Below are 226,112 nucleotides of genomic sequence, written 5' to 3' on the forward strand. Positions count from 1 at the left end.
GTCAACGCCGAGAACAAGGTGGAGCTGCGCCAGCTGGAAGCGGACCGCACCGTCGGCGACCACTGGCTGGTGACCAAGGGCCTCAACCCGGGTGACAAGCTGATCACCGAAGGCCTGCAGTTCGTCCGCCCCGGCGCCGAAGTGAAGACCGCCCCCGCGACCAACGTCGCCGAATCGAAGTCGGTGGACCCCGACCTGGCGAAAAGCCAATAAGGAGCGACCTTCATGTCGAAGTTCTTCATCGACCGGCCGATCTTCGCCTGGGTGATCGCGCTGGTGATCATGCTCGCGGGCGGCCTGGCCATCCTCAAACTCCCGATCAACCAGTACCCGAGCATCGCCGCGCCCGCCGTCGGCATCCAGGTCAGCTATCCCGGCGCCTCGGCGCAGACGGTGCAGGACACCGTGGTGCAGGTGATCGAGCAACAGCTCAACGGCATCGACGGCCTGCGCTACATCTCCTCGGAGAGCAACTCCGACGGCAGCATGACCATCACCGCCACCTTCGAGCAGGGCACCAACCCCGACATCGCCCAGGTGCAGGTGCAGAACAAGCTGCAGCTAGCGACCCCGCTGCTGCCGCAGGAAGTGCAGCAGCAGGGCATCCGCGTCACCAAGGCCGTGAAGAACTTCCTGCTGGTGATCGGCGTGGTGTCGACGGACGGTTCCATGGACAAGAACGACCTGTCCAACTACATCGTCTCCAACATGCAGGACCCGATCTCGCGCACCAAGGGCGTGGGTGACTTCCAGGTGTTCGGCTCGCAGTACGCCATGCGCATCTGGCTCGACCCGGCACGGCTGAACAACTACCAGCTGACCCCGGTCGACGTGAAGAGCGCCATCCAGGCGCAGAACGTGCAGGTCTCCTCCGGCCAGCTCGGCGGCCTGCCCGCCTCCCCCGGCACCCAGCTCAACGCCACCATCATCGGCAAGACCCGCCTGCAGACGCCCGAGCAGTTCGGCGCCATCCTGCTCAAGGTCAACCGCGACGGCTCCCAGGTGCGCCTGCGTGACGTCGCCCGCATCGAGCTCGGCGGCGAGAACTACGCCATCAGCGCCCAGTACAACGGCAAGCCCGCCTCGGGCCTGGCGATCAAGCTGGCCACCGGCGCCAACGCCCTGGACACCGCCAAGGCGATCCGCGAAACCATCGACCAGTTGAAGCCCTTCTTCCCCGCCGGCATGGAAGTGGTCTTCCCCTACGACACCACCCCGGTGGTCTCGGCCTCCATCGAAGGCGTGGTGCACACCCTGGGCGAAGCCATCGTCCTGGTGTTCCTGGTGATGTTCCTGTTCCTGCAGAACTTCCGCGCCACCATCATCCCCACCCTCGCGGTGCCGGTGGTGCTGCTCGGCACCTTCGGCGTGCTGGCGATGTTCGGCTTCACCATCAACACCCTGACCATGTTCGCCATGGTGCTGGCCATCGGCCTGCTGGTGGACGACGCCATCGTCGTGGTGGAGAACGTCGAGCGGGTGATGGCCGAGGAAGGCCTCTCGCCGCTGGAAGCCACGCGCAAGTCCATGGGCCAGATCCAGGGCGCGCTGGTGGGCATCGCCCTGGTGCTCTCGGCGGTGTTCCTGCCGATGGCCTTCTTCGGCGGCTCCACGGGCGTGATCTACCGCCAGTTCTCCATCACCATCGTCTCCGCCATGGCGCTCTCGGTGCTGGTGGCCCTGGTATTCACCCCGGCCCTCTGCGCCACCATGCTCAAGCCCATCGCCAAGGGCCACCACGCGCCCAAGCGTGGTTTCTTCGGCTGGTTCAACCGCACCTTCGACCGCAGCGTGAACGGCTACGAGCGCGGCGTGCGCGCCATCCTCAAGCGCAAGGCGCCGTACATCCTCATGTACCTGGTGATCGTCGCGGCCATGGCCTGGCTGTTCACCCGCATCCCCACTGCCTTCCTCCCCGAGGAAGACCAGGGCGTGCTCTTCGCCCAGGTGCAGACCCCGGCGGGCGCCAGTGCCGAACGCACCCAGGTGGTGGTCGACCAGATGCGCGAGTACCTGCTCGATGCCGAAAAGGACACCGTCAAATCCGTGTTCACCGTCACCGGCTTCAACTTCGCCGGCCGCGGCCAGAGCTCGGGCATGGCCTTCATCATGCTCAAGCCCTGGGAAGAGCGCCCCGGCGCCGAGCACAGCGTGTTCTCCCTGGCCCAGCGTGCCCAGCAGCACTTCTTCAGCTTCCGCGACGCGATGGTGTTCGCCTTCGCCCCGCCGGCGGTGCTGGAGCTGGGTAACGCCACCGGCTTCAACTTCTTCCTCCAGGACCGCGCCGGGGTCGGCCACGAGCAGCTCAACGCCGCCCGTGACAAGTTCCTCGAACTGGCGGCGAAGAACCCGGTGCTGACCCGCGTGCGTGCCAACGGCCTGTACGACGAGCCGCAATACCAGCTGCAGATCGACGACGAGAAGGCCCGTGCCCACGGCGTCTCCCTGGCGGACATCAACAACACCGTGTCCATCGCCTGGGGCGCCAGCTACGTCAACGACTTCATCGACCGTGGCCGGGTGAAGAAGGTCTACCTGCAAGGCGTACCGGAGGCGCGGATGAACCCCGACGACCTCGGCAAGTGGTACGTGCGCAACGACCAGAACGAGATGGTGCCCTTCAGCGCCTTCGCCTCCGGCGAGTGGGTGTACGGTGCGCCGAAACTGGCCCGCTACAACGGCGTGCCGGCCATCGAGATCCTCGGCGAAGCGGCCCCCGGCCACAGCTCCGGCGAGGCCATGGCGGCGGTCGAGGAGATCATCAAGCAACTGCCGGCCGGCGTCGGCTACTCCTGGACCGGCCTGTCCTACGAGGAGCGCCTCTCCGGCGCCCAGGCGCCGGCGCTCTACGCGCTGTCGCTGCTGGTGGTGTTCCTCTGCCTGGCGGCCCTGTACGAGAGCTGGTCGATCCCCTTCTCGGTGATGCTGGTGGTGCCCCTGGGCATCCTCGGTGCGCTGCTGTTCACCAGCATGCGCGGGCTCTCCAACGACGTGTTCTTCCAGGTGGGCCTGCTGACGACCATCGGCCTCTCGGCGAAGAACGCGATCCTCATCGTCGAGTTCGCCAAGGAGCTGCACGAGCAGGGCATGAGCCTGTTCGACGCCGCCATCGAGGCGTGCCGCATGCGCCTGCGCCCGATCATCATGACCTCGCTGGCGTTCATCCTCGGCGTGGTCCCCATGGCCATCTCCAGCGGCGCAGGCTCCGGCAGCCAGCACGCCATCGGCACCGGCGTGATCGGCGGCATGCTCACCGCGACGGTCCTGGCGATCTTCTGGGTCCCGCTGTTCTACGTACTGGTCTGCTCGCTGTTCAAGGACAAGCGCAGCAAAGACGAACTGACCAAGGAGGCCGCCGAATGAGGCAGTCCCTGCTGACCCTCGCCATCGCCAGCGTCCTGCTCGGTGGCTGCTCGCTGATCCCCGACTACCAGCGCCCCGAGGCGCCGGTGGACGGCGCCTGGCCCCAGGGCGAGGCCTACACCGCCAACGGCGCGAACCAGACCGAGGTGGCCGCGCCCGACCTCGGCTGGCGCGAGTTCTTCAAGGACCCGGCGCTGCAACGCCTGGTGGAGACCGCCCTGGCCAACAACCGCGACCTGCGCGTCGCCGCGTTGAACATCGACGCCTACCGCGCGCAGTACCGCATCCAGCGCTCCGAGCTGTTCCCCAGCGTCTCGGCCGACGGCAGCGGTACCCGCCAGCGGCTGCCCGCCGACCTCTCCAGCAGCGGTCGCGCCACCACCAGCGGCCAGTACTCGGCCACGGTGGGCGTCAGCGCCTGGGAGATCGACTTCTTCGGCCGCCTGCGCAGCCTCAATGAGCAGACCCTGGAGCAGTACTTCGCCAGCGAGGAAGCCCGCCGCAGCACGCAGATCAGCCTGGTGGCCAGCGTCGCCAACGCCTACCTGACCCTGCAGGCCGACCAGTCGCTGCTCAAGCTGACCCGCGACACCCTGAAGACCTACCAGGAAAGCCTCGCCCTCACCCAGCGCAGCTTCGACGTCGGCGTCGCCGATGCCCTGGCGCTGAGCCAGGCGCGCACCGCCGTGGAAAGCGCCCAGGTCACCCTCGCGCAGTACAGCCGCCTGGTGGCCCAGGACCGCAACGCCCTGGCCCTGCTGCTGGGCAATGGCGTCCCCGGCGACCTGCCGCAAGGCGAGGTACTGGGCGATGACCAACTCGCCGAAGTGCCCGCCGGCCTGCCGTCCGAACTGCTGCAGCGCCGCCCGGACGTGCTCCAGGCCGAGCACCAGCTCAAGGCCGCCAACGCCAGCATCGGCGCCGCCCGCGCCGCGTTCTTCCCCAGCATCAGCCTCACCGCCAATGCCGGAACCAAGAGCGCCGAGCTCTCCGGCCTGTTCGACGGGGGTTCCGGCAGCTGGCTGTTCCAGCCGCAGATCAACCTGCCGATCTTCACTGCCGGCCGCCTCAAGGCCAACCTCGACTACGCCGAGGTGCAGAAGGACATCCAGGTGGCGCAGTACGAAAAAGCCATCCAGACCGCCTTCCAGGAAGTCGCCGACGGCCTCGCCGCCCGCACCACCTTCGAGGAGCAGCTCACCGCCCAGCGCAACCTGGTACGCACCTCCGAGGACTACTACCGCCTGGCCGAGCGCCGCTACCGCACCGGCGTGGACAGCTACCTGACCCTGCTCGATGCCCAGCGCCAGCTGTTCAGCGCACGCCAGCAACTGATCAGCGACCGCCTCAACCAGCTCACCAGCGAGGTCAACCTGTACAAGGCCCTCGGCGGCGGCTGGAACGAGCGCACCACCAGCGCCCAGGCGGCACCGACCACCCCGCAATCCTGATTCGCGTGTCCAGGCCCATGGATTGGGCCACCCTTGCTGCGCGAGGCCCCCATCGGACTTGATGGGGGCTTTTTTATTGCGCGCGCAAAACATGCGCGCACGCGCGCCTCCCACCCGCCCCAAGTTGATGCAGCACTGTTCGATCGGTCAGGTAAGCGCGCCCATAACCGTGCACGGGCACGCCTCCCGCAAGTCGGAAAAACCCGTTGGTCACGAAACAACCGCTTGAAACATCGGGGTTTATCCAGATAATCCCGCGCCCGGGGAAGGCGTCGGAGAAAACTGGCTCCTTTCTTGCTCTGGCAGCCAAGCCTGACCAATCAGACAACTTCTACGCAGATAGAAAGATAACCAAGCACCAGGAGCCCAACCCGAATGAACCGTACCCTCTCCGCTCTCGCGCTCGCCGGTGGCCTGCTGGCCTGCGGCCAAGCCCTGGCCGACGGCCCGCTGCTGTGGCAGAACAACAGCCTCACCTACCTGTACGGCAAGGATTTCAAGGTCAACCCGGAAATCCAGCAGACCTTCACCTTCGAGCACGCCAGCGGCTGGACCTGGGGCGACCTGTTCATCTTCGCCGACCAGATCAACTACAACGGCAAGGCCGACGCCAACGCCGGCAACAACACCTACTACGGTGAAATCTCCCCGCGCCTGTCCTTCGGCAAGCTGTTCGACCAGAAGATCGCCTTCGGCCCGGTGACCGACGTGCTGCTGGCCGCCACCTACGAGCGTGGCGAGAACCGCACCCAGAATTACCTGCTCGGCCCGGGCTTCGACCTGGCCATCCCCGGCTTCGACTACTTCCAGCTGAACTTCTACTACCGCAAGCCCGACGGCATCACCAACAACCCCGCCGGCCAGTGGCAGGTCACCCCGGTGTGGTCCTACACCATCCCCGTGGGCAGCTCGGACATCCTCATCGACGGCTTCATGGACTGGGTGTGGAACAACAAGGACGCCACCAGCAGCCGCCCGAACGACCTCCACGCCAACCTGCACTTCAACCCGCAGATCAAGTACGACCTGGGCAAGGCCCTGGACCTGGGCGCCAAGCAGCTCTACGTCGGTGTCGAGTACGACTACTGGAGCAACAAGTACGCCATCGACGACAACAGCTTCCTCGGTGACGAGATCCTCGGCGGAACCGACCAGAACACCGCCAGCCTGCTGGTCAAAGTGCACTTCTGATCGCCCCCCGCCCCGTCGCCTTCCGGGCGGCGGGGAACCTCGCGCGCCGGGCTCGTGCCGGCGCCGGGTTCGGTGATATGTTTGCCCGGCTTCAGTCCGTGCAGCCCGAGGGATCGATGAGCAGCAACCGCAAGATCGGCATCCGCATCAAGAACACCGAAAAGATCCTCCTGGCCGCCGAGAAGGTCTTCGCCGAGCGGGGCTTCGCCGCCACCTCCATGCAGGACATCGCCCAGGAAGTCGGCCTCCCCAAATCCAACCTGCACTACTACTTCGCGACCAAGGAAGACCTCTACCGGGCCGTGCTGCAGAGCCTGCTGGAAGAGTGGGAGCAGGACGGCACCTGCTTCGAGATGTTCGACGACCCCAGCGTCGCGCTGACCAGCTACATCCGCGCCAAGATGAACCGCTCGCGCACCCGCCCCCACGGCTCCAAGGTCTGGGCAGCGGAGATCATCCACGGCGCCCCCCAGCTCAAGGAAGCCCTCGACGGCCCGCTCTACGAATGGGCCAAGCTGAAGGAAGAAAAGATCCGCCAGTGGGTCGAGAGCAAGCGCATCCTCCCGGTCGAGCCCTCCAGCCTCCTCTACATGATCTGGGCCTCGACCCAGCACTACGCCGACTTCAGCCACCAGGTGACGGTGCTCAACAACCACCAGCCGCTGAACGACCAGCAGTTCGAACGCGCCGTGCAGACCGTCACCGCCGTCATCCTGCGCGGCATTGGCCTGGCGACTTAGAAGCAGCGGCAAGCTTCAAGTTGCAAGCGGCAAGAAAGGGTCCTGAGTGGCTGGGCGTGGGTGCCCAGCCTATGCAGGTGAGGGGCTTGGATAGCGGGAAGCCGGAAGCGTGAAGCTGGAAGAAGAGCCCAAGCACCACATCGATAGGTTTCGCTCCCCCCAGGATGCCGCAGCAGCCACAACCCCGCGTAGGGTGTGCCGCGCGCACCGAGAACGCCCAGCGCACCCAAAATCCACAGTGAGCCACCAAGGGCTGCGCAGCGAAGAGCGGTGGGCTGAAGCCCACCCTACGAATTACGAATCCTCAGGTCACCGACGCGCAGGGTGGATGGCGCTTCTCGCGTCCATCTTCGATACCGTGGCCAGCTCCACGATTGGGGCGATGACGCACACCCGCCCCGCCCAACCGATGATCAGCTCAAGTCACAGCCACTTGGCGTCGCCCAGGTGCTGGTCGGCTTCTGCGCCTTGACGCTGGCCGGCACGCTGATGCCCACGGCGCTGGTGCCGATCAGGCTTTCCAGCTCGGAGATGCTCTTGATGTAGCTGTTCAGGCTGCCCAGGCCGGCCTGGTTGGGGATGTACCAGCTGATGGCCTTGGTCTGCCCGGTCGCCGTATCGGTGGTGACGATGGTCTTCCAGAAATAGTCCGGCGTGCGGATGCCGTGGGACGAGAGGAAGTAGTCGTTGGAGGTGTCGTTGTAGACCACCCCGCCGTAGACGTAGACGGTGGCCAGGTCGCGGTAGCACTCGGCGACGTTCTCGGCGGCCACCCAGATGCCCTGATTGAAGCTGGCCACCTGCGGCACGATGTTGCTCATGTAGTTGGCGCGCTTGATGTAGGTGGCGTTGTAGTCCATGTGGTTGGAGGTCACCAGGTGGCCACGGTCCCAGCCCGACACCACGCTGGCATAGGACGAGGTGGTGGTCTGCCCGCCGCAGCCGCTGGGCAGGTCCGGGTCCAGGTAGAAGGAAGACGGCCGCGCCGCCGAACCGGTGTCGGTGGTCAGCACGTACTCGTAGCGCACGGCGGTGTGGTTGTCGCAATCGTAGATCAGGTTGTAGCCGCCCTTGCTCAGGGTGACGGTGGCGGCGAAGGCCGAGGTGAAGGGAACGCAGCAAAGCGACAGCAGGAGGGCGATACGTTTCATTGCTTTTTCTTCCTTGCAGGTGCGGGCCTCCCACGGCGGGAAGCGCTCGGGTGGAAAAAACGAAACCAGGCGATGTCTGTTGCGGTTGATCTACTGCTGGGCGCCCAGGGCGGGCGCACCGTGCGATGGGCTGCACGGTGGTGGACTGCGACCCGGCGGCACAGGGGCGCGCCGCCGGGCCGGGCAGCCACCGGAGCGGACGATAACCTGTCGTCAATGACAGGTTTGTGAAACCTAGAGCATGGAAGAGGAAACCGGCAAGCGCGTCCCTGCTTCCATCAAGCCATTGAATATCAATGACATTTAATTTTTCTCACCAAATTGGTGAGCGCCGAACCAAATTGACGCAAAGGTCAACTTGATCAAACAAACAGGGAGTGGGCCTTGCCTGTCAGGCACTTGGCTGCGCGAAAAACGGGTGGCTTGGGGAAGGCGACAGCGGCGCTGCACCAGTTCGGAACCTGCGCGATCGGTCAAAAACCACGACTGGATCACAGAGCCGGGACGCGAGGGGATGGGGAAGGAGACGGGCCCTCCAGTACGGAGGGCCCGGTGGATCAGTTGCCGGTGGGCGCCATCATGGCGTCGGCGCTTTCACCGCGCGGGCGGCTCAGTTGCGGCAGCAGGGAGCCCAGCAGCATGCCCAGCAAGCTGAACAGCAGGCCCGCCAGCTGCGGCGGCCAAAAGTCGGTTTCCTGGTAGTTCATCTCCAGGAAGACCCAGGACGCCAGGCCGAAACCTATGGCGACCAGCGCGCCCTGCGTGGTGGCGCGCTTCCAGAACAGGCCGGCGAACAGCGGCACCACGGCGGCGACCAGGGTCACCTTGTAGGCGTTGCCGACCATCTCGTAGATGCTCGCGTCCGAGTAGAGGGCGAATAGCGAGGTGGCCACCGTCATGCCCAGCACGCTCAGGCGCATGGCGAGGAGGAACTGGCGATCGTTCATGTCCGGCAGGAAGCGCTTGAGCACGTTCTCGGTGAAGGTCACCGAAGGCGCCAGCAGGGTGCCGGAAGCGGTGGACATGATGGCCGAGAGCAGCGCGCCGAAGAACATCACCTGGGCGAACAGCGGGGTGCGCTCCATGATCAGGTGCGGGAGGATCATCTGCGCGTCCTCCGCCAGCCACTTCTGCACCATCGCCGGGTCGATCATCGAGGCCGCGTAGGTGAGGAAGATCGGCAGCATGCAGAAGCCCAGGTAGAAGCAGGCCCCCGCCATGGAGGCACGCGCGGCGATGTTCTCGGTCTTCGCCGACATCACCCGGGCATACACGTCCTGCTGGGGGATGGAGCCGAACATCATGGTCACCGCCGCGCCGAGGAAGGCGACGATGTCGCGGGGCTCGAAGCCGTGCATGAAGGCGAACTTGCCCTCGCTGGCGGCGTGGCTGATCACCACCTGCGGGCCGCCGGCCATGTCGCCGATCAGCCAGGTCAGGTACAGCAGGCCGGCGACGATGATGATCATCTGCATGAAGTCGGTCAGCGCCACCGACCACATGCCGCCGAACAGGGTGTACAGCAGCACGATGCCGGTGCCGATGAGCATGCCTTCGGTGGTGGTGATGGAGCCGTCGGAGAGCACGTTGAACACCACGCCCAGCGCGGTGAGCTGCGCCGCCACCCAGCCCAGGTAGGAACCGATGATCACCAGGCTGGTGATCAGCTCCACGTTGGGCCCGAAGCGCTTCTTGAAGAAGTCACCGATGGTCAGCAGGTTCATGCGGTACAGCGGGCGGGCGAACACCAGGCCCACCAGCATCAGGCAGCCGAAGGAGCCGAACGGATCCTCGATGATCCCGGCGAAGCCTTCCTCGATGAAGGTGGCGGGAATGCCCAGCACCGCCTCGGAGCCGAACCAGGTGGCGAACACCATGGCCGCGACCAGGGGGAAGGACATGCTGCGGCCGCCTGCCGCGAAATCCTTGGAGTTCTTGACGCGAGTGGAAGCGTAGAAGCCGACACCGACGGTGATCAGCAGGTAGACCGCAACAAACCAGATCAGCATTTGTGAGTTCCAGTGGCTCGCCCGTCGTCTGGCTTGCCGGACCTGGGTCCTGGCAAGGGCGCCGCGACTGACAGAATTTTTGTTTTAGGCGCGTCACAACCGGGCGGGATCGACCGTCATGGCTAAAAGGGGCCCTGTACGGCTACCGCGACAACCTGCCGCAACGGGCGAGCAGTCTGCCAAAGCCGTCAAATATGTCAAACAGTTACAAGGCAAATGATGACAAAAAACGACAGACGCACCATGAAATTGTCGGACAAGCCGTTGATCTACTGATCAATTCTTCACCAGCGCTCACTGGCCAGTTCCTTATTTTTTACAGGAGGCGTTGCAAAAGCAGAACAGCAGCCAGCCTGCAAAAGCTCTGCTAGCCTCCTCCCGTCCCCCATGGAGCCGCTTCATGCACGCCCTCAGCCCTGAGCAGACCCGCGCCTACCTGGCCCACATCGACCAGCCAGCCCCCACCCTCAGCGACCGCAGCGCCCTCGACCGACTGATCAAGGCCCACCTCGACCGGGTCGCCTTCGAAAACGTCGACGTGCTGCTGGGCCGCGCCATCCACATCGACACGGACGCCGTGTTCGCCAAGGTGGTCGGGCGCAATCGCGGTGGCTACTGCTTCGAGATCAACGGCCTGTTCGGGCGCCTGCTATTGGCCCTGGGCTTTCGCGTCACCCCGCTGGCCGCGCGGGTGCGCTGGGGGCTGGCGGCGGACGCGCCGCTGACCATCACCTCCCACCTGCTGCTGCGGGTGGATTTCGCCGACGAGGCGGTGATCGCCGATGTCGGCTTCGGCTCCGCCAACCCCACCCGCGCCCTGCCCCTGCGAGGCGGCGACGGGCCGGGCGAGTGGCCCTTCCGCCTGCTGGCGCCGGACGCCACGCACGATGACCATCGCCTGGAGACCTTCCTCAACGACGCCTGGGTGCCGGTCTACCACTTCGACCTGCAGCCCCAGCACTGGGTCGATTACGTGCCGCGCAACTGGTACACCTCCACCCACCCGGACAGCATCTTCCGCCAGATGCTGGTGGCCGCGCGCACCGAAGGCGCCGAACGCCTGACCCTGCGCAACGGCACCTTCAACCGCCGGGGGGCCGACGGCCAGGTGACCCAGCGCCTGCTGACGGATGCGGATGAAATCATCGCCGTGCTGCGCGAGCACTTCCTGCTCGGCATCACCGAGGACGAAGCGCCGCGCCTGCGTGAGCGCCTGGAAGGCCTGCTGCGCGGCTGACGACGCGGCGCGCCTACCCTGGCAGGTGCGGCGCATCGCCCTCCTCGGCCTTCTTCTCGCCCGGGTTCTTGCCCTCGCGCGAATGGTGCTCGATCACCGCGTTGAGCTCGGCGCCGAGCAGCAACACGGCGGCGGAGATGTACAGGTACAGCAGCAGGATGATGATCGCGCCGATGCTGCCGTACATGGCGTTGTAGTTGGCGAAGTTCTTCGCGTAGTAACTGAAGCCCAGGGACGCCACCAGCCACACCAGCACCGCCAGCACCGAGCCGGGGGTGATGAAGCGGAACTCCTGCTCCACGTCCGGCAACAGGTAGTAGACGGCGGCGACCACCATCATCAGCAGCAGCACCGCCGCCGGGATGCGCAGCCAGTTCCACAGCACCACCACCGCGTCCTCGATGCCCAGCTGGCCTGCCAGCCAGTTCATCACCTGCGGGCCAGTGACCATCAGCCCCGCCGCCGCCAGCAGGAAGGCCGCGACGCCCACCGTATAGAGCACCGAGAGCGGGATGCGCTTCCAGGTCGGCCTGCCCTCCTGCACGTCATAGGCGCGGTTCATCGCGTCCATGCTCGAACGGATCGCCGAGGACGACGACCACAGCGCCACCACCGCGCCGATGGAGAACAGCCCCGGTTTCTGCGTCTGCAACTGCTCGATCGCCGGCAGCACCAGATCCATCGCCGCGCTCGGCAGCACCAGCGTCGCCTGGGCCTGCAGCCAGTCGAAGAACTCCGGCAGCTCGAGGAAGCCGATCACGGCGATCAGCAGCAGTAGGAAGGGGAACAGCGAAAAGAACATCTGGAAGGCCAGCGCCGAGGCATAGGTCGGCAACTCGTCCTCGATGAATTCGGTCACGGTGCGCACCACGATGGTCCGCCACCCCACATCCCGCAGCCCCAGAGAACCGATCATGTGCCTGCTCGCTCGCTTTCATGCCCATACACAGGCAATGGACGGCATCGCGTCGGTTGAGTTCAGGCTATGCACCGCCACGGCCGTTCCGACGGACGGCAGCGCCCCTCGCGATAGACGCCGCCGCTGCGCTTGGCGGCGGGAAATGCGGGGCGAAACGGCCCCTCGCGCGGCTCGCCGCAGGGCTACTTTCGTCGGAGAGGGCGGAATGAACGGCCCTGTTGCCTGTCTCTAGCGATGCACCACCCGTACAGATCGGAAGCACGACATGAAGCCACTCATCCTCTCCATCCTGCGCCTCGGCGGCCTGCTCATCGTCCTCGGCCTGTCCGGCTGCAGCACGCTCGCGCCACGCGACCCGGTGCGGATCGACCTGGTGGGAATGGAGCCGGTGCCCGGCCAGGGCCTGGAAATGCGCTTCATGGTCAAGCTGCGGGTGCAGAACCCCAACGATACCGCCATCCGCTACAACGGAATCGCCCTCGACCTGGACATAAACGACCAGCCCCTGGCCAGCGGCGTCAGCGACCAGGCCGGCGAAATCCCGCGCTTCAGCGAAGCACTGGTCAGCGTCCCCGTGACCATCTCCGCCTTCTCCGCCATGCGCCAGGCCTGGGGCCTGGCCAACAGCCACAGCACCGGCCGCCAGCCCGGCGTCCCCTATACCGTGCGCGGCAAGCTCGGCGGAGGCTTCTGGAACACCGTGCGCTTCAACGAGGCCGGCCTGCTCAACCTGCCGGAGCCGGCGACGGTGTATTGATCACCGCCCATCGCGAATGAATTCGCTCCCACATGCTCCCCGCCTCCCATGCCGGCTGCTAGCAGCACGCTTTAGGGGCGCACTCATTCGCCCAAGCAAACCGCTAACGCCGTAGCCCAAGCTTCAGCCCCGGGAGCAACGCATGCACGACTCCGGGATTCCGAACGCGGCTCGGACTCACCCTGTTGGGCTTCGTACCTCAGCCCAACCTACGGCCGCGGTAATGGGCATGGCATCGCCTGCGGTGCCTACTCCCCCACCACCAGCGCCACCAGCCACGAGGTCGCCTCGATCACGTCCACCTCGTCGGTGTCGATCTCGCAATCGGCGTCGGTGGGCGCTTCATAGGGGCTGTCGAGGCCGGTGAAATTCCGGATGCGCCCCTGCAGCGCCGCCTCGTAGAGGCCCTTGGGATCGCGACGGGCGCAGGTTTCGAAGCTCGTGCTGACGTAGACGCTGTGGAACTCGTCGGCGCCGAACAGCGCCCGCGCCGCCTCGCGATCGGCGCGGAAGGGCGAGATGGCGGCGACGATCACCACCAGCCCCGCGTCCACCATCAGGCGCGCCACCTCGGCGATGCGCCGGATGTTCTCGCGGCGTGACGCATCGTCCATGCCCAGGTCGCGACAAAGGCCCTTGCGCACGTTGTCGCCATCGAGCACGAAGGTGTGCACGTTGCGCGCGTTCAGCTCCATTTCCAGGGCGTTGGCCAGGGTCGACTTGCCGGCACCGGAGAGCCCGGTCAGCCAGATGCAGCAGGGGCGCTGGTGCTTGATCGCCGCCCGCGCCGCGCGCGTCAGGGCCTGGCCAGGAGCAGGGGCCTCGGGCGACGAGGCAGTGGGATTGTGCTTTTGCATAGCCGAGCAACTCGCAGTCACGTGGGTAGGCCCGGCGCACGCTCTCCCGCGTGCATACCGAGCGGATGTCTTTCACCGGCAACGCCTCGCGCCACGGCGAGGGGGCAGAGCCGCTGGCAGCCTAGCAGCTCGCGGGGCGCCGTAAAATCGCGCGCCGGGGGTTCACGATGGCCGCATCAGCGCGTCGGGAAACAGGTCCGCGGCAGGTCGGAGCCGCCCCCCCCTGGGAACGGCCCCCCTCGCGAAAGACGGGCGGCAGTCGACCGGAAGCAGCAGGCTAGCAAGGCGGCCGCCACCGACTATCCAATCCTGGTCAAGACGGTTAGCGGCCCGATACACAGGCCACTCTTGCGCAAGCCCGGCAAAGCGAGGGAAAACCCTATACAATCTGCGGTCTTTTTCTTCACCCGATTGCGAGATACGCCGTGAGCACCCTGCCTCCCTGCCCCCAATGCAACTCCGAATACACCTATGAAGACGGCCAGAACCTGGTCTGCCCGGAGTGCGCCCACGAATGGTCCGCCAACGCCGCCGAAGCCCCGGCCGATGAAGGCAAGGTGATCAAGGACTCCGTCGGCAACGTGCTCCAGGACGGCGACACCATCACCGTGATCAAGGACCTCAAGGTCAAGGGCTCGTCCCTGGTGGTGAAGGTCGGCACCAAGGTCAAGGGCATCCGCCTGGTGGACGGCGACCACGACATCGACTGCAAGATCGACGGCATCGGCGCGATGAAGCTGAAGTCGGAATTCGTGCGCAAGGTCTGAGCCTTCCGCAGACGAGAAAGCCCGGCACATGCCGGGCTTTTTCATTTCCCCCGCTGCTTGCTGCTCCTTGAATATGCCTGGCGGAAGTCAGCCTCATGAGGCAAATCATCAAGCCCGTGACTCATCACCGCGTCTGAGTGACGTGCTCTTCCACTCCAATGATCTCGTACCACGGACTACGCAAGTATCTGTGCGCTCCTCGGAAGCTTCAGGAGCCTTCCCGGGGCTAGCGCCTATTTCAGGCCAGCGGTCTCCCGCCTACCGTCTCGTGCTCGCATGCACCGCCACCTTGCACCCCCGTCTGGTGCCGATGGCCGCATTCCCCACACGGGCCATCAAGGAGAGACCCCATGAGACCGGCCAACGCCAGGCACCCCGATATCGTGGTGCCCATTGCCCTGCACCGCACCCATGAGGCGTTCTGCTGCGCGCCCTGGTTCGTGCTCGATACCGAGTACCGGCCCTGGCCGGCCAGCTATAGGCCGCTGATCAATGGCCAGGAGGCTTTTGGTGCGGTGCACAAGGCCATCGCCGAAGCCCAGCGCTCGGTCGACATCATCTGCTGGGGGTTCCAGCCTTCGATGCACTTCATCCGCGATGGCAGTGATGATCGCTGCATCGGTGAACTGCTCAAAGAAAAGGCTCGGCAGGGTGTACAGGTGCGCATCCTGGGGTGGGAGATGCCACTCAATGCGGCCGGGATGGCCGGAGAGGCCAACCTGCCCGGCAAGGGCGGCATCGCCGATCGGGCAGGGCAGACCACCAGCGACGAGCAATACGCCTACGACCGCCAATGGTTCAAGCAGTACGCGGTCGACGATGACAAGGCCGCCGGGTTGGTGGATGCCCATGTCCCGCTGTTCGTCAGCCGTGGTTTCAGCTTGTCCGAACGTGCGGAAATTGCTTACCAGCTCAAGCTCAATCGACTTGACCCTGATCTGTCCAGGCGCTCCATCTTCGCCATGCGCAGCTCGGCGACCCACCACCAGAAATCCGTACTGGTCGACTTCGAGCTGCCGGAGCGGGCCATCGGCTTCGTCATGGGCCACAACATGCTCGACGAGTACTGGGACACCGACCACCACTCAGCCCTCGGGCGGCCCGACCCCAAGCAACCCGACGCGAAGGCCCATGCTCCTAACCGCGGCCCTCGTGGTGCCTTGCCGCGCCAGGACATCTCCTGCCAGATCACCGGCCGTATCCTCAGGGACCTGCACCACAACTTCGCCACCGCCTGGGCCAAGGAAACCGGTGAAGACCTGCAACGTTCACGCAACGTGGACGCGGTCGCCGTGCAGCTCAAACCGCGTCCGGAATGCGGGACTCAACTGATGGCCCAGTTGCTGCGCACCCAGGCCCAAAGTGGGGTGCGCGATATCGAGGCGGGTTATCTGAAGGCGGTCAACAACGCCACCCAGTTCATCTACATCGAGAACCAGTACTTTCGCTGGCCGCCCCTGGCCGAAGCCATCACGCAGGCCGCGCAGGACCAGACCCGCGAAGGCCGCGACCCAGGCCTGCATGGCGCATTGCATCTGTTCGTGGTCACCAATGTCACGGACGACGGCATCGGCAAGGGCACCGTCAACACCCAGCGCATGCTGGAAAGCCTGGGGCGGGCCGACACCATTCCCGAGGTCACCAAGGAGCTGCGTATCAAGCAAGCCAAGCGAGACATGCCGCCCATGCCTCGCCCCGATGGCGCCAATGACTGGCATGGCAAACAGGAGGTGGCCCGATGGCAGGGGGAGCTGGATCGACAGATCGCCGAAATAAAAGACGAGGACCTTATCCCCGAGACACGCCCCGGCCTGAAAGTCCACGTCTGCTCCCTGGTGGCCCCCGACTCACCGGCCGGCAAGCCCTGGGTGCCGGTGTACATCCACTCCAAGCTGATGATCGTCAACGACGTACTCACCACCCACGGCTCGGCCAACATCAACACCCGCAGCATGCAGGTGGACAGCGAGCTCAACATCCTCCACGAGTGGCACGAGGTAACCCAGGCCATGCGCCGCCGGCTCTGGAGCCTGCATACCGCTGGGCAGGGGGCACAGGACAATCCGAAGGATGCTTTTAAGGCATGGGAAGAACTCATCAAGAAGAACAAGGATCGACAATCGAGCAAGTTGACTCCCGATACGCCTCTCGTGGAGTTCCTCTACGACAAGACCACCCTGAGCAACCTCGACTGATGCGCAGCCTACTCCTGCTGATGGCCCTGCTGCTGGCCGCCTGCAATGGCCATGGACTCAAACTGAAAAAGGATACCGCCGTGGACCCGCTCCCCCAGATCCGCGCCAACCTGGCCTTCACCTGCCGTCACGAACGCATCCCCGAGGCCTCGGCCGACAGCGACCTGCTGTTCAAGTACGCGCGTTGGCTACAGAAGAACAACCAGCTCAAGCAGGACCCAGCGGTGGACGCCGAAGTCGAACGCCTCTACCGCATCGCCGCCGAACACCAGCACTACAAGGCCAGCATCAACTTGGTCAACGGCGCCTTTCGGGGCCACTTCAAGGTGCGCGGCGCGGAACGTTTGCGGTTGAGCCAGGAAATGATGGAAGCCGGTGTCGCCACGGGCTACTACTTCGTTGGCCTGTTCCTGCAGCGTGGCTCTGCCGGCCTGAGGGAGGACCCGGAATTGGCCCTGCGCTATTACCGCAAGGCCGCCGACGAAGGCAGTGCCCTGGCCCAGGCCCTGGTGGCGGACAAGTTGGCCCCTATCGACATCGCCCCGGATATCGCCCGGCAGATGCGTCGCTGTGCGGCAGAACAAGGGCATGGCGATGCGGCCTCGGATCTCGGTGTCAATCTGGCTGGAGTTGGCCGCTATCGGGAAGCGCTGGAAGCCTTTCAACTAGGCGTTGCAGCAGGCGATGAAGCATCGGCAGGCTTTCTGGAGGAAGGCTTTCGTGGCCCCCCGCCAACGAACTCTCTCCACTACCTGGGCCAGGGTAAAGACCTCGAACGCGCCGAACGCTACAAGGCAATCTGGAGCATCCTTGCGGACTACTCCTACGCCTCCCCCAAGGTCCCCGAGATCAATGAAATCCTGCCATTACCCCCTGCTGAGCTGCCGCCCTGGGACGGCAAGCTCCAGTGGCTGGAGGAGCGCAAGGCCAATATCCCGCCGCCCAAGCCCAGCGAGGCGCTGATCGGCCAACTGGCCAGGGACAAGCACCTCGACCCCGCCACCGGCCGACCAACGCCCGAGTCGCCTCACTTCGTCTACCTGGATTCGTCGCTCATCTGCGTCAGCGGCGAGCCTTGCCCGCGTGCGGGTTACTGGGCAGCGATGGATGTGGACTTCTTCTGGATCACCGTGCAAGGCAAAGCCCGTCAGCGCTTCAAGGAGGGGGAAATCTTGCCCACGCTGACCCTGGAGCAGCGCACACCACGCATATGGCCGCTGCCGGAGAAGGTCACCGTAGGGCCGGAGCGGGTCAGGTGGAAGATGCTCGGTGAAGCCTAGGGCCGAGTTGTGTTTCGCCTGCGTGATCCTCTTGAGGTAACGCAAACGAAAGCCCGGCACATGCCGGGCTTTTTCATGCCTGCAGAAGCCGCCGCCGAGACGCCGGGCTACTCGCCCGGGCTGAAGTGCCCCATGAAGATCACTTCCTTGATCTCGCGCATGTAGGGCTGGAAGCGCGGATCGGCGCCGTTGAAGGCGCGTGCCGCGCTGAGCGCGTTCTCGTGGGACGACCACTCGGCGAGGTCGGCGAACACGTGGCTGCCTTCCACCGAAATGAAGCTGCGAAAGCCCAGGAAGCCGTCGCAGGTCTTCAGGGCCTCGCGCACACCGGCACGGATCTCGGCGATGCGCTCTTCGCGGCCGGGTTTAGTCTTGAACAGCACCAGTTCCAATACCGAAGAATCTTGCATGGCGATCGCCCTTCCGTTGGTTGAGACGGCCCAGCCTATGCCTCCTCTGCTGACAACGTTCTGTCAGTGGCCTGCGCCTCTTGCACCTGCGCCTCGCAACTGCGGTGGCGCATGTAGCTGGCCAGGCTGAGGCCTTCCGGCAGCGGCGGCGCGTCGGCCAGGCGCGCCAGATTGCGGATGCGGTCGACACGAAAATCGCGGTACTCGCCACGCAGCTCGCACCAGGCGCCCACCGTCCACTTGCCCACCCAGTAGAACAGGCCGAGGGGGAAGATCACCCGCTGCGAGGCGCGCTCATCCAGGCTCAGGTAATCGATGCGCACCGCCGCCTGCTCGCCGATGGCGCGACGCAGACTGTCCCAGTGACGCAGCTGTTCCGGAGTGAAGGGGCTGACGAAGGCCCGCACCGGGGCGCTCTGCGGGTCGAGGGCATGCTCCGGCACCGCCGCCTGGATCTTGCTCAGCAGCGAACGCGCGGCATCGGCCATCTCGTCGCCCACGGTGCGTGAGATCAGCTCCACGCCCAGCAGCAGGGCATCCAGCTCGTCGCGGTTGAGCGCCAGCGGCGGCAGCTCGAAATGCTCGTCCAGCGCATAGCCCACACCCGCCTCGCCGTAGATCGGGATGCCGCTCAGGGACAGGTCGTCGACATAGCGATAGATGGTGCGCGTAGACACCCCCAGCCGCTCCGCCAGGCGCTGCGCGGTGATGGGCTGGTGGGTACGGATCAGGTTGACGACCTGGAACAGGCGATCGGCCTTGCGCATGGAAGGGAGCCGTATGGTGTGGGAAGTCGGCAGGCATTTGCGCATAGCGCCCGGGGAAAAACCAGCGCCGCCGAGCCGGTCCGCGCCCTGGCACCGTCACCCCGCCCCCTCGCGAACGCGAGGGCCCACTGAACGACCCGCACGGGAACGCCACCCGCCGCGCTCGCAGGAGCCGAGGCTCGGCTGAATCCCGTTTCTTCCACTCACCGCCTGCCCTACTTACCGCCTGGCGCAACCCAGCTTGCCACCGCGGTGATGTTGTCCCGCACGCCCCCCTCCTATCCTCGCCAGACCCGCCGTCAGGGCGGACCCGAGCCTAGAAAAACAACAAAGGAGCAGCACCATGGCGATCGACTACGTGACGATGTTGATTTACGTGCTGGTGATGGCGGGCCTCGGCTGGTGGGGCATGCGCAAGGCCAGGACCCGTGATGATTTTCTCCTGGCCGGGCGACGCCTCGGGCCAGTCCTCTACCTCGGCACGCTCTCGGCGGTGATGCTGGGCGGGGCTTCCACCATCGGCTCGGTGCGCCTGGGCTACCAGTACGGGATATCCGGTCTCTGGCTGGTCTTCATGCTGGGGCTGGGCATCATCGTACTCAGCCTGGTGTTCTCGCGGCAGATAGCCCAGTTGAGGGTCTTCACCGTCACCCAGATCCTCGAACAGCGTTACCAGGCCTCTTCGCGCCTGATCGGCGGCGTCGTCATGGTGGCCTACGACCTGATGGTGGCCGTAACCGCCACCATCGCCATCGGCTCGGTCACCGAGGTGGTATTCGATATCCCGCGCATTCCCGCCATCCTCTGCGGCGGCGGACTGGTGATCTTCTACTCCGTGATCGGCGGCATGTGGTCGCTGACGCTCACCGACATCATCCAGTTCGTGATCATGACGCTGGGCATCTTCTTCGTGCTGCTGCCCATCAGCGTGGGCAAGGCCGGTGGCCTGGCGGCGATGCAGGCCAACCTGCCGGCGGGCTTCTTCGAGCTGGGCAACATCGGCCTGGACACCATCGCCGCCTACTTCCTGCTCTACTTCTTCGGCGCGCTGATCGGCCAGGACATCTGGCAGCGCCTGTTCACCGCCCGCAGCGAGGGCGTGGTCCGCTACGCCGGCCTCGGCGCTGGCTTCTACTGCATGCTCTATGGCGGCGCCTGCGCGCTCATCGGTGCCGCCACCCGGCTGCTGCTGCCGGACCTGTCGGTGGCCGAGAACGCCTTCGCCGAGATCACCCGCAACGTACTCCCAGCCGGCCTGCGCGGCCTCGTGGTAGCTGCCGCCCTGGCCGCCATCATGTCCACCGCCAGCGCCTGCCTCCTGGCCGCAGCGACCGTACTCAAGGAAGACATCTACAGCCGTTTTCTCAGTCGTGACGGCGAAGACCACCTGGCCAGCAGCCGGTGGATAACCTTCACCCTCGGCGCGGCGATGCTGGCCATGGCCTGCCTGGTCAACGACGTCATCGCCGGCCTCTCCATCGCCTACAACCTGCTGGTGGGCGGCCTGCTCGTACCAATCATGGGCGCCCTGATGTGGCGCCGCGCGTCCGCCGAGGGCGCCATGGCCTGCATGGTCACCGGCAGCCTCACCGTCATCGCCTTCATGGTCCGTGACGGCATCCTGGCCAACACCCCCATCTACTTCGGCCTCCTCGTCAGCCTGCTGACCTTCGTGGTCACCAGCCTGCTGACCCAACCCGCTCCTGATCTGCGCACCGCGACCGATTGAAGACCATCCAGGGCGCCCATGAAGCGCCCACTACCCGCGAGATAGAACCCATGACCCATGACTTCCCACAGCCGCTAGATGCTGCGCTCATACCACGCTTCGCCGGCATCCCGAGCTTCATGCGCCTGCCGATCTTCAACGACCCAGCCGACCTGCAACTCGCCCTGGTGGGCGTCCCCTGGGACGGCGGCACCACCAACCGCGCCGGCGCCCGTCACGGCCCGCGCGAAGTGCGCAATATGTCCAGCCTGATGCGCAAGGTGCACCACGTCAGCCACATCGCACCCTATGACCTGGTGCGCATCGGTGACCTCGGCGATAGCCCCGTCAACCCCATCGACCTGCTCGATTCGCTCAAGCGCATCGAGGGCTTCTTCCGTGAAATCCACCAGGCGGGGACCGTGCCCCTGTCGGTAGGCGGAGACCACCTGGTAACCCTGCCCATATTCCGCGCCCTGGCCCGCCATCGCCCCATCGGCATGATCCACTTCGACGCGCACTCCGACACCAACGACCGCTACTTCGGTGACAACCCCTACACCCATGGCACCCCCTTCCGCCGCGCCGTGGAGGAGGGCCTGCTGGACCCCAAGCGCACCGTGCAGATCGGTATTCGCGGCTCCATCTACTCCGCCGAGGACGAAGCCTTCGCCGAGGAATGCGGCATACGCGTGATCCACATGGAGGAGTTCGCCGAACTCGGCGTCCACGCCACCCTGGCGGAGGCTCGCCGGGTCGTGGGTGACGGACCCACCTACATCAGCTTCGACGTCGACGTTCTCGACCCGGCATTCGCCCCCGGCACCGGAACCCCGGAAATCGGCGGCATGACCACCCTCCAGGCCCAACAGATGATCCGCGGCCTGCGCGGCCTGGACCTGGTCGGCGCGGACGTCGTGGAAGTCTCCCCACCGTTCGACCAGGGCGGAGCGACAGCCCTGGTGGGTGCCACCCTGATGTTCGAATTGATGTGCATCCTCGCCGACGCTATCGCCACCCGCTGACCCCAGCGCCACGAGTTGGTAGGCTCATGCCGGGACCGCGCCACAGACGGCCCCGGCAACCGGCCTGGAGGTGGGCATGCTGGGCAACCTTTCCGATATCGACCTGCGCATGTTGCGGGTCTTCTGCGCCATCGTCGACGCGGGAGGCTTCACCGCAGCCCAGGCCAGCCTCAACACCAGCCTGTCGCGCCTGAGCGTAGTGGTCCACGATCTGGAAGAGCGCCTCGGGTGCTCCCTCTGCCGGCGCGGCAACAGCGGCTTCCAGTTGACCGAAGAAGGCCAGGAACTGTTCGACCTGGCGCAACTGCTGTTCAGCGATATCGAACGCTTCCGCACCCAGGCCAACCGCCTTGGGGGGATGGCCAGGGAAAGCCTGCAGATCGGCACGGTGGACAGCCTCATCAGCTTCGAGCGCGCCCCCCTGCCGCTGGCCATAAGGCTGTTCCGCCAGCGCCTGCCCGAGGTACGCCTGAACCTGCACATGCTGCGCCCCGATGAACTGGAACGCGCGGTACTGGAAGAGCGCCTGCACCTGGCCATCGGCGCGTTCCATCACCAACTCTCAGGCCTCAACTACCAGCCACTGTTCGAGGAAGAGCAGAATCTCTACTGCTCCGCCGACCACCCCCTGTTCCACCGCGCCGAAGCGGACCTGAGCCTGGCGGACATTTGCGCGGCGGAGTACGTGGGCCGTGGCTACCTGACGGAAAACCAGCGGCCCCACGGCATGCACTTCACCCAAACGGTCAGCGCCTACGCAATGGAAGCGATCGCCACCCTGATTTTCTCCGGCACCTACCTGGGCTACCTGCCCACGCACTACGCCGCTCACTGGGTGGACCGAAACCAACTGCGTGCGTTATTGCCAGAGCGGCTGGCCTATCGCTCGGCCTTCCACTGCATCACCCGCCAGGGCCAGGTCCCCAAGGCGGCCCTGGCAGGCTTTCTCGATGCACTGGACGCGGCGCACCGCCAGTTGGCGAATAAAGCGTAGGTTGGGCGGGACTCGACGAAGCCCAACAGCAGGGCCGGCCGCTGCAACCGTTCTGCAATGTCCTGCCCCTCGGGAACGCCACCCGCCGCACGGAAAAATCCCACCTGCCCTTCTATGCTCCCTGGCGCCGCCAACCAGGGAACGCCCATGTCCAGCAAGACGGAAATCATCCAGCAGTTCATCGCCTCCGGCGAAGCCGACTTCGCCGAGGCCAACAGCTCCAACAGCTACTACTGCAGCCACCACCCCAGCATCACTCCGCTGGTGAAGAAGCCGCCGAAGGAGCTCGATGACGCCACCCTGCAGGCCTTCTACTACTACCTGCTGCTCAATGGCGGCACGCCGCCCGCCGCCAGCGAACATCACCTGCAGCTGCTCTTCCGCGCGGCCAAGGACGCCGCCGGGGTGCTGGCCGAGCACGGTTACCCGCGCTGCCGCCTCAATCGCTGGGAAATGGTCCTGCTGTTCGACGGCGAGATGAGCCTCGACGCCCATGCCCGCCGCCTCGCGCTGCTGGCCCAGGTCGGCCGCTTCGCCCACCAGCCCGGCATGCTGGCCAAGAAGCAGAAGCTCAAGGACGAGTTCGCCGGCGACGCCTGGCTGCACGGCGAGATCGCCCGCGTGCTGCGCACCGTGCCCTTCGCCCGCCTGACCTTCAACCGCGACAACTTCGACCTCAGCCTGCCCCTGGTCGGCATGCTCTTCATCTACCTGCTCGGCGCCGACGACGCCGACCAGGGCGAACTCTTCGCCTGGTTCAAACAGGCCACCGACGCCATCCACGACATCCCCAACTACAAGACCCGCGAGCAACTCGTGCGCAGCCTGGCCTGGGTGCTGTTCCGCTTCGCCGAGGCTGCCAAGGCCAAGGTGCTGGAACAGGCCCTGCTGGCCGAATACGGCGAAACCTGGTGCCGCGAATACACGTGATGGCGGAAAAACGACCAGCCGCCTGAACACCACGGGCGGCCTGCTCCGCAGCCACCCATTCAGAACTTATCCACAGCTTGCCCCACAGAAATTGTGGGCAGTGATACTCCGCTCCAACACTCGGGTCACCGTCGGAAGAAGGGCTCTGGTTTATGCTGGCGCACCTTTCAATCCTCCTGTGGTTATCTGACATGGAAGTTTCCCGCACCCGAATGCTGCTCTTGCGCGGCATTGCCTTCACCCTCGACATCGCCCTGATCGCCGGCCTGGTCGCGCTCCTCTATCTGCCTACCAGACAGGTACTCGCCGCGATATTGCCAGCGGCCCTGTACTTCCCGCTGTGCGAATGGCTGCTGCGCGGTTTCACCCCAGGGAAATGGATTTGCCGTATTCGGGTAATTGCCCCCAATGGCGAGCCGCCCCATCTCGTCCAGGTACTGATTCGCAGCGCTTTCCGTTTGGTGGAAACCAACCCCTTCCTGCTGGGCGGCATACCGGCCGCTGTCGTCTTCATCTGGTCCCGCCAGGCGCAGCGGATGGGCGATATGTGGGCCTTCACCTTCGTCATCCCGGTCAGCGACCTCGCGAGGATTCGCCAACGCATCGCCGAGATGGAAGACGCCGCACCGCCGCAACCGGAAAGCTGAGGCCCGACCATGAGCGAACCCCAGGGCTTCACCCCCGAGACCCGCGCCCAACTGGTAGCCCTCAAAGGCGTCGGCCCCACCGTGGTCGACCGCCTGGAACAGATCGGCTTCCGCACCCTGGAACAACTGGCCGGTTGCGAAGCCGCCGATCTCACCCGGCAGATTTCCCAGATGATGGGCTCCACCTGCTGGCACAACAGCCCGCAAGCGCGAGCGGCCATCCAGGCGATCATCGACTTCGCCCGGCAGCCTCCGCAGAGCGATTGACGAAAAACCGAGCGGCCGGGCGCAGCCACCACAGGGCCTGGCTCGCAGCAATCCGCCCAGAAGATATCCACAGGCTGGTCCACAGAAATTGTGGGCAGTACGCCGTGGCAGGCGGAGCCCTCAATGCTCCTGCAAAACCCGCAACGCAGCAGCCGCCAGAAAGCCAGAACGGCTCTTCTGCTCCGGGTGGGTGCGCACGTACTCGTCGATGCGATTGAGCAGGTAGCCGGGCAGCGTGATGTTGAGCTTCTCGGCCTTGCCCATGTAGCGGGTCACGTCGATATCCACCAGCGCCCAGGTGCACCCGGCATAGCGGGGATCCTCCGCATGGAAGGTCACCTTGCGCGCAACCGGGATCGGCGCGCCCTCCTCCGCCAACAACTCCAGATGCCCCTCGATGGCCTCTCGCGCCATGGCCATCGCCTCGTCCAGGTCATCCCCCGCCGAGAAGCAGCCGGGCAGGTCCGGCACCTCCACGCCCCAGGCGTGTGCGTTATCACCAGGAAGAATTGCGATCGGGTAAAGCATCGTGTGGCCTCCTTTGATCGAAGCAGGGAACAGACTCTGGATGCCCCGACAACCCGAATCGAGTCAGCCTTTGCGGCTTCACGAGCAAACTCGCCGAGGAAATTTCCCAAACACTCCGCAACCCCTTGTTAGCCCCGTAGCTGCTCCCTAAGTTCGCCCGGTCGCAGTCAATCTGCGGCCGGGTTTAGCGACCTGAAACCACATGCGTGTTTTGCCTACGGTGCTGACGGGAAACAACGGACGTTTCCCGTGGCACCTGAGCAGCGCGCAGTTTTTTAAACTGCACGCCCTCCATGGCAGACCGCGCGGGGAGACCCTACGGGTCTGCCGGCCGTGGCCCGGTTCGCTAACCCCGTTGCGGTCTGCCACCCTTTCGTTTAGCGACGTAGGTGGCAGCTCCTTTAACAGCCACGGGAGCTTCACGATGCATGACGCATACATCCCCACCACCTTCCTCCGCCATAACCGCCCCCTGCGCGGCGTGATGATCGACAACCAGCCCTGGTTCTCCACCTACGACTTCGCCCGCCTGCTCGGCCTGCATCATCCACAGGCCCTGCACCGCCGCCTCAAGCCCAACGAAACCCGCCGCATCCGCCTGTACCACCGCCGCAGCGGCGCCGAAGATACGATCGATGCGATGAGCGAAGCCGGCCTCTACAAGGCGCTGATCCGCTTCGGCCATCCCGAATGCCAGCAGCTCGATGAATGGCTGACCCGCGAGGTGATCCCCACCCTGCGCGACCGGCAGGACACCCACGCCCACACGCCCCGCCGCGTGATGATTGGCTGGCAGAACGAGCGGCTGCTGTTGCTGGAATGGCAGGGCGAGTTGTGGATGCAGTGGGAGAAGGTGCCGCGGTACCTGGAGAGCTGACCCAGGCTCAGGACTTTCTCGTAGGGTGCGCTGTGCGCACCGCCGAATGGCCGAGGTGGCAAGGCGTGCGCCCGCTCTCGCTGGAACATCGCCGGTGCGCGCAGCACACCCTACACGAGGCTTGCCGGTGCTCATGAGCGGTATCGAACGCCTGAATCGCCGCCAACAAAAAGGCCAGTCAAACGACTGGCCTTTTTGCTATCTCACCCGATCACTCAGGCGTTGTTGCTCGGGAACGCGAACTGCGCGGCCTCATGGCTGGCGCGTTGCGGCCAGCGCTGGGTGATGGCCTTGCGGCGGGTGTAGAAGCGCACGCCGTCCGGGCCATAGGCGTGCAGGTCGCCGAACAGGGAGCGCTTCCAGCCGCCGAAGCTGTGGTAGCTGACCGGCACCGGCAGCGGCACGTTGACGCCGACCATGCCCACTTCGATCTCGTCGCAGAACAGGCGGGCGGACTCGCCGTCGCGGGTGAAGATGCAGGTGCCGTTGCCGTATTCGTGGTCGTTGATCAACTGCATGGCGTCTTCCAGGCTGCCGACGCGGACGATGCACAGCACCGGGCCGAAGATCTCTTCCTGATAGATGCGCATGTCGGCGGTGACGTTGTCGAACAGGGTGCCGCCGACGAAGTAGCCGTCTTCATGGCCGGCAACGCGGTAGCCGCGGCCGTCCACCACCAGCTTGGCGCCGGCAGCGACGCCGTCGTCGATGTAGCCGACCACCTTGTCGCGGGCGGCGGCGGTGACCAGCGGGCCCATGTCGAGGCCGCAGCTGGTGCCGGCGCCGATCTTCAGGCCCTGGATCTGCGGGACGATCTTCTGCACCAGCGCATCGGCGATCTGGTCGCCCACGCACACGGCCACGGAGATGGCCATGCAGCGCTCGCCGCAGGAGCCGTAGGCAGCGCCCATCAGCGCACTGACGGCGTTGTCGAGGTCGGCATCGGGCATCAGCACGGCGTGGTTCTTGGCGCCGCCCAGGGCCTGGACGCGTTTGCCGCGCTTGGTGCCTTCGGCATAGATGTATTCGGCGATCGGGGTCGAGCCGACGAAGCTGATGGCCTTCACTTCGGGCGCTTCGATCAGGGCGTCCACCGCTTCCTTGTCGCCGTGCACCACGTTGAGCACGCCCTTGGGCAGGCCGGCGTCGTGCAGCAGCTGGGCGATCAGCAGGGTGGAGCTGGGGTCGCGCTCGGAGGGCTTGAGGATGAAGCAGTTGCCGCAGGCGATGGCCAGCGGGTACATCCACAGCGGCACCATGGCGGGGAAGTTGAACGGGGTGATGCCGGCGACCACGCCCAGGGGCTGGAAGTCGCTCCAGGCGTCGATGTTGGGGCCGACGTTGCGGGTGTATTCGCCCTTGAGGATCTCCGGGGCGGCACAGGCGTATTCGACGTTCTCGATGCCGCGCTTGAGTTCACCGGCGGCGTCTTCGAGGGTCTTGCCGTGCTCTTCGCTGATCAGGCGGGAGATTTCCGCCTCGTTCTGCTCCAGCAGTTGCTTGAAGCGGAACATCACCTGGGCACGCTTGGCCGGCGGGGTGTTGCGCCAGGCCGGGAAGGCGGCCTTGGCCGAGTCGATGGCCTGTTGCACCGTGGCGCGGCTGGCCAGGGCGACCTTGCGGGTGGATTCGCCGGTGGACGGGTTGAACACGTCGGCGGTGCGGCCTTCGCCGGTAACGAGCTCACCGTGGATCAGGTGCTGGATGGTGCTCATGGTCATCTCTCTTGTAGGGCTTTGTCGGGGTGGTCCTGGGGCGCGGGCACCGGGCTCGCGCCGGGCCTCTCCTCACGGGGAGAGGGTGGACGTCACTTGATTTCGGTTTCGATGAAGACGATCTCGTGGTCGCTGGCGTTGATCACGTTGTGCTCGACGCCGGCCTTGCGGAAGTAGCTCCGGCCGGCCACCAGGGGGGCATGCCTGTCGCCCTCCGGGGTTTCCAGCAGCAGGGTGCCATCGGTCATCGGCACCACCACGTAGTCATGGCCGTGCAGGTGGCGACCGGTCTCGGCACCGGGGGCGAAGCGCCACTCGGTGACGATGACCTCGTCGGTGTCCACCTGCACGGTGGGCACAGCCTGGGGCCGTGCGCTCATCAGTTGACGCCTTGCAGGGCCTGGCCGACGGCGTCGAACACGCGGTCGAGCTCTTCCGGCTTGGCGTTGAAGGTGGGCCCGAACTGCAGGGTGTCGCCGCCGAAGCGGACGTAGAAGCCGGCCTTCCACAGGGCCATGCCGGCCTCGAACGGACGGACGATGGCGTCGCCGTCACGCGGGGCGATCTGCAGGGCACCGGCCAGGCCGCAGTTGCGGATGTCGACCACGTGCTTGGCCCCCTTCAGGCCGTGCAGGGCCTTCTCGAAGTGCGGAGCCAGCTCGGCTGACTGCTGGATGAGGTTCTCCTTCTCCAGCACCTCCAGGGCGGCCAGGCCGGCGGCGCAGGCGACCGGGTGGGCGGAGTAGGTGTAGCCGTGGGTGAACTCCACCGCGTATTCCGGGGTGGCCTGGTTCATGAAGGTCTCGTAGATCTCGCGGCTGGCGATCACCGCGCCCAGCGGGATGGCACCGTTGGTGATCTGCTTGGCGACGTTCATCAGGTCCGGGGTCACACCGAAGTACTCGGCGCCGGTCCACTTGCCCATGCGGCCGAAGCCGGTGATCACTTCGTCGAAGATCAGCAGGATGTTGTGCTGGTCGCAGATCTCGCGCAGGCGCGGCAGGTAGCCCACCGGCGGGACGATGGCCCCGGCGGAACCGGACATCGGTTCGACGATCACGGCGGCGATGTTGGAGGCGTCGTGCAGCTCGATCAGCTTGAGCAGTTCGTTGGCCAGCTCCACGCCACCGGTGGCGGCCATGCCCTTGGTGAAGGCCATGCCCGGCTGCAGGGTGTGGGGCAGGTGGTCGACGTCCATCAGCTGGCCGAACATCTTGCGGTTGCCGCCGATGCCGCCCAGGGCGGTGCCGGCGACGTTCACGCCGTGATAGCCACGGGCACGGCCGATCAGCTTGGTCTTCTGCGGCTGGCCTTTCAGGCGCCAGTAGGCACGGGCCATCTTGATGGCGGTGTCGGCGCACTCGGAGCCGGAGCCGGTGAAGAACACGTGGTTCAGCTCGCCGGGGGTCAGGCTGGCGATCTTCTCGGCCAGCTTGAAGGACAGCGGGTGGCCGAACTGGAAACCGGGGGAGTAGTCGAGGGTGCCGAGCTGCTTGGCCACGGCCTCCTGGATTTCCTTGCGCGAGTGGCCGGCGCCGCAGGTCCACAGGCCCGACAGGCTGTCGTAGATGCGACGGCCCTGGTCGTCGATCAGCCAGCTGCCTTCGGCGGCCACGATCAGGCGCGGGTCACGCTGGAAGTTGCGGTTGGCGGAGAAGGGCATCCAGTGGGCGTCCAGCTTCAGCTGGCTGGCCAGGGAGGGGGTGGCGGTCTGCGGCATGTTCATTCTTGTCTGCCTCGCGATGGGGCGTGGGTTGTGGGGGAGAACCCAGTGGTTCTTGCAGTCGACATTGCCACGGGCATAAAGTCATGAAAATTCAACTTTTCATATCTTCAGATCACGGAACACTAAACTGATGAGCACCCGTCGCCCGGAAGCGCTGGCCCAGGTCAGCGACTTCGATATCCGCCTGCTGCGCATCTTCCGCAGCGTCGTCGAGTGCGGCGGCTTCTCTGCCGCCGAAAGCGTGCTGGGCATCGGCCGCTCGGCCATCAGCCAGCAGATGAGCGACCTGGAGCAGCGCCTCGGCCTGCGCCTGTGCCAGCGTGGCCGCGCCGGCTTCGCCCTGACCGAGGAAGGCCGCGAGGTGTACCAGTCGTCGCTGCAGCTGCTCAGCGCCCTGGAGAGCTTCCGCACCGAGGTCAACGGCCTGCACCAGCACCTGCGCGGCGAGCTGAACATCGGCCTCACCGACAACCTCGTCACCCTGCCCCACATGCGCATCACCCATGCCCTGGCGCGCCTGAAGGAGCGCGGGCCGGACGTGGTGATCAACATCCGCATGACCCCGCCCAGCGAGGTGGAGCAAGGCGTGCTCGACGGCCGTGTGCACGTCGGCGTGGTGCCGCAGACCGTGGCGCTCTCGGGGCTGGAATACCAGCCGCTGTACGACGAGCGCTCGCTGCTCTACTGCGCCGTGGGCCACCCGCTGTTCTACGCCGACGACGCCCAGATCAGCGACGCGCGCCTTAACGAGCAGGAGGCCATCGCCCCCACCTTCCGCCTGCCCGCCGACATCCAGGCCCACTACCAGGCGCTGCATTGCACCGCCAGCGCCTCCGACCGCGAAGGCATGGCCTTCCTCATCCTCACCGGGCGCTACATCGGCTACCTGCCGGACCACTACGCCACCTTCTGGGTGCAGCAGGGCCGCCTGCGCGCCCTCAAGCCGAACAAGCGCTTCTACGACCTCAGCCTCGCCACCGTCACCCGCAAGGGCCGCCGCCCGCACCTGGTGCTGGAGAGCTTCCTGGAGGCGCTGGCAGCGACGGGTTGAGAGGCAAGCCACGCTCTCGACCGAGCTCCGCAACGCGCCCAGCGATGCAGTGAGCCGTAGGGTGGACATCGCTCTTTATGTCCACCAAGCGGAGCCGCACGCCCGAGTGCACATGCCGCCCCGCTCGGTGGACCGATAAGCGTGGTCCACCCGAAGTCATGCGCCCCGGCCACGGAGCGGTGACCATCACCGCACGCCCAGCAATGAAGCGCCGTACCCCGATCTGGTGCAGGAGAAACCATTCGGTCACGCCTCATGCGGCACGGGTACAGGGCCCGTAGCGCCCGCCCGCCATGGGCTTTGCGGGGCGGCGAGCGAAAAAACCTGCGCACCTGGTCAATTTTTTGCAATGAGCCGGCATCTGCCCCGGCGAGCCGCTCCGGTTCGTCGCTCCCACCTGCCGAGGCCAGCATGCACGCTGAAGAATCAAGCCACTCCGAACTCATCTACGGCCTGGACGACAAGCCGAAACCGCTGCTGGCGTTCTGCGCCGCGTTGCAGCACGTGCTGGCCAGCTTCGTCGGCATCATCACGCCGCCGCTGGTGATCGGTGCGGCGCTGGGCCTGGGCGAGCACCTGCCCTACCTGATCAGCATGGCGCTGATGGTTTCCGGCGTCGGCACCTTCCTCCAGGCACGGCGCCCGCTGGGCATCGGCGCGGGGATGATCTGCCTGCAGGGCACCAGCTTCGCCTTCCTCGGTGCGGTGCTGTCGGCGGGCTTCCTGGTGAAGAGCCGCGGCGGCAGCCCGGAAGACATCCTGGCGATGATCTTCGGCGTGTGCTTCTTCGGCGCGTTCGTGCAGGTCGTGCTGAGCCGCTTCATCGGCCACCTGCGCCGGGTGATCACCCCGCTGGTGACCGGCATCGTCATCACCCTGATCGGCGTCAGCCTGATCAAGGTCGGCATCACCGACATCGGCGGCGGCTTCAAGGCCCCGGACTTCGGCGCGCCGGGCAACCTCGCACTGGGCGGGCTGGTGCTGGCGACCATCATCCTGCTCAACCGCTCGCGCAATCCCTGGGTGCGCCTGTCGTCGATCCTCATCGGCCTGGCGGTGGGCAGCGTCGTGGCCTTCTTCAGCGGCAAGCTGGTGCCCCAGGCGCTGCCCGACCTGCCGCTGGTGAGCGTGCCGGTGCCCTTCAAGTACGGTTTCGCCTTCGACTGGACGGCCTTCGTCCCCGTGGCGCTGATCTACCTCATCAGCACCATCGAGACCGTGGGCGACCTGACCGCCAACTGCATGATCGCGCGCAAGCCGTTCAAGGGGCCGGAGTACGAGGCGCGACTCAAGGGCGGTGTGCTCGGCGATGGCGTCAGCTGCCTGCTGGCGGCCACCTTCAGCGCCTTCCCCAACACCACCTTCGCGCAGAACAACGGGGTGATCCAGCTGACCGGCGTCGCCAGCCGCCATGTCGGCCTGTACATCGGTGCCGTGCTGTTCATCCTCGGCCTGTTCCCGCTGATCGGCGCCGTGCTGCAGCAGATTCCCAAGCCGGTGCTCGGCGGCGCCACCCTGGTGATGTTCGGCAGCGTCGCGGCGGCGGGCATCCGCATCCTCGCCCAGGCGCAACTGGACCGCCGCAGCCTGCTGGTGATCGCCGGCTCCTTCGGCGTCGGCCTGGGAGTCGCCGCGCAACCGACCCTGCTGCACCAGCTGCCGCCGATCGTGCAGAACCTGTTCGACTCGGCCATCACCTGCGGCGGCATCACCGCCATCCTGCTCAGCCTGGTGCTGCCGGAAGAGAAGCCCGCCGCCCGGACGGACGGTGCCGCCGAGCGCGCCTGAAGGCCGCCGCGCCGGGCCCCGGACGGGGTCTGGCGCGGTGCGCAACGGGGAAAAACCGACCCATCATGGTGCAGGCCCGACAAAACCTGTGGATAACCTGACCGCCGCAACAGTTTTGTCTTGTCGGCGGCCCCACGCTTGGGTTATCAGTGCATTCGCCCGCTTCCTGATACCTCTGGATGACCTATGACTGTCCTGGTCCCCGCCCACAGCCCCAGCTCCACCGGCAAGCCCGCCGGCCGCATCCGCCAGAAGAACGAAGAGACCATCCTCGCCGCCGCCGAGGAGGAATTCGCCAAGCACGGTTTCAAAGGCACCAGCATGAACACCATCGCGCTGCGTGCCGGCCTGCCCAAGGCCAACCTGCACTACTACTTCAGCAACAAGCTGGGTCTCTACGTGGCGGTGCTGAGCAACATCCTCGAACTCTGGGACAGCACCTTCAACACCCTGACGGTCGATGACGACCCGGCCGAGGCGCTGGCCCGCTACATCCGCGCCAAGCTGGAGTTCTCGCGACGCTTCCCGCTGGCCTCGAAGATCTTCGCCATGGAGGTGATCAGCGGCGGCGCCTGCCTGGAGAAGCATTTCGATCAGGACTACCGCGACTGGTTCAGGGGCCGCGCCGCCGTGTTCGAAGCCTGGATCGCCGCCGGCAAGATGGACGCCGTCGACCCCACGCACCTGATCTTCCTGCTCTGGGGCAGCACCCAGCACTACGCCGACTTCGGCTCGCAGATCTGCCGCGTCAGCGGACGCAAGCGCCTGACCAAGGACGACTTCGAAATCGCCGCGCAGAGCCTCACCCACATCATCCTCAAGGGCTGCGGCCTGACCCCGCCGACACCCGCCAGCTGATGCCCTTCACCCTTGCCGCGCCCTGCGAATACCGCGAGGAAATCCGCAAGAGCCGCTTCATCGCCCTCGCCGCGCCGGTCACCAGTGCGGCCGAGGCCCAGGCCTTCATCACCGCCGCCAGCGACCTCGCCGCCTCGCACAACTGCTGGGCCTGGAAGGTGGGCAACCAGTACCGCTTCAGCGACGACGGCGAACCCGGCGGCACCGCCGGGCGCCCCATGCTGGCGGCCATCGAAGGCCAGGACATGGACCAGGTTGCAGTGCTGGTGATCCGCTGGTACGGCGGCATCCAGCTCGGCACCGGCGGCCTCGCCCGTGCCTACGGCGGCAGTGCCGCCAGGTGCCTGCAAGGGGGCGAACGCCTGCCGCTGCTGCGCCTGTCGCGCTTCCGCTGCCACCTGGCCTTCGCCGAACTGGCGCTGTTCAAGGCGCGCCTGGCCGACCTCCAGGCCCAGCTCGAAAGCGAGGACTACGACGCCGAAGGCGCCTGGCTGCAGCTGGCCCTGCCGGCCGCCCAGCGCGAACCGCTGCAGCGCCTGCTCGGCGACATCAGCCGCGGCCGCAGCCAACTCGCCGCCATCGAGGACCAGGCGCCATGACCGGCAAGCTGCGCATCCACTCGCCCGCGATCCACTATTTCGACATGGTGCGCCGCTGCAATTCCATCCGCGAGGCCGCGCGCCGGCTCAACGTCGCCTCCTCGGCGGTGAACCGGCAGATCCTCAAGCTGGAGGACGAGATCGGCGCGCCCTTGTTCGACCGCCTGCCCGCCGGCCTGCGCCTGACGCCGGCCGGGGAGATCCTCACCCGCCACATCACCGTGGTGCTGCAGGACGTCGAGCGCGTGCGCTCGGAACTGGACGCCATGCAGGGCCTGCGCACCGGCCACGTGGAGATCGCCACCGTCGAAGGCGTGACCATCGACCTGCTGCCCCGGGTGCTAAAGGCCATGCACGAGCGCTACCCACGGGTCACCATCGGCGTCACCGCGATGGGCTCGCAGGCCATCCCCGAGGCGGTGCTGAGCGGCGCCGCCGACCTCGGCCTGGCCTTCTTCCTGCCCCGCAGCGCCGAGTTGCAGCAGCTCAGCGTCGGCCACTTCCGCCTCGGCGCCATCGTCCCGCGCGGGCATCCGCTGGCCTCGCTGCACGAGGTGAGCTTCGCCGCCTGCGTCGAGCACGGCCTGATCCTGGCCAAGCGCGAGCTGTCCATCCACCACCTGCTCGGCCCGCTGCAAAAGCGCATGAGCCTGGCCGACAGGCCCGTGCTGGAAAGCAGCTCGGTGGAGCTGGCCCGACAACTGGTCAAGCGCGGCATGGGCGTGGCCTTCCAGACCCGCATCGGTATCGAGGCCGACCTCGAGGCAGGCGACCTGGTGCACCTGCCGCTGACCGACAACGGCGGCATCTTCAACGACCTTGGCCTCTATGTGCGTGGCGGCCGTTACCTGCCCGTCGCGGTGGATGCGCTGGCTCGACAATTGACCGAGGAAATCACCTTGCGTGAGCGCGAAGAGCGGCCACAGCCCCGGAGCACCTCGGGCAACCGCCCGTAGGACAGGTCCCGCCCGTTTTTTCATGCCCCCGGCCCGCCACGGCCTCCCGCAGGCTGCACGGCTGCAGCCCGCGCGCTAGAGCCATCTGCGCTCGCGCTTTGTACACAATCCCGCTAAAGCCCTGAAAATACTGACTTTCAAGTCAATTCGGTGATGCCGTATCGGCATCGGGATGCTCTACATTCTGTTCTTTGGTGATCAATCCGGATGTGCTGATACTTGCGCCCTCGATGCCCGAGCCACGGCATCGAGATCCCAGGAACAGGAGCCATAACAATGAAAAAAGCACTGCAGGGAGCCACGGTCGCTCTCGCCCTATTCACGGTCGGGGAAGCCTCCGCGCTGGAGTGGATGAACAACAGCATCGGGTTCCGCTACGGACAGCAGTTCACCAACCCGAACAACCCGAACAAGTTCGCCAAGCGCATCTACAGCTTCACCCACGCCAGCGGCTACCAGTACGGCAGCAACTTCTTCAACCTGGATGTCTTCCTCTCCGACAACCGCGACCCGCGCAAGGGCACCGACCATGGCGGCAGCGAGGTCTACGCGGTGTACCGCCACCAGCTGTTCGCCTCGCGGGTGTTCGACCAGAAGCAGGGCGACGGCCTGATCAAGGACTACGCCTTCACCGCCGGCTTCGACGTCAACCGCAACAACAACCGCGCCTCGTCCAACAAGCGCGCCATCGTGTTCGGCCCCACCCTCAAGTTCAACACCGTCGGCGTGCTCGACCTGAGCCTGCTCTACTACCGCGAGCGCAACCAGACCGGCATCCCCGGCGCGCGCCACGAGGAGATGACCTTCGACGGCACCTACAACCTCAACCTCACCTGGCTGCGCCCCTTCCAGGTCGGCGACCACGCCGCCAAGTTCCAGGGCTACATCAACCACGTGGGCGAGAAGGGCGAGGACTACAACGACAGGGACACCGCCGCCGAAACCCTGATGCGCACCTCGCTGATGGTCGCCGCGCGCCCGGGCAAGAACATCAAGCCCAACCTCTGGTTCGGCGTCGGCTACGAGTACTGGCACAACAAGTTCGGCGTCGACGGCGGCCGTGGCAGCCGCACCTCCACCCCGACCCTGAACATGGAGTTCAGTTTCTAAGCGCTCTCCGGGCCGCAAGCAGCACCTCGTAGGATGGGTCGGGCGGCGTTCCGCGAGCGAAGCGAAACCCATCATCGGATGCGATGGGTTTCGCGAGGCTCTACTCAACCTACGGTCCAGCACGGCGCACACGGCCATGTAGATACCGTCTTGATTCCTAGTGAGCAAGGGCCAGTTTTGCGTCAAATGGCCGGCCCGATTTCAAGACGCCATAGGCGATGTTCAGCAGCTTGCGCATCGCTGCGCAGACGATCTGCTTGCCGGTCTTGCCCTTCGCCCTCAACCGTTCGCTCAGGGCCCTGATCGCCTCGTTGTACGTCAGGGCGCTGATCGCGGGCATGAACAGGCCGGCCCGCAGGCGCGATGAGCCCGTCTTGGAGATGCGCGTCTGTCCCCGGTGGTTCCCGGACTCCTGCAGCCGCGGATTGAGCCCGGCAAAGGCAGTGGCGGCGCGGCTGTTGGCAAAGCGCAGTGGGTCGCCCAGCTCCGCCAGGAGCAGGGCGGCGGTCTTGTCGGCGATCCCGTCGATGCTGGTCAGCAGGTCGCGCTTGCCGCGCAGATCCGGGTCGTTGTCGATGTGGTCGTCGATCGCCTTGAGGGTCTCTTCGATCTCCTGCCCGACATGTTCCAGCACCGACTGGATCGAGGCCTGGACGCTGGCATCGGCCACTTCCAGGCGGTTGCGCTCCATCTGCTCGATTTCGCGCAGGTCCTCCAGGCGCCGTACCAGGGCTTTCAAGCGCCGCACGGCACGGGGCTCGGGTTGCCAGGGGCGCAGACTGTCCTGATGGCGCTCGCCGTATTCGGCGATCAGCTTGGCGTCGACCTTGTCGGTCTTCACCCGCTGCAACTGGCTACGGGCGTAGTGGGCGATTTGTGCCGGGTTGAGGACACAGACCCGATAGCCGTGCTCCAACAGCCATTCGGCCAGGGCTTCATGGTAGATGCCGGTGGCCTCCATCACGACCCAGGCACCGGGTTCGCTGTGCTTGTTCAGCCAGTCGCGCAAGACGGCGAAACCCGCTTTGTCGTTGGCCAGCTTGGCCTTGGTGCGGTACTTGCCGTTGGGCTGCAGGGTGGCGAGGTCAAAGGTGTGTTTGGCGATGTCGAGGCCAATGACGCTGGGCATGAGTACTCCTTCCGATCCGTTCAGACGCGATCATCACTGCACCCGACCCAACCTTGTAGATGCGAGCTCGAGGCTCTGGATACCGTTCGGATTTTTCGAGTGAGTGTGGAGGGGCGGAGCACTATCTACGTTGCAGGCTCGCGGCCTAAGGGTGGACACGACTTCCAGCCCCTCCCCCGATGATCAGTCGGGGACTATTACCCCTGTGGAGGTATTTAGTCGAGATACAAGGGTGGACCACGCTTCACCGGTCCACCGAGCGGAGTTGAAGGGGCACACATAACCCTCTCCAACGGCCGGCCCCACACAACTGCATCGGATCGACTCCGCTGGTGGACATGAAGAGCGATGTCCACCCTACGTGGCGCCAGCCTGCGGAGGAAAAATCCGCTGTCTGAACCGTCCACACAAAGCGTGGACAAGCCTGTGGATAACCTTTTGAGCAATCGCCCGGGCCAGCGCCGGACGCCGCTTCGCCGGGGCTGCTCGTTTCGTGACCAGTATGCGAGGGGCCCCGTGTCTACCGCGCAAGCATCTGAAGGGTCTAGCTTTATTTTTCCCGCTTGCGGAGCTTGACGCCGGGATACCGGCGCGACGCACCGCCATTGTCCACATCAGCCGTGGACAGTCCTGTGGATAACCTTGGGAACAACTTCTCCAGGCCAGTGCCCACGGGCGCTGCGCCTGGCTGGTCGAATTTCGTCCAGGCACCGCTGCGCCATTGGGAACCACGCCGCCCCGAAAGCGTGCAGGAAAATGCCCCCGCAATGCCCATTCCACCCGTGGATTTCCCGCAGGCGCTCACGCACGCGAGCCTGCACGGGCCTTCCTGACCCGGTGGCCAGCTTTTTGCTTTGTCAGGCCAGCTCTCTTTCCGGGAAAGACCACGATGAACAGCCCCACTCCCCCACCGCGCCTGGAGATGCTCGGCATCACCAAGCGCTACCCCGGCTGCCTGGCCAACGACCGCGTCGACCTGCGCATCGAGCCCGGCGAGATCCACGCCCTGCTGGGCGAGAACGGTGCCGGCAAGAGCACCCTGATGAAAATCATCTACGGCGTGGTACAGCCCGATGCCGGCGAGATCCGCTGGCAGGGCGAGGCGCTGCGCGTACGCGACCCGGCGCAGGCCCGGGCGCTGGGCATCGGCATGGTGTTCCAGCACTTCTCCCTGTTCGAGACCCTCACCGTGGCCGAGAACATCGCCCTGGCCCTCGGCCGCGAGGCCGGCACGCCCAGGCAGCTGGAGCCGCGCATCCGCGAGGTATCGCAGCGCTACGGCATGGCCCTGGAGCCCGGGCGCCTGGTGCATGCGCTGTCCATCGGCGAGCGCCAGCGGGTGGAGATCGTCCGCTGCCTGATGCAGGACATCCGCCTGCTGATCCTCGACGAGCCCACCTCGGTGCTCACCCCGCAGGAAGCCGACGAACTCTTCGTCACCCTGCGCCGCCTGGCCGCCGAGGGCTGCAGCATCCTCTTCATCAGCCACAAGCTGGGCGAAGTGCGCGCGCTCTGCCACAGCGCCACGGTGCTGCGCGGCGGCCGCGTGTCCGGCCACTGCGTACCGGCCCGGTGCAGCGACCTGGAGCTGGCGCGGCTGATGGTGGGCGACGCCGAAGGCCTGGTCGCCAGCTACCCCAAGGTCAGCGGCGGTGCGCCCTTCCTCAGTTTGCAGGGGCTCGACTGGCACAACCCCGATCCGTTCGGCATGTCGCTGAAGAACCTCGGCCTGGATGTGCGCAGCGGCGAGATCCTCGGCATCGCCGGGGTCGCCGGCAATGGCCAGGACGAGCTGCTCGCGCTGCTCTCCGGCGAGCGTCGCCTGCCCGCCGGCAACGCCGGCGCCATCCGTTTCGCCGGCCAGCCGGTGGGCCAGTTGCCACCGGATGCGCGCCGCGCCCGGGGCCTCGCCTTCGTCCCCGCCGAACGCCTGGGCCATGGCGCGGTGCCGGACCTGAGCCTGGCCGACAACGCCCTGCTCACCGGTTTCCAGCGCGGGTTGCTGAGCCGCGGGATGATCCGCCGCGGCAAGGTGCTGGCCTTCGCCGAAGAGATCATCCAGCGCTTCGCGGTGAAGACCCCGGACGCCCATACCGCCGCCCGCAGCCTCTCCGGCGGCAACCTGCAGAAATTCATCCTCGGCCGCGAAATCCTCCAGCAACCCAAGCTGCTGGTGGCCGCCCACCCGACCTGGGGCGTGGACGTCGGCGCCGCTGCCGCCATCCACCGCGCACTGATCGCCCTGCGCGATGCCGGCGCGGCGATCCTGGTGATTTCCGAAGACCTCGACGAGCTGTTCCAGATCAGCGACCGCATCGGCGCCCTGTGCGGCGGCGAGCTGTCGGCGCAGAAGCCGGTGGCGGACACCAGCCCGCAGGAGGTCGGCCGCTGGATGGCCGGCCAGTTCGACTCGACCCAAGCCGCCTGAGCGCCCGGAGCCTTTCATGTTGCTATCCCTGGAACCCCGCACGCAGCAGTCGCGCGCGATGCTCCTGCTGTCCCCGGTGCTGGCCGGCCTGCTGACCCTGGCCTGCGGCTCGGCGCTGTTCGTCGCCCTCGGCCATGACCCGCTGGAAACCCTCCATGCGCTGCTGGTGGCACCCATCAGCGATCTCTACGGCGTCTCCGAGCTCCTGGTGAAGGCACTGCCCATCCTGCTCTGCGCCCTGGGCCTGGCGGTGGCCTACCAGGCGCGCATCTGGAACATCGGCGCCGAGGGCCAGCTGCTCATGGGCGCCCTGGCCGGCAGCGCGGTGGCGGTGCACCTCATCGACTGGGAAAGCCGCTGGGCCCTGGTCCTGGTGCTGGGCGCAGGCATCCTCGCCGGAGCCGCCTGGGGCGCGCTGGCAGCCTGGTTGCGCACGCGCTTCAACGCCAACGAGATCCTCACCACCATCATGCTCAACTACGTGGCGCTGAACCTGCTGCTCTTCGCCGTGCATGGCCCGCTGAAGGACCCGGCCGGCTTCAACTTCCCCGAGTCGGCGATGTTCGGCGACGCCTCGCGGCTGCCCCCGGCGTTCGAGGACCTGCGCCTGCACATCGGCCTGTACTTCACCCTCCTCGCCCTGGTGGCGGTGTGGGTGCTGCTGCACAAGAGCTTCCTCGGCTTCCAGATCAAGGTGCTGGGCCTGGACAAGCGCGCCGCCGGCTTCGTCGGCTTCCGCGAAAAGCGCCTGGTGTGGCTGGCCCTGCTGGTCAGCGGCGGCCTGGCGGGCCTGGCCGGCGTCGGCGAAGTCACCGGCCCCATCGGCCAACTGGTGCCGCAGGTGTCACCCGGCTACGGCTACGCCGCCATCACCGTGGCCTTCCTCGGCCGCCTCAACCCCTTCGGCATCCTCGTCGCCGGGCTGCTGATGGCGCTGCTGTTCCTCGGCGGCGAAAACGCGCAGATGGCGCTAAACCTGCCGCAATCGATCACCCAGCTGTTCCAGGGGATGATGCTGTTCTTCCTGCTCGCCTGTGATGTGTTGATTCTGTATCGGCCACGCTTGGCGTGGAGCTACAAGCTGCAAGTGGCAAGCGCCAAGAAGCGTGCCGCCGCATGAGTCACTCCCACACCCGTTCTTCAACTCGTAGCTTGCGGCTTGCCGCTCGAGGCTTCCTTCCATGGATCTAGATCTGCTGACCAACATCCTCTACGCCATGGTCCGCTGCGGCACGCCGCTGCTGCTGGTCGCCCTGGGCGAGCTGGTGTGCGAGAAGAGCGGCGTGCTCAACCTCGGGCAGGAGGGGATGATGCTGTTCGGCGCGGTGGTGGGCTTCATCGCCGCCATCGGCACCGGCAACCTGTGGCTCGGCGTGCTGCTGGCGATGGCCGCGGGCATGCTGCTGTCCGCCCTCTTCGCCCTGGTCGCCCTCGGCTGCAACGCCAACCAGGTGGCCACGGGGCTGGCGCTGACCATCTTCGGCATCGGCCTGTCGTCCTTCGTCGGCGCCGCCTGGGTGGGCAAGCCCCTGCAGGGTTTCGAGCCGGTGGCCATCCCGCTGCTCAGCGGCATTCCGCTGCTGGGCAAGATGCTGTTCAGCCAGGACCTGATGGTCTACCTGTCCTTCGCGCTGTTCGCGCTGATCGCCTGGGCGCTGCTCAAGAGCCGCATCGGCCTGGTGCTCCAGGCGGTGGGCGAGAACCCCGATGCGGCCAGCGCCATGGGCCTGCCGGTGCTGCGCGTGCGCACCCTGGCGGTGCTCTTCGGCGGGGCCATGGCGGGCATGGCGGGGGCCTACCTGTCCCTGGCGTACACGCCGATGTGGGCGGAGAACATGACCGCCGGGCGCGGCTGGATCGCCCTCGCCCTGGTGGTGTTCGCCAGCTGGCGGGTGTTCCGCGTGCTGCTGGGGGCCTACCTCTTCGGCCTGGCCAGCATCCTCCACCTGGTGGCCCAGGGCGTGGGCCTGGCCATCCCCGCCAACCTGCTGGCGATGCTGCCCTACGTGGCGACCATCCTGGTGCTGGTGCTGCTCTCCCGCGATGCCGCGCGCACCCGCCTGTTCGCCCCCGTGTCCCTGGGCCAGCCGTGGAAGGGCGGGCATTGATAGGGCACGGCTCCCGGGCTGAACGACCGTAGGTTGGCGCCGAGCGCAGCGAGGCCCAACGGTGCGATACCCACCCTCGCTGCGTTGGGCTTCGCACCTCAGCGGAACGCCGCCCGGCCCACCTACATCGACATCCCACGCGGGCGCTCAATAAGCGGCTACTCTTGCCGGTCTTCACACGCAGAGGACCGCACATGAGCAGCACACAAACCGCATTGATCATCGGCGCCTCCCGGGGCATCGGCCTGGGCCTGGTCAAGCAACTGCAGGCCGCCGGCTGGCAGGTCACAGCCACGGTGCGCAACCCGCAGGGCGCCGGCGACCTGGCCGCGCTGGAGAACGTCGAGGTACGCACCCTGGAGCTGGACAGCGTCGCCAGCCTGGAGACCCTGGCCGGCGAACTGGATGGCCGCGCCTTCGACCTCATCCTGGTCAACGCCGGCGTCTACGGCCCGGTGCACCAGTCCGCCGTGCAGGCCACCGAGGCCGAGATCGCCCAGCTGTTCCTCACCAACGCCGTCGCCCCCATCCGCCTGGCCCAGCGCCTGAAGAGCAACCTGCTGCCCGGCGGCACCCTGGCCTTCATGAGTTCGGTGCTGGGCAGCGTGGCCGGCAACGATGCCGGCGGCCTGGCGCTGTACCGCGCCAGCAAGGCTGCGCTGAATTCCATGACCCGCAGCCTGGTGGCCGAATGGGCGGAAGCCGCGCCCACGGTGCTGAGCCTGCATCCGGGCTGGGTGAAGACCGACATGGGCGGCGAGTCCGCCGAGATCGACGTCGCCACCAGCGTCCAGGGCCTGGTGCAGCAGATCGAGGCGTATGCCGGGCGCGGCGGCCACCACTACATCGACTACCAGGGCCAGACCATTCCCTGGTGACGCACCAGCAGGCGGCGGGCAGCGCCCGTCGTGCACCATCCGCGCTCGCGGGCGGTGCACATCGCCTGCATCGAGGGGCCTGGCACGCGGCTTTGCGCGCCGCCTGTCCAGTTGGTCAATTTTTTGCAATCGCCTGGTCAGCCCACAGGGCACAGCACAGAACAACAGACCAGGAGCCCCATCCCCCATGTTCGATTCCAAGAAGAACCTGCTGCGCACGCTCGTCGCCGCCATCGGCTTCAGCGCCACCCTCGGCGCCTCCGCCGCCGACCCGCTGAAGGTCGGCTTCGTCTACGTCGGCCCCATCGGCGACCACGGCTGGACCTACCAGCACGAGGAAGGCCGCAAGGCGCTGGTGGCCAAGCTGGGCGACAAGGTCGAGACCAGCTTCGTGGAGAACGTCGCCGAAGGCGCCGACGCCGAGCGGGTCATCCGCAACATGGCCAAGGGCGGCTACGACCTGATCTTCACCACCTCCTTCGGCTACATGAACCCCACCGCCAAGGTGGCCAAGCAGTTCCCCAAGGTCACCTTCGAGCACGCCACCGGCTACAAGCAGGACAAGAACCTCGGCACCTACCTGTCGCGCTCCTATGAAGGCCGCTACGTCGGCGGCTTCCTCGCCGCGAAGATGACCAAGAGCCACAAGATCGGCTACATCGCCTCCTTCCCCATCCCGGAAGTGATCCGCGACATCAACGCCATCCAGCTGGCGCTGAACAAGTACGACCCGCAGGCCGAGATCAAGGTGGTCTGGGTCAACTCCTGGTTCGACCCGGGCAAGGAAGCCGACGCCGCCAACGCGCTGATCGACCAGGGCGTGGACGTGGTCTTCCAGCACACCGACAGCCCGGCGCCGATCCAGGCCGCCGAGCGCCGTGGCGTGTACTCCGTGGGCTACGCCTCGGACATGGCGCACTTCGGGCCCAAGGCCGTGCTCACCTCCATCGTCAACAACTGGGGGCCGCACTACATCCAGGCCGCCGAAGGCGTGATGGCCGGCACCTGGAAGTCCCAGGACTACTGGGGCGGCCTGGCCGAGGACACCATCCAGCTGCCCATCAGCGACCTGGTGCCGGCCGACGTGAAGGCCGAGGCCCAGGCGATCATCGCCCGCATCAAGAGCGGCGAGTTCCGCCCCTTCACCGGCCCGATCAAGGACCAGAGCGGTGCCATCAAGCTGGCCGACGGCGTGGTCGCCACCAACGCCGACCTGGCGGGCATGAACTACTACGTCGAAGGCATCAAGGCGGAACTGCCGAAGTAAGCGACGCCCTCTCCCCTGGCGCCAGGGGAGAGGGTATTGAACCCTGCGCTCCAAGGATCACCCGATGAACCAGCTTCCCCTCATCGACATCGCCGCGCTCTACGGCGACGACCAACAGGCCTGGCAGCAGGTCGCGGCGCAGATCGACGCCGCCTGCCGCGACTGGGGCTTCTTCTACATCACCGGGCACGGCATCGCGCCCGAGCGCATCGAGGCGTTGACCCGCGCGGCCAAGACCTTCTTCGCCCTGCCCGACGCCGAGAAGCTGCGGATCGACATCACCCGCACCGCGCACCATCGCGGCTATGGCGCCATCGCCACCGAACAGCTCGACCCGAGCAGGCCTAGCGACCTGAAGGAAACCTTCGACATGGGTTTCCACATGGCCGCCGACCACCCCGAGGTGCTGGCCGGCAAGCCCCTGCGCGGGCCCAACCGCCACCCCGAACTGCCCGGCTGGTCGGCGCTCATGGAACAGCACTACGCCGACATGCAGGCGCTGGCGCAGACCCTGCTGCGGGCCATCGCCCTGGCCCTGGGCATCGAGCGCGACTTCTTCGATGCGCGCTTCGCCGAACCCATCAGCGTGTTCCGCATGATCCACTATCCGCCGCGCCACACCGCCAGCTCCGCCGAGCAACAGGGCGCCGGTGCGCACACCGACTACGGCTGCGTGACCCTGCTGTACCAGGACGACGCCGGCGGCCTGCAGGTGCAGGACGTGCGCGGCCAGTGGATCGACGCGCCACCCATCGCCGGCAGCTTCGTGGTCAACATCGGCGACATGATGGCGCGCTGGAGCAACGACCGATACAAGTCCACGCCGCACCGGGTCATCAGCCCCCTGGGCGTGCACCGCTACTCCATGCCCTTCTTCGCCGAGCCGCACCCGGACACCGAGATCAGCTGCCTGCCCAATTGCTCCAGCGCCGACAACCCGCCGAAATACCCGCCGGTCAGCAGCGCCGAGTACCTGCTCTCGCGCTTCGCCGACACCTACGCCTACCGGCGGGAGGAGACGGCCTGAGCGACGCCCGATGAACACGAGCGCCCCTGCCGTACAGGCGCTCGCTCGGCGAAATCCTGTCCGGGAAGTTAAACTTGCAGGCGACCTTGCCTGATAACGAGAAACCACCATGTACGACTGGCTCAATGCCTTGCCCAAAGCCGAACTGCACCTGCACCTGGAAGGTTCGCTCGAGCCCGAGTTGCTGTTCGCGCTGGCCGAACGCAACAAGGTCGCCCTGCCCTGGCACGACGTCGAGACCCTGCGCCGCGCCTACGACTTCGGCAACCTGCAGGAATTCCTCGACCTCTACTACGCCGGCGCCGACGTGCTGCGCACCGAGCAGGACTTCTACGACCTGACCTGGGCCTACCTGCAACGCTGCAAGGCGCAGAACGTCATCCACACCGAGCCCTTCTTCGACCCGCAGACCCACACCGATCGCGGCATCCCCTTCGAGGTGGTGCTGAACGGCATCCGCCACGCCCTGGACGACGGTCGCAAGCAGCTCGGCATCAGCTCCGGGCTGATCCTCAGCTTCCTGCGCCACCTCTCCGAGGACGAGGCGCAGAAGACCCTCGACCAGGCGCTGCCCTTCCGCGACGCCTTCGTCGCCGTGGGCCTGGACAGCTCCGAGATGGGCCACCCGCCGAGCAAGTTCCAGCGCGTGTTCGACCGCGCCCGCGCCGAAGGCTTCCTCACCGTCGCCCACGCCGGCGAGGAAGGCCCGCCGGAATACATCTGGGAGGCCCTGGACCTGCTGAAGATCCAGCGCATCGACCACGGCGTGCGCGCCATCGAGGACGAGCGCCTGATGCAGCGCATCATCGACGAGCAGATCCCGCTGACCGTCTGCCCGCTGTCCAACACCAAGCTGTGCGTGTTCGACCACATGAGCCAGCACAACATCCTCGACATGCTCGAGCGCGGCGTGAAGGTGACGGTGAACTCCGACGACCCGGCCTACTTCGGCGGCTACGTCACCGAGAACTTCTTCGCCCTGCACGAGCACCTGGGCATGAGCGAGGAACAGGCCCGGCGCCTGGCGCAGAACAGCCTGGATGCCCGGCTGGTGAAGTGAACGAAAAGGGCCGCGATGCGGCCCTTTTTGCGGGTGGGCATGGAAGCCATGCCTGTACCGCCTATTGATGGGTTTCGCTTCGCTCTACCCATCCTACGGGGCTCCGATGGCATCGGAGCCTTGAAGCTGGGTCAGGCGGCGCGTTCGCTGCGCGGCGTGATGGCGCGGAGGATGCCGTTGAGCAGCACGCCGTAGAGCGGCACGAACAGCACCAGACTGACGCTGAGCTTCACGCCGTAGTCCACCGTGGCGATCTCCACCCAGTGCTCGGCCATGAAGGGGTTGTCGCTGTGCCAGAAGGCGACGGAGAAGAAGGTGAAGGTGTCCAGCAGGTTGCCGGCGATGGTGGACACCACCGGGGCGACCCACCACTGGCGCATCCTGCGCAGGCGATCGAAGACCTGGATGTCGAGGACCTGCCCCAGCACGTAGGCGAGGAAACTCGCGAGCGAGATGCGTGCGACGAACAGGTTGAACTCGCCCAGGGCGGCGAAGCCCTGGAACGCCGCGTCCTGGAACAGCACCGAGACGACGTAGGAAGCCGCCAGTGCCGGGAGCATGACCCGGGCGATCACCTGGCGCGCCGCCTGCTTGCCGAGCAGGCGCACGGTCAGGTCGGTGGCCAGGAAGATGAACGGGAAGCTGAATGCGCCCCAGGTGGTCTGCCAGCCGAACAGGGTCATGGGCAACTGCACCAGGTAGTTGCTGGCGATGATGATCAGGATGTGGAATGCGATGAGGCCGGTCAGCGCGGGGCGCCAGACCTTGGGGAGAGCTGCGGGCATGGTGGTTCACGTCCTTTTTGCCGATGGGGTGAGGGAACCCATGTCGCAGCCCCATGGCCACGACGGCGCGCATTCTAACTTGACCCGCGCGTCAAAAAAAGCGTCCGCAAGGGGGTTTCGTCGGCGGCTTTCTCAGCCGTGCTCCAGTGCCTCGACATACACCGCCATGCGCCCGCGCCCGCCATGCTTGGCCCGGTAGCAGGCGATGTCGGCCTGGCGCAGCAGCTCGGCCGGCTCGCTGTTGCCAGCGTGCAAGGGCGCCAGGCCGATGCTGGCGCCGACCTGGAAGGTGCGGCCTTCCCATTCGAAGCGCAGGCCGCGCACCTGCTCGATCAGCCGATCGGCGAGGATTTCCGCCTGGGCCAGGGGGCAGCTGCGCAGGATCATGGCGAACTCGTCGCCCCCCAGGCGCGCCACCAGGTCGCCGCTGCGCACCTGTTCCTGCATCAGTCGCGAGATGCGCCGCAGCAGTTCGTCACCGGCGGCATGGCCGGCGCTGTCGTTGACCTGCTTGAAGAGGTCCAGGTCGATGAAGAACAGCACGCTGTGCCCGGCGTTCTGCGTCACCTCGCGGCAGCTTTCCGCCAGGGCGTCCTCGAAGGCCGAGCGGTTGAGCAGGCCGGTCAGGGCGTCGTGGCTGGCGGCATAGCGCAGGTGCTTCTGCATCGCCCGTGCCTCGCTGACATCGGTGAACACCAGCACGCTGCCGAGCAGCTCGCCCTCGGCGCTGCGTACCGGCGCCGCCTGGCCACGCAGGGCGATCAGGCCGCCGGCGGCATGGCGCAGGGACGAGAGCCCGGGGATGCTTTCCTCCGTGCCGCGCTCCAGGCACAGGCGCACCGGGCTCGGCACCGGCCGGCCCTCCTCGCTCTCCAGCGGCAGCACCCGCTCGATCTCCTGGTTGCGCGCCGCCGCCGTGCTCCAGCCGCTGAGGCGCTCGGCCACCGGGTTGAGGAAGCGCACGCGGCCATCCAGGTCCGTGGTGATCACCCCGTCGCCGATGCAGTTGAGGGTCACCTGCAGGCGCTCGCGCTCGTCGTTCAGCCGCTCGGTGAGTTCGCGCAGCTGGGTCACGTCCCAGTTGGTGCCGATCATCCGCGTCGGCTTGCCCTCGGCGTCGAGGGCCAGGCTGCCGTGCCCGCGCAGCGCACGCGTCTCGCCGTTGGGCAGGGAGATGCGGAACTCCACGTCCAGCCGCGCCAGGCCTTCGCGCACCCGCTGCAGCTCGCGGTGCAGGGCTTCGGCGTCGCCCGGGTGGACGAAGCGCGACCACTCCTGGTAGCTCACCGGCCGCCCCAGCGGGCGCATGCCGTAGAGGCGGAACAGGCTGTCGTCCCAGATCATGTCGTCGCTGACCAGGTCCCACTCCCAGACGCCCACGCCACTGGCGCCGGTGGCCAGGGAATAGCGCTGGGCGAGCTCGGCCAGCTCGGCCTCGGCACGCTTGCGCCGGTCGATGTCCTCGATCTGGGCGATGAAGTACAGCGGCTGCCCTTCGGCATCGCGCACCAGGGATACCGCCAGCAGCGCCCAGACCTCGGAGCCATCGCGGCGCAGGTAGCGCTTCTCCAGCCGATAGCTGTCGCGACGGCCGGCGAGCGCTTCCTGCACCAGCTCCAGGTCATCGGACAGGTCCTCGGCCTGGGTGATGTCCTGGAAGCTCAGCGCGACCAACTCGGCCGGCCCGTACCCGAGCATCTCGCACAGGGCGCGGTTGACCCGCTGCAGCCTGCCATCCAGCCCCACCAGGGCCATGCCGATGGCCGAGTGCTCCATGGCGTCGCGAAAACGTGCCTCGCTGATGGCCAGCTCGCGCTGGCGTCGCCGGCCCTGCTCCACGGCAGCGGCCAGCAGCAGCGGGGGCAGCAACGACAACAACAGCGGCAGGTAAAGGGTGATCTCCTGCCACAGGGGCGTCACCGGCTGCAGCGACAACCCTCCCATGGCGACCATCAGGCCGCCGCTGAAGGAGGCCAGGGTCACCAGCAGCGCAGTGCCGGCGAAGGGCAGGCGCACCGCCGCCAGCAGCAGCGGCAGCGACAGGTAGACGAAGGGCGTCGGCAGCAGGCGCAGGGATACCAGGGTCACCAGCAGCACCAGCGGCACGTAGAAGAGCAGCTCGTGGGGGCGCTTCGGCGAACGCAGGGACTGCAGGCCATGCTGCTGCAGCTGCACCGTCAGCGGCAGGATCGACAGGGTGCCCAGCACCGCGCCCTCGTACCAGGACAGCCAGACCCGGCCGAAGCCGGCGTAACCGATGCTCTGCACGATCAGCGCGCCCAGGGTCGAGCTGACCAGCGGCGGCACCATGGCCCCGAGCAGGATGAAGCGGAGGAAGGCCGACGGGCTGCGGCTCATGTTCAGGGCCACGCCGGTGCGGCGCAGCAGGAAGGCGGCGAGCGCCATCTCCAGCATGTTGGCCGGCAGGAAGCTGGCGGACATCGCCAGGGTGTCGCCCATCACCTGCCCGGCCAGCATGTTGGCCACCAGCATCACGCCGAGCAGCGCCGGCCAGCGACGCAGTGGCTGGTTCCAGAGGAAGGTGATGCCGAAGGCGTTGGCGTACCAGAGGGTGGCGATGGTGCCCGGCTGGCGCGCCAGCCAGACGGCGCCCAGGGCGAGCACCAGGTAGCCGAAGAAGACCAGCGCCAGGGTCGGGCCGAGGCGCGCCGGGGCGGGCGGCAGGGCGTTCACGGCCATGCGCGTCGACAAGGGCAAGGGGCTGGACGGCTGGGGATCACGGCTCATCTCCAGGGCTGGACGGCGGATAGGCGGGCTCGCCCTAGCAACAATAGCGAATGGCGCGGCCCGCACAACAGCTGGCTGTGACGCTCAGCGCGGAAGCCGGGCCACGCCCTCCCAGGGCGCGCCGACCAACAGCTCGCCACAGCGCTGGCGAAGGAACTCGCGCAGCAGGTTCACCGGCTTGCTCAACTGGGCGCGATGGGGGCAGATCAGGTTCAGCGGCGTGGGCTCGCCCAGGTGATCCTCCAGCGCCAGCTGAAGGCGCCCGGCCCGCACATCGGCGGCCACGTCGAGCCAGGACTTGTACACCAGCCCCTGCCCGGCCACCGCCCAGCGGCGCACCACGTCGGCGTCATCGCAGACCCGGTCGCCGGCCACGGTGACGGTCTGGCTGCGCCGGCCCTCGTGGAATGTCCACTGGTCGTGCACGCGGCCGCCCAGCACATAGAGCAGGCAGTTGTGCCGGTGCAGTTCCTCCGGGGTGCGCGGGTGGCCGTGCCGGGCGAAATAGCCAGGTGCGCCGCAGAGCACGCGACGGTTGCCCGGAGCCAGGGGCAGCGCCACCAGGCTCGAGTCCTCCGGCTCGCCGGAACGGATGGCGATGTCCACCGGCTGGCGGAACAGGTCGGCCACCTGGTCGCTGAGGAACAGGCGGACGGCGAGGCGCGGGTGCTCGGCCTGGAATTCGTCCAGCCAGGGCAGCAACACGTTGCGGCCGAAGTCCGAGGGCGCCGAGAGTTGCAGCAGGCCGCCGATATCGCTCTTGCCGCCGGCCAGCTGCCGGCGGCCCTCGTCCAGGCTCTGCAACGCGGCACGGGCGTGCACCAGGTACTGCTCGCCCTCTGCGGTCAGTCGCAGGCTGCGCGTGGAGCGGGCGAACAAGCGCGCATCGAGACGCTGCTCGAGGCGTTTGAGCGCAGCGCTGGCCACGGCCGGGGAGATCTCCAGCTCGCGGGCGGCGGCCGAGAGGCTGCCACGATCAGCGGTACGGACGAAGACGGTGAGGTCGTCGAGGCGCAGCATTTTCAAAATTCCATTGAAAGACTGTCGTCTTCTAGCTGATTTTTCTGCGCTACGAAATAGCCCAACCTATGCGCCATCGTCCCCGGAGAAGCCGCCATGACCACGCTGCACCTGATCGCCCATATAGACGCCCAACCCGGCCAGGCCGAGGCGGTGGAAGCCGCCCTGCGCGAGCTGGTCACCGCCAGCCGCAGCGAGCCCGGCTGCCTGCAGTACGACCTGCACCGCGACCGCGCCGACGCGCTGAGCTTCGTCATGCTGGAAACCTGGCGCGACTCCGCCGCCCTCGACGCGCACAAGGCCACCGCCCATTACCGCCACTTCGGCGACGCCCACGGCAGCCGCCTCAAGGGCGTCACCCTCACCCTTCTCGATCGCCTCGCCTGAGCCCAGGAGCCCCCGATGAAAGCCATCGCCTATTACCAGTCCCTGCCCATCGACCACGCCGACTCGCTGCAGGACATCGAACTGCCCGCGCCCACTCCCGGGGCCCGTGACCTGCTGGTGGAGGTCCGCGCCATCTCGGTGAACCCGGTGGATACCAAGATCCGTCGCAACGTGCAGCCGGAGAACGGCCAGGCCAAGGTGCTGGGCTGGGACGTCGCCGGCGTGGTCAAGGCGGTGGGCAGCGAGGTGAGCCTGTTCCAGCCCGGTGACGAGGTGTTCTATGCCGGCGCCCTGACCCGCCCGGGTGGCAACGCCGAGCTGCACCTGGTGGACGAACGCATCGTCGGCAAGCGCCCGCAGGGCCTGGACTTCGCCCAGTCCGCCGCCCTGCCGCTGACCGCCATCACCGCCTGGGAACTGCTGTTCGACCGCCTCGGCATCACCGAGGGCCGCGCCGACCAGGGCCAGAGCCTGCTGGTGGTCGGCGCGGCCGGCGGCGTGGGCTCCATCCTCGTGCAACTGGCCCGCCAGCTCACCGGCCTGACCGTGATCGGCACCGCCTCGCGCCCGGAAACCCAGGCCTGGGTCCGCGAGCTGGGCGCCCACCACGTCATCGATCACAGCCAGCCGCTGGCGGCCGAACTCAAGCGCATCGGCATCGACAGCGTCACCCACGTCGCCAGCCTGACCCAGACCGACCAGCACCTGGAGCAACTGGTGGAAGCCCTTGCGCCCCAGGGCAAGCTCGCCCTGATCGACGACCCGGCCGGCCTCGACGTGCTCAAGCTCAAGCGCAAGAGCATCTCGCTGCACTGGGAGTTCATGTACACCCGCTCGATGTTCGAGACCCGCGACATGATCGAGCAGCACAAGCTGCTGGACCGCGTCAGCGAGCTGATCGACGCCGGCGTGCTGAAGACCACCGTCGGCGAACACTTCGGCCGCATCGACGCCGCCAACCTCAAGCGCGCCCATGCGCTGCTGGAGAGCGGCAAGGCCAAGGGCAAGATCGTGCTCGAGGGGTTCTGAGATTCGCCCATCGATGGGGTGCCCTCCCGGGCGCCCCATCGCGAATGAATTCCCACAACAGCGACCCCCTGCGCGGACATGACCACCGCGTAGGGTGGAGGTCGCTTTTTACCTCCACCAAGCGGGGCCGGGAATGGCATAGCGTTTTGCCTGAGGCTCTGAACCGATGGGTTTCGCTGGGCTCGCGGAACGCCGCCCGCCCCATCCTACGAATACGCCGAGCCCACGAGGGAGAGAGATCGAGGCGAAACCCGAGCTGGCAGGGTGCACTTCGTGGGCCCGGCGCCCTCAGCCGAACGGTCTTACGCCACCAGTCGGCAATTTGACCCGGATCATTTTCTGTCATCTACCCGGGTCTACACTGGGGGCTCACTTTCTCAGGGAGAGGGCACCATGAAAATCATAGTCCGACCGCTCCGCACCACCCAGGGCAACAGCTGGCAGGTCTGCATGGACCAGCACGCGGTGAGTTTCCGCAGCGAGGCCGAGGCCCGGCGCTTCGTCGCCACGCTGGAAGCGCGCCTCAAGGCGCCCCACGTCCTGCCGGAACCTGCACGACGGGCCGCGGGCTAGCCGAGCACCGACGGCTGGCCACGGGTCAGCCGCCAGGTGATCAGCGACGCACACACGGCTCCGGCGCCACACAGGCAGATCACCATCGCCATCGGCATCGCCGAGCCATCGTGCAACACCCCGACCAGCGCGGCGGCGCCCGCCGCCACGCTGAACTGCAGGCTGCCCATCAACGCCGACGCACTGCCGGCATGGCGGCCCTGGCCGGCCATCGCGCTGGCCGAGGCGTTGGGGATGATGATGCCCAGGCTGGCGATGCAGCCGAACAGCGGCACCAGCAATGGCCACAGCGCCTCGGTATGCGCGTGGGCCACCGCCAGCAGCGCCAGTGCGCACCCCAGGTAGAACCACACCACCCGACGCATCCAGTAGGCCGGCCCGCCGAAGCGCATCAGCCAGGCGTTGACCTGGGCCACCAGGATGAAGCCCAGGGCGTTGCCGCCGAACAGCCAGCCGTAGTGCTCCGCCGGCACGCCGTAGAGTTCGATGAAGACGAAGGGCGAGCCGGCGATGTAGGCGAACATGCCGGCCATCGACAGGCCGCCGGTCAGGGCGTAGCCGATGAACACCCCGTCCCCCAGCAACCGCTTGTACTGGCCCAGGGCACCGCGCAGCGGCGGCCGCTCGTCGCACGTGGTGAGGGTCTCCGGCAACCACAGGTAGACGCCGGTGAGCACCAGGGCGCTGAACAGGGTCAGCCCGAAGAAAATCGACGGCCAGCCGAACAGGTCCAGCAGCAGCCCGCCGCCCAGGGGCGCGAGGATGGGCGCCAGGCCCATCACCAGCATCAGTTGCGAGAACACCTTGGCCGAGGCGATGGGGTCGCAGAGATCGCGCACCACCGCCCTTGAGACCACCATGCCCGCGCAGCCGCCCAGGGCCTGGACGAAGCGCGCGCCGATCAGCCACTCCAGGCTCGGCGCCATCGCGCAGGCCACCGACGCCAGGGTGAACAGGCTCACCCCCACCAGCAGCGGCAGGCGCCGGCCGAAGCGGTCGGCGATCGGGCCGTAGAGCAGTTGCCCGATGGCCAGGCCGATGAAGTAGGACGCCAGGCTCAGCTGCACGTGCTCGACGTCGGTGGAGAAGGCCAGGGCCAGCGCCGGGAAGCTCGGCAGGTAGAAGTCGATGGCCATCGGGCCGAAGGCACTGAGCGACCCGAGGATCAGCAGGATGCGGAAATTCATGGTTCACCTGAAAACAGGGCGCCGCCCCGAGGGCGGCGCCGTTGACTGCAAAAGAGACCGTGGAGCGGGCGTGCGGTTCGATGTCCGGTGGCCTCCCGCGTGCGCGGGGATGGCGCCGGACGTCATTCGGCGGCCGGTGCCTTCTTCTTGCGCCCCAGCCTGTCGGCGGCGGATTCCACCAGCAGGTAGAACATCGGGATGAGGAAGGTTGCCAGCAACGTGGCGGCAAGCATACCGCCAATCACGCCGGTACCGATCGAATGTCGGCTCGCCGAGCCCGCGCCGCTGCTGATGGCCAGCGGCACGCACCCGAGGATGAAGGCCAGCGAGGTCATGACGATGGGTCGGAAGCGCAGCTTGGCCGCCTCCAGCGCCGACTCGAAGATGCCCATGCCCTCTTCGCGGCAGAGCACGGCGAACTCGATGATGAGGATGGCGTTCTTCGCCGCCAGGCCGATCAGCGTCACCAGCCCGACCTGGAAGTACACGTCGTTGGACAGCCCGCGCAGCCACACCGCGAGGATGGCGCCGAACACCGCGAAGGGCACCGCGGTGACCACGGCGATGGGCAGGGTCCAGCGTTCGTACTGGGCGGCGAGGATGAGGAACACCAGGATCAGGCCGAAGACGAAGGCCTTGCTGCCCGAGCCCTGGGTCGCCAGCTCCTGGTAGGCCGAGCCGATCCAGCCGATGCTGTAGTCCTCGCCCAGCACCTCGTCCGCCACCTCCTGCATCGCCGCCAGTGCCTGGCCGGAGCTGTAGCCCGGTGCCGGTCCGCCAAGGATCTTGGCCGCCGGGTAGACGTTGAAGCGTGCGTAGGAGTCCGGCCCGAGGATGCGCTGCACGCGCACCAGGGACGACAGCGGCACCAGGTCGCCGGAGGCCGAGCGCACGTACACCTGGCTCAGGTCCTCGGGCTTGCGGCGGAACTCGGACTCGGCCTGCAGGCTCACCTGCCAGGTGCGCCCGTAGAGGGTGAAGTCGTTGACGTAGTAGCTGCCGAAGGTGGACTGCATGGCGGTGAACACATCGTTCACCGCCACCCCCAGCGCACGGGCCTTGGTGCGATCCAGGTCGACGTAGTACTGCGGCACGTTGGCGTTGAAGGTGGTATTGACCCCCACCAGCTCCGGGCGCTTGGAGATGGCGCCGATGAACTTGGTGACCGTCTCCTCCAGCTGCGCGACGCTGCCGCCGGAGCGGTCCTGGATGTACGCCTCGAAGCCGCCGGTGGTGCTCATGCCGGTGATCGGCGGCGGGTTGAAGGTCATCACCACGCCGTCCTTCTGCCCGGCGCCCATGGCCATGAAGGCGGGCGGCAGGTTGCGCGCGTCCAGCTCGTCGGTGGTGCGCTCCTTCCAGTCCTTCAGCGGCACGAAGGACACGCCGGCGTTGCTGCGGGTGCCGAAGGTGAGCACGTCGAAGCCGGCGAAGGTGACCACGTCCTGCACCGCAGGGTGCTTCATCAACTGCTCGGTCACCGCGCTGGTGACTTCCTCGGTGCGGGTCAGGGAGGCGGCCGGCGGCAGGAAGTAGGCGTTGATCACGTAGCCCTGGTCCTCATCCGGCACCAGCGAACCGGGCACGCGGCCGAACAGCAGCACCATCAGCGCGATCATTCCGCCGAACAGGAGCACGCCGATGACGCTGCGTTTGAGGAAGAAACGCACGCCCGCGGTATAGCCGTCGGTGGCGCGGTCGAAGAAACGGTTGAACCAGCGGAACGGCGCCGCCGGTTCGTGATGGGTGGGCTTGAGCAGCAGGGCGCAGAGCGCTGGCGAGAGGGTCAGCGCGACGATGCCTGAGATCACCACCGACACCGCGATGGTGATCGCGAACTGCTTGTACATCTGCCCCGCCAGGCCGCCGAGGAAGCCCACCGGGATGAACACCGCGCAGAGCACCAGGACGATGGCGACGATGGGCCCGGTGACCTCCTCCATGGCCTTGATCGAGGCGTCGCGCGGGCTGAGCTTCTCGGTGCGCATCACCCGCTCGACGTTCTCCAGCACCACGATGGCGTCATCCACGACGATGCCGATGGCCAGCACCATGCCGAACAGGGTCAGCAGGTTGATCGAGAACCCAAGCATGTACATGCCGGCGAAGGTGCCGATCAGCGACACCGGGATGGCCAGCACCGGAATCAGCGTGGCACGCCAGTTCTGCAGGAAGATGAACACCACCAGCATCACCAGTACCAGCGCCTCGACGAAGGTGTGGATCACCTCCTCGATGGAGACCTTGACGAACTTGGTGGTGTCGTAGGGGATCTTGTAGGCGATGCCGTCGGGGAAGCGCTTCTCCAGGCGCTTCATGGTGGCCTCGACCGCCTCGGCGGTGTTCAGGGCGTTGGCGCCGGGCTGCAGGTAGATGCCGAAGGCGGCGTTCTGCTGGCCGTTCAGCGAGGTCATCAGCGAGTAATCCTGGGCACCCAGCTCGACCCGTGCCACGTCCTTGAGCAGCAGGCTGGCGCCGGTGGGGTCGGTGCGCAGGATCACGCTCTCGAACTCCTTCGGCTCGGTAAAGCGGCCCTTGGTGGTGACGGTGTAGGTGAAGTCCTGGGGCTGGTTCAGCGGCTGCTTGCCGAAGCTGCCGGCGGCGAACTGGGAGTTCTGCTCCTGGATGGCCTTGACCACGTCGGTGGGGGTCAGGTCGTACTGCGCCAGCTTGTCCGGCCGCAGCCAGATGCGCATGGAGTAGTCCTTGGAGCCGAACTGGCTGGCATCGCCCACGCCGGGGATGCGCTTGAGCTCGTCGATCACGTTGATCAGCGCGTAGTTGCTGATGTAGATCGGGTCGCGGGAATTGTCCGGGGAGAACAGCGTCACCACCTGGAGGATGTCGGAGGACTTCTTCTCCACCTTCACGCCCTGGCGGCGCACTTCCTCGGGCAGCTTGGCCAGCGCGGCCTGGACCTTGTTGTTGACGTCGATGGTGGCCTGGTCCGGGTCGGTGCCCACCTGGAAGTACACGGTCAGGCTCATGGCACCGTTGCTGTCGGAGTTGGACAGCTGGTAGATCATGCCCTGCACGCCGTTGATCTCCTGCTCCAGCGGCGCCGCCACGGTTTCGGCGATCACCTGGGAGCTGGCGCCCGGGTAGCTGGCGGTGACCGAGACCTGCGGTGGCAGGATCTCCGGGTACTGGGCGATGGGGAGCGCGCGCATGGCCGCGAGGCCGCCGAGGATGATGACGATGGAGATGACTGCGGCGAACACCGGACGGTCGATGAAGAAGCGTGAGATCACGGCGGACGCTCCTCAGGGCTGTTTCGGCTGGGCGGCGGGCTTGTCCTGCGCTTCGACGGCCTTGACGGGCGAGTCGGGCCGCACCTTCGGCAGGCCCTCGACGATGACCCGATCGCCTTCGGCGATACCGGACTCGATGACCCAGCGCCCCTCGGAGGTGTCCCCGGTCTTCACCTCGCGCATGCGCGCCACGCCATCCTTGTCCACCACGTAGACGAAGGTACCGCGCGGCCCCTGTGCCAGGGCGCGCTCGGGCACGGTGATCGCCCTGGGCCGGCTCAAGCCCTTGACCAGTACCCGCACGAACTGCCCGGGCAGCAGCTTCTGCTCGGGGTTGGGCACCACCGCGCGTGCGCTGACGGTGCCGGTACCGGTGTTGACGAAGCTGTCGGTGAAATCGACGCGGCCCTCCAGCGGGTAGGTGGAACCATCGCCGAACTTGAGCACGGCGGCCATCTTGCCGCCCTCTGGCAGGGTCAGCTTGCCGGTCTGCACGTCCTCGCGGATGCGCTCGGCCTCGGTGTCCGGGTAGCCGAAATTGACGTAGATGGGGTCGAGCTGAGTGAGCTGGGTCAGCAGGCTGGAGTTGGGATCGCCGGCCACCACCAGGCTGCCCTCGGAGCGGGTCTCCTTGCTGGTCATGCCGGTGATGGGCGCCTCCACCGTGGTGTAGTCGAGGTCGATCTGCTTGGCCTGCACGTTGGCCTCGGCGGCCTGCACGTTGGCCTTGCTCTGCTCGAAGTTGGAGACGGCGTTGTCCAGCTCGCTCTCGCTGGCGAAGCCCTTCTTCTGCAGCTCGCGGATGCGCTTGAGGTCACGCTCGGTCTGGCGGTAGCGCGCCTGCTCCTGGGCCAGCGCGCCCTTGGCGCTGGCGAGGGCGGCCTGGTAGGTGCGGGGGTCGATGCGGAACAGCACCTGGCCCTTCTGCACCTTGCTGCCCTCCTGGTAGGTGCGCTCCTGAAGGATGCCGCTGACCTGGGCGCGGACCTCGACCTCGCGGTAGCCGGCGGTACGCCCGGCGTACTCCAGGGTCATCGGCAAGGCAGCCGCCTTCACCGTTTCCACCAACACCTCCGGCGGCGGCGGGGCCGCCTTGGCCGGAGCATCGGCTGCCTCGGCGACCAGGCTCAGCGTGGCCAGGGCAAAGGCGCAGAACCGCAGGGGAAAGGTGAAAGAGGGTGTAAACGGCATCGTGCGTCTCCATTCCATGACAGCGCCTGGTTGGCAAAAACAGGAATCAGGTCAAGGCTGGATACATGCATTCACGTGTGTAAAAGCAGTATCCGACTGCAAAATCGGTAAACTCTGGCCCCCGAACAGAAGCCTAGACAGTATTCGTCCAACTGCTATGCGCAGAACCAAAGAAGAAGCGGAGAAGACCCGCAGCGATATCCTGGCCGCCGCCGAGGTCCTGTTCCTCGAGAACGGCGTCGCCCACACGTCCCTCGAGCAGATCGCCCGGGCGGCGGGTGTTACCCGTGGCGCCGTCTACTGGCACTTCCAGAACAAGGCCCATTTGTTCCACGAGATGCTCAACCAGGTGCGCCTGCCACCGGAACAGATGGCCCAGCGCCTGCACGGCGCCGAAGGCCGCGACCTGCTGCAATCGCTGCTCGAGTTGTGCGTGGAGGCCATCACCTCCCTGGCACTGGACCAGCAGCGCCATCGCATCTTCACCATCCTCCTGCATCGCTGCGAGTTCACCGAGGAACTGCGCGAGGCGGAGGATCGTCACAATGCCTTCGTCAACCAGTTCATCGACCTGTGCGAGGCACTGTTCGCCCGCCCGGGCTGCGTCGAGCGCCTCCTGGACGGGCTCACCCCGCGCCTGGCATCGCGCGCCTTGCACGCGCAGATGATCGGGCTGTTCACCGACTGGACGCGCGACCCCGAGCTGTTCGATCCGCAGCGCGAGGCCGGCGTGCTGGTGGGCACCCTGTTCCGCGGGCTGTTCCGCGACTGGGACCAGGGCGCCTGACCGGACCTCAGGCCGCTTCGGCCGCGTAGCCCTCCTCGCGGATGGCCGCCAGCATCTCGTCCAGGGGCAGCCGGCTGGCCACGCGCACCTCGCCCGCGCCCAGGTCGACCTGGACCTCGGCCGCCGGGTCGCGGCTCTGCAACGACTGGGTGATGGCGCGGACGCAGTGGCCGCAGGACATGCCGCTTACCTTGAGAATCTGCATGATCGACTCCTGATTTGATGAGACTGGAGCCAGTCTCGGGCTTGCCACCGTGGCAAGGTCAAGCATGCCGCGATCCCCTACACTCGATGCATGCCGTCCCGGAGTCGCCGCCATGTCCCCCACCCGCCTCTGCCTGATCGCCCTGCTCGCCCTCGCCGGCTCGGCGCAGGCCCAATCCCCCATCGACTACGGCGTGCTGATCGTCAGCCGCGAACGCGTCGAACTGCCCACCAGCTGCGATGTCGGCCTCTACCTGCAGGACCAGCTCGCTGCGCGCCTGGTGCAGGGTGAAAGCATCGCCTTCAACCTCCCGCCAGGGCCGGTCGCCATCCGCCTCGGCCTGCTCGGCCCCGGCCGCTGCAAGCCCGGCATCGAGCAGCAGCGCCTGCAGTCCATCAGCCTGGAAGCCGGCGAAGTCCGCAGATACCGCCTGGCGATGAACACCGCCGGCCTGTACCTGACCCCGGCGCTGGCCAACCCCTGACCGACAGCGCCCGCCCAAGCGGCGCCTCCCGGCCCGCGAGGATGCAGGTGAACGCGCCGTCATTCCCGCGAACGCGGGAATCCGCTGGAAAGGGGGCCGGGCCATCGCGGATGAATCCGCTCCCACAAAGAAGCACGTGCCCATGAGGGCGCCGTGTGCGCCGGGTGGATCGCTGGGCGAATGAATTCGCCCCTACAGATGGGGCACCGAAGCGATGCGACAACTCGCCGCTTGACCTTGCCCTCGTGTCAAGGTCGATCCTGTGGGCAATCCAGGAGGAATTGCCCCATGAGCCCATCCGTTTCGTTCGACCTGCCCATCACCGGGATGACCTGCGCCAGCTGCGCCGGGCGCGTGGAGCGCGCCCTGGCCAAGGTGCCGGGCGTGGAGACCGCCAGCGTCAACCTCGCCACCGAGCGGGCCCGCGTGCAAGCGCCGGGCGACAGCCTGCCGGCCCTGCGCGCGGCGGTGGAGGCTGCCGGCTACGAAGTGCCGGGCCAGCGCCTGGAACTGGCCATCGACGGCATGACCTGCGCCAGTTGCGTGGGCCGCGTCGAGCGCGCCCTGGCCAAGGTGCCTGGGGTCGGCGAGGTGACGGTGAACCTCGCCACCGAGCGCGCCCACCTGCTGCTGCTCGGCGAGGTGGAACGCAGCACGCTGCTGCAGGCCGTCGAACACGCCGGCTACCAGGCCCGCACCCTGGATACGGATGCGCCGCGCGGCGATGACAACGCCAGCCGCCTGCGCCACGAGCGCTGGGCGCTGCTCGTCGCCCTCGCCCTGGCCGCTCCGCTGGTGCTGCCGATGCTGGTGGAACCCTTCGGCCTGCACTGGATGCTGCCCGCCTGGGTGCAGTTCGCCCTGGCCACGCCGGTGCAGTTCATCCTCGGGGCACGCTTCTACCGCGCCGCCTGGAAAGCCGTGCGCGCCGGCGCCGGCAACATGGACCTGCTGGTGGCCATCGGCACCAGCGCGGGCTACGGCCTGAGCCTCTACCAGTGGGCCACCGCCCACCCCGGCCACGTGCCGCATCTGTATTTCGAAGCCTCTGCCGTGGTCATCGCCCTGGTGCTGCTGGGCAAGTACCTGGAGAGCCGCGCCAAGCGCCAGACCAGCGCCGCCATCCGCGCCCTGGAAGCCCTGCGCCCCGAGCGCGCCATCCGCCTGCGCGACGGCCGCGAGGAAGAGATCGCCATCGCCGAACTGCGCCTGGGCGACGAGGTGCTGGTGAAGCCGGGCGAACGCTTCCCGGTGGACGGCGAGGTGCTGGAAGGCCAGAGCCATGCCGACGAGGCCCTGATCAGCGGCGAAAGCCTGCCGGTGCCCAAGGCCCCGGGCGACCGCGTCACCGGCGGCGCCATCAACGGTGAGGGGCGTCTGCGGGTGCGCACCACCGCCCTGGGCGGCGAAACCGTGCTGGCGCGGATCATCCGCCTGGTGGAGGACGCCCAGGCGGCCAAGGCGCCGATCCAGAAGCTGGTGGACCGGGTCAGCCAGGTGTTCGTCCCGATGGTGCTGCTGATCGCCCTGGCCACCCTCGGCGGCTGGCTGCTGGCCGGTGCCGCGCTGGAGACCGCGCTGATCAACGCCGTCGCCGTGCTGGTGATCGCCTGCCCCTGCGCCCTCGGCCTGGCCACGCCCACGGCGATCATGGCGGGCACCGGCGTCGCGGCCCGCCACGGCATCCTGATCAAGGACGCCGAAGCCCTGGAGGTGGCCCATGCCGTCACCGCCGTGGCCTTCGACAAGACCGGCACCCTCACCTCCGGCACCCCGCGCATCACCAACCTGGCCGCCGCCGATGGCGACGAAGCCGCCCTGCTGCAATGGGCCGGTGCCCTGCAGCGCGGCAGCGAACACCCGCTGGCCAAGGCGGTGCTGGACGCCTGCGACGAGCGCGGGCTGACGGTGCCCGAGGTGAACGACAGCCAGTCCCTGACCGGGCGCGGCATCCAGGGCGTGGTCGAGGGCCGCCTGCTGGCACTGGGCAACCGTCGACTCCTGGACGAACAGGGGCTCGATGGCGGCGCCCTGCTGGAATCGGCCACGGCCTGGGAAGCCCACGGCCGTACCCTCTCCTGGCTGCTGGAACTGCAACCCCAGCCCCGGGTGATCGGCCTCTTCGCCTTCGGCGACGGCCTCAAGGACGGTGCCCGCGAGGCCGTGCAGGCCCTGCGGGAACGCCACATCGCCAGCCACCTGATCACCGGCGACAACCGTGGCAGTGCCCGGGTGGTGGCCGAGGCGCTGGGCATCGACGACGTGCACGCCGAAGTGCTGCCCGCCGACAAGGCCGCCGAGGTGGCGCGGCTCAAGGCCGGCGGCGCGGTGGTGGCGATGGTCGGAGACGGCATCAACGACGCCCCCGCCCTGGCCGCCGCCGATGTCGGCATCGCCATGGGCGGTGGCACCGACGTGGCCATGCACGCGGCCGGCATCACCCTGATGCGCGGCGACCCGCGCCTGGTCCCCGCCGCGTTGGAGATCGCCCGGCGCACCTATGGCAAGATCCGCCAGAACCTGTTCTGGGCCTTCATCTACAACCTGGTGGGCATCCCGCTCGCCGCCGCCGGCATGCTCAACCCCGTGGTCGCCGGCGCGGCGATGGCGCTCTCCAGCGTCAGCGTGGTGAGCAACGCGCTGCTGCTGAAGACCTGGAAACCGGCCGGGTACGAACCCAAGGAAGACTGAAGCCAGGACGCTGTTCTGGTAGGGGCGAATTCATTCGCCAAGCGCCCCGCAAGGGGCGCCCAGACACCTCAACCCAAGAGGACAGATGCATGAACATCGGCCAGGCCGCGAAGAAGAGCGGGCTCACCGCGAAGATGATCCGCTACTACGAATCCATCGGCCTGCTGCCGGAGGCCGGTCGCAGCGACAGCGGCTACCGCCAGTACAGCCAGCAGGACCTGCACAGCCTGGCGTTCATCCGCCGTTCACGGGACCTGGGCTTCTCCCTGGAGGAAGTCGGCAAGCTGCTGCAACTGTGGCAGGACCGGGGCCGCGCCAGTGCCGACGTCAAGGCGCTGGCCCGCGACCATATCGACGAGCTGAACCGCAAGATCGCCGAGCTGGCCGGCCTGCGAGACACCCTGCAGGAACTGGTGGACCACTGCCAGGGCGACCACCGCCCCGACTGCCCGATCCTCAAGGACCTGGAGTCGGGCGGCTGCTGCCACTGACCAGGCGGCCCAGCAGCCCCTTGGGCAGCACGGTGATCGCCAGGCCGACGAAGACGATGACGCAGGCCAGCCAGCCCGACGGGCTCAGCGCCTCGTCCAGCAGCAGCCAGCCGGAGAGCAGCCCCGAGATCGGCACCGCCAGGGCGAAGGGGGTCACCAGGCTCGCCGGGTGACGGCTGAGCAGGAAGCTCCAGATGGCGAAGCCCAGGGTGGTGGCACCGAAGGCCACGAACAGCAGCGAGCCGTAGCCCACCAGGGTCGCGTGCTCGAACGCGGCGGCCATCGCCTGCGGCCCCTCGAACACCCAGGACAGCGCCAGCAGCGGCAAGGGCGGCACCAGGCTCACCCAGCAGATCAGCCGCAGCATGTCGCTGGCGCCGGCGCGCTTGGTGGCGATGTTGGCGAAGGCCCAGGCCAGCGCGGCCACCAGCACCAGCGCGAAGGCCAGCAGGCTTTCACCCATGGGCCGCTCCAGGCCGATCAGCACCAGGCCGGAGGCGGCCAGGGCCAGGCCGAGCACGCCGCGCCGGCTGGGCCGCTCGCCCAGCAGCAGGGCGGCGATGAGGATGGTGAAGAACACCTGGCTCTGCAGCACCAGGGACGTGAGCCCCGCCGGCATGCCGATCTTCATGCCGATGAACAGCACGCCGAACTTGAACACCCCCAGCAGCAGGCCGATCTGCACGATCCGCCACAACGGCGCCGGCATCGGCCCGCGCAGGAACAGCAGCGGCGTCGCCGCCAGGGCGAAGCGCAAGGCGCAGAACAGCAGCGGCGGGAATTCCGCGAGGCCGAGCTTGATGACGACGAAGTTGACACCCCAGACCAGGGTGACCAGCAGGGCGAGGAGGATGTGCGGCAAGGGCATGGCGTGCACTCGTAGGGCGGGCAGGCAACGCTAGCAGCTCATCGGGCACCTGTATGGATACAGATGCCCGCAAATGGCGTGATACAGGGATGCGGCCATGAAAAAGCCCCCGGAGGCGCGTCTCTCGGGGAGACGCCCCTCCGGGGGCTCGGCGTGAGTCGGTGCGGACCCGATCAGGCCTGGGATTGCAGGTAGTTCTCCAGGCCCACACGGTCGATCAGGCCCAGTTGCTGTTCCAGCCAGTAGGCGTGGTCTTCCTCGGTGTCCTGCAGCTGCAGGGCGAGGATGTCGCGGCTGACATAGTCCTTGTGCTTCTCGCACAGGGTGATGCCCTTGCTCAGCGCGGCACGGACCTCGTATTCGAGGTTGAGGTCCGAGCGCAGCATCTCCGGCACGGTGGCGCCGGGATGGATGGCCTTGGGCGTCATGTCCGGGGTGCTTTCGAGGAAGAGGATGCGCTTGAGCAGGGCATCGGCGTGCTCGGTCTCCTCCTCCATCTCGTGGTTGATGCGCTCGAAGAGCTTGGTGAAGCCCCAGTCCGCGTACATCCGCGAGTGCAGGAAGTACTGGTCGCGAGCGGCCAGCTCGCCGCGCAGCAGATCCTTCAGGTATTCGACGACTTCGAGTTGCCCTTGCATGCGTGTTCTCCCCTGCAAACGCGGTGATCCGAGGGCGCAATGGTCCTGCGCGGATCGGCCCCGGTCAAGCGAGCCGATGCCGCAGTGTCAATTCTGCATCCAGGGCGGCGGTGGCGGCTCGTCGCGGGCCTTGTCCTCGTCCTCGTTGAGCAGCGCCTGGCGCCGGGCTTCCTCGGCCAGGGCGGCCTTGATCTCGCGCATCACCGCGTCGACGTCGGCGGAATCCTCCGGCTCGGCGAACTCGCCGGTGAGCGGCGTCTCCGGGGTCAGCTTGCCGTCCTCGTAGAGCGCCCACATTTCCTTGGCGTAACGGGTGTAGAGCAACTCGGGGGCAAACTGCCCGAAATAGGACGCCATGTTGCCGACATCGCGCTCCAGCATGCGGAAGGCGTGGTTGTTGCCGGCGGCATCCACCGCCTGGGGCAGGTCGATGATCACCGGGCCGTACGGGTCGAGCAGGACGTTGAACTCCGAGAGGTCGCCATGGACCAGGCCGGCGCAGAGCATCTTGACGATCTCGCCGATCATGAAGGCGTGGAACTCGCGGGCGTCCTCGGGCGTCAGGTCGACGTCGTTGAGGCGCGGCGCGGCATCGCCGTAGCCGTCGGTGACCAGCTCCATCAGCAGCACGCCATCAAGGAAGTCATAGGGCTTGGGCACGCGCACGCCCGCCGCGGCCAGGCGGAACAGGGCCGCGACCTCGGCGTTCTGCCAGTTCTCCTCCTGCTCCTTGCGCCCGTACTTCGAGCCCTTGGCCATGGCCCGGGCGTCACGGCTGTTACGTACCTTGCGGCCCTCCTGGTACTCGGCAGCCTGGCGGAACCCGCGCTTGTTGGCCTCCTTGTAGACCTTCGCGCACCGCAACTCGCCGCCACAACGCACAACGTAGACCGATGCTTCCTTGCCACTCATCAGGGGCCTGACCACTTCGTCGATCAGGCCGTCTTCCACCAACGGTTCAATGCGTTTTGGAGTCTTCATGCTGCTTTGTAGCCAATCCTCTGTTTGCGGGCGGACATCGTCCGACTTTATACGGCATGCGGGCCCGCGCGACTATCCGCGGCGCGCCAGAGTGTGGCGCAACGCATCCATGGCGTAGCGCACCTTGGCCGGCTGGGCGTCGCGGCGCGGGGTGACGATGTAGAGCCCGATGGGGCCGGGCTGCCAGTCCGGCAGCACGCGCAGCAGGCGACCGCTGGTCAGTTCCTCGCTGATCTCCGGCTCCGGCTGCAGCGAGAGGCCGAAGCCGGCCAGGGTGAAGCTGCGGGTGGACAGGATGTTGTTGCACACCACCCGGCTCTCGATGCGCAGGCGCTGCACCTCGCCGCCCGGCCCGTGCAGCGTCAGCGGCCCCTGGTGGCGATCGCTGCCGAGTGTCACCCAGTCCAGCGCCAGCAGTTGCTCCGGGCGCTGGATGCCGGGGTGCCGGGCCAGGTAGGCCGGTGCGCAGCACAGCAGCATCGGCCAGTCGCCGACATGCCGCGCCACCAGGCTGGAGTCGTCCAGGGTGCCGACGCGGATGGCCAGGTCGATGCGCTGCTCCACCAGGTCGATCTGCTCGTCGTGGAAGAACAGCCGCAGGCTCAGCCCCGGGTGCGCCTCCAGCAGGGGCGCCAGGGCGTCGGTCACCACGCGGCCGGAAAAGCCCACGGGCGCTGCGATGCGCAATTCCCCCACCGGCGCGTCACGCAGCTCCGCCAGGCGCTGCTCGGCCTGCTGCGCCAGTTCCAGCACCTGGGCGCAGCTGCGGTAGAACAGGCTGCCGGCCTCGGTCAGGGTCAGCTTGCGGGTAGTGCGATGGAGCAGGCTGACCCGGGTCGACTCCTCCAGCCGGCGGATCTGCTGGCTGACCGCCGAGGCACTCATGCCCAGCGCCTCGCCTGCGGCGACCATCGAGCCCTTCTCCACGACCATGGCGAACACCGCCATGCGTTTGAGCTGCTCCATTCGTAAGCCCTGCTTAATTGTGAAAGCGCTTTCTGCCACTTTTTCCGCTGATTATCCAGAAGTCATGATTCATCACCTCGAATCACCACCTCGATCCCTGGAGAACAGCATGAAGATCGCCCTCATCGGTGCCACCGGTTTCGTCGGCTCCGCCGTGCTCACCGAAGCCCTGCAACGCGGCCACCAGGTCACCGCCCTGGTCCGCCACCCGGAAAAGCTCGCCGCCCAAGAACACCTGAAGGCCGTAAAAGCCGACATCCACGACGCCACCGCCACCACGCCGCAACTGGCCGGGCACGACGCCGTCGTCCACGCCTTCAACCCGGGCTGGGGCCGCGACGACATCCGCGAGCAGTTCATCGCCGGCACCCGTTCGATCTTCGAGGCCGTGAACCGGTCCGGCGTGCGCCGCCTGCTGGTGGTCGGCGGCGCCGGCAGCCTCTATGTCGCCCCGGGCGTGCAGTTGATCGATACCCCGAACTTCCCCGCCGAATACAAGGAAGGCGCCGAGGGCGCGCGCCAGGCGCTCAACCTGATCCAGGCCGAAACCGCGCTGGACTGGAGCTTCATCTCGCCGCCCGCCCTGCTGCAGCCCGGCGAGCGCACCGGCCGCTTCCGCCTCGGCGGCAACGAGCTGCTGATGGACGGCGACCACCCGGCGAGCATCTCCGTGGCCGACCTGGCCGTGGCCATCATCGACGAGCTGGAAAACCCGCAGCACGTCCGCCAGCGCTTCACCGCGGGTTATTGAAGGTTTTCCAGCGGGCCCCCGCTTGGCGGGGATGACGACGGGGCACTCCAGCCGTGGCGTCACCCTCGCGAACGCGGGGCCCACTGAACGGCCCGCCGCTCCACACGACGAACAGGAACCCAGCATGAGCCTCACCGCCTCCGCCCATGTCGCCACCGACACCCCGGCGCGCTACATCAGCCGCCTGTGCAAGCACTTCGCCCACCGCATCCCGGTCAGCTTCGACGAGCACCAGGGCCGCATCGAGTTCGACTTCGGCCTCGGCACGCTGCACGCCGAAGCCGGCGGCCTGACCCTCAAGGTCGAAGCCGCCGACAACGAGAAGCTGGAACGGATGAAGGACGTGATCGCCAGCCACTTCGAACGCTTCGCCTGGCAGGAAGCCCTGCAGCTGGACTGGCGCTGAGCCTCACTCCGGCAACGTCAGCTCGATGCTCTCGGCGATGGAGTCCTCAAGACGCTGCAGCTCGCCCTCGATGGCGCTGCGGCTGTCGGCGTGGCGTTCCGCGATTCGGGCGAAGCCGTCGGCCACTTCGAGGAAGGCCAGCACCACCAGCGGGTCGAACTCGCTGCCACTGCCGGCGCTGATGCGCATCACCGCCTCGTCGCCGCTCAGGCGGCTGCGGTAGGGGTGGTAGCGGGTGAGCTCGTCGTAGCAATCGACCAGGGCCATCAGGCGTGCGGACAACGGTGTCTGGTCGCCACGCAGGCCCTGTGGATAACCCGAGCCGTCCCAGCGCTCGTGGTGGCCGTACTGGATCTCCTTGGCATAGGCGAGGAAGCTCTGCCCCACCCCACCCAGGCGCGCCTCGGCGCGCTCCAGCGCTTCGCGGCCGAGCCGGGTATGGCTCTGCATCAGGCGCAGGTCGTCGCCCTCCAGTTGCCCAGGGTTGAGCAGCACGCGATCGGGCAGCGCCACCTTGCCGATGTCGTGCAACAGCGCCGACTTGGCCATCAGCGCGATACGTTCCTCGGTCAGCTCGTCCGCCATCCCCGGCTGCTGCCGCGCCAGCGCGCCAGCCAGCAGGCGCATGTACAGCTCGACGCGCAGCAGGTGGTTGCCGTCGGGGTTGTCGCGCATGTCGGCCAGACCGGCCAGGGCCTCGATCGTGGCGTAGTGCAGGTGATGGATCTCGCGGGTGCGGCGGCGCACCTCCAGCTCCAGGTATTCGCTCTTGTCGCGCAGGAAGTCGGCCGTGGCCTTGAGCTGCAACTGCGCCTGGACCCGCGCCAGGACGATGGGCGGGCTGATCGGCTTGGTGATGTAGTCCACCGCGCCGAGGTCGAAGCCCTTCTGCTCGTCGGCAATCTCGCTGCGGGCGGTGAGGAAGATCACCGGGATATCGCGGGTGGCGGCATCGGCCTTGAGCCGCGCACAGACTTCGTAGCCGTCCATCTCCGGCATCATCACGTCCAGCAGGATCAGGTCCGGGCGCATGTTCCCGGCGGCGATCCTCAGCGCCTTGGCACCACTGCCGGCGACCTTGACCCGATAGCGGTCCATCAGCAGCTCGCTCATGAGCTCGAGGTTGTCCGGGGTGTCGTCCACCACCAGGATCACCTCGCGATCCGGTCTGTCCAGCATGCCGACCATGTGGCGCACCTCGTCAGAGTGAAATGTCGCGTTGCCCCGCCATCTCCCGCAGCACCGCCAGGGCGGTCTCGAAGTCGTAACCCCGCACCGCCGCCTCCAGGGGGCCATAGCCTTCATTGAAGGCGCTGCGCAGCAATTGCGCCTGTTCTTCGAAGAGCTTTCCGGCGCGCGGATCGTCGTCTTCGAACAGCTGCGCCAGCCGCTTGCACAGGGGCACCAGGTGCGTCGGGTCGCAGGCGGCGGCCTCGGGCTCCGGGCGTTGCTCGCGCAGGAGTTCATCGATGGCTCCGACCAGCGCCAGCAACGGCGGTTCCAGCTCCAGCAATGGGCGCTCCAGCTGGGCCAGGCGCGCCCCCTGGCGGATGCCGCGCTCCAGCTCACCGGCCTGGGCCTGCAACTGCGCCGCGCCCAGGTTGCCGGCCAGCCCGCGCAGGCTGTGGGCCAGGCGCTCGGCGCGCTCGCGGTCGCCATCGCCGAGGGCCTGGCGCAATTCGCCGACGAACTGGCGCTGGCCCTTGGCGAACTTGCCCAGCAGCCCCAGGTAGGCCTGCTGCTTGCCCAGCACCCGGCGCAGGCCGCTGGCGAGGTCGATGCCCGGAAGCCGCCAGTCCGGCAGGCCGACGGCGGCGCCCGTCTTCACCTCGCCCCGCGGCCCGTCGCTGCGCAGCCAGCGGCGGAGGGTGGCCCACAGCTCCAGGGGCTCGATGGGCTTGCCGACGTGGTCGTTCATGCCCGCCTGGAGGCAACGTTCGCGGTCCCCGGGCAGGGCGTTGGCGGTCATGGCGATGATCGGCAGGTCGCGCAGGCGCGGGTCACGGCGCAGCTCGCGGGTGGCTTCCAGGCCGTCCATCTCCGGCATCTGCATGTCCATCAGCACCAGCGCGTAGTAGTCGGGCGGCTGCCAGCGCAGGCGGTCGATGGCATCCAGCCCGTTCTCCGCCTGGTCGATGCGCAGGCCGCTCTCCTCCAGCAGCGCGGTGGCCACCTCGCGGTTCAGCGCGTGGTCCTCGACCAGCAGCACGCGCTGGTTCTCGAAGCGCGGCATGGCCTCCAGCAGCGCGACGGTGCCGGTCGGCTCGGGACTGCGCCGCCGTCCCAGGCTGCTGAGGGAAGCCTCCAGCAGCACCGACGGGTTCAGCGGCTTGTGCAGCACCTCATCGATGCCGGCCTTGCCGGTGTCGCCCAGGTCGTCGAAGCCATGGGCGGTGACCAGCAGCAGGCGCGGCGGCTTGGCCAGGCCCAGCAGGCGCAGGCGGCGGGCGGTCTCGACACCGTCCAGCCCGGGCATCTGCCAGTCGATGAAGACGATCTCGAACGGGTCGCCCTCGCGCTCGGCCTCGGCGACCCGCAGCAGCGCCTCCTCGCCGGACTGCACCGCCTCGACCCGCAGCGCCAGGCTGGCGAGCATGTCGTTGATCACCTGGCGCGCGGCGTCGTTGTCGTCCACCACCAGCACCCGGCGATCGAGCAGGTCGGGCTGCAGCAACAGCTCGTGGGGCTGGCGCGCGGAAACCTGCACCGGCAGCCGGCACCAGAACAGGCTGCCGACGCCCACCCGGCTGTCGACGCCGACCTCGCCGCCCATGGCCTCGGCCAGGCGCCGGCAGATGGCCAGGCCCAGGCCGGAGCCGCCATAGCGCCGGGTGGTGGAGTTGTCCGCCTGCTGGAAGGATTCGAACAGGCGCCCCTGCTGCTCGGCGTCGAGGCCGATGCCGGTGTCGCGCACCGCCAGGTACAGCTCCAGCTCGCGCCCGCCACGCGGCTCACCGCGGACGATCACCTCCACCTCGCCCTGCTCGGTGAACTTGACCGCGTTGTTGGCGTAGTTGATGAGGATCTGGCCGATGCGCAGCGGGTCGCCCACCAGTTGCAGGGGCAGTTGCGGGTCGACGTTGAACACCAGTTCCAGTTGCTTGCAGGCGGCCTTCTCGCTGACCAGCCCGGAGAGGTTCTCCAGCACCTGCTGCAGGTCGAAGTCGATGCGCTCGATGTTCAGCTTGCCGGCCTCGATGCGGGAGAAGTCGAGGATGTCGTTGATCACCCCCATCAGGTGCTGGCTGGCCTGCTGGATCTTGCCCAGGTACTCGCGCTGCCGGGGTTCGGGGCCCGCCCGCAGGGCCAGGTGGGTCATGCCGATGATGGCGTTCATCGGGGTGCGGATCTCGTGGCTCATGTTGGCGAGGAAGTCGGCCTTCGTCCGGGCCGCTTCCTCGGCCAGTTCCTTGGCCTGGGCCAGGGCCTCTTCGCTGTGCTTGCGCGCGGTGACGTCGCGGCTGACGCCCACCAGGCCCAGCAACTGGCCCTTGTCGTCCTGGAAGGTGGCGCGGATGGTGTCGAACAGCACCTTGCGTCCATCGCGCTGCACCACCCAGTCCTCGCTCTCGAACGGCAGGCTCAGGGCCAGCGCCGCCTGGTCCTGGATCAGCCGCATGCGCGCCCGTTCGGTGGGCAGCAGTTCGGCGTCGGTGCGCCCCTGCAGTGCCTCGCGGCTCTGGCCGATGAGGTCGGCGAACGCCTGGTTGGCGCCAAGGTAGCGGCCATCGGCGTCCTTGAACCAGATCGGGTCGGGGATGGCGTTGACCAGCGCCAGCAGGGTGCTGCGCTGGCGTTCCGCCTCGGCCTCGGCGCGGCGGCGTTCCTCCACCTGCACCGCCAGCCGGCGGTTCCACAGCAGCACGAAGCCCACCAGGGCGATCACCCCCAGCGCATAGGGCCAGCCCACCTCCGCGGCCTTGCGCCAGTTGAACTCGGTGAGCGGTGGCAGCCAGCGATCCATGATCGCCTCGCGCTCCTCGCGGTCGATACTGGCCAGGGCGTGGTCGATCAGCCCGGCCAGCTGCTGCCAGTCGCGGCGCACGGCGAAGTGCAGCTGGCTGCTGCCCAGGCCGGACTCGCCGCGCAGCTCCAGGTTGCTCAGGTTGAGCTGCCGGATCAGGTAGCTGGCGACGATCATGTTGCCCACGTAGGCATCGGCGCGCCCGGAGGACACGGCGCGCAACGCCGCCTCGGTGTCGGCCGCCTCCACCAGCAACAGCCCCGGTGCACGCTCGCGCAGCTTGCCCTGCACGGCGTAGCCACGCTCCACCGCGACACGCTTGCCGGCCAGGTCGCCCAGCCCCTGCCATGCACTCTCGCGACGGGTGAAGAGCAGGCTGGTACTGACCAGGTAGGGCTCGCTGAAGGCCGCCCAGGATTCCCGCGAGGCCACCTTGGCCATGGATGGCAGGACATCGACACGGCGCTCGCGCAGTGCGTCCTGGGCCTGCTGCCAGTCATCGAAGAGCACCGGCTCGATGCCCAGGCCGAGGCGCTCCCCCACCAGGCGCAGGAAGTCGGCACTGATGCCCTGGTAGCTGCCGTCGGCGTCGACCAGGTCGAACGGCGGCCAGCCATGGCGCGGCACGCCGACGCGCACGCGCGGGTGGTCCTGCAGCCAGGCCGCCTCGCCCGCATCGAAGTCGAGCCGCGCGGACCCGCCCAGCACCAGGGGCGCCAGCAGCATCAGCACCAGCCAAACAGAGGCACGCAACATGGGTCTGTCCTTGTGCTCGTCCACCGCAATTCAGCTTAGCCAGCGGCCGGCGGTTGGAAAGGCGGGGCCCGGCGTTCAGTGGAGTCGAGCGCCCGAGTGCGCCTGCAACTCCCGCAGGGTGGGTCGAGCGGAGCGAAACCCATGGCTCTGTCTGCGTTAAGTGTTGCTAGAGGATTTGGAGCCCGGTTGATTGCCGAGTCTTGCGGAGGGGCTTTTTGCCGCTGCCTCACCACCGGGTAAACGCAGCGGCGGGCGGCTTTCGTAGGATGGTGTAGAGCGAAGCGAAACCCATGCGGCGGGCGTTGCAGGAATCCAGAATGGCCCTGAAAGGACCGTGCTTGAGCCTTTTCGAAATCCACAACAGCTAACGCAGACAGAGCCAAACCCATCACCGGAGCCAATGGGTTTCGCGGGGCTCAGGGAAACCGCACCCGACTCAAGGACCTGTCGGAGCGGGCTGCGTCAGCGGAACAGCTCCCCCGGCGTCACCCCGAACAGGCCCTTGAAGGCGGCGATGAAGGCCGAGGGCGAGTCGTAGCCGCTGCCGAGGGCGACCTGGGTGACGCTGTCGCCCTGCTCCAGCGGTTGCAGGGCGGCGAGCAGGCGCAGGCGCTGGCGCCATTGGCGGAAACTGAGCCCGGTCTCGCGCTGGAAGGCGCGCATCAGGGTCTTTTCCGACATGGCGAGCAGGCCGGCCCATTCGCTGAGGGGGCGGGCCAGGTCGGGCTGGGCCACCAGTTCGTTGCACAGGCGCAGCAGGCGCGGCTCGCAGGGCATGGGCAGGGAGAAGCCCGCCTCCGGCAGGGCACGCAGCTGGTCCAGCAGCACCGCCACCAGGCGGGCTTCGGGGCTGTCGCCCTCGGGGTATTCCACCGGCAGTTCGCAGAAGCCCTTGATCAGCTCACGCGCCAGCGGCGTCACCTCCAGCACCCGGCAGTGGTCCGGCGCCCAGGTGCAGGCGTCGCGGCGCACGTAGAGGCTGCGCATCTCGGCATGCATGGAGGTGACCACCTCGTGCTCCAGGCCCGCCGGCACCCAGATCGCCCAATGCGGCGGGGCGAAGAAGCTGCCGGCGGCGGTGTGCACACCGAGCACGCCGCTGATGGCGTAGGAGAGCTGCACCCAGTCATGGCTGTGGCGCGCCGTCCAGGAGCCGGCGCGCAGGCTTTCCGCACGGGCGTAGAGGGGCCGGGGCAACGCGCTGAGGTCGGGGATGCTGCGTTGCAGGTCGAGCTGTCCGTTTGGCGACATCTTCTGATCCGCTGTCGTTAGACGGCCGGATTGTGCGCCCGTTAACCTGCCGCCTCAATCCCATCGGCTGCCCGGAGGTTCCATGTCGGCACTCAAACCCCTCAAGCGCCTGGTCACCGACTGGTTCCTCGGCGGCATGCTGCTGGCCGTGGCGCTGGCCTGGCTGTTCCCGGACATCGGCCGCCACGGCGGCACGCTGCATGCCGAAAGCCTGATCAACGCCGGGGTGTTCCTGGTGTTCTTCCTGCACGGGATCAACCTGTCCACCGAGCAGATCCGCAAGGGCCTGAGCAACTGGCGCCTGCACATCATGGTGCAGGTGTTCACCTTCGGCCTGTTCCCGCTGGCCTGGCTGGCGGTGGACCGGCTGTTCGGCACGCACCTGCCGCCGGCGCTGATGCTGGGCTTCTTCTACCTCTGCGCCCTGCCCTCGACCATCTCCTCCTCGGTGGCGCTGACCGGCAGCGCGGGCGGCAACGTACCGGCGGCGATCCTCAACGCCAGCCTGTCGAGCCTACTGGGGGTGTTCCTCACGCCCTGGCTGATCAGCCTGGTGGCCGACGCCAACGGCGGCATCGACTTGGGCGAGACGCTGATCGACCTGAGCCTGCTGCTGCTCCTGCCGCTGGTGCTGGGCCAGGCGCTGCGCCCGCTGTGGGGCAGGTTCTTCGCCCGCTACAAGCGCTACACGGCGGTGTTCGACAAGCTGGTGATCCTGCTGCTGGTGTTCGCCTCGTTCAGCGATTCGGTGGCCGGCGGCATCTGGCAGCAGCAGGGGCCGGCCACCCTGGTCATCGCCTTCGTCGGCAGCGCCCTGCTGCTGGCGGCGATGCTCTGGGCCACCACCCGTTCGGCACGGGCGCTGGGCTTCAACCATGAGGACGAGATCGCGGCGGTGTTCTGCGCCACCAAGAAATCCCTGGCGGCCGGCGCGCCCATGGCGGCGATCATCTTCGGCGCCAACCCGGCACTGGGCCTGATCCTGCTGCCGATCATGCTCTACCACCAGATGCAGCTGATCGTCTGCTCGGTGATGGCCGAGCGCTACGCCAGCCGCGGCCACGCGTTGGCCAGGGCACAGGCAAGCGCCGCCTGACGCAGGCTGGCCCGGGCATCGCACCGTTGGGCCTCGCTGCGCTCGGCGCCAACCTTCGGCGCGTGCGCCCTCGAAAAACGGGCGAAAAAAAGGGCGGCCCAACCAGTGGGCCGCCCTAAATCACGGAGTTGCTTACATCACGCGGCCAGCGATGAATTGCGGCCACGGGTATTGGATTACTTTTCGAGGATCGCGGTCACACCTTGGCCGCCTGCGGCGCAGATCGAGATCAGCCCGCGCCCCTTTTCCGCCACCGAAAGCAGCTTCGACAGGTTGGCGACGATGCGCCCGCCGGTGGCGGCGAAGGGGTGGCCGGCGGCCAGGGAGCTGCCCTTGACGTTCATCTTGCTGCGGTCGATCGAGCCCAGCGGCTGGTCGAGGCCGAGGCGGGTCTTGCAGTAGTCGGCGTCTTCCCAGGCCTTGAGGGTGCAGAGCACCTGGGCGGCGAAGGCCTCGTGGATCTCGTAGTAGTCGAAGTCCTGCAGGGTCAGGCCGTTGCGTGCCAGGAGGCGCGGCACCGCATAGACCGGCGCCATCAGCAGCCCTTCCTTGCCGCTGACGAAATCAACCGCCGCCGCCTCGCCGTCCTTGAAGTAGGCGAGGATCGGCAGGCCGCGTGCCCTGGCCCACTCCTCGCTGGCCAGCAGCACCACCGAGGCGCCGTCGGTGAGCGGGGTGGAGTTGGCGGCGGTCAGGGTGCCGCGCGGCCCCTTCTCGAACACCGGCTTGAGGGTGGCGAGCTTCTCCGGGTTGATGTCCGCGCGCAGGTTCTGGTCGCGGGTCAGGCCGAGGAAGGGGGTCAGCAGGTCGTTCTGCCAGCCTTCGGCATAGGCCGCGGCGAGCTTCTGGTGGCTGGCCACGGCCAGGGCGTCCTGCTCGTCACGCGGGATGGACCAGGTCTGTGCCATCAGCTCGCAGGACTCGCCCATGGACAGCCCGGTGCGCGGCTCGCCGTTACGCGGGATGTGCGGCGCCAGGTGGCGCGGGCGCACCTTGAGCAGGCTCTTGATCTTGTCGCCGGTGGTCTTGCCGCGATTGGCCTCCAGGAGGATCTTGCGCAGCTCCTCGTGCACGCCGATGGGCGCGTCGGAGGTGGTGTCGACGCCGCCGGCGATGCCGCTGTCGATCTGCCCGAGGGCGATCTTGTTGGCCACCAGGATGGCGGCCTCCAGGCCGGTACCGCAGGCCTGCTGGATGTCGTAGGCGCTGGTCTCCGGGGCCAGGCGCGAACCCAGCACGCATTCGCGGGCCAGGTTGAAGTCACGGGAATGCTTGAGCACGGCACCGGCGACGAACTCGCCGATGCGCTCGCCGTGCAGGTTGTAGCGCTCCACCAGGCCTTCCAGCGCGCTGGTGAGCATCTGCTGGTTGGTGGCGGTGGCGTACACCGTGTTGGAACGGGCGAACGGAATGCGATTGCCGCCGACGATGGCGACCCGGCGCAGCTGGGTCATGGGTGACTCCTTGCCTGGGGAATGGATTGCGGTGCGCAACGTTGGCCACAAGACTAGCCGCCCGCCTGGCCGTCGCATTGGCCGCCTTGCCAACAGAGTGGTCAACACGGTCAATTGCGCGATTGTGTTGTCTGCGTAGAGTGAGCCCCACTTCTTATGCGTGCAGGAGCCTGCCCCCATGTCCGACCGTTATCTCGCCTTCGCCAACTCCAATGCCGGCCGACGCCTGGTCGGCGCCCTCGGGCTGCCCGCGCCGATGCGCCTGGAGCGCTGGATGGCGGGCCGCACCCGGCCGGTGGATGGCGCCCTGCTGCTGGGGGGTGAAGGGGCCCTGGCCGAAGCCGCCAGCGCTGTGCTGAACAAGCTCACCGACCAGTCCTTCGCCACCGAGGAGGGCCGCTTCGGCCTGGCCCGCTGGACCGCCGAGCACGGCCCCAAACTCAAGGCGCTGGTGTTCGACGCCAGTGGCCTGACCCGTTTCGAGCAGCTGATCGAGCTGCGCAACTTCTTCCAGCCGGCCTTCAAGGGCCTGGGCAAGTGCCCGCGCGTGGTGGTCCTGGGCCGCCCGCCGGAGTCGCTGAAGGACACCGTGGCCGCCGCCGTGCAGCGCTCGTTGGAAGGCTTCACCCGTTCCCTGGGCAAGGAGATCCGCCGCGGCGGCAACGTGCAGCTGGTGTATGTCGGCAAGGGTGCCGAGGACCAGCTCGAAGGCGCCCTGCGCTTCTTCCTCTCGCCCAAGAGCGCCTACGTTTCCGGCCAGGTGCTGCGCCTCTCGGCCAGCAGTGCCCAGGTCAGGGACTGGAGCCGCCCGCTCAATGGCCTGAAGGCACTGGTCACCGGCGCCTCCCGCGGCATCGGCGCGGCCATCGCCGAAACCCTCGCCCGCGACGGCGCCGAGGTGGTGCTGCTGGACGTGCCCCAGGCCAAGGAATCCCTCGACGCCCTGGCCGCCCGCCTGGGCGGGCGCGGCATCGCCCTGGACATCTGCGCCGCCGACGCCGCCGCGCAGCTGGTGGAGGCGCTGCCCGACGGCCTCGACATCGTGGTGCACAACGCCGGCATCACCCGCGACAAGACCCTGGCGAAGATGAGCGATGCCTTCTGGGACTCGGTGATCAACGTCAACCTCAACGCCCCGCAGGTGCTGACCCAGGCCCTGCTCGACGCCGGCAAGCTGCACGACAACGGCCGCGTGGTGCTGATCGCCTCCATCAGCGGCATCGCCGGCAACATGGGCCAGACCAACTACGCGGTGAGCAAGGCCGGCGTGATCGGCCTGGCACAGGCCTGGGCCCCGGCCCTGGCCAAGCGCGGCATCACCATCAACGCCGTCGCGCCGGGCTTCATCGAGACCCAGATGACCGCCGCCATCCCCCTGACCATCCGCGAAGCCGGCCGCCGCATGAACTCCATGAGCCAGGGCGGCCTGCCCCAGGACGTCGCCGAAGCCGTGGCCTGGTTCGCCCAGCCCAGCTCCGGCTCGCTGACTGGGCAGGTGATGCGGGTGTGTGGGCAGAGTTTGTTGGGGGCCTGACGGCAGCTGCAAGCTTCAAGCAGCAAGCGACAAGAAAAAAGCCGGGACCTGTGCCCGGCTTTGATGTTGCGGTGTGATCGGTGGGCTGAAGCCCACCCTACGCGCGGCCCTTGCTTGCGGCTTGAAACTTGCTGCTTCCAGCTAGCCTCCGGCTGGCCTCCCCCGTCGCCGGAACTCCACCGGCGTCTCCCCCACCCAGCGCTTGAAGGCGCGGTAGAAGGTGCTCGGTTCGGAGAAGCCGGTGCGCTCGACTATCACTTCGATGCGCTCGTCGGTTTTCAGCAGCAGTTCCTTGGCCAGCCGGCAGCGGTAGTCGGTGACCAGGTCGTTGAAGCGCACGCCGGCCATGGCCAGGCGTTCGCGCAGGCGGCGGGCGGGCATGTTGAGGCGGGCGGCGACCTGTTCCAGGGTGGCGCCGCCGTCTACCAGCAGTTCGCCGATCAGCTCGCGCACCTTGCGCACCAGGTCCAGGCGTTCCACTTCGGCCAGTTGGCGACGGGCCAGGGATTCGTGCATGCGCAGCAGTTCCGGGGCGGCGTGGCGCGAGGGTTTGTCCAGCACGGCGGCATCGAACACCAGCGCGTAGCGCTCGGCGCCGAGGCGCGCGGGGCAGCCGTACACCGCCAGGTAACGCTCGGCGGCCGCGCCCTCGGTGTGCATCAGCTGCACTTCGCAGGCCTTGAAATCGCCCTCGGTGAGGGCGTCGAACAGGCGGATCACAGCGCCGGCGAGCATCTCCGGGAAGTGGCGGTTGATGCTGGCGTCCTGCCCCAGGGACAGCACGGCGCGCTCGCCCTCGACCTCCAGGCGCGCGTTGAGGGTGTCGGACAGCAGCCGCACGTAGCGCAGCGCGTGGCGCAGGCCTTCGCCGAAGGTCTCGCTGGAGAGGAAGAGGTATTCGAGCAGCAGCCCGTGGAAGGCCGGCAGGTGACCGGCCAGGTGCAGGCCGACGTGTTCCTCGGCGCACTCCTCGGCGGCGGCCTTCCAGAACTGGGTCTGCGCCGCATGGGGGAAGCGGCCGGCGGGCAGCCCGCCCGGCGGCAGGCCGACACGCACCAGCACCTTGTCAGGGTCGGCACCGCTGGCTCGCAGGGCGTCGATCACCGGGCGCATCAGCGCCACGTCGTCGGTCAGATCACGCATCATTTTCTGAATGTTCTTGTTATGCGGGGCGGGGGCCATCTTATGCATCTTCAGGCCCCCCGCTCAAGGCGCGGATAGCGATTGCAGACGGATTGACTCGCCTGCCAGCGCCCCCTGCCCCACGGCCAATGCACCCCGCCTGCGGGCGGCTAAGCTGCACCGGTCCGCAACGAGGAGACTGCCCATGGCCACCGACTGGCTCGACCTGCCCGCACCACCCGCCCTGCCCGGCCTGTTCGCCCGCGCAGCCCTGCGCCGTGGCGCCACCGGCCGCACCCTGCCGGACCTCGGCCTGCGCAGCCAGGTGGACGTGGACGCCCGGCGCCTGGCGCGCTACCGGCAGGTCTGCGGCTTCAAGGACAACGGCCAGCTGCCGCCCACCTACCCGCACATCCTCGCCTTCCCGCTGCAGATGCAACTGCTCACCGACAAGCGTTTCCCCTTCCCGTTGCTGGGCCTGGTGCACCTGGAGAATCGTATCCGCGTATTGCGCACCCTCGGCGGCCTCGGGCCCTTCCGCGTCAGCGTCGCGGTGGAGGGCCTGCGCCCCCATGACAAGGGCGTGACCTTCAGCCTGATCACCCGCCTGGAAGACCAGCTCGGCCTGCTCTGGGAAGGCGACAGCCGCATCCTCTTCCGCGGCATGCGCCTCGATGGCAGCGCCCCCGAGCGTGCGGAAAGCGAAGCCCTGGCGCTGGAAGAGATCGACCACTGGCGCGCCCCGACGGACATCGGCCGGCGCTACGCCAAGGTCGCCGGCGACTACAACCCCATCCACCTCTCGGCGCCCACCGCCAAGCTGTTCGGCTTCCCCCGCGCCATCGCCCACGGCCTGTGGAACAAGGCGCGCACCCTGGCCGCCCTCGCCCCGCGCCTGCCCGATGCCGGCTACGAAGTGGAGGTGCGCTTCCAGAAGCCGGTGCTGCTACCCGCCGAGGTGCGCCTGCTGGCCAGCGCGCCCGCCGCCCTGGGCCAGTTCGCCCTGCGCGGCAAGGACGACCTTCCGCACATGGCCGGCAGCTGGGGCCCGCTGCAGGGCTGACGGCCGACGCTTGCGCGGCGCCAGCCGCCGCACCAAGCTATGCGGCTCCAGGAGAGCCGCATGAACCTCGCAGAACTGACCCAACGCCTGCACGCCATCCGTGACCACAACGATTGGCGGCCATTCCACAGCCCGAAGAACCTGGCCATGGCCGCCAGCGTCGAGATGGCCGAACTCGTGGAAATCTTCCAGTGGCTGAGCGAGGACCAGTCCCGCCAGTTGCCCGCCGACGCGCTCGAACACGCCGGCCAGGAAGTGGGCGACATCGTCCTCTACCTGCTGCTGATGTGCAGCGAACTGGGCATCGACATGGAGCAGGCGGTCCGCGCCAAGCTGGCCGACAGCGAGAGGCGCTTCGTCCGATGAGCGCCCCGACCCCGACGACCGCCACTTCGACGAACTCGCCACGCGCTTCGCCGAGAAGATCTACGGCGGCGCCAAGGGCGCCATCCGCCTCGCGGTGCTCCAGGCCGACCTCGCCGAGGCCCTGCCCGACCGCCCGCTGCGGGTGCTGGATGTCGGCGCCGGCCTCGGCCACATGAGCCTGTGGCTGGCGCAGCGCGGCCACCAGGTGACCCTCGCCGAACCCGCCGAGCCCATGCTCGAAGGTGCCCGCGCGCGCTTCGCCGAGGCCGGCGTCGAGGCCACCTTCATCCAAGCGCCCTGGCAGGAGTTGCTCGGCCAGCTCACCGAGCCCTACGACCTGGTGCTCTGCCACGCCGTGCTGGAATGGCTCGCCGAGCCCCACGCCATCCTCCCCGTGCTGCACCAGCTGACGGCGCCGGGCGGCTGGTTGTCCCTGGCGTTCTACAATCGTGATGCGCTGATCTACCGCAACCTGCTCAAGGGGCATTTCCGCAAGCTGCGGCGCAACCGCTTCGCCGGCGAAGGCCAGAGCCTGACTCCGCAACAGCCGCTGGACCCGAGGGAGCTGGCCGGGCAACTCGACGGCCTGTGGCAGGTCGAAACCCGGAGCGGCGTGCGGGTCTTCCATGACTACATGCCGAGTGAATTCCAGGCCAAGGCCGAGTTGGTCGACCTCCTGGAAATGGAGCTGGCCCACCGTCGCCACCCGAGCTTCATGGGGTTGGGGCGGTACCTGCACTGGATCTGCAGACCCCAATAAGAGAGCCCGCTGCGGGCTCGCCTCGACGGAGGCCCCATGAAACGCACTGCCCTTCCTGCATTCACCGCCCTCGCCCTGCTGGCCCTCGCCGGCTGCCAGAGCGCCAACCCCTACAAGGCCGAATCCAGGCCGATGCCGCCGGCCCCACCGGAGGCGGCCACCACCTTCGACCGCTCCGCCTACCCGGCGCCGCCGCGCGACTTCGGCCGCTACCGCAACTGGACCTGGCTCAACGGCCGCCTGCCCGCCGGCAACAGCTGGGCGACGCCGGAGCAGATGGTCGACATCGTCAACTCCGGGCTGGACCAGCACGGCCTGCGCCAGTCCCGCGAGCCCGCCGCCGCCGACCTCAAGGTCGCCGCCAGCCTTCGTTTCGAGAAGCGCCTGCGCCAGTACAACGACTCCAGCGGCGCCTACTACGGCAACGGCCCCTACCGCGACCAGTACGGCGCCTGGGCCACCGTGCCCCTGGTGCGCACCTACGAGCAGGAAGTGGCGGTGGTCTACCTGGAGTTCTACGACGCCCGCGACAACCAGCCGGTGTGGAGCGGCAGCGCCGAGAGCGATGCCAGCGGCAGCCGCAGCGACCGCACCACCGCGCTGCGCGAAGCCATCAGGGAAGCCCTGGAGAACTACCCGCCGCGCTGAGCCGTGAAGGCGACCCGACCACCGCTTCGCGGCCCGAAAAGCGGAACCGCCGCGCGCCGTCGCGATCCACATGCACGCCATTGCCGGCCTGCACGAAATCTTCTTGCCGGCCGCTCTGGCTTGCGCTTGGATAGTGATTCCGGCAGAGGAGATCCAACCATGTTCCGCCGTCTGTTCATCGCTTCCGCCCTCCTGCTCCTGGCCGCCTGCCAGAGCTACGAGATCAACCGCGACTACGACCGCAACCGCGACTTCGCCGCCTACCGCAGCTGGAGCTGGAAGGAGCCCGCGCTGCAGTACAGCCCCGACGACCCGCGCATCAAGAGCGACCTCACCGAGCAGCGCATCCGCGAAGCCGTGGCCCAGCAGCTCGACCAGCGCGGCCTGCGTCCCGCCGCCAACGGCGCGGCCGGGGACCTCAAGGTGCAGAGCTGGCTGATCGTCGACGATCGTCAGCAGCAGGTGACCACCGGCTACGGCGGCTACTGGGGCGGTTACTGGGGCAACTACTGGGGCGGCCCGGCGATGACCGAGACCCGCACCTACGACTACAAGGTCGCCACCCTCCAGGTCGACCTCTACGACGGCAAGGACGGCAAGCTGGTCTGGCGCGGCAGCGCCGGGCAGATCATGCGCACCGACCCGCCGACCCCGGCCGAACGCGAAGCCGCGATCCGCGAGACCGTCGCCAAGGTCCTCGCCCAATACCCTCCGCAATGACCGAGCACCGATGACCGCACTCGATACCGCCCTCAGCCACCGCCCCGCCCAGGCCGCCGATCTCGACGAGGTCGTCGGCTTCCCCCAGGACCGCGACGAACTGTTCTTCTGCTACCCCAAGGGCATCTGGCCGCTCACCGTCGGCCAGCTCGCCGCGGTGATGGCCGAGCGCCGCGACAACACCGTGGTGCTGCTGGAGGGCCGCGTCGCCGGCTTCGCCAACTTCTACCAGTGGCAGCACAACGACTTCTGCGCCCTCGGCAACCTCATGGTCGCGCCCTGGGCGCGGGGCCACGGCGTGGCCCAGTACCTGGTCGGCGTCATGGAGAACCTCGCCCGCGAGCACTACCACGCCACCCGCCTGCGCATCTCCTGCTTCAACGCCAACGCCGCCGGGCTGCTGCTCTATGCCCGCCTGGGCTACCAGCTCAACGGCATCGCCGAACGCCAAGACCCGGACGGCCGTCGCGTCGCCCTGGTGCTGATGGACCGCGCACTGACCCCGAGCGACTGACCGCCATGCCAGGAACAGGGATGACCCCGCCAGCCGATGAACCCACCTTCGACGGCACCCACTGGAGCAATGCAGGCAGCGACCGCATCGAGGTGGTCGACCCGGACCCCGACTGGCCCCGCCGCTACCGCGAGGAAGCCACCGCCATCAGCGACGCCCTGGCGATCCCGGGCCTGCGCCTGGAGCACTTCGGCAGCACCTCGGTCCCCGGCCTCGCCGCCAAGCCGGTGATCGACATCCTCCTTCTGCCCCCGCCCGGCTACGACTGGCAGCGCCTGGTCGCCCCGCTGGAAGCGCTCGGCTACCAGTTCTGGCGCGACAACCCGGCCACCGACCGCATGTTCTTCGTCAAGGGCATGCCCCCCAGGGGCAGGGGCCGTACCCACCACGTCCACGTGATGACCCAGGCCAACGCCGTGCGCCACCTGCTGTTCCGCGACCACCTGCGCAACCACCCCGAGGACGCCGCCGAGTACGCCCGGGTCAAGCGCCAGCTCGCCGAGCGCTTCCCCACCGATCGAGACGCCTACACCGACGGGAAGGACGAGGTGGTCGGCGCCATCCTCGGCCGGGCCACGGCGGCCATGCATGAAGCGGGCGGGATACAGGGTGGCGATGAAGGCGGGCCGGTGAGGGGCTGAGATCGAAAGCCAAGTGAGGTGCTGACGCAGAAAAATGAATCGGTGCCGACCATCGCTGCCGCGACATCACCTATGATCCGCTGCCCTCTCAGGATCGTGGCCATGCTGGAATGGAACGCCCTCAACCCCAGGCAGCGCGTCTCGGTGCTCTGCCTTCTCGGCTTCGCCCTGACCTACGCGCTGATCACCCTGCCGTTCATCGCCGCCCTCGAAAGCACGTCCATGATGGTGCGCGGCCTCTGTGAATGGCTGGCCATCATCGCCCTGTTCAGCGCCATCGCACTCGACCCGATGTTCGTCAGGGGGCAACTGCTGCAACTCCGCCCCCGCCGCTTCCCGTTCTTCTGCAAATGCCTGTGGGTAGCGGTCATCCTGCTGTTCGGGCTGGGGAACCTCATGCGGATCGCTGCCAGCTGATACCCGGCAAACGGATATATCGGGAAGCCCAGTGCTAAGCTTCCTTGGCAAAATTTGCCAATGAGGAGCTCCCCAATGAGCACCATGAACATCTCCCTGCCCGAGGCGCTCAAGAGCTTCGTCGATGAGCAGGTCAGCCAACGCGGCTATGGCACCAGCAGCGAATACGTGCGCGAGCTGATCCGCAAGGATCAGGACCGCCAGCGCCTGCGCGGCCTGCTGCTGGAGGGCGCCACTTCCGCACCTGAAGCCCCGGCTGACGAGCATTACTTCGAGAGGCTGCGCAACCGGGTGCGCAACGGCCAAGCATGAAGGCCAGGACCGTCGTTCCGCGGGTACGAGCCAGCCAGGATGTCGACGACATCATCCGCCACTACCTGAGCGAAGACGCCGAGCAGGCGGCACTTCGCTTCATCGATGCACTCGAACGCGCCTACAGGCTTATTGCGCGACACCCGGAATCCGGGTCTTCACGCTACGCACACGAACTCGACCTGCCCGGGCTGCGCACCTGGGCCCTGAAGCGCTTTCCCTATCTGATCTTCTACATCGAGCGTGAAGGCAGCATCGATGTGTGGCGGGTTCTGCATGAAGCGCGCGATGTCCCCCACTGGCTGCAATCCCCGTAGCCCGGGACCATAAGCCCCACTGAAGCACGCCGCGCAAAGGCGCCGGGCACAACAGCCCTTGACCGAAATGCCTGGCGATGCCGTCAGCCGGGCCGTTCACCGCGTCCGCGCATCTTTCTATGGTGAGGGTCCGTTCCCCTTCCACGACGGCGCCCCATGCACAGCCCATCGCCCTACCCGCATCTGCTGTCTCCCCTCGACCTCGGCTTCGTCCAGCTGCGCAACCGCGTGGTGATGGGCTCGATGCACACCGGGCTGGAAGACCGCCTGTGGGACTTCGGCAAGCTCGCCGCCTACTACCGCGAGCGCGCCCGGGGCGGCGTCGGGCTGATCATCACCGGCGGCTTCGCGCCCAACCGCGAGGGCTGGTTGCTGCCCCTGGGCAGCAGCCTCACCGGCGGCATGGAGGTGCCGGCGCACCGACGCCTGACCCAGGCGGTGCACGCCGAGGGCGGGCGCATCCTGCTGCAGATCCTCCACGCCGGGCGCTATGGCTACCACCCGCTGGTGGTCTCGGCCTCGCCGCTCAAGTCGCCCATCAGTTGGTTCGCCCCGAGGGAGCTGAGCGAGCGCGGCATCGAGAAGACCATCCGTGCCTTCGTGCGTTGTGCGCGCCTGGCCAAGGCGGCCGCCTACGACGGCGTCGAGGTGATGGGCAGCGAGGGTTACCTGCTCAACCAGTTCCTCTGCCCGCGCACCAACCAGCGCCGCGACCGCTGGGGCGGCAGCCTGGAAAACCGCATGCGCCTCGCGCTGGAGATCGTCCGGCGCATCCGCCGCATGGCTGGCGAGCGCTTCATCCTCGGCTATCGCCTGTCGCTGCTGGACCTGGTGGAAGGCGGCAACACCTGGGACGAGGTGCGCGAAATCGCCCTCGCCCTGCAGGACGCCGGCCTCACCCTGCTCAACACCGGCATCGGCTGGCACGAATCGCGGGTGCCGACCATCGTCACCTCGGTGCCCCGCGGCGCCTTCGTCGAGGTCACCGCGCGGCTGCGCCAGGAGCTGCGCATCCCGCTGATCGCCAGCAACCGCATCAACACCCCGGAGCTGGCCGAGGCCATCGTCGCCAGCGGCCAGGCGGACCTGGTGTCCATGGCCCGCCCGCTGCTGGCCGACCCGCAGTTCGTGGCCAAGGCCGCCGCCGGCCAGGGTGACGAGATCAACACCTGCATCGCCTGCAACCAGGCCTGCCTCGACCACGCCTTCGCCAACCGCCGCGCCAGTTGCCTGGTCAACCCGCGCGCCGCCCACGAGACCGAGCTGCGCTATTCCCGCGCCCGCCAGCACAAGCGCATCGCCGTGGTCGGTGCGGGCCCGGCGGGGCTTTCCGCAGCCTGCGTGGCCGCCGAACGCGGGCACCGGGTCACCCTGTTCGAGGCCGCCGACACCATCGGCGGGCAGTTCAACCTGGCCCGGCGCATTCCCGGCAAGGAAGAGTTCGACGAGACCCTGCGCTACTTCCGCACCCGCCTGCAGCGCCTGGGCGTGGAGCTGGTGCTGGGCCGGCGCATCGCCCCCGGCGAGCTCAGCGGCCACTACGACGACGTGGTAGTCGCCACCGGCGTGCGCCCGCGCCTGCCGGCCATCGAGGGCATCTATCACGCCAAGGTGCTCAGCTACCTGCAGGTGCTGCAAGGCGCCACTGTGGGCCCGCGAGTGGCGCTGATCGGCGCGGGTGGCATCGGCTTCGACCTCGCCGCCTACCTGCTTCACGAGCGGGGCCCCAGCCCGGAGCGCTGGCGCGCGGAATGGGGCATCGACTTGGGCGGCAGCACGCCGGGCGGCCTGGTGGCAGCCGAGCCCACCAAGCCGCAGCGGGAAATCTGGCTGCTGCAACGCAAGCCCGGCGCCCTCGGCAGTGGCCTGGGCAAGACCAGCGGCTGGGTGCACCGCGCCCACCTGGCGCGCAACGGCGTGCACATGCTCGGCGGGGTCGCCTACCGGCGCATCGACAACGACGGCCTGCACATCGAGATCGAGGGCCGGGAACAGGTGCTGCCTGTGGACAACGTGGTGATCTGCGCCGGCCAGGAGCCGCTGTGCGAGCTGCAACCGGTGCAGGGCTCCGACCACCTGCGCCTGCACCTGATCGGCGGCGCCCGCCGTGCCGGTGAGCTGGACGCCAAGCGGGCGATACGCGAAGGCGCGGAATTGGCGGCGCGGCTCTAGGGGCACGCCTGTCACTCCGCTCGATGGGTTTCGCTGCGCTCTACGCCATCCTACGAATGCCAGGCCGTAGGTCGGGTGCAACCCGGCGGCTTTTTCGCGGATGAATCCGCTCCCACAAAGAGAAAGCAGTGCCCAGCCCCCTCGTAGGAGCGAGCTCTGCTCGCGAAGCTCTCCGCCGGGCGAATGAATCCGCTTCCACAGAAGCAGCCGTGCCCGGCAGCCACCGGACCGTAGCCCGGGCTTCAGCCCGGGAAGCTGCGGCTCAAACGTCCCAGTCGGGGTCGTCCTGTAGCCGTTCGGCCAGGTGGTCGAGCAGCAGACGCAGGGCCGTGGGCATCTGCCGGCGGGTGCCGTAGAGGGCGTAGATGCCCAGCTCCTGGGGCTCGTAGCCCGGCAGCAGGGGGACCAGGGCGCCGGAGCGCAGGTGCGCGGCCACCGAGTAGCGTGGCTGCAGGCTGATGCCCTGGTCGGCCAGGGTGGCCTCCAGCAGCACCATGGACTCATTGGCGCTGAGGCTGCCGTCCACCGGCACCGCGCAGGGTTCGCCGTCGCGGAAGAAGGCCCAGAGGCTGCGGCCGAAGAAGGAGTAGGTCAGGCAGTTGTGCCGGGCGAGGTCCTCGGGGCTGCGCGGCAAGCCATGGCGGGCGAGGTAGGCCGGGGTGGCGCAGACCACCGAGCGGCAGGTGGCGAGCTTGCGGGCCACCAGGTTGGGGTCGAGCTGGTTGGTGATGCGCAGCGCCAGGTCCACGCGCTCCTCGATCAGGTTCACCGCCTGGCTGCTGACCAGCAGGTCGACGCTCACGCCCGGGCAGTGCACCTGGAAGCGGCCGATCTCGTGCACCAGCCAGGCCTGTGCGAAGGACTGGCTGCAGGTGACGCGCAAGCGCCCGCGCGGCGCCTCGCGGCTGTCCCGGCCCAGGTGCTGCATGGCATCGGCCAGGGCGCAGAGCTCGCGACACTGCGGCAGCATCTGCTCACCGGTGCCGGTCAGGCTCAGGCGCCGGGTGCTGCGGTGCAAGAGGCGCGCGCCGGCCCACTCCTCGAGCGCGGCGAGATGGCGCGAGACCATCGCCCGTGACATTTCCAGGGCTTCGGCGGCGGCGGTCTGGCTGCCCCGCTCCACCACCTCGACGAAGACCCGCATGGCGGTTATCCGGTCCATTTCAACGCTCGGAATGTGCAACAAACAAGTGCGGATTATGGCGTTTTTAGCTGCATTACGAGCAACTATCCTGGGCGCCTCTTCCATCGAGGATTTCGCAATGGCCCCTTCGCTTCCCTGCGCCGCCTGCTGGCCGGCGCCGCCCTGATCGCCGCCACCGGCAGCGCCCTGGCCCAGCCCCTGCAACTGCAGGTCTACAACCCCGGCGACAAGGCCGTGTTCCCGGTCACCTCGTCGCTGATCCTCGGCGAGCACGACGCCCTGCTGGTGGACGCGCAGTTCTCCAGCCACGAGGCCGACGAACTGGTGCGCCGCATCCAGGCCAGCGGCAAGCGCCTGACCACCATCTTCATCAGCCACGGCGACCCGGACTTCTACTTCGGCCTGGACACCCTGCTGCGCGCCTTCCCCGAGGCCAAGGTGCTGGCCACCGCGCCGACCATCGAGCACATCCAGGCCACCAAGGACCTGAAGCTCGCCTACTGGGGCCCGATCCTCAAGGACGGAGCCCCCAAGGCCCTGGTGGTGCCGAAGCTGCTGGAAGGCGACAGCCTGGAGCTGGAAGGCCAGCGCATCCAGGTGATCGGCCTGGACAGCGCCGACCCGGCCCACACCAGCCTGTGGGTGCCCTCGCTGCACACCCAGCTGGGCGGCGTACTGGTGAGCGGCAACATGCACGTGTGGACCGCCGACTCGCAGAGCGCCGAATCGCGCCGCAACTGGGTCGCCGCGCTGGACCGCATCGAAGCGCAGAAGCCCGAGCAGGTGATCCCCGGCCACTACCTGGGCGAACGCGCCGCCGGTCTCGACGACCTGCGCTTCACCCGCGACTACCTGAAGGCGCTGGAGCAGGAACTGCCCAAGGCCAAGGACGCCGCCGCGCTGATCGCCGCCATGAAGAAGCGCTACCCGGGCCTGGCCGGCGAGGCCGACCTGGAGCTCAGCGCCAAGGTGCTCAAGGGCGAGATGCAGTGGCCCTGATGCGCTGACGGGCGACAGCCCGGGGGGCGGGCGGCATACTGTGCGCCCCCCGAAAACAGGAGATACCCATGCCCAGTGCCTGGTGGCTGCTCGCCCTGCCCTTCATCGCCGGTGCCTTCCTGCCGTTGCAGGCCGGTATCAACGGCCTGCTGTCGAAGCAGGTGTCCAGCGTCATGAGCGCCGCGCTGATTTCCTTCCTGGTGGGCACCCTGGCGCTCTTCGCGGTGGCCGCCGTGCAGCGCGAGCTGCCCAGCTTCGCGGCGCTGAAGGGGCTCACCTGGTGGCACTGGAGCGGTGGCCTGCTGGGCGCCGTGTTCATCGCCACCGCCGCCTTCGCCGGCCCCCGCATCGGCGCCATGCTGTTCATGGCCCTGGTCCTCGCCGGCCAGTTGAGCATGGCCCTGGTGCTCGACCACTACGGCTGGGTCGGCTACCGCGAGGCGCCCATCAGCCTCGGCAAGATCGCGGGGATGGTGCTGATCATCGGCGGCGTGTGGATGATCCGTCGCGGCTGACGAACTGCGATAGCCATGTGCTGCTATCGGCCGAGGAACGCGATAAGCTCTGCCGATCCAGCCGTATTTGTGATCACAACACATGACTGACGCAGAGCTGCCGCAACACCCCGAGGGTTTCGCCCTCTGGCGCGAGATCCAGGACACCCGCATCCGCACGCGCCTCGGCGGCCTCTACTACCTGCTGGCCTGGCTGCTCGCCTGGCTGTTCAGCGCCACGCCCCTGCACTACCTCGGCCTCGGCCTCGCCGGCACCCTGTTCTTCGGCCTGATGCTGGCCGCGCGCATCCTCCACGTGCCGCCGAAGAACGGCTCGGAACTGGAGCTGCTGGGCTGGCTCAACCGCCACTGGACGCTGATCCTCGCCACCTGCCTGGCCTGGGGCCTGGCCCACGCCTGGGTGCTGCTGACCTCCGACTTCGCCGACTCGCGGATCATCGCCACCCTCAGCACCATCGCCTTCAGTACCGCCATGGCCTTCAACTTCGCCATGCGCCGGCGCCGCGCCGTGGTCGCCATCCTGCTGCTGTACCTGCCCGGCCTGATCGCCCTAGGCATCCACCCCGAGCCGCAGCGGGCCGAGCTGGTGACCCTGGCCTTCTACCTCAGCTACCTGGTGCTGGCGCTGTCGCGCAGCCACCGCGAATACCTGGGCACCGTGGAGCTGGAGCTGCAACTGCTGGAACAGCGCCAGCGCCTGGACGCCCTGAGCCGCACCGACGGCCTCACCCAACTGGGCAACCGCTATCAGTTCAACAACCTGTTCCCGGCCATGGTCGCCACCGCCTCGCGCCAGGGCTCGCCGCTGTCGCTGGTGCTCCTGGACATCGACTTCTTCAAGCGCATCAACGACGAGCACGGCCACGCCATGGGCGACCAGTGCCTGCAGCAGTTCGCCGAGCGCATGCGCGAGGTGTTCCGCCGCGACAGCGATGCGTTGCTGCGCCTAGGGGGCGAGGAGTTCGGCGTGCTGATGCCCGACACCGGGCTGAAGCAGGCGTCCAAGCTGGCCGAGGATTTCCGCCGCGACCTGGCGGCCAAGGGCCTGGTGCTCAAGGGCGAGCGCTTGCCGCTCACCGCCAGCCTCGGCGTCGGCTGCTACGACGCGCAGCGCGACGGCGATGCCGAAGCCTTCTTCAAGCGCGTCGACGACGCGCTGTACCAGGCCAAGGAAAAGGGCCGCGACCGCCTGGAAACGGCCTGACCCTCCCCGTCAGAGACGGAAGCTGCCCATCTGCCGGGCCAGGTCGTCGGCCAGCCGGCTGAGCACCTGGCAATCCTCGCGGCAGGCGCGTACTTCGCCGGCGGTGGCGCTGGCCAGGTCGGCGATGCCCTGGACGTTGCGGTTGATCTCCTCGGTGACCGAGGACTGCTCCTCAGTGGCAGCCGCCACCTGGTGGTTCATGTCGCTGATCTTCTCCACCTGCTCGGTGATCGCCGCCAGGGACGTGCCGGTGCGCTGGCTGGCCTCGACGCCGGTGCCGGTGGCCGACTGCCCGGCGTGCATGGAGGTCACCGCCGTCTCGGCGCCCGACTTCAGGCGCTGGATCATCTGCTGGATCTCGTCGGTGGAGGACTGGGTCCGGCTGGCGAGCGTGCGCACCTCGTCCGCCACCACGGCGAAGCCACGGCCCATCTCGCCGGCACGGGCCGCCTCGATCGCCGCGTTCAGTGCCAGCAGGTTGGTCTGCTCGGAGATGCCGCGGATCACCGCCAGCACCTGGTCGATGGACGCCACCTGGTTGGCCAGTTCGGTGACGGCGCCCGCCGCGCCGCCGATCTCCCCGGACATCTTCTCGATATGGTCGATGGACTCGCCCACCACCTTGCGTGCCTGCAGGGCCTCGTCCCGCGCCTGTTGCGAACTGAGGGCGGCGTTGCCGGCGTTGCGGGCGATCTCCTGCACCGTCAGGCCCATCTCGTGGACGGCGGTGGCGACCATGTCGGTCATCTCCTGCTGCTGCCCGGCGCGGCCGGCGGTGTTCTCCACCACCGTGGTCACCTGGCCGACGGCGGTGCGCAGGCTCTGGCTGGTGGCCAGCACCTCGCCGATCAGGCTGCGCTGGCCTTCGAGGAAACGGTTGAAGCCACGGGCCAGGTCGCCCAGTTCGTCGGCGCGGTTGTCGTCCAGGCGGCGGGTCAGGTCGCCGCCGCCACCGCCGATCTCCACCAGCGCGGAGGTCACCTGGCGGATCGGCCGCACCAGCCCCCGGGCGAGCAATACCACCAGCACCAGGAACAGCAGCGCCACGCCGATGCCCACCAGGCTGGTCATCACCAGGGCCTGGCGCGCGTCGCCGTAGATTTCCGCCTCGGGCACCTCGCTCACCAGCACCCAGTCGATGGACTGCAGCGGCTGGGCCAGGGCCAGGAAGACCTCGCCGTCACGCTCGAAGGTCACCGCCTTGCCTTCGCCGGCCAGCAACTGGCGGGCGGCGTCGGCGCTGGTCAGCTCCTGCAGCGTGCGGGTGTCGTTGTAGTCGGATTGCGGGTGGATCTTCACCTTGCCATCGGCGCTGGCCAGGTAGACGCGGCCGTTCTCGCCGAAACGGAAATTGCGGATCAGGTCGCTCATGCCGCTGAGGCTGTAGCCCAGCCCGGCGACGCCCAGGGTCTTGCCACCGGCGGAGACGCGCTGGTTGATGAACAGGGTCGGCTGGTGGGTGCTGGCGTCGACGTCGATGTCCAGCGAGCGGTCCTTGCTGCCGTCGACGAAGCCATAGAACCAGTTGTTCTCCTGGGGCCCGCGGGTGAGCGTGCGATTGAGGCCCTTGTCGGTGTAGTAGTTGCCCGATTGCAGCCCCACCAGGAAGGTGGTCAGCGCCTTCTGCTGCGCTTGCACGCCGGACAGGTAGCGGACGAAGTCCTGTTGCCGGGCCGGGTCCTCGCCGGCGCCCAGCCAGTCGTGAACCAGGCTGTTCCGGGCGATGCCCTGGGCGGCGGTGAGCGGCTCGGCCAGTACCCGCTCGAGGTCGTTGCGGATCGCCAGCGTGCTCTTGGGCAGCGCTTCCCCCACCAGGTAGCGGTCGGTGAGGCGGTTGACCACGGCGGAGTAGATCCCCACCACGATGAGGATGCTGGCCAGCAGGGCCGCGCCCATGCTGAGGATCAGCTGCCACTGAATACTGCGTTGCCAGAGGCGCATGGAGTTGTCTCCTGGGAATTTTTATAGGGCTCGGTGAAGGCGGCGGCAGATTGTATACAGATAAACGGACAATTCATCTTGTTGAAATGTACAAGCTCTTATCGCCCAAGGCCTATTCCCACTTGAGTCCAAACTCATTCGATCACGCTGAACTCCAGACGAGCGGTAGCGCCCGCCTCGTCCAGCAGGCTCAGCTGGTGCCGGCCGACCTCATCGAGCACCTGGTCGAAGGCCGCGTCCGCCGCTGTCTCGCCCAGGGGCCGGCCATCCAGGAACCACCAGCGCCGGCCGCTGCCGCCCAGCGCCGAGAGGCGTATCCGAAGCGGCCCTGCGCTGGCGGCGGGGCGGCGCAACTGGTCACCCGCGCGCAGGCCGACGATGGACAGCGCGGCGGCCGCCGGCGGCAAGGGTGGCGGGCAGTCCGGCGCGACCGCCGGCAGCCGCGCCGACCGGCGCTCGCGACGGGGCAGCCAGGGTTCCAGCGGTGCCGGCCACAACGCCAGCTCGTGCGCGCTGGCGCCCGGGCAGCCGGGGGCGGTGCGCAGGCCGCGCGCATCCAGCCACACGCTCTGGCGCAGGCCGAGGCCCAGGGGCTGGTCGGCGGCCTGCAGGGTCGGGGGGACGGTGCCATCGAGGGTCCAGGCCAGGCGCTGGCGACGGCAATTGCCGTCATCGCGAGGCAGCGACTGGCCGAGGGGCCAGCAGATGGCGGCGATGCCCACCGAGCCGGGCTTGTCGTCCGGCGGCTGGGCACTGCCGCGCTGGGCGTCGCGGTTGACCAGCACGTCGTGCACCTGCACCAGCAGCGGCGCCGCCGAGGCCAGGCCGAACTGGCCAGGCACCGGCGTGCCGTCGGGGCGACCGATCCACACGCCGACCAGGTAACGCGGTCCCACGCCTAGGGCCCAGGCGTCACGGAAGCCGTAGCTGGTGCCGGTCTTCACCGCCAGCGCCGGGCGCAGCGGCGGCAGCGCCTGCGGGTCAAGGTCCGGGCGTGACTGGCCGGAAAGGATGCGCCGCACGATCCAGGCCGCGCCGGGGGAGAGCAGGCGCTTCTCACGCAGGACGTCGTCGGGTTGCAGGCGCGGCGCCGCAGCGCGGCCCTGGCGGGCGAAGGCGGCGTAGGCCCCCACCAGGTCCTCCAGCCGCGCACCGGCGCCGCCGAGGATCAGCGCCAGGCTGGGCTCGGCGCCGGCCGGCAGCACCAGCGGCAGACCGGCGCTGCGCAGCTCGCCGGCGAAGCGCTTCGGCCCGTAGGCTTCCAGCAGTTGCACGGCAGGCAGGTTGAGGGAGGTGGCCAGCGCCTCGCTGGCCGCCACCGGGCCACTGAACCCCGTGGAGAAGTTGCCGGGGCGGTAGTCGCCATAGCGACGCGGCACGTCCTGCAGCAGGGATTCGGAGTGGATCAGCCCGGCGTCCAGGGCCATGCCGTAGAGGAAGGGCTTGAGGGTGGAGCCTGGCGATCGCAGGGAGCCGACCATGTCGACATGGCCGAAGCGGCGGGCGTCGTCCATCTCCACCGAGCCGAGGTAGGCACGCACCGCCATGCTCGAGTGCTCGACCACCAGGATCGCCGCCGAGGTGCGCTCCGGCAGGCGCACGCGCCAGCCCAGCAGCAGGTCTTCCAGGCGCCGCTGCAGGCTGGCGTCGAGGGTGGTGCGGATCAGCTGCGGGCTGCCGGGGCGGTTGAGGCGGCGCGCCAGCAGGGGCGCGAGGCGCGGCTCCTGGCGCGGCGCCAGCAGCACCGGCTCCTCCAGCGCCTCGTCCACCGCTGCCTGGGGCCATACACCGTATTCGGCGAGTCGGCGCAGCACCTTGTCCCGGGCGGCGGTGGCGCGCTGCGGGTGGCGGTCCGGGCGCAGCCGGCTCGGCGCCTGGGGCAACACCGCGAGAAGCGCCGCTTCGGCGCGAGTCAGCTTCGAGGGCGGCTTGCCCAGGTAGGTCCAGCTGGCCGCCGCCACGCCCTGCAGGGTGCCGCCGAAGGGCGCGCGGTCGAGATAGAGGGTGAGGATCTCGTCCTTGGACAGGTGCCACTCCAGCTGCAAGGTGCGCCACAGCTGGCGCAGCTTGCCGGCGAGGGTGCGCGGGTGCGGGTCGAGCAGGCGTGCCACCTGCATCGACAGGGTGCTGCCGCCGGACAGCACGCGCCCACCGGCGAGGTTCTGCCAGGCCGCTCGCCCCAGGGCCAGCGGGTTGACCCCGGGGTGACGGTAGAACCAGCGATCCTCGTAGGTGAGCAGCGCCTCCAGGTAATAGGGCGAGACCTGCTGCGGCGTGACCGGGTAGCGCCACACGCCCTCGGCATCGGCGAAGCGCCACAGCGGCGTGCCGTCCTCGGCCAGCACCACCCGCGCCCGGTCATCCGCCGGCAGGGGCAGCGGGAACAGCCGGTCGGCGCACCAGAGCAGCGCCAGGAGCAGCAGCGGCAACGCGACCCAGCGGCGCCTCAGGAGGCGGCGGGCACGGTGCAGGGTGGAGGGGAACGACAAGAATGAGGGCTCCGAAGTGGGACCGTGCGACAGGTCGCTTCGAGGCGGCCTGGTAATGGGCTTCGCTTCGCTCTACCCATCCTGTGAATAAGCGGCGCGTTCGCGGGAATAACGGCACCTGACCGTCACCCTCGCGAACACGGGCCTGCTGGAAGCGCTTCAGCGGGCCTTGATCACCATTTCCTCCGGCGCGGCCCCCAGGGCCTGCCATTGCGGACGGTACATGGACTCCACCTGGGGCGGCGGCACGCGGTAGCGGCCGGGGGTGACGGCGCGCGCCAGGTAGAGCAGGTGGGTGCGGTCGTACTCGTTGATATCCACCGCGGCCACGTAGCGGTCGTCACGGAACTCCTGGTGCTTGATCGCGGCGTTCTGCATCGCCTCCTGCCATTGCCTGACCTCGCTGCTGGCGTCCTGCAGGCTGGCGGAGCTTTGGCCCAGGTTCTGGTTCTCCGGCTCCAGGCCGGCAGGCAGCAGGTCGATCACCAGGGCGTCGGGAGCACGGACCTTGGCCTCCACGCCCAGGTGCACCAGTACCAGCTGGCCGCTTTCCAGGTTGCGGATGTCCAGCGGCTTGCCGTCCATGCCCAGGTATTCGCGGTGGATGACGAAGTTCTCGCCACCCGCCTTCGGTGCCTCGGCCGGGTAGCCGGACAGGGTCAGGCGCTGGTACAGCGGCACCTTGGTCTGGCTGGACAGGGTCAGGGGCTCGGCCACCTGGCTCTCGTCGAGCCTGGCGCCGCCATGGTCCTGGTCCAGTGCGCGCGTCTTCCCATCGACACTCAGGCTCGCCTGCCAGGCGGCTTCGGGCTTGCCCAGCAGGCCGCGCCCGGCGAGGAACAGCGCGTTGCGCTCCTGGGTCGACAGCCCGTTGTCCGAGCCCAGCAGATCGGCCAGATCGAACAGGCGTGCTTCGCGGCGGTCGGCGGCGAGGTCGTTCTCCTCCAGCAGGGCGAGGATCATCGCCTGGTCACGCAGGCGGCTGCCGTAGTCGCCGAGCCAGAAGGTGTCGTCGCGCTGCACCGCCAGCCCGGCTTCCAGGGCCAGGTCGGCGCGGGGCTGGTCGCCCATGGCCTTGAGGGCCACGGCCAGCTGCACCAGGGGCAGGCCGGAACGGGACTCGGCGCGGCGCTCGAACAGGCTGCGCAGGGCGCCCAGGGGCGCCTGCTGGCTGCGGGCGAGCACGTAGCCGGCGTAGGCCTGCACGGCGAAGCGGCTGTGATCGCTGTACTGGCTGTAGCTCACTTCGATCAGGTCACGGTCCTGCAGGTAGCGCAGCAGCCGCTCGCTGGCCTTGGCCAGCGGCTCGGCCGGCACCGTGTAGCCCTGGTCACGGGCACGCAGGAGGAAGTCGGTGACATAGGCGGTGAGCCAGAATTCCTCCTCGCTCTCCGCGCTCCACAAGCCGAAGCCGCCGTTGTAGCGCTGCATGCCCAACAGGCGCTCGACGCCCACCTCGATGGCCTTGCGTCGCTGCTCGTCCGACTCGCCCGTGATGCCCAGCCGCGCGAGGGTCGCGGCGTCGGCGTAGAGCGAGGGGTAGAGGCCGCTGGTGGTCTGCTCGGCGCACCCATAGGGATAGGCGCGCAGAGCGCGGATGTGTTCGCCGATGTTCAGCGGCGGGCGCGCGGACACCGCCAGCAGCGCTTCACGGCCGGTCGGCTGGAAGGCGTCCAGGGTGCCGGCGGGCAGGCTCCAGCTGTCGCCCTTGAGCACCGCGCGGAAGTTCTTCACCAGCGCCGGCCAGGCCGGGCGGATGCCCAGGGTCCAGTCGCGGGCGAAGGGCGCCAGGGTTTCGCCGGGCAGCTCCAGGCCGTTCACCAGGACCTTGATCCGCCCCTGGCCGTAGCCGCCGAGCGCACGCACCGGGATGCGCAGGGTGGTGCGCTGGCCGTCGGCCAGTTGCAGCGGCGCGGTCTGGCTGCCGGGGCTGTCGGCCAGGCGCAGCTGGCCTTCGGCCTCCAGGCGCACGTCCAGCGCCTGGGACTTGCCGGAGAGGTTGGTCAGGTCCAGCGCGACGGTGCTTTCGTCACCTCCGGCGAGGAAGCGCGGCGCGGAAAGTTCGGCCACCAGCGGCGCGGCGACCACGGTCTTGCCTTCGGCCATGCCGTAGTGGTCGTCGCTCCAGGCCTGGGCCATGAGGCGCAGCTCGCCGTTGAAGTCGGGGATGTCGAGGCTGATCTCGCCCTCGCCCTTGTCGTCCAGGGCCACCGGCACGCTCTGCAGCGCCACCAGGCGCACTTCGGTATTGGGCCGCTTGCCGCCGGCCGCGAGACCGGCGTCACCACCGAAGGCCAGGGAGGCCAGGCGTCCCTGCCCCGCTTCGATGAGCTGGCCGTAGACGTCGAACTGGTCGGCGCCATAGGCCTTGCGCCCGAACAGCGTGGCGAAGGGATCGGGGGTGGCGTAGTCGGTGATGCTGAGGATGCCGGCATCCACGGCGGTGACCAGCACGCGCACCTGGCGCGCCGGGCTGCCGTCGGCGTTCTTCGCCTGCACGTGCACCGCCAGGGGCTGGCTGGGGCGCATCTTCTCGGGGGCGCTCAGGGTCAGCGCCAGCTTGCGCTGGGCCCGCTCCAGGGGCAGGTGCAGCAGGCCCACGGCGCGCTTGGGCGTGACCCGCTCCTTGCGCTCGCCGGGACGCACCACCAGCGCGCTGACGTAAAGGTCGTGGCGCGTCCACTCGCGCGCCACGGGGATGTCGAAGGTCTTGCCCTCGGCGGGCACCTCGATGCTCTGCCACCAGAGCGGGCCGTCAGCCGACTCCACCAGCAGGTAGCCGCTGCCCGCGGCGGGCGGGGTGACGGTGACCCTGGCCACCTCGCCTTCGGCATAGGCGGGCTTGTCCAGCGCGAGCTTGACCTGGTCCGGGCGCACGGCGCCGCCGGCGGCGTTGTCCTGCCAGCGGTAGCCGGCCCAGAAGCGCAGGCTGCTGGTGACGCCGCTCTCCGGGTCCTCGACTTCGACGCGGTAGGGGCCCCACTGCACGGGGAAGCTGACCCGGGCGGTGGCGTTGGCGGCGACGTCGACCAGTTGTTCGTCGACGTTCAGGTACTTCTCGTTGTAGTGGTAGCTCCAGCCCGAGCCGTCGGAGTAGCTCCAGTAGTAGTCACGGCGCTCGCGAACCAGGCGGACCTTGAGCCCCTTGGCTTCCAGCTTGTTGCCGGCGGGGTCGGCCACCAGCAGCTCCACTTCGGCGGTGCCGTTGCTGTCGATCTCGTCGCCGTCGAACAGGCCACGCAGGCCGGGCAGGCGCGGCGCCGGCCACATCGGCTGCTCCAGGCGCCGGGTGACGGGCCGGCCACCGGATTCCTGCAAGCTGGCCTGCAGGGTCAGCTCCAGCGGCGAGCGTGCGTTGGCCCAGCGGCTTTCGATCTCCAGGGCGCCCTTGCCCTCTTCGTCGAGCTTGGTTTCGTCCAGCTCGATGTCCTGGCTCAGTTCCTCCTCGGTCACCGAGCCGAACTGGTAGCCGGGCAGCGACTTCACCGCCTCGCGCAGCGGGCGCACGTAGAGCTGGCCGGTCATGCGGTTGCCGGCGGCCGGCGCGCCATAGAGATAGCGGCCTTCGACCTGGAAGCGGGCGGCATCGCCGGGGGCCAGCGGCTCGTCGCTGCCCTTGAGCTCCAGGGCCATGCGCTCGGGAAGGAAGTCCTCGACCAGAAATTCATAGAGCTGCTTCTGGCCGTTGCCGAGGTCGATCAGCAGTTGCCAGTGGCCGGCGGGGGCATCGCCGGAAAGCGCCAGCTGGTACTGGTAGAGACCGCCCTCGTCGGGGTTCCAGACGAAGCGGCGGCTGACCTGTTCGTCCGGGCGGCGCACCTCCACGTTCACCGGCTGGGCGGGAACGGCGCGTCCATCGGCATCGCGCAGCAGGGCGTTGACCAGCACGGTCTCGCCGGGGCGGTAGAGGTCGCGCGGGCCGAAGACGAAGAACTGCAGCGGCTCGGCGGTCGCGCCGGCGACCTCGAACTCGGAGAGGTCCAGCGCCGGGGCGTCGAGGCGCAGCAGGCTGGTCTGTTGCCCCTGGCGCGCCACCAGCACGCGGGCCTTGTTGGTCAGCGGCAGCTGGGCGTGGCCCTGGCCGTCGGTCTTGCCCTGGGCCAGGGACTGGCCGTTCTCGTCGAGCAGTTCCAGGCCGATCTCGCCCTGTGCCTTGCCGCCGTCCAGGGCCTGGGCGAAGACGTCGAGGCGATCGCGGAAGCGGTGGGCGGAAAGGCCGATGTCGCTGAGGCTGAACAGCGTCGCCGGGTTGGTGTAGTTGAAGCTGCCGGCGCGGCGCATCAACGCGATGTAGACGCCGGGCTGCTTAAGCGGCTCGATGCCGGCGATGGGCAGCAGCAGGTTCTCGCGGGTGTTGCGCGCGGGCTTGAGGTCGAAGCGACCGCTGTAGGCGAGGTCGGCCATCTTCAGGATGGTGTCGGCCTCCCAGTAGTCCAGGTTGCTGCGACGGCCCCAGCGCGACAGCAGCTTCGGCAGGGCGTCGGGGCGCACGCGGAAGAAGTCCACATCCACCGCGTCGACGTTGAGGGTGATCACCGGCAGCCCCTCGGCAAGCCGGGTCGGAAGCAGCGAGCCCTGGCTGGCGAATCCGACGCTGGGCTGCTGGTCACGCGTCTCCAGGCGGGTGACGCTCTCCTGCTCCAGGCGCGAGTCGTTCACCGCGCGCAGGCCGGGGTCGATGGTCAGGACCAGTTGGCGATTGGGCTCCAAGTGACGCAGGCGCAGTTCCATGAGACTGTCGTCGAGCTCCCAGGCACCGTCGACCTTGCCCTTTTCCTTGTCCACCAGGTGCAGGCGCTCGGCGAACGGCTGCTCCGGGTCCAGGGGCACGGAGAGGCTCACCGACAGCGTGCTGGCGCCGTCGACCTGGGTTTCGGAAACATCCACCACCTTGAGTTCGCGGCCGGCGTAGCGCTTGGCCAGCGCAGCGACGTCGGCCGGCGCGCGCTTGGCCTCGGCGACCGGGGGTGCGGCGGCGGGTTTCTCGGCGGCATGTTCGGGGGTGGAGGAATCGCAGGCGGCAAGCAGCCCCAGCGAGAGGGCCAGTAACAATCCTTTGTACGACGACATGGTGACTCCGGGGAGGGGACGCGCAGGTGCGCGCGCGGCAACTATAGACCAGCCCCGGCAGGCGTAAAGCCGCCTTCTTCGCACTTTTGCACGGCTATACTGCGCAGCCCTCCCGGAGCCACCGTATGAGCGCATTGGTCGACGCCTGGCGGCACGCCCCCACCCATCGCCGGGTCTGGGCGCTGGCCGCACCGATGATCCTCTCCAACATCTCCGTGCCCCTGGTGGCGCTGGTGGACAGCACCGTGGTCGGCCACCTGCCCCATGCCCACCAGTTGGGCGCCGTGGCGGTAGGCAGCACCCTGTACATGCTGCTGCTCGGGGTGCTGGGCTTCCTGCGCATGGGCACCACCGGTTTCGCCGCCCAGGCCGCCGGACGTGCCGATGGCGGGGCCCTGCGCCAGGTGCTGCTGCAGGGGCTGGGCCTGGCAGTGGGCCTGGCGCTGCTGCTGGGGCTGCTGGCGGTGCCCTTCAGCGGCCTGGCCCTGGGCTTGATGAACCCTTCGGCCGAACTGGACGCCATGACCCGCGAGTTCTTCCACCTGCGCCTGCTGGGGCTGCCTGCGGCGCTGGCCAACTACGCGCTGGTGGGCTGGTTCCTCGGCACCCAGAACGCACGCGCGCCGCTGGCCATCCTCCTGGGCACCAACCTGATCAACATCGCCCTGGCGCTGTGGTTCGTCCTCGGGCTCGACCTGGGCGTGGCCGGTGCCGCACAGGCGGCGGTGATCGCCGAATGGAGCGGTGCGCTGATCGGCCTGGCGCTGACCCGTGGCGCCCTGCGCCGCCACCCGGGGCGCATCGACTGGCCGGCTCTGCGCCTGTGGCGCGCCTGGCGCCCGCTACTGGCGGTGAACCGCGACATTTTCATCCGCTCGCTGGCGCTGCAGCTGGTGTTCTTCCTGCTGACGGTGCAGGGCACGCGCATGGGCGACGCCACGGTGGCGGCCAACGCGCTGCTGCTCAACGGCCTGCTGGTCACCGCCTATGCGCTGGACGGCCTGGCCCATGCGGTGGAGGCCCTGTGCGGCCACGCCATCGGCGCGCGCAACCGCCTGGAGCTGCGCCGTTCGCTGCTGGTGGCCGGCGCCTGGTCGTTACTGGCGAGCCTGGCCTTCGCGCTGTTCTTCGCCCTCGCCGGGGGGCTGTTCATCGACATGCAGAGCGACATCGGGGAGGTGCGCGCGGTTGCCCACGTCTATCTTCCTTACCTGGCGGTACTGCCGTTGGTGGCGGTGTGGAGCTACCTGCTGGACGGCCTGTTCATCGGCGCGACCCGGGCCCGGGAAATGCGCGATGCCATGCTGCTGGCGGTGCTGCTCGGCCTGCCCGTCGGCCTGCTGCTGCAACCTCATGGAAACCACGGCCTGTGGTTGGCGTTCCTATGTTTTATGCTGTTGCGCGGCCTCAGTCTCGGCGCCCTCGCCTGGCGCCTTTCCCGACGCGACGCCTGGTTCACGCATGCGAACTGACTGGAGAGATCTATGCTCGCCGCTCCGTGCTTCCCCGATGAAGACCGCCGCCAGAAGGCCCTGGACGAACAGGAGGTTCTCGACACGCCCGCCGAGCTCTACCTGGACACCCTGGTGCGCCTGACCCAGGAGCTGTTCCAGGTGGAAACCGTGCTGATCAGCCTGGTGGACCGCAATCGCCAGTGGTTCAAGGCGCGTATCGGCATCGAGATCTCGGAGACCGCACGCGACATCTCTTTCTGCGGCCACGCCATCCTCGGCAATGGTCCTCTGCTGATTCCCGACGCGAGCTCCGACGCCCGCTTCAGCGACAACCCGCTGGTGGTCGCGCCCCCGTTCGTCCGCTTCTATGCCGGCCAGCCGCTGTTCTCCAGCAACGGCCTGCCCATCGGCACCCTGTGCATGCTCGACCCCAGGCCGCGCACCCTGGACCAGCAGGAGCTGTTCCGCCTGCGCGACCTGGCGACCCTGGCCGAGGGCTACCTGCAGTTGCGCGGCATGGCCCAGCAGACGCAGAACCTGCGTCGCGCCGTGGACCGCGAGCAGCGCAAGGCGATGATCGACCCGCTGACCCAGTTGTGGAACCGGAGCGCCCTGGCGCAGTTCTTCCCCAAGGAGATGGCCCGCGTCACCAAGGCCGGCCTGCGCCTGGGGGTGATCTATGCCGACCTCGATCACTTCAAGCGCGTCAACGACCAGCATGGCCACGCGGCCGGCGACCAGGTGCTGTGGGAGAGCTCGCGGCGCATGACCGCGGCGCTGCGCCCGGAAGACCTGCTGGTGCGCATCGGCGGCGAGGAGTTCGTCGCCCTGGTGGCGGTGCATGACGGTGAGGAGTTGCAGCAGATCGCCGAGCGCCTGCGCCGCTGCATCGCCGAGAAACCGGTGCGCGCCGCCGGCCAGGAGCTGGCCCAGACCCTCAGCGCCGGCACGTTGCTGGTGGGCCCCGAGCAATCGCAGAACGAAGCCCTGGACCTGGCCGACCGCGCCTTGTACCGGGCCAAGCAGAACGGCCGCAACCGTGTGGAGAGTGCCAACTGAAGCAGCCGGTCCCCCTATAAGAACAACCCCTGATGACCACAAAGGAGTTCACATGGCTCAAGCCATTGCTGCGTACCTGCACTACCTGTCGATCTTCATCCTCTTCTCGCTGCTGGTCCTGGAGCACCGCCTGTTCAAGCTGCCCCTGGACCTGGAGCGCGCGCGCAGCCTGATCCGGGTGGACATAGCCTACGGCCTGAGCGCCGGCCTGGTGCTGGCCACCGGCCTGGCGCGGGTGCTGTGGTATGGCAAGGGCACCGAGTACTACCTGAAGAACAGCGTGTTCCACGCCAAGATCGGGCTCTTCGTCCTGGTGGCACTGCTGTCCGCGCTGCCGACCTTCGTCTTCCTCAACTGGCGCAACGCGCTGAAGGCCGGCCAGGTGCCCGAGGTCGCCCCGAAGACCGCCAGGCTGGTGATCATGGCGATCCGCCTGGAGCTGCTGGCGGTGCTGGTCATCCCGCTGCTGGCCGCGCTTATGGCGCGCGGCTTCGGCGTCATCTCCTGAGGCCCGTCACTGGCGCATGCCCACCGCCAGGCGGTTGAAGGCGTTCATCAAGGCCACGGCGAAGCTCAGGTCGGCGATCTGGGCCTCGCTGAAAAGCGACCGCAGGGGCTCGAAGGCCGAGTCCGGCGCACCGCTCGCCTCCAGCCGGGTCAGCGACTCGGCCCACTCCAGCGCCGCCCTCTCCTTCTCGCTGTAGAGACCACTGACCCGCCAGCCGGCCAGGGCGTCGAGTCGTGCCTGCTGTTCGCCACGGGCACGCAGGGCCTTGCTGTGCATCTCCAGGCAGAAGGCGCAGCCGTTGATCTGCGAGATGCGCAGGTAGACCAGTTCGATCAGCTCCGCGCCGAGGCTGCTGGCTTCGAGGGCCTTCTTGGTGGCGGCCAGGCCCTGGTAGGCCTCGGGGGAGAGTTGGTAGTAGGGCAGGCGCAGGGTGCTCATGCGGGAACTCCAGGAAAGGGGGCGGCTTGGAAATAGGGGTTGTTGGCCAGGCGCGCGCGCGCCTGCCGCAGCGTCTCGGCCACGACGTCCGGGCCCTGGGCCAGGCCCTGCAGGTGGACGAACTCGACGTGATGCAGGCCGATCACGCCGAGGATGTGGCGCAGGTAGGGCGAGAGGAAATCCGCCTGGCTGGCCCTGGCGCCCAGGTAATTGCCACCCGAGCTGACCACCACGAAGGTCGGGCGGTCTTCCAAGAGGCCTTCCTTGTTGCCATCGACCATGGTGAAGCTGCGCTGGATGCGCACCACGTAGTCGAGCCAGAGCTTCAGCGCCGCCGGCACCATGTAGTTGTGCATGGGCGTGGAGATCAGCAGGTAATGGGCCTGCTCCAGCTCGTCGATCAGGTGCTCGGACAGCGCCAGGGCCGGGTCGTCGCGATGGGCGCGGCCGGTGACGGCGCGGGCGTAATCGCCGCACACAGGCGGCAGCGGCTCGCGCACCAGGTTGCGTACGGTGACCTGTGCGTTGGCGTGGATGCGCTCTGCCATTTCCCGGGCCAGTTGGCCACCGGGGGACGCGTCTTCGTTGGGGCTGCATTCGATCAGCAGGACACGGGGCATGGTCAGTTCTCCTGGGAGGGATGCGTGGCGGCGACGGGCAGCGGCCGGCTGAAGTGCAGGCCGGTGGACAGCAGGCCCTGGCGGAAATAAAAGCGCTGCGCCAGGGAATTGGCCAGTGCCGTATCCAGCACCAGGCGCTGGCAGCCGAGCCCGCCGCCGATCAGCGCCAGTTCCTCCAGCAGGCGGGCGCCCAGGCCCCGGCTGCGGTGCTGCGGGTCGGCCACCAGGTCGTCGACGTAGATGAAGCGCCCGTGGATCAGGTTCTCCAGCTCGCGGTAGCCGGCCAGGGCCAGCACCTGGCCGTCGCACCAGGCGCCGAGCAGGCGGTAGCCCTGGTGGGCCTGGCGGCGCACGCGGGCGATAAAGGTCGCGGCATCGGGCAATTGCGGGCGCAGCTCGCGCATGACCGGGAAGGCGCTACGCAGTTGGCCGTCCTCCTCCAGGTGGAGCAGTTCGATAGGGGGATGCGGATCGGGCATGGCCACTTTCCTCTTCTGGCGGAGCCGCTACTCTAGGCAGGCCATGGACCAGCCTACAGGTCCAAGAATCACCAAAACGACTGGGACATGAGCATGCCAGGCCACCCCCTGCCCCTGCACCTCGACCGCGGCCTCGACACACCGGTCTACCTGCAGCTGTACCAACGCTTCCGCGAAGCCATCGACCAGGGCCGCTTGCCGCCCGGAGCGCGCGTGCCCTCGCTGCGCAGCCTGGCCAGCGAGCTGAACCTGGCGCGCGGCACGGTGGAGGCGGCCTACCAGATGCTCATCGGCGAAGGCTACCTGCTGGCACGCGGCCCCGCCGGCACCTGCGTGTCGCCCCGCCTCGCCACGGCGCCACGGCCGCCCTCGCGCAGCACCAGGCCGGCGCGCCCCGAGCCCCGGTGCGAGACGCAAGCCGCGCCGCTGCCCTTCCAGCTCGGCCTGCCGGCGCTCGACGCCTTCCCGCGCAAGCTCTGGGCGCGCCTGGCGGCCCGGCGCCTGCGCGAGCTGGGCGGCAGCGCGCTGATGGTGCCGGACGCGGCCGGCCATGGCCCGCTGCGGGCAAGCCTGGCGGGGTACCTCGGCATCTCCCGGGGCATCCATTGCCGGCCGGAGCAGGTGTTCATCACCGCCGGCCACTGCGCCAGCCTGGCGCTGGTGCAGCGCGCACTGATGACGCCGGGCGACGCCATCTGGCTGGAAGACCCGGGCTACCTGCACGCCCGCCAGCTGCTGCAGGGCCTCGGCGTGCGCTGCGTGCCGGTCCCGGTGGACGGCGAGGGGCTGGTGGTGGACGCAGGCCAGCGCCTGGCACCCGACGCGCGCTTCGCCCTGGTCACGCCGACGCACCAGAGCCCCACCGGGGTCGCCCTCTCGCTGCCCCGGCGCCTGGCGTTGCTGGAGCGGGCGCAGCGGGTGGACGGCTGGGTGCTGGAGGACGACTACGACAGCGAGTACCGCTACCAGGGTCGCCCGCTGCCGGCGCTCAAGAGCCTGGACCGCGAGGGCCGGGTGCTCTATGCCGGCACCTTCAGCAAGGTGCTCTACCCCGGCCTGCGCCTGGCCTACCTGGTGGTGCCGGAACGGGAGGTGGAGCGCTTCCGCGGGGTCGCCGCGCAGTTCGGCGGCGGTTGCAGCGAGCTGTTGCAGGCCACGACGGCAGACTTCATCGACCAGGGCCATTTCGCCCGCCACCTGAAGAAGATGCGCAGCCTCTACGCCCGCCGCCGCGCCCATACCTGCGAGGCGCTGCTGGCGCACTGCGGGGAGCATCTGGATATCGACCTGCAGGCCGGCGGCATGCACCTGCTGGCCCGCCTCGCTGTGGGGAGCGACGATCGCCACATCGCCGAGCGTGCCCAGGCGGCGGGGCTCGCCGTGATCGCGCTGTCGCCCTGGTACCTGGGCGACGGCGGCGCGCCGGGGCTCTTGCTCGGCTTCACCAATGTCGCCACGGCGGAGGAGGCAAGGGGGTTGGCAGGAAGGTTGCGGGAGGTGTTGGAGGGTTGTGGGCAGCCAAGCGAATGAATTGGCTGTGCTAGTCGTTGTGGACTCAACGCAAAGGCTCAAAACGGTGCTTCTGGGGCTTTTCTGGACTCATGGCACACCCACGGCATGGGTTTCGCTTCGCTCTACACCATCCTACGAAAGCCGCCAGCCGCGGCGCTCGCCAAGTGGTGATGCGCACATCAATGCAGAAAGTTGAGCACCAATCTTGAAGCAGCCGCCAGACGCCCCTTCAGGAGGCCGAGCGTAATCATCGTTTCTGGGGTTGAGCGACATGGATGTCGCGAGAGGCGTACCGGGCCATGGATGGCCCGTTACGCCGTGCCCCTGAAACGATGATGGAGCGAGGGAAGTCTGGCTTCAGCCAGACCCGTATGCAGGGGCAAGCCTCTTTGGTTTCTTTCTTGGCGACTGAAGAAAGAAACTCGCCCGGCAAGGCGAAACAGAAACCATCAGCAAGACTCGGCAATCAACCGGGCTCCAAATCCTCTAGCAACACTTTACGCAGACAGCGCCAATGAATTCGCCCATACAGTGGATCGCGCGAGCTGTGAGTGAGGTGTCGGGCCTGAAGTTTCATCGCGAATGAATTCGCTCCCACAAAAGCAGGGCGGGTAGCCGCCCATGAAAAAGCCCGGCGCTGGGCCGGGCTCGTTCGTGGAGCGGTGGATCAGGACGACAGGTAGGACGAGCGGGTCAGGCCGAGACGCAGGGCGTCGACGTACTGGGTGCGCTCGCGGGCGCTGAGCTTGGCGCCGGAGACCTTGTCGCGGTAGAGCGCCATCAGCTCCTCCGGGGACAGGTGCACGTAGCGCAGCATGTCCTCGATGGTGTCGTGGGTCTCGATGCCGCCGTGGTACACGCTGCCATCCTCGCGCTGGTAGACGTTCACCGAGTCGGTGTCGCCGAACAGGTTGTGCATGTCGCCGAGGATCTCCTGGTAGGCGCCGACCAGGAACACGCCCAGCAGGTAGTCCTCGCCGTCGCGCACTTCGTGCACCGGCAGGCTGGTCTCGATGCTCTGCTCGTCGACGTACTGCTTGATCTTGCCGTCGGAGTCGCAGGTCAAATCCTGCAGCACCGCGCGGCGCACCGGCTCCTCGTCGAGGCGGTGCAGCGGCAGGATCGGCAGCACCTGGCCGATGGCCCAGGTGTCCGGCAGGCTCTGGAACACGGAGAAGTTGCAGATGTACTTCTCGGCCAGCTTGTCGTTCAGCTCGTCCAGCACCTGGCGGTGGGAACGCTGGCGGGCCTTGAGCTGGTTGTGCAGGCGGCGGCAGATGGCGAAGTAAGTCTGCTCGGCCAGGGCCTTCTGCGCCAGGGTCAGCTTGCCTTCGGCGTACTGGGTGGCGGCGTCGCTGATGTAGTGGGTCGCGCGCCAGTAGGTCTCGGTGACCATCTCGGCATCGGTCGGGCCGAGCATGTCGGCGAGCCAGCGGACGATCTCCGGCTGCTCTTCGAGGTTGGGGATCTTCGGCACCTCGTCGTTGTGGCGCTCGACGTCGGTCACCTGCATCACCAGCACCGCGTGGTGCGCGGTCATGGCGCGGCCGCTCTCGGAGAAGATGTGCGGGTGCGGCAGGCCCTGCGCGTCGCAGAACTCCTTGAGCATGCCCACCACCACGCCGGCGTAGTCGTCCATGTCGTAGTTGATGGAGCTGGCGTTGCGCGAGTGGGTGCCGTCGTAGTCGACACCCAGGCCGCCGCCGACGTCGATGTGGTCGACCGGCAGGCCGAGGCTGCGCAGCTCGGCGTAGAAGCGGATGGCTTCCTTGAAGCCGTGCTGGTAGTCGGCCAGGTTGGCGATCTGCGAGCCCATGTGGAAGTGCAGCAGGCGCACGCCCTGCTCCAGGCCGGCCTTGCGGAAGCGCTCGACCACCGACAGCAGCTGGGCGGCGGAGAGGCCGAACTTGGATTTCTCGCCACCGGTGTCGGCCCACTTGGAGGAGGCCAGGGACGACAGGCGCACGCGCAGGCCGACCTGGGGCGCGACCTTGAGTTCGGCCGCCTCCTCGATCACGTACTGAACCTCGGACTCCTTCTCGATCACGATGAAGACGTTGTGGCCGAGCTTCTGGCCCATCAGCGCCAGCTTGATGAACTCGCGGTCCTTGTAGCCGTTGCAGACGATGGTACCGCCCTTGGGCGCCAGGGCCAGCACGGCCAGCAGCTCGGGCTTGGAGCCGGCCTCCAGGCCGATGGAGACGTCCTGGGTGGCGATGATGTTCTCGACCACCGCTTCCTGCTGGTTGACCTTGATCGGGTAAAGCGCGGTGTAGCGGTTCTGGTACTCCAGGCGCGCGATGTTGGCGTCGAAGGCGCCGGTCAGCTGGCGCACGCGGTCCTGCAGGATGCCGGGGAAGCGCACCAGCAACGGCAGGGACAGCCCCGCCTCGCGCAGGTGGTCGACCTGCTCGAAAAGGTCGATCGGCTCGCTGTTGGCGCCGCCCGGACGCACTTCCACGCGCCCGGCGTCATTGATCGCGAAATAGCCGGCGCCCCAATGGCGGATGCCATAGACGCTGCGGCTGTCCGCTACTGTCCAGCTGCTGCCATCGTCCTTGCGCGTACGTCGTGCAGACATCGGAGTCCCCCTGTGGGATAGAAAAGTGCCAGGCCCGCCGGTCGTGCCGGGCGGGCCTGAGCAGGTTAATTCGGTCGTATGACGTTGGGGTGTTGACCGCACCCGGTGCGGTCAGTTTAGAAAGCCGGCACTCAGCCGCCGGATTTCTTGGCCTTGAAGCCGCGCTTGGCGAGCTCTTCGAGCAGCAGGTCCACGTGATCGCCCTGGATCTCGATCACACCGTCCTTCAGGGCGCCACCGGTGCCGCAGCGTCGCTTGAGCGCGCTGGCCAGCTCCTTGAGGGCATCCTCGTCGAGCGGCACCCCGCTGACGCTGGTGACGGTCTTGCCACCCCGGCCCTTGGTTTCACGGCGCACGCGGGAAATGCCGTCGCCAGCGGGCACGGTGGCTCGCTTGCAGGTGCAGGCGTCGATGGGCTGGGCGCAGTCCGGGCAATGCCGGCCGCTGTCGGTGGAGTACACCAGGCCGCCCAGGGCGGCGAAGGACGAAGCTTTCTTGACCACCGGCTTTCCTCGTAGGGGTCAGGATAGCGACTGGTCGGCGGGAGCCGACCGCGAAGCCCCACTCTGGCAGGGGCAGCGCAGACCCGGCGGGGAAGCCGGGCTTGAAAGGCGGCGAAATTTAGCAGCATTCGGCGCGAATGCTAAGTACGAAATTGCGCCATTGGTCGACAGAATCGCGACCTTCGCGCCCTGCTGTGCAGCATCCCGCACGAAAGGGTCCGGGATATCGCACAAACCCGCGCCTGGCGTGGGTTTGGCAGGGGAAAATGGGGGGCCGCAGGTTGGCATCGGGCGCGAGCGGTGGGCTGAGGCGGAGCGCCGCCCGGCCCACCCTGCGAGGGTCAAGCCGCAGTACGGAGGTAGAGCTGCAGGGCACGCTGGGAGTCGGGGCAGCAGGGTTGCAGCTGCGAGGCTCCGGCCAGATCGACGAAGCGCGCCTCGAGCACCTCCTCCGGCTGCAGCCGCAGCGGCGCATCGGAGACGGCGGAGAACACCGCGCACCAGAGACGGTTGCCCGGCTCGTCGAAGAAGAAGCGCCCGTGCTCGACCAGCGGAACGCCGGCGATGCCCAGTTCCTCCTCCAGCTCGCGCTCGGCCGACTCGGCGTAGCCCTCCCCGGCCGCGACCATGCCGCCGGCGGCGAGGTCCCAGTAGCCGGGGTACACGGCCTTGCTCAGGGCGCGTCGGTGCACGCAGAGGCGCCCGGCGGAATCGAAGAGGAGGATGAAGGTGCCCCGCCCGATCAGACCCCGTTCGCGCAGCTCGGCGCGGGGCAGTTCGCCGAGGAGGCGGTCCTGCTCGTCGACCCAGGCGATGCGCTCGGCATCGGAGGCGGCGCGGTGCGCCGCCTCGCGTTCGCTGATGGCCATCAGCCCTGCTCGAGCAGCTGACGCAGGTCGATGATCGCGGCGTTGGCGCGGGAGATGTAGTTGGCCATCACCAGCGAGTGGTTGGCCAGCACGCCGAAGCCGCTGCCGTTGAGCACCATGGGGCTCCACAGCGGCTCCTGGGCGGCCTCCAGCTCGCGGATGATCTGGCGCACGCTGATGGTGGCGTTCTTCTTCGCCAGCACGTCGGCGAAGTCCACCTCGATGGCACGCAGGATGTGCGAGAGCGCCCAGGCCTGGCCACGGGCTTCGTAGAAGACGTTGTCGATCTGCAGCCAGGGTGTCTCGACGATCTCCTCGCTGACCTTCGGCACCACGCCTTCTTGGACTTCCTGGGCCTTCACGTCGGTGTTCAGGCGTACCCGGCCGACACTGGCGGACAGGCGCTGGGACAGCGAGCCCAGGCGGGTGGCGACATCACCCAGCCAGTTGTTGAGGTTGTCGGCGCGGGTATAGAACTGCGCGTTGGACTGGCTCGGGTCGGAGAGACGCGCGAGGTAGCGGTCAAGGGCGCGGATGCCTTCCTGGTACTCCGTCTCGGAGGCCGGCAGGGCCCAGCTCTTGTTGTCGAAGTTGAAGCGCGGCTCGGCTCGGGCGAGGTCGGCGTCCTCGGTGGATTGCGACTGCGAGCGGGCGAAGTCCTTGCGCAGGGCACGGGACAGGTCGCGCACCTGCACCAGCACGCCGTATTCCCAGCTGGGCATGTTGTCCAGCCAGAGGCCGGGCGGGGCGAGGTCGTTGGAGAGGTAGCCACCGGGCTTGTCGAGCAGCGTCTGGCCGACCTGCTTGAGGGTTTCCACCGTGGTGTAGCCGGTCACCAGCTTGCGCTGGGCGCGCTCGGCGGCGGCCTGGGCATTCTGCTGCACCGGGAACAGGCCGGGCTCCTGGCTCCAGTACCATCCCACCAGCGAGGCTGCCAGCAGGTAGACCACCAGCAGGGATCCAAGGGCACGGCTCAGCCAGATGCCGCCCAGGTAGCTGCGGACATCGTCCACCGAATCATCGACGCGATCTCGTGCCTGGCCCGCACGCTTCTTCCAGTCCAGCATGGCAATGTCCTTAAACTCATCAACTCGGCGAATTCGACAGCAACCTGCGGCGAGGGTGCCATCCGGGTCATGCACTATAAGTGAAGCGCCGAGCCTTGCCAGCGACAAATGGCCAAACCAAGAGTGGGCCGCAAGCTGAGACGGGGCGCACAGGGCAACTGTGACCCAATGGCTCCCGTTGAAAAAATACTGGCGCCAGTAGATCGGCGGTACTAGCGTACGCATTATCAGGTGCTAGCATAGCGCCACCATTCTGACCGCTTTCTCAACGTACTGCGGTCGAGCATTAGAAGCAGTGCCATGACCGAGCCAGAAGATCCCAGTCGCGATCGCCTCAAGAATCACTTCGCACAGCGGGTGATCCACCAGGCACGACATCTTCTGGAGGTCTGGCAGCGCCTGCAGCGCGCAGAGTGGACCAGCGCCGACCTCACCGAGCTGACCGAGGCCAACACCTACCTGCTGCGCTACGCGGAACGCTTCGAGCAGACCGAACACACCCAGCTGGCCCACGGCATCGCGGGCTGCCTGCGCGCCATCCAGGCCAACCGCGGCCGCCTCTCCAGCGACCTGATCACCGAGCTCAGCCAGTTGATGCAGCGCCTTTCGCGCACCGGCCTGCGCCATGGCGACCAGTTGGAGCAGACCTTCCTGCCGCCCCTGCGCAAGCCGGTCTACCTGGCCCTGCAGGACCCGGAGCGGGCTCAGCGCCTGGCCCAGCAGATGGACTTCTTCGGCCTCTTCGTGCAGACCTGCGACAGCGCCAACGCCTTCCGCGCCGCCATGGCCGAACGCCATCCGGCCGCCATCGTCATGGAAGTGGATTTCGCCGGGCGCGGCCTCGGCCTGGAGCTCGCCCTGGAGGCGCAGAAGGGCCTGGAGCCCAAGCTGCCGGTGCTGTTCTTCAGCCATGAGGAAACCGATACGCCGACCCGCCTGGCCGCCGTGCGCGCCGGTGGCCAGGAATTCTTCACCGGTGCCCTGGATGCCTCCAGCCTGCTGGAAAAGATCGAGACCCTGACCCGCACCGCCCACTACGAGCCCTACCGGGTACTCATCGTCGACGACTCCAAGGCCCAGGCGATGCACACCGAGATGGTGCTCAACAGCGCCGGCATCGTCACCCAGGCCATCACCGAGCCGGCCCTGGCCATGGGCGCGCTGGCCGACTTCCAGCCGGACCTGATCATCCTCGACATGTACATGCCCGAATGCCTGGGCACCGAGCTGGCCAAGGTGGTCCGCCAGCACGAGCGCTACGTCAGCGTGCCGATCATCTACCTCTCGGCCGAGGACGACCTGGACAAGCAACTGGATGCGATGAGCGAGGGCGGCGACGACTTCCTCACCAAGCCGATCAAGCCGCGTCACCTGATCGCCACGGTGCGCACCCGCGCCAAGCGGGCGCGCAGCCTCAAGGCGCGGATGGTGCGCGACAGCCTCACCGGCCTGTTCAACCACACCCATACGCTGCAATTGCTGGAGGACGCCCGCTCGCGCGCGCGCCGCGACGGTACCCCGCTGACCTTCGCGATGATCGACATCGACCATTTCAAGAAGGTCAACGACACCTACGGCCACCCCATGGGCGACCGGGTGATCAAGAGCCTTGCGCTGTTCCTCAAGCAGCGCCTGCGCAAGACCGACCACATCGGTCGCTACGGCGGCGAGGAGTTCGCCATCGTCCTGCCCGACACCGACCTGCAGGCGGCGCAACGCGTGCTCGACGAGATACGTCGGCGCTTCGCCGAGATCCACTACCCGGCGCAGCCCCACGACCTGTCCTGCACCTTCAGCTGCGGCATCGCCGAACTGCGCGACGGCGCCGACGGCAACCTCCTGTCCAAGCAGGCCGACGAAGCGCTCTATCGCGCCAAGCACGGCGGCCGCAACCGCGTCGAACTGTTCGACTGACAGCGGCCGGGCAGCGTGACGCAGTTCACGCTGTCATCAGGCTGAAACCGGACCGCAATATCTTTCAGGGCCTGTCCGTTATGTAGTCGGTCGAGGCCCCGATGCGCCTGAAACAGCTCACCAATCTCAACACCTTGCTCCTGGTCACCGTCTGCCTGGCGCTCGGCGTCACCCTCTGGTGGTCGCAGCGTGCCCTGGAACGCCCCTACCAGGTGATGGAGCAATACATGGACCTGGCCCAGCGCTTCCAGCGCGATGTCAGCGCCAACATCGAGGCCTACCTCGCCAGCGGTGACGCCCTGCGCCACAGCGCCGCGACCCGGAGCCTGGACGAACTCGACCAGCGCATGGCCCAGTTGCCACCGCAGTTGGCGACCACCCTGCGTGCCAGCATCGACGACCTGCGCGCCTTCAGCAGCGACCAGCTGCTGGCCGCCGGCAAGCTGGCCGGCGACCCGCAGGGCCTGCTGCTGCAGGCCGAGCGGGAGATCGATGGCGCCCTGGAACAGTTGGCCCGCTACGCCGACGAAGGCGACGCCGCCCAGGCCGCCGACTACCGCAAGCCCCTGCTCGCCGCCGCGCAGCACCTGACCCGCCTGGCCCACGCCCGGGCCAAGCTGGTGGAAAGCGGCCGTGACGAGCTGGCCGCCGACGTCGAGCGCGAGCTGGCCGCCCTGGCCCAGGAGTCCGCACGGCTCGACGCCCTGCCGCTGCTGGGCCTGGCCGATGCCTCCAGCTCCGCGTCGGATGACTTCGCCGCGATGATGGGCCTGGCCGCCGATACCCAGGAAAAGCAGGCCGAGGACAGGGGCATCGCCCTCAAGCGCGACCTGGGCAGCCTGCTCAAGCGCTACCCGGCCGAGCTGCAGCGCACCCGCCAGTTGATCAGCAGCCGTGCCGAACTCGCCGGCACCACCCGCGCCCGCCTCGACGCCCTGCGCCAGGCCCTGGCCGCGCTGGAGCCGCTGGTGCGCTCCGAACACGGCCGCATCCAGGGCGAGGTGCGCCTGATCCAGGGGCTGATGATCGGCCTGATCCTGCTCATCGCCCTGGCCGTGGACCGCATCCAGCGCAACCTCACCCGCGTACTCGGGCGCCTGGTGCAATCCCTCTCTGCCTGGGCCGCCGGTGATTTCAGCCAGGCCATCGCCCTGGATTCGAAGATCGACGACCTGCGCGGCATCGAACAATCCCTGGGCCGCCTGCGCGCCTACCTGGGCGAGCTGGTGGGCACCATCCGCCACCACGCCGAACAGGTGGCCGGCAGCAGCCATACCCTGGCCGAGCTCAACGGCGGCCTGCACGCCGGCGCCGAGCGCCAGGCCGGCGGCACCGCGCAGATCCGCGACGCCCTGGGCGAACTCGAAGCGACCATCCAGCAGGTGGCCGGCGATGCACGCCAGGCCGCCGCCGCCAGCCACGACGCCGGACGCGCCGTGGAGCAGGGCCAGCGCATCATCGGCCAGAGCCTGGAGGGCATGCACAGCCTGGTCGGCGAGGTGCAGGGCAACGCCGTGGCCATCGAGCGCCTGGCCCAGGAGTCCGCCACCATCGAGAGCGTGCTGGTGGTGATCCGCGGCATCGCCGAGCAGACCAACCTGCTGGCGCTCAACGCCGCCATCGAAGCGGCCCGCGCCGGCGAGCAGGGCCGTGGCTTCGCCGTGGTCGCCGACGAGGTGCGCACCCTGGCGCAACGCACCGCCGGCGCCACCGGGGAGATCCAGGAACTCATCGGCCGCCTGCAGACCGCCGCCCACCAGTCGGTGCAGGGGATGCGCGCCCAGGTCGAGCACGCCGAGGCCACCGCCGCCCGCGCCGCGGCCGCCGATGGCGCGCTGGACGAGATAGTCGCCGCCATCCGCACCATCGCCGACACCGCCGGGCAGATCGCCGAGGCCACCGCCAACCAGAGCGGCGCGGTCACCGAGATCCGCGGCTACAGCGAGGAGATCCACCAGCTCGGCGACGACAACCTGCAACGCATCGGCCGCAGCCGCGACCAGGCCGAGCAGCTGCTGCAGCTCGGCGGCGACCTGACCCGCGCGGTGCAGGCCTTCCGCGTCTGACCCCTGCGGCGACGTGTCGCGGGCGGCGGCGGTGAAACCCGCTACCGCCGGGCCGCCCGGCGCCACCGTGCCACGACCACCGGGACGGTCGAGAAAACCGCTTACAGGATCGGCGCTGCATGGCGGCGGCCGGCTCCGCTATCATGCCCGGCACCTTCGCCTGCCGAGACTTCCATGCGCCGTCTGCTGACCCTGATCCTGCTGCTGGTCGCCCTGCCCGCCAGCGCCGGGCTGCTGGATAACCGCCCCAGCTCCACCCTCGGAGCCGCGCTGAACAACAGCAAGGACTTCCTCCCCGTGCGCGAGGCCTTCCGCCTCAGCCTGGTGGACAGCTCGCCGACCTCGATCAAGCTGCGCTTCACCAACGCCGAGGGCTACTACCTCTACAAGCACCGCTTCCAGTTCCGCACCGAACCGGCGGACATCGCCCTGGGCGATGCGCAACTGCCGGCCGGCAAGCACAAGACCGACGAATACTTCGGCGACGTGGAGGTGTACTACGAAGTCCTCGACGTCGACCTGCCGCTGAACAACCCGTCCAAACGTCCCTTCAAGCTGCTGGTGACCTACCAGGGCTGCGCGGACAAGGGCCTGTGCTACCCGCCGGAAACCGAGACCCTGCAGATCGGCGACGCCCCGGCGGCGCTGGAGGGTGCGGTGCCGATCGAGGGCAAGGGCTGGAGCTGGCACGAGCTGGCGCTGTTCTTCCTCGCCGGCCTCGGCCTGACCTTCACCCCCTGCGTGCTGCCAATGCTGCCGATCCTCTCCGGCGTGGTGCTACGCGGCCAGGTGGGCGGCAGCCGCGGCCTGGTGCTGTCGCTGGCCTACGTACTGCCGATGGCGGCCTGCTTCGCGGTGCTCGGCGCGTTGATGGGCGTGTTCGGTGCCGAACTGAACCTGCAGGCGCGCCTGCAATCGGCCTGGGTGCTGGTGCCCTTCGCCGCCTTCTTCGCGGTGTTCGCCCTGGCCATGTTCGGCCTCTACGAACTGCGCCTGCCGCAGTTCATCAGTGGCCCGCTGGATCGCCTGGCGGGCAACACCCGGGGTGGCTCGATCTGGGGCGCGGCGGCGCTGGGGGTGTTCTCCAGCCTGCTGGTATCGCCCTGCGTATCGGCCCCACTGGCCGGCGCCCTCCTCTACATAAGCGCCAGCGGCGATGCCCTGGGGGGTGGCCTCAAGCTGTTCGTACTCGGCCTCGGCATGGGCGCGCCCCTGGTGCTGTTCGCCGTGGGCGGCGGCACACTGCTGCCAAAATCCGGCAACTGGATGGTCGCGGTGCGCAATGCCTTCGGCGTGCTGCTGCTGGCCGTCTCGGTGTGGCTGCTCGAGCGCGTGCTGCCCGGCCCGCTGTCCCTGGCCCTGTGGGGCCTGCTGGCCGGCGGCGTGGCGCTGTTCCTCGGCGCCCTGGAATTCACCCCGAAAACCGCCCGCCAGCGCCTGGCGCAACTGGCCGGGCTGGTGCTGCTGGTGTATGCGGTGGCCGCCTGGACCGGCGCCCTCAAGGGCGAGTCGGACCCGCTGCGCCCCCTGGGCCGCCCGGGCGCGGCGACCGTCAGCGCCAGCGCCGCCGGTGCCTGGCAGACCGTCACCACCCCGGCCGAGCTGGCTGCCGCCCAGGCCGAGGCCAAGTCCGCCGGCAAGCCGCTGCTGCTGGACTGGTACGCCGACTGGTGCATCAGCTGCAAGGTGATCGAGCGCGAGGTGCTGACCGCCCCCGAGGTGACCGCCCAGTTGGGCGCCTATCGCCTGGTGCGCTTCGACATGACCGCCAGCACACCCGAGCAGCGCGCCCTGCTGGATCGCTACAAGCTCTTCGGCCCGCCCGCCATCCTGTTCTTCGCCCCCAATGGTGACGAATGGTCGGAATCGCGTGTCGTAGGTGAGATCAACGCGGCGGACTTCGCCGCCAGGCTGCAGGGCGCTGCCCAGCGGCTCTGAGCCGGATTTTCACAAATCTGCCGCAAACTACAGGCATCGTGTCGGCTACTACCGGCATATGGACAGCCTCTCGGGCTTTCCTGCATAGTCCCGCCTGGCCCCCAATAAGGAATACATCCCATGGCCACCCTGCTCGTCCTGCACGGCCCCAACCTCAACCTGCTGGGCACCCGTGAACCCGACAAGTACGGCGCCACCACCCTGGCCGAGATCAACCAGGATCTGGAGCGCAGGGCCCGCGAGGCGGGCCACCACCTGCTCTACCTGCAGAGCAATGCCGAGTACGAACTGATCGATCGCATCCATGCCGCACGCAACGAGGGCGTGGACTTCATCCTGATCAATCCCGCCGCTTTCACGCATACAAGTGTCGCCCTACGTGACGCGTTGCTCGCAGTGAGCATCCCATTCATCGAAGTGCACCTCTCCAACGTGCACAAGCGAGAACCTTTCCGCCATCACTCCTACTTCTCCGACGTTGCAGTGGGAGTGATTTGCGGTCTTGGCGCCACCGGCTACCGCCTGGCCCTGGACGCGGCGCTTGAACAACTTGAACGCCCCTGACCTCACCCTTGGGAGTTGATAATTAATGGATATCCGTAAAGTCAAAAAACTGATCGAGCTGCTGGAAGAGTCCGGTATCGACGAGCTGGAGATCCGCGAGGGCGAAGAGTCCGTGCGCATCAGCCGCCACAGCAAGCAGGCCGCCATGGCCCAGCCGATCTACGCCGCCGCCCCGATGGCCGCCCCGGCACCGGCACCGGTCGCCGCCCCCGCTGCTCCGGCCGCCGAAGCCGCGCCGGCCGCCAAGAAGCTCAATGGCACCGTGGTGCGCTCGCCGATGGTCGGCACCTTCTACCGCGCCGCCTCGCCCACCTCGGCGAACTTCGCCGAAGTCGGCCAGACCGTTAAGAAGGGCGACATCCTGTGCATCGTCGAAGCCATGAAAATGATGAACCACATCGAGGCCGAAGCCAGCGGCGTGATCGAATCCATCCTCGTGGAGAACGGCCAGCCGGTTGAGTACGACCAACCGCTGTTCACCATCGTCTGAACCGCGGAGAGCTGAGATGCTGGAAAAAGTCCTGATCGCCAACCGTGGCGAGATCGCCCTGCGCATCCTGCGCGCCTGCAAGGAGCTGGGCATCAAGACGGTGGCGGTGCACTCCACGGCCGACCGCGAACTGATGCACCTGTCCCTGGCCGATGAGACCGTATGCATCGGCCCGGCCCCGGCTGCGCAGTCCTACCTGAACATCCCGGCGATCATCAGCGCCGCCGAAGTGACCGGCGCCACGGCGATCCACCCGGGCTACGGCTTCCTCGCCGAGAACGCCGACTTCGCCGAGCAGGTGGAGAACTCCGGCTTCGCCTTCATCGGCCCGAAAGCCGACACCATCCGCCTGATGGGCGACAAGGTGTCGGCCAAGGACGCCATGAAGAAGGCCGGTGTGCCGACCGTACCGGGCTCCGACGGCCCGCTGCCGGAAGACGAAGCGACCGCCCTGGCCATCGCCGAGGAAGTCGGCTACCCGGTGATCATCAAGGCCGCCGGTGGCGGTGGTGGCCGCGGCATGCGCGTGGTGCACAGCGCCGACGAGCTGATCAAGTCGGCCAAGCTGACCCGCACCGAAGCCGGCGCGGCGTTCGGCAACTCCATGGTCTACCTGGAGAAGTTCCTCACCAACCCGCGCCACGTCGAAGTGCAGGTCCTCTCCGACGGCCAGGGTAACGCCATCCACCTGGGTGACCGCGACTGCTCCCTGCAGCGCCGCCACCAGAAGGTGCTGGAAGAAGCCCCTGCTCCCGGCATCGACGAGAAGGCCCGCGCCGAAGTGCTGGCCCGCTGCGTCCAGGCCTGCGTCGAGATCGGCTATCGCGGTGCCGGCACCTTCGAGTTCCTCTACGAGAACGGCAGCTTCTACTTCATCGAGATGAACACCCGCGTCCAGGTGGAGCACCCGGTCACCGAGATGGTCACCGGCATCGACATCGTCAAGGAGATGCTCAGCATCGCCGCGGGCAACAAGCTGTCGATCAAGCAGGAGGACGTGGTCATCCGTGGTCACGCCCTGGAATGCCGGATCAACGCCGAGGACCCGGACAACTTCATGCCCAGCCCCGGCAAGGTGCAGTACTTCCATGCGCCCGGCGGCAACGGCGTGCGCGTCGACTCGCACCTGTACAGCGGCTACGCGGTTCCGCCGAACTACGACTCGCTGATCGGCAAGCTGATCACCTACGGCAAGGACCGCGACGAGGCCATGGCGCGCATGCGCAACGCCCTCGACGAGCTGGTGGTGGACGGCATCAAGACCAACATCCCGCTGCACCGCGACCTGACTCGCGACAAGGGTTTCCGCAAGGGGGGCGTGAACATTCACTACCTCGAGCACAAACTGGGCAAGAAGTAAGCCCGGCAACCCTGGAAGGGCCGCATAATGCGGCCCTTCTTCATTTCACGCGACGGATCGCCATGTCCCTGAAGTCACGCATCCTGGCCATCGGCCCGGCCTTCGGCGAAGCCTTCATCTGCCTCGCCCTCGCCCTGCGCAGCAGCCTGCGCCCCGGCATCCTGCTGCGCTCCTCCGGCCTCTGCCTGCTGACGCTGGTGTTCTGGAGCTGGGTCTTCTACGCCCATATCGAAATCATCCTCAAGGTCGCCGGGCTGCTCTCGTTCTTCGTCGTCTCCGGTGCCGCCATGCTCGGCCTCATCCCCAGCCTCACCGGCGGCCCGGCCACCATCAGCGGCATGGCCGGCATCGCCCCGGCGGTGGCCCTGATGCTGGTGTATTCCGCCTTCCTGGCATTGGCCATGGTCGGCGTGCTGTTCGTCGCCGCCATCGTCATCAGCATCCGCCTGGCCCTGCGCTGGGTATTGATGGCGAGCCTGCGCGAGCGAGCCCTCAAGCCCTACCCGGGCCTGGCCTCGCGCAGCCCGGCAGCCAGCGACCTGCTGCGCGCCGGCCGCTACCACCTGGGCCCCTGGCTGGGCATCGGCCTGGGCCCACTGCTGTGCCTGGCGATACCGGTGATAAACGGCGTGCTGCTGATCATCCTGCTGGGCTACCTCAACGTGCGCTTTCTGGTGCCCGCCGCGCTGTCGGGCCTCGCCAGCGGCGCCGAGCAGATGCAGGCGGTGCGCCGCCAGCGTGGGGCGATGATCGCCTTCGGCCTGCTCATCCTGCTGCTGGCGCTGGTGCCGGTGCTCAACCTGCTGCTGCCCGCCCTGCTCGGCGGCGGCGCCTGCCACCTCGCCTATCGCGGCCTCGACCGCCCGGAGCGCCCGGCTGGCGCGGCATCAGAGCCTCAAGTAAGCTTGCCCGCCCCATGAAGCATCACTTTCACGCCGCATCGAGGTTCCGCCATGCCCTGGTTACAAGTCCGTCTCGCCATCACCCCGGATCAGGCGGAAACCTATGAAGACGCGCTGCTGGAAGTCGGCGCCGTCTCCGTGACCTTCATGGATGCCGAAGACCAGCCGATCTTCGAGCCCGACCTCGGCACCACCCCGCTCTGGTCCAACACCCACCTGCTGGCCCTGTTCGAAGCCGATACCGACGAGACCAACCTGGTCGCCCACCTGGAACTGCTCACCGGCGGCGCGCTGCCCGAGCACCAGATCGAGCGCATCGAGGACCAGGACTGGGAACGCAGCTGGATGGACAACTTCCAGCCCATGCGCTTCGGCCGCCGCCTGTGGATCGTGCCCAGCTGGCACGAAGCCCCGGAGCCGGACGCGGTGAACCTGCTGCTGGACCCGGGCCTGGCCTTCGGCACCGGCACCCACCCGACCACCGCACTGTGCCTGGAATGGCTGGACGGCCAGGAACTGGACGGCTGCGACCTGATCGACTTCGGCTGCGGCTCCGGCATCCTCGCCATCGCCGGCCTGCTGCTCGGCGCGCGCCAGGCGGTGGGCACCGATATCGACCCGCAAGCCCTGGAGGCCTCCCGCGACAACGCCTCGCGCAACGGCATCGACCCGGCCCTGTTCCCCGTCTACCTGCCCGCCGACATGCCGCAACAGCAGGCAGACGTGGTGGTGGCCAACATCCTCGCCGGCCCGCTGGTGTCCCTGGCGCCGCAGATCACCGCGCTGGTCAAGGCCGGCGGCCGCCTGGCGCTGTCGGGCATCCTCGCCGAGCAGACCGAGGAAGTCCGCGCCGCCTACGCCGACGCCTTCGTCCTCGACCCCACCGCCGACAAGGACGGCTGGGTGCGCATCAGCGGCGTACGTCGCTGAACAGAGCATGAGCAGACCCGCGCCAGCGCGTTGCCGAGTTGGTAGACTGGCGCCTTGTTTCGCACGGACCGCCGCATGACCGAAAGCTTCGTCACCCAGTGCCCCCATTGCCAGACCAGCTTCCGTGTGAGCCGCGCCCAGCTGGGCGCAGCCCAGGGCGCCGTGCGCTGCGGGGCCTGCCTGCACGTGTTCAACGCCGCCAAGCAGCTGCTCGGCGCGATGCCGCCCAGCGAGCCGAAGCCCACCACGCCCGCCCCTCAGGCGCCACGCCCTGCCGCGCCGGCGCCCGCGAAACCCGCAACCCCCGCGGCCCCGGCAGCACCTGCGCCCACGGCGCAGCCGGCCAGCCCGGTGCCCAGCGTCGCCGCCCTGCTCAAGACGCCGCCGCCCACCACCGCCGCTCCGCCGGGCAAGACCGCCGACAAGAACACCCTGTGGATCCACGACGACCTGGACCTCGACAGCCTCGACCTGGACGAGGAGCTGGCCAAGCTGGAGCAGGAAGAGCTCAAGCTGTCCCAGGAATTCCTCGCCCTGCAGGCCGCCCCCAAGCCGGGCGAGGAGCTGTACGGCCAGCGCGACGAGGTGACCGACCGGCATGACGAGCGCTGGGCCGAAGCGCTGCTGCGCGAGGATGCGCCCCGCGCGCCCTCCCCCGCCCCGCGCCCCGTGCAACCGCCCGCCAGTGACAGCCCGCGCCCCAGCGAGCCCGCGGTTCCGCCACGCAAGGAGCCCGCCCTGTCGCTCGACGACGAAGCGGACGATGAACCGGTGCCGAGCTTCGGCCTCGCCGCCGACCGGGAAGACCCCGAGCAAACCCCGCCGCCGCGCGCAGCCCTGTCCGCTGCGGACGATGAAGACGAGGACCTCGATGCCCCCGTCGCCCCGCCGCCCCGCAACGCTCCGCGCAACGAGCCTGGCCTGCGCGGCAGCAACCTGCTGGACATCGACGACGAGCCGCTGCAACTCGACTGGCAGCAGCCGAAGAAGCCCTGGGGCCGCTGGATCGGCTGGGGCCTGCTGAACCTGCTGGGCGCCGTCGCCCTGGCCGGGCAGTACGTCTGGTACCACTTCGACGAACTGGCACGCTCCGACCAGTACCGCCCCTGGTTCGAACAACTGTGCCCGGAACTCGGCTGCCAGCTGCCGTCCAAGGTCGACATCGCGCTGATCAAGAGCAGCAACCTGGTGGTACGCAGCCACCCGGACTTCACCGGCGCGCTGGTGGTGGACGCCATCCTCTACAACCGCGCGCCGTTCTCCCAGCCCTTCCCGCTCCTGGAATTGCGCTTCGCCGATATCAGCGGCCAACTGCTCGCCAGTCGTCGCTTCAAGCCGGGCGAGTACCTCGCCGGCGAGCTCGCCGGGCAGTCCGAAATGCCTCCGCAGACGCCCATCCACATCTCCCTGGACATTCTCGATCCGGGCACCAAGGCCGTGAACTACAGTCTCAGCTTCCACTCTCCCGAGTGACCCGCCGGCGACGCCTCGACGTCGCCGGCGCCGCCGCTAGAACCGCCGGCGATAAGCTCATCACTGTTCAGAATTTGTTCAAAACGACCTTTATCCGGTCATCGAGAGCGGGTATCATGCCCACCCTTTTTCGAAGACCAAGATCCGGCCCCACAGGCAGGGAAGACCCATGTCGGCGGTACGCATCGGCCCATACGCACTACCCAATCAAGTGATACTCGCTCCCATGGCGGGCGTGACCGATCGTCCGTTTCGTCTGCTTTGCCGCCGCCTCGGCGCCGGCTTGGTAGTCTCCGAAATGGTCACCAGCGATGTGCGCCTGTGGAACAGCCGCAAGTCGAAACTGCGCCTGCTGCACGAAGGCGACCCGGAGCCGCGCTCCGTGCAGATCGCCGGTGGCGACCCGCAGATGCTGGCCGAGGCCGCCGTCGCCAATGTGGCGCTCGGTGCGCAGATCATCGACATCAACATGGGTTGCCCGGCGAAGAAGGTCTGCAACAAGGCTGCCGGCTCCGCGCTGATGAAGGACGAGGCCCTGGTGGCCGCGATCCTCGAAGCGGTGGTCGGCGCCGTGGACGTGCCGGTGACCCTGAAGATCCGCACCGGCTGGGACCGGGACAACAAGAACGGCATCGCCGTGGCAAGGATCGCCGAACAGTCGGGAATACAGGCGCTGGCCGTGCATGGCCGCACCCGTGCCGACCTGTACACCGGCGAGGCCGAGTACGACACCATCGCCGCGATCAAGCAGGCGGTGTCGATCCCGGTCTTCGCCAACGGCGACATCACTTCGCCACAGAAGGCCAGAGAGGTCCTCGACGCCACCGGCGCCGATGCCCTGCTGATCGGTCGAGCGGCCCAGGGGCGACCCTGGATATTCCGCGAGATCGCGCATTACCTGGAGACCGGCGAACTGCTGCCGGCGCCGGGCTTGAGGGAAATTGAACAGATCCTGCTGGAGCACCTGGCCGCACTGCACGCCTTCTACGGCGACCTGATGGGCGTACGCATCGCCCGCAAGCATGTCGGCTGGTATCTCGCAACCCTGCCGGGCGCCAGGGAGTTTCGCGCCCAGTTCAATCGTTTGGAGTCCACGGACGCGCAGTGCGCCAACGTTCGAGAGTTTTTCATCGAACGTCACAACGACGGAGAACAGGCCGCATGACGACGATGACCGAGAATTTTTTTGATGGGGCAACACCCGTGAGCGACAACGCCAACCTTAAACAGCACCTGACGACACCGACCGCCGAAGGCCAGACCTTGCGCGGCAGCGTCGAGAAGGCCCTGCACAACTATTTCGCCCATCTCGAGGGCGCCGCGGTCACGGATGTCTACAACCTGGTGCTCTCCGAAGTGGAAGCCCCGCTGCTGGAGTCCGTGATGAACTACGTCAAGGGCAACCAGACCAAGGCGTCCGAGATGCTCGGCCTGAACCGCGGCACCTTGCGCAAGAAGCTCAAGCAGTACGACCTCCTTTAAATGCAGCTGGAAGCTGAAAGCCTGAAGCTGGAATGCACGTGGCTTCGGGCGTCTGACTTCGAGCTCCCAGCTCCAGGCTTCCGGCTCCACCCCTGACATCCCCCTGCACGATGGCCTCCAGATGACCGACCAGACCACCCGCCTCCCCGTTCGCCGCGCGCTGATCAGCGTCTCCGACAAGACCGGCATCCTCGACTTCGCCCGCGAACTCGTCGCCCTCAACGTTGAGATCCTCTCCACCGGCGGCACCTACAAGCTGCTGCGGGACAACGGCATCGCCGCCGTGGAAGTCGCCGACTACACCGGCTTCCCGGAAATGATGGACGGCCGCGTGAAGACCCTGCACCCGAAGATCCACGGCGGCATCCTCGGTCGCCGCGCGCTGGACGGTGCGGTCATGGAACAGCACGGCATCAAGCCGATCGACCTGGTGGCGGTCAACCTCTACCCCTTCGAAGCCACCGTCGCCAAGCCTGACTGCGACCTGGCCGACGCCATCGAGAACATCGACATCGGCGGCCCGACCATGGTCCGCAGCGCCGCCAAGAACCACAAGGACGTTGCCATCGTGGTCAACGCCAGCGACTACGCCGGCATCGTCGAATCCCTCAAGGCCGGCGGCCTGACCTACGCCCAGCGCTTCGACCTGGCCCTCAAGGCCTTCGAGCACACCTCGGCCTACGACGGCATGATCGCCAACTACCTGGGCACCATCGACCAGGCCCGCGACACCCTGTCCACCGAGGCACGCGGCGCCTTCCCGCGCACCTTCAACAGCCAGTTCGTCAAGGCCCAGGAAATGCGCTACGGCGAGAACCCGCACCAGAGCGCGGCGTTCTACGTCGAGGCGAAGAAGGGCGAGGCCAGCGTCTCCACCGCCGTCCAGCTGCAGGGCAAGGAACTGTCCTTCAACAACGTGGCCGACACCGACGCCGCCCTGGAATGCGTGAAGAGCTTCGTCAAGCCGGCCTGCGTCATCGTCAAGCACGCCAACCCCTGCGGCGTCGCCGTGGTACCGGAAGACGAAGGCGGCATCCGCAAGGCCTACGACCTGGCCTACACCACCGACACCGAATCCGCCTTCGGCGGCATCATCGCCTTCAACCGCGAGCTGGACGGCGAGACCGCCAAGGCCATCGTCGAGCGCCAGTTCGTCGAAGTGATCATCGCCCCGAAAATCTCCGCCGCCGCCCGTGAAGTGGTGGCCGCCAAGGCCAACGTGCGCCTGCTGGAATGCGGCGAGTGGCCGGCCGAGCGCGCCCCGGGCTGGGACTTCAAGCGCGTCAACGGCGGCCTGCTGGTGCAGAGCCGCGACATCGGCATGATCGCCGCGAGCGACCTGAAGATCGTCACCCAGCGCGCCCCGAGCGAGCAGGAGATCCACGACCTGATCTTCGCCTGGAAAGTGGCCAAGTTCGTCAAATCCAACGCCATCGTCTACGCCAGGAACCGCCAGACCGTCGGCGTCGGCGCCGGCCAGATGAGCCGCGTCAACTCCGCCCGCATCGCCGCCATCAAGGCCGAGCATGCCGGTCTCGAGGTCAAGGGCGCGGTCATGGCCTCCGACGCCTTCTTCCCCTTCCGCGACGGCATCGACAATGCCGCCAAGGCCGGCATCACCGCCGTGATCCAGCCGGGCGGCTCCATGCGTGACAACGAAGTCATCGCCGCGGCCGACGAAGCCGGCATTGCGATGGTGTTCACCGGCATGCGCCATTTCAGACACTAACAGCGAGCTGCAAGCCGCAAGCTTCAAGCTGCAAGAGAAGCAGGATCCTGCCCGCTTTGACTTGTAGCTTGTAGCTTGTAGCGTGCAGCTCTCTCCGCAGGAGAGTTCCATGAACGTACTGATCATCGGCAGCGGCGGTCGTGAACACGCCCTGGCCTGGAAAGTGGCCCAGGACCCGCGCGTCGCCAAGGTCTTCGTCGCCCCGGGCAACGCCGGCACCGCCACCGAAGCCAAGTGCGAGAACGTCGCCATCGACGTGCTGGCCATCGAGCAACTGGCCGACTTCGCCGCTGCCAACGTGCAGCTGACCATCGTCGGCCCCGAGGCCCCGCTGGTCAAAGGCGTGGTCGACCTGTTCCGCGCCCGTGGCCTGGCCATCTTCGGCCCCACCGCCGGCGCCGCCCAGCTGGAAGGCTCCAAGGCCTTCACCAAGGATTTCCTCGCTCGCCACAAGATCCCCACCGCCGATTACCAGAACTTCACCGAAGTCGAGCCGGCGCTGGCCTACCTGCGCGAGAAGGGTGCTCCCATCGTGGTCAAGGCCGACGGCCTGGCCGCCGGCAAGGGCGTGATCGTCGCCATGACCCTGAGCGATGCCGAGGACGCCGTGCGCGACATGCTCTCCGGCAACGCCTTCGGCGACGCCGGTGCCCGCGTAGTGATCGAGGAGTTCCTCGACGGCGAGGAAGCCAGCTTCATCGTCATGGTCGACGGCCAGAACGTGCTGCCCATGGCCACCAGCCAGGACCACAAGCGCGTCGGCGACGCCGACACCGGCCCCAACACCGGCGGCATGGGCGCCTACTCCCCCGCCCCGGTGGTCACCCCCGCCGTGCACCAGCGCGTGATGGACGAGGTGATCTACCCCACCGTCCGCGGCATGGCCGAGGAAGGCAACGTCTACACCGGCTTCCTCTACGCCGGCCTGATGATCGACAAGAGCGGCGCGCCCAAGGTCATCGAGTTCAACTGCCGCTTCGGCGACCCGGAGACCCAGCCCATCATGGTGCGCCTGGAAAGCTCCCTGGTCCTGCTGGTCGAGGCCGCCCTGGCCAAGGCCCTGGACAAGGTCGAAGCCACCTGGGACCCGCGTCCCACCGTCGGCGTGGTCATCGCAGCCGGCGGCTACCCGGGCGACTACGCCAAGGGTGACATCATCGAAGGCCTGGCAGACGCCGCCGCGCTGGACGGCAAGGTGTTCCATGCCGGCACCGCCCTCAAGGACGGCCAGGTGGTCACCGCCGGTGGCCGCGTGCTCTGCGCCACGGCGATCGGCCCGACCGTCTCCGAAGCCCAGCAGCAGGCCTACCGCCTGGCCGAGAAGATCAGCTGGAAGGGCAGTTTCCATCGCACGGACATCGGCTACCGCGCCATCGCCCGCGAACGCGGCGAGGATTGAAGGTAAATAACCGGTAAACCTGCGGAAGAGGCGGCCATATGGCCGCCTTTGTCATATTCCGCAGGCCGGTGCTTGGCTATAATCCCGCCACTCACCCACGAAGGGACTTCGCCCGTGCGCCGGCTCAGGATTGCCATCGGTCTTAGCGTCAGCCTGCTGCTGACCCTGCTCTGCCTGCCTTCGGTGCAAGCCGGGGAGCGCGCGCACTGGAGCATGCTGCTCGACCCCACGGCCAGCCTGCAGCTCGAAGACATCCGCGCCCAGCAATCCGCCTCGCAGTTCGCCCCCGTCGACCTCAAGCGCCTCTATACACCCGGCGGCACCAGCGCCCTCTGGCTGCACCACCGCCTGCTGCCGGGCGATCACGAGCAGCTGCTGCGGGTCTTCGCGCCCTACCTGTCCCTGCTCGACCTGTACGTCGTCCGTGGCAACGAGATCATCGACCACACCCGCACCGGCAGCCGCCTGCCCTACAGCGACCGCCCGCTGCCCAGCCGTGACTTCCTCCTGCCGCTGCCCATGCGCAGCGAGCCCCTGGACCTGTACCTGCGGCTCTCCTCCGAACACGCCCTGCGCCCGACCATCGCCCTGCAATCGGCCGTGGAGATGGCCGCCGACGACAGCCGCCCGCTGCTCTTCGGCCTGCTCATCGGCAGCCTGCTGATGCTCGTGGTGCACAACCTCCTGCGCTTCGGCTATGCCCGGGCCACCAGCGGCCTGTGGCTGGCCGCCACCCAGCTGTGCCTGGTGGGCACGGCAATCAGCCTGCTGGGCATCAGTGCCCCCTGGCTGCGCGGCTGGCAGAGCGCACAGCCGCAGATCGCCAACCTGTCGATGCTGCTGGCGATGCTGTGCGCCCTCGCCTTCACCGGCAGCTTCTTCCGCAAGGTGCGCCCCAGCACCCCGCTGAACGGCATCCTCATCGGCGAGATGGTGCTCATCGGAGTCATCGGCATGCTGCTGATGATCGCCACCGACCTGATGTTCAACCAGTTGGTCTACGCCATGGCGGCGCTCACCGGCCTGAGCATCCTCGTCGTCTCCACGCACCACTGGCGTCGCGGCTACCGCCCGGCACGCATGTTCACCGTGGCGCTGCTGGTCTACTGCATCGCCTTCATCGGCGCCCTGCCGGCCCTGTTCGGCTACTGGTCGGTGCAGTCCGACTGGCTGGCCTTCGCCCTGCTGGGCGTGACCGCCATCAGCGGCGTGCTGATGAGCATCGCCATGAGCGAGCGCCAGCGGCGCATCCTCCTCGACGACTTCAGCGTCAGCCGCGAAGCCGCCGCCAGCTCCGCCGAGCTCAAGGCCAAGGGCGAGTTCCTGGCCAAGATCAGCCACGAGATCCGCACCCCCATGAACGGCGTGCTGGGCATGACCGAGCTGCTGCTCGGCACCCCGCTGTCGGCCAAGCAGCGCGACTACGTGCAGACCATCCACAGCTCCGGCAACGAACTGCTCACCCTGATCAACGAGATCCTCGACATCTCCAAGCTCGAATCGGGGCAGATCGAGCTGGACGACGTGCAATTCGACCTCAACGCCCTGATCGACGACTGCCTGGACATCTTCCGCGCCAAGGCCGAGCAACAGAAGGTCGAACTGATCAGCTTCATGCAGCCCCAGGTGCCGCGCGTCATCAGCGGCGACCCGACGCGCCTGCGCCAGGCCCTGCTGAGCCTGCTGGACAACGCCTTCAAGCAGACCGACGAGGGCGAGATCCTCCTCGTGGTGGCCCTGGACACCAGCGGCAACGAACCGCGCCTGCGCATCGCCGTGCAGGACAGCGGCCGCCCGCTCGAAGCCAGCGAGCGCGACGCCCTGCTCAACGCCGAGCTGCACAGCAAGGACTTCCTCTCCGCCACCAAGCTCGGCGGCCGCCTGGGCCTGATCATCGCCCGCCAGCTGGTGCGCCTGATGGACGGCGAGTTCGGCGTGCAGACCGGCGGCAACCAGGGCAGCACCCTGTGGCTGACCCTGCCGCTGGACAGCGAGCGCCTGGAACAACCCGCCTCCGACTTCGACGGCCCGCTGCAGGGCGCACGGCTGCTGGTGGTGGACGACAACGACACCTGCCGCAAGGTGCTGATGCAGCAGTGCAGCGCCTGGGGCCTGCACGTCAGCGCCGTGCCGTCCGGCAAGGAAGCCCTGGCCCTGCTGCGCACCAAGGCCCACCTGCGCGAGTACTTCGACGTGGTGCTGCTGGACCAGGACATGCCCGGCATGACCGGCATGCAGCTGGCCGCCAAGATCAAGGAAGACCCGAGCCTCAACCACGACATCCTGATCATCATGCTCACCGGCATCAGCAACGCGCCGAGCAAGATCATCGCCCGCAATGCCGGCATCAAGCGCATCCTCGCCAAGCCGGTGGCCGGCTACACGCTCAAGACCACCCTCGCCGACGAACTCAACCAGCGCGCCGCCGGCGGCGCGGCGGCCCTGCCCGGCTCCCAGGTCAGCACCCCGCTCAACGTGCCCAACGACTTCCGCATCCTGGTGGCCGAGGACAACAGCATCTCCACCAAGGTCATCCGCGGCATGCTCAGCAAGCTCAACCTGCAGCCGGACACCGCCAGCAATGGCGAGGAAGCCCTCAGCGCGATGAAGAACCAGCAGTACGACCTGGTGCTGATGGACTGCGAGATGCCGGTGCTGGACGGCTTCTCCGCCACCGAGATGCTGCGCAACTGGGAAAGCGAGGAACAGCGCCCGCGCACCCCGGTGGTCGCCCTCACCGCGCACATCCTCACCGAACACAAGGAACGCGCCCGCCAGGCCGGCATGGACGGCCACATGGCCAAGCCGGTCGAACTCTCGCAACTGCGCGAGCTGATCGAGCACTGGGTCGCCGAAAAGGAAATGCGCCGCCAGCACGAGCCCGACAGCGCGCTGCATTCCTGATCCCGTAGCCCGGGCTTCAGCCCGGGGCTCCTATCGCGAATGAATTCGCTCCTACGAGAGCGGCGGCGCTGCGCACCGCTTGGCGACTGAAGCCGCCCCTGCACAAAGGTCGGCCGCCAGTGCGCATGACCACTGCGTAGGGTGGAGGTCGCTCTTTACCTCCACCGGGCGGAGCCGGGCCTTGCACTCTTTTGTGCAAAGACTGAGGAGAGCGGTGGGCTGAAGCCCACCCTACGCCCACCCTACGCCCCCTACGCCCAGGTGCGCTCGCCCGCGTATGATGACGCGCCGCCAGGGCGACCCGGATCAACGGGCGCAACCCTCGGCACCTCCTACAATCACAGCACTCTCCCCTCACGAGCCCGCCCGATGCTCTCCATGATGTTCAGCCTGTACCTGAAGATGCTGGTGCTCTACAGCCCCTTCTTCGTCCTTTCCTGCTTCATCGGCCTGACCCGTGGCTACACGGTCAAGGAGCGCAAGAAGCTCGCCTGGAAGGTCGCCCTCGGCACCCTGGTGGCCAGCGCCCTGCTCTACCTGTTCGGCCAGGCCATCTTCAACGTCTTCGGCATCACCATCGACGCCTTCCGCATCGGTGCCGGCGCCGTGCTGTTCATCTCCGCCCTCGGCATGGCCCAGGGCAAGCCGGCGGTGCAGGCCGACAACGTCCAGCAGGACGTCACCATCGTGCCGCTGACCATCCCCCTCACCGTCGGCCCCGGCACCATCGGCGCCATGCTGGTGATGGGCGCCGGCCACGTGCACTGGAACGACAAGTTCACCGCCCTCGCCGCCATCGCCTTCGCCAGCGCCACCGTCGGCGTGGTGCTCTACCTCTCCAACCGCATCGAACGCATCCTCGGCGAGCAGGGCCTGCAGATCGTCAGCCGCCTGATGGGCCTGTTCGTCTGCGCCCTCGCCGCGCAGATCATCTTCACCGGGGTGAAGAACTACCTGGCGCCCTGAAAGCGTGCACCCCGCTACCTGACCGACCGTTCAGCTTGCCGCCGCGCACCGCAATGGAGCGCGGCGAATTCCGGCGAATTCGCCAAAAAAACCCACGAAGCCCTCTGAATCAAGCCTTTAGCGCCCTTGGCACGGATGCTGCCAATGCACTGACAGCAGTACAGATGACCGTACTGATGACCCCATTTCGGTCCCATCCCACTGTCATTGCATGGACAGCCAAGGAGGCTCTACATGAAACGCCGTCCCTTCCTGAAATCGACCCTCGCCGCCAGCGCCCTGGTGCTGACCGGCCTGTTCCCCTTCTCCCTGCAGGCCGCCGAGACCATCAAGGTCGGCATCCTGCATTCGCTGTCCGGCACCATGGCCATCTCCGAGACCTCGCTCAAGGACATGGCGCTGATGACCATCGACGAGATCAACGCCAAGGGCGGCATCAACGGCAAGAAGCTGGAACCGGTGGTGGTCGACCCCGCGTCCAACTGGCCGCTGTTCGCCGAGAAGGCCCGCCAGCTGCTGACCAAGGACAAGGTCGACGTGGTCTTCGGCTGCTGGACCTCGGTGTCGCGCAAATCCGTGCTGCCGGTGTTCGAGGAGCTCAACGGCCTGCTGTTCTACCCGGTGCAGTACGAGGGTGAGGAGCTCTCGCCCAACGTCTTCTACACCGGCGCCGCGCCGAACCAGCAGGCCATCCCGGCGGTGGAATACCTGATGAGCGAAGACGGCGGCGGCGCCAAGCGCTACTTCCTGCTGGGCACCGACTACGTCTACCCGCGCACCACCAACAAGATCCTGCGCAGCTTCCTGCACAGCAAGGGCGTGGCGGACAAGGACATCGAAGAGGTCTACACCCCCTTCGGCCACAGCGACTACCAGACCATCGTCGCCAACATCAAGAAGTTCTCCGCCGGCGGCAAGACCGCGGTGATCTCCACCGTCAACGGCGACTCCAACGTGCCCTTCTACAAGGAGCTGGCCAACCAGGGCATCGAGGCGACCGACATCCCGGTGGTGGCCTTCTCCGTGGGCGAGGAAGAACTGCGCGGCATCGACACCAAGCCGCTGGTGGGCCAGCTGGCCGCCTGGAACTACTTCGAATCCGTGGATAACCCGGTGAACAGCAAGTTCGTCACCGACTGGAAGGCCTACGCCAAGGCCAAGAACCTGCCCAACTACCAGACCGCCGTCACCAACGACCCCATGGAAGCCACCTACGTCGGCATCCACATGTGGGCCCAGGCGGTCGAGAAGGCCGGCACCACCGACGTCGACAAGGTCCGCGAAGCCATGGCCGGCCAGACCTTCGCCGCACCCTCCGGCTACACCCTGACCATGGACAAGACCAACCACCACCTGCACAAGCCGGTGATGATCGGCGAGGTCCAGGAAGACGGTCAGTTCTCCGTGGTCTGGCAGACCGAAGGCCCGCTGCGCGCCCAGCCGTGGAGCCCCTTCATCCCCGGCAATGACAAGAAGCCGGACTATGCGGTGAAGAACTAAGCCGGAAGCCTGGAGCCTGAAGCTGGCAGTCCCCCCCTTCCAGCTTCCAGCTTCTGGCTTCCACCTTTTGGCTTACCCCGCCGATACGGAGCCTCCCTCTCCATGCCCACCTGCCTTTTCCGAATCCTCCTGTCCCTGGCCCTGTTGCTGCCCCTGGCGGCCCGGGCCGGTGACGCCAACGACTTCGCGGCCGCCAATCCGAGCCAGCAGGCGAAGCTGCTGGAACGCTGGGCCGCCGAGCCCGACGCCATGCGCCAGCCACTGCTCGACGCCCTGCAACAGAACCGCTTCGCCATCGACGCCAAGCGGGCCTACTTCGAACAGGACGGCACCTGGCAGGCCGCAGAGGGCGACGCCGCCCCCGCCGCCACGCCGAAGAAGCTGCGCCTGAACAACCGCCTGCGCGGCCTGCTGATCACCACCCAGGCCAGCCACCAGTTGCTCGCCGCCGAACCCGCCGCGCGCCTGGAGGCCGCCCGCCAGTTGCAGAAGAGCGCCAAGCCCGCGCAACTGCCGCTGCTCAACCAGCGCATGGTCGCCGAGGACGATGGCGCCGTGCGCGATGCCCTCAGCCTGGCCCTGGCCAACCTGCAACTGGTCGACCCCGACCCGGCCATCCGCCTCAACGCCGTGCGCCTGCTGGGCGAGACCGGCGACCCGCTGGCCCGTACCCGCCTCGAAGCGCTGCTCGACCCGGCGGTGGAAACCGATGCCGCCGTGCGCACCGCCGCCGAAACCAGCCTGGCCCAGGTCAAGCGTCGCCTGGCGCTGGGCGAGGTGCTCGGCCAGGCCTTCAGCGGCCTGTCCCTGGGCTCCATCCTGCTGCTGGCCGCCCTGGGCCTGGCCATCACCTTCGGCCTGCTCGGGGTGATCAACATGGCCCACGGCGAGATGCTGATGCTCGGCGCCTACTCCACCTACATCGTGCAGCTGATGTTCCAGCGCCTGGCGCCGGACCTGCTGGCCCTCTACCCACTGGTGGCGCTGCCGGTGGCCTTCTGCGTCACCGCCGCCATCGGCATGGCCCTGGAGCGCACGGTGATCCGCCACCTCTACGGCCGCCCGCTGGAAACCCTGCTCGCCACCTGGGGCATCAGCCTGATGCTGATCCAGCTGGTGCGCGTGGTGTTCGGCGCGCAGAACGTCGAAGTGGCCAACCCGGCCTGGCTCTCCGGCGGCATCCAGGTGCTGCCCAACCTGGTGCTGCCGTACAACCGCATCGTCATCATCGGCTTCGCCCTGTTCGTGGTGGCGCTGACCTGGCTGCTGCTGAACAAGACGCGCCTGGGCCTGAACGTCCGCGCCGTCACCCAGAACCGCAACATGGCCGCCTGTTGCGGCGTGCCCACCGGCCGCGTCGACATGCTCGCCTTCGGCCTCGGCTCCGGCATCGCCGGGCTCGGCGGCGTAGCCCTGTCGCAGATCGGCAACGTCGGCCCCGACCTGGGCCAGAGCTACATCATCGACTCCTTCCTGGTGGTGGTGCTCGGTGGCGTCGGCCAACTGGCCGGCAGCGTGCTGGCGGCCTTCGGCCTCGGCGTGGCGAACAAGATCCTGGAGCCTTCGATCGGCGCCGTGCTGGGCAAGATCCTGATCCTCGCGCTGATCATTCTCTTCATCCAGAAACGCCCGCAGGGCCTCTTCGCACTGAAAGGACGGGTGATCGACTGATGAACCAGCCACTGACCCTCACCGCCGCGCAGAAGGCCGGCCCGAAAGTCACCCTGGGCGTCGGCGCCCTGGTGCTCGCCGTGCTGATCGCCCTGCCGCTGCTGCACCTGCTGCCGGCCGACAGCCCGCTGCAGGTCTCCGCCTACACCCTGACCCTGGTGGGCAAGATCCTCTGCTACGCCATCGTCGCGCTGGCCCTGGACCTGGTCTGGGGCTACGCCGGGCTGCTGTCCCTGGGCCACGGGCTGTTCTTCGCCCTCGGCGGCTACGCCATGGGCATGTACCTGATGCGCCAGAGCGCCGGGGATGGCCTGCCGGCCTTCATGAGCTTCCTCGCCTGGAGCGAATTGCCCTGGTACTGGGCCGGCACCTCCAGCTTCCTCTGGGCCCTGTGCCTGGTGGTGCTCGCCCCCGGCCTGCTGGCCCTGGTGTTCGGCTTCTTCGCCTTCCGCTCGCGGATCAAGGGCGTGTACTTCTCGATCATGACCCAGGCCCTGACCTTCGCCGGCATGCTGCTGTTCTTCCGCAACGAGACCGGCTTCGGCGGCAACAACGGCTTCACCGACTTCAAGCGCATCCTCGGCTTCGACATCACAGCGCCGGGCACCCGGGCCGTGCTGTTCCTGGCCACGGTCGCGCTGCTGGCGAGCGCCCTGCTGCTAGGCTGGCGCCTGTCCAGGAGCAAGTTCGGCCGCGTGCTCACCGCCCTGCGCGATGCCGAGAACCGCCTGATGTTCTGCGGCTACGACCCGCGCGGCTACAAGCTGTTCATCTGGGTGCTGTCGGCCGTGCTCTGCGGCCTGGCCGGCGCGCTGTACGTGCCCCAGGTGGGCATCATCAACCCCAGCGAGATGTCGCCGACCAACTCCATCGAGGCCGCCGTCTGGGTGGCCCTGGGCGGGCGCGGCTCGCTCATCGGCCCGCTGCTGGGCGCCGGCCTGGTCAACGGCATGAAGAGCTGGTTCACCGTGGCCTTCCCGGAATACTGGCTGTTCTTCCTCGGCGCCCTGTTCATCGTCGTCACCCTGTTCCTGCCCAAGGGCCTGTTCGGCCTGCTGCGCAAGGAGAAGGACCAATGAGAGCGACCCCGGTACCCGAACTCATGCTCGAACCCGCCTACGACCCCAACAGCGACGCCGGCACCGGCCGTGACGCCCTCGGCCTCGGCCAGAGCGCCGGCAAGGGCCTGAACACCCGCCACGGCACCATCCTCACGCTGGAGGACATCAGCGTCAGCTTCGATGGCTTCAAGGCGCTCAACGACCTCAACCTGTACATCGGCGTCGGCGAGCTGCGCTGCATCATCGGCCCCAACGGCGCCGGCAAGACCACGCTGATGGACGTGATCACCGGCAAGACCCGCCCCACCACCGGCAGCGCCTGGTTCGGCGAGACCCTGGACCTGACCCGCATGAGCGAGGTCGAGATCGCCCAGGCCGGCATCGGCCGCAAGTTCCAGAAGCCCACGGTGTTCGAGGCGCTCAGCGTGTTCGAGAACCTGGAACTGGCGCAGAAGACCGACAAGTCGGTGTGGGCCAGCCTGCGCGCCAGGCTCACCGGCGAGCAGAAGGACCGCATCGACGAAGTGCTCGCCACCATCCGCCTGCAGGACTCGCGGCGCCGCCCGGCTGGGCTGCTGTCCCACGGCCAGAAGCAGTTCCTGGAGATCGGCATGCTGCTGATGCAGGACCCGCAACTGCTGCTGCTCGACGAACCGGTGGCCGGCATGACCGACGCCGAGACCGAATTCACCGCCGAACTGTTCAAGGGCCTGGCCGGCAAGCACTCGCTGATGGTGGTGGAGCACGACATGGGCTTCGTAGGCAGCATCGCCGACCACGTCACCGTGCTGCACCAGGGGCATGTGTTGGCCGAGGGCTCGTTGGAGCAGGTGCAGAGCGATGAGCGCGTAATCGAGGTTTATCTGGGACGTTGAGCTGGAAGCTTGAAGCCAGAAGCTGGAAGAAAAAGCGGCACGGCGCGGCTCTTACTTCAAGCTTCAAGCTTCAAGCTTCTGGCTTCCAGCTCCTCCACCGAGGACTAGACATGCTTCAAGTGAAACAGCTGCATCAATACTACGGCGGCAGCCACATCCTCCGCGGCCTGTCGTTCGAGGTGAGGGTCGGCGAGGTCACCTGCCTGCTCGGGCGCAACGGCGTGGGCAAGACCACGCTGCTGAAGTGCCTGATGGGCCTGATCCCGTCGAAGGAGGGCGCGGTTAACTGGGAGGGCAAGCCGATCACCGGTTCCAAACCGCACCAGCGCGTGCACGCCGGCATCGCCTACGTGCCCCAGGGCCGCGAGATCTTCCCGCGCCTGACGGTGGAGGAGAACCTGCTGATGGGGCTGTCCCGCTTCGGCGCCAAGGAAGCCAAGGCCGTGCCCGAGTTCATCTACGAGCTGTTCCCGGTGCTGCGCGAGATGAAGCACCGCCGGGGCGGCGACCTCTCCGGCGGCCAGCAGCAGCAACTGGCCATCGGCCGCGCCCTGGCCAGCCGGCCCCGGCTGCTGATCCTCGACGAGCCCACCGAAGGCATCCAGCCCTCGGTGATCAAGGAGATCGGCGCAGTGATCCGCAAGCTGGCCGAGCGCGGCGACATGGCCATCCTGCTGGTGGAGCAGTTCTACGACTTCGCCGCCGAACTGGCCGACCAGTACCTGGTGATGAGCCGTGGCGAAATCATCCAGCAGGGGCGCGGGGAGAACATGGAGGCCGAGGGCGTGCGCGGCCTGGTGACGATCTGACCGCGGGCGCGTGCACCGGATGGGTTCAGGGCACGCCTCTTGCTTTGCCCGGTCGGTCAACTATTTCGCGGATGCTTCCACAGCCATGAACCTGCCCGCAGCCCTGTTCACGCCGAGCTGGCACGCCGAGCTGGAGCTGGCCTACGCCCGTCGTGACGAGTGCACCATTCCGGTGCTTCGCCGCCACCTCGGCCCCCTGAGGGTGCAGAAGCACCTCCACGCCGAAGGGCCGGGTGTCTGCCAGCACATCATCGTCCACCCGCCTGGCGGCATCGCCGGGGGCGACCGCCTGGGCATCTCCGCCCAGGTGGGCGAAGGCGCCTGGGCCCAGCTCACCAGCCCGGGCGCGGCCAAGTGGTACCGCGCCCGCAGCCCGGCCTTCCAGACGCTCGCCCTGCGCGTCGAGGCCGGCGCCACCCTGGAATGGCTGCCCCAGGAAACCATCGTCTTCTCCGGCGCCCAGGCCGAGCTGTCCACCCGCATCGACCTGGCCGCCGACGCCCGCCTGTTCTACTGGGACGTGGTCGCCCTCGGCCGCCCCGCCGCCGCTGAACGCTTCGCCAGCGGCCACTTCCAGGCGCACCTGGACATCCGCCGCGAAGGCCGCGCCCTGTGGCACGAACGCCAGCGCATCAGCGGCGACGACGGCCTGCTCGACTCGAGCATCGGCCTCGCCGGGCAACCGGTGTTCGCCACCCTGATCGCCACCGGCCAGCTCGACCCGGAGCTGCTGGAACGCTGCCGCGAACTGCCCTCGGCCGTGCGCGGCGACCTCACCCAACTGCCCGGCCTGCTGGTGGCCCGCTGCCTGGCCGGCGAAGCGCTGCACGCGCGCGCCTGGCTGATCGACCTCTGGCGCCTGTTGCGCCCTGCCCTGCTCGGCCGCGAGGCCGTGCCACCGCGAATCTGGAGTACCTGATGGACCTCACCCCGAGAGAGAAAGACAAGCTGCTGATCTTCACTGCCGGCCTCGTCGCCGAGCGGCGACTGGCCCGTGGCGTGAAGCTCAACTACCCGGAAGCGATGGCGTTCATCTCCGCGGCGCTGCTCGAAGGCGCGCGCGACGGTCGCACCGTGGCCGAGCTCATGCACTTCGGCACCACGCTGCTGAGCCGCGACCAGGTGATGGAAGGCGTGCCGGAGATGATCCCGGAGATCCAGATCGAAGCCACCTTCCCCGACGGCACCAAGCTGGTAACCGTCCACCAACCCATCGCCTGAGGAAGTCGTCCCATGCCTGCTGCGCTTGCCATGCTGAGCCCGCGACGGCCTGGAACGAGTTCCTGGAGACCCGAAATGATCATCCGTGACGCCAGCGAAGCCGACCTGCCCGGCATCCTGGCCATCTACAACGACGCCGTGGAGCACACCACGGCGATCTGGAACGAGACCCTGGTGGACCTGGCCAACCGCCGCGCCTGGCTGGCCGAGCGCACGGCAGCCGGGTTTCCGGTGCTGGCGGCGCGTGACGCTGCCGGCGAGGTGGTCGGCTACGCCAGCTATGGCGCCTGGCGGCCGCATGACGGCTACAAGCACACCGTCGAACACTCGGTCTACGTGCGTGCCGACCAGCGCGGCAAGGGCCTCGGCCCGCAGCTGATGCAGGCATTGATCGAACGGGCCCGGTCGGCCGGACTGCATGTGATGGTGGGGGCCATCGAGTCCGAGAATGCCGCCTCCGTCCGCCTGCACCAGCGCCTCGGCTTCACCACCACCGGCCAGATGCCCCAGGTTGGCCGCAAGTTCGGCCGTTGGCTGGACCTCACCTTCATGCAACTCATCCTGGAGTGACTTCCATGATTCCCGGCGAATACCAGATCCAGGACGGCGAGATCGAACTCAACGCCGGCCGCCGCACCCTGAGACTCTCCGTGGCCAACACCGGCGACCGGCCGATCCAGGTGGGCTCGCACTACCACTTCTTCGAAACCAACGACGCCCTGGCCTTCGACCGCGCCGCCGCGCGCGGCATGCGCCTGAACATCCCCGCCGGCACCGCCGTGCGCTTCGAACCGGGCCAGAGCCGCGAGGTGGAGCTGGTGGACCTGGCCGGCGCGCGTCGGGTGTTCGGCTTCGCCGGGCGCGTCATGGGTGATCTCTGATCGCAGCGACAAGTCGCAAGCCACAAGCCGCAAGCAAGTGCCGCGCGGCGTCCGCTTTTTCACTTGAGGCTTGCAGCTTTGAGCTTGCAGCCTGAATTCCGAGGAACGAGGAATGAAGATTTCCCGCCAAGCCTACGCCGACATGTTCGGCCCCACCGTCGGCGACAAGGTGCGCCTGGCCGACACCGAGCTGTGGATCGAAGTCGAGAAGGACTTCACCACCTATGGCGAGGAAGTGAAGTTCGGCGGCGGCAAGGTGATCCGCGACGGCATGGGCCAGGGCCAGCTTTTGGCCGCCGAAGTGGTCGACACGCTGATCACCAACGCGCTGATCATCGACCACTGGGGCATCGTCAAGGCCGACGTGGGTTTGAAGGACGGGCGCATCGCGGCGATCGGCAAGGCCGGCAACCCGGACATCCAGCCCGACGTCACCATCGCCATCGGCGCCAGCACCGAGGTGATCGCCGGCGAGGGCATGATCCTCACCGCCGGCGGCATCGACACCCACATCCACTTCATCTGCCCGCAGCAGATCGAAGAGGCGCTCATGAGCGGCGTCACCACCATGATCGGCGGCGGCACCGGGCCGGCCACCGGCACCAACGCCACCACCTGCACCTCCGGGCCCTGGCACATGGCGCGCATGCTCCAGGCCGCCGACGCCTTCCCGATGAACATCGGCTTCACCGGCAAGGGCAACGCCTCGCTGCCCGAACCCTTGATCGAACAGGTGAAGGCCGGCGCCATCGGCCTCAAGCTGCACGAGGACTGGGGCACCACCCCGGCGGCCATCGACAACTGCCTGAGCGTCGCCGACCAGTACGACGTGCAGGTGGCCATCCACACCGACACCCTCAACGAGTCGGGCTTCGTCGAAACCACCCTGGGCGCCTTCAAGGGCCGCACCATCCACACCTACCACACCGAAGGCGCCGGCGGCGGCCACGCACCGGACATCATCAAGGCCTGCGGTTTCTCCAACGTGCTGCCCAGCTCCACCAACCCGACCCGGCCCTTCACCCGCAACACCATCGACGAGCACCTGGACATGCTCATGGTCTGCCACCACCTGGACCCGAGCATCGCCGAGGACGTGGCCTTCGCCGAAAGCCGCATCCGCCGCGAGACCATCGCCGCCGAGGACATCCTCCACGACCTAGGCGCCTTCAGCATGATCAGCTCCGACAGCCAGGCCATGGGCCGCGTCGGCGAGGTCATCACGCGCACCTGGCAGACCGCCGACAAGATGCACAGGCAACGGGGCCCGCTGGAAGGCGACGGCGCCGGCAACAGCAACTTCCGGGTCAAGCGCTACATCGCCAAGTACACCATCAACCCGGCCATCACCCACGGCATCAGCCACGAGGTGGGCTCGGTGGAAGTGGGCAAGTGGGCCGACCTGGTGCTCTGGCGCCCGGCCTTCTTCGGCGTCAAGCCGACGCTGATCCTCAAGGGCGGGGCCATCGCCGCGAGCCTGATGGGCGACGCCAACGCCTCCATCCCCACCCCGCAACCGGTGCACTACCGGCCGATGTTCGGAAGCTACGCCGGCAGCCGCCACGCCACCAGCATCACCTTCATCAGCCAGGCCGCCCTGGAGGCCGGCGTGCCCGAGCAGCTCGGCCTGAAGAAGCGCATCGCCGTGGTGAAAGGCTGCCGCACCGTGCAGAAGCAGGACCTGATCCATAACGACTACACCCCGGTCATCGACGTCGACCCACAGACCTACCAGGTCAAGGCCGACGGCCAGCTGCTCTGGTGCGAGCCCGCCGAGGTGCTGCCGATGGCGCAGCGGTATTTCCTGTTCTGACCACGCACCCGCCCCTGGCCCGACATCGCGTTGTCGGGCCTCGCTGCGCTCGGCACCAACCTACGAGTACGCCTCGGCACGACGTAGGTTGGGCTGAGGCACGAAGCCCAACGCAACGGACCCGATCCCGCTTCGCAGTGCCTCGCTGCGCTCGGTGCCAATCTACGAGGGCAGTTCGCCGAACACGCCGTCATGAGGAGCACAGGCCCAATCGGCCGATAGCCTTCCATCACGGATGAAGCGGTGGATCGAGGAGTAAGGCCAGTCGACCGCACGGCGCACATGCCCATGCTTCACCGGGTTGATGTGGATGTAATCGATGTGCCGAGCGAGGTCCCGCTCATCCCGTATCTGGTGCTCCCAGAAGCGTCTCTGCCAGATGCCACGCTCACGCTTGTCCCGACGCGACCGGTTCACCCGGCCCCGCTCCGGCACCAGCCGGGAAAAGGTGCCCTTGATCTGAGACCAGCGCAGGGGGAAGTCGGCATCACCTTCCGGCAAGGTCCATATGGCATGCAGGTGGTCGGGCAGCACGACCATCGCGGGTATCTCGAAAGGGTGCCGTGCCCGCACCCGCTTGAAGGCCATGCGCAGCAGATCGACATGTTCGATCAACAAACCATGGGAGCGATTCGCGAGATTGACGGTGAAGAAATAGGTGCCACCCGGCACGAAGGCGCGGCGGTATCGCATGTTCCATCCCTTGAGCCATGAGGAGCCCGCAGTCTAGGGATCGCCACGCCCTGCAAGGCCCGCATCGGATCCGGGAAAGGACAGGGCCGCCTGTCGGATCATTGCCAGCGCATGCGGGCGAAGCCGGGAAGCGAAGCGCGATACGCGCATCGCGGCGTTGGGCCTCGCTGCGCTCGGCGCCAACCTACGGGCACGACACAACTCGCCAGAATTGACTCGATGGCAATTTGCCGTGCCGTGAACTCTCCCACGCAATGCCTTGTTACGAAACGCTATAGTCGGACAACTACACCGGCCGGTGTAGGCCGAGGCCTTGCCAGGTACACGAAAAATGCCGCCACGCGCGGCCTAAAAAGGGAGTTTTCTATGGAATGGTATTTGAAGTGCATCAAGCAGCATTACTTCGACTTTAACGGCCGTGCGCGCCGCAAGGAGTACTGGATGTTCACCCTGGTGAACGTCGTGATCTCCATCGCGCTTTCCGTGATCCTGGGCCTGATCAGTGAAAACCTGGCCCTGCTGGCCAACCTGTACAGCCTCGCCGTGCTGCTGCCGGCCCTGGGCGTGACCGCGCGTCGCCTGCACGATATCGGCAAGAGCGGCTGGTGGATCCTGATCGCACTGGTTCCGATCCTCGGCGGCCTGTACCTGCTGTTCCTGCTGGTCCAGGACAGCGTGCCGGAGACCAACGCCTACGGTCCCAACCCCAAGGCCTGATGGCCGGGTTCCCGTCGCCCTGGCGGGAACCTCCGGGACAGACGCCTGTCCCAGCGCAGTGGCCGGGAGTTCCCCCGGCCATGCCCATGGATGACCAGGAACGCCACAGGATGTCCGATACCCCCCTCCCCCGTTTCAAGGGCGGCCTCTTTGCCCTGATCGGCCTCGCGCTGCTCGCCGCGATGGCCATCCAGACCTCTTCCCGCGTGGGATTCCTGCAATCGGCCCTGGAGGCAGATGGCAGCGTCGTCGCGCTCAACGCAGGCGGCTCCCACCCCGAAATCGCCTTCACCGATGGCACCGGTACGCGCATCTCCTACCCCCAGGGGGGCTGGATCTACGGCTACCAGGTCGGCATGCAGGTGAAGGTCCACTACCAGGCCGACGCGCCGGCCACCTCGGCCGTGGTCGACGACTTCGGCGCACTCTGGGGCACCCCGGCCTTCCTCGGCCTGCTGGGCTCCGCCTTCACGGTCACCGGACTGATGACCCTCTTCAGGCGCCCCCGTCACGACATCGCCTGAACCGCACCGCACAAGGAAGCAGCAATGCCGAAGATGCCCATTCCCCTGCCCGTCAATCCGAGCAGCTGGGGCTATGTCACCGCCAGTGGCGGCGGCCTGACCATCGCCTTCGTCGCCGGTGGCGGCGGTTCCATCACCCTGCGCTCGCCCGCCGGCGAGAACGTCAACCTGCGCTACGGCGGCCTCGGTGCCGGCGTGGGCATCGGTGCCAAGCTGCCGCGCTTCGGCAAGGTGGACATCAAGATCAAGGGCAAGAGCATCGGCGGTGCCGGCGCGGCGGAAGCCTTCCCCAGCGACGGCGCGGTCTTCGTCGCGGACGACCTGGTGGAGCGCGACCTGACCCGTGACGACATCACCGGCCCCTGCATGTACGTGGAAGTCGGCGCGGGCGTCGCCGTCGGCGTGTCGGGCACGGCGATGCTGTTCGGCCTGGACCCCAAGCTCTTGGCCGCGGTGATGCTGATGAACGCGAGCCCGGTGACCAGCCTCACCGTCTCGCCGATGCTGACCCGCCAGCTGATGCAGTCGGCGCGCGGCGCCCTGCTGATGGGCGGTGCCAACGTCGGCATCCAGGCCGGCGCCGGCGGCGCCGTCTATCTCGGCGCGCTGTTCTGAGCCTTCAACGCAACTGGCTGTCCTTGCTGCCGCGCCGGTTGTAGCCGGCGTAGGCGGCGTTCTCACGGTCGTGCTCGGCCTGGCATTTCACGCACAGCCGCACGCCCGGCACCGCCTCGCGGCGCGCCTGGGGAATGGGTGCATCGCATTCTTCGCAATGCGTCAGGCTCTCGCCCTTCGGTAACTGGCTGCGTGCCCGTTGCACGGCGTCTTCGATGGTGCTGTCGATCTGTTCCTGGACTGCGCCATCTCCCGCCCAACCACTGGCCATGCCGGCCTCCCATGCTGTCGAGGATTGACCCGATCAGTTATGGGGGCGGCACTCGGCCTTTTGCAACACCCGGGGCCGGTGGGCGACAAGCGGAGGTCGTTCCGGGCTATTCCTTCACGTCCATGTATTCCCGCGCCCAGATGATGTAGTCCTCGGGCAGGGTGTACTTGTGGGTCAGCTCGGTGGCGCTCAGTTCGGAGGCGGCGGTGTCGATCTGGCGCTGCTCGCGCAGGCAGTCGTAGGTGGCCTTGATGGCGGCGAAATAGGCGGCGTGGCCGTTGACCACGATGCGCACGCCAAGGTCGGCCAGCCGCTGATTGTCACGCAGTTGCGGGTTGCCGTAGGTGACCAGCATCAGCGGCACGCTGAGGTGCGCGGCGATGGCTTCCAGGTGCTCGAAGTCGGCAACGCCGACCATGCAGATGCCATCGGCGCCGGCAGCCTGGTAGGCCTTGGTGCGGGCGATCACCTCCTCGGTGGAGAGCACGCCGGCATGGGTGCGGGCGATGATCGACAGGTCCGGGTCGACACGCGCTTCCAGGGCCGCACGGATCTTGCCGACGCCTTCCTCGACGCTGATCAGGTCGGTGGACTTGCGCCCGAACTGGGCCGGCAGCAGCGTGTCCTCGATGGTCAGCGCGGCGATGCCGGCACGCTCCAACTCCACCACCGTGCGCATGACGTTGAGGGCGTTGCCGTAGCCGTGGTCGGCATCGGCGATCACCGGCAGGCGGCTGACGCGGCCGATGCGCACGGCCTGCTCGACGAACTCGCTGAGGGTGATCAGCGCGAAATCAGGGGCGGCCAGGACCTGCAACGAGGCGACCGAGCCGCCGAGGATGCCGACTTCGAAGCCGAGGTCGGCAGCGATGCGGGCGGACATGGGGTCGAAGACGGACGCGGTGTGATAGCAGGTCTTCGAGTTCAACAGCGCACGAAAGGCCGTGCGCAACTCATGGTGAGAGGCTCTTCGCATAGAGGTTCCAGAACGACAGGTGCGGATAGTTGAAACGGGGATGCAAGTATCGCACCCCCGGTCACATTGTCCGACAACGATGGCAGCGGGATTACAGATTCTAGCCCCCGGGGCTTTCACCTGGCTTTAGCCGACCGGGCCCCGCATCGGTCGTAGGCACAGGCCCTTGCGCAAGTGACGCGTTGCCACACCGGGTTCAACTTTTCCCGCGCCCCGACTACATTGCGCGCCCCGGCGAACGAATCGCGGGATGGAATCACCCAGGAGAACGACGTGAAACACAGCATCAAGATGATCGCAGGCCTGCTGGCCGCACTGGCCATCGCCGGCTGCACCGGCACCCCGATGAAGACCCGGAACCTCGACAGCAGCCAGTACACCGTGATCGGCCACAGCGAGGCCAGCGCCACCGGGCTGCTGGTCGCCGGCTTCATTCCGGTCCGCCAGAACAGCCGCTTCGTGCGCGCCCAGAACGCCGCGATCAAGGCCAAGGGCGGCGATGCGATGATCAACACCCAGGTCCAGGAAGACTGGTTCTGGGCCTGGGTCCTGACCGGCTACACCACCACCGTTTCCGGTGATGTGGTCAAGCTGAACGACAGCCACTGAACCCTGTGCGAGGGCCGCCCGGCCCTCGCCCCAACCGTTCCGGAAGCCGCCCGATGCCGGACCTGATCCCCTACCTGAGCCTCTTCCTCGTCGCCTTCGGCGCCGCCACCCTGCTGCCGCTGCAGTCGGAAGCGGTGCTGGCCGGCCTGCTGCTGGCCGGCGGCCAGCCGGCCTGGGCATTGCTGCTGGTGGCGACCCTCGGCAACGTGCTGGGCTCGCTGGTGAACTGGGTGCTGGGGCGGTTCCTGGCGGACTTCCGCCACAGGAAGTGGTTTCCCGTGTCGGAATCCGCCATCGAACGGGCGCAGGCGACCTACCGCCGCTACGGGCGCTGGACCCTGCTGCTGTCATGGCTGCCGGTGATCGGCGACCCGCTGACCCTGGTGGCCGGCCTGATGCGCGAGTCGCCCTGGGTGTTCCTGCTGCTGGTCACCCTGGCCAAGGCCGGCCGCTACCTCGCGGTCGCGGCGCTGACCCTGGGCCTGGCCTGAGGCTATTTCTTCTTCAGGCACTCGCTGAGGAAGGCCTTGCGTTCGTCGCCCTTGAGCGCTTTCTCGCTGGCGGTCTTGTTGCAGCTGATCATCTTCTCCTGCTGGGTCGCCTTGAGGCAGTTGCTCATGAAGGTCTTGCGCGCATCGCCCTTGAGTTCCTGGGCGGTGGCCTCGGCATTGCAGCTCTTCATCTTTTCCTGCTGGGTGGCGGCGAAACCCTGGCTGGCGGCTAGCATCGCGAGCAGGAGCAAGGGCAGGCGGATCGACTTCATGGGGCGGTCTCCCGGGGTGTCCATGTGGGGGTGACGGGGGCGTCGCCTGGAGTCTAGCCGCTGCGACGAACTGCGCCTCGCCGCCTGAGCAAAGCGCGCCCGGCTCGCGTACACTGCGCGGCCGTTTTTTCCACCGGACCTCTCGCGCCATGAGCAACCTCACCGCAGCCCGTGCCCTGGGCATCGACTTCGGCACCTCCAACTCCACCGTCGGCTGGTGGCGCCCGGACGTGGAGCCGCTGATCGCGCTGGAGGACGGCAAGATCACCCTGCCCTCGGTGATCTTCTTCAACATCGAGGAGCGTCGCCCCGTCTACGGCCGCCTGGCCCTGCACGAGTACCTGGAAGGCTACGAAGGCCGCCTGATGCGCTCGCTCAAGAGCCTGCTGGGCTCGACCCTGCTCAAGAGCGAGACCACGGTGCTGGGCAGTGCGCTGCCGTTCAAGGACCTGCTGGGCCTGTTCATCGGCGAGCTGAAGAAGCGCGCCGAAGCCACCGCCGGCCATGAATTCGAGCAGGTGGTGCTGGGCCGCCCGGTGTTCTTCGTCGACGACGACCCGGCCGCCGACCAGGAAGCCCAGGCGACCCTGGTGGCGGTCGCCAACAAGCTCGGCTTCAAGGACGTCTCCTTCCAGTACGAACCCATCGCCGCCGCCTTCGACTACGAACGCGGTATCGAGCGCGAGGAGCTGGTGCTGATCGTCGACATCGGCGGCGGCACCTCCGACTTCTCCCTCGTGCGCCTGTCCCCCGAGCGCCGCGACCTGGCCGACCGCCAGGCCGACATCCTCGCCACCGGCGGCGTGCACGTGGGCGGTACCGACTTCGACAAGCAGCTCTCGCTGGCCGGCGTCATGCCCGAGTTCGGCTACGGCAGCCGCATGAAGAGCGACGCCTTCATGCCCACCAGCTACCACCTCAACCTGGCCACTTGGCACACCATCAACGCCGTCTACGCGCAGAAATCGCAGCTGTCGCTGAAGAACATGCGCTACGACATCGTCGACACGCGCGGCATCGACCGCCTGTTCCGCCTGATCGAACAGCGCGCCGGGCACTGGCTGGCCATGCAGGTGGAAGACAGCAAGATCGAGCTGACCGAGGCGCGCCACCGGGTGATCGACCTCGAACGCATCGAGCCGGGCCTGCGCGTGGAACTGACCCGCCATCTGTTCGAGGAGGCCATCGAGCCGTTGCTGCAACGCATCCGCGACAGCGTCACCCAACTGCTGGCAGACGCCGGGGTCGGTGTCGAGCAGGTCGACACCGTGTTCTTCACCGGCGGTTCCAGCGGCATCCCCGCCCTGCGTGGCAGCGTCGCCGCGCTGCTGCCCAACGCCCGCCATGTCGAAGGCAACACCTTCGGCAGCATCGGCAGCGGCCTGGCCATCGAGGCCAAGAAGCGCTACGGCTGAACCGGGCGTCGGGCGCCCCGCGACGTTCGTGCGGCGCCCCTGGCGGCGACCCCGGCGCTGGATTACCTTCGCCGGCATCGCCCACCCGAGGAACGTGCCATGAAATGCCTGCTGCCCTGCCTTGCCATCCTCCTGCTCGCCGGCTGCGGCCTCGGCGAGACCGCCGCCACCGGAGCGGCCCAGGCCAAGCTGCAGGCCGAACAGGCGCAGCAGGCCCAGCAGCAGATGGACCAGCTCAAGCAGCAGATCGACCAGGCCAACGCCGTCAACCAGCAGCGCCTGCAGGACGCCGAGAAGGCGGGCCAGTAGCGCGACGGCAAATTCTTCGAACTCGCCCGCTCCATCGCCACTCGAAACTCGTGAAGCCAATCAGGCCGTTGAAGATCAGCTCACACGAGGAACCCACCATGTACAAGGAAACGCTCGCGGCAGTGTTCGTGCTGGCATCGGTAGCAGGGTGCAGCACCAAGTTCGAGAACCCCACCGACTACGTCACCTACCGCCACGAACCCCTGGTCGAGAAGGTGCAGGACGGCATGAGCAAGGACGAGGTGCTGACCATCGGCGGCCCGCCGTCCACCGAGATCCAGCGCACCGTGCACCCCGGTACCTGCAACAACTACGTGCTGAACAAGGAAGGCCACCAGCAGGCCTACTACGTCAGCTTCAACGACGCGGGCCGGGTCGACAGCAAGGGCTTCATGACCTGCGAGCAATGGCAGAAACACGAGGCCGAGGCTGCGAAGATCTGATGCCTCGCGGCGCCCGGTCGGCCGGGCGCCGCAGTGGCCAAATGCCAGAAATGCCAACGAGCGCACAGCCCCGAAGCGAATAAATAGCGAACCGGCGCCCCTCGCTGATGTCCAAGCGCTGTTATTTACAGCGGATCATCAAGGACCTTCAGCATGTTCATGCGCTCGCTCCTGCTCGCGGCCGCTCTGGGCTCGGTGTCCGGCTGCGCCACGAAGATCGAGAACCCGACCGACTACATCACCTACCGCAACGAACCCCTGGCGCGGCAGGTGAAAGAGGGCATGACCAAGGAGCAGGTCCAGGCCATCGGCGGTCGCCCGTCCTCCATCGTCCAGCGCAGCGTCCACCCCGGTTCCTGCAACAACTACATCCTCAACCACGAGGGGCACCAGCAGGCGTATCACGTCAGCTTCGGCGCCGCCGGCCGCGTCCAGCACAGCGGCTTCATGACCTGCCGCCAGCGCGAGGAGGTCGAGCGCCAGCGCCTCGACTGACCGCACCGCCGACCACAGATTTCCTAAACTTTCCCGCTTCGTATCACTCACATCCCAGGTAGGGCCGCGACGCCAATGGCCGCCAGAGCCAGGCGCAATGGCCTGATTAGCCAAGGAGAAACGTGATGAGTGACGTACAGCTTACCGATGTGAACACCCTGCGCCAGCGCGCCCGGCAGAACGTGCTGGACGGCGCGGTGACCGAGGGCTACCACGCAGACCGCACCACCGTGCTGCGCCTGCTCAACGAGGCGCTGGCCACCGAGCTGGTCTGCTACCTGCGCTACAAGCGCCACTACTACATGGCCAATGGCCTGAAGGCGAGCATCGCCGCCAGCGAATTCCTCGAGCACGCCCAGCAGGAACAGCAGCACGCCGACCGCCTGGCCGAGCGCATCGTGCAACTGGGCGGCGAGCCGGACTTCAACCCGGCCGGCCTGGAGGCCCGCTCCCATGCCCAGTACGTGGCCGGCAAGGACCTGCGCGAGATGGTCACCGAGGACCTGATCGCCGAGCGCATCGCCATCGACAGCTACCGCGAGATCATCCAGTTCCTCGGCGACAAGGACCCGACCACGCGCCGCCTGTTCGAGGAAATCCTCGAGCAGGAGGAAGAGCACGCCGACGACATGGCCGACATCCTCGCCGACCTGAAGTAACCCCCCCCACCTCGTGGCCCGGGCTCCGGCCCGGGTCACGGGCATGCCGCAAGCCCCCGCGAAGAAAACCACCCTACGCAACCCGACACCACGGCGCCGAACGTCACCCCGTTGGGCCTCGCTGCGCTCGGCGCCAACCTACAGCCCTCACCGGGCACAGATCGCCAGCCCTCGCACGACACCCGTAGGTTGGGTAGAGGTACGAAACCCAACACCGCGACGCCGAACGTCATCCCGCTGGGCCTCGCTGCACTCGGCGCCGACACGCGCAAGCCGAAAGCTCCTGGACCTCAGTTGGCCTTGCGCATCTTTTCCAGCAGCGGCGCGCAGGTGTTGGTGACGTCCCCGCCACCGCTGGGGGCCACCAGCGCCAGCAGCCCGGCGGCGGGTGCTACCACGGCGCCGAGCACCACCATGCCGGCACCCCGGGCGATCAGCGGCACCGCCTTGACCCCGGCGTCCGGCTTCTTGAAGGTGCCGCGCACGTAGAGCGGCGAACGCAGGGAGAAGATGCGCACGCCCTTGGACTCCGGGGTGACGGTCAGGTCCAGGCGCTCGCTGGCCAGGTTGGCCGAACCGTCGACCTGGATCAGCGCGTTCTCGGTATCGAAGATGAACACCCGTGGCGTCACCAGGCCCTTGGCCAGCTTGAGGTCGGCAGCGGCGCAGTTGATCTTCACCTCGTCGTCGCCGAACAGCTTGCCGACCAGGTAGTTGCCGACGTTGAGCCCGGCGATCTCCATCAATCCGCGGCTCACCGCGCCGTCGTTGACCAGCAGCTTGAGGTCGCCGTTGGCCGTGCCCAGCAGAGCCGCCACCGAGTTGCCGGTGCCGGCCAGGTCGGCGTCGCCGTTCAGCTCGCCGAAGCTGGTGCGCATCGGCTCGAAGGTGGGAAACAGCTGCTTGAGCTTGAAATGCCGCGCGCTGAGGCGGGCGCGGCCCTGCAGGGGCACGCTGCCGCCGTCCAGGTGGATGGTGGAGTCCAGGGTGCCGCCGGCCATGCCGAAGCGCAGGGGCTCCAGGCTCAGCTCGCCGTCATCGAGTACCACGTGGGTGTCGAGGTCGTTGAAGGGCAGCTTGTCGCTGTGGACGATGCGCTTGCCGGTGAAGCGCACGTCGGCATCCATCTGCCGCCAGCGCTCGGTGCGGAACGCCTCCACCGGCAGCACCTTGTCCGCCGGCTGCTTGCCAGCCACGCCGCGCGCCTTCTTCTCGGCGTTGGAGTCGGCGCCGATCAGCGGCGCGAGGTCGGCGAAACGCAGCTGGTTGGAGGTCAGCGCGCCGGACAGCTTGGGCCGGGGCGCGTGGGCGACGTAGTGCAGGTCACCCTGGATATCGCTTTCGCCGATGGCGCCGTTGAAGCCTTCGTAATGGAACTGCGGGCCCGCCGGGTCCTGCAGCTGCGCCACCAGGCGGCCGTCGGTGGAATAGGCCGGCGTGTCGGGCAGGGTGACACCGGTCAAGGGGTAGAGGTTGCCCAGGCTGTTGCCGGCCAGCTTCAGCCGCAGGTCCAGGGCGCCCAGGTGGGTCGGGTCGGTGAGGGTGCCGGCCAGGGCGATGCGCGTGGCGCCGATGCGCAGGTCGGCCTGCAGGGGAAACGGCTTGCGCGCGTCCTTCAGGGCCAGCAGCCCGCCAATCTTGCCGCTGCCGTGCAGCGCCTGGCCCTTATAGCTGCCCTTGGCCGTCCAGCCGAAGGCGTAATCCTGGGGCGCATCGCCCTGCTCCGCCACCTTGCCGGCGGCCTTCTCGCCGACGATGTCGCTGAACGGGATCGGCTTGCCCAGCGGGTCCACCAGCAGCTCCAGGCGCGTCTGCGAGGGCTGGTCGTCGACCTTCACCTGGCCCTTGTCGAAGCCGATGGCGCCGATGTCCAAGGTCCAGGCGGAAGGCTCCTCGTCAGCCTGCTCCGGGGAGCTGGCGAGCTTGTCGAAAGTCCAGTTGTCGCGGCCGTCGGCGCGGCGCTCGAGATCGGCGCGGGGCTCGGTGAGGTCGATGCGCGGGATGGCCACGGTCTTCCACAGCAGCGGCAGCGGCGACAGGCTCGCCTCCACGCGCCTGAGGGTGACGAACGGATGCTTCCCGGCCCACTCGGGATTGCCCAGGGTCAGGTCCTCGGCCGTCACATGGGGCCAGGGCACCCAGGCACGCAGGCCGGGTTCCGAGGGCTCGCGCTGCCAGCGCACGCTGAGATCGCCCTTGATGGCGAAGGGGCGACCCAGGGTTTCCGAGACCCGGGCATTGAGCTTCGGCTTGATGCGGTTCCAGTCGAACGTGGCGACGAACACCACCAGGGCGGCCAACAGCAGCACCAGGCTGGCAGTGGTCCAGGCGAGGATTCTGCGTCCGCGCGTCATGCACTTCTCCTAACTCTAGCGGTGCCTTGCCCCATGACCACCAGGGGCTGCACACGAGGCATCTTGTTCTATCGACTGGCAAACGGGACGGATGACTCCGGCAAATGCAGCGCAAAGATCATCACCGCGCGCAGCCTATACCGCCCGCGACACCGGCAGAAAGGCGTGGATGGGTAGGTAAGCACCTGATCCAAAACAGGTTTTCCAATCATCATCGGCATCGATGCCGACTATCGCGAGTGATCACTTTTTAATCGCCTGGCCGTCCGTAACATGGGCCCCGTAGCCACTTGCTACCCCCCACACCCCCAGGAGATACCGACATGAAAACCCAAGCCATCGCCACCCTGTTCCTCACCGGCCTGTTCGCCATCCCGGTCGTCCAATCCGCCGTTTCCTATCCGCTGGTCGCCGAGGGCGAAGGTGCCTACATGGTCATCGACCGTGTCGCCGAAGGCGGAGCCGAGCGCACCCTGAACCGCGTCGCCGAAGGCGGTGCCGACCGCACTCCGGGCTTCCGTGTCGCTGAAAGCGGTGCCGACCGCACCCCCGGTTTCCGTGTCGCTGAAAGCGGTGCCGACCGCACCCCCGGTTTCCGTGTCGCCGAAGGCGGTGCCGATCGTACTCCCGGCTTCCGCGTTGCCGAAGGCGGTGCCGACCGCACCCCGGGCTTCCGTGTCGCTGAAAGCGGTGCCGACCGTACTCCGGGCGTCCGTGTCGCCGAAGGCGGTGCCGACCGCACCACGGGCTTCCGTGTAGCCGAAGGTGGTGCCGATCGCACCTCGGGCTTCCGCGTAGCCGAAGGTGGTTCCGACCGTTTGCTGCAAGCCCACGGTGTGGTCTGAATCCACACCGGCTTCACCCAGTAGTCAAAGCCCGGCACCGGCCGGGCTTTTTATTGCCCGCCACGCCATGCCGCCCAGGCAGCACGCCATGCCCTGACGCCTGCGCGATCACTCCGGCAGCCGCTCATCACACCCATCGACAGGGGGCATGCCAAGCCCTCCTCAGCCCTGCAGACAAGGCTTTAAAAATCAGACAAGCCATTGATTTTCAATGATTAAAGCAACCATTAAAGAGATCGATGCTTACTATTGGCCGCCTTCACTTCTGGCCTTTCCGGGGGCTCCGTAACATTGGCTCCGTAGTCACTTACCAGCCCCCCACGAGGAGCCACAGATCATGAAAGCCCATGCCATTGCCGCCCTGTTCCTGACCAGCCTTTCCGCCACCGCCTTTGCCCTGCCCTCCGAGCCGCAACCGGTTCTGGGCGAGTCCCGCGACAACAGCGGTTTCATCCAGGTCGTCGAGCCGGTTGCCGAAAACGGCTCCGATCGCACCCCCGGCCTGCGCATCGCTGAAGGCGGTGCCGAACGCACCCTGAACCGCGTTGCCGAAGGTGGCGCCGAGCGCACTCCTGGCTTCCGCGTTGCCGAAGACGGTGCCGACCGCACCCCTGGCTTCCGCGTTGCCGAAGACGGCGCTGACCGCACTCCTGGCTTCCGCGTTGCCGAAGACGGCGCCGACCGCACTCCTGGCTTCCGCGTCGCCGAAGATGGCGCCGACCGTACTCCTGGCTTCCGCGTTGCCGAAGATGGCGCCGACCGTACTCCTGGCTTCCGCGCCGTCTGAAGTGGGTTCGCTCACTGAGGCGAGAACAGACGCACCGCCCATACGGCGGCCCTCCACGGAATGAAAGCCCGGCACATGCCGGGCTTTCGCATTTCAGGGCTCAGGCAGGCACGGCGGGCGGTGGCGAACGGTAGATCCAGATGCGCTTGAGCACGGTGGCGAACTGCACGGAAAGCCTGCCGCAGTTGTAGACCTGGCCATAGCGCAGGGCGATCTCCTTCACCTCCACCGCCAAGGCGGCGTAGCGACGGGCCGGCAGGTCGGGGAACAGGTGATGCTCGATCTGGTGGCTGAGGTTGCCGGTGAGGATGTGCAGCAGCGGGCCCCCGGCGAGATTGCTGGAACCGCGCAGCTGGCGCAGGTACCACTGGCCCCGGGTTTCGCCCTCCAGCACTTCGGGCGGGAAGACCACGGCCTTCTCGGTGAAGTGGCCGCAGAAGATCACGGTGAAGGTCCACAGGTTGCGGATCAGGTTGGCCAGCGCATTGCCCGCCACCACCGCCCAGGCATTGGCACCCAGGGCCAGCGCGGCGAGGGGGAAGAACAGGTAGTCCTTGACCAGCTGGCGCAGCACCTTGGCGTTGAACTGGCGCAGGCGCGGGCGCAGCTCCTCGCGGCTCATCCGGCCCTTGAAGTACTGGTCCAGGCGCAGGTGCTGCACCGCCACCGAGAACTGGAACAGCAGCGCCTGCAAGGTCACCCACAGCGGCTGCCAGCGGTAGAAGGGCTTCCAGCGCTGCTCGGGGAACAGCCGCACCAGCCCGTAGCCGACATCGTCATCACGGCCGAGCACGTTGGTGTAGGTGTGGTGGACATGGTTGTGCGTGTGTCGCCAGAAGTCGGCGGGGCCGACGATGTCCCACTCATAGCGCTGCCCGGAGAATTCCGGGTCGTTCATCCAGTCGTACTGGCCGTGCATCACGTTGTGGCCCAGCTCCATGTTCTCGAGGATCTTGCCCAGCCCCAGCAAGGCGCTGCCCAGGAGCCAGGTGGGCGGGAACCAGCCGAGCAGCAGCAGGAGCCGGCCGGCCCAGCAGCAGAACCGGGTCACGGCACGGATGCGGCGGATGTAGCGGGCGTCCGCCTCGCCCAGGTCGTCCAGGGTGCGCTGGCGCAGGGCGTCCAGCTCGGCGGCGAAGGCCCGCAGTTCCTCGGGGCCCAGTTCTCGGTCGATACGCATGTCGTTCTCGCTCATCGAGGCGTTGCCGGCATGACGCCGGTTCAGAGGTCGAGCACCAGGTCGCCCATGGGCGCACTGACGCACAGGCGGATGGGCTGGCCCGGTTCGGCGGACAGCGCGCCGGTTCGCACGTCGCGCACCGTGCCGCTGACCAGCTTGCAGGTGCAGCTGGTGCAGACGCCCTGGCGACAACCGTGGGCAGGGCGCAAGCCATGGGCTTCGGCCTGTTCCAGCAGGTTGTAGCGGCTGTCGCCCTGCATCTCGCTGCGCGAGCGGGCGAAGCCCAGGCGCACCTGGCGCGCGGGTTCATCCGGGTTCACCGCGGGCGCGCTGAAGGCTTCCAGTTGCAGAGCGCCCCGCCGGGGCTCGGCCTGCCACCACTGGCGCACCCGGGAGATGAAGCCATGGGGCCCGCAGGCCAGCAGGTCGCTGGCGTCGATGTGCTGCACGTGGTCCGGCAGGAATCGCCCGGCCAACTCGTCGGCCGCCGGCGGCTCGCCGCTGATCGCCCAGCGCACGCTGAAATTCGGATGACGACGCGCCAGGGCCTGGAGCTCCTCGGCGAACGCCCGCTGGCCGCGTCGGCGCACGTAGTGCAGCAGCGTCACCGGCGCCGCGAAGCCTTGCGCCAGGGCCTCGCGCAGCAAGCCCAGCAGCGGTGTGAGCCCGCTGCCGGCCGCCAGCAACAGCACGCCATCGGCCCCCTGCGGCCAGCGCAGCTCGCCCTCCGCCTGGCCCATCTCGACCCGCGTGCCGACCTCGAGGAAGTCCAGCAGGCGGTTGGACAGGCGCCCGCCCGGCTGGCGCTTGATCGCCAGCTCCACGCGGCCGTCGGCATGCACCGCGGTCAGGCTGTAGCTGCGTCCCAGCCGTACGCCATTGACCGTCTGGTGCAGTTGCACATGCTGACCCGGGCGCCAGAGCCGGGCGTTGCCGTTGACGCGAAAAGTCAGCGCGAGCATGTCGTCCGCGACCCAATGGCGCGCCTCCAGGCGGGCGAAGACCCGGTTGAGACGCAGCAGCGGGTGCACGCGGGAAAGGAAGAAATCGACTTCGGCTTCACGCAGCCAGGCGCGCTCGGCGAGCGCCCGCAGGGGCTTGAGGCCGGGCGCCAGGTGGCGGGCGAGGGACAGGGGAATGAGGGGCATCGGCAACACCAGTGAACACTTGTTCACTAGCCTGCACGAGCACCCCACTTTCAGTCAACAACCGTTCACTGAATGCGGTTCGCACCGGCAGGGGGCATTTGCTAGAGTGCGGCGAATCCACACCCCCGCGAACCGGCTCCATGACCCCACGCTCGGAACAGAAACAGCAGACCCGTCAGGCCCTGATGGATGCAGCGCGCCTGCTTATGGACAGCGGCCGCGGGTTCGGCAGCCTGAGCCTGCGCGAAGTCGCCCGCACCGCCGGCATCGTGCCCACCGGCTTCTACCGCCACTTCGCCGACATGGACCAGCTCGGCCTGGCCCTGGTCAGCGAGGTGGGCGAGACCTTCCGCGACACCATCCGCATGGTTCGCCACAACGAGTTCGAGATGGGCGGGATCATCGACGCCTCGGTGCGTATCTTCCTCGACGCGGTGAAGGCCAATCGCGGCCAGTTCCTCTTCCTCGCCCGCGAGCAGTACGGCGGCTCGCAACCGGTACGGCAGGCCATCGCCGCACTGCGCGAGCGCATCACCGACGACCTCGCCGCCGACCTCAAGCTGATCAACCGCATGCCGCACCTGGACGACCCGGCGCTGGACGTGGTCTCCGACCTGGTGGTCAAGACGGTGTTCGCCACCCTGCCCGAGCTCATCGATCCTCCCGCCAAGGGCCTGGCCCCGCACCTCACGCCGGCGGCCAAGATGATCCAGCAACTGCGCTTCATCATGATCGGCGGCAAGCACTGGCAGGGCCTCGGCAGCGCCAGAAGCTGACCGACCCGACAGTGCGCACCAAAACGGCCCGCCACGCACCACGACGAAGCACCCTGGCGCCCCGGGAACTGGCAGACCGCTCCCTGCGCCCCGCAACACAAGGGTTCAGCCCTCTTGGCAAGCACCTTGCTCTAGCACCGGCATTGCACACTGCCGGGACCTCCCATGCTGGTCATCCAGGAAAGAACCGAACCCCGCGCGAGCTGGGACGCCGAACTGCTGCTCACCTATGAAGCGCGCAGCAAGAGCCGCCTGCGCTGCTTCAGCGTGGCCGGCGAAGACGTCGGCCTGTTCCTCGAACGCGGCCAGCCGCCGTTGCGCGACGGCGATTGCCTGCTGGCCCAGGACGGCCGCGTGGTCCGCGTCAGCGCCCGCCCCGAGGCGCTGCTCCACGTCACCTGCGCCAACGCCTTCGAACTGACCCGCGCCGCCTACCACCTGGGCAACCGCCACGTCGCCCTGCAGATCGGCGACGGCTGGCTGCGCCTCCTGGACGACTACGTGCTGCTGGCGATGCTCGAACAGCTCGGCGCGCGGGTCGAGCGCATCGAGGCCGGCTTCCAGCCCGAGCACGGCGCCTACGGCGGCGGCCACCACCACTCCCACCACGGCGACGCCGACTTCAACTACGCGCCGCGCCTGCACCAGTTCGGAGTGCGCACGTGAACCCGGCCTGGCAGCTGCTGCGCCTCGCCAGCCCCCAGCTGCCCATCGGCGGCTACAGCTACTCGCAAGCCCTGGAGCTGGCGGTGGACCAGGGCCTGGTGGACGACCCGCAGAGCGCCGAACGCTGGATCACCGACCAGTTGCTGCTCAACCTCGCGCGCTTCGAGGCGCCCCTGCTGCTGGCCCTGTGCGAGGCCGCCGCCGACGCGGACTGGGCCCGCTTCAGCCACCTCGGCGAGTGCCAGCGCGCCAGCCGTGAAACCCGCGAACTGCAGCTGGAGAACCGGCAGATGGGCTACTCCCTGCAGCAATTGCTCGAAGGCCTGCCGGAGCTGGATGCCCCGGCCCGCAGCGCCCTCGACGCCCTGCACGAGCCCGTGCTCGGCTGCGCCTGGGCCCTGGCCGCGCGCACCTGGCGCATCACCCCGCAGGACGCCCTCGCCGCCTGGCTCTGGGGCTGGCTGGAGAATCAGCTGGCGGTACTGATGAAGACCCTGCCGCTGGGCCAGCAAGCCGCCCAGCGCCTGACCTCCGCGTTGTTGCCGGCCCTGCAGAAAGCGCAGGACACGGCCAGCGCGCTTCCCGAAAACCAGTGGGGCAGCGCCGCCTTCGGCCTGGCCCTGGCGAGCATGGCGCACGAGCGCCAGTACAGCCGTCTGTTCCGTTCCTAGGAGAGCAACATGCACAGCCAACCCCTGCGCGTCGGTATCGGCGGCCCCGTCGGTTCCGGCAAGACCGCCCTCACCCTGGCCCTCTGCCGCGCCCTGCGCGACCGCTACAACCTCGCCGTGGTGACCAACGACATCTACACCCAGGAGGACGCCCAGTTCCTGGTGCGCAACGAGGCCCTCGACCCCGAGCGCATCATCGGCGTGGAGACCGGTGGCTGCCCGCACACGGCGATCCGCGAGGACGCCTCGATCAACCTCGAGGCCGTCGACCAGCTCAACCGCCGCTTCCCCGGGCTTGAGCTGATCATCGTCGAGTCCGGTGGCGACAACCTCTCCGCCACCTTCAGCCCCGAGCTCTCGGACCTGACCCTCTACGTGATCGACGTCTCCGCCGGCGACAAGCTGCCGCGCAAGGGCGGCCCGGGCATCTGCAAGTCCGACCTGCTGGTGATCAACAAGGTCGACCTGGCGCCCATGGTCGGCGCCTCCCTCGAGGTGATGGACCGCGACGCCCGCAAGATGCGCGGCGACAAGCCCTTCGTCTTCAGCAATCAGAAGGTCGGCCAGGGTCTCGACGAGATCATCGCCTTCATCGAGAAGCAGGGCCTGCTCGGCGCTGCCTGAACCGACTCACAAGGAGCTTCACATGACCCTTCGCAAAGCCCTCTACGCCCTCGCCCTGTTCCTCACCCCGGCACTGGCCTTCGCCCACCCCGGGCATGACGCCTCGGGCCTCGCGGCCGGCATCGCCCACCCCATCACCGGCCTCGACCACCTGCTGGCGATGCTCGCCGTCGGCCTCTGGGCCGCGCAGCAGCAGGGCGCCGCGCGCTGGGCACTGCCGCTGACCTTCGTCGGCACCATGCTGCTCGGCGGCCTGCTGGGCTTCGAGGGCCTGGAACTGCCCTTCATGGAAACCGGCATCGCCGCCTCGGTGCTCGCCCTCGGCCTGCTGGTGGCCGTGGCCGTGCGCCCGCCGGTGTCCGTCGCCGTCGGCCTGACCGCCCTGTTCGCCCTGGCCCACGGTGTCGCCCACGGCCTGGAGCTGCCCCAGCTCTCCAGCCCCTGGGGCTACGCCGCCGGCTTCGTCGCCGCTACCGCCGCCCTGCACGCCGCCGGCTACGGCCTGGTGCGCGCGCTGCCGCAAGCCGCCGCCCCGCTGGTACGCATCGCCGGCGGCGCCTCCGCCGTGGCCGGCGCCTGGCTGCTGGCGGGCTGAATCCCTGCGTTGCACCGGCCGGCCAGGGGCTCCCCCATCCTCCCCTGGCCGGTCGCCCCCCCTCGAAGACTCCACCCGCACGAAAGCGCAGCGGCGGGCATCGCCTTGGCGTCACGCTTTTGTCATAGTCCTCGCGTCTGATTCGGCACGCCCGTCCCTCTTCCTCGGAATATCGCCATGCGCTTCGCCCGTTTCCTGCTCGTTCCCCTGCTGCTGGTCGCCATCGCCCTGGTGGTCCTCGTCCTCACCAGCAAACCGGCGTCGCCACCGGCGGTGATCCAGGCGCTGGGCGACAAGCCGCTGGTGATCGCCCACCGGGGCGGGCGCGGGCTGTGGCCAGAAAACACGCTGTTCGCCTTCGAGCGCGCCAGTGCCCTGGGCGTGGACATGCTGGAGATGGACATTCGCCTGACCGCCGACGGCAAGGTGGTCGTCCTGCATGACGCCGACGTGGACCGCACCACCGACGGCAGCGGCCCCATCGCCGGGCTGACCCTGGAACGCGCCCAGGCGCTGGATGCCGGCTACCACTGGACCGCCGACGGCGACGAGAACCACCCGTATCGCGGCCAGGGCATCCGCATCCCGACCCTGGACGCGGTGCTGCAGGCCTTCCCGGAGCAGGCCAAGGTCATCGAGATCAAGGTGCCCGACGTGGGCCTGGAGGATCGCCTCTGCGAGGCGCTGACGGAGGCGAAGCAGCGCGACAAGGTCATAGTCGGCAGCTTCTACGAGCGCAGCCTGAAACGCTTCCGCGACCAGTGCCCGGACGTGGCCACATCGGCCAGCCCGGGCTCGGTGAAACTGCTGGTGGCGCTGAACTGGCTGGGCCTCGGCCGCCTGCTGTCACCCTCCTACCAGGCGCTGCAGATCCCCGAGCGCAGCAGCGGCCTGGAGGTGGCCACGCCGAGCCTGCTGGCCACCGCCATCGACCGCGGCCTCAACGTGCAGATGTGGACCATCAACGAGCAACCGGCCATGCGCCACCTGCTGGACATGGGCGCGCACGGCCTGATCACCGACTACCCGGATCGCGCCCTGCAACTGCTGGGGCGATCCACCCGCATCACTTCGCTGAACGATCAATAGCGAAGCCGGCCCAGGTCTGGCTCACGGGCATCAGCTCCAGGGTGTTGATGTTGATGTGCGCCGGCTGGTTCAGCACCCAGAAGATGGTCTCGGCGATGTCCTGCGGCTGGATCGGCTCGGCGCCGGCGTAGGTCGCGTCGTACTTGGCCTGGTCGCCACCGAAGCGCACCAGGGAGAACTCGCTCTCGCACAGCCCCGGCTCGATGTCGGTGACGCGCACGCCGGTGCCGACCAGGTCGTTGCGCAGGTTCAGCGAGAACTGCCGGACGAAGGCCTTGGTGCCGCCATACACGTGGCTGCCGGGATAGGGGTAGCTGCCGGCGATCGAGCCCAGGTTGACGATGCCGGCGCCGCGCCCGTGGGCGATCAGCTTCGGCAGCAGCAGGCGCGTGGTGTAGAGCAGGCCCTTGATGTTGGTGTCGACCATGGTGTCCCAGTCATCCAGGCTGCACTTGGGCGCCGGGTCGGTGCCCAGGGCCAGGCCGGCGTTGTTGATCAGGCCACGCAAGGTGCCGAAGCGCTCCGGCAGGCCACCGATGGCCGCCTCCATCGCCGCGCGGTCACGCACGTCGACCACCAGCGGCAGCACCTCGACCTTCTCGCCAAGCTCCTCGGCCAGCGCCTTCAGGCGCTCCTCGCGGCGGCCGGTGATCACCAGCGACCAGCCCGCCTCGGCGAAACGCCGGGCGCAGGCCTCGCCGAAGCCGGAAGTGGCACCGGTGATGAACAGGGTGGACGTCATGGGAATCTCCTCGAATCGATGGCGGCGGCACGCCCTTCAGGCGTCGCCCGGCCGGTTGGGCAGGAAGGCGTCCACAGTGCCAGAAACCTGCCTCTCTCTCCTAGCCCGGGCGCCGGTTGCCGGACGCGTGCCGCACCGTTCGGCAGAGCCCTTGCCAGGCCTGCATCCGGGCCATCCATACCCAGCTTATCCACAGCTCGATAACAGCTTGATCCACAGTTATCGGGGGCAAGCCCGGGCATGGCATGGACGCCTGCGCGGACTTTTCCTGTTTTTCTCAAACCCAGCAGCTGCGCCGCTTGCAGGCCAGCGCGCCGGATGGGAATGGCTGATTTTCGACCAGCCCGTGCCAGCCCCTGGCGATACTGGCGCCTGGCCAGGGCTCCAGAGCTTGCCCACAGAGTTATCCACAGCTTGCGGGGATAACTGCGAGGGCACTTCAAGGGGCATTGGCAAGTAACTGTTCCGCTTGAAAAAAGCATGACTGTACGAATCTCGACCAGACCACCCGGACGACCGCCGGTCCGGCCCGACAGCCACCTGCCCACACCTTTTCCACAGTTCGCTCCACAGATTTTGTGGGCGGCCCGATGGAGGGCGCTAACGCACCTGTAGGGGCGAATTCATTCGCCCAAGCAGCGCTGCCGAGTAGCTTCGCGAGCAGAGCTCGCTCCTACGCGGCGTGCACAGGTGTGAGGTCGGTGGTGGAATCGAACTCCGTTCGGTGGATGAAAAGAGCGTCCTCCACCCTGCATCCAGTCCCGCTCAGGTGGCGCGAGCCAGCAACAGGCGCGCTGCCACCAGGTCTTCCAGGGCGTAGCCGACCGACTTGAACAGGGTGATCTCCTCGGCGTTCCGTCGATGGCCACGGCCTTGCAGGAGGTCGCGCAATTCGGTGCGGACCGCGGCCTCGTCGAGCAGGCCATCGGCGATGGCGAACAGCAGGTCGCCGGCCTCCTCCAGGGCACCCTCGCGGGTGTCGACGACGATGCGGGCTCGGGCCACGGCGGCGGAGTCGGTCTCGCGCATGCTCGGCAGGAAGGCGCCCACCAGGTCCAGGTGGCTGCCGGGGCGCAGCCAGTCGCCCAGCACCAGCGGCGAACGCGAGGTGGTGACGCAACTGATGCAATCGGCCTGCTGCACCAGGCCCTGCAAGTCGATGCCGGCCTGTGCCGGATAGCCCTCCCCGGCCAGCGCAGCGGCCAGCCGGGCGGACTTCTCTGCGTCACGCCCCCAGATATCCACACGCCCGTAGCGGCGTACCTGGCAATGGGCACGGACCATGTGCGCGGCGAGGGTGCCGTTGCCCACCACCAGCAGGCGCTCGGCGTCTTCACGCACCAGGTGGTCGGCTGCCAGGGCGGAGGTGCAGGCGGTGCGCCGTGCGGTGAGCTCCGAAGCCTCGAGCATGGCCAGCGGACGGCCGGTGTCGTCGTCGAACAGGGTGAACAGCGCCGCCACCGACGGCAGCCCGCGCGCACCGTTGCCGGGGAATACGGTCACCAGCTTGACGCCGATGCCCTGCCCCGCCTGCCACACCGGCATGGTCAGCAGGGACGCGCCACCGGGCAGCTCATGACAGCCCCGCACAGGCGCCGCACAGGGCTCGGCGAGCCCGACCCGCAGCGCTTCGATCAGGGCGGGGTAGCCGAGCGCAGCAGCGACATCGGGGTTGGTGAAGAAACGCAGGTGGGACATAGCACTCTCCGAATGGGCTGGAAGCCAGAAGCTCGAAGCTGGAAGCGAACCGCCCCTGCTTCCAGCTTCCGGCTTCAAACTTCCAGCTGCTTTTAATGCCCCCCCAGATACGCGTTGCGCACGTCCTGGTTGCCGAGCAGCTCCTCGCCCGTGCCGCTCATGCGGATTTCCCCGGTGACCATCACGTAGGCGCGGTCGGAGAGGCGCAGGGCGTGGTTGGCGTTCTGCTCCACCAGGAAGATGGTCATGCCGCTCTTCGCCAGTTCGCGCAGGGTCTGGAAGATCTGCTTGACCACGATGGGCGCGAGCCCGAGCGAGGGTTCGTCGAGCAGCAGCAGGCGGGGACGGCTCATCAGCGCGCGGGCGATGGCGAGCATCTGCTGCTCGCCGCCGGACATGGTCATGGCGCGCTGGTTGCGCCGCTCCTTGAGCCGCGGGAAGAGGTCGAACATGCGCTGCATGTCCTCGTCCGCATGCTGGGCGCCGATGGGGATGGTGCCCATCAGCAGGTTCTCCTCCACGCTCATGTCGGGGAACACCCGGCGCCCTTCCGGCGACTGCGCGATGCCGTTGGACGCCACGTAGTGCGGGGACTTGCGCGAGATATCCACACCGCCGTAGAGGATCTCCCCGGCGCTGGCGCGGGGCTGGCCGAAGATCGACATCAGCAGCGTGGACTTGCCCGCGCCGTTGGAGCCGATGAGGCTCACCGTCTCGCCCTCGTTGATGTGCAGGCTGACCTTCTTCAGCGCCTGGATGGGGCCATAGAAGACGTCGACGTCCTTGAATGCCAGGAGGGGGCCGTCATGCCACTTCCTCCTCGTCGGCGCCCAGGTAGGCGGCGATCACCTTCGGGTCGTTGCGGATTGCCTCGGGGCCGCCCTGGGCGATCACCACGCCGTGGTCCAGCACCACGATGTGGTCGGAAATGCTCATCACCATGCCCATGTCGTGCTCGATCAGCAGTACGGTCAGTTCGTGTTCGTCGCGCAGCTTGCGGATGATCCGGCTGAGCGCCTCGGTTTCCGCCGGGTTGAGGCCGGCGGCGGGTTCGTCCAGGCAGATCAGTTGCGGCCGCGTGCACATGGCGCGGGCGATCTCCAGGCGGCGCTGCTGGCCGTAGGAGAGTTCACCGGCCAGGCGGTTGGCGCAGTCCACCAGGTCCACCACCTCCAGCCAGTAGAAGGCGTGGTTCAGCGCGTCCTCCTCGGCGCGGCGGAAGCCGGGGGTGTTGAGGATGCCGGCCAGCAGGCTGCGGTTGACCCACATGTGCTGGGCCACCAGCAGGTTCTCCACCACCGACATCTCCCGGAACAGGCGGATGTTCTGGAAGGTGCGCGCCAGCCCGGCGCGGTTCACCAGGTGGGTGCCGCCGAACATCTTGAACCAGAGGCGGCTGCCGAACTGCGCCGGGTTTACGAAGTCGGTGGCCTGGAAGGGCTCGCCCAGCACCTTGATCACGTCGGTGCAGGTGCCCCGGGCGTTGAGGCGGATGCTGCCGCCGGTGGCCTTGTAGAAGCCGGTGAGGCAGTTGAACACGGTGGTCTTGCCGGCGCCGTTGGGGCCGATCAGCGCGGAGATCGAGTGGCGCTTGATCTCCAGGCTGACGTCGTTGAGCGCCTTGATGCCGCCGAAGTGCATCATCAGGCGTTCGACGCTGAGGATGTTGTCGTCGCTCATGGCGCTACTCCTTTACGCGGGGTGAAGCCGCTGCGGCTGATACGGATCAGCCCGCGCGGCCGCCAGATCATCATCAGCACCATGAGGATGCCGAACAGCAGCACGCGGTAGTCGGCGAAGCTGCGCAGCAGTTCCGGGGCGACGGTGAGGACGAAGGCGGCGATGACCACGCCCACCGTCGACCCCATGCCGCCCAGCACCACGATGGCGAGGATCAGCGCCGACTCGAAGAAGGTGAAGGAGGACGGGTTGACGAAGCCCTGGTAGCTGGCGAAGAACACCCCGGCGAGGCCGGCGGTTGAGGCGCCCAGGGTGAAGGCGGAGAGTTTCACCAGCACGTGGTTGAGGCCCAGGGAACGGCAGGCGATCTCGTCCTCGCGCAGCGCTTCCCAGGCGCGGCCGACGGGCATGCGGGTCAGGCGGTGCTTGATGTAGAGCACCAGCATCACCACCAGGAACAGCACCACGTAGATGAACAGGAACTTCAGGTTGGGGTTGTAGGCGATGCCGAAGAACTCGTGGAACGGCACGCCCCCGTCCTTGGCGCGACGGCCGAACTCCAGGCCGAAGAAGGTCGGCGACGGCACCGGCATGCCGTTGGGGCCGCCGGTGAAGCTCAGCCAGTTGTTGAGCACCAGGCGGATGATCTCGCCGAAGCCCAGGGTGACGATGGCCAGGTAGTCGCCATGCATGCGCAGCACCGGGAAGCCCAGCAACCCGCCCGCCAGCGCCGCGGCCAGGGCCGACAGCGGCAGCACCGACCAGAAGCCCAGCCCCAGGTGCTGGTAGCCGAGCGCGAGGCCGTAGGCGCCGATGGCGTAGAAGGCCACGTAGCCGAGGTCGAGCAGGCCGGCGAGGCCGACCACGATGTTCAGGCCCAGGCCCAGCAGCACGTAGATCAGCCCGAGGATGACCACGGTGAGCAGGTACTTGCTGGCGAAGAAGGGGAAGATCACCGCCGCCACCAGGATCAGCGGCAGCACCCAGCGCAGGCTGCTCTTGAAGTCCGGCGCACGCACGTGCACGCCCGAGCCGCTGCTTTCGAAGCGCTCCAGCAGCACGGAGCCACGGGCGCTCTGCAGGTACAGGCTGAGCAGGAAGCGCCCGAGCATGACGATGCCGATCATCCAGCCGACGCGGCCGAACTCCAGGTTGAAGCTGTAGCCGTCGAGCACCACGCCGACGATGGGGCCGAAGACGATGAGCGCCAGCAGCCCGGCGAGCACCGTGTCGACGAGGCTCTTCTTGATATCGATGGGTTTTCCAGAAATGGCAGAGGACATGCTTACACCTTGGCGACATGCGGGCGGCCAAGCAGGCCTTGGGGACGGAAGATCAGGATCAGCACCAGCAGGGAGAAGCTGAAGACGTCCTTGTAGTCGGTGTTGACCATGCCCGAGAACTGCGCCTCGGCGACGCCGAGGATGATCCCGCCGAGCATCGCGCCGGGCAGCGAGCCGATGCCGCCGAGTACCGCCGCGGTGAAGGCCTTGATGCCGATGATGAAGCCGGCATAGAAGTCGAAGGTGCCGTAGTTCATGGTGATCAGCACGCCGGCCAGCGCGGCCATGGCGGCGCCGATGACGAACACGTAGGAGATCACCCGGTCGGTGTTGATGCCGAGGATCGAGGCCATCTTGCGATCCTGCTGGGTGGCGCGGCACATGCGCCCGAGCTTGGTGCACTGGATCACGTAGGTCAGCACGCCCATGCCGATGAAGGCGGCCACCAGGATGAACACCTTGGTGTAGGTGAGCTGGACGAAGCCCTCGCCGACGTGGAACTTCAGCGCGCCGTCGAGCAGCGTGGGCACGCCCTGCTGGCGGGCGCCCTGGGACAGCTGCACGTAGTTCTGCAGGATCAGCGACATGCCGATGGCGGAGATCAGGGGCGCCAGGCGCGTGGAGTTGCGCAGCGGCCGGTAGGCGATGCGCTCGATCACGAAGCCGTACACGCCCGTCACCGCGATGGTGAACAGCAGGGTGCCGAGGATCAGCAGCGGGAAGGACTCGAGGCCGAAGAACGCCAGCAGCGCGAGGGTGATGGCAGAGAGGTAGGCGGAGATCATGTACACCTCGCCGTGAGCGAAGTTGATCATGCCGATGATGCCGTAAACCATGGTGTAGCCGATGGCGATGAGCCCGTAGACGGACCCGAGGGTCAGCCCGTTGATCAGCTGTTGCAGGAAAATACCGTCCATCACTCAGTCTCGTCTTCTGGGGGACCGGCCTGGGGTTCGGCCGGCCTCCGCGAGTGGAATCAGACGGGCACCACTGAATCACTGGATCTCTGGTTTACGTCGGCAGTCGCCTGCGCGGCACAAGCAGGAAGAGGTTTCAGCAGCCACCCGGAATACACCGGCTGACCAGGCGCGTGTGGCACCTGGCCGGCCGGCCGAGCCAGTACAGCAAATGAAGGGCCGGGACTGCGCGAGTGACAGGCGGACGGGCCGGAAAGGGCCGAGGGGCCCTTTCCAACGCGGTCCGGCCGACGCGCAGCCGGTCCCGCGCTTACTGCTGGTGGTACTTGCCTTGGTCATCCCACTCGTAGATCACGTAGTCGGACACTTTCAGGTCGCCCTTGCCGTCCCACTCCTTCTTGCCCATCACGGTCTGCACCGGGTGCGCCTTCAGCCATTCGCTGGCCTTGGCGCCTTCGTTGGCACCGGCGCCATTGAACGCGGCGGCCAGGGCCTGCAGGGAGGCATAGGCGTAGAGGGTGTAGCCCTCCGGCTCGAAGCCGCCGGCGCGGAACTTCTCGATCACGGCCTTGCCGTCGGCGATCTTGCGCGGGTCGGCGCCGAAGGTCATGAGCACGCCCTTGGTGTATTGCGGGCCGCCGGCGGTGGTGACCAGTTCGTCGGTGACGATGCCGTCGCCGGAGAGGAACTTGGCGGTCAGGCCCTGCTCGCGCATCTGCCGGACCAGCGGGCCGGCCTCGGGGTGCAGGCCACCGAAATAGACGACCTCGGCACCGGTGGCGCGGATCTTGGTGACCAGGGCGTTGAAGTCCTTCTCGCCACGGGTCAGGCCCTCGTACAGCACTTCCTTCACACCGCGCTTGGCCAGCTGCGCCTTGGTGGCGTCGGCCAGGCCCTGCCCGTAGGTGTCCTTGTCGTGGATGATCGCGACCTTCTTGGCCTTGAGCACGTCGACGATGTAGTCGCCGGCGACGATGCCCTGCTGGTCGTCGCGGCCGCACATGCGGAACATGCCGGTCAGGCCGCGCTCGGTCACCTGCGGGTTGGTGGAGCCGGGGGTGATGGCGATGATGCCGGCCTCGTCGTAGATCTCGGACGCCGGGATGGTGGAGGACGAGCAGAAGTGGCCGACCACGCCGATGGCCTTGTCCTGGTCGACCAGGCGGTTGGCCACGGCCACGGCCTGCTTGGGCTCGCAGGCGTCGTCCGCCTTGACCAGCTTGATCTTCTCGCCGTTGACGCCACCGGCGGCGTTGATGTCCTCGGCGGCCTGGCTCGCGCCACGCCAGTACTGCTCGCCGAAGGAAGCGTTGGCGCCGGTATGAGGCCCGGCAACACCTATAACCACGTCAGCGAAAGCAAGGTTGGTCAAGCTCAGAACACTGGTAACCGCAACAGCCAAAATACCTTTCTTGAAAGTCTTGTGAGGCATGGGAGTTTTGCTCCTGAGGGGTTATGTGATGGCGCGATACTCGAACTAACGGGAAGTTCCTTGAGCAAGCGTCGTGCCACTCGTTTTTTGTTGTAGGAAAAAACCCGGGGTCACCCGCGCACCCGGCCTGGAATGCGGGACGGCGCACACGTGCAACCCTGCCGATCCAATAGGTGCAACCCTTTGCAACCAATCGCCGAATGGCCATCTCAAGGGAATAGCAACCCACGGCGCGAAAAGCGCAACCTGCCGTAACCGTCACTGTCACCGAAGTGCACACCACTGGTGCGCGGCAAGCGCGCTGACGCACCAATACAGGCTAGTGCATGGCGGCCGAGGCAGCCGCTCCGCGTCGATGCAGCTTGAACAAAACCACCCTCAGATGACCACGCGCAGGCACTGGCCCGCGTGGTACAGGGAGAAGCCCAGCTCGTAGAGCCCGCTGCGCAGCGCAGGTGCGCCCACACCGCGCATGCTCTGGAAGGGCATGGGCAGCGATTCGGCCGAACCGCTGATGAGGAAGTCGGCGAAGGCCCGGCCCACCACGGTGCCGGTGGTCACGCCCCGGCCGTTGTAACCGGTGACGGCCACCAGCCCCGGCGCCGGTTCGAACAGGCGCATCAGGTGGTCCGGGGTGAAGGCGATGCAGCCGGTCCAGCTGAATTCCCACTGCACCTTGCCCAGGTAGGGGAAGTAGTGGCCCTGGATGCGATCGGCCCAGGCCTTGAGGAACCACAGCGGCTTGCGCGCGCCGTTGCCCAGGCTGCCCAGCAGCAGCCGGCCATCGGCGTCGCGGCGGATGCTGCTGAGCACCTGGCGCGTGTCCCAGGAGCCCTGCCCGCCGGGCAGGATGCGCGCCGCCGCCTCGCCCGGCAGGGGCTGGGAGGCGACCTGGTAGTAGTAGCCGGGGAAGAAGTTGCGGCGCAGCTCGGTCCACTCGCCTTCGGTGTAGGCGTTGGAGGCGATCACCACCTGCGGGGCGATCACGCTGCCGTTTTCGGTGAGCACGCACCAGGCATCCCCCTGGCGTTCCAGGCGGGCGACGGCGCTGTGCTGGAACAGCGAGCCGCCCAGGTAGCGCACCGCCTGGGCCAGGCCCCGGGTGTAGGCCATCGGGTTGAGGGTGCCGGCGCGGCGGTCGAGCAACGCGGCGGCGATGCGGTCGGTGCCGGTGGCCTCGCGGCAGGCCTGCCCGGTGAGCAGCTCCACCGGCGCACCGCGGCGCTGCCACTGCTCGCAGCGGCTGGCCAAGTCGGCCTGGCCACGGGCGTTGTGGGCCATGTGCAGGGTGCCGTCACGGCGCAGCTGGCAGTCGATGCCGTACTTCTCGATCACCGCGAACACCTGGGCCGGCGCGCCACCCAGGGTGCGGTTGAGCTGGGCGCCGACCGGCTCGCCGAGGCCGGCCTCGATCTCGTCCGGCGGAATCCACAGCCCGGCGTTGACCAGGCCGACATTGCGCCCCGAGCCGCCGTGCCCAACCTCGTGGGCCTCCAGCACGCAGACCCGCCTGCCCTGCTCCAGCAGGCGGATGGCCGCGTTGAGCCCGGTGATGCCGCCACCGATGACGCAGACATCGGCACGGACCTCGCCGTTCAGCGTCTCGGCCTTCGGCAGCGCCGGCGTCAGATACTCCCAGAGGCATTCCTGGCGCAGGGGCATGGACGGCATTCCTTAGGGCGATGGCCCGGTCAGTCGAAGGTGATGCCCTGGGCCAGCGGCAGTTCGTGGGAATAGTTCACCGTGTTGGTCTGCCGGCGCATGTAGGCCTTCCAGGCGTCCGAGCCGGACTCGCGCCCGCCACCGGTCTCCTTCTCGCCGCCGAAGGCGCCGCCGATCTCCGCGCCGCTCGGGCCGATATTGACGTTGGCAATGCCGCAGTCGCTGCCCACCGCCGAGGTGAACAGCTCGGCCTCGCGCACATCGGTGGTGAACAGGCAGGACGACAGCCCCTGGGGCACCTCGTTGTTGAGGCGCAATGCCTCGTCGAAATCGCGATAGCCGACCACGTAGAGGATCGGCGCGAAGGTCTCGTGACGCACCACCGCGCTCTGCCCGGGCATCTGCACGATGGCCGGCGACACGTAGTAAGCGTCCGGGAATTCGCCGGCCAGCTGGCGCTCACCGCCGAACACCACGCCCCCCTCGGCGCGGGCCTGTTCGAGCGCGCGCTGCATGGCGTCGAAGCCGGCCTTGTCGATCAGCGGGCCGATCAGGTTGCCCTGCAGCGGATGGCCGATGCGCACCTTGGCGTAGGCGGCCTGCAGGCGCTGGACGATTTCCTCGCGCACCGACTCGTGGGCGATCAGCCGGCGCAGGGTGGTGCAGCGCTGGCCGGCGGTGCCGACGGCGCTGAAGAGGATGGCGCGAACCGCCAGGTCGAGGTCGGCGCTGGGGGCCAGGATCATGGCGTTGTTGCCGCCCAGCTCCAGGATGCTGCGGGCGAAGCGGGCCGCCACGCGCGGTGCCACTTCACGGCCCATGCGGGTGCTGCCGGTAGCGCTGACCAGGGCGACGCGGGGGTCGTCCACCAGCGCCTCGCCGGCCTCGCGGTCGCCGATCAGCACCTGGCTGAGGTGCGCGGGGGCGCCGTCGAAATGCTTCGCCACGCGCTCGAACAGGGCCTGGCAGGCCAGGGCGGTGAGCGGGGTCTTTTCCGAGGGCTTCCACACCACCGGGTTGCCGCAGACCAGCGCCAGGGCGGCGTTCCACGACCAGACCGCCACCGGGAAGTTGAAGGCGCTGATGATGCCGACCACGCCCAGGGGCTGCCAGGCCTCGCGCATGTGGTGCCCGGGGCGCTCGGAGGCGATGGTCAGGCCGTAGAGCTGGCGCGACAGGCCGACGGCGAAATCGCAGATGTCGATCATCTCCTGCACTTCGCCCAGGCCTTCCTGGGTGATCTTGCCGGCCTCCCAGGACACCAGCTCGCCAAGCTCGGCCTTGTGCTGGCGCAGCAGCTCGCCGAACTGGCGCACCAGCTCGCCCCGGCGCGGCGCCGGCACCTTGCGCCAGGCCTGGAAGGCCTCGGCGGCGAGGGCGATCTTGCGCTCGACCTCCGCGCGGCCTTCCAGTTGCACGCGGGCGATGCGGCTGCCGTCGATGGGGGTGTGCACGACGTGCTCGCCCTGCTGGTAGAGCTTCGGGTCGACGCCTAGGCGGTCTAGCAATGCAGCAACCATTGGAACTCCTGGAAAGCGCTTCGAAAAAGATCGGCGCCAGTATTAGCCGCACCGGGGGCTTGCCAACAAACGACCTTTGCTCCACATATCATTCCTTTTGCTCATGAACCCGCCCGGACCCGCCATGCTCAAACGCCACATGCCGTCCCTCACCGCCCTGCAGTGCTTCGAAGCCGTGGCACGCCACCTCAGCTTCACCCGCGCATCCGAGGAGCTGGCCCTGACCCAGAGCGCGGTGAGCAAGCAGGTGGCGCAGCTGGAGGAGATGCTCCAGCACCTGCTGTTCCGCCGTGTGCGCCGACGCCTGCAGCTGACCCCGGCGGGCTCGCTGTACCTCTCCGAGGTGCGCAAGATCCTCACCCAGGTGGAGATGTCCACCCACTACATGCTGTCCTACGGCGGCGAGACCGAGGTGCTTCGCGTGGCCACGCCGCCGACCTTCGGCGCGCGCTGGCTGATTCCTCGCCTCAAGGGCTGGCGCCTGCGCCATCCCAACGTGCACCTGGACGTGCGCAACGAACTGGAGCCGGATGCCCTGCTCCAGGGCCGCGCCGACGTGGCGCTGTTCTTCGGCCAGGGCGCGCTGCCGGGCGCCGAGTGCATCCGCCTGTTCAGCGAGGAAGTGGTGCCGGTCTGCGCCCCGTCGAGCATGCCCGCCGAGCCCTTCACCGACCCCACCCAGCTCACCACCCTGGTGCTGCTGCAGAACGCCACCCGCCCGGAGGCCTGGCACGAGTGGTTCCAGAGCCAGGACCGGCACACCGAGCACAGCTATCACGGGCCGCGCTTCGACACGTCCTACATGTGCATCCGCGCCGCCCAGGCCGGCTGCGGCGTGGCCCTGCTGCCGCGTTTCCTGGTGGAGGAGGAACTGGCCGAGGGCAAGCTGGTGATCCCCTGGAACCACGCCATGCCCAGCCGCAACGCCTACTACCTGGCCTACCCCGAGCACGCCGCCGAAGTGCCCAAGGTGCGCGACTTCGTGCGCTGGATGCTGGAACAGCTGGAGAACGGCGCCCAGGGGCCGGCGTCGCATCAGGAAAAAACGGAATGAACCCGCCGGTTTTTTTCGTTTGCCCCGCGCCCGCGCGGCTGCTTGGATAGCAGGCCCGTACAGCCACAGCCGAGCCCGTGCCGATGAACGCCCGCGAACGCCTCCTGCCCCTGGTCGCCCATGTGATCGGCGAACCCGCCGCCCGCTGGGTCGACGCCCACGTCGAAGTACCCGGCGCCCTGGACGGCTTCACCTTCACGGAGCTGCGCATCCACCGCGCCTGGCTGGCCGAGGCGCTCAACCTGTGCCTGTTCCACAAGCTGGTGGAGGCGGTACCGATTGGCCGCACCTACGTCGAGGAACAACGGGCCGACGGCCGCCAGGTGCTGTTCGACCACGGCGCCATCCGCACCGTCGACTGGCCCGACAACGGCGCCCTGCCCCGTGGCCGCCAGGCCTTCGTGCGCATCCTCGAGCCCCTGGGCTTCACCGACGTGCGCACCTACCCGCTGACCCGCCTGAACATGACGGGCTACGCCTACCGGCAGATGGACCTTCCCGAGGACATCGCCCAGTTCTTCGTCTCCGAACTGCACCCGGGGCGCTTCAGCGAAACCTTCCAGCTCGCGGTCAGCCGCGTGGTGGGCACCAGCCGCGACCCGCTGCTGCCCCGCCACCTGGCGACGCTCGATGAACTCTGGCGCACCCGCCACTGCAGCCGCGAGCAGGCCCTCGACCTGCTGCCTGCGCTGTTCGACGCCTTCGGCTGCCAGCACGGCGCGCCCCTGGAAAGCGACTACGAGCAGCTGCGCGAGGAAAGCGCCGAGATGGCCTGGATCGCCACCGAAGGCAACATGTTCAACCACCTCACCGACCGCGTCGCCGACCTGGAAAGCGTGGTCGCCGCTCAGAACGCCAAGGGCCGGCCGATGAAGGCCAGCATCGAAGTCTCCGCCTCCGGCCGGGTGATGCAGACCGCCTACCGCGCGGTGCAGGTCGAGCGCGATTTCATCGACGCGGCCGGTGCCACCGTGCGGCGCCAGGTGCCCGGCTCCTTCGTCGAATTCATCCAGCGCAAGGCCGACGAGGCCGACGGCCGCATCGACCTCGCCTTCGACAGCAGCAACGCCCAGGGCATCTTCAAGATGACGGCAGGGACCTAGCAGGGCCTCCTCGTTGATGGGTTTCGCGGAGCTCGCGGAACGCCGCCCGCCCCATCCTACGGGCTACCCGCCAAGCGGAGTCGCCCCGGACACAGCCTGTGGGAGCGAATTCATTCGCGATGGAGTTCCCCCACTCCATGAGCGTCATTGCGCGCACCCATCCAGGACCGATGTGCTCGCCGGCGCGGAGTACATGAGGCGAAGCTCCGCCCGGTGGATGAAAAAAGCGTCATCCCCCTACCCAGCCACCATCATCGTGCTGGCGTGGGCGGTTTCCATCGCCCATGAAAAAGGCCGCTTCACGGAGCGGCCTCTTGTCATTGCCTGTCGGGTCAGTCGACCAGGGCCAGGGTGCCCTTCATCATCGAGACGTGGCCGGGGAAGGAGCAGAAGAACTCGTAGCTCTCGCCAGCGGCCAGCTTGGATACGTCGATGGTGGTGGTCGCGGTCTCGCCGCCGCCGATCAGCTTGGTGTGGGCGATGATGCGGGCGTCGTCGGCCTTGAGGTAGTCCTTGTCGACACCGGCGGTCATGCCTTCGGTGGCGATGGCCTGGGCGTCGGCGGTCTTGCTCAGGACCCAGTTGTGGCCCATCACGTTCTTGGGCAGCTTGCCGACGTGCTTGAGGTTCACGGTGAAGGTCTTGCAGCTTTTGCTGACCTTGATTTCCTTCGTGTTGAAGGTCATCTGATCAGTGCCTTCCACGTCCACCGAACATTCAGCAGCCAGCAGAGGGGCACTGGCCAGGGCCAGCACGGATGCAACGACGAGCTTGCGAATCATTGGAGTCTCCTTGGCAGGTAGGGCCGGATCAGCCCAGAGGGGAGACTGCCTGAGTCGGCGTGGAGTTCCCATAACCTGCGTCAACAAACCGCAGGAATCCCGCGCCCTGCGCAGGGGCTATCACGGTCATCGAGACAATCAAACGGCGCCTCGCCAGCGCGGCGCGGAGAATGGCCGCATCCCAGACCGAGGAGCGCCACCATGAACGTCCTGCAAAGCCTGCTCGCCGCCTACGCCGCCGGAGCCAGCGGCAACTGCGACGACTGATCCGCCACACCCGCCCCCTACCGTTCGGAAGCTGCGTCCACGCGCCGCTTCCGGGACGCCACGCGAGCCGTTAATCTTGCCGACTTTTTTCGGGAGTCGACCATGACCTTGCGCTCCGTGTGCGTATTCTGCGGTGCCAGCCCCGGCGCCAATCCGATCTACCAACGTGCCGCCAGCGACCTGGGTCGCACCCTGGCCGAGCGTGGCCTGACGCTGGTCTACGGCGGTGGCGCGGTCGGCCTGATGGGCACCGTGGCCGATGCCGCCCTGGCGGCCGGTGGCGAGGTGATCGGCATCATCCCGCAGAGCCTCAAGGAGGCCGAGATCGGCCACAAGGGCCTGACCCGCCTGGAAGTGGTGGACGGCATGCACGCCCGCAAGGCCCGCATGGCCGAGCTGGCCGACGCCTTCATCGCCCTGCCCGGCGGCCTGGGCACCCTGGAGGAACTCTTCGAGGTATGGACCTGGGGCCAGCTCGGCTACCACAGCAAGCCCCTGGGCCTGCTGGAGGTGAACAGCTTCTACGGCAAGCTCACCGAATTCCTCGACCACCTGGTGGAAGAGCGCTTCGTACGCGACCAGCATCGCGGCATGCTGCAGGTCGGCGGCACCCCGGACATCCTGCTGGAACGCCTGGAAGCCTGGCGCCCCACCGTGGCGCCCAAGTGGGTCGATCGCAAACCCCACTGATCCCTCTGGACAGCCCGGACGGCCGTGCCCCAGCATGCCGCCTGGGCTGACCCGGCCCGCCGAACGGACGTGGCCCACGCCATGAAGAAGCTTTTCATCGCCCTGCTCCTGGGCCTTGCGCTCTATGGCGTGCAGCAACGCCATCCAGGCCTGCTCCAGGGCCTCACCGGCGCACCCGCAGCCAGCGTAACCAGCACCAGCGCGCCGTTGCGCCAGGCCTTCGAGGATCGCCGCAGCGACCTGCAGGTCGAGGGTCGTGCCGTGGTCACCCGCGTGTTGCGCGACGACCTCAAGGGCAGTCGCCACCAGCGCTTCCTGATGCGTACCGACGACGGCCTGAGCCTGCTGGTGGCGCACAACATCGACCTGGCGCCTCGCGTCGAGGGCCTGCGCGAAGGCGACACGATCGAGTTCGCCGGCGAATACGAATGGAACGACAAGGGCGGGGTGATCCACTGGACCCACCACGACCCACGCGGCCGCCACCCGGGCGGCTGGCTGAGGCACAACGGCAGGACCTACCAATAGGGAGCGTGCGATGAGCGAGGACGAAGGGCGCATCAAGGTCTACTACAACAGCGCCTGCCCCGTGTGCCGGGCGGGCATCGAAGGGCAGAAGGACAAGTCCACCGCCTGCGAGATCGAGTGGGCCGACGTGCACGCCGACAACCAGGCGGTGGAGGAAATCGGCGAGGCGCTGGAGTACGTCCGCGAGCGCCTGCACCTGGTGGACGAACAGGGCGTGAAGCGCATGGGCGTGGACGCCTTCATCGTGCTCTGGCGCCACTCGCCGAAGGAGCGCTGGAAGGCCCGCCTGCTCTCCCTGCCGCTGATCCACGGGCTGGCGCAACTGGGCTACAAGGCCTTCGCCCGCCTGCTCTATCTCTGGAACCGCTCGAAACGACACTGGTGAACATGGACATACTCGAACGCATCGACGACAACGACCGCCAGCGCCTGGTGGAGGTCTGGGAAGCCGCCGTGCGCGCTACCCACCACTTCCTCGGCGAGGACGACATCCAGTTCTTCAAGCCGCTGGTGCGCGACGCCTACCTGGACTCGGTGAAGCTGGCCTGCAGCCGCGATGCCGCGGGGCGCATCCAGGGCTTCATCGGCACCGCCGAGGGCAAGGTGGAAATGCTCTTCGTCGACCCGGCGCTGCATGGCCAGGGCATCGGCCGCGAACTGCTGCTGCACGCCATCGCCAACGAGGGCGCGACGGCGGTGGAGGTCAACGAGCAGAATCCGCAGGCCGTGGGCTTCTACCTGCACATGGGCTTCGAGGTGGAAAGCCGCTCGGAGCTGGACGGCTCGGGCAAGCCGTTCCCGATCCTGCACCTGCGCCTGAAGGGCCGCTGAGACACGGAGCCCGACCTATACGGCCAACTCCCACAGCGGCATCACCGTGACCCGCACGTCCGGGTCGTGGCTGCCGCCACCGAGGATCACCCCCCGCAGGGGCGACACGTCGGAGAAGTCGCGGCCCCAGCCCAGGGTGATGTGCTCGAGGTCCGGAAGGATGTTGTTGGTGGGGTCGAAATCCACCCAGCCGTTGCGCGGGCAGTACACCGAAACCCAGGCGTGGGAGGCGTCGGCGCCGATCAGGCGGGGCTGCCCGGGCGGCGGCTGGGTCAGCAGGTAGCCGCTGACGTAGCGTGCGGCCAGGCCCTTGGAGCGCAGGCAGGCGAGCATCAGGTGGGCGAAGTCCTGGCACACGCCGCGACGGCGCTCCAGCACCTCGGTCAGCGGGGTCGCCACCTGGGTGGCCTCGGCGTCGAAATCGAAGCCGGTGAAGATCTTTTCCATCAGCGCGGCAGCGCAGAGCAACAGCGGCCGGCCGAGGGGGAAGCAGTCCTCGGCGAAGTCGGCGAACTGGCGCTTGATGCGCACGTAGGGCGACTCGACCCGATAGCGGCAGGCCTCCAGCGCCTCGGCCCCCAGCGGACGCCCGGTGAAGGCCTGGCCGGCCAGCGCCAGCTCCCAGGGGGGCGAGCTGTCCAGCGCATGGGGGCCGCGGGGCAGCACTTCCACCAGCAGCCGCGCGTTGACCTGCAATTGGTCGTGGGGCCGCTCGAAGGCGAGGCGGCACAGCGGGTTGCCGAACACGTCGAGCCCTTCGCTGCGCGAGGACGGCGCCGGGTTGATCTCCAGGTCCTGCCCGCTGCACAGCTGCCAGGGGCACTCGCGCGGCCACAGGTGCACCAGCTGCTGGGCCAGCGACACCGGCGCGGCGTAACGGTAGTGGGTGTCGTGGAACACCTGGTAGCGCGCGCCCTGGGGGGCGACGGAGGCGGCTTGGGAGTGCATCAGGTGGATACCGTTTGCTGGCTGACGTCGTCGACATGGGCAAAATAGCGCAAAGCGAGGCGATCCGAGACCTGGCCGACCATCTGGCCGATCTCGCCGAGCAGGTGCGCCAACCCCTCCAGCACCTCGTCGAGGCTGTCGCTGCCGAACAGCGGGTTTTCCAGGGTGCCCAGGTCGAAGGCCAGCAGGCGGCCGATCAGGCCGCTCAGCATCAGCTCCTGGGGCGCGCCGAATTCCTCGTGCAGGCGGCCCAGCGAGCGCTCCAGGGCCTGCAGCTGGAACCGCAGCGCATGGGGGTTCTGCTCGTGCAGCAGAAGCAGGTCGAGCACCGGGATCAGCTGCGGCGAGGCCAGGTAGCGCGAGCGGTAGGTGATGGTGCTGTTGCCCAGCTCCAGCAGCCACTCCAGGGCGCCCGGGTCCCAGGCCGCACCACCGCGCAGGAAGCCGGCGATGCTCTCGGCGAAGAAGCTCACCCGTTCGATGCGCCGGCCGATCATCAGGAAGCGCCAGCCGTCGTCGCGGGTCATGTCGTCGAGGGCGAAGCCGGAGAGCGCCGCCAGTGACATCAGCAGGCGGCTGAGGAAGTCCAGGGCGTCGCCCAGGTCCATGCGCGCCGGGTCCAGCCCCTGGGCTTCCTGCTGGAGTTCCAGCACCGCGTGCCAGTTTTCCCGCGAGAGGCGGCCGCGCACCTGGGCCGCCGCCCAGTGCAGGCGACGCAGGTTGGCGCTGAGGCTGAAGGCCCAGTCATCGCTGAGCAGCGCCTGGAGCAGGCGTCGGTCCAGGGGCTCGTCGCCGGGCGGCAGCTGGCCCAGGGCCTCGGCCAGCTCCAGCGCGGCCTGCCGGGCCCGCTCGTCCCCGTCGGCATCGACGTAGCGCGACAGCACCACGCGCAGCAGCCGCGCGGCGTCATCGCAACGTTCGGCATAGCGGCCGAACCAGAACAGGTTCTCCACCACCCGCGAGGGCAGGTAGGGGTCCTGGCGGATCAGGTCGCGCACACCGAGGATGCGCGGGCGCAGGGGCTCCCCGGTCACCGGCCGGTCGGCGAGCACCCAGGTGTCCTTGCTGGCACCGCCGCGCTGCATGGACACCACTTCGGCGTCCGCCTCGGAGGCCACGCGCGTGAGGCCGCCGGGCATCACCCAGTAGCCGCCGTCGGCGGTGGCCACGGCGAACACGCGCATGCCGATGGCCCGCGAGTGCAGGGCGCCGCGCTCGCCTTCGGCCTGCCACACCGGCGCCTGGGACAACTGCGCCTGGCGCTGGGCGACATAGGCGTGGGGCCGTGCCTGCAGGCGCTTGCGCAGTGCATCCAGCGCGTGCGGCGCCAGGTTGTGGCCGAACACCGGCTCGAAGCTCTGCGACGGGAAGGCCGGCTTGATCACCAGGCCCTCCAGGGCGCCGAGGGTTTCCTGCAGCACGCCGGGGGTGCCGCACCAGCGGGTGCCGACGGTGGGCAGCAAGAGTTCCTCGCCGAACAGGCGGCGGTTGACGGCGGGCAGGAAGCCCAGCAGGCCGGGGGACTCCAGTACGCCGCTGCCCAGGGCGTTGGCCACCAGCACGCGGCCACGGCGCACGGCGTCGAGCAGGCCGGGCACGCCGAGGGCCGAGTCGGTGCGCAGCTCGAGGGGGTCGCAGAAATCGTCATCCAGGCGGCGCAACACGGCGTGCACGCGCTTCAGGCCGCCCAGGGTCTTGAGGTAGAGGGTGGCGTCGCGCACGGTCAGGTCGTGGCCCTCCACCAGGGGGAAGCCCAGCTGGCGCGCGAGGTAGAGGTGCTCGAAGTAGGTCTCGTTGAAACGCCCCGGCGTGAGCAGCACCACCAGGGGCGTCTCGCCGTCGCCGGGGGCCTGGCGGATCAGCGTCTCCTGCAACGCGCGGAAGTAGCCGGCCAGGTACTGCACGCGCAGGTCGCGGTACAGCTCCGGGAAGGCGCGCGAGACGATCTGCCGGTTCTCCAGCGCATAGCCGGCACCGGAGGGCGCCTGGGTGCGATCGGCGAGCACGTGCCACTGGCCGTCGGCATCGCGCGCCAGGTCGACCGCGTAGCTGTGCAGGTAGGTGCCGCCGATGGCCTGCACGCCCTGGCAGGGCCAGAGGAAGCTGGTGTGGCCGAATACCAGCTCGCTGGGCAGCAGGCCTTCGGCGATGAGTTTCTGCTCGCCGTAGACGTCGGCCAGCACGGCGTTGAGCAGGCGCGCGCGCTGGGCCACGCCCTGGGCGATGGGCTGCCATTGCTCGGCGGAAATCAGGTTGGGCAGCAGGTCCAGCTCCCAGGGGCGGTCGGTGCCCTTGGGGTCGGCGTAGACGTTGTAGGTGACGCCGTTTTCCTGGATCTGCCGCGCCAGCAGTTCCTGGCGCTGGCGCAACTGGGCGGCGCTGCTGCGCTGCAGCTGGAGGTACAGGCGCAGCCAGTGCGGACGCACCTCGCCGGTGGCGTCGAGCAGCTCGTGGTAGGCCGTGTCGGTCAGGGGGTAGTGGGCAAGCAGGTCGGACATCTGGTACTCGCGAATGGATGCGCCCGTTCTCAATTGTAATCCTGGGTGCCGCCGCAGCCGGCCGGACGCCAGGCTGCGGCGGCGCACAGCTTAATGGCGACGCAGGTCCAGGGTCATTGGCAGTTCGTCGCTCCTTTGCGGCTGTGCGACCTGCAGCTTGCCGGGGCTGTGGCCGAGGCGGAAGAAGCGCGCCAGGCGCCGGCTCTCGGCCTCATAGGCGTTGACCGGGAAGCTGTCGTAGCTGCGCCCGCCGGGGTGCGCGACGTGGTACTGGCAACCGCCGAGGGAGCGCTGCATCCAGGTGTCCACCAGGTCGAACACCAGGGGCGCGTGGACGCCGATGGTGGGTTGCAGGCAGGAGGCGGGCTGCCAGGCGCGGTAGCGCACGGCGCCGACGAATTCGCCGACCCGGCCGGTGCTCTGCAGGGGCACCGGCTCGCCGTTGCAGGTGAGCACGTAACGGTCCGGGGCCAGGCCGCCGAGCTTGAGCTGCACCCGCTCCAGGGACGAATCGACGTAGCGCACGGTGCCGCCGGCGGCGCCCTCCTCGCCCAGCACGTGCCAGGGTTCCAGGGCCTGGCGCAGTTCCAGTTCGATGCCCTTGACCATGAAGTCGCCGTACTTGGGGAAGCGGAACTCGAAGTGCGGCGCGAACCACTCGCCGCGCACCGGGTAGCCCGCCTCGTTGAGCTCGTGCAGCACGTCGTCGAAGTCCTGCTGGACGAAGTGCGGCAGGAGGAAGCGGTCGTGCAGCTCGGTGCCCCAGCGCGCCAGCTTCGGCGGCGCGTAGGGCTGTTCCCAGAAGCGCGCCACCAGGCCGCGCAGCAGCAGTTGCTGGGCCAGGCTCATGCGCGCGTGGGGCGGCATCTCGAAGGCGCGCAGCTCGAGGAGGCCGAGGCGGCCGCTGCTGCTGTCGGGCGAGTAGAGCTTGTCGATGCAGAATTCGGCGCGGTGGGTGTTGCCGCTGACATCCACCAGCAGGTTGCGCAGCAGGCGATCCACCAGCCAGGGCGGGCAGTCGGCGCCGGGCTCGGGCATCTGCGCGAAGGCCACCTCCAGTTCGTACAGGGCGTCGTTGCGCGCCTCGTCCACCCTGGGGGCCTGGGAGGTGGGGCCGATGAAGAGGCCGGAGAACAGGTACGACAGCGAGGGGTGGTTGTGCCAGTAGCTGATCAGGCTGCGCAGCAGGTCGGGGCGGCGCAGGAAGGGCGAGTCCGCCGGGGTGGCGCCACCGAGGACGAAGTGGTTGCCGCCGCCGGTGCCGACATGGCGGCCGTCGACCATGAACTTCTCGCTGGCCAGGCGCGTCTGCCGCGCGGCCTCGTAGAGGAATTCGGTGCGCTCGACCAACTCCTCCCAACTGCTGGAGGGGTGGATGTTCACCTCGATGACGCCCGGGTCCGGGGTGACGCGGAATACGTTCAGGCGCGGGTCGCCGGGCGGCTCGTAGCCCTCCAGCAGCACCGGGCACTCCAGCTCGCGCGCGGTGGCCTCGATGGCGGCGACCAGTTCCAGCCAGGGGTCGAGTTCCGCCAGTGGCGGCATGAACAGGTACAGGCGCCCGTCGCGGGGCTCGGCGCACAGGGCGGTGCGGACCACGCCGGCAGCCGACTGGTAGAGGCCGGGCGCGGCCTCGGCCTGGCCCTTGGCTTGCGCACCCTGGCGCAGCTGGGTGCGGATCTGCGCGGCACGACGCAGCGGCGGGAAGGCCTGGCCGGGGTCGGCGGCGTGGATGTAGGGGTAGTCGGCCTCGCTGACCCAGGGTTGCGAATCCAGCGGCAGGCGGTAGCCCATCGCCGAATCGCCCGGCAGCAGGCGGCAGTGCTCGTCGCGCAGGAACCAGGAGCCGGTCTGCCAGCCGTCGCCAGCGGCGTTGCGCCCCAGCGGCAGCACCTGCCCGACGATCTCGCCCAGGCCCTGCTCGAAGACCTTGCGCAGGCGCTCGCGCTCCAGCGGGTCGGCGAGGCGGGCGTCCTCGGGGGTGACGTTGACCGGCAGCCGGCGCTCGCGCCAGAGGTAGTAGTACCAGTCCTCGTAGGCCGGGAAGATGCCGTCGGCGGCCAGGCCCAGGCGGCCGGCCAGCTGCGCGAGGAAGCGCCCGGCCAGCTCGGCGCTGGCGTCGTAGCCACGGGTCTCGTCGGCGAACAGGGCCGGGTCGTTCCAGATCGGCTCGCCATCGCGGCGCCAGAAGCAGTTCAGCGACCAGCGCGGCAGTTGCTCGCCCGGGTACCACTTGCCCTGGCCGAAGTGCACCAGGCCGTTGGGGGCGTAATGCCCGCGCAGGCGATGGAACAGCTCGGCGGCCAGGCGGCGCTTGTTCGGCCCTAGGGCGGCGGTGTTCCACTCCGGGTCGTCGGGGTAGTCGATGGCGACGAAGGTGGGTTCGCCCCCCATGGTCAGGCGTACGTCGCGGGCCAGCAGGTCGCGGTCGATGCGCCGGCCAAGCTCGAGGATCGCCGCCCATTGCTCGTCGCTGTAGGGCCGTGTGACCCGGGGCGCTTCCCAGATGCGCTCGATGCGCATGTCGTGGGAGAACTCGCATTCGCACTCGTCCACCGCACCGCTGATGGGCGCCGCGGACGACGGCTCGGGGCTGCAGGCGAGCGGTACGTGGCCTTCGCCGGCGAACAGGCCGGAGGTGGGGTCGAGGCCGATCCAGCCGGCGCCAGGCAGGTACACCTCGCACCAGGCGTGGAGGTCGGTGAAGTCCACCTCGGTGCCGCTGGGGCCGTCGAGGGCCTTCTGGTCGGCGGTGAGCTGGATCAGGTAGCCGGAGACGAAACGCGCCGCCAGGCCGATATGGCGCAGCAGCTGCACCAGCAGCCAGGCGGAGTCGCGGCAGGAGCCGGAGCCCAGTTCCAGGCTCTGCTCGGGCGTTTGCACGCCGGGCTCCATGCGGATCAGGTAGCGGATGTCGCGGGAGACGCGCTGGTTGAGCGCCACCAGGAAGTCGACGCTGGCGCGCGGGGTGAGGTCGATGGCGGCGAGGTACCTGGCGAACAGCGGCGTGGCCGGCTGGCGGCTGAGGTAGGGCGCCAGCTCGCGCTGCTCGTCGGCGGTGTAGGCGAAGGGTGCCTGCTCGGCATAGGGCTCGAGGAAGAAGTCGAAGGGGTTGAACACCGCCATCTCGACGACCAGGTCCACCTCGACCTTGAGCTCACGGGTCTTTTCCGGGAACACCAGGCGCGCCAGGTAGTTGCCCTGGGGGTCCTGCTGCCAGTTGATGAAGTGCTTGCCCGGCTCGACCTTCAGCGAATAGCCGAGGACGCGCGTGCGGCTGTGGGGCGCCGGGCGCAGGCGGACGATCTGCGGACCGAGGGCGACCTCGCGGTCGTAGCGGTAATGGGTGACGTGGTGCAGTGCGACGTGGATCGACACGGCGTGCCTCCTGCGAGCCTGAGCGATGGCCTTGCTGCGCAAGTCTCATGCCAGCGCGCAAGGTGCTGTTTTGTCGATGGGTGCGCCCCGCGCCGGCACTGGAAAGGGGCTCGGGACGCACTGCTTCGAACGGCGTGCACGAAAATGGTTCGCGTCGCGTGCCGGCGGCTTTCGGGTTAGCGCCTGAGCATAGTCGGGGAAGATGACGGGCGTGGGGGCGGTTAGGGGAGCGTAGGTTGGGTTGAGGTACGAAGCCCAACGACGCGGTTTGGGGTCCGCACCGTTGGGCCTCGCTGCGCTCGGCACCAAGCTACAGGTCGCTAGCTGCGGCAGGCGCCAGGCAGGCCGGCGATCCAGCGTTCGAGCAGGTCGAGGCCCTCGCGGTGGACGGAGGAACGGCCGAGCTCGGGCATCATCACGCTGGGGTCGGTGCTTTCGACGCGGTAGGTGAGGACCGATTCCTCCGGCTTGCCCGGGTGGATGTCCACCAGGCGGTCGCCGGAGCCCTTGCCGGCGGCCACGGGCTGCTTGCACAGGCCGAAGTTGATGCCCATCGGCGCGGCGGCGTCGAGGAACAGGCCGGAGGTGCGCGCCGGGCCCTTGGGGTTGTGGCAATGCCCGCAGTTGGCGTCGAGGTAGCTGCGGGCCTGCAACTCCAGGCTCTCGCCGTCGCGCGGCTGGCCGAACAGGGCGTTGCGCGGGACGCTGGCCACCGCTGCCGGCAGGCCGCTGAGGAAGCCGCGCCTCTGCCAGTGGACGAGCTGGTTGTCGGGCCCGTCGGCATAGACCAGGTCCTTGTTCAGGTGCCGCGCCTTGGGGCCGAGCGGGCGCACGCCCTCGCCGTGGCGCTCCTCGTGGCAGCCGGCGCACTGGTTGGCGTCGGGCACCTGGTAGTCGACGGCGAGGCGTTCGCCCTTCGCATCCAGCAGCTCCAGGTCGAAGCTGGCCCCGGCCCATTCCAGGGTGGCCTCCTTCTGTGCCTCGTCCCAGACGTAGGGCAGCGCCATCCAGCCGTCCTTCTGCCGCAGCAGGATGCGCGTCTCCACCAGGCGTACGCGATCCAGCGCCAGGCCGGCAGCCGGGTCGCGGTCGTCATCGGTGTTCTTCAGCAGGCGGCCCTGCGCGTCGCGGGGGTAGTAGAAGGTCTTGGTCAGCACGGTGCCGACGGGGTAGTCGAAGTGGTCCTCGCCGTACTTGGCGGCCTGGCCTTCGGGCATCCACAGGGTGCGCATCTTGTGGGCGTAGTCGGTGAACAGCGGTGTGTTGAGGTCGTAGGGCAATACCTGGGCTACCGGCTGCAGGTGGCCGTCGGCCAGGCGCAGCATGCCCCACTCGCTGAGTTTCTCGGGGTAGGCGTCGCCTTCGGGCATGAAGCGCGGCTCCGGCTGCCGGCCGCAGGCGGCGAGCAGCAGGAGGGCGATCAACAGCAGGCCTCGCTTCATGCGCCGGGAGCCTCCCTGGCCGAGCCCAGGACGATTTCCGGCAGCGCCGGCAGCTTGCAGCGATGGGCGGACATGTCGGTGGTGATGTTCTTGTAGCCGTTGGGGCCGTCGACGTTGATCAGCACCGCCTCGCCGTTGTCGACGCAGATGCCCAGCTCCGCCGGGAGCTTGCCGTCCACCAGCTTGGCCGGGTTGACGTAGCCGTCCCAGAGGATGTCGGGCAGGCGCCCGCCGAGGCCGAACTTAGCGACCTTGAGGGCCTTGAGCTCGAGGTTGTCGGGGCTGTCGCCACCCGGGCCGAAGCGGTTGCCGTGGATGGCGATGCGCTCGGGGTAGGGGTCGAAGTTCTCCGAGGTGGAGAGGTTGGTGTAGCCGGTGCTGAAATAGCTGCTGACGATGACGTTGGCGGTGCGGTGGCCGCTGATGTCGTTGTCGAAGATCTCCACGTCGTCGTTGGAGTTGATCACCACGCCGGAGCCCGCCGGCACGCTGGCCACGGGGGTGCCCTTGTGGCCGAAGTTGTCGTGGTCGTTGTCCTTGACCTGGTTGCGGTAGACGCGGGTGCCGTGTCCCGGTTGCTGCAGGTTGGGCATGTTGAACACTAGGATGCCGCCGGTGTTGCCGGTGGCGAGGTTGTCGTAGACGTCGGCGCCGATGGTGTTCTCGATCTCGATGCCTGCCACGTTGCGCTCGGCGCGGCTGTTGCGCACCACGACGTTGCGCGACTGGCCGACGTAGATGCCGGCGTCGGAGGCGCCGATGGCCACGGCGCCTTCGATCAGGGTGTTTTCGGTCTGCACCGGGTAGATGCCGTAGGCGCCGTTCTCGGTGGCCGGGCCGTTGGTCCATTCGGTGCGCACGTTGCGGATGACGATGTTCTTGCCGCCCACCACCTTGAGCGCGTCGCCCTTGGTGTCTTCCAGGGCCAGGTCCTCGATGGTGAAGTCGGAGGCGTCCACCAGCAGCCCTTCGGCACCGGCCTTCTGGCCCTTGAAGTTGAGGATGGTCTTGTCCATCCCGGCGCCCTTGATGGTGACGCCACTGGCCTTGAGGCTGAGGCTGCGGTCGAGCTGGTAGGTACCGGCGGGAATCTCGATGACGGTGCCCGGCTTGGCCTTGATCAGCTTGGCCTGCAGCTCCTTCTGGAAATCCACGTGGGTGGTGGGCGTCTTGTCCTGCTCGCCGCAGCCGGCCAGCAGCACCGAGAGCGCGAGAAGGGAAAGGGAGGCGATACGCATGGCGGGCTCCGTCGTTGTTTTTATGAGATTGGAACTATAGTGCCAAAAACATTTTGTAACCAGTCCCCTCAAGAAACCATCCGGGGCAAGAAAGCGGGCGACTGAAGTCGCCCCCTGCATCCCGTGGACCGTGGACCGTGGCTGGAAACGAAAACGCCAGCACGGGGCTGGCGTCTTCATTTCACGGCACGGCGGATCAGCGCGGTACCGGGGGGCGCTTGCCGGGCTTCTTGGCGCCCTTGCCGGCGCCGCTCTTCTCCGCCTGGCGCCGGGCCTGGGCCGCAGCCTTGGCTTCCTCGCGCTTGTCCCAGGGCTTGCTGCCGTCGCTGGCACGGGGCGGCAGGCCGGTGTGCTGGGTGAGCATGGCCTTGCCGACCTTCTTGCTGCCGGCCGGGGTGGAGTTCTTGCGGCGGGCGCTCTGGTAGCCGTCGGTTTCCGGCTGGTGGGTGGGGATCAGCTGGTGCTTGCCGTTGCCGATCAGGTCGGCGCGGCCCATGCGCTCCAGCGCGGCACGCAGCATCGGCCAGCCCTTGGGATCGTGGTAGCGCAGGAAGGCCTTGTGCAGGCGGCGCTGCTCCTCGCTCTTGACGATCTTCACCCCTTCGCTCTTGTAGGTGACCTTGCGCAGAGGGTTCTTGCCCGAGTGGTACATGGCGGTGGCGCTGGCCATGGGCGAGGGGTAGAAGGCCTGCACCTGGTCGGCGCGGAAGCCGTTGCGCTTGAGCCACAGGGCGAGGTTCATCATGTCCTCGTCTGTGGTGCCGGGGTGGGCGGCGATGAAGTACGGGATCAGGTACTGCTCCTTGCCCGCCTCCTTCGAGTACTTCTCGAACATCTGCTTGAAGCGGTCGTAGCTGCCGATGCCGGGCTTCATCATCTTGTCCAGCGGGCCGCGCTCGGTGTGCTCCGGGGCGATCTTCAGGTAGCCGCCGACGTGGTGGGTGACCAGCTCCTTGACGTACTCGGGCGATTCGACGGCGAGGTCGTAGCGCAGGCCCGAGGCGATGAGGATCTTCTTCACCCCTGGCAGGGCGCGTGCCTTTCGGTACAGCTCGATGAGCGAGCTGTGGTCGGTGTTGAGGTTCTCGCAGATGCCGGGGAACACGCAGGACGGCTTGCGGCAGTGACGCTCGATCTCCGGGTCCTTGCAGGCGATGCGGTACATGTTGGCGGTCGGGCCCCCGAGGTCGGACACGACGCCGGTGAAGCCGGGCACCTTGTCACGCATCTCCTCGATCTCGCGCAGGATCGAGTCGTGGGAGCGGTTCTGGATGATGCGGCCCTCGTGCTCGGTGATGGAGCAGAAGGTGCAGCCGCCGAAGCAGCCACGCATGATGTTCACCGAGAAGCGGATCATCTCGTAGGCGGGGATCTTTTCCTTGCCGTAGGCCGGGTGCGGCACCCGCGCGTAGGGCATGCCGAAGACGTAGTCCATCTCCTCGGTGGTCATGGGGATGGGCGGCGGGTTGAACCACACGTCGGTCTCGCCGTGGCGCTGCACCAGGGCGCGGGCGTTGCCCGGGTTGGTCTCCAGGTGCAGCACGCGGTTGGCGTGGGCATAGAGCACCGGGTCGTTGCGCACCTTCTCGAAGGACGGCAGGCGGATCACGGTCTTCTCGCGGGTCAGGCGCGGGTTGGGCAGCAGTTGCACCACCTTGGCCTCGTTCGGGTCCTCGACCGGGCCCTTCTCCTGCTCGATGGCGCAGGCGGCGGTGTCCTGGGTGTTGACGTAGGGGTTGATGATCTTGTCGACCTTGCCCGGGCGGTCGATGCGGGTGGAGTCGATCTCGAACCAATCTTCCGGGGTGTCGCGGCGGATGAAGGCGGTGCCGCGGATGTCGGTGATCGAGTCGATCGTCTCGCCCTGGGCCATGCGCTGGGCGATCTCCACCACGGCGCGCTCCGCGTTGCCGTAGAGGAGGATGTCGGCGCAGGCATCGATCAGGATCGAGTGGCGGACCTTGTCCTGCCAGTAGTCGTAGTGCGCGATGCGGCGCAGCGAGGCTTCGATGCCACCCAGCACGATGGGCACGTGGGTGTAGGCCTCCTTGCAGCGCTGGCTGTACACCAGGCTGGCGCGATCCGGCCGACGCCCGGCGACGCCACCCGGGGTGTAGGCGTCATCGGAGCGGATCTTCTTGTCGGCGGTGTAGCGGTTGATCATCGAATCCATGTTGCCGGCGGCGACGCCGAAGAACAGGTTGGGCTCGCCGAGCTTCATGAAGTCGTCCTTCGAGCGCCAGTCCGGCTGGGCGATGATGCCGACGCGGAAGCCCTGGGCCTCCAGCAGGCGGCCGATGATCGCCATGCCGAACGAAGGATGATCGACGTAGGCATCACCGGTGACGATGATGATGTCGCAGGAGTCCCAGCCAAGTTGGTCCATCTCCGCCCGACTCATTGGCAGGAAAGGTGCAGGACCGAAACATTCGGCCCAGTACTTCGGATAGTCGAACAGCGGCTTGGCGGCTTGCATGGCAGGGACCGTCGGATCTCAGGTGAAAAAGCGGGCGCGAAATATAGCACAAAAAATGAACAAGTCCGACTTTGGCAGTAGGTTTTCCGATGCCTTTTCCAGCCGGCGACATATAGCTGTCATCACTTTGATACCTAATGGCTATACTCCTGCCGATAACAATACCGCCCGCCCCCCAGTGGTTACGGGCACAAGGAGCGTGCGGTGCTTCGCCTAATCCATCTGACAATGATTCTGCTGGGCATCCTCGGCCTCTGCGGCCAGACCAGCGCAGCTCCCTTCCAGTTGCAGGCCGACAGCAGCGGCACCCCCTTGAACACCCATATAGAGCTGCTGGAAGACGCCAGCGGGACACTCGGCATCGCCGACATGGCCGATCCGGCCGTGCAGTCGCGTTTCGTTCCGGCGGATGGACGCGCCTCCGTGGGGCAGAGCCGCAGCGCCTGGTGGGTAAAGGTGCAACTCAGCCGCAGCGCCGATGCGCCCGCACAGTGGTGGCTGGAGAACTCGGGCATCACCGTCTACCGCGTGCGCCTCTACCTGCCCGATGGCCAGGGCGGCTGGAGCGAACGCGAGACCAGCGAGTCGGTGCCCTTCGCCGAAGGCCGTGACTTCGACTACCGGCGCATGGTGTTCCGCCTGCCGGAACTCGGCACGGAACCGCTGACCTTCTACTTCCGCAGCTACGACCCGGCGGGCAACTCCTTTCCGCTCAAGGTCTGGCAGCTGGATGACCTGCAGGACCTGCGCGCCACCGAGGACATGGGCTTCGGCCTGATCTACGGGGTGATCCTGGCGCTGTTCCTCTACAACCTGTTCATCCTCGTGGCCCTGCGTGACAAGGCCTACCTCTGGTACGTACTGGCCACCGGTTGCGCCCTGGTGTTCATCCTCAGCATGACCGGCCACGGCTTCCAGTACTTCTGGGGCGGCTCGCCGGTGCCCTTCTGGCTCGACCGCATCAGCCTGCCCTCGCTCTGGGGCATCTTCGTCATGCGCTTCACCCAGGAGCTTCTGTACACCCGACGCGGGCTGGTCTGGGCCGAGCGCGCCTTCAATGTAAGTTGCGTGCTCTATGCGATCGCCATCCTGATCAACGCCTTCGGCTACCGCGCCGAGGGCGCCCTGCTGATCGCCATCACGCCCATCGTCACCGTGCCCACCGCGCTGATCAGCGCCGGGGTGCGCTGGTACCAGGGCTTCATCCCGGCGCGCTTCTACCTGGTCGGTTACGGCACCGTGCTGGTCAGCACGGCGGTGCTGGTGATGCGCGCGGCGGGGATCATCCAGCCCACCAACTTCACCGCCTACATGTTCCCCATCGCCGTGGCGGCGGAGTCGATCCTGTTCTCCTTCGCCCTCGCCTACCGCATCCAGATGCTCAAGCAGGAAAAAGCCGCCGCGCTGGAGCAGGTGGACCGCGAGAAGACCGCGCGCCTGGCGCAGATGCAGGCCAGTGCCGACGAACTGCAGGCCGCCGTGGCCAACCGCACCGCCGAACTGGCGGCCGCCAACCAGCGCCTGTGCGAACGCGAGCAGGAGCTGGAGCACGCGGCCTTCCATGATGCCCTCACCGACCTGCCCAACCGCCGCTACCTGATCGAGCGCGCCGAAACCGCCCTGGCCAACGCCGGCCGGCGCAGCGAGACGGTGGCGCTGATGCTGATCGACCTGGACCACTTCAAGCCGATCAACGACAAGTACGGGCACGATGCCGGCGACGCGATGCTGCGCAGCATCGGCCAGCGCCTGCGCGAGCACGTGCGGGGGGGCGACAGCGTGGCGCGCCTGGGCGGGGACGAGTTCGCGGTGCTGATCTGCGGGCCGGACGCCGAGCCCCACGCCCGGGAGATCGCAGAGCGCCTGCTGGCCGAGCTGGCGGAGCCGGTGCACTACGGCGCCCAGAAGCTGACGGTGACCATCAGCATAGGTGTCGCGCTCTACCCGCAACATGCACGGCAGTTCGCCGGCCTCTACAAGACCGCCGACCAGGCGATGTACAAGGTCAAGGAGAAGGGCCGCTCGGGCTTCGCGATCTTCGGCGCGGACGGCGAGCTGTCCAGCGAGGCACGCCTGGAGCTGGACGTGCTGAAGGTACCCAGCGGCCTGGTCTGAGCCTCAGCTCAGGTAACGACGCGGCACCCGTGCGGTGACCTTGGTGAGCAGCTCGTAGCCGATGGTGCCGCAGGCGGCGGCCAGCTCGTCCACCGGCAGCTGCGCCCCCCACAGCTCCACCGCGTCGCCTTCGACGGCCTCGGGCAGGTCGGTCAGATCCACCGCCAGCATGTCCATCGACACCCTCCCCGCCAGCGGCGCACGCTGGCCACGGATCACCACCGGCGTGCCGCTGGGCGCGTTGCGCGGGTAGCCGTCGGCGTAGCCGCAGCTGACGATGCCGATACGCGAGGGGCGCTCGGCGACCCAGGAGGCGCCGTAGCCTACGCTCTCACCTTCCGCGACATCCCGTACGGCGATCAGCTCGGCGGTCAGGCTCATGGCCGGCTTGAGCCCCAGTTCGCGCGCGGCGAGGTCGGCGAATGGGGTGGCGCCGTAGAGCATGATGCCGGGACGTACCCAGTCCATGTGGGCGGCGGGAATGGTGAGGATGGCGGCGGAATTGGCCAGGCTGCGCTGGTCGAAATTCAGGTCCAGCAGGCCGAGGAAGCATTCCACCTGCTGCTCGGTGAGCGCGTGGCCACGCTCGTCGGCACAGGCGAAGTGGCTGATCAGGTTGAGTTCGGCCACCTTGCCCGCGCCATGCAGCAGCCCGTGCCACTGGCGTAGGGCCTCGGCATCGAAGCCCAGGCGGTGCATGCCGGAATCCAGCTTCAGCCAGACATTCAGCGGGCGGCTGGTCTCGGCCACGAGCAGGGCCTCGGCCTGGCGCTCGCCCTGCACCACCACATCCAGCCCGAGCTGGGCGGCGATCAGGTACTCACGGGGCTCGAAGCAGCCCTCCAGCAGCAGGATGCGTGCGCGGTCATCCATGGCCCGGACCTCGGCGGCCTCCTCCAGGCATGCCACCGCATAGCCATCGGCGACATCGTGGAGCACGCTGACCACCTCCCGCACGCCGTGCCCATAGGCATTGGCCTTGACCACCGCGAACACCTGGCGCCCCGGGGCACAGCGCTTGGCGACGGCATGGTTGTGGCGGATGGCGGAAAGGTCGACGGCGGCGATCAGCGGACGCATGGAAGGGGCTCATGAACGAAAACGGGCGCCCATGATAACGGCAAGGCGCCCCTCTTCATTGACGTAGAGCGGCAAGCTGCACGTTTCAAGCGACAAGAAGCTGCTCGCTTGCGGCTTGCAGGACAAGCATCGAAGCCCGGGCCCAGCCTCCGCTCACAAGATGGGCCACGCTTCAACATCGAGATTGTGCCGAACATCGACCGCGTGGGTTTCGCTACGCTCTACCCACCCTACACCCTAGACCCTTGTGGCTTGCGGCTTGCGGCTTGCGGCTTGCGGCTTGCGGCTTATAGCTTGCCGCTGCCCTTACTCATCCTCGAAGTTGTAGCTGCCCGGCGCCAGGTTCTCGAAGCGCGAGTACTTGCCGAGGAAGGCCAGGCGCGCGGTACCCAGGGGGCCGTTACGCTGCTTGCCGATGATGATCTCGGCGACGCCCTTGTACTCGGTCTCGGGGTGGTAGACCTCGTCGCGGTACACGAAGAGGATGATGTCGGCGTCCTGCTCGATCGCCCCGGATTCGCGAAGGTCGGAGTTGATCGGGCGTTTGTTGGGGCGTTGTTCCAGGCCGCGGTTGAGCTGGGACAGGGCGATCACCGGGCAGTTGAATTCCTTGGCCAGGGCCTTGAGCGAGCGGGAGATCTCGGAGATCTCGTTCACCCGGCTGTCGCCGCTGGAGCCCGGGATCTGCATCAGCTGCAGGTAGTCGACCATGATCAGGCCGATCTCGCCGTGCTCGCGGGCCAGGCGGCGGGTGCGTGCACGCATCTCCGACGGCGAGATGCCGGCGGTGTCGTCGATGAACAGCTTGCGGTCGTTGAGCAGGTTGACCGCGGAAGTCAGGCGCGGCCAGTCGTCATCGTCCAGGCGGCCGGCGCGGACCTTGGTCTGGTCGATGCGCCCGAGGGACGCGAGCATACGGATGACGATGGATTCCGAGGGCATTTCCAGCGAGTAGACGAGGATCGACTTGTCGCTGCGCATCAGCGCGTTCTCCACCAGGTTCATGGCGAAGGTGGTCTTACCCATGGACGGGCGGCCGGCGACGATGATCATGTCGGCCGGCTGCAGGCCGCTGGTGAGGTTGTCCAGCTCGTCGAAGCCGGTGGACAGGCCGGTGATGGCGTCGCCGTTGTTGAACAGCTCGTCGATGCGATCGATGGCCTTGACCAGGATGTCGTTGATCCCCACCGGGCCGCCGGTCTTCGGGCGCGCCTCGGCGATCTGGAAGATCAGGCGCTCGGCCTCATCGAGGATCTCCTCGCCGGTGCGGCCCTGGGGCGCGTAGGCGCTGTCGGCGATCTCGGTGCTGATGCCGATCAATTGGCGCAGGGTCGCGCGCTCGCGAATGATCTGCGCATAGGCCTTGATGTTGGCCACCGAGGGGGTGTTCTTCGCCAGCTCGCCCAGGTAGGCCAGGCCGCCCACCTGGGACAGCTGCCCTTCCTTGTCCAGTTGCTCGGACAGGGTCACCACGTCGAAGGGCGCGTTGCGCTCGGCGAGCTTGAAGATGGCGCGGAAGATCAGGCGATGGTCATGACGGTAGAAGTCGCCATCGGAGACCTGGTCGAGTACCCGCTCCCAGGCGTTGTTGTCGAGCATCAGGCCCCCCAGTACCGCCTGCTCGGCCTCGATGGAGTGCGGCGGCACCTTGAGGGCGGAGGTTTCCAGGTCGAATTGTTCGGGAAGGCTGATTTCGTTCATGGGCTCGGGAATGCATGCGGTAGAAAGACAACGGGCACGTCACCGCTCTCGCAATGACGTGCCCGATTGTTAGCGTGCCCGCACCTGAGTGCAAGCATGCTCCGTCCGGTTGCCCGGACGCGCCGACTTAGGCAGCGATGACGATCAGCTTGACGGTCGCTTCAACGTCGGTGTGCAGGTGCACAGCTACGTCGTACTCGCCAACCTGACGGATGGTGCCGTTCGGCAGACGAACTTCGGACTTGGCAACCTCGACGCCGGAGGCGGTCAGGGCGTCAGCGATGTCGTGGGTACCGATGGAACCGAACAGCTTGCCTTCGTCACCGGCGGTGGCAGTGATGGTCACTTCCAGCTCAGCCAGTTGGGCAGCGCGAGTTTCAGCCGAAGCTTTCTTCTCGGCAGCCAGTTTTTCCAGCTCAGCGCGGCGAGCTTCGAACGCAGCGACGTTCTCGGCGGTAGCAGCGGTGGCCTTGCCTTGCGGCAGCAGGTAGTTACGACCGTAACCAGCCTTGACGTTCACCTTGTCGCCCAGGTTGCCCAGGTTGGCGATTTTTTCCAGCAGAATGATTTCCATTTGGGAATCCTCTTAACTATTAACCTTCACCGTTCGCGGGGCCGGCGCCGTTCTTGCGAGCCAGGCGTCCGCGAAAATCAAACAGGCTGTCGATCACAGCCAAAAGACAGATCAAGTTCCCGATCAGCAGCACGGCCAGGTACAGCACTATCAGCCAACCACCCGAGAGGCGCTTGAGGGCGATCAGCCCGTGCCCGAGGGCAGCACCTGCGAACAGCAGCGGCACGCTGCACAGCGGCCCGAGCAACGCGGCACGTGCATCCAGCGCCGGGATCAGGATGCATCCCAGCAGCAGGGCCACGGCAACCGCGGGCCTCAGGCGCAGACTCCGGAATTCGCGACCGAAGCCGCCCGGGTTGTACAACGCCGCTTGCCAATAGCGCGCCAGCACCAGGCAGAGAAGGCAGGTGGCCTGCAGCGAGGACGCCATGACCCCAGTAAGGGTCGGCACCATCGCGGCCTGCAACCTGTCGAGCTCCTCGCCCGACAGCTGGGCATCGCCGCGGACCTGGGCCAGCACCTTGGTGACCTCGGTCGCCAGCACCCCGATCATCTCGGAGTAGGCGTTGCCGAGCACCAGTGCGAACACCAGGCCCAATGCCACGCTGCCGATCAGCACATGGCTCCAGGACTCGCTGACGCGCAGAATCTGCGCCAGCACCAGGGTCCCGAGCAGGGCCAGAAGGATGCTCGGATCGCCCAGGTACCACCAGCACGCAGCCGGCAGTACCGCCCAGGCCAGGATGCCGACGGCATCACTGAACCCCCTTCGCAACAGCACCAGGCTGCCTGCGGAGGCACTCAGCCAGAACAACAGCGGAACCACTGCAGCGCCGGCCACGGCCAGCGTTGCCTGCATGCGGCCTCGCATGGTGAATTCAGCCAGTGCGCGCATGCGATCTATCCCTTGAAGCGTCGACTACCCGGTCTCAACGGCCGTGGCTGTCGGTGTAGGGCAGCAGGGCCAGGTAGCGGGCGCGCTTGATAGCGGTAGCCAGCTGACGCTGATACTTGGCTTTGGTACCGGTGATACGGCTAGGAACGATCTTGCCGGTTTCGGAGATGTACGCCTTCAGGGTGTTGAGATCCTTGAAGTCGATCTCTTTCACGCCTTCAGCGGTGAAACGGCAGAACTTACGACGACGGAAGAAACGTGCCATGAACTTGGCTCCTCAATAGATCCGTGGATTACTCGTCAGCGTTGTCGCTGTCGTTGTCGCTGTCATCGCCATCAACGGCGGAGTCAGTTTCAACGCGCTCACGGCGCTCGCGGCGCTCGTTGCGGTTTTCCTCGGCCTTGAGCATCTCGGACTGGCCGGTAACGGCTTCGTCGCGACGGATGACCAGGTTGCGCAGGACGGCATCGTTGTAGCGGAAGTTGTCTTCCAGCTCGGCCAGGGCCTTGCCGCTGCACTCGACGTTCAGCATCACGTAGTGAGCCTTGTGAACGTTGTTGATTGCATAGGCCAGTTGACGACGGCCCCAATCTTCCAGGCGATGAATCTTGCCACCGTCTTCTTCGATCAGCTTGGTGTAGCGCTCGACCATGCCACCAACCTGCTCGCTCTGGTCCGGGTGAACCAGGAAGATGATTTCGTAATGACGCATAAATGCTCCTTACGGGTTGTAGCCTGCCAACAATGTGGTCAGGCAAGGAGTGAATGTTTCGTTTTGGCTTGCCGGCGAGGAAGGCGCGCGAGCGCCTGCCGGGGCGGCAAGGGGCGACATTCTAGAGAAGCGCCCGGGGCCGCGCAAGAAGAACTGGTGAATATTTGAACAGTAGCTGCAAGCTGCAAGCTGCAAGCTGCAAGCTGCAAGCTGCAAGCTGCAAGCTGCAAGCTGCAAGCTGCAAGCTGCAAGCTGCAAGCTGCAAGCTGCAAGCTGCAAGCTGCAAGAGCCTGGGGGATCGGCGGAGCGCGTCAACCCCTGGGCACGTCTGCTTTAGGGACCGGCATGCCAGATGGACCATGCTTCACCGGCCCACCTCTTCGGAGTCATGCCGAACACCGTTCCGCGTGGGTTTCGCTGCGCTCTACCCACCCTACGTACGGCAGCCCTCCCCGCTTTCCAGGCCGCTCTTACTTGTCGCTTGCGGCTTGGCGCTTGGCGCTGCCCCTCTGACGCACCGCCTCGAACAGGCAGACGCCAGTGGCGACCGAGACGTTGAGGCTGCTGACGCTGCCGGACATCGGCAGCTTCACCAGGTAGTCGCAGTGCTCCCGGGTCAGGCGGCGCATGCCCTTGCCTTCCGCCCCCATGATCAGCACGGTGGGGCCGGTCAGGTCCTGCTGGTAGAGCTCCTGCTCGGCCTCGCCGGCGGTACCGACGGTCCACAGGCCCTTCTTCTGCAGTTTCTCCAGGGTGCGCGCGAGGTTGGTCACGGCGACCAGGGGGATCACTTCGGCGGCGCCGCAGGCCACCTTGCGCACGGTGGCGTTGAGGGTGGCGGACTTGTCCTTGGGCACGATCACCGCCAGGGCACCGGCGGCATCGGCGGTACGCAGGCAGGCACCAAGGTTGTGCGGGTCGGTCACGCCGTCGAGCACCAGCAGCAGCGGAGGCCCTTCGGCGCGCTCGAGCAGTTCGTCGAGCATGTTCTCACCCCAGACCTGGCTGGGACTGACCTCGGCAACCACGCCCTGGTGGACACCTTCGGCCCACTCATCCAGCTCGCGCCGATCTTTCTGGCCGACGGGCACGCGGAACTGCCCGGCCAGGTCGAGCAGCGCCTGGACGCGCGGGTCATGCCGGCTTTCCGCCAGCCACAACTGCTTGACCCGCTTGGGATGGTGACGCAACAGCGCTTCCACGGCATGCACGCCGTAGACCTTTTCCAACTCACTCATGGCTTGACCTTGGTTTTACTGCCGCCGGCGGCCTTCGGCTTGGGCGGTCCCTTGCGGTGTTTGCTCGGCTTGCCGGGCTTGCTCGCCGGCTTGGCCTTCTTCGGTTTCCCGCTGCCCGGCCTGCCGTCGCGATCCTTGGGGGCGGGGTCCTGGCCACCGGCACCGAAGGGCGCGCCCTTGGCCGGGCGGGACTGGCCCTTGCCAGCGGACGCCTTGCCACCACGCGGCTTCTCGCCGCCCTGGCGGGCTTCGCTGAGCAGCGCCTGCTTCAGCGCGCGGCTGCGACTGACATCGGTATTGCCGAGCATCTCCTCGGCCTGAGCGAGGATCTCCGGCGATACCGGGGGCAGCGCCTGGACCTTCCCGGCCTTGCTGCGGCGCGGCGCCACGGCGACGCCCGGGGCCACCTGCTCGGGCTCGGGGTTGCGCGCGGCCTTCTTCGCCAGCGCAGCAGGCTTGCTGCCCCGGCTGCGGGTCTTCGGCCCCTTGGCGGGCTTGACCTCCGGCGCGGGTGCCGATTTCTCGGCGCCCCGCTTCTTGCGGCCGACCGGCGCGCTGAGCGCATTCTCGGCCAGCTCGAAGTCGATCTTGCGCTCGTCAAGGTCGACGCGGGCGATCAGCACTTCGATCGGGTCACCGAGACGGAAGCTGCGGCCAGTGCGCTCACCGGACAGGCGATGGTGGATCGGGTCGAAATGGTAGTAGTCGCCCGGCAGCGCGGTGACGTGCACCAGGCCTTCCACATAGATGTCGGTCAGCTCGACGAACAGGCCGAAACCAGTCACCGCGGAGATCACCCCGGGGAAGGTCTCGCCCACGCGCTCGCGCATGTACTCGCACTTCAGCCAGTTGGTGACGTCGCGGGTGGCTTCGTCGGCGCGGCGCTCGGTCATCGAGCACTGCTCGCCCAGCTTCTCCAGGGCGGCCTCGTCATATGGATAGATGCGCGCCTTGGCCATGGCTGCAGCGCCGGCCCGCTTGACGTGCACGGTCTCGCGCTTGGAGCGGATCACGCTGCGGATGGCACGGTGCACCAGCAGGTCCGGATAGCGACGGATGGGCGATGTGAAGTGGGTGTAGGCGTCGTAGTTGAGGCCGAAGTGCCCCTGGTTGTCGGCGCTGTAAACCGCCTGGCTCAGGGAGCGCAGCATCACGGTCTGGATCAGGTGGTAGTCCGGGCGCCCACGGATGGTTTCCAGCAGGGCCTGGTAGTCGCTGGGGGTCGGTTCGCCCTTGCCGCGATTGAGGGTCAGGCCCAGCTCGCCGAGGAACAGGCGCAGCTTGTCCAGGCGCTCGGCCGGCGGGCCGTCGTGCACACGGTAGAGCGAGGGGATGTCGTGGTCCTGCATGAAGCGGGCGGTGGCCACGTTCGCGCAGAGCATGCACTCCTCGATCAGCTTGTGGGCGTCGTTGCGCTGGGTCGGGCGGATCTCGGAGATCTTGCGGTCGGCACCGAAGACGATGCGCGTTTCCTGAGTCTCGAAATCGATGGCGCCGCGCACCTGGCGCGCCGCCAGCAACACCTTGTACAGCTTGTAGAGCCGCTGCAGGTGCGGAACCAGTTGTGGAAGCTGCTGGGCGAGCTGCTTGCCTTCGACCGAGTCGGGTGTCTCCAGCAGCTGGCTGACCTTGTTGTAGGTCAGGCGCGCATGGGAATGGATGACCGCTTCGTAGAACTCGTAGCCGGTCATCTTGCCCGCACGGGAGAGGGTCATCTCGCAGACCAGGGCGAGGCGATCGACCAGTGGGTTCAGCGAGCAGAGGCCGTTGGACAGCACCTCCGGCAGCATCGGGATGACTTTCTCGGGGAAGTACACCGAGTTGCCACGATTGGCCGCCTCCTCATCCAGCGCCGAGCCCACCTTTACATAGTGGGAGACGTCGGCGATGGCGACGAACAGGCGCCAGCCGCCACCCTTGCGGGCCTCGGCGTAGACGGCATCGTCGAAGTCGCGGGCATCTTCGCCGTCGATGGTGACGAGGGGCAGGTGGCGCAGGTCGATGCGCTTCTCCTTGTCCTTCTCGGCCACTTCCGGCTTGAGCTTGGCGGCCTCCTTGGTCACGCCCTCGGGCCATTCATGGGGGATGTCGTAGCTGCGCAGGGCGACTTCGATCTCCATGCCGGGCGCCATGTAGTCGCCCAGCACCTCGACCACCTCGCCCTGGGCGACGCGGAAATTGCTCGGCCACTGCTCGATCTTCACCTGCACGAACTGCCCGTGCTTGGCGGCGCCCTGCTTGCCCTGGGGCACCAGGACTTCCTGCTGGATCTTCGGGTTGTCGGCGACCACGCGGGCGATGCCGCTCTCTTCGAAGAAGCGGCCGACCAGTGTCTCGTGGGCGCGCTCGATCACCTCGACCAGGGCGCCTTCGCGGCGGCCACGACGATCGAGGCCGGAGACACGCGCCAGGGCGCGGTCGCCGTCGAACACCAGGCGCATCTGCGCAGGGCTGAGGAACAGGTCGTCGCTGCCGTCATCGGGGATGAGGAAGCCGAAGCCATCGCGATGACCGCTGATGCGGCCACGGATCAGGTCGAGCTTGTCGACCGGTGCATAGGTACCACGACGGGTGTAGATAAGCTGGCCATCGCGTTCCATGGCGCGCAGGCGCCGACGCAACGCCTCCAGCTGATCCTCGGTGGTCAGACCGAACTCTTCGACCAGTTGCTCGCGGCTGGCCGGGGCGCCGCGCTCATCGAGTCGCTGCAGGATGAGTTCACGGCTGGGGATGGGGTTCTCGTACTTTTCCGCCTCGCGGGCGGCCTCGGGATCGAGGTTTTGCCAATCGGCCATCAGAGGGGATTCACCTTTTCATTCATAGTTATGTTTGCCATCTGTCTATTGAAGCGCGAAATCCGTTCAGCGGTCAGCTTTCATCCAAGAATAATTTTTTTCACTGTCAGGGGTTTACAAGCAAAAAGTCGAACCGTATAGTTCGCGCCCACAGCGTTGCTGAGACGTTGTGAGTGCCCAGGTGGCGGAATTGGTAGACGCACTAGGTTCAGGTCCTAGCGGTGGCAACACCGTGGAAGTTCGAGTCTTCTCCTGGGCACCATTATTCAAGAAACCGAGTTCTTGGCTCGTTTTCTCGCTTAGAGGGTAGCAGTACACCCTGTCGACACAGTCGATCAAGTGCAGCAAAGAAGTCGATGAGTAATCATCGCAATGTGCCCAGGTGGCGGAATTGGTAGACGCACTAGGTTCAGGTCCTAGCGGTGGCAACACCGTGGAAGTTCGAGTCTTCTCCTGGGCACCACTCTTCAACACAAAGCCGAGCTCTGCTCGGCTTTGTGCTTTCTGGCATCCAGGCATCAGGCCTTGAACTGACCGAGGCTGGACTTCAGCTGCGCAGCCAGGCCATCGAGTACGCGCCCGCTGCTGGCGGTGGCCGCCACGGCCTCCGCAGCCAATCGCGCTTCGGCATGGATCACATCGACCCGCCCACGCACGGCATGCGCCCCTTCGGCCTGGTGCTCGGCTGCACGCGCGGCTGCACGAACCGCTTCGTGAACCCCTTCCACCGCCTGCTGCACGCTCTGCTGCAGGCGCTCGCTGTCACGCAGAGCTTCGATGCCTTCGGAGGCACGGGCGCGCGCCTGGGAGATCGCCGCGACCGCCTCCTTCGCCCCCTTCTGCAACGCGCCGATATGCGCCTGGATATCGCCGGTGGACTGCTGGGTCTTGCTGGCCAGTGCACGCACCTCATCCGCCACCACCGCGAAACCGCGACCACTCTCTCCCGCACGCGCCGCCTCGATCGCAGCATTGAGGGCCAGCAGGTTGGTCTGCTCGGCGATGCCATGAATGACCGACAGCACCACCTCGATCTGCTCGCTCTGCCGCGCCAGGCGCTCGATCACCTCGGCACCGTTCTGCACGCGCTCCTCCAGGGTCTCGATCAGGCCACCGACCTTGCGGGCGATGGCGGCGTTGTCCTGGGTCGCCTGGCGAATCTCGCCGACCTGCTGCAGCGCTGTCTGCATGGCCTGGCTCTCGGCCTGGGCCTCGGCGGTCATCTGCGCCAGGGCATCGAGACTGCCGGCCACCTCGTTGCGCTGGCGATCGGCCGCCGCCTCGGCAGCCAGGCTGCGCTCGGACAGCGAGCGGATCTCGCTGCCGGTGCGCACCGCCACATCACCCGCCTCGCGCACGATGGGCTGCAGCTTGTCGATGAAGCGGTTCACCGCCGTGGCCATCTCGCCCAGCTCATCGGTGCTGTCCAGGCGCACGCGCCGGGTGAGATCCCCCTCGCCTGCCGCCAGGTCGTTCAGGGCCGCGATCAGCAGGCGCAGGCGGTTGACCACGCGATGGCCGAGCACCACGGCGAGCACCAGCAGCACGCCGAGCCCGACCAGCACCAGGGCCAGACCGATGCGCCAGCGCAGCTCGTGTGCAGCGTCTTCGACGGTCTTCTGGGTGCCGGTGCTCATGCCATTGGCCGCCTCCTGGGCAGACTTGAGGCGCGCGGTCAGCACTGCCGTACTGTCGGTCGCCGCACCGGAAAGGCTCTGCCCCACCAGCTCGCCACCGTTGGCGATCAGCGCACTGAAGCGGGAATCCAAGGCTTTGAGCTGTTCCTCGATGGTGGAAGTGGAAACCCCCAGGCGCACCTTGCCGATCTCCACACCGTTGGGGCTGATCGAGGCTTCGACCATGTACACGGACGGGTCACTGGCGGCGGCGTTGAGCACCTTGTCCAGTGCGCGCTCGCCCTGCCCCTTGGCCAGCAGCCCTTTGATCGCGGCATTCTCCCGATTGAGATAGCGCGTGAGGTGCTGGCCCTGGGCATCGTCGTAGATCACGAACAGCACGTTGGGATTGCGCTGGGCCCGGCGGGCGAATTCGGAAAGCGTGGGAATGTCGTTATCCCACATGGCGCGCGGCGCGACGGCGGCGAGCAACTGGGCGAGATCGGTGGCGGAGGCCTTGAGGTTCTCCTCCAGGGTGGAGCGCAGCTGCCCCTGCTCGGCCTTGAGGCGCTCGGAGAGGGACGTACTCAGGCGCTCGCGGGTCTTGCTGGAGAGGCTGGCCAGGCTGCCGGAGACTTCCCGCCCCGCCTGCTCCAGTTCGCCCGACAGGCGGCGGGTGTCATCACCCAGGCGCCGGCCAAGGTCCTCGACCAGCGAGTCGACCGTGCCCCGAGTCAGGGCAACGGCTACCACTACCTGCACCAGCAGGGAGATACCGAGAGCAAGGAAGACGGGCCGCAGCAGGCGGCTTCTGAGCAGGGAAAGAATGGCGGACACGACGATGCTCCTCTACGACCGTTCTTCTTTAACGGCGACTTCAGGGATTTATAGAGCTCCAGCAAGGGCCGTGCCGCAATATTTTCTTGCGCCCATGAAAAAGGGCCGCACGAGGCGGCCCTTTTTTAGAGTCAGACGACTCAGGCGTACGGGTGACGCAGGACGATGGTTTCGTTGCGATCCGGCCCGGTGGAGATGATGTCGATGGGCGCACCGACCAGCTCCTCGATGCGCTTGATGTAGGCACGGGCGGCCGCCGGCAGCTCTTCGAGCGACTTCACGCCAACGGTGGACTCGCTCCAGCCCGGCATGTCTTCGTAGACCGGCTGCAGGCCGATGTAGCTGTCGGCGTCGGTCGGCGCATCGACCATCACGTCACCGTTCTGGTCCTTGTAGCCAACGCAGATGCGGATGGTCTCGAGACCGTCGAGCACGTCCAGCTTGGTCAGGCACAGGCCGGAGATGCTGTTGATCTCGATGGCGCGACGCAGGATGACGGCATCGAACCAGCCGCAACGACGGGCGCGACCGGTGGTGGAGCCGAACTCGTGGCCGCGCTTGGCCAGGAAGGCACCGGTCTCATCGAACAGCTCGGTGGGGAACGGGCCCGAACCCACGCGGGTGGTGTAGGCCTTGGTGATACCCAGGATGTAGTCCAGGTACAGCGGACCGAAGCCGGAACCGGTGGCGGTGCCGCCCGCAGTGGTGCTGGAGCTGGTCACATAGGGATAGGTGCCGTGGTCGATGTCCAGCAGCGAGCCCTGGGCACCTTCGAACATGATGTAGGCGCCCTGCTTGCGCAGCTCGTGGAGTCGGGCGGCGACGTCGGTGATCATCGGCTCCAGCAGGTCGGCGTAGCCCAGGGCCTCGTCGAGGGTCTTCTGGAAATCGACGGCCGGCTCCTTGTAATAGTTCTGCAGGACGAAGTTGTGGTAGTCCAGCAGCTCGCCGAGCTTGGCGGCGAAGCGCTCGCGGTGGAACAGGTCGCCGATACGCAGGCCGCGACGGGCCACCTTGTCCTCATAGGCCGGGCCGATACCGCGGCCGGTGGTGCCGATCTTGGCATCGCCACGGGCCTTCTCGCGCGCCTGGTCGAGGGCGACGTGGTACGGCAGGATCAGGGTGCAGGAGGGGCTGATGCGCAGGCGCTCGCGCACCGGCACGCCCTTCTCCTCGAGCTTGGTGATCTCGCGCATCAGCGCATCCGGCGCGACGACCACGCCGTTGCCGATCATGCACTGCACGTTCTCGCGCAGGATGCCGGACGGGATCAGGTGGAGCACGGTCTTCTCGCCGTCGATCACCAGGGTGTGACCGGCATTGTGGCCGCCCTGGTAGCGCACGACAGCGGCTGCCTGATCGGTCAACAGGTCGACGATCTTGCCTTTGCCCTCATCACCCCACTGGGTGCCCAGGACCACGACATTCTTACCCATAACACTTGTCCTCTTCGGAAGCTCGATGCCGGCAACGGCCGGCGGGAAAACCTTTAGGAAACCAGGGGCGCAACCTGCCAGCGCCCGTCACGCAGGCACAGCTGGCGGTCACAACCCACCTCCTGCGCACTGTCCACATCCTGACCCGGCAATGCCTGGACCACGCGCTGACCTTCGCTGCGCAGACGCTTCACGGCCTGCCAAAGGTAGACGTCATGGACGTCGGGCGCCCAGATTCCGGTCGGGACCTCATCCAGCTCCATCCGCCCCAGGGTGACCAGGGTCTTCAGGTCGGTGGAGAACCCGGTCGCCGGACGGGCGCGACCGAAATCGGCGCCGATGTCGTCATAGCGACCACCCTGGGCGATGGACTGGCCCTCGCCCGGCACGAAGGCGGCGAAGACCACGCCCGTGTGGTAGTGGTAGCCGCGCAGCTCCCCCAGGTCGAAATACAGGGGCAGCTCGGGGTAGCGGAGTTCCAGTTCGTCGGCGATGGCGATCAGCTCATCGAGGGCGACGTGCACCTCGTCCGGCGCATCCATCAGCACGCCCTGGGCAAGTTCCAGAACCTGGCGGTCGCCGCAGAGCTCGGCGAGCGCACGGAGCATGGAAGCCAGCTCACCGGGAAGGGACTCGGTCAGCTCGGCCACCTCGTCGACAGCCTTGCGCTGCAGGGCGTCGAACAACTGCTGCTCCACTTCGCCGGACAACTCAGCGGCGCGGGCGAGGCCGCGGTAGATACCGACATGGCCGAGGTCCATGTGCACGTCAGGCACGTCAGCAAGCTCAAGCATCTCCAGCATCAGGCTGATGACTTCCACGTCGCTGGCCGGGCTGGCGTCGCCATAGAGCTCCGCACCCAACTGGATCGGACTGCGCGAGGTGGAAAGCGCACGCGGCTTGGCGTGCAGGACGCTGCCGGCGTAGCACAGGCGATTCGGCCCTTCGCGGCGCAGGGTGTGGGCGTCGATGCGCGCCACCTGCGGCGTGATGTCGGCACGGAAGCCCATCAGGCGGCCGGATTGCGGGTCGGTCACCTTGAAGGTGCGCAGGTCGAGGTCCTGGCCGGCACCGGTCAGCAGGGACTCGAGGTATTCGATGTGCGGGGTGACCACGAAGTCGTAGCCCCAGCGCTGGAACAGGTCCAGTACCTGGCGGCGGGCTGCTTCGATGCGCGCCGCTTCGGGCGGCAGTACTTCTTCGATTCCATCTGGCAGCAGCCAGCGATCTACCGTTGCCATTACGCCATTCCCCTCTCAGCCGGGCGGCAAGCCTTCAGTGAAGCAGATACAGGAGGCCGGTCCCCAGCAACATGCTGGCGAGGCCCATGAGGCGGAGCTGACGGTCCTTCAACCCTGCCAGCCCGTGCACCGCGGCGCGCCAACGGCGCGGATAGAGGAAGGGCAGGATGCCTTCCAGCACCAGCACGAAACAAAACGCTATGCCGATTTCCTGCCACATGATTCTCGCGGACGCAAAAAAGCCGGGATTTCCCGGCTGACGCATGATACCACGTTTTCCCGGTGGGTCACCCCGACGGACAGGACCGTCCGCCGGGGAAAACCATCACTTGGCCTTGTTGATGAACTGGAAGAACTCACTGTTCGGGTCCAGAACCATCACGTCGCTTTTGCTCGAGAAGCTCTCGCGGTAGGCCTTGAGGCTGCGGTAGAACGCATAGAACTCCTGGTCCTGGCCGTAAGCCTTGGAGTAGATGGCAGCCGCCTGGGCATCGCCATCACCACGGGCCTCCTCTGCCTCGCGATAGGCTTCGGCCAGCAACACGCGGCGCTGGCGATCGGCGTCGGCACGAATGCCTTCAGCCAGTTCGCTACCCTTGGCGCGATGCTCTCGGGCCTCGCGCTCGCGCTCGGTGCTCATGCGTTCGAACACGCTGCGGTTTACTTCCTTGGGCAGGTCGATGGCCTTGACGCGGACGTCCAGGACCTCGATACCCAGCTCCTTGCTGGCCATGGTGTTCAGCGAGCGGGTGATATCGGCCATGAGACCGTCACGCTCACCGGATACCACTTCATGCAGGGTGCGCTTGCCGAACTGGTCACGCAGGCCCGCCTCCAGGCGACGGGACAGGCGCTCGTCGGCGATCTGCTTGAGGCCGGAAGTCGCGGTGTAGAAGCGCTCGGCATCAGCCACACGCCATTTGGCGTACGCGTCCACCATCACCGCTTTCTTCTCCTGGGTGAGGAAGCGCTGGGTCGGCGAATCCAGGGTCAGCAGGCGGGCGTCGAACTTGCGCACCTGGTTGACGTACGGAATCTTCACGTGGAGGCCCGGCTTGACGTCGGCCTCGACGATGCGGCCGAACTGCAGCAGCACCGCGCGCTCGGTCTGCGCCACTATGTAGAAGCTGCTCCAGGCCACCAGGGCGAGGACGACGGCTCCGATCAGGGCGATCAGTGATTTGTTACCCATCAGCGACTCTCCCTAGAACGCAGATCGCGCTGCTGCAGATCGGTGGTGACACGAGAACCGAGATCGGCCGCACCGCTCGCGGCGGCGCCAGGCACGGCACCACCGCTACCGCCACGGTTGTCGATCATCTTGTCCAGCGGCAGGTAGAGCAGGTTGTTCTGCCCCTTGTCGCCGGTCAGCAGCACCTTGCTGGTGTTGCTGAAGACTTCCTGCATGGTGTCCAGGTACAGGCGCTGGCGAGTGACCTCGGGGGCCTTGCGATACTCGGCGACCAGCTTGGTGAAGCGATCCGCCTCACCCTTGGCGCGGGAGATCACTTCGTCGCGATAACCGTTGGCGTCCTCGATGATGCGCTGCGCCTGGCCACGTGCCTCGGGAATCACGCCGTTGGCGTAGGCCTCGGCCTGGTTCTTGGCACGCTGCTCGTCCTCGCGGGCACGGATCACGTCGTCGAACGCCTCCTGCACTTCACGCGGCGCGGCGGCGCTCTGTACGTTCACCTGGGTCACGGTGATGCCGGTGCCGTAGGTATCGAGGAAACGCTGCAGGCGCTCCTTGATCTCGCTGGCCATGAGCTCACGGCCCTCGGTCAGGACCTGGTCCATCTCGGTGGAGCCGACCACGTGGCGCAGGGCGCTTTCAGTGGCGTGCTGCAGGCTCACCTCGGGCTGGTCGACCTTGAGCACGAAGTCCTGCAGGTTGGTGATCTTGTACTGGACGGTGAGCGGCACCTCGACGATGTTCTCGTCCTCGGTGAGCATCTGGCCCTGCTTGCTGTAAGCACGCTCGCGGGTGACGTTTTCCTGGTACTTGCGATCGATGGGAGGGAAGTAGATGTTCAGGCCCGGACCGACGGTTTCGTAGTACTTGCCGAAGCGCAGCACCACGGCCTGCTCCTGCTCATCGACCACATAGACGGCGCTGTAGAGCCAGACCATGGCGAGCAGGAAGAGAGCAATGCCGATCAGGCCGAAGCCGCCGCCTTTGCCACCACCATCGCCACCACCACGTTTCTTGCCGCCGAACAGCCCATTGAGACTGTCCTGCAGTTTGCGGAAGGCTTCGTCGAGATCCGGCGGTCCCTTGCGATCGCCACCACGGCGTCCACCCCAGGGGTCCTGATTGTTCGAGTTGCCACCCGGCTCATTCCAAGCCATAGCGCTCTCCATACTGATAAAGCAAAGACGCACCCACGGCACGCCCGCCAATGCTACCGAAAGCCCGCCACCCGCGGCAAAAAGCGCACCTGCGGGCTTTATTGCAAAGTGTGTTGCTCCAGGAACTCCTGCGGCTTCCAGCCTTCACGGCTGACCAGACGGTTGAGTTCCACACGCGGCAATCTGACGGCAAGGAGGAACTCCCCGGCCTCGTCATGCTTCTCGCTCTGCACGGCACCGAGGGCGAAGAACTGCGCTCTCAGCCTGCCGAGTTTCTGCGGCAACTTCAGGGTTCCCACGAAGAGATCATCTCCCAGCAACTCGGCGATCGCCTGCTTGAGCAGGTCGAGTCCGAGGCCGTCGCGGGCGGAAAGCCATACCCGCTCGGGCTTGCCCTGCTCGTTGCGCTGGATCTGTGGCTCCATGCCTTCAAGCAGGTCGATCTTGTTGTACACCTCGAGCATCGGCAAGCCATCTGCGCCGATTTCGTTCAGCACCGCCATGACCTGCTCCATCTGCGCCATGCGCTCAGGCTCATGGGCGTCGATCACATGCAGCAGCAGGTCGGAGTTGCTGGACTCCTCAAGGGTAGCCCGGAAGGCCTCGACAAGCTTGTGCGGCAGGTGCCGGATGAAGCCCACGGTATCGGCCAGGACGATAGGCCCGAGATCGTCGAGTTCGAGACGGCGCAAAGTCGGGTCCAGCGTGGCGAACAACTGGTCCGCAGCATAGACCTCGGACGAAGTCACGGCATTGAACAGCGTGGACTTGCCGGCGTTGGTGTAGCCGACCAGCGAAACGGAGGGAATATCGGCGCGCTTGCGGCCACGTCGAGCCTGCTCGCGCTGGCTACGCACCTTCTCGAGGCGCTGCTTGATCTGGCGGATGCGCACGCGCAGCAGGCGACGGTCCGTCTCGAGCTGGGTTTCACCCGGCCCACGCAGGCCGATACCGCCCTTCTGCCGCTCGAGGTGAGTCCAGCCACGAACCAGCCGGGTGCTCATGTGCTCGAGCTGGGCGAGCTCCACCTGCAACTTGCCCTCATGGGTGCGGGCACGCTGGGCGAAGATGTCGAGAATCAGCCCGGTGCGATCGAGAACGCGGCATTCGAGCGCTCGCTCGAGGTTGCGTTCCTGACTGGGCGTGAGGGTGTGATTGAAGATGACCAGTTCGGCCTGTTCAGCCTTGACGAGGTCGTGGAGCTCTTCGACCTTGCCGCTACCGATCAGAAATCTCGCTGTTGGCTGGTGGCGCGACACGGAGATGAAAGCTGCCGTGTCGGCGCCAGCCGACCGAGCCAGTTCCTGGAATTCCTGCGGGTCTTCTCGCGCCTCGGGATCGTGGCCGTCCAGATGAACCAGGATTGCCCGTTCACCACCACCAGGGCGTTCGAAAAACAATGCAGACTCCTATCAGGCGTTACCAGGCTCGGGGGTTTCTTGCTCGGTGGCACTCGGCAGACGCACGGGGCGGCTCGGTACCACGGTGGAGATTGCGTGCTTGTAGACCATCTGGCTGACAGTGTTCTTCAGCAAAATCACGAACTGGTCGAAGGATTCGATCTGGCCCTGCAGCTTGATGCCGTTGACCAGATAGATGGAAACCGGTACGCGTTCCTTACGCAAGGTATTCAGGTAAGGGTCTTGTAGCGAATGCCCTTTTGACATATGCCGCACTCCTGTAGGGATATAAATCGTTTTAGTTGTCAAATGACGAGAAAGTTAGGCCGCCCTACCCCCAAGGATAGACGGTAACTGGCGAGGTCTCAGCCCAATATGGAGACCGACTCCAGGTATTTCAAGGTACGCGGCAGATTGTCGCAAGCCAGGCTGTCCAGCCAGTGTAAATCAGCCCAACCCCGTAACCAGGTGAATTGCCGCTTGGCCAATTGGCGCGTGGCGATGATGCCTCGCTCTTCCATTTCGGCCCGCGTCAGGTCGCCGTCCAGGTATTCCCATACCTGGCGATAACCGACAGCTCTAATAGACGGCAGTCCGGCGTGCAAGTCACGTCTTTCGCGCAGAGCTTCGACCTCTTCGACAAAGCCCTGTTCCAGCATCAGACGAAATCGTTGCGCGATACGCGCGTGCAAAACCTGGCGTTGCGCCGGAGCGATCGCCAGGTGGGCGACAGTATAAGGCAAATGTCCCCGGCCAGAGGGCCCCGAGTCGGGATTTTGCAACGCCTGTCGCTGACGATGTGCAGTCATCGTCAAACCGCTCACGCGGTACACCTCGAGGGCGCGGGTGAGCCGCTGGGGGTCGTTGGGATGGATGCGCGCGGCCGACTCAGGGTCTACCTCCGCCAGCTCGCGATGCAGGGCATCCCAGCCCTCGCGCTGCGCCCGCGCTTCCAGTTCCGCACGTACGGCCGGGTCGGCGCTGGGCATGTCCGCCAGGCCCTCCAGCAGCGCCTTGTAGTAGAGCATGGTGCCCCCGACCAGCAGAGGGATGCGGCCCCTGGCGGTGATCTCGGCCATGGCCTCCAGGGCGTCGGCGCGAAATTCAGCGGCGGAATAGCTCTGGGCCGGGTCGCGGATGTCGATCAACCGATGCGGGAAGGCCTCGAGCACGGACTTGTCAGGCTTGGCGGTACCGATGTCCATGCCGCGGTAGACCAACGCCGAGTCGACGCTGATCAGATCGCAGGGCAGGTGGCGCGCCAGGTCCAGGGCGAGGTCGGTCTTGCCGGCGGCGGTGGGGCCCATCAGGAAGATGGCCGGTGGCAGGCGTTCGGCCATGTCAGCGGCCACGCAGGAACAGCTTGTCCAGGTCGTCCATGCCCAGCTGCGTCCAGGTCGGACGGCCATGGTTGCACTGGCCGCTGCGCTCGGTGTGTTCCATATCGCGCAGCAAGCCGTTCATTTCGGGCTGGGTGAGGCGGCGATTGGCCCGCACCGCACCGTGGCAGGCCATGGTGCCGAGCAGCTCGTTCAGATGGGCCTGGATGCGGTCGCTGGTGCCGTACTCGAGCAGGTCGGCCAGCACGTCACGCACCAGCTGGGTCGCTTCGGCCTGCTTGAGCAATGCCGGGATCTGGCGGATGGCCAGGGTTTCCGGACCGAGTCGCTGCAGCTCGAAGCCCAGGCGCTGGAACCAGCTCCCGTGCTCTTCTGCACAATCGGCCTCGCGCTGGCTGACCGCCACCGACTCGGGCACCAGCAGCGGCTGTCCCTTGAGCCCCTCGCTGGCCATCGCCACCTTCAGGCGCTCGTAGGTGATGCGCTCGTGGGCCGCGTGCATGTCCACCAGCACCAACCCCTGGGCGTTCTCGGCGAGGATGTAGATACCCTTGAGCTGCGCAAGGGCGTAGCCCAGCGGCGGGATGTCCCCCTGGCTGTCCGGCAGCGCCGTCGCAGGCTGATTGGCCATCGGAGCGAAGTATTCGCGGTAGGCGCCCTGGGCCTCGGCGGTGGCGAGCACAGGAGATGGCCGCGGCGCCTGGTAGCCGGCACCGGCGCCGCCATGGGATGGCGTCCAGGCGGGCTGGCTGACGGGCTGCTCCAACACGGTCGCCGCCAGGCTCATTTCGCCCTGGGGCCCGAACTCGCCCGCCTCGATGCCGGTGGCGCGAACCATGCCGCCGACCGCGGCGGGAGCGGCGAGCTGGTCCTCGGGCCGCACCTCGCCAAGAGCGCGGTGCAGGGTGCCATAGAGGAAGTCGTGGACCATGCGGCTTTCGCGGAAGCGCACCTCGTGCTTGGTCGGGTGGACGTTGACGTCCACCACCGCCGGGTCCACTTCCAGGAACAGCACGAAGGTCGGGTGCCGGCCGTTGTAGAGCACGTCGCGGTAGGCCTGGCGCACCGCGTGCACCACCAGCTTGTCGCGCACCATGCGGCCGTTCACATAGAAATACTGCAGGTCTGCCTGGCTGCGGGAGAAGGTCGGCAACCCGACCCAGCCCCACAGGTGCAGGCCGTTGCGCTCCACCTCGATGGGCAGGGCCTGCTCCAGGAAGGCCGGGCCGCAGACGCTGGCCACGCGCCGCGCACGTGATATCTCGTCCTTCGCCTCATGCAGGGCGAAAACCGTCTTGTTGTTGTGGCGCAGGTGGAAGGCGACATCGAAGCGGGCCAGGGCCAGGCGCTTGATCACTTCCTGCAGGTGGTCGAATTCAGTCTTCTCCGCACGCAGGAACTTGCGCCGCGCCGGCGTATTGAAGAACAGGTCGCGGACCTCCACCGAGGTGCCCACGGGGTGGGCGGCGGGCTGCACCCGCGCATCCATGTCACGCCCCTCGGTCTCGACCTGCCAGGCCTGCTCGGCATCAGGGGTACGCGAGGTCATGGTCAGGCGCGCGACGGAACTGATGGACGCCAGCGCCTCGCCCCGGAAGCCCAGGCTCATCACCCGCTCCAGGTCTTCGAGGTCGCGGATCTTGCTGGTGGCGTGGCGTGCCAGGGCGAGCGGCAGGTCGTCGGCCGGGATGCCGCCGCCGTCGTCACGGACACGCAGCAGCTTGATCCCCCCCTGCTCGACTTCGACGTCGATGCGCCGGGCGCCCGCGTCGAGGCTGTTCTCCAGCAGCTCCTTGATCACCGACGCGGGGCGTTCGACCACCTCGCCAGCGGCAATCTGGTTCGCTAGCCGGGGGCTGAGCAGCTGGATGCGACGCAACTCGGTCATGGCTGGGCTGCCAGGGCGGTCGCCGGGATATCGAGGGTCTGGCCGACCTTGATGTTGTCGTTCTTCAGGCCATTGGCGCTACGCAGAGCGGCCAGGCTGACCTGGTAGCGCTGCGCGATCAGCGCCAGGCTCTCGCCGGAGGTGACCAGATGCTCGCGCGGGCCAGCCGCGATCTTGCCCTGGTCACGCTGCGAGGCGATGTAGGTGCCGGGTGGCGGGTTCTGCTGGAAGAACTGCTTGATGCCGCCCTGGATGGAACGCGCCAGCGCCTGCTGGTGGCTCGCACTGGCCAGCTTCTGCGACTCGTTATGGTTGGAGATGAAGCCGGTCTCGACCAGGATCGACGGGATGTCCGGGGACTTCAGCACCATGAAGCCCGCCTGTTCCACGCGGCGCTTGTGCAGCGGCGTGACACGGCTGATGTTGGTCAGCACCTTCTGCCCGACGTTGAGGCTGGAGGACAGCGAAGCGGTCATCGACAAGTCCAGCAGCACACCGGCGAGCATGCGGTCCTTGTCGTCCAGGCTGACGCTGCCGACACCACCGATCAGGTCGGAGCGGTTCTCGTTGTCCGCCAGCCAGCGCGCGGTTTCCGAGGTGGCACCACGGTCCGACAGGGCGAACACCGAGGCGCCGAAGGCGCTGCGGCTGGGCGCGGCGTCCGCATGGATGGAAACGAACAGGTCGGCGCCCTTCTTGCGGGCGATCTCGGTGCGCTTGCGCAGCGGGATGAAGTAGTCGCCAGTGCGCACCAACTCGGCCCGGAACCCCTTCTCCTGGTTGATCTGGCGCTGCAGTTCCTTGGCGATCGCCAGGGTCACGTCCTTCTCATGCTGGCCCTTGGGCCCCAGCGCGCCCGGGTCTTCGCCACCGTGGCCGGCGTCGATGGCAACGATGATGTCGCGATTGCCACCCGGTACCGGCGGCAGCTTGTTGGTGGACGGCTGGGTCGGCGAGACCGGCGGCTGCGGCGAGCTCGGCGCTACCGCCACTTGAGGCGAGGAGGCTTCGTTGGCGGCGGCTTCCTGGTCGAACAGGTCGACCACCAGACGGTTGCCGTACTGCTGGTTGGGTGCCAGGGAGAAACTCTTGGGCACGACAGCAGCGGAAACGTCGATCACCACACGCAGCTCGGTCGGGCTGCGCTGGGCCGATCGCACGCTGGTGATGGGCGTATTGCTGAGCGACAGCTGCTCCAGCTTGGTGGCCAGTTGGGCACCAGTTATATCGATGACGATACGGTTGGGCGCGGCCAGGGTGAACACACTGTGCTGCACGGGGCCGGAGAGGTCGAACACCAGCCGGGTATTGTCGGGGGCGCGCCAAAGCCGAACGCCACGGACCTCCGCAGCGGCCAGGACATCGGCGGCAAACGCCGCAAGCAGAACCCCAATCCCGGCTAACAGCGCGCGCGAGCGCATACCCCACCCCATTCTCTTGTTCATACTCCCGTGGCCAAGGCGGCGCACCAGGACTCGCCGCGCTCGGAATGCGGCGACAGATGCAGCGTACGGCCGCCTGCATGGGGGCTAATGGTAATGTCCATGTCGGCCTTTGGCAAAATGCCGCTGCCCCTTTCCGGCCACTCGATCAGGCACAGGGCGTCGCCCTCGAAATAGTCGCGGATACCCAGGAATTCCAGCTCTTCGGGGTCGGCCAGGCGATAGAGATCGAAGTGGAAAGCACGCAGTTCACCGATCTCGTAGGGCTCGACCAGGGTGAAGGTCGGGCTCTTCACCGCCCCGCCGTGGCCCAGCCCGCGCAGGATCCCGCGCGACAACGTGGTCTTGCCCGCCCCCAGGTCACCGTGCAGGTAGATGACGCCGCGACCACCCGCGGCCTGCGCCAGGCGCGCGCCCAACGCCAGCATGGCGCCCTCCCCCTCGGCGAAAAGACTCAACTCCGGCACGGTGAACACTCCTCAAGCAGCTGACGAATGGTAGGAATAAGATCATTGGCCGCCAGCCCGCGCCCCTGGGCGCCGAGCTGCTGACCCGCACTGGCGTGCAGCCAGACGGCAAGGCAGGCCGCATCGAACGCCGCCATGCCCTGCGCCAACAGGGCGCCGATGACACCGGCCAGGACATCGCCCAGCCCGGCACCCGCCATAGCCGGATGCCCCCGGTCACAGAGCGCCAGGCGACCATCGGCACTCGCCACCAGGCTGCCGGCCCCCTTGAGCACCACGGTCGCGTTGTAGCGACGGGCGAGCGCATGGGCCGCAGCGGGGCGATCCGCCTGGACCGCAGCGGTATCGACTCCCAGCAGGCGGGCGGCTTCTCCAGGATGCGGAGTGATGATGCAGCCGGCAGGCAGTGCCACCCGACCGGCCGCCAGCAGGTTCAGGGCATCGGCATCCCACACCTGCGGCACTTCGTGCGCCACCACCGCGCTCATCAGGCTGCGCCCCCAGGCGTTCTGCCCGAGCCCGGGGCCGACCACCAGCACACTGGAGGCGGCGGCCAAGCCACGCAATTGATTGGCGGACGCCACGCCGACGCTCATCACCTCGGGCATCCGCGCCAACGCCGCGGCGACGTGCTCGCCACGGGTCGCCAGTGAAACCATGCCGGCGCCACTGCGCAGGGCGCTTTCGGCACTCAGCAGGGCCGCGCCGCCGGTCCCGAGGTCACCGCCGACGACCAGCAGACGCCCGTAGCGCCCCTTGTGCGCGGTGGCCGGACGCGGCCCTGGAAGCGCCATGCCCTCGACGGCCAGGCGACGGGCGGCGACAGGATGGGCAGCGACCAGCCCGTGGTCCGCCTGCAGTCCGTCGAACGCCAGTTCGCCCACCAGCTCGGGCGCATCGCCCGTGAACAGGCCGAGCTTGAGGCCGATGAAGGTCACCGTCAGGTCGGCGCGCACCGCGACACCCATTACAGCGCCGCTGTCCGCGCTCAGGCCGGACGGAATATCCACCGCCAGCACGGGCAGGCAACTGGCGTTGATGCAGCGGATGGCCTGTGCGTAAGGCTCGCGCACCGCCCCGGCAAGGCCCGTCCCCAGCAGTGCATCCACCACCACGCCGCGCAGGTCCGCGTCCTCGCTCCAGATCTGGATGGCCACGCCGGCCGCATGCGCCTCATCGCGGGCCAGGGCGGCGTCGCCCTGCAAGGCCGAACTGTCGCCGACCGCCAATACACTGGCCCGCCATCCGGCACGCAACGCGAGGGCGGCGATCAGGTAGCCATCGCCAGCGTTGTTGCCGCGACCGGCGAGGACCGTGATTTCCCCCGCGCTGGGCCAGCGGCGACGCAGCGCGCGCCACGCGGCGTGGGCGGCACGCTGCATCAGCTCGAAGCCCGGGGTTCCGGCAGCGATCAGGCGCGCATCCAGCTCGCGCACCTGGGCGGATGAATAAAGGGCGAGTGGCAGGTCATCGATTCGATCGGGCATGCGATTCGGTGTTCAGGGCTAGGTCTGGCAGAATTATACGCACCTCGTTTCCGGTTTCCCTCCCAGCATGTCCTTCTCCCCCGATCAACTCGCCACCCTCGCGCAGTCCATCAAGGACTGGGGCCGCGAACTCGGCTTCCAGCAGGTGGGCATCACCGGGGTGGAACTGGGCGAGCACGAGGCGCACCTTCGACGCTGGCTGGAAGCGGGCTACCAGGGCGAGATGGACTACATGGCCGCCCACGGCAGCAAGCGCTCCCACCCGGACGAACTGGTCCCCGGCACGCTGCGGGTGGTATCGCTGCGCATGGACTACCTGCCCGGCGACACGCGCATGGCCCAGGTGCTGGGCCAGCCGGAGAAGGCCTATGTCTCGCGCTACGCACTGGGCCGCGACTATCACAAGCTGATCCGCAAGCGCCTGCAGCAGTTGGCCGAACGCGTGCAGCAAGCCATCGGCCCCTTCGGCTACCGCGCCTTCGTCGACAGCGCGCCGGTGCTGGAGAAAGCCATCGCCGAGCAGGCAGGCCTCGGCTGGATCGGCAAGAACACCCTGGTGCTCAACCGCAAGGCAGGTAGCTATTTCTTCCTCGGCGAACTGTTCGTCGACATGCCCTTGCCGGTGGATGCCCCGCACGGCACGGAGCACTGCGGGCGCTGCACCGCGTGCATGGACATCTGCCCCACCGCCGCCTTCGTCGCGCCCTACCAGCTGGACGCACGGCGCTGCATCTCCTACCTGACCATCGAGCTCAAGGGCTCGATCCCGCAAGAGCTGCGCTCGCTGATCGGCAACCGGGTGTTCGGCTGCGACGACTGCCAGATGGTCTGCCCCTGGAACCGCTTCGCCCGCCCCACCGACCAGGGCGACTTCCAGCCGCGCCATGGCCTGGATAACGCCGCCCTGGCAGAGCTCTTCGGCTGGAGCGAGGAGGAGTTCCTCACCCGCACAGAGGGCTCGCCGCTACGTCGCGCGGGCTACGAGCGCTGGCTGCGGAACCTGGCGGTCGGCCTGGGCAACGCACCCTCGACCATCCCTGTGGTGGAGGCCCTGCGCGCCCGGCGCGAGCACCCCTCGGCACTGGTGCGCGAGCATGTGGAGTGGGCGCTCGCCCGGCACCAGGCGGCCTGACGGGCTCAGGCCTTGATGAAGTGCTCGCGGTAGTGGCGCAGCTCGGCGATGGAGTCGCGGATATCGTCCAGGGCCAGGTGGGTGCTGCTCTTCTTCACACCGTCACGCACATGGGGTGCCCAGCGCGCGGCCAGCTCCTTGAGGGTGGAGACATCAAGGTTGCGGTAGTGGAAGTAGCCTTCCAGCTTCGGCATATGGCGGTAGAGGAAGCGCCGGTCCTGGCAGATGCTGTTACCGCAGATCGGCGACTTGCCCTTCGGCACCCACTGCTCCAGGAAAGCCAGGGTCTGCGCCTCGGCCTCGGCCGCGCTGATGCGGCTTTCCCGCACGCGCTGGGTCAGGCCGCTCTGCCCGTGCTGGCGGGTATTCCACTCGTCCATGCCGGCGAGAATCTCGTCGCTCTGGTGCACGGCGATGGTCGGGCCCTCGGCGAGCACGTTGAGGTCGCTGTCGGTGACGATGGTGGCCATCTCGATGATGACGTCGTTATCAGGGTCAAGCCCGGTCATTTCCAGGTCGATCCAGATCAGGTTCTGTGCGTTCTGCATGTTCGCTCTCCAAGGCAAGGCGCGCATTCTAGCTTAGAGCCCGGCGCGCCGGGCCGCCCGTGCTAAACTCGCCGCCGTTTTCAACCAGTGGAAGTTCCATGGCCAAACGCCACCTCAGTCGCCGGCAAAGCTGGCGCATCGAGAAGATCCAGGAAGAGCGCGCCGCACGTGCGGCAAAGCGTGAATCGCGTGCGCTCGACGAGCTGGAAGGCGGCGACCTCGGCCCCGAACAGACAGGCCTGGTGATCGCCCACTTCGGTGTACAGGTCGAGGTCGAAGCGCTGGAGGGCGAGATCGCCGGCCAGGTATTCCGCTGCCACCTGCGCGCCAACCTGCCGGCGCTGGTCACCGGCGACCGCGTGGTCTGGCGCTCGGGCAACCAGGGCAGCGGGGTGATCGTCGCCCAGCTGCCACGTACCAGCGAGCTGTGCCGCCCGGACATGCGCGGCGTGCTCAAGCCGGTGGCGGCCAACGTCGACCTGATCGTCATCGTCTTCGCCCCCCTGCCCCATCCGCACGCCAATCTCATCGACCGCTACCTGGTGGCCGCCGAGCACGCCGGCATCCAACCGCTGCTGCTGCTCAACAAGGCCGACCTGGTGGACGAGGACAACAGCGCGATGCTCGACGCCCTGCTGGGCGTCTACCGCCAGCTCGGCTACCCGCTGCTGGAGGTCTCGGCCCACGGTGGCGGCGGCATGGAGGATCTGCAGATGCGCCTCGACGGCCACGTCAGCGTCTTCGTCGGCCAGTCGGGCGTCGGCAAGTCGTCGCTGGTCAACAGCCTGCTGCCTGGCGTCGACACCCGCGTCGGCCCGCTGTCGGAGCTGACCGGCAAGGGCACCCACACCACCACCACCGCGCGTCTGTTCCACTTCCCTGGCGGCGGCGAGCTGATCGACTCCCCCGGCATCCGCGAATTCGGCCTCGGCCATGTCAGCCGTGACGACGTGGAGGCGGGCTTCATCGAGTTCCGCGACCTGCTCGGCACCTGCCGCTTCCGCGATTGCAAGCATGACCGCGAACCCGGCTGTGCCCTGCTCAAGGCGCTTGAGGACGGACGCGTCCAGCCACAGCGCATGTCGAGCTACCGACACATCCTCGAAAGCCTGCCCGAACCCGACTACTGACAGGCAGGGCACCAACGAAAAGGCCACGCGATTGCGTGGCCTTTCTCATTACGGGCGGTTCTGCCGTCGATCAGGGCTGCTTGTTCTCTTCCATCTTCAGCACGCCGTCTTCGAAGATATTCAACTTCTGCTGCAACTCCTGGGGCTGCAGCGGTGCGGCGCCAGCGGGCGGCGTAGCCTGGGTGCCCGACACTGCACCGGGAAGGGCCGGCTGGGTGCCACTGGCGGGCAGGGCATCGCCTTCGGCAGGCGCATTCTGGTCGCCATGGGAGCCTTCGATGTCCCGCTGCGCCTTCTTGGTCAGCACGATGATGTCGATGCGGCGGTTCACCGGATTGAAGGGGTCCTCGCGATCGAACAGCGCCGAAGAGGCGTAGCCGACCACCCGCGCCACCTGATCGTCCGGGTAGCCACCGGCCACCAGTGTGCGACGCGCGGCGTTGGCGCGACTGGCGGAAAGCTCCCAGTTGCCGAAGTCCCCGGTGCCGGCGAACGGCTTGGCATCGGTGTGGCCGCTGATGCTGATCTTGTTCGGCACGGCCTTGATGGTCTCGGCCATGATCAGCAGGATGTCTTCGAAATAGGGCTGCAGGCGGGCGCTGCCGAGGTCGAACATGGGGCGGTTGGCAGCGTCCATGATCTGGATGCGCAGGCCGTCCTGGGTGATCTCGAAGAGGATCTGGTCCTTGAACTTGCGCAGCTCGGGGTTCTCGTCGACCTTGTTCTGCAGTTCCTGCAGCAGCATCTCGAGACGTTCCTTCTCGATCTGGTCGGCCAGGGTCTCGACCTGCTTGGCGTCGACCTGCTGGTTGGTCGAATCGATGGCCGCTTCCTGCGCGTCGGGTGCGTCCTTGAGTTCCGGATTGAGCGTACGGTCCGGTGCCGGCGTCGGCGTGCCGCCGAGGTCGATCACGTAGGGGCTTGCGCTTTCGGTGAAGCCGATGGGGTCCTGGAAGTAGCCGGAAATGGCCTTCTTCTGCTCGGGCGTCGCCGAGGACATCAGCCAGAGCACCAGGAAGAACGCCATCATCGCCGTGGCGAAGTCGGCGAACGCGATCTTCCACGCACCGCCATGGTGCCCCGCAGCGTACTTCTTGACGCGTTTGACGATGATCGGCTGGTTGTTGTCCATGACTCAGTCTTCAGCTACCGCGCACGGCCTGCTCGAGCTCGCTGAAGCTCGGCCGGTGCGCAGGAAACAGGACCTTGCGCCCGAACTCCACCGCCAGCGAGGGCGGCATGCCGGAAGCCGACGCCACCAGGCAGGCCTTGATGGCTTCATAGACGTTGAGTTCTTCCTTGGCGTCGTGCTCCAGGGACACGGCAAGGGGGCCGAAGAAACCATAGGCCGCGAGAATACCGAGGAAGGTACCCACCAGGGCCGCACCCACGTGCTGCCCCAGTGCAGACTGCTCGACCTGGCCGAGCAGCGCCATGGTCACCACGATGCCCAGCACCGCCGCCACGATGCCGAAGCCCGGCAGGCCGTCGGCGATGCGGTTGACCGCATGGGCCGGGTGCTCGAACTCCTCCTTCAGGCTGCCCAGCTCCATGTCGAACAGGCCTTCCAGTTCGTGCGGCGCCATGTTGCCGGAGGACATGATGCGCAGGTAATCACTGATGTAGGCGACCATGCCCGCGTCCTTGAGGATCGCCGGGTACTTGCTGAAGATCGGGCTGGCCGCCGGGTCCTCGATGTCGGCCTCGATGGCCATCATCCCTTCACGGCGGCTCTTGTTGAGGATTTCGTAAAGCAGGCGCAACACTTCCAGGTAGAACGCGTGGGTGAAACGCGAGCCGAACATCTTCAGCGACTTTTTCAGTACATGCATGAAGGTGCTGCCCGGGTTGGCCTGGAGGAAGGCCCCGAGCGCCGCGCCACCGATGATCAACACCTCGAAAGGCTGTATCAGGGCACCAATCTTGCCGTGGGAAAGGACATATCCGCCGAGAACGGTGGCGAATACGACGATGATGCCGATTATTTTTGCCATAAAGTGAGACTTGAAGGGTCAGTAATAGGGTTATGAAAACAACCCTTCTAATTATCGGAACTTATGCGCCAGACTATAGCCAGTTAAGGCGAAAAGCCAGTTTGGCTCAACCCGCATGAAGACGCAGATGGCCCTACCACGCACCCTCGACGCCTGGATCAAGCAACTGGATGGCGTCCGTCTACCGATCCCGGCCGAGAGCCACGAACGGGTGCGCAGGGCGCTGGGCGACAGCCGCCGTTCCATGCGCGAGATCGCCGACCTGATTCAGGATAGTCCCGCCCTGGCCCTGAGCATCATGCGCGAGGCGAACCGCTCCGGTTCTTCCCTCGACAGCCCGGCGGAAAGCCTCGAAGTGGCCCTCACCCGCCTTGGCCTGAAACGCTCGGAAGAGCTGCTTGCACGCCTGCCCGCCGTCGACGAAGCCAACATTCCCCTGGCACTGCGCCAGTTGCAGCTCATCAGCCAGCACGCCTCGCAGCAGGCCAGCGGCCTGTTCGCCGCCCGCCTCGCACGCCTCTGGCAGGAAATCCACTGGAACAGCCTGCTCTTCCTCTCACCGCTGTGGCCGCTGCTGGCGATGCACCCGCAGTTGTTCGCCGCCTGGGAAACCCGCGTCATCGTCCGTGGCGAGCCGGCGCTCAAGGTCGAGGTCGAACTCCTCGGCGTGCCGCTGCTCAAGCTGTGCCAGGCCCTGGCCGAGCACTGGAAGCTGCCGGACTGGATCACCTACGGCTACCGCCTGCTCAATGCCGACCGGCGCATGCTGGTCAAGGCCCTGCACATCGCCCGCGACAACGAACACCCGTTGCACCAGCAGCAACTGCTCGACGCCGATCCAGCCCTGCGCCGCTGGCTCACCCAACCCGGCAACACGGTCCTGCTGGCCAACGGCCTGGCCGTCTCCGCCCACGACTCCTGGGCCTGCGACCACAGCCTGCGCTGGCAGCGACTGACCGGCCTCTATATGCAGCTGCCGCTGACCGAGCTGCAGCAGCTCATCCACCAGCACGCCGTGGACAGCGCCCGCAAGCACGCCCGCAGCGACCTCTGGCACCCCGCACAAGCGCTGATCTGGCCCTGGGACTGCAGCCGCTGGCCAACCGAGGAAGTGAAACCGACGCCGCCTCCTGCCGCCGCGCTCACCGAGTGGCGCCAGCATTGCGGCCTGTTGCTCAAGGAGCCCAGCGCCTTCGCCAACATCGTCCAGCTCACCGCCTGCGCCCGCGATGCGCTCGCTGCCTGCGGCATGCGCCGCAGCCTGATCCTCCTCGCCGACCGCACCCAGAGCAGGCTGATGGTGCAACAGAGCGCCGGCCTGCCCAAGGAGGCCGCCAGCCTGGCCCTGGACCCCGCGCAGAGCCAGGTGCTGCGCCGCCTGCTCGCGCAGCCCGGACAACTGCGTCTCACGCCGGAGAACGCCGCGCAGTACTCGGCGCTGTTTCCCGGCAACCTCAAGGCCTTGTTCCCCGCCGACCACCTGCTGCTGCGCTCCATCCCCGCCAATGGCCGGGTCGCGCTGCTGGTGATCGCCGACCAGGGCGGCCAGCCCTTCGCCGACGTGAGCCTCCAGGCATTCGGAAAGACGGTGCAATGCATCGAGCGCGCCCTGGCCAGCTTTGCCACGCGCGGCCGCTGACCTTTCCGCTACAATCCGCCTTTTTCACCCATCCCCGGAGTCTTCAATGTCCGCCTTTTCCGGCTTGCCGCTGGTCATCGAACCGGCCGACCTGGCAGCGCGACTCGATGCGCCCGACCTGATACTGGTGGACCTGACCAGCGCCGCGCGCTATGCCGAAGGCCACATCCCCGGAGCCCGCTTCGTCGACCCCAAGCGCACCCAGCTCGGCCAGCCCCCAGCGCCTGGCCTGCTGCCTGCCAAGGCCGACCTCGAGACCCTGTTCGGTGAACTGGGCCAGCGCACCGATGCCACCTACGTCGTCTATGACGACGAGGGCGGCGGCTGGGCCGGCCGCTTCATCTGGCTGCTGGATGTGATCGGCCACCGCCGCTACCACTACCTGAACGGTGGCTTGCACGCCTGGTTGGCCGATGGCCGCGAGACCTCCACCCAGGTCCCGGATGCGGCCGGTGGCCCGCTGCCGCTGGTGATCCACGACGAACCCACCGCCACCCGCGATTACCTGCAAGGCCGTCTCGGCGCCGCTGACCTCGCCATCTGGGACGCCCGCGGCCCCGGCGAATACGCCGGCACCAAGGTCCTGGCGGCCAAGGGTGGCCACATCCCGGGGGCGGTGAACTTCGAATGGACCGCCGGCATGGACCCGCAGCGCGCCCTGCGCATCCGCGAGGACATCGCCGAGATCCTGCAGTCGCTCGGCATCACCCCGGACAAGGAAATCGTCACCCACTGCCAGACCCATCATCGCTCCGGCTTCACCTACCTGGTGGCCAAGGCGCTGGGCTACCCCCGCGTGAAGGGCTACGCCGGCTCCTGGTCGGAGTGGGGCAACCACCCGGATACCCCTGTCGAGGCCTGAGCCTCCGGTAAACAAGGAACACCCATGAAAGAACGCCTGTTCATCATCAGCCAGTACCTGCTGCCCCATCACCTGCTCTCGCGCCTGGCCGGTTGCGTGGCGGAATGCCGCGTGCGCTGGTTCAAGAACGCCTTCACAGCCTGGTTCGCCCGCCGCTACCAGGTGAACATGAGCGAGGCCCTGGTCGAGGACCTCACCGCCTACGAGCACTTCAACGCCTTCTTCACCCGCGCCCTGAAAGACGGCGCCCGCCCGCTCGACCCGACCCCCGGCGCCATCCTCTGCCCCGCCGACGGTGCGGTCAGCCAGCTCGGCCCCATCGAGCACGGCCGCATCTTCCAGGCCAAGGGCCACAGCTTCAGCGTCCTCGAACTGCTGGGCGGCGACGCCGAGCGAGCGGCGCCCTTCATGGGCGGTGACTTCGCCACCATCTACCTGTCGCCGCGCGACTACCACCGTGTGCACGCCCCGCTCGGCGGCACCCTGCGCGAGATGGTCTACGTACCGGGCCGCCTGTTCTCGGTGAACCAGAGCACTGCCGAGAACGTGCCCGAGCTGTTCGCCCGCAACGAGCGCGTGGTCTGCCTGTTCGACACCGAGCGCGGCCCGATGGCCGTGGTGCTGGTGGGCGCGATGATCGTCGCCTCCATCGAGACCGTCTGGGCCGGCCTGGTGACACCACCCAAGCGCGAGCTGAAGACCTTCCGCTACGACGAGGCCGCACGGGCACCGATCAGCCTGGAAAAAGGCGCAGAACTGGGTCGATTCAAGCTGGGCTCCACCGCCATCGTGCTCTTCGGACCGCAGCAGATCCGCTGGGCCGAAGGCCTCGCAGCCGGCAGCGCGGTCAGCATGGGCGAGCTTCTCGCCCTGCCTGCAGAGGCCTGATGAACCGGGCGGGCCGGGTGGAACGCAAGTCTGCGACCGAATGTCCAACCGTGCAGGGCAGCCATCCCGGCCCGTCGCCCATCCACTGGCAGCACTTCGCCACACCAGCCCCGCGATGGGCTGCGATGGGCGAGGGATGCTGCTAGAGTGCGAGTGAATTTACCGTACGTCTCGCCCGGCGCAGTTGGAGCATTCGAGCTACATGGACAAACAGAGTCCCCACCTGTTATTGCGTGTTCCTACTCCGAACAAGCAGAACCTGTCCTTCTGCGACGCCACCCCGCGTGACCTAAAGCGTTGGATATCCGGCCTGCCCAAGGCCAACCTCGGCGAGACCGCACGCCAGCTCTACCAGGCCCTGGTGGAACTCAACCAGCTCGTCACCGCCAGCGACAACCGCCTGCAACTGCTCGAGTTGCTGCGCCCCGAGGTGTACTACGTCTGCCAGCACCTGGAGCGCCACTTCCTCAACCAGGCCATCGTCCTCGACGAACGCCCGCGCAAGGTCGCCAACCTCTGCCAGGCCCTGCAGAACCACCTCGCCATCGGCTACAAGCAGATCGTCGCCCATGAGTCGGCGCGCCAGTCGAAGGAAGGCGCGCAACTGCTGACCATCGCCCTGCAACGGGCCATGCACAGCCTCAATGGCGCACTGATCCGCGCCAGCCAGCTCTACTGCCCGGTGCCCGAGGGGCTATGGCTGGAGCTGCACCAGCTCTATCAGATCGCTGCATCCCGCCAGGCCCAGCGCGCCATCATCCGCGACAACCTCGCCCGCCACACCGACGGCCTCAGCGTCGAGCAGACCTACCTGGTCGCGCTGCTGCTGGGCTGTGCGCGCTGCAACCAGATGCGCCAGAACAACATCGCCCGCCTCGCCGAAGTGCTAGAGCCCTGGAGCAGCCTGGTGCGCCTGCAGCCCGGCGACGCCCCCTCGACGCTGTTCGCCGTCGCCACCCAGGTGGATGGTCCGCCGCGCTACAAGTCGCTGTTCCAGGACAACGAGCTGCACAACCTGCTGGGCATCGACCCGCTGCCGCTGGTGGATGCGATCAAGGAATACCTGCTGCTGCCCAGCGAGAACCGTGAAAAAGCCCGCCTGCTGCTGCCGGAAGGCATCAGCCTCGACCTGCTTCAGCACCTGAGTTCGGCCTGGGGCGATATCTCCGAGCGCACCTTCCAGCGCAACCCGGGCCGCGGCAACCTCACGCTGTGCATCGGCATGAGCGCCCTGCACTTCTTCATTTCCGGCAGCAAGCCGTTCAGCGAGATCCTCAAGCTGCCGGTCGAGATCGGCCAGGCCGTGTTCAAGCCGATCAACAAGGACGAGGGCGATGTCTGGGGCAATGCCTTCGACGCGCAGCCCAACCAGAACTGGGAAGCCGGCCTGCCCTACGAGGAAATCCAGTACAGCAAGCCCGTGGTCAGCGGCGACACGTCGCCGCAGCACGCGCCCGCCGCCCCCAGCGCGGAAAGCTACCCGACCTTCGCCCTGTCGATCGTCAACCACAGCCCCGGCGGCTACTGCCTGAGCTGGCCCAAGGAAGTCCCGAGCCAACTGCAGGCTGGTGAACTGCTGGGCATCCAGGACGGCCCCGGCCAGGGCTGGAGCGTCGCCGTGGTGCGCTGGATCCGCCAGGTACGTGGTGGCGGCACGCAGATGGGCATCGAGCTGATCGCCCCCCACGCCCAGGCCTGCGGCCTGCAGCTGCTGCGCAAGGCCGACCAGCACAGCCACTACCTGCGTGCCTTGCTGCTGCCTGAAATCAGCGCTATCTCGCGCCCCGCCACCCTGATCACGCCGCGCCTGCCTTTCCAGGAGGGCAACAAGGTGCAGATCAATATCCACGGCAAGGAGCGTCGCGCCGTGCTCACCAGCCGCCAGACCACCACCGGCAGTTTCAGCCAGTTCGAATACCGCGCGTTCGAGCAGGAAAACGAGAATCCCGGGAAGCCCGTCACAGCTTCCAGCGAGCAGAGCCCGGCTGGGGAGGAAGATTTTGACTCCCTCTGGAAGTCGCTGTAGATTCCCGTGCCATCACCATTTGTCGCCTATTAGCGCCCGTTCGGCGCGGTCTAAGCACACGCCATGGCAATCGAAAAGAAAACCATCCGTCTGCTGATCCTGGAAGACTCGCAGAACGAAGCCGAGCGCCTGGTCAGCCTGTTTCGCAACTCCGGTCGCGCGACCCGCGTTCACCGCCTCGTCTCCAGTGACGACCTCGCCGAGGTCCTCCAGCAGAGCTGGGATCTGCTCATCGCCGCCCCCGAGAGTGACAACCTCTCCCCTGGCGAAGCCCTCAACGCCATCCGCCGCCAAGCCAAGGACATTCCGTTCATCCAGCTGGTAGCGGAGAACGATTCCGACCTGATCACCGAAGCCCTCGCCCTCGGCGCCCAGGATGCATTGCCCCAGGGCGAGGACGAGCGCCTGGTGCTTGTGGCCAACCGCGAGCTGGCCAACCTCGAGGAACGCCGCTCCCGCCGCGCCGCCGAAGTCAGCCTGCGCGAGGCCGAGAAGCGTTGCCAGTTGCTGCTGGACAGCTCGGTGGACGCCATCACCTACGTCCACGACGGCATGCACATCTATGCCAACCGCGCCTATGTCGAGATGTTCGGCTACGAGGATGCGGAAGAACTGGAAGGCATGCCGATGATCGACCTGATCGCCGGCAGCGACCAGAGCGCGTTCAAGGACTTCCTGAAGAACTACCGCAGTGGCGACGGCAGCGCCGAACTGACCTGCTCCGGCGCCAAGGTCGACGGCCAGAGCTTCCAGGCGCGCATGAGCTTCTCGCCCGCCACCTATGACGGCGAGCCCTGCATCCAGGTGGTGATCCGTGCGGAAACCGCCAGCGCCGAGCTGGAAGAAAAGCTGCGCGAGATCAGCAGCCAGGACCTGGTCACAGGCCTCTACAACCGCAACCACTTCAGCGAGCTGATGGACGCCGCTGCCGACCGCGCGGTGAACGCCGGCCAGCCCGCCTCCCTCGCCTACATCCGCGTCGACCGCTATTCCGGCCTGCAGGCGGACGTCGGCATCGCCGGCAGCGACCTGCTGCTCACCGACCTGGCCAACCTGCTGCGCGCCCACTTCCCGGCCGATGCCCAGCTGGCTCGTTTCGGCGACGACGTGTTCAGCGTGCTGCAACCCGGCCAGACGCCGGAGCAGGCCCGCGAAGGCCTGAACACCCTG

Annotated in this window: 201 protein-coding genes and 2 tRNA genes (2 of these 203 running past the window's edge); 118 read left to right on the forward strand and 85 right to left on the reverse strand. The window is 67.6% G+C overall.

Translation table 11 applies throughout. The annotated features are described in order from the left end of the window. The 5 genes from PHLH3_RS26310 to PHLH3_RS26330 all read left to right on the forward strand — a co-directional run. Positions 1–213 carry the final stretch of an efflux RND transporter periplasmic adaptor subunit gene (locus PHLH3_RS26310; RefSeq protein WP_213626363.1) on the forward strand. 930 nt of this gene lie to the left of the window's left edge, so only the last 213 of its 1,143 coding nucleotides appear in the window; its start codon lies beyond the left edge, outside the window; it ends in the stop codon at positions 211–213. A gap of 12 nt (positions 214–225) precedes the next feature. Beyond that, the gene (locus tag PHLH3_RS26315) at positions 226–3,363 is read left to right on the forward strand and encodes an efflux RND transporter permease subunit (protein ID WP_173171683.1); all 3,138 of its coding nucleotides are present in this window, start codon (positions 226–228) and stop codon (positions 3,361–3,363) included. After that, positions 3,360–4,814, forward strand: coding sequence for an AdeC/AdeK/OprM family multidrug efflux complex outer membrane factor (locus PHLH3_RS26320; protein WP_213626364.1), 1,455 nt, complete (start codon positions 3,360–3,362; stop codon positions 4,812–4,814). Before PHLH3_RS26315 ends, PHLH3_RS26320 begins: the two co-directional genes overlap by 4 nt. A 375-nt stretch (positions 4,815–5,189) precedes the next feature. Next, a complete protein-coding gene (locus PHLH3_RS26325) occupies positions 5,190–6,005 on the forward strand; it encodes an outer membrane protein OmpK (RefSeq protein ID WP_213626365.1) in 816 nt (271 codons plus the stop codon). A 116-nt stretch (positions 6,006–6,121) separates the two neighbouring features. Beyond that, the gene (locus tag PHLH3_RS26330; RefSeq protein ID WP_111261972.1) at positions 6,122–6,745 is read left to right on the forward strand and encodes a TetR/AcrR family transcriptional regulator; all 624 of its coding nucleotides are present in this window, start codon (positions 6,122–6,124) and stop codon (positions 6,743–6,745) included. A gap of 413 nt (positions 6,746–7,158) precedes the next feature. Here PHLH3_RS26330 and PHLH3_RS26335 read toward each other — a convergent pair whose 3' ends face one another. Both PHLH3_RS26335 and PHLH3_RS26340 read right to left on the reverse strand, forming a co-directional pair. After that, positions 7,159–7,896 carry a DNA/RNA non-specific endonuclease gene (locus PHLH3_RS26335; protein WP_213626366.1) on the reverse strand — a complete coding sequence of 246 codons (738 nt, stop codon included), beginning with the start codon at positions 7,894–7,896 and terminating at the stop codon, positions 7,159–7,161. Positions 7,897–8,453: 557 nt separating this feature from the next. Next, complete coding sequence (locus tag PHLH3_RS26340; RefSeq protein ID WP_213626367.1) at positions 8,454–9,905, reverse strand: sodium:solute symporter family protein; 1,452 nt, start codon at positions 9,903–9,905, stop codon at positions 8,454–8,456. Between the two features lie 400 nt (positions 9,906–10,305). Between PHLH3_RS26340 and PHLH3_RS26345 the strand changes: the two genes are divergently transcribed. Further along, positions 10,306–11,142 carry an arylamine N-acetyltransferase gene (locus tag PHLH3_RS26345; RefSeq protein ID WP_213626368.1) on the forward strand — a complete coding sequence of 279 codons (837 nt, stop codon included), beginning with the start codon at positions 10,306–10,308 and terminating at the stop codon, positions 11,140–11,142. Between the two features lie 13 nt (positions 11,143–11,155). Here the strand turns inward: PHLH3_RS26345 and PHLH3_RS26350 are convergent, their stop codons facing one another. Then, positions 11,156–12,058 (reverse strand): YihY/virulence factor BrkB family protein, encoded by a 903-nt coding sequence (locus tag PHLH3_RS26350; protein WP_213626369.1) that lies wholly within the window; start codon positions 12,056–12,058, stop codon positions 11,156–11,158. Between the two features lie 268 nt (positions 12,059–12,326). On the opposite strand from PHLH3_RS26350, the gene PHLH3_RS26355 reads away from it, so the two are divergent. Beyond that, positions 12,327–12,818: an LEA type 2 family protein gene (locus PHLH3_RS26355; protein WP_173171671.1), complete on the forward strand. Its 492-nt coding sequence runs from the start codon at positions 12,327–12,329 to the stop codon at positions 12,816–12,818. 248 nt (positions 12,819–13,066) lie between these two features. Here PHLH3_RS26355 and cysC read toward each other — a convergent pair whose 3' ends face one another. Then, a complete protein-coding gene (gene cysC / locus PHLH3_RS26360) occupies positions 13,067–13,675 on the reverse strand; it encodes an adenylyl-sulfate kinase (RefSeq protein ID WP_213626370.1) in 609 nt (202 codons plus the stop codon). Between the two features lie 425 nt (positions 13,676–14,100). Between cysC and PHLH3_RS26365 the strand changes: the two genes are divergently transcribed. The 3 genes from PHLH3_RS26365 (at position 14,101) to PHLH3_RS26375 (ending at position 17,917) form a co-directional block, all read left to right on the forward strand. Further along, positions 14,101–14,442, forward strand: a complete 342-nt coding sequence (locus tag PHLH3_RS26365) for a zinc ribbon domain-containing protein YjdM (RefSeq protein WP_111261979.1) — start codon at positions 14,101–14,103, stop codon at positions 14,440–14,442. A 350-nt stretch (positions 14,443–14,792) separates the two neighbouring features. After that, on the forward strand, positions 14,793–16,637 hold the full coding sequence (locus PHLH3_RS26370; RefSeq protein WP_213626371.1) for a phospholipase D-like domain-containing protein: 1,845 nt from the start codon (positions 14,793–14,795) through the stop codon (positions 16,635–16,637). A gap of 20 nt (positions 16,638–16,657) precedes the next feature. After that, a complete protein-coding gene (locus PHLH3_RS26375; protein WP_348529826.1) occupies positions 16,658–17,917 on the forward strand; it encodes a DUF6396 domain-containing protein in 1,260 nt (419 codons plus the stop codon). Positions 17,918–18,024: 107 nt separating this feature from the next. Here PHLH3_RS26375 and PHLH3_RS26380 read toward each other — a convergent pair whose 3' ends face one another. Together PHLH3_RS26380 and PHLH3_RS26385 are read right to left on the reverse strand one after the other, a co-directional pair. Beyond that, complete coding sequence (locus tag PHLH3_RS26380; RefSeq protein WP_184489557.1) at positions 18,025–18,327, reverse strand: antibiotic biosynthesis monooxygenase; 303 nt, start codon at positions 18,325–18,327, stop codon at positions 18,025–18,027. Positions 18,328–18,362: 35 nt separating this feature from the next. Beyond that, complete coding sequence (locus PHLH3_RS26385) at positions 18,363–19,094, reverse strand: YafY family protein (protein WP_111261981.1); 732 nt, start codon at positions 19,092–19,094, stop codon at positions 18,363–18,365. A gap of 343 nt (positions 19,095–19,437) precedes the next feature. Here PHLH3_RS26385 and PHLH3_RS26390 point away from each other — a divergent pair, with 343 nt between their 5' ends. The 6 genes from PHLH3_RS26390 (at position 19,438) to PHLH3_RS26415 (ending at position 24,665) form a co-directional block, all read left to right on the forward strand. Next, on the forward strand, positions 19,438–20,823 hold the full coding sequence (locus PHLH3_RS26390) for a sodium:solute symporter (protein ID WP_213626373.1): 1,386 nt from the start codon (positions 19,438–19,440) through the stop codon (positions 20,821–20,823). A gap of 50 nt (positions 20,824–20,873) precedes the next feature. After that, positions 20,874–21,827, forward strand: coding sequence for an agmatinase (gene speB / locus PHLH3_RS26395; protein WP_213626374.1), 954 nt, complete (start codon positions 20,874–20,876; stop codon positions 21,825–21,827). A 76-nt stretch (positions 21,828–21,903) separates the two neighbouring features. Continuing rightward, entirely contained in the window at positions 21,904–22,821 is a 918-nt protein-coding gene (locus PHLH3_RS26400; protein WP_213626375.1) for a LysR family transcriptional regulator, read from the forward strand. A 147-nt stretch (positions 22,822–22,968) separates the two neighbouring features. Continuing rightward, positions 22,969–23,751 carry a hypothetical protein gene (locus PHLH3_RS26405; RefSeq protein WP_213626376.1) on the forward strand — a complete coding sequence of 261 codons (783 nt, stop codon included), beginning with the start codon at positions 22,969–22,971 and terminating at the stop codon, positions 23,749–23,751. Positions 23,752–23,942: 191 nt separating this feature from the next. Beyond that, complete coding sequence (locus PHLH3_RS26410; protein ID WP_213626377.1) at positions 23,943–24,398, forward strand: RDD family protein; 456 nt, start codon at positions 23,943–23,945, stop codon at positions 24,396–24,398. A gap of 9 nt (positions 24,399–24,407) precedes the next feature. Then, positions 24,408–24,665 (forward strand): DUF4332 domain-containing protein, encoded by a 258-nt coding sequence (locus PHLH3_RS26415; protein WP_213626378.1) that lies wholly within the window; start codon positions 24,408–24,410, stop codon positions 24,663–24,665. A 120-nt stretch (positions 24,666–24,785) separates the two neighbouring features. Here PHLH3_RS26415 and PHLH3_RS26420 read toward each other — a convergent pair whose 3' ends face one another. Continuing rightward, positions 24,786–25,193 (reverse strand): type II toxin-antitoxin system HicB family antitoxin, encoded by a 408-nt coding sequence (locus PHLH3_RS26420; protein WP_213626379.1) that lies wholly within the window; start codon positions 25,191–25,193, stop codon positions 24,786–24,788. 424 nt (positions 25,194–25,617) lie between these two features. Between PHLH3_RS26420 and PHLH3_RS26425 the strand changes: the two genes are divergently transcribed. Continuing rightward, positions 25,618–26,070: a Bro-N domain-containing protein gene (locus PHLH3_RS26425; protein ID WP_213626380.1), complete on the forward strand. Its 453-nt coding sequence runs from the start codon at positions 25,618–25,620 to the stop codon at positions 26,068–26,070. A gap of 215 nt (positions 26,071–26,285) precedes the next feature. On the opposite strand, the gene PHLH3_RS26430 is transcribed toward PHLH3_RS26425, so the two are convergent. From PHLH3_RS26430 to PHLH3_RS26440, 3 genes are all read right to left on the reverse strand, one after another. Next, a complete protein-coding gene (locus PHLH3_RS26430; RefSeq protein ID WP_173171648.1) occupies positions 26,286–27,785 on the reverse strand; it encodes a CoA-acylating methylmalonate-semialdehyde dehydrogenase in 1,500 nt (499 codons plus the stop codon). A gap of 92 nt (positions 27,786–27,877) precedes the next feature. Continuing rightward, a complete protein-coding gene (locus PHLH3_RS26435) occupies positions 27,878–28,165 on the reverse strand; it encodes a cupin domain-containing protein (protein ID WP_111261989.1) in 288 nt (95 codons plus the stop codon). Further along, positions 28,165–29,511: an aspartate aminotransferase family protein gene (locus PHLH3_RS26440; RefSeq protein WP_213626381.1), complete on the reverse strand. Its 1,347-nt coding sequence runs from the start codon at positions 29,509–29,511 to the stop codon at positions 28,165–28,167. The genes PHLH3_RS26435 and PHLH3_RS26440 overlap by 1 nt, the downstream gene beginning before the upstream one ends. 130 nt (positions 29,512–29,641) lie before the next feature. Here PHLH3_RS26440 and PHLH3_RS26445 point away from each other — a divergent pair, with 130 nt between their 5' ends. The 6 genes from PHLH3_RS26445 to PHLH3_RS26470 all read left to right on the forward strand — a co-directional run bounded on the left by PHLH3_RS26445 (position 29,642) and on the right by PHLH3_RS26470 (position 35,873). Continuing rightward, positions 29,642–30,562, forward strand: a complete 921-nt coding sequence (locus PHLH3_RS26445) for a LysR family transcriptional regulator (RefSeq protein WP_173171644.1) — start codon at positions 29,642–29,644, stop codon at positions 30,560–30,562. A 411-nt stretch (positions 30,563–30,973) separates the two neighbouring features. Beyond that, complete coding sequence (locus PHLH3_RS26450) at positions 30,974–32,350, forward strand: nucleobase:cation symporter-2 family protein (protein ID WP_213626382.1); 1,377 nt, start codon at positions 30,974–30,976, stop codon at positions 32,348–32,350. 186 nt (positions 32,351–32,536) lie between these two features. Continuing rightward, the gene (locus tag PHLH3_RS26455; protein WP_111261993.1) at positions 32,537–33,208 is read left to right on the forward strand and encodes a TetR/AcrR family transcriptional regulator; all 672 of its coding nucleotides are present in this window, start codon (positions 32,537–32,539) and stop codon (positions 33,206–33,208) included. Then, entirely contained in the window at positions 33,208–33,807 is a 600-nt protein-coding gene (locus tag PHLH3_RS26460) for a YigZ family protein (protein ID WP_213626383.1), read from the forward strand. The genes PHLH3_RS26455 and PHLH3_RS26460 overlap by 1 nt, the downstream gene beginning before the upstream one ends. Next, positions 33,804–34,763 carry a LysR family transcriptional regulator gene (locus PHLH3_RS26465; RefSeq protein WP_111261995.1) on the forward strand — a complete coding sequence of 320 codons (960 nt, stop codon included), beginning with the start codon at positions 33,804–33,806 and terminating at the stop codon, positions 34,761–34,763. Before PHLH3_RS26460 ends, PHLH3_RS26465 begins: the two co-directional genes overlap by 4 nt. A 276-nt stretch (positions 34,764–35,039) precedes the next feature. After that, positions 35,040–35,873, forward strand: coding sequence for a nucleoside-binding protein (locus tag PHLH3_RS26470; protein WP_213626384.1), 834 nt, complete (start codon positions 35,040–35,042; stop codon positions 35,871–35,873). Between the two features lie 157 nt (positions 35,874–36,030). Here the strand turns inward: PHLH3_RS26470 and PHLH3_RS26475 are convergent, their stop codons facing one another. Beyond that, positions 36,031–37,002, reverse strand: coding sequence for an IS110 family transposase (locus PHLH3_RS26475; RefSeq protein ID WP_213626385.1), 972 nt, complete (start codon positions 37,000–37,002; stop codon positions 36,031–36,033). Positions 37,003–37,891: 889 nt separating this feature from the next. Between PHLH3_RS26475 and PHLH3_RS26480 the strand changes: the two genes are divergently transcribed. The 7 genes from PHLH3_RS26480 (at position 37,892) to PHLH3_RS26510 (ending at position 45,770) form a co-directional block, all read left to right on the forward strand. Beyond that, positions 37,892–39,430: an ABC transporter ATP-binding protein gene (locus PHLH3_RS26480; RefSeq protein ID WP_213626386.1), complete on the forward strand. Its 1,539-nt coding sequence runs from the start codon at positions 37,892–37,894 to the stop codon at positions 39,428–39,430. A gap of 16 nt (positions 39,431–39,446) precedes the next feature. Continuing rightward, complete coding sequence (locus PHLH3_RS26485; RefSeq protein WP_213626387.1) at positions 39,447–40,550, forward strand: ABC transporter permease; 1,104 nt, start codon at positions 39,447–39,449, stop codon at positions 40,548–40,550. A 61-nt stretch (positions 40,551–40,611) separates the two neighbouring features. Next, entirely contained in the window at positions 40,612–41,538 is a 927-nt protein-coding gene (locus PHLH3_RS26490) for an ABC transporter permease (RefSeq protein ID WP_213626388.1), read from the forward strand. A gap of 194 nt (positions 41,539–41,732) precedes the next feature. After that, positions 41,733–42,416 carry an SDR family oxidoreductase gene (locus PHLH3_RS26495; protein WP_213626389.1) on the forward strand — a complete coding sequence of 228 codons (684 nt, stop codon included), beginning with the start codon at positions 41,733–41,735 and terminating at the stop codon, positions 42,414–42,416. Between the two features lie 187 nt (positions 42,417–42,603). After that, complete coding sequence (locus tag PHLH3_RS26500; RefSeq protein ID WP_213626390.1) at positions 42,604–43,683, forward strand: BMP family ABC transporter substrate-binding protein; 1,080 nt, start codon at positions 42,604–42,606, stop codon at positions 43,681–43,683. 64 nt (positions 43,684–43,747) lie between these two features. Then, positions 43,748–44,710, forward strand: coding sequence for a 2-oxoglutarate and iron-dependent oxygenase domain-containing protein (locus PHLH3_RS26505; protein WP_213626391.1), 963 nt, complete (start codon positions 43,748–43,750; stop codon positions 44,708–44,710). A 109-nt stretch (positions 44,711–44,819) separates the two neighbouring features. Next, positions 44,820–45,770 (forward strand): adenosine deaminase, encoded by a 951-nt coding sequence (locus tag PHLH3_RS26510; RefSeq protein ID WP_213626392.1) that lies wholly within the window; start codon positions 44,820–44,822, stop codon positions 45,768–45,770. 131 nt (positions 45,771–45,901) lie between these two features. Here PHLH3_RS26510 and PHLH3_RS26515 read toward each other — a convergent pair whose 3' ends face one another. The 3 genes from PHLH3_RS26515 to PHLH3_RS26525 all read right to left on the reverse strand — a co-directional run bounded on the left by PHLH3_RS26515 (position 45,902) and on the right by PHLH3_RS26525 (position 50,323). Beyond that, positions 45,902–46,555: a 7-cyano-7-deazaguanine/7-aminomethyl-7-deazaguanine transporter gene (locus PHLH3_RS26515; RefSeq protein WP_213626393.1), complete on the reverse strand. Its 654-nt coding sequence runs from the start codon at positions 46,553–46,555 to the stop codon at positions 45,902–45,904. A 132-nt stretch (positions 46,556–46,687) separates the two neighbouring features. Continuing rightward, entirely contained in the window at positions 46,688–49,303 is a 2,616-nt protein-coding gene (locus tag PHLH3_RS26520) for a PAS domain S-box protein (protein ID WP_213626394.1), read from the reverse strand. Positions 49,304–49,387: 84 nt separating this feature from the next. Further along, positions 49,388–50,323, reverse strand: coding sequence for a LysR family transcriptional regulator (locus PHLH3_RS26525; protein ID WP_213626395.1), 936 nt, complete (start codon positions 50,321–50,323; stop codon positions 49,388–49,390). Positions 50,324–50,419: 96 nt separating this feature from the next. Between PHLH3_RS26525 and PHLH3_RS26530 the strand changes: the two genes are divergently transcribed. From PHLH3_RS26530 to PHLH3_RS26540, 3 genes are all read left to right on the forward strand, one after another. After that, entirely contained in the window at positions 50,420–50,710 is a 291-nt protein-coding gene (locus tag PHLH3_RS26530; RefSeq protein WP_213626396.1) for a putative quinol monooxygenase, read from the forward strand. A gap of 15 nt (positions 50,711–50,725) precedes the next feature. Further along, positions 50,726–51,739 (forward strand): zinc-binding alcohol dehydrogenase family protein, encoded by a 1,014-nt coding sequence (locus tag PHLH3_RS26535; protein ID WP_173171612.1) that lies wholly within the window; start codon positions 50,726–50,728, stop codon positions 51,737–51,739. 393 nt (positions 51,740–52,132) lie between these two features. Further along, entirely contained in the window at positions 52,133–52,312 is a 180-nt protein-coding gene (locus PHLH3_RS26540) for a hypothetical protein (protein ID WP_213626397.1), read from the forward strand. On the opposite strand, the gene PHLH3_RS26545 is transcribed toward PHLH3_RS26540, so the two are convergent. The 3 genes from PHLH3_RS26545 to PHLH3_RS26555 form a co-directional block, all read right to left on the reverse strand. After that, a complete protein-coding gene (locus PHLH3_RS26545) occupies positions 52,309–53,499 on the reverse strand; it encodes a multidrug effflux MFS transporter (RefSeq protein WP_213626398.1) in 1,191 nt (396 codons plus the stop codon). The genes PHLH3_RS26540 and PHLH3_RS26545 overlap by 4 nt on opposite strands. A gap of 122 nt (positions 53,500–53,621) precedes the next feature. Next, positions 53,622–56,750: an efflux RND transporter permease subunit gene (locus PHLH3_RS26550; RefSeq protein ID WP_280527442.1), complete on the reverse strand. Its 3,129-nt coding sequence runs from the start codon at positions 56,748–56,750 to the stop codon at positions 53,622–53,624. Between the two features lie 12 nt (positions 56,751–56,762). Then, positions 56,763–57,941 (reverse strand): efflux RND transporter periplasmic adaptor subunit, encoded by a 1,179-nt coding sequence (locus PHLH3_RS26555; RefSeq protein ID WP_213626399.1) that lies wholly within the window; start codon positions 57,939–57,941, stop codon positions 56,763–56,765. A gap of 157 nt (positions 57,942–58,098) precedes the next feature. Between PHLH3_RS26555 and PHLH3_RS26560 the strand changes: the two genes are divergently transcribed. Continuing rightward, a complete protein-coding gene (locus PHLH3_RS26560) occupies positions 58,099–58,728 on the forward strand; it encodes a TetR family transcriptional regulator (protein WP_213626400.1) in 630 nt (209 codons plus the stop codon). A gap of 7 nt (positions 58,729–58,735) precedes the next feature. Here the strand turns inward: PHLH3_RS26560 and PHLH3_RS26565 are convergent, their stop codons facing one another. Further along, complete coding sequence (locus tag PHLH3_RS26565) at positions 58,736–58,933, reverse strand: cation transporter (RefSeq protein ID WP_213626401.1); 198 nt, start codon at positions 58,931–58,933, stop codon at positions 58,736–58,738. Between the two features lie 112 nt (positions 58,934–59,045). Between PHLH3_RS26565 and PHLH3_RS26570 the strand changes: the two genes are divergently transcribed. From PHLH3_RS26570 to cueR, 3 genes are all read left to right on the forward strand, one after another. Further along, on the forward strand, positions 59,046–59,417 hold the full coding sequence (locus PHLH3_RS26570) for a hypothetical protein (RefSeq protein WP_213626402.1): 372 nt from the start codon (positions 59,046–59,048) through the stop codon (positions 59,415–59,417). Positions 59,418–59,705: 288 nt separating this feature from the next. Further along, entirely contained in the window at positions 59,706–62,108 is a 2,403-nt protein-coding gene (locus tag PHLH3_RS26575; protein ID WP_213626403.1) for a heavy metal translocating P-type ATPase, read from the forward strand. Between the two features lie 89 nt (positions 62,109–62,197). Then, the gene (cueR, locus tag PHLH3_RS26580; RefSeq protein ID WP_173171598.1) at positions 62,198–62,599 is read left to right on the forward strand and encodes a Cu(I)-responsive transcriptional regulator; all 402 of its coding nucleotides are present in this window, start codon (positions 62,198–62,200) and stop codon (positions 62,597–62,599) included. Here cueR and PHLH3_RS26585 read toward each other — a convergent pair. The 4 genes from PHLH3_RS26585 to PHLH3_RS26600 form a co-directional block, all read right to left on the reverse strand. After that, positions 62,565–63,467: an EamA family transporter gene (locus tag PHLH3_RS26585; RefSeq protein WP_213626404.1), complete on the reverse strand. Its 903-nt coding sequence runs from the start codon at positions 63,465–63,467 to the stop codon at positions 62,565–62,567. The two genes, cueR and PHLH3_RS26585, sit on opposite strands and share 35 nt — an antisense overlap. Before the next feature lie 173 nt (positions 63,468–63,640). After that, the gene (gene bfr / locus PHLH3_RS26590) at positions 63,641–64,105 is read right to left on the reverse strand and encodes a bacterioferritin (RefSeq protein WP_111262019.1); all 465 of its coding nucleotides are present in this window, start codon (positions 64,103–64,105) and stop codon (positions 63,641–63,643) included. 87 nt (positions 64,106–64,192) lie between these two features. Continuing rightward, entirely contained in the window at positions 64,193–65,086 is an 894-nt protein-coding gene (locus tag PHLH3_RS26595) for a PA4780 family RIO1-like protein kinase (RefSeq protein WP_213626405.1), read from the reverse strand. Between the two features lie 72 nt (positions 65,087–65,158). Then, complete coding sequence (locus PHLH3_RS26600; protein ID WP_213626406.1) at positions 65,159–66,052, reverse strand: LysR family transcriptional regulator; 894 nt, start codon at positions 66,050–66,052, stop codon at positions 65,159–65,161. Between the two features lie 109 nt (positions 66,053–66,161). On the opposite strand from PHLH3_RS26600, the gene PHLH3_RS26605 reads away from it, so the two are divergent. Further along, positions 66,162–66,803 carry an NAD(P)-dependent oxidoreductase gene (locus PHLH3_RS26605; RefSeq protein ID WP_213626407.1) on the forward strand — a complete coding sequence of 214 codons (642 nt, stop codon included), beginning with the start codon at positions 66,162–66,164 and terminating at the stop codon, positions 66,801–66,803. 124 nt (positions 66,804–66,927) lie between these two features. Next, complete coding sequence (locus PHLH3_RS26610; protein ID WP_213626408.1) at positions 66,928–67,209, forward strand: DUF2218 domain-containing protein; 282 nt, start codon at positions 66,928–66,930, stop codon at positions 67,207–67,209. A gap of 3 nt (positions 67,210–67,212) precedes the next feature. Here PHLH3_RS26610 and PHLH3_RS26615 read toward each other — a convergent pair whose 3' ends face one another. The 3 genes from PHLH3_RS26615 to PHLH3_RS26625 all read right to left on the reverse strand — a co-directional run bounded on the left by PHLH3_RS26615 (position 67,213) and on the right by PHLH3_RS26625 (position 73,180). Then, complete coding sequence (locus PHLH3_RS26615) at positions 67,213–68,397, reverse strand: two-component system response regulator (RefSeq protein WP_213626409.1); 1,185 nt, start codon at positions 68,395–68,397, stop codon at positions 67,213–67,215. A gap of 13 nt (positions 68,398–68,410) precedes the next feature. Then, positions 68,411–71,929 carry a response regulator gene (locus tag PHLH3_RS26620; RefSeq protein ID WP_213626410.1) on the reverse strand — a complete coding sequence of 1,173 codons (3,519 nt, stop codon included), beginning with the start codon at positions 71,927–71,929 and terminating at the stop codon, positions 68,411–68,413. 462 nt (positions 71,930–72,391) lie between these two features. Continuing rightward, complete coding sequence (locus tag PHLH3_RS26625; protein ID WP_213626411.1) at positions 72,392–73,180, reverse strand: helix-turn-helix transcriptional regulator; 789 nt, start codon at positions 73,178–73,180, stop codon at positions 72,392–72,394. Between the two features lie 82 nt (positions 73,181–73,262). Here PHLH3_RS26625 and PHLH3_RS26630 point away from each other — a divergent pair, with 82 nt between their 5' ends. Beyond that, positions 73,263–74,276 (forward strand): bile acid:sodium symporter family protein, encoded by a 1,014-nt coding sequence (locus PHLH3_RS26630; RefSeq protein WP_213626412.1) that lies wholly within the window; start codon positions 73,263–73,265, stop codon positions 74,274–74,276. Between the two features lie 176 nt (positions 74,277–74,452). Here the strand turns inward: PHLH3_RS26630 and PHLH3_RS26635 are convergent, their stop codons facing one another. Continuing rightward, a complete protein-coding gene (locus PHLH3_RS26635) occupies positions 74,453–75,730 on the reverse strand; it encodes an acetyl-CoA C-acetyltransferase (protein ID WP_213626413.1) in 1,278 nt (425 codons plus the stop codon). Between the two features lie 178 nt (positions 75,731–75,908). On the opposite strand from PHLH3_RS26635, the gene PHLH3_RS26640 reads away from it, so the two are divergent. After that, positions 75,909–77,264 carry a 3-oxoacyl-ACP reductase gene (locus tag PHLH3_RS26640; protein ID WP_213626415.1) on the forward strand — a complete coding sequence of 452 codons (1,356 nt, stop codon included), beginning with the start codon at positions 75,909–75,911 and terminating at the stop codon, positions 77,262–77,264. A gap of 141 nt (positions 77,265–77,405) precedes the next feature. Here the strand turns inward: PHLH3_RS26640 and PHLH3_RS26645 are convergent, their stop codons facing one another. Beyond that, positions 77,406–78,407 (reverse strand): AraC family transcriptional regulator, encoded by a 1,002-nt coding sequence (locus tag PHLH3_RS26645; RefSeq protein ID WP_213630691.1) that lies wholly within the window; start codon positions 78,405–78,407, stop codon positions 77,406–77,408. A gap of 184 nt (positions 78,408–78,591) precedes the next feature. Between PHLH3_RS26645 and PHLH3_RS26650 the strand changes: the two genes are divergently transcribed. The 11 genes from PHLH3_RS26650 to PHLH3_RS26700 all read left to right on the forward strand — a co-directional run bounded on the left by PHLH3_RS26650 (position 78,592) and on the right by PHLH3_RS26700 (position 86,316). Next, on the forward strand, positions 78,592–79,449 hold the full coding sequence (locus PHLH3_RS26650) for a MaoC/PaaZ C-terminal domain-containing protein (RefSeq protein WP_213626417.1): 858 nt from the start codon (positions 78,592–78,594) through the stop codon (positions 79,447–79,449). Between the two features lie 60 nt (positions 79,450–79,509). Next, complete coding sequence (locus PHLH3_RS26655) at positions 79,510–79,815, forward strand: nucleotide pyrophosphohydrolase (RefSeq protein ID WP_213626419.1); 306 nt, start codon at positions 79,510–79,512, stop codon at positions 79,813–79,815. Positions 79,816–79,873: 58 nt separating this feature from the next. Further along, a complete protein-coding gene (locus tag PHLH3_RS26660; protein ID WP_213630693.1) occupies positions 79,874–80,575 on the forward strand; it encodes a methyltransferase domain-containing protein in 702 nt (233 codons plus the stop codon). Between the two features lie 36 nt (positions 80,576–80,611). Further along, complete coding sequence (locus PHLH3_RS26665) at positions 80,612–81,223, forward strand: DUF4136 domain-containing protein (protein ID WP_173171570.1); 612 nt, start codon at positions 80,612–80,614, stop codon at positions 81,221–81,223. Positions 81,224–81,382: 159 nt separating this feature from the next. After that, positions 81,383–81,943 carry a DUF4136 domain-containing protein gene (locus tag PHLH3_RS26670; RefSeq protein ID WP_213626420.1) on the forward strand — a complete coding sequence of 187 codons (561 nt, stop codon included), beginning with the start codon at positions 81,383–81,385 and terminating at the stop codon, positions 81,941–81,943. A 10-nt stretch (positions 81,944–81,953) separates the two neighbouring features. Further along, on the forward strand, positions 81,954–82,457 hold the full coding sequence (locus PHLH3_RS26675) for a GNAT family N-acetyltransferase (RefSeq protein WP_213626422.1): 504 nt from the start codon (positions 81,954–81,956) through the stop codon (positions 82,455–82,457). Positions 82,458–82,477: 20 nt separating this feature from the next. Next, entirely contained in the window at positions 82,478–83,098 is a 621-nt protein-coding gene (locus PHLH3_RS26680; RefSeq protein WP_213626424.1) for a GrpB family protein, read from the forward strand. 102 nt (positions 83,099–83,200) lie between these two features. Beyond that, positions 83,201–83,515 (forward strand): hypothetical protein, encoded by a 315-nt coding sequence (locus tag PHLH3_RS26685; RefSeq protein WP_213626426.1) that lies wholly within the window; start codon positions 83,201–83,203, stop codon positions 83,513–83,515. Positions 83,516–83,590: 75 nt separating this feature from the next. After that, positions 83,591–83,827 (forward strand): type II toxin-antitoxin system ParD family antitoxin, encoded by a 237-nt coding sequence (locus PHLH3_RS26690; protein WP_213626428.1) that lies wholly within the window; start codon positions 83,591–83,593, stop codon positions 83,825–83,827. Next, complete coding sequence (locus tag PHLH3_RS26695) at positions 83,824–84,144, forward strand: type II toxin-antitoxin system RelE/ParE family toxin (protein WP_213626430.1); 321 nt, start codon at positions 83,824–83,826, stop codon at positions 84,142–84,144. The genes PHLH3_RS26690 and PHLH3_RS26695 overlap by 4 nt, the downstream gene beginning before the upstream one ends. A gap of 156 nt (positions 84,145–84,300) precedes the next feature. Further along, positions 84,301–86,316, forward strand: a complete 2,016-nt coding sequence (locus PHLH3_RS26700; protein WP_213626432.1) for an NADPH-dependent 2,4-dienoyl-CoA reductase — start codon at positions 84,301–84,303, stop codon at positions 86,314–86,316. Between the two features lie 262 nt (positions 86,317–86,578). On the opposite strand, the gene PHLH3_RS26705 is transcribed toward PHLH3_RS26700, so the two are convergent. Further along, positions 86,579–87,478 (reverse strand): LysR family transcriptional regulator, encoded by a 900-nt coding sequence (locus PHLH3_RS26705; RefSeq protein ID WP_213626435.1) that lies wholly within the window; start codon positions 87,476–87,478, stop codon positions 86,579–86,581. A 126-nt stretch (positions 87,479–87,604) separates the two neighbouring features. Here PHLH3_RS26705 and PHLH3_RS26710 point away from each other — a divergent pair, with 126 nt between their 5' ends. The 3 genes from PHLH3_RS26710 to PHLH3_RS26720 all read left to right on the forward strand — a co-directional run bounded on the left by PHLH3_RS26710 (position 87,605) and on the right by PHLH3_RS26720 (position 90,178). Beyond that, positions 87,605–88,459 carry an MBL fold metallo-hydrolase gene (locus PHLH3_RS26710; RefSeq protein ID WP_244863099.1) on the forward strand — a complete coding sequence of 285 codons (855 nt, stop codon included), beginning with the start codon at positions 87,605–87,607 and terminating at the stop codon, positions 88,457–88,459. A 68-nt stretch (positions 88,460–88,527) separates the two neighbouring features. After that, positions 88,528–88,974, forward strand: coding sequence for a DMT family transporter (locus tag PHLH3_RS26715; protein ID WP_173171554.1), 447 nt, complete (start codon positions 88,528–88,530; stop codon positions 88,972–88,974). Positions 88,975–89,056: 82 nt separating this feature from the next. Further along, positions 89,057–90,178 (forward strand): sensor domain-containing diguanylate cyclase, encoded by a 1,122-nt coding sequence (locus PHLH3_RS26720; protein ID WP_213626436.1) that lies wholly within the window; start codon positions 89,057–89,059, stop codon positions 90,176–90,178. 9 nt (positions 90,179–90,187) lie between these two features. Here PHLH3_RS26720 and PHLH3_RS26725 read toward each other — a convergent pair whose 3' ends face one another. The 3 genes from PHLH3_RS26725 to PHLH3_RS26735 all read right to left on the reverse strand — a co-directional run bounded on the left by PHLH3_RS26725 (position 90,188) and on the right by PHLH3_RS26735 (position 99,678). Beyond that, the gene (locus PHLH3_RS26725; protein ID WP_213626438.1) at positions 90,188–92,119 is read right to left on the reverse strand and encodes a methyl-accepting chemotaxis protein; all 1,932 of its coding nucleotides are present in this window, start codon (positions 92,117–92,119) and stop codon (positions 90,188–90,190) included. Positions 92,120–92,253: 134 nt separating this feature from the next. After that, positions 92,254–94,608: a peptidoglycan glycosyltransferase PbpC gene (gene pbpC, locus PHLH3_RS26730; protein WP_244862944.1), complete on the reverse strand. Its 2,355-nt coding sequence runs from the start codon at positions 94,606–94,608 to the stop codon at positions 92,254–92,256. Between the two features lie 159 nt (positions 94,609–94,767). Next, on the reverse strand, positions 94,768–99,678 hold the full coding sequence (locus PHLH3_RS26735; protein WP_213626440.1) for an alpha-2-macroglobulin: 4,911 nt from the start codon (positions 99,676–99,678) through the stop codon (positions 94,768–94,770). Between the two features lie 125 nt (positions 99,679–99,803). Here PHLH3_RS26735 and PHLH3_RS26740 point away from each other — a divergent pair, with 125 nt between their 5' ends. Genes PHLH3_RS26740 through PHLH3_RS26750 form a run of 3 tightly spaced genes read left to right on the forward strand, consistent with a single transcriptional unit; the run spans position 99,804 to position 102,699 of the window. Continuing rightward, entirely contained in the window at positions 99,804–101,150 is a 1,347-nt protein-coding gene (locus PHLH3_RS26740) for an MATE family efflux transporter (protein WP_213626442.1), read from the forward strand. A gap of 12 nt (positions 101,151–101,162) precedes the next feature. Next, on the forward strand, positions 101,163–102,191 hold the full coding sequence (locus tag PHLH3_RS26745; protein WP_213626444.1) for a sensor domain-containing diguanylate cyclase: 1,029 nt from the start codon (positions 101,163–101,165) through the stop codon (positions 102,189–102,191). Positions 102,192–102,243: 52 nt separating this feature from the next. After that, a complete protein-coding gene (locus tag PHLH3_RS26750; protein ID WP_213626446.1) occupies positions 102,244–102,699 on the forward strand; it encodes a DUF2214 family protein in 456 nt (151 codons plus the stop codon). Positions 102,700–102,705: 6 nt separating this feature from the next. On the opposite strand, the gene PHLH3_RS26755 is transcribed toward PHLH3_RS26750, so the two are convergent. The 3 genes from PHLH3_RS26755 to PHLH3_RS26765 are packed head-to-tail and all read right to left on the reverse strand — an operon-like array spanning position 102,706 to position 104,236. Next, the gene (locus PHLH3_RS26755) at positions 102,706–103,137 is read right to left on the reverse strand and encodes a carboxymuconolactone decarboxylase family protein (RefSeq protein WP_213626448.1); all 432 of its coding nucleotides are present in this window, start codon (positions 103,135–103,137) and stop codon (positions 102,706–102,708) included. Beyond that, complete coding sequence (locus PHLH3_RS26760; protein WP_213626450.1) at positions 103,134–103,757, reverse strand: NAD(P)H-dependent oxidoreductase; 624 nt, start codon at positions 103,755–103,757, stop codon at positions 103,134–103,136. The genes PHLH3_RS26755 and PHLH3_RS26760 overlap by 4 nt, the downstream gene beginning before the upstream one ends. Before the next feature lie 2 nt (positions 103,758–103,759). Beyond that, positions 103,760–104,236, reverse strand: coding sequence for a GNAT family N-acetyltransferase (locus PHLH3_RS26765; protein ID WP_213626452.1), 477 nt, complete (start codon positions 104,234–104,236; stop codon positions 103,760–103,762). 87 nt (positions 104,237–104,323) lie between these two features. Between PHLH3_RS26765 and PHLH3_RS26770 the strand changes: the two genes are divergently transcribed. Beyond that, positions 104,324–105,766, forward strand: a complete 1,443-nt coding sequence (locus PHLH3_RS26770) for a PLP-dependent aminotransferase family protein (protein ID WP_244862945.1) — start codon at positions 104,324–104,326, stop codon at positions 105,764–105,766. A gap of 649 nt (positions 105,767–106,415) precedes the next feature. Here the strand turns inward: PHLH3_RS26770 and speA are convergent. From speA to PHLH3_RS26790, 4 genes are all read right to left on the reverse strand, one after another. After that, positions 106,416–108,329 carry an arginine decarboxylase gene (gene speA / locus PHLH3_RS26775; RefSeq protein ID WP_213626454.1) on the reverse strand — a complete coding sequence of 638 codons (1,914 nt, stop codon included), beginning with the start codon at positions 108,327–108,329 and terminating at the stop codon, positions 106,416–106,418. Between the two features lie 131 nt (positions 108,330–108,460). Beyond that, the gene (locus tag PHLH3_RS26780) at positions 108,461–108,832 is read right to left on the reverse strand and encodes a translation initiation factor Sui1 (RefSeq protein ID WP_213626456.1); all 372 of its coding nucleotides are present in this window, start codon (positions 108,830–108,832) and stop codon (positions 108,461–108,463) included. Positions 108,833–109,173: 341 nt separating this feature from the next. Further along, positions 109,174–109,701, reverse strand: coding sequence for an NUDIX domain-containing protein (locus PHLH3_RS26785; RefSeq protein ID WP_213626458.1), 528 nt, complete (start codon positions 109,699–109,701; stop codon positions 109,174–109,176). Beyond that, positions 109,701–110,768: a DUF2333 family protein gene (locus tag PHLH3_RS26790; RefSeq protein ID WP_213626460.1), complete on the reverse strand. Its 1,068-nt coding sequence runs from the start codon at positions 110,766–110,768 to the stop codon at positions 109,701–109,703. Before PHLH3_RS26790 ends, PHLH3_RS26785 begins: the two co-directional genes overlap by 1 nt. A gap of 300 nt (positions 110,769–111,068) precedes the next feature. Here PHLH3_RS26790 and PHLH3_RS26795 point away from each other — a divergent pair, with 300 nt between their 5' ends. The 25 genes from PHLH3_RS26795 to ureC all read left to right on the forward strand — a co-directional run bounded on the left by PHLH3_RS26795 (position 111,069) and on the right by ureC (position 140,716). Next, positions 111,069–112,682, forward strand: a complete 1,614-nt coding sequence (locus PHLH3_RS26795) for a PleD family two-component system response regulator (RefSeq protein ID WP_213626462.1) — start codon at positions 111,069–111,071, stop codon at positions 112,680–112,682. Between the two features lie 101 nt (positions 112,683–112,783). Then, the gene (locus PHLH3_RS26800) at positions 112,784–114,748 is read left to right on the forward strand and encodes a methyl-accepting chemotaxis protein (protein ID WP_213626464.1); all 1,965 of its coding nucleotides are present in this window, start codon (positions 112,784–112,786) and stop codon (positions 114,746–114,748) included. A gap of 174 nt (positions 114,749–114,922) precedes the next feature. Then, positions 114,923–116,686, forward strand: a complete 1,764-nt coding sequence (locus PHLH3_RS26805) for a protein-disulfide reductase DsbD (protein WP_213626466.1) — start codon at positions 114,923–114,925, stop codon at positions 116,684–116,686. A gap of 120 nt (positions 116,687–116,806) precedes the next feature. Then, positions 116,807–117,250, forward strand: a complete 444-nt coding sequence (gene aroQ, locus PHLH3_RS26810; RefSeq protein ID WP_173171519.1) for a type II 3-dehydroquinate dehydratase — start codon at positions 116,807–116,809, stop codon at positions 117,248–117,250. A gap of 25 nt (positions 117,251–117,275) precedes the next feature. Further along, a complete protein-coding gene (gene accB / locus PHLH3_RS26815) occupies positions 117,276–117,740 on the forward strand; it encodes an acetyl-CoA carboxylase biotin carboxyl carrier protein (protein WP_213626468.1) in 465 nt (154 codons plus the stop codon). A 16-nt stretch (positions 117,741–117,756) separates the two neighbouring features. Then, a complete protein-coding gene (gene accC / locus PHLH3_RS26820; protein ID WP_173171515.1) occupies positions 117,757–119,100 on the forward strand; it encodes an acetyl-CoA carboxylase biotin carboxylase subunit in 1,344 nt (447 codons plus the stop codon). A gap of 62 nt (positions 119,101–119,162) precedes the next feature. Next, entirely contained in the window at positions 119,163–120,020 is an 858-nt protein-coding gene (locus tag PHLH3_RS26825) for an EI24 domain-containing protein (RefSeq protein WP_213626470.1), read from the forward strand. A gap of 33 nt (positions 120,021–120,053) precedes the next feature. Further along, complete coding sequence (prmA, locus tag PHLH3_RS26830) at positions 120,054–120,932, forward strand: 50S ribosomal protein L11 methyltransferase (protein WP_213626472.1); 879 nt, start codon at positions 120,054–120,056, stop codon at positions 120,930–120,932. 75 nt (positions 120,933–121,007) lie between these two features. After that, complete coding sequence (locus PHLH3_RS26835) at positions 121,008–122,405, forward strand: DUF3426 domain-containing protein (protein ID WP_213626474.1); 1,398 nt, start codon at positions 121,008–121,010, stop codon at positions 122,403–122,405. A gap of 169 nt (positions 122,406–122,574) precedes the next feature. Then, positions 122,575–123,570 (forward strand): tRNA dihydrouridine synthase DusB, encoded by a 996-nt coding sequence (gene dusB / locus PHLH3_RS26840; RefSeq protein ID WP_213626475.1) that lies wholly within the window; start codon positions 122,575–122,577, stop codon positions 123,568–123,570. Beyond that, positions 123,567–123,887, forward strand: a complete 321-nt coding sequence (gene fis / locus PHLH3_RS26845; RefSeq protein ID WP_031288889.1) for a DNA-binding transcriptional regulator Fis — start codon at positions 123,567–123,569, stop codon at positions 123,885–123,887. The genes dusB and fis overlap by 4 nt, the downstream gene beginning before the upstream one ends. Positions 123,888–124,008: 121 nt before the next feature. Then, a complete protein-coding gene (gene purH, locus PHLH3_RS26850; protein WP_213626477.1) occupies positions 124,009–125,616 on the forward strand; it encodes a bifunctional phosphoribosylaminoimidazolecarboxamide formyltransferase/IMP cyclohydrolase in 1,608 nt (535 codons plus the stop codon). A 109-nt stretch (positions 125,617–125,725) separates the two neighbouring features. Then, positions 125,726–127,015, forward strand: a complete 1,290-nt coding sequence (gene purD / locus PHLH3_RS26855; protein WP_213626479.1) for a phosphoribosylamine--glycine ligase — start codon at positions 125,726–125,728, stop codon at positions 127,013–127,015. 114 nt (positions 127,016–127,129) lie between these two features. Further along, positions 127,130–129,919, forward strand: coding sequence for a hybrid sensor histidine kinase/response regulator (locus PHLH3_RS26860; RefSeq protein WP_213626481.1), 2,790 nt, complete (start codon positions 127,130–127,132; stop codon positions 129,917–129,919). A 369-nt stretch (positions 129,920–130,288) separates the two neighbouring features. Then, positions 130,289–130,885 (forward strand): MarC family protein, encoded by a 597-nt coding sequence (locus tag PHLH3_RS26865; protein ID WP_173171501.1) that lies wholly within the window; start codon positions 130,289–130,291, stop codon positions 130,883–130,885. A 234-nt stretch (positions 130,886–131,119) separates the two neighbouring features. Next, complete coding sequence (gene urtA, locus PHLH3_RS26870) at positions 131,120–132,385, forward strand: urea ABC transporter substrate-binding protein (protein ID WP_111264677.1); 1,266 nt, start codon at positions 131,120–131,122, stop codon at positions 132,383–132,385. Positions 132,386–132,487: 102 nt separating this feature from the next. Next, positions 132,488–134,056: an urea ABC transporter permease subunit UrtB gene (gene urtB, locus PHLH3_RS26875; protein WP_213626483.1), complete on the forward strand. Its 1,569-nt coding sequence runs from the start codon at positions 132,488–132,490 to the stop codon at positions 134,054–134,056. After that, positions 134,056–135,135 carry an urea ABC transporter permease subunit UrtC gene (urtC, locus tag PHLH3_RS26880; RefSeq protein WP_213626485.1) on the forward strand — a complete coding sequence of 360 codons (1,080 nt, stop codon included), beginning with the start codon at positions 134,056–134,058 and terminating at the stop codon, positions 135,133–135,135. The genes urtB and urtC overlap by 1 nt, the downstream gene beginning before the upstream one ends. Beyond that, positions 135,132–135,992 (forward strand): urea ABC transporter ATP-binding protein UrtD, encoded by an 861-nt coding sequence (gene urtD, locus PHLH3_RS26885; RefSeq protein WP_213626486.1) that lies wholly within the window; start codon positions 135,132–135,134, stop codon positions 135,990–135,992. The genes urtC and urtD overlap by 4 nt, the downstream gene beginning before the upstream one ends. Before the next feature lie 110 nt (positions 135,993–136,102). Beyond that, positions 136,103–136,801, forward strand: coding sequence for an urea ABC transporter ATP-binding subunit UrtE (urtE, locus tag PHLH3_RS26890; protein WP_213626488.1), 699 nt, complete (start codon positions 136,103–136,105; stop codon positions 136,799–136,801). Between the two features lie 85 nt (positions 136,802–136,886). Beyond that, positions 136,887–137,720 (forward strand): urease accessory protein UreD, encoded by an 834-nt coding sequence (locus PHLH3_RS26895; RefSeq protein WP_213626489.1) that lies wholly within the window; start codon positions 136,887–136,889, stop codon positions 137,718–137,720. After that, the gene (gene ureA / locus PHLH3_RS26900; protein ID WP_173171489.1) at positions 137,720–138,022 is read left to right on the forward strand and encodes an urease subunit gamma; all 303 of its coding nucleotides are present in this window, start codon (positions 137,720–137,722) and stop codon (positions 138,020–138,022) included. Before PHLH3_RS26895 ends, ureA begins: the two co-directional genes overlap by 1 nt. Positions 138,023–138,097: 75 nt before the next feature. Next, a complete protein-coding gene (locus PHLH3_RS26905) occupies positions 138,098–138,592 on the forward strand; it encodes a GNAT family N-acetyltransferase (RefSeq protein ID WP_213626491.1) in 495 nt (164 codons plus the stop codon). 5 nt (positions 138,593–138,597) lie between these two features. Next, a complete protein-coding gene (locus PHLH3_RS26910; RefSeq protein WP_173171485.1) occupies positions 138,598–138,903 on the forward strand; it encodes an urease subunit beta in 306 nt (101 codons plus the stop codon). 112 nt (positions 138,904–139,015) lie between these two features. Next, the gene (gene ureC, locus PHLH3_RS26915) at positions 139,016–140,716 is read left to right on the forward strand and encodes an urease subunit alpha (RefSeq protein ID WP_213626493.1); all 1,701 of its coding nucleotides are present in this window, start codon (positions 139,016–139,018) and stop codon (positions 140,714–140,716) included. Positions 140,717–140,878: 162 nt separating this feature from the next. Here the strand turns inward: ureC and PHLH3_RS26920 are convergent, their stop codons facing one another. Further along, positions 140,879–141,409 carry a transposase gene (locus PHLH3_RS26920; protein WP_213626495.1) on the reverse strand — a complete coding sequence of 177 codons (531 nt, stop codon included), beginning with the start codon at positions 141,407–141,409 and terminating at the stop codon, positions 140,879–140,881. Between the two features lie 366 nt (positions 141,410–141,775). On the opposite strand from PHLH3_RS26920, the gene PHLH3_RS26925 reads away from it, so the two are divergent. From PHLH3_RS26925 to PHLH3_RS26935, 3 genes are all read left to right on the forward strand, one after another. Then, complete coding sequence (locus PHLH3_RS26925; RefSeq protein WP_173171477.1) at positions 141,776–142,126, forward strand: DUF805 domain-containing protein; 351 nt, start codon at positions 141,776–141,778, stop codon at positions 142,124–142,126. 110 nt (positions 142,127–142,236) lie between these two features. After that, a complete protein-coding gene (locus PHLH3_RS26930) occupies positions 142,237–142,650 on the forward strand; it encodes a DUF3592 domain-containing protein (protein ID WP_213626497.1) in 414 nt (137 codons plus the stop codon). Positions 142,651–142,674: 24 nt separating this feature from the next. Further along, the gene (locus PHLH3_RS26935; RefSeq protein WP_213626499.1) at positions 142,675–143,265 is read left to right on the forward strand and encodes a hypothetical protein; all 591 of its coding nucleotides are present in this window, start codon (positions 142,675–142,677) and stop codon (positions 143,263–143,265) included. A gap of 4 nt (positions 143,266–143,269) precedes the next feature. Here PHLH3_RS26935 and PHLH3_RS26940 read toward each other — a convergent pair whose 3' ends face one another. After that, positions 143,270–143,536, reverse strand: a complete 267-nt coding sequence (locus PHLH3_RS26940; protein ID WP_111264636.1) for a DksA/TraR family C4-type zinc finger protein — start codon at positions 143,534–143,536, stop codon at positions 143,270–143,272. Positions 143,537–143,642: 106 nt separating this feature from the next. Beyond that, positions 143,643–144,512, reverse strand: a complete 870-nt coding sequence (locus tag PHLH3_RS26945) for an oxaloacetate decarboxylase (RefSeq protein WP_111264637.1) — start codon at positions 144,510–144,512, stop codon at positions 143,643–143,645. 273 nt (positions 144,513–144,785) lie between these two features. On the opposite strand from PHLH3_RS26945, the gene PHLH3_RS26950 reads away from it, so the two are divergent. Both PHLH3_RS26950 and PHLH3_RS26955 read left to right on the forward strand, forming a co-directional pair. Beyond that, positions 144,786–145,121: a hypothetical protein gene (locus tag PHLH3_RS26950; RefSeq protein ID WP_213626501.1), complete on the forward strand. Its 336-nt coding sequence runs from the start codon at positions 144,786–144,788 to the stop codon at positions 145,119–145,121. Between the two features lie 53 nt (positions 145,122–145,174). Further along, on the forward strand, positions 145,175–145,612 hold the full coding sequence (locus tag PHLH3_RS26955) for a YqaA family protein (protein ID WP_213626503.1): 438 nt from the start codon (positions 145,175–145,177) through the stop codon (positions 145,610–145,612). A gap of 2 nt (positions 145,613–145,614) precedes the next feature. Here the strand turns inward: PHLH3_RS26955 and PHLH3_RS26960 are convergent, their stop codons facing one another. Continuing rightward, the gene (locus PHLH3_RS26960; RefSeq protein ID WP_111264639.1) at positions 145,615–145,884 is read right to left on the reverse strand and encodes a PsiF family protein; all 270 of its coding nucleotides are present in this window, start codon (positions 145,882–145,884) and stop codon (positions 145,615–145,617) included. 149 nt (positions 145,885–146,033) lie between these two features. Between PHLH3_RS26960 and PHLH3_RS26965 the strand changes: the two genes are divergently transcribed. The 5 genes from PHLH3_RS26965 (at position 146,034) to PHLH3_RS26985 (ending at position 149,205) form a co-directional block, all read left to right on the forward strand. Continuing rightward, complete coding sequence (locus PHLH3_RS26965) at positions 146,034–147,299, forward strand: Hsp70 family protein (protein WP_213626505.1); 1,266 nt, start codon at positions 146,034–146,036, stop codon at positions 147,297–147,299. 99 nt (positions 147,300–147,398) lie between these two features. Then, the gene (locus tag PHLH3_RS26970; protein ID WP_173171467.1) at positions 147,399–147,608 is read left to right on the forward strand and encodes a hypothetical protein; all 210 of its coding nucleotides are present in this window, start codon (positions 147,399–147,401) and stop codon (positions 147,606–147,608) included. A 98-nt stretch (positions 147,609–147,706) separates the two neighbouring features. Beyond that, the gene (osmE, locus tag PHLH3_RS26975) at positions 147,707–148,051 is read left to right on the forward strand and encodes an osmotically-inducible lipoprotein OsmE (RefSeq protein ID WP_111264642.1); all 345 of its coding nucleotides are present in this window, start codon (positions 147,707–147,709) and stop codon (positions 148,049–148,051) included. A gap of 153 nt (positions 148,052–148,204) precedes the next feature. Then, complete coding sequence (gene osmE / locus PHLH3_RS26980) at positions 148,205–148,546, forward strand: osmotically-inducible lipoprotein OsmE (protein WP_213626507.1); 342 nt, start codon at positions 148,205–148,207, stop codon at positions 148,544–148,546. A 125-nt stretch (positions 148,547–148,671) separates the two neighbouring features. Next, entirely contained in the window at positions 148,672–149,205 is a 534-nt protein-coding gene (locus PHLH3_RS26985) for a ferritin-like domain-containing protein (RefSeq protein WP_213626509.1), read from the forward strand. A 290-nt stretch (positions 149,206–149,495) separates the two neighbouring features. Here the strand turns inward: PHLH3_RS26985 and PHLH3_RS26990 are convergent, their stop codons facing one another. Continuing rightward, positions 149,496–151,559 (reverse strand): AsmA family protein, encoded by a 2,064-nt coding sequence (locus PHLH3_RS26990; protein ID WP_213626511.1) that lies wholly within the window; start codon positions 151,557–151,559, stop codon positions 149,496–149,498. Positions 151,560–151,882: 323 nt separating this feature from the next. Between PHLH3_RS26990 and PHLH3_RS26995 the strand changes: the two genes are divergently transcribed. Continuing rightward, entirely contained in the window at positions 151,883–152,404 is a 522-nt protein-coding gene (locus tag PHLH3_RS26995) for a hypothetical protein (RefSeq protein WP_213626513.1), read from the forward strand. Between the two features lie 337 nt (positions 152,405–152,741). After that, on the forward strand, positions 152,742–153,191 hold the full coding sequence (locus tag PHLH3_RS27000) for a phage infection protein (RefSeq protein WP_213626515.1): 450 nt from the start codon (positions 152,742–152,744) through the stop codon (positions 153,189–153,191). Positions 153,192–153,291: 100 nt separating this feature from the next. Here PHLH3_RS27000 and PHLH3_RS27005 read toward each other — a convergent pair whose 3' ends face one another. Then, the gene (locus tag PHLH3_RS27005; RefSeq protein WP_213626517.1) at positions 153,292–154,371 is read right to left on the reverse strand and encodes a fatty acid desaturase; all 1,080 of its coding nucleotides are present in this window, start codon (positions 154,369–154,371) and stop codon (positions 153,292–153,294) included. A 41-nt stretch (positions 154,372–154,412) separates the two neighbouring features. Continuing rightward, complete coding sequence (locus PHLH3_RS27010) at positions 154,413–155,519, reverse strand: ferredoxin reductase (RefSeq protein WP_213626519.1); 1,107 nt, start codon at positions 155,517–155,519, stop codon at positions 154,413–154,415. Positions 155,520–155,659: 140 nt separating this feature from the next. Here PHLH3_RS27010 and PHLH3_RS27015 point away from each other — a divergent pair, with 140 nt between their 5' ends. The 6 genes from PHLH3_RS27015 to PHLH3_RS27040 all read left to right on the forward strand — a co-directional run bounded on the left by PHLH3_RS27015 (position 155,660) and on the right by PHLH3_RS27040 (position 159,940). Next, positions 155,660–156,295, forward strand: a complete 636-nt coding sequence (locus PHLH3_RS27015) for a TetR family transcriptional regulator (protein ID WP_213626521.1) — start codon at positions 155,660–155,662, stop codon at positions 156,293–156,295. Between the two features lie 165 nt (positions 156,296–156,460). Next, a complete protein-coding gene (gene ureE, locus PHLH3_RS27020) occupies positions 156,461–156,961 on the forward strand; it encodes an urease accessory protein UreE (protein ID WP_173171449.1) in 501 nt (166 codons plus the stop codon). Beyond that, positions 156,958–157,632: an urease accessory UreF family protein gene (locus PHLH3_RS27025; RefSeq protein ID WP_213626523.1), complete on the forward strand. Its 675-nt coding sequence runs from the start codon at positions 156,958–156,960 to the stop codon at positions 157,630–157,632. Before ureE ends, PHLH3_RS27025 begins: the two co-directional genes overlap by 4 nt. Before the next feature lie 9 nt (positions 157,633–157,641). After that, entirely contained in the window at positions 157,642–158,256 is a 615-nt protein-coding gene (ureG, locus tag PHLH3_RS27030) for an urease accessory protein UreG (protein ID WP_021222421.1), read from the forward strand. A gap of 22 nt (positions 158,257–158,278) precedes the next feature. Continuing rightward, positions 158,279–158,851, forward strand: coding sequence for a HupE/UreJ family protein (locus PHLH3_RS27035; protein WP_213626525.1), 573 nt, complete (start codon positions 158,279–158,281; stop codon positions 158,849–158,851). A 177-nt stretch (positions 158,852–159,028) separates the two neighbouring features. After that, the gene (locus PHLH3_RS27040; RefSeq protein ID WP_173171443.1) at positions 159,029–159,940 is read left to right on the forward strand and encodes a glycerophosphodiester phosphodiesterase; all 912 of its coding nucleotides are present in this window, start codon (positions 159,029–159,031) and stop codon (positions 159,938–159,940) included. Here the strand turns inward: PHLH3_RS27040 and PHLH3_RS27045 are convergent. The 9 genes from PHLH3_RS27045 to PHLH3_RS27085 all read right to left on the reverse strand — a co-directional run bounded on the left by PHLH3_RS27045 (position 159,918) and on the right by PHLH3_RS27085 (position 170,874). After that, on the reverse strand, positions 159,918–160,682 hold the full coding sequence (locus PHLH3_RS27045; RefSeq protein WP_213626527.1) for an SDR family oxidoreductase: 765 nt from the start codon (positions 160,680–160,682) through the stop codon (positions 159,918–159,920). The genes PHLH3_RS27040 and PHLH3_RS27045 overlap by 23 nt on opposite strands. A 765-nt stretch (positions 160,683–161,447) precedes the next feature. Next, positions 161,448–162,380 (reverse strand): ornithine cyclodeaminase family protein, encoded by a 933-nt coding sequence (locus PHLH3_RS27050; RefSeq protein ID WP_213626529.1) that lies wholly within the window; start codon positions 162,378–162,380, stop codon positions 161,448–161,450. 92 nt (positions 162,381–162,472) lie between these two features. Then, complete coding sequence (locus PHLH3_RS27055) at positions 162,473–163,174, reverse strand: ABC transporter ATP-binding protein (protein ID WP_213630700.1); 702 nt, start codon at positions 163,172–163,174, stop codon at positions 162,473–162,475. Between the two features lie 10 nt (positions 163,175–163,184). Then, on the reverse strand, positions 163,185–164,060 hold the full coding sequence (locus PHLH3_RS27060) for an ATP-binding cassette domain-containing protein (protein ID WP_213626531.1): 876 nt from the start codon (positions 164,058–164,060) through the stop codon (positions 163,185–163,187). Continuing rightward, complete coding sequence (gene livM / locus PHLH3_RS27065) at positions 164,057–165,343, reverse strand: high-affinity branched-chain amino acid ABC transporter permease LivM (RefSeq protein ID WP_213626533.1); 1,287 nt, start codon at positions 165,341–165,343, stop codon at positions 164,057–164,059. Before livM ends, PHLH3_RS27060 begins: the two co-directional genes overlap by 4 nt. 2 nt (positions 165,344–165,345) lie before the next feature. After that, on the reverse strand, positions 165,346–166,260 hold the full coding sequence (locus PHLH3_RS27070) for a branched-chain amino acid ABC transporter permease LivH (RefSeq protein WP_111263822.1): 915 nt from the start codon (positions 166,258–166,260) through the stop codon (positions 165,346–165,348). Positions 166,261–166,570: 310 nt separating this feature from the next. Then, entirely contained in the window at positions 166,571–167,692 is a 1,122-nt protein-coding gene (locus PHLH3_RS27075) for a branched-chain amino acid ABC transporter substrate-binding protein (protein WP_173171432.1), read from the reverse strand. 378 nt (positions 167,693–168,070) lie between these two features. Continuing rightward, entirely contained in the window at positions 168,071–169,354 is a 1,284-nt protein-coding gene (locus PHLH3_RS27080; protein ID WP_213626535.1) for an FAD-binding oxidoreductase, read from the reverse strand. Between the two features lie 29 nt (positions 169,355–169,383). Beyond that, on the reverse strand, positions 169,384–170,874 hold the full coding sequence (locus tag PHLH3_RS27085) for an aldehyde dehydrogenase family protein (RefSeq protein ID WP_213626537.1): 1,491 nt from the start codon (positions 170,872–170,874) through the stop codon (positions 169,384–169,386). A 124-nt stretch (positions 170,875–170,998) separates the two neighbouring features. Between PHLH3_RS27085 and PHLH3_RS27090 the strand changes: the two genes are divergently transcribed. Both PHLH3_RS27090 and PHLH3_RS27095 read left to right on the forward strand, forming a co-directional pair. Further along, positions 170,999–171,928, forward strand: coding sequence for a LysR family transcriptional regulator (locus tag PHLH3_RS27090; RefSeq protein ID WP_173171426.1), 930 nt, complete (start codon positions 170,999–171,001; stop codon positions 171,926–171,928). Between the two features lie 83 nt (positions 171,929–172,011). Next, positions 172,012–173,031, forward strand: a complete 1,020-nt coding sequence (locus tag PHLH3_RS27095) for a DUF1338 domain-containing protein (RefSeq protein ID WP_213626539.1) — start codon at positions 172,012–172,014, stop codon at positions 173,029–173,031. Positions 173,032–173,363: 332 nt separating this feature from the next. Here the strand turns inward: PHLH3_RS27095 and azu are convergent, their stop codons facing one another. Beyond that, positions 173,364–173,813, reverse strand: a complete 450-nt coding sequence (gene azu, locus PHLH3_RS27100; RefSeq protein ID WP_111263808.1) for an azurin — start codon at positions 173,811–173,813, stop codon at positions 173,364–173,366. Between the two features lie 369 nt (positions 173,814–174,182). Between azu and PHLH3_RS27105 the strand changes: the two genes are divergently transcribed. The 4 genes from PHLH3_RS27105 to PHLH3_RS27120 all read left to right on the forward strand — a co-directional run bounded on the left by PHLH3_RS27105 (position 174,183) and on the right by PHLH3_RS27120 (position 176,129). Continuing rightward, entirely contained in the window at positions 174,183–174,770 is a 588-nt protein-coding gene (locus PHLH3_RS27105; protein ID WP_111263809.1) for a TIGR00730 family Rossman fold protein, read from the forward strand. Between the two features lie 81 nt (positions 174,771–174,851). Beyond that, entirely contained in the window at positions 174,852–175,298 is a 447-nt protein-coding gene (locus PHLH3_RS27110) for a DUF3465 domain-containing protein (RefSeq protein WP_213626541.1), read from the forward strand. Positions 175,299–175,308: 10 nt separating this feature from the next. Then, positions 175,309–175,683: a DUF393 domain-containing protein gene (locus tag PHLH3_RS27115; RefSeq protein ID WP_213626543.1), complete on the forward strand. Its 375-nt coding sequence runs from the start codon at positions 175,309–175,311 to the stop codon at positions 175,681–175,683. 2 nt (positions 175,684–175,685) lie between these two features. Further along, positions 175,686–176,129 (forward strand): GNAT family N-acetyltransferase, encoded by a 444-nt coding sequence (locus PHLH3_RS27120; RefSeq protein WP_213626545.1) that lies wholly within the window; start codon positions 175,686–175,688, stop codon positions 176,127–176,129. A gap of 15 nt (positions 176,130–176,144) precedes the next feature. Here the strand turns inward: PHLH3_RS27120 and PHLH3_RS27125 are convergent, their stop codons facing one another. From PHLH3_RS27125 to PHLH3_RS27150, 6 genes are all read right to left on the reverse strand, one after another. After that, positions 176,145–177,077: a transglutaminase family protein gene (locus PHLH3_RS27125; RefSeq protein WP_213626547.1), complete on the reverse strand. Its 933-nt coding sequence runs from the start codon at positions 177,075–177,077 to the stop codon at positions 176,145–176,147. Then, positions 177,077–179,575: a circularly permuted type 2 ATP-grasp protein gene (locus PHLH3_RS27130; RefSeq protein ID WP_213626549.1), complete on the reverse strand. Its 2,499-nt coding sequence runs from the start codon at positions 179,573–179,575 to the stop codon at positions 177,077–177,079. Before PHLH3_RS27130 ends, PHLH3_RS27125 begins: the two co-directional genes overlap by 1 nt. Before the next feature lie 90 nt (positions 179,576–179,665). Next, a complete protein-coding gene (locus PHLH3_RS27135; RefSeq protein ID WP_213626551.1) occupies positions 179,666–182,953 on the reverse strand; it encodes a transglutaminase family protein in 3,288 nt (1,095 codons plus the stop codon). A gap of 320 nt (positions 182,954–183,273) precedes the next feature. Continuing rightward, the gene (locus PHLH3_RS27140; protein WP_213626553.1) at positions 183,274–184,395 is read right to left on the reverse strand and encodes an SO2930 family diheme c-type cytochrome; all 1,122 of its coding nucleotides are present in this window, start codon (positions 184,393–184,395) and stop codon (positions 183,274–183,276) included. Further along, complete coding sequence (locus PHLH3_RS27145) at positions 184,392–185,633, reverse strand: parallel beta-helix domain-containing protein (protein WP_213626555.1); 1,242 nt, start codon at positions 185,631–185,633, stop codon at positions 184,392–184,394. The genes PHLH3_RS27140 and PHLH3_RS27145 overlap by 4 nt, the downstream gene beginning before the upstream one ends. A 196-nt stretch (positions 185,634–185,829) precedes the next feature. Beyond that, on the reverse strand, positions 185,830–188,109 hold the full coding sequence (locus PHLH3_RS27150; RefSeq protein WP_173171401.1) for a YgiQ family radical SAM protein: 2,280 nt from the start codon (positions 188,107–188,109) through the stop codon (positions 185,830–185,832). A 228-nt stretch (positions 188,110–188,337) separates the two neighbouring features. Between PHLH3_RS27150 and PHLH3_RS27155 the strand changes: the two genes are divergently transcribed. After that, positions 188,338–190,224, forward strand: coding sequence for a diguanylate cyclase (locus PHLH3_RS27155; RefSeq protein WP_213630702.1), 1,887 nt, complete (start codon positions 188,338–188,340; stop codon positions 190,222–190,224). A 3-nt stretch (positions 190,225–190,227) separates the two neighbouring features. Here the strand turns inward: PHLH3_RS27155 and alr are convergent, their stop codons facing one another. From alr to rnr, 8 genes are all read right to left on the reverse strand, one after another. Continuing rightward, positions 190,228–191,304 (reverse strand): alanine racemase, encoded by a 1,077-nt coding sequence (gene alr / locus PHLH3_RS27160; RefSeq protein WP_213626557.1) that lies wholly within the window; start codon positions 191,302–191,304, stop codon positions 190,228–190,230. A gap of 306 nt (positions 191,305–191,610) precedes the next feature. After that, the gene (gene dnaB / locus PHLH3_RS27165; RefSeq protein WP_111259902.1) at positions 191,611–193,005 is read right to left on the reverse strand and encodes a replicative DNA helicase; all 1,395 of its coding nucleotides are present in this window, start codon (positions 193,003–193,005) and stop codon (positions 191,611–191,613) included. Positions 193,006–193,132: 127 nt separating this feature from the next. Then, complete coding sequence (gene rplI / locus PHLH3_RS27170; RefSeq protein WP_111259901.1) at positions 193,133–193,579, reverse strand: 50S ribosomal protein L9; 447 nt, start codon at positions 193,577–193,579, stop codon at positions 193,133–193,135. 19 nt (positions 193,580–193,598) lie between these two features. Beyond that, positions 193,599–194,474 (reverse strand): hypothetical protein, encoded by an 876-nt coding sequence (locus PHLH3_RS27175; RefSeq protein ID WP_173171398.1) that lies wholly within the window; start codon positions 194,472–194,474, stop codon positions 193,599–193,601. A 34-nt stretch (positions 194,475–194,508) separates the two neighbouring features. Continuing rightward, positions 194,509–194,739 (reverse strand): 30S ribosomal protein S18, encoded by a 231-nt coding sequence (gene rpsR, locus PHLH3_RS27180; RefSeq protein WP_003452992.1) that lies wholly within the window; start codon positions 194,737–194,739, stop codon positions 194,509–194,511. A 28-nt stretch (positions 194,740–194,767) separates the two neighbouring features. After that, on the reverse strand, positions 194,768–195,187 hold the full coding sequence (gene rpsF, locus PHLH3_RS27185; RefSeq protein WP_111259899.1) for a 30S ribosomal protein S6: 420 nt from the start codon (positions 195,185–195,187) through the stop codon (positions 194,768–194,770). Between the two features lie 470 nt (positions 195,188–195,657). Further along, positions 195,658–196,425, reverse strand: a complete 768-nt coding sequence (gene rlmB, locus PHLH3_RS27190) for a 23S rRNA (guanosine(2251)-2'-O)-methyltransferase RlmB (RefSeq protein ID WP_111259897.1) — start codon at positions 196,423–196,425, stop codon at positions 195,658–195,660. Next, the gene (gene rnr, locus PHLH3_RS27195) at positions 196,422–199,220 is read right to left on the reverse strand and encodes a ribonuclease R (RefSeq protein ID WP_213626559.1); all 2,799 of its coding nucleotides are present in this window, start codon (positions 199,218–199,220) and stop codon (positions 196,422–196,424) included. The genes rlmB and rnr overlap by 4 nt, the downstream gene beginning before the upstream one ends. Before the next feature lie 175 nt (positions 199,221–199,395). Between rnr and PHLH3_RS27200 the strand changes: the two genes are divergently transcribed. Together PHLH3_RS27200 and PHLH3_RS27205 are read left to right on the forward strand one after the other, a co-directional pair. Then, positions 199,396–199,482 (forward strand) — tRNA-Leu (locus tag PHLH3_RS27200). Positions 199,483–199,596: 114 nt separating this feature from the next. Next, positions 199,597–199,683, forward strand: a tRNA-Leu gene (locus PHLH3_RS27205). A gap of 55 nt (positions 199,684–199,738) precedes the next feature. Here the strand turns inward: PHLH3_RS27205 and PHLH3_RS27210 are convergent. From PHLH3_RS27210 to PHLH3_RS27270, 13 genes are all read right to left on the reverse strand, one after another. Beyond that, positions 199,739–201,673 carry a methyl-accepting chemotaxis protein gene (locus tag PHLH3_RS27210; protein WP_213626561.1) on the reverse strand — a complete coding sequence of 645 codons (1,935 nt, stop codon included), beginning with the start codon at positions 201,671–201,673 and terminating at the stop codon, positions 199,739–199,741. 140 nt (positions 201,674–201,813) lie between these two features. Continuing rightward, complete coding sequence (locus PHLH3_RS27215) at positions 201,814–203,109, reverse strand: adenylosuccinate synthase (protein WP_111259894.1); 1,296 nt, start codon at positions 203,107–203,109, stop codon at positions 201,814–201,816. 53 nt (positions 203,110–203,162) lie between these two features. Beyond that, positions 203,163–204,350, reverse strand: coding sequence for an ATP phosphoribosyltransferase regulatory subunit (locus PHLH3_RS27220; RefSeq protein WP_213626563.1), 1,188 nt, complete (start codon positions 204,348–204,350; stop codon positions 203,163–203,165). 34 nt (positions 204,351–204,384) lie between these two features. Then, the gene (locus PHLH3_RS27225) at positions 204,385–204,570 is read right to left on the reverse strand and encodes a DUF2065 family protein (RefSeq protein WP_111259892.1); all 186 of its coding nucleotides are present in this window, start codon (positions 204,568–204,570) and stop codon (positions 204,385–204,387) included. A gap of 105 nt (positions 204,571–204,675) precedes the next feature. After that, complete coding sequence (gene hflC / locus PHLH3_RS27230; RefSeq protein WP_213626565.1) at positions 204,676–205,542, reverse strand: protease modulator HflC; 867 nt, start codon at positions 205,540–205,542, stop codon at positions 204,676–204,678. After that, positions 205,542–206,699 carry an FtsH protease activity modulator HflK gene (gene hflK, locus PHLH3_RS27235; protein WP_213626567.1) on the reverse strand — a complete coding sequence of 386 codons (1,158 nt, stop codon included), beginning with the start codon at positions 206,697–206,699 and terminating at the stop codon, positions 205,542–205,544. The genes hflC and hflK overlap by 1 nt, the downstream gene beginning before the upstream one ends. 98 nt (positions 206,700–206,797) lie before the next feature. Then, positions 206,798–208,099 carry a ribosome rescue GTPase HflX gene (hflX, locus tag PHLH3_RS27240; RefSeq protein WP_213626569.1) on the reverse strand — a complete coding sequence of 434 codons (1,302 nt, stop codon included), beginning with the start codon at positions 208,097–208,099 and terminating at the stop codon, positions 206,798–206,800. A 12-nt stretch (positions 208,100–208,111) separates the two neighbouring features. After that, positions 208,112–208,366 carry an RNA chaperone Hfq gene (hfq, locus tag PHLH3_RS27245; protein WP_111259888.1) on the reverse strand — a complete coding sequence of 85 codons (255 nt, stop codon included), beginning with the start codon at positions 208,364–208,366 and terminating at the stop codon, positions 208,112–208,114. A 98-nt stretch (positions 208,367–208,464) separates the two neighbouring features. Further along, the gene (gene miaA, locus PHLH3_RS27250; protein WP_213626571.1) at positions 208,465–209,439 is read right to left on the reverse strand and encodes a tRNA (adenosine(37)-N6)-dimethylallyltransferase MiaA; all 975 of its coding nucleotides are present in this window, start codon (positions 209,437–209,439) and stop codon (positions 208,465–208,467) included. A 1-nt stretch (position 209,440) separates the two neighbouring features. Then, complete coding sequence (gene mutL / locus PHLH3_RS27255) at positions 209,441–211,327, reverse strand: DNA mismatch repair endonuclease MutL (RefSeq protein ID WP_213626573.1); 1,887 nt, start codon at positions 211,325–211,327, stop codon at positions 209,441–209,443. Beyond that, positions 211,324–212,760 carry an N-acetylmuramoyl-L-alanine amidase gene (locus tag PHLH3_RS27260; RefSeq protein WP_213626575.1) on the reverse strand — a complete coding sequence of 479 codons (1,437 nt, stop codon included), beginning with the start codon at positions 212,758–212,760 and terminating at the stop codon, positions 211,324–211,326. Before PHLH3_RS27260 ends, mutL begins: the two co-directional genes overlap by 4 nt. A gap of 8 nt (positions 212,761–212,768) precedes the next feature. Then, positions 212,769–213,236 (reverse strand): tRNA (adenosine(37)-N6)-threonylcarbamoyltransferase complex ATPase subunit type 1 TsaE, encoded by a 468-nt coding sequence (gene tsaE, locus PHLH3_RS27265; RefSeq protein ID WP_213626577.1) that lies wholly within the window; start codon positions 213,234–213,236, stop codon positions 212,769–212,771. Then, positions 213,224–214,723 carry an NAD(P)H-hydrate dehydratase gene (locus PHLH3_RS27270; RefSeq protein WP_213626579.1) on the reverse strand — a complete coding sequence of 500 codons (1,500 nt, stop codon included), beginning with the start codon at positions 214,721–214,723 and terminating at the stop codon, positions 213,224–213,226. Before PHLH3_RS27270 ends, tsaE begins: the two co-directional genes overlap by 13 nt. Before the next feature lie 67 nt (positions 214,724–214,790). Here PHLH3_RS27270 and queG point away from each other — a divergent pair, with 67 nt between their 5' ends. After that, positions 214,791–215,855, forward strand: a complete 1,065-nt coding sequence (gene queG / locus PHLH3_RS27275; protein ID WP_213626581.1) for a tRNA epoxyqueuosine(34) reductase QueG — start codon at positions 214,791–214,793, stop codon at positions 215,853–215,855. Positions 215,856–215,860: 5 nt separating this feature from the next. On the opposite strand, the gene orn is transcribed toward queG, so the two are convergent. After that, complete coding sequence (gene orn / locus PHLH3_RS27280; RefSeq protein WP_111259881.1) at positions 215,861–216,403, reverse strand: oligoribonuclease; 543 nt, start codon at positions 216,401–216,403, stop codon at positions 215,861–215,863. 98 nt (positions 216,404–216,501) lie between these two features. On the opposite strand from orn, the gene rsgA reads away from it, so the two are divergent. Next, a complete protein-coding gene (rsgA, locus tag PHLH3_RS27285) occupies positions 216,502–217,533 on the forward strand; it encodes a small ribosomal subunit biogenesis GTPase RsgA (protein WP_213626583.1) in 1,032 nt (343 codons plus the stop codon). A 70-nt stretch (positions 217,534–217,603) separates the two neighbouring features. Here rsgA and motB read toward each other — a convergent pair whose 3' ends face one another. Beyond that, a complete protein-coding gene (motB, locus tag PHLH3_RS27290; RefSeq protein WP_213626585.1) occupies positions 217,604–218,665 on the reverse strand; it encodes a flagellar motor protein MotB in 1,062 nt (353 codons plus the stop codon). Between the two features lie 10 nt (positions 218,666–218,675). Next, positions 218,676–219,527, reverse strand: coding sequence for a flagellar motor stator protein MotA (gene motA / locus PHLH3_RS27295; protein WP_111259878.1), 852 nt, complete (start codon positions 219,525–219,527; stop codon positions 218,676–218,678). Between the two features lie 115 nt (positions 219,528–219,642). Between motA and PHLH3_RS27300 the strand changes: the two genes are divergently transcribed. The 5 genes from PHLH3_RS27300 to PHLH3_RS27320 form a co-directional block, all read left to right on the forward strand. Further along, complete coding sequence (locus tag PHLH3_RS27300; RefSeq protein ID WP_213626587.1) at positions 219,643–221,166, forward strand: HDOD domain-containing protein; 1,524 nt, start codon at positions 219,643–219,645, stop codon at positions 221,164–221,166. Positions 221,167–221,212: 46 nt separating this feature from the next. Next, the gene (gene rhdA, locus PHLH3_RS27305; RefSeq protein WP_213626589.1) at positions 221,213–222,028 is read left to right on the forward strand and encodes a thiosulfate sulfurtransferase; all 816 of its coding nucleotides are present in this window, start codon (positions 221,213–221,215) and stop codon (positions 222,026–222,028) included. 24 nt (positions 222,029–222,052) lie between these two features. Beyond that, positions 222,053–222,916, forward strand: coding sequence for an archaetidylserine decarboxylase (asd, locus tag PHLH3_RS27310; protein WP_213626591.1), 864 nt, complete (start codon positions 222,053–222,055; stop codon positions 222,914–222,916). A 202-nt stretch (positions 222,917–223,118) separates the two neighbouring features. Next, positions 223,119–224,942, forward strand: a complete 1,824-nt coding sequence (locus PHLH3_RS27315; RefSeq protein WP_173171359.1) for a molecular chaperone — start codon at positions 223,119–223,121, stop codon at positions 224,940–224,942. Positions 224,943–225,005: 63 nt separating this feature from the next. Then, on the forward strand, positions 225,006–226,112 hold the 5' portion of the coding sequence (locus PHLH3_RS27320) for an EAL domain-containing protein (RefSeq protein ID WP_213626592.1). The gene runs 963 nt beyond the window's last position; the window shows 1,107 of its 2,070 coding nt (coding positions 1–1,107); its start codon is at positions 225,006–225,008; its stop codon lies beyond the right edge, outside the window.

This window comes from Pseudomonas sp. Pc102 (assembly GCF_018408275.1).
GTDB lineage: Bacteria > Pseudomonadota > Gammaproteobacteria > Pseudomonadales > Pseudomonadaceae > Metapseudomonas > Metapseudomonas tohonis.

Bases quoted from the DNA above. Each gene is read 5' to 3' on its own strand.
- PHLH3_RS26315 (WP_173171683.1), top strand. From the start codon at position 226: ATGTCGAAGTTCTTCATCGACCGGCCGATCTTCGCCTGGGTGATCGCG.
- PHLH3_RS26320 (WP_213626364.1), top strand. From the start codon at position 3,360: ATGAGGCAGTCCCTGCTGACCCTCGCCATCGCCAGCGTCCTGCTCGGT.
- PHLH3_RS26325 (WP_213626365.1), top strand. From the start codon at position 5,190: ATGAACCGTACCCTCTCCGCTCTCGCGCTCGCCGGTGGCCTGCTGGCC.
- PHLH3_RS26330 (WP_111261972.1), top strand. From the start codon at position 6,122: ATGAGCAGCAACCGCAAGATCGGCATCCGCATCAAGAACACCGAAAAG.
- PHLH3_RS26335 (WP_213626366.1), bottom strand. From the start codon at position 7,896: ATGAAACGTATCGCCCTCCTGCTGTCGCTTTGCTGCGTTCCCTTCACC.
- PHLH3_RS26340 (WP_213626367.1), bottom strand. From the start codon at position 9,905: ATGCTGATCTGGTTTGTTGCGGTCTACCTGCTGATCACCGTCGGTGTC.
- PHLH3_RS26345 (WP_213626368.1), top strand. From the start codon at position 10,306: ATGCACGCCCTCAGCCCTGAGCAGACCCGCGCCTACCTGGCCCACATC.
- PHLH3_RS26350 (WP_213626369.1), bottom strand. From the start codon at position 12,058: ATGATCGGTTCTCTGGGGCTGCGGGATGTGGGGTGGCGGACCATCGTG.
- PHLH3_RS26355 (WP_173171671.1), top strand. From the start codon at position 12,327: ATGAAGCCACTCATCCTCTCCATCCTGCGCCTCGGCGGCCTGCTCATC.
- cysC (WP_213626370.1), bottom strand. From the start codon at position 13,675: ATGCAAAAGCACAATCCCACTGCCTCGTCGCCCGAGGCCCCTGCTCCT.
- PHLH3_RS26370 (WP_213626371.1), top strand. From the start codon at position 14,793: ATGAGACCGGCCAACGCCAGGCACCCCGATATCGTGGTGCCCATTGCC.
- PHLH3_RS26375 (WP_348529826.1), top strand. From the start codon at position 16,658: ATGGCCCTGCTGCTGGCCGCCTGCAATGGCCATGGACTCAAACTGAAA.
- PHLH3_RS26380 (WP_184489557.1), bottom strand. From the start codon at position 18,327: ATGCAAGATTCTTCGGTATTGGAACTGGTGCTGTTCAAGACTAAACCC.
- PHLH3_RS26385 (WP_111261981.1), bottom strand. From the start codon at position 19,094: ATGCGCAAGGCCGATCGCCTGTTCCAGGTCGTCAACCTGATCCGTACC.
- PHLH3_RS26390 (WP_213626373.1), top strand. From the start codon at position 19,438: ATGGCGATCGACTACGTGACGATGTTGATTTACGTGCTGGTGATGGCG.
- speB (WP_213626374.1), top strand. From the start codon at position 20,874: ATGACCCATGACTTCCCACAGCCGCTAGATGCTGCGCTCATACCACGC.
- PHLH3_RS26400 (WP_213626375.1), top strand. From the start codon at position 21,904: ATGCTGGGCAACCTTTCCGATATCGACCTGCGCATGTTGCGGGTCTTC.
- PHLH3_RS26405 (WP_213626376.1), top strand. From the start codon at position 22,969: ATGTCCAGCAAGACGGAAATCATCCAGCAGTTCATCGCCTCCGGCGAA.
- PHLH3_RS26410 (WP_213626377.1), top strand. From the start codon at position 23,943: ATGGAAGTTTCCCGCACCCGAATGCTGCTCTTGCGCGGCATTGCCTTC.
- PHLH3_RS26415 (WP_213626378.1), top strand. From the start codon at position 24,408: ATGAGCGAACCCCAGGGCTTCACCCCCGAGACCCGCGCCCAACTGGTA.
- PHLH3_RS26420 (WP_213626379.1), bottom strand. From the start codon at position 25,193: ATGCTTTACCCGATCGCAATTCTTCCTGGTGATAACGCACACGCCTGG.
- PHLH3_RS26425 (WP_213626380.1), top strand. From the start codon at position 25,618: ATGCATGACGCATACATCCCCACCACCTTCCTCCGCCATAACCGCCCC.
- PHLH3_RS26430 (WP_173171648.1), bottom strand. From the start codon at position 27,785: ATGAGCACCATCCAGCACCTGATCCACGGTGAGCTCGTTACCGGCGAA.
- PHLH3_RS26435 (WP_111261989.1), bottom strand. From the start codon at position 28,165: ATGAGCGCACGGCCCCAGGCTGTGCCCACCGTGCAGGTGGACACCGAC.
- PHLH3_RS26440 (WP_213626381.1), bottom strand. From the start codon at position 29,511: ATGAACATGCCGCAGACCGCCACCCCCTCCCTGGCCAGCCAGCTGAAG.
- PHLH3_RS26445 (WP_173171644.1), top strand. From the start codon at position 29,642: ATGAGCACCCGTCGCCCGGAAGCGCTGGCCCAGGTCAGCGACTTCGAT.
- PHLH3_RS26450 (WP_213626382.1), top strand. From the start codon at position 30,974: ATGCACGCTGAAGAATCAAGCCACTCCGAACTCATCTACGGCCTGGAC.
- PHLH3_RS26455 (WP_111261993.1), top strand. From the start codon at position 32,537: ATGACTGTCCTGGTCCCCGCCCACAGCCCCAGCTCCACCGGCAAGCCC.
- PHLH3_RS26460 (WP_213626383.1), top strand. From the start codon at position 33,208: ATGCCCTTCACCCTTGCCGCGCCCTGCGAATACCGCGAGGAAATCCGC.
- PHLH3_RS26465 (WP_111261995.1), top strand. From the start codon at position 33,804: ATGACCGGCAAGCTGCGCATCCACTCGCCCGCGATCCACTATTTCGAC.
- PHLH3_RS26470 (WP_213626384.1), top strand. From the start codon at position 35,040: ATGAAAAAAGCACTGCAGGGAGCCACGGTCGCTCTCGCCCTATTCACG.
- PHLH3_RS26475 (WP_213626385.1), bottom strand. From the start codon at position 37,002: ATGCCCAGCGTCATTGGCCTCGACATCGCCAAACACACCTTTGACCTC.
- PHLH3_RS26480 (WP_213626386.1), top strand. From the start codon at position 37,892: ATGAACAGCCCCACTCCCCCACCGCGCCTGGAGATGCTCGGCATCACC.
- PHLH3_RS26485 (WP_213626387.1), top strand. From the start codon at position 39,447: ATGTTGCTATCCCTGGAACCCCGCACGCAGCAGTCGCGCGCGATGCTC.
- PHLH3_RS26490 (WP_213626388.1), top strand. From the start codon at position 40,612: ATGGATCTAGATCTGCTGACCAACATCCTCTACGCCATGGTCCGCTGC.
- PHLH3_RS26495 (WP_213626389.1), top strand. From the start codon at position 41,733: ATGAGCAGCACACAAACCGCATTGATCATCGGCGCCTCCCGGGGCATC.
- PHLH3_RS26500 (WP_213626390.1), top strand. From the start codon at position 42,604: ATGTTCGATTCCAAGAAGAACCTGCTGCGCACGCTCGTCGCCGCCATC.
- PHLH3_RS26505 (WP_213626391.1), top strand. From the start codon at position 43,748: ATGAACCAGCTTCCCCTCATCGACATCGCCGCGCTCTACGGCGACGAC.
- PHLH3_RS26510 (WP_213626392.1), top strand. From the start codon at position 44,820: ATGTACGACTGGCTCAATGCCTTGCCCAAAGCCGAACTGCACCTGCAC.
- PHLH3_RS26515 (WP_213626393.1), bottom strand. From the start codon at position 46,555: ATGCCCGCAGCTCTCCCCAAGGTCTGGCGCCCCGCGCTGACCGGCCTC.
- PHLH3_RS26520 (WP_213626394.1), bottom strand. From the start codon at position 49,303: ATGAGCCGTGATCCCCAGCCGTCCAGCCCCTTGCCCTTGTCGACGCGC.
- PHLH3_RS26525 (WP_213626395.1), bottom strand. From the start codon at position 50,323: ATGCTGCGCCTCGACGACCTCACCGTCTTCGTCCGTACCGCTGATCGT.
- PHLH3_RS26530 (WP_213626396.1), top strand. From the start codon at position 50,420: ATGACCACGCTGCACCTGATCGCCCATATAGACGCCCAACCCGGCCAG.
- PHLH3_RS26535 (WP_173171612.1), top strand. From the start codon at position 50,726: ATGAAAGCCATCGCCTATTACCAGTCCCTGCCCATCGACCACGCCGAC.
- PHLH3_RS26540 (WP_213626397.1), top strand. From the start codon at position 52,133: ATGAAAATCATAGTCCGACCGCTCCGCACCACCCAGGGCAACAGCTGG.
- PHLH3_RS26545 (WP_213626398.1), bottom strand. From the start codon at position 53,499: ATGAATTTCCGCATCCTGCTGATCCTCGGGTCGCTCAGTGCCTTCGGC.
- PHLH3_RS26555 (WP_213626399.1), bottom strand. From the start codon at position 57,941: ATGCCGTTTACACCCTCTTTCACCTTTCCCCTGCGGTTCTGCGCCTTT.
- PHLH3_RS26560 (WP_213626400.1), top strand. From the start codon at position 58,099: ATGCGCAGAACCAAAGAAGAAGCGGAGAAGACCCGCAGCGATATCCTG.
- PHLH3_RS26565 (WP_213626401.1), bottom strand. From the start codon at position 58,933: ATGCAGATTCTCAAGGTAAGCGGCATGTCCTGCGGCCACTGCGTCCGC.
- PHLH3_RS26570 (WP_213626402.1), top strand. From the start codon at position 59,046: ATGTCCCCCACCCGCCTCTGCCTGATCGCCCTGCTCGCCCTCGCCGGC.
- PHLH3_RS26575 (WP_213626403.1), top strand. From the start codon at position 59,706: ATGAGCCCATCCGTTTCGTTCGACCTGCCCATCACCGGGATGACCTGC.
- cueR (WP_173171598.1), top strand. From the start codon at position 62,198: ATGAACATCGGCCAGGCCGCGAAGAAGAGCGGGCTCACCGCGAAGATG.
- PHLH3_RS26585 (WP_213626404.1), bottom strand. From the start codon at position 63,467: ATGCCCTTGCCGCACATCCTCCTCGCCCTGCTGGTCACCCTGGTCTGG.
- bfr (WP_111262019.1), bottom strand. From the start codon at position 64,105: ATGCAAGGGCAACTCGAAGTCGTCGAATACCTGAAGGATCTGCTGCGC.
- PHLH3_RS26595 (WP_213626405.1), bottom strand. From the start codon at position 65,086: ATGAAGACTCCAAAACGCATTGAACCGTTGGTGGAAGACGGCCTGATC.
- PHLH3_RS26600 (WP_213626406.1), bottom strand. From the start codon at position 66,052: ATGGAGCAGCTCAAACGCATGGCGGTGTTCGCCATGGTCGTGGAGAAG.
- PHLH3_RS26605 (WP_213626407.1), top strand. From the start codon at position 66,162: ATGAAGATCGCCCTCATCGGTGCCACCGGTTTCGTCGGCTCCGCCGTG.
- PHLH3_RS26610 (WP_213626408.1), top strand. From the start codon at position 66,928: ATGAGCCTCACCGCCTCCGCCCATGTCGCCACCGACACCCCGGCGCGC.
- PHLH3_RS26615 (WP_213626409.1), bottom strand. From the start codon at position 68,397: ATGGTCGGCATGCTGGACAGACCGGATCGCGAGGTGATCCTGGTGGTG.
- PHLH3_RS26620 (WP_213626410.1), bottom strand. From the start codon at position 71,929: ATGTTGCGTGCCTCTGTTTGGCTGGTGCTGATGCTGCTGGCGCCCCTG.
- PHLH3_RS26625 (WP_213626411.1), bottom strand. From the start codon at position 73,180: ATGTCGCCAAACGGACAGCTCGACCTGCAACGCAGCATCCCCGACCTC.
- PHLH3_RS26630 (WP_213626412.1), top strand. From the start codon at position 73,263: ATGTCGGCACTCAAACCCCTCAAGCGCCTGGTCACCGACTGGTTCCTC.
- PHLH3_RS26635 (WP_213626413.1), bottom strand. From the start codon at position 75,730: ATGACCCAGCTGCGCCGGGTCGCCATCGTCGGCGGCAATCGCATTCCG.
- PHLH3_RS26640 (WP_213626415.1), top strand. From the start codon at position 75,909: ATGTCCGACCGTTATCTCGCCTTCGCCAACTCCAATGCCGGCCGACGC.
- PHLH3_RS26645 (WP_213630691.1), bottom strand. From the start codon at position 78,407: ATGCGTGATCTGACCGACGACGTGGCGCTGATGCGCCCGGTGATCGAC.
- PHLH3_RS26650 (WP_213626417.1), top strand. From the start codon at position 78,592: ATGGCCACCGACTGGCTCGACCTGCCCGCACCACCCGCCCTGCCCGGC.
- PHLH3_RS26655 (WP_213626419.1), top strand. From the start codon at position 79,510: ATGAACCTCGCAGAACTGACCCAACGCCTGCACGCCATCCGTGACCAC.
- PHLH3_RS26665 (WP_173171570.1), top strand. From the start codon at position 80,612: ATGAAACGCACTGCCCTTCCTGCATTCACCGCCCTCGCCCTGCTGGCC.
- PHLH3_RS26670 (WP_213626420.1), top strand. From the start codon at position 81,383: ATGTTCCGCCGTCTGTTCATCGCTTCCGCCCTCCTGCTCCTGGCCGCC.
- PHLH3_RS26675 (WP_213626422.1), top strand. From the start codon at position 81,954: ATGACCGCACTCGATACCGCCCTCAGCCACCGCCCCGCCCAGGCCGCC.
- PHLH3_RS26680 (WP_213626424.1), top strand. From the start codon at position 82,478: ATGACCCCGCCAGCCGATGAACCCACCTTCGACGGCACCCACTGGAGC.
- PHLH3_RS26685 (WP_213626426.1), top strand. From the start codon at position 83,201: ATGCTGGAATGGAACGCCCTCAACCCCAGGCAGCGCGTCTCGGTGCTC.
- PHLH3_RS26690 (WP_213626428.1), top strand. From the start codon at position 83,591: ATGAGCACCATGAACATCTCCCTGCCCGAGGCGCTCAAGAGCTTCGTC.
- PHLH3_RS26695 (WP_213626430.1), top strand. From the start codon at position 83,824: ATGAAGGCCAGGACCGTCGTTCCGCGGGTACGAGCCAGCCAGGATGTC.
- PHLH3_RS26700 (WP_213626432.1), top strand. From the start codon at position 84,301: ATGCACAGCCCATCGCCCTACCCGCATCTGCTGTCTCCCCTCGACCTC.
- PHLH3_RS26705 (WP_213626435.1), bottom strand. From the start codon at position 87,478: ATGGACCGGATAACCGCCATGCGGGTCTTCGTCGAGGTGGTGGAGCGG.
- PHLH3_RS26715 (WP_173171554.1), top strand. From the start codon at position 88,528: ATGCCCAGTGCCTGGTGGCTGCTCGCCCTGCCCTTCATCGCCGGTGCC.
- PHLH3_RS26720 (WP_213626436.1), top strand. From the start codon at position 89,057: ATGACTGACGCAGAGCTGCCGCAACACCCCGAGGGTTTCGCCCTCTGG.
- PHLH3_RS26725 (WP_213626438.1), bottom strand. From the start codon at position 92,119: ATGCGCCTCTGGCAACGCAGTATTCAGTGGCAGCTGATCCTCAGCATG.
- PHLH3_RS26735 (WP_213626440.1), bottom strand. From the start codon at position 99,678: ATGTCGTCGTACAAAGGATTGTTACTGGCCCTCTCGCTGGGGCTGCTT.
- PHLH3_RS26740 (WP_213626442.1), top strand. From the start codon at position 99,804: ATGAGCGCATTGGTCGACGCCTGGCGGCACGCCCCCACCCATCGCCGG.
- PHLH3_RS26745 (WP_213626444.1), top strand. From the start codon at position 101,163: ATGCTCGCCGCTCCGTGCTTCCCCGATGAAGACCGCCGCCAGAAGGCC.
- PHLH3_RS26750 (WP_213626446.1), top strand. From the start codon at position 102,244: ATGGCTCAAGCCATTGCTGCGTACCTGCACTACCTGTCGATCTTCATC.
- PHLH3_RS26755 (WP_213626448.1), bottom strand. From the start codon at position 103,137: ATGAGCACCCTGCGCCTGCCCTACTACCAACTCTCCCCCGAGGCCTAC.
- PHLH3_RS26760 (WP_213626450.1), bottom strand. From the start codon at position 103,757: ATGCCCCGTGTCCTGCTGATCGAATGCAGCCCCAACGAAGACGCGTCC.
- PHLH3_RS26765 (WP_213626452.1), bottom strand. From the start codon at position 104,236: ATGCCCGATCCGCATCCCCCTATCGAACTGCTCCACCTGGAGGAGGAC.
- PHLH3_RS26770 (WP_244862945.1), top strand. From the start codon at position 104,324: ATGAGCATGCCAGGCCACCCCCTGCCCCTGCACCTCGACCGCGGCCTC.
- speA (WP_213626454.1), bottom strand. From the start codon at position 108,329: ATGTCTGCACGACGTACGCGCAAGGACGATGGCAGCAGCTGGACAGTA.
- PHLH3_RS26785 (WP_213626458.1), bottom strand. From the start codon at position 109,701: ATGGCCATCAGCGAACGCGAGGCGGCGCACCGCGCCGCCTCCGATGCC.
- PHLH3_RS26790 (WP_213626460.1), bottom strand. From the start codon at position 110,768: ATGCTGGACTGGAAGAAGCGTGCGGGCCAGGCACGAGATCGCGTCGAT.
- PHLH3_RS26795 (WP_213626462.1), top strand. From the start codon at position 111,069: ATGACCGAGCCAGAAGATCCCAGTCGCGATCGCCTCAAGAATCACTTC.
- PHLH3_RS26800 (WP_213626464.1), top strand. From the start codon at position 112,784: ATGCGCCTGAAACAGCTCACCAATCTCAACACCTTGCTCCTGGTCACC.
- PHLH3_RS26805 (WP_213626466.1), top strand. From the start codon at position 114,923: ATGCGCCGTCTGCTGACCCTGATCCTGCTGCTGGTCGCCCTGCCCGCC.
- aroQ (WP_173171519.1), top strand. From the start codon at position 116,807: ATGGCCACCCTGCTCGTCCTGCACGGCCCCAACCTCAACCTGCTGGGC.
- accB (WP_213626468.1), top strand. From the start codon at position 117,276: ATGGATATCCGTAAAGTCAAAAAACTGATCGAGCTGCTGGAAGAGTCC.
- accC (WP_173171515.1), top strand. From the start codon at position 117,757: ATGCTGGAAAAAGTCCTGATCGCCAACCGTGGCGAGATCGCCCTGCGC.
- PHLH3_RS26825 (WP_213626470.1), top strand. From the start codon at position 119,163: ATGTCCCTGAAGTCACGCATCCTGGCCATCGGCCCGGCCTTCGGCGAA.
- prmA (WP_213626472.1), top strand. From the start codon at position 120,054: ATGCCCTGGTTACAAGTCCGTCTCGCCATCACCCCGGATCAGGCGGAA.
- PHLH3_RS26835 (WP_213626474.1), top strand. From the start codon at position 121,008: ATGACCGAAAGCTTCGTCACCCAGTGCCCCCATTGCCAGACCAGCTTC.
- dusB (WP_213626475.1), top strand. From the start codon at position 122,575: ATGTCGGCGGTACGCATCGGCCCATACGCACTACCCAATCAAGTGATA.
- fis (WP_031288889.1), top strand. From the start codon at position 123,567: ATGACGACGATGACCGAGAATTTTTTTGATGGGGCAACACCCGTGAGC.
- purH (WP_213626477.1), top strand. From the start codon at position 124,009: ATGACCGACCAGACCACCCGCCTCCCCGTTCGCCGCGCGCTGATCAGC.
- purD (WP_213626479.1), top strand. From the start codon at position 125,726: ATGAACGTACTGATCATCGGCAGCGGCGGTCGTGAACACGCCCTGGCC.
- PHLH3_RS26865 (WP_173171501.1), top strand. From the start codon at position 130,289: ATGCTCTCCATGATGTTCAGCCTGTACCTGAAGATGCTGGTGCTCTAC.
- urtA (WP_111264677.1), top strand. From the start codon at position 131,120: ATGAAACGCCGTCCCTTCCTGAAATCGACCCTCGCCGCCAGCGCCCTG.
- urtB (WP_213626483.1), top strand. From the start codon at position 132,488: ATGCCCACCTGCCTTTTCCGAATCCTCCTGTCCCTGGCCCTGTTGCTG.
- urtC (WP_213626485.1), top strand. From the start codon at position 134,056: ATGAACCAGCCACTGACCCTCACCGCCGCGCAGAAGGCCGGCCCGAAA.
- urtD (WP_213626486.1), top strand. From the start codon at position 135,132: ATGAGAGCGACCCCGGTACCCGAACTCATGCTCGAACCCGCCTACGAC.
- urtE (WP_213626488.1), top strand. From the start codon at position 136,103: ATGCTTCAAGTGAAACAGCTGCATCAATACTACGGCGGCAGCCACATC.
- PHLH3_RS26895 (WP_213626489.1), top strand. From the start codon at position 136,887: ATGAACCTGCCCGCAGCCCTGTTCACGCCGAGCTGGCACGCCGAGCTG.
- ureA (WP_173171489.1), top strand. From the start codon at position 137,720: ATGGACCTCACCCCGAGAGAGAAAGACAAGCTGCTGATCTTCACTGCC.
- PHLH3_RS26905 (WP_213626491.1), top strand. From the start codon at position 138,098: ATGATCATCCGTGACGCCAGCGAAGCCGACCTGCCCGGCATCCTGGCC.
- PHLH3_RS26910 (WP_173171485.1), top strand. From the start codon at position 138,598: ATGATTCCCGGCGAATACCAGATCCAGGACGGCGAGATCGAACTCAAC.
- ureC (WP_213626493.1), top strand. From the start codon at position 139,016: ATGAAGATTTCCCGCCAAGCCTACGCCGACATGTTCGGCCCCACCGTC.
- PHLH3_RS26920 (WP_213626495.1), bottom strand. From the start codon at position 141,409: ATGCGATACCGCCGCGCCTTCGTGCCGGGTGGCACCTATTTCTTCACC.
- PHLH3_RS26925 (WP_173171477.1), top strand. From the start codon at position 141,776: ATGGAATGGTATTTGAAGTGCATCAAGCAGCATTACTTCGACTTTAAC.
- PHLH3_RS26930 (WP_213626497.1), top strand. From the start codon at position 142,237: ATGTCCGATACCCCCCTCCCCCGTTTCAAGGGCGGCCTCTTTGCCCTG.
- PHLH3_RS26935 (WP_213626499.1), top strand. From the start codon at position 142,675: ATGCCGAAGATGCCCATTCCCCTGCCCGTCAATCCGAGCAGCTGGGGC.
- PHLH3_RS26940 (WP_111264636.1), bottom strand. From the start codon at position 143,536: ATGGCCAGTGGTTGGGCGGGAGATGGCGCAGTCCAGGAACAGATCGAC.
- PHLH3_RS26945 (WP_111264637.1), bottom strand. From the start codon at position 144,512: ATGCGAAGAGCCTCTCACCATGAGTTGCGCACGGCCTTTCGTGCGCTG.
- PHLH3_RS26955 (WP_213626503.1), top strand. From the start codon at position 145,175: ATGCCGGACCTGATCCCCTACCTGAGCCTCTTCCTCGTCGCCTTCGGC.
- PHLH3_RS26960 (WP_111264639.1), bottom strand. From the start codon at position 145,884: ATGAAGTCGATCCGCCTGCCCTTGCTCCTGCTCGCGATGCTAGCCGCC.
- PHLH3_RS26965 (WP_213626505.1), top strand. From the start codon at position 146,034: ATGAGCAACCTCACCGCAGCCCGTGCCCTGGGCATCGACTTCGGCACC.
- PHLH3_RS26970 (WP_173171467.1), top strand. From the start codon at position 147,399: ATGAAATGCCTGCTGCCCTGCCTTGCCATCCTCCTGCTCGCCGGCTGC.
- osmE (WP_111264642.1), top strand. From the start codon at position 147,707: ATGTACAAGGAAACGCTCGCGGCAGTGTTCGTGCTGGCATCGGTAGCA.
- osmE (WP_213626507.1), top strand. From the start codon at position 148,205: ATGTTCATGCGCTCGCTCCTGCTCGCGGCCGCTCTGGGCTCGGTGTCC.
- PHLH3_RS26985 (WP_213626509.1), top strand. From the start codon at position 148,672: ATGAGTGACGTACAGCTTACCGATGTGAACACCCTGCGCCAGCGCGCC.
- PHLH3_RS26990 (WP_213626511.1), bottom strand. From the start codon at position 151,559: ATGACGCGCGGACGCAGAATCCTCGCCTGGACCACTGCCAGCCTGGTG.
- PHLH3_RS26995 (WP_213626513.1), top strand. From the start codon at position 151,883: ATGAAAACCCAAGCCATCGCCACCCTGTTCCTCACCGGCCTGTTCGCC.
- PHLH3_RS27000 (WP_213626515.1), top strand. From the start codon at position 152,742: ATGAAAGCCCATGCCATTGCCGCCCTGTTCCTGACCAGCCTTTCCGCC.
- PHLH3_RS27005 (WP_213626517.1), bottom strand. From the start codon at position 154,371: ATGCGTATCGACCGAGAACTGGGCCCCGAGGAACTGCGGGCCTTCGCC.
- PHLH3_RS27010 (WP_213626519.1), bottom strand. From the start codon at position 155,519: ATGCCCCTCATTCCCCTGTCCCTCGCCCGCCACCTGGCGCCCGGCCTC.
- PHLH3_RS27015 (WP_213626521.1), top strand. From the start codon at position 155,660: ATGACCCCACGCTCGGAACAGAAACAGCAGACCCGTCAGGCCCTGATG.
- ureE (WP_173171449.1), top strand. From the start codon at position 156,461: ATGCTGGTCATCCAGGAAAGAACCGAACCCCGCGCGAGCTGGGACGCC.
- ureG (WP_021222421.1), top strand. From the start codon at position 157,642: ATGCACAGCCAACCCCTGCGCGTCGGTATCGGCGGCCCCGTCGGTTCC.
- PHLH3_RS27035 (WP_213626525.1), top strand. From the start codon at position 158,279: ATGACCCTTCGCAAAGCCCTCTACGCCCTCGCCCTGTTCCTCACCCCG.
- PHLH3_RS27040 (WP_173171443.1), top strand. From the start codon at position 159,029: ATGCGCTTCGCCCGTTTCCTGCTCGTTCCCCTGCTGCTGGTCGCCATC.
- PHLH3_RS27045 (WP_213626527.1), bottom strand. From the start codon at position 160,682: ATGACGTCCACCCTGTTCATCACCGGTGCCACTTCCGGCTTCGGCGAG.
- PHLH3_RS27050 (WP_213626529.1), bottom strand. From the start codon at position 162,380: ATGTCCCACCTGCGTTTCTTCACCAACCCCGATGTCGCTGCTGCGCTC.
- PHLH3_RS27060 (WP_213626531.1), bottom strand. From the start codon at position 164,060: ATGAGCGACGACAACATCCTCAGCGTCGAACGCCTGATGATGCACTTC.
- livM (WP_213626533.1), bottom strand. From the start codon at position 165,343: ATGTCCTCTGCCATTTCTGGAAAACCCATCGATATCAAGAAGAGCCTC.
- PHLH3_RS27070 (WP_111263822.1), bottom strand. From the start codon at position 166,260: ATGGACGGTATTTTCCTGCAACAGCTGATCAACGGGCTGACCCTCGGG.
- PHLH3_RS27075 (WP_173171432.1), bottom strand. From the start codon at position 167,692: ATGCCTCACAAGACTTTCAAGAAAGGTATTTTGGCTGTTGCGGTTACC.
- PHLH3_RS27080 (WP_213626535.1), bottom strand. From the start codon at position 169,354: ATGCCCCTGCGCCAGGAATGCCTCTGGGAGTATCTGACGCCGGCGCTG.
- PHLH3_RS27085 (WP_213626537.1), bottom strand. From the start codon at position 170,874: ATGGTTGCTGCATTGCTAGACCGCCTAGGCGTCGACCCGAAGCTCTAC.
- PHLH3_RS27090 (WP_173171426.1), top strand. From the start codon at position 170,999: ATGCTCAAACGCCACATGCCGTCCCTCACCGCCCTGCAGTGCTTCGAA.
- PHLH3_RS27095 (WP_213626539.1), top strand. From the start codon at position 172,012: ATGAACGCCCGCGAACGCCTCCTGCCCCTGGTCGCCCATGTGATCGGC.
- azu (WP_111263808.1), bottom strand. From the start codon at position 173,813: ATGATTCGCAAGCTCGTCGTTGCATCCGTGCTGGCCCTGGCCAGTGCC.
- PHLH3_RS27105 (WP_111263809.1), top strand. From the start codon at position 174,183: ATGACCTTGCGCTCCGTGTGCGTATTCTGCGGTGCCAGCCCCGGCGCC.
- PHLH3_RS27110 (WP_213626541.1), top strand. From the start codon at position 174,852: ATGAAGAAGCTTTTCATCGCCCTGCTCCTGGGCCTTGCGCTCTATGGC.
- PHLH3_RS27115 (WP_213626543.1), top strand. From the start codon at position 175,309: ATGAGCGAGGACGAAGGGCGCATCAAGGTCTACTACAACAGCGCCTGC.
- PHLH3_RS27120 (WP_213626545.1), top strand. From the start codon at position 175,686: ATGGACATACTCGAACGCATCGACGACAACGACCGCCAGCGCCTGGTG.
- PHLH3_RS27125 (WP_213626547.1), bottom strand. From the start codon at position 177,077: ATGCACTCCCAAGCCGCCTCCGTCGCCCCCCAGGGCGCGCGCTACCAG.
- PHLH3_RS27130 (WP_213626549.1), bottom strand. From the start codon at position 179,575: ATGTCCGACCTGCTTGCCCACTACCCCCTGACCGACACGGCCTACCAC.
- PHLH3_RS27140 (WP_213626553.1), bottom strand. From the start codon at position 184,395: ATGAAGCGAGGCCTGCTGTTGATCGCCCTCCTGCTGCTCGCCGCCTGC.
- PHLH3_RS27145 (WP_213626555.1), bottom strand. From the start codon at position 185,633: ATGCGTATCGCCTCCCTTTCCCTTCTCGCGCTCTCGGTGCTGCTGGCC.
- PHLH3_RS27150 (WP_173171401.1), bottom strand. From the start codon at position 188,109: ATGCAAGCCGCCAAGCCGCTGTTCGACTATCCGAAGTACTGGGCCGAA.
- PHLH3_RS27155 (WP_213630702.1), top strand. From the start codon at position 188,338: ATGATTCTGCTGGGCATCCTCGGCCTCTGCGGCCAGACCAGCGCAGCT.
- alr (WP_213626557.1), bottom strand. From the start codon at position 191,304: ATGCGTCCGCTGATCGCCGCCGTCGACCTTTCCGCCATCCGCCACAAC.
- dnaB (WP_111259902.1), bottom strand. From the start codon at position 193,005: ATGAACGAAATCAGCCTTCCCGAACAATTCGACCTGGAAACCTCCGCC.
- rplI (WP_111259901.1), bottom strand. From the start codon at position 193,579: ATGGAAATCATTCTGCTGGAAAAAATCGCCAACCTGGGCAACCTGGGC.
- PHLH3_RS27175 (WP_173171398.1), bottom strand. From the start codon at position 194,474: ATGCGCGCACTGGCTGAATTCACCATGCGAGGCCGCATGCAGGCAACG.
- rpsR (WP_003452992.1), bottom strand. From the start codon at position 194,739: ATGGCACGTTTCTTCCGTCGTCGTAAGTTCTGCCGTTTCACCGCTGAA.
- rpsF (WP_111259899.1), bottom strand. From the start codon at position 195,187: ATGCGTCATTACGAAATCATCTTCCTGGTTCACCCGGACCAGAGCGAG.
- rlmB (WP_111259897.1), bottom strand. From the start codon at position 196,425: ATGAGTGAGTTGGAAAAGGTCTACGGCGTGCATGCCGTGGAAGCGCTG.
- rnr (WP_213626559.1), bottom strand. From the start codon at position 199,220: ATGGCCGATTGGCAAAACCTCGATCCCGAGGCCGCCCGCGAGGCGGAA.
- PHLH3_RS27215 (WP_111259894.1), bottom strand. From the start codon at position 203,109: ATGGGTAAGAATGTCGTGGTCCTGGGCACCCAGTGGGGTGATGAGGGC.
- PHLH3_RS27220 (WP_213626563.1), bottom strand. From the start codon at position 204,350: ATGGCAACGGTAGATCGCTGGCTGCTGCCAGATGGAATCGAAGAAGTA.
- PHLH3_RS27225 (WP_111259892.1), bottom strand. From the start codon at position 204,570: ATGTGGCAGGAAATCGGCATAGCGTTTTGTTTCGTGCTGGTGCTGGAA.
- hflC (WP_213626565.1), bottom strand. From the start codon at position 205,542: ATGGGTAACAAATCACTGATCGCCCTGATCGGAGCCGTCGTCCTCGCC.
- hflK (WP_213626567.1), bottom strand. From the start codon at position 206,699: ATGGCTTGGAATGAGCCGGGTGGCAACTCGAACAATCAGGACCCCTGG.
- hfq (WP_111259888.1), bottom strand. From the start codon at position 208,366: ATGTCAAAAGGGCATTCGCTACAAGACCCTTACCTGAATACCTTGCGT.
- miaA (WP_213626571.1), bottom strand. From the start codon at position 209,439: ATGGCCGAACGCCTGCCACCGGCCATCTTCCTGATGGGCCCCACCGCC.
- mutL (WP_213626573.1), bottom strand. From the start codon at position 211,327: ATGACCGAGTTGCGTCGCATCCAGCTGCTCAGCCCCCGGCTAGCGAAC.
- PHLH3_RS27260 (WP_213626575.1), bottom strand. From the start codon at position 212,760: ATGGGGTGGGGTATGCGCTCGCGCGCGCTGTTAGCCGGGATTGGGGTT.
- PHLH3_RS27270 (WP_213626579.1), bottom strand. From the start codon at position 214,723: ATGCCCGATCGAATCGATGACCTGCCACTCGCCCTTTATTCATCCGCC.
- queG (WP_213626581.1), top strand. From the start codon at position 214,791: ATGTCCTTCTCCCCCGATCAACTCGCCACCCTCGCGCAGTCCATCAAG.
- orn (WP_111259881.1), bottom strand. From the start codon at position 216,403: ATGCAGAACGCACAGAACCTGATCTGGATCGACCTGGAAATGACCGGG.
- rsgA (WP_213626583.1), top strand. From the start codon at position 216,502: ATGGCCAAACGCCACCTCAGTCGCCGGCAAAGCTGGCGCATCGAGAAG.
- motB (WP_213626585.1), bottom strand. From the start codon at position 218,665: ATGGACAACAACCAGCCGATCATCGTCAAACGCGTCAAGAAGTACGCT.
- motA (WP_111259878.1), bottom strand. From the start codon at position 219,527: ATGGCAAAAATAATCGGCATCATCGTCGTATTCGCCACCGTTCTCGGC.
- PHLH3_RS27300 (WP_213626587.1), top strand. From the start codon at position 219,643: ATGAAGACGCAGATGGCCCTACCACGCACCCTCGACGCCTGGATCAAG.
- rhdA (WP_213626589.1), top strand. From the start codon at position 221,213: ATGTCCGCCTTTTCCGGCTTGCCGCTGGTCATCGAACCGGCCGACCTG.
- asd (WP_213626591.1), top strand. From the start codon at position 222,053: ATGAAAGAACGCCTGTTCATCATCAGCCAGTACCTGCTGCCCCATCAC.
- PHLH3_RS27315 (WP_173171359.1), top strand. From the start codon at position 223,119: ATGGACAAACAGAGTCCCCACCTGTTATTGCGTGTTCCTACTCCGAAC.